Below are 184,654 nucleotides of genomic sequence, written 5' to 3' on the forward strand. Positions count from 1 at the left end.
ACTTGAGACATATAAGAATGCATTGGTTGATAAACCGCACAGTGTTGCTCATTTTGCAACTCCAGAACAAATCTTTGAGTTTGCACAAGCAACAGGTGTTAACACAGCGTTACCGACATCATTTGTGATTTCGCATCAAAATGAAAATGAGAAGAAATTAAGTGAGGCTCATTTTGATCCAGAAATTACTTTTGATTTATCGTTTGTTTTTCGCAAGGACAAAGATCAAATTCCACGAATTGCGAGTTTTCTAGCAAGTTTTGATGATTTTTTGAGCCAAAAAAATTATATTTCACGCTTGACAGAAATAAGCAATCAAGGTTAAATCAGATTAGAGAATTAAATTAAGTAAGAATGGAGATTTTTTTGATGAAAGAACTTGTTTTTGGCCACAAAAGTCCAGATACAGATGCAATCGTTGCTGCTAAAGCTTTTGCATACCTGCAAAATCAACTTGACTCAGATATAGATGCAGAAGCTGTTGCATTGGGAACACCTAATGAAGAAACAAAATTTGTGTTAGCACATTTTGCTACAGAGGCACCACGCGTGGTAACAGAGGCTAGCAAAGAAGTTGATGCTGTAATGCTTGTTGACCATAATGAGGCCCAACAAAGTATTGCCGATATTAAAGATGTAACAGTCACACATGTTGTTGACCATCATCGCATTGCTAACTTTGAAACAGCTGCTCCACTATATTATTATGCTGAATCAGTTGGCTGCACAAGCACAATTATTTTAAAGTTATTCAAGCAAAATAATGTGAAAATACCTGCCAAATTAGCTGGGTTGATGCTGTCTGCGATTATTTCAGATACCTTATTATTCAAGTCACCTACAACTACACCAGCTGATGAAGCAGCAGTTAAGGAATTGGCTAAGATTGCGGATGTTGATTATGAGACATATGGTCTAGAAATGCTAAAGGCGGGGACTAACCTAGGCAGTAAGTCTGAGAAAGAATTAATCGATGCAGATGCTAAGTCATTTGAAATGGGCGGTAAGACTGTTCGCATCGACCAAATAAATACTGTTGATCTGACCGAAGTTTTTGCACGCGAAGCTGCTTTGCGTAGTGCAATTGAGGAAGAAAGCAAAGCCGAAGGATATGATTTGTTCTTACTGATGGTTACAAATATCCTCAACAGCGATACACGTTTACTCGTTGTCGGTGAACCAAAGGATGTTGTTGAAAATGCTTTTGCCGTTAAGTTGGTAGATGACAAGGTAGATCTTCCAGGTGTTGTTTCACGTAAGAAACAAGTTGTGCCTCCACTGGAAAAAGCATTTTAATTAATTGTTAAAGTCTAATAAATTAAATGCAAGGATAATTGTGATGATTATTTTTGCTTTTTTTATATTAAAAAAATTTAATTGTGAAGGAGTTGTGTTAAATGATTGATTCTTCGTTTACCCACGAGATTATTAAACCAACCAATCCTTTGTCAGTCTGGATATACTTACATAATGAAAAAAATGTGACTTATATTGCTCCACATTGGCACCAGGGCATTGAAGTATCATACACTGTTTTTGGAATAGTGGACGATTTTGTTATAAATCAAACGCATTTTAAAACGAGTGGCGGTAAAATATTAGTTATTAATTCGCAAGAGGTACACAGTGTTTATGCAAGAAAAGGGAGTGAAAGTGAAGCAATCTCAATTATTTTTCCATACTCATTTGTTAACAGACTATATCCGTGGATTGAGAATCAGTTTATTGATATTAACAATACAGAGAGATTTAATTCAATTAAAAGTGAAGCTTATATTAAATTACAAACCAGTTTGTTTAAAATGTATCAAATAATGAAAAGTGATGATGGCTATAAAAATTTAAAATTAGAGGCAATTAGTATTGAAATTTTGCAGCCGCTTGTCCAATACTTTACTAAATCAAAGAGTGAATACAATAAAATGTATGGTACAAAAGATTTTGTTGTAAATAGAATTCAAATAATCACAAAATTTGTTAATGAAAATTACTATAAAAAAATAAGCCTAGATGATATTGTGTCTAAGGTTAATGTATCAAAGGAGTACTTAACAAAATTTTTTAAGAAATATATGAACTTGACAGTAGGACAATATATTACAAATGTTAGGGTTCAAAAAGCTTATTATGATATTCTCGGAAAGACAGGAAATTTAACGCAAATTGCAAGTAAAAATGGTTTTTCAACAACTAGAGCAATGAACAAAGCATTTGTACGGATATATGGAAAGGATGCACACATGATTTATAAAGAGGATAATAAATGACAATTATTAAGACTAGATAGAGCTATCTGAAAGCATAATTATATTTTAAAATGAAAGCGCAACCAAAAAAGGAGGAACAAAGTATGTCAAAGAAAAGCGCTTTAGATATAATCAAGCAAATCAGGTTGGATTGGAAAAAAGGAGATGATGAACGGGATGCTGGATTACCCAAAGAAATTGACGGAGTAACACGGATAGATAACATTGTTTATGGACCTGATTCAAAGTGGAATCTGCTAGATATTTATATACCACAAAATGTTACTGGTAAAATACCAGTTATCATTAATATTCATGGAGGCGGATGGTGTTATGGTACAAAAGAAACCTATCAGTTTTATGGTCTCGGGATGGCTCAAAGAGGTTTTGCCTTTGTTAATCCTAATTATCGTTTGGCTCCTGATGTTGTTTTTCCAGCAGAACTGAATGATGTGAATCGCTATATTCATTGGATTGCTGAACACGCAGATGAATATGGACTGGATAAAAGTAATGTTTTCTTGATGGGAGATAGTGCTGGTGGTCAGATGGCCGAACAATACATTGCAATTATAAAAAATGAGGACTATCGAAAAAAATTTGGGTATAGATTGACAGATTTAAAATTTAGAGCACTTGCTTTGAATAGCGCTGCTACTTTTGTATTAGATCCCGGAGTGATAAATGGTGCAACGGCAGGATATTTTACAGAGGAGGTAGTCAAAGACAAACTAGATATGTTAGATACAGAAAAATATATTACTAATTCTTTTTTACCAACCTATATTTCAACCGCGAATGAGGATTTTATCAGAGGATTATCAATCAAATTTGATAACTTTTTGACAGCACTTGGGGTGGAACATGTTTTTAAGGAATACGGTGATCAGAATAATCCCAGAGCGCATGTATTCTTAATCAATCAAAAAGATGAAGTTGCAAGGCAAGCTAATGATGATGAGATTAACTTTTTTAAGAAATTTATTATCGAATTACCGTTGAGCGGGAGGGAATAATATGAAGAATGTCAAAGATAAATTAGGTTTCAAAGTTTCACTGTTGTCTATTTCGCTGTTTTTAATGATAGCTCCACAGATTTCTTCTGCCCTACCGTTGATGTATCACGCGTTTCCAGGAGTTAGTTCGGCCGGAGTTGATACTTTGGCGACCATTCCTAATTTTGGAATAGTGATTGGTCTGTTGATTAGTCCCTTTATAGTACGATTTATAAGTGCTAAACCAACAATTATAATTGGTTTGCTAATCACACTAGTTGCAGGAACATTTCCAATGTATTCAGATGAATATGTGGCAATTTTAACTTCAAGATTATTATTAGGTTTAGGTATAGGACTTTTTAATTCTTTAGCAGTTAGTCTTATTCCTGAGTTCTACAAAAATGATGAAGAAGAATTGGCAGTAATGATTGGTTATCAAAATGTAATGGGGAGTGTTGGTGCAGCACTTGCATCATTTCTTCTCAGTTATTTAGTTACTATCAGCTGGCATGCTGCCTTTGCAATTTATTTTTTAGTATTACCATCACTGATATTGTTTATTTTATTTGTACCACTTTCAAAGAATAAGAATAACGTAGCTAGAACAAAGAAAGATGTTGCAGAGAAACAAAGTATAAATGGGAGAGTAGTTCTGATTTCATTATTAATGTTTTTAATCTTTATGTTTTATATGCCAGTCTCTTTTGCCTTGCCAGGTTTCATTGTTAGTGAAAAAATCGGAACATCTAGTACTGCGGCTTTAATTGCAGGAATATCAACATTGGTAGGAATTCCTATAGGTGCAAGTTTTGGGTTTTTCTTTAAAAAGCTGCATGATAAAGTTTTTCCACTAGGTTTTGCTCTTGTTGCATTTGGTTTTTTGTTAATAGCCATGTCTCATAATTTTGCATTATTATTCATTGCTGTAATTATACTCGGTTTTGGATTCGGTATAGGTGTTCCATATATGTACACTTGGTTAGATTGGGCAGCACCATGGAATTCAATTAATTTAGGAACAACAATTGTACTGGTTCTTGTCAACATTGGCTGTTTCATTTCACCAACGGTTATTAGTGCCATTGAAAGTGTATTTGGCATGAGTTCTGCACGTGATATCATGATTTTGAGTGCGGGTGCATTTGCACTAATATTTATCTTTGCATTAATGCATTATGTTGGGGTCCATAGGCAGCAAAAGAACTCTAATTGAATATTTTCTTATTTTTCAAGATTAAACTAGAGTAATGAAGATAAAAATATTTGAGAAAGAGGAGAGAAAAAATGCGCAACTATCTTAGTATTGATATTGGTGGAACTGCAATAAAGTATGGACTAATTGATCATTCTGGTAATCTTATTGAAAAAGGTACAGTGGATACTCCACAGAATTTAGAGGAATTCAAGCAATCTTTAATAGGAATTATTTCTATGTATAAAGAAAAGGTGTATGGGCTTGCTTTCAGCGTCCCCGGCAAAGTTGATTCGAAACAAGGTATCATATATTTTGGAGGATCATTGCCCTTTTTAAATGGATTTAATTTTGAGAAGTTTATTCACGAAGAAGTTGGTGTGATACCTGTTGGTGTGGAAAATGATGGAAAAGCAGCTGCTCTTGCAGAAATGTGGCTAGGAAATCTCAAAGATATAGATGACGCAGCAGCAATAATATTAGGAACAGGTGTTGGTGGCGGAATAATTATCAATGGGAGACTATTACCAGGAAGTCATTTTCAAGCTGGTGAACTAAGTTTTATGATGAGTAATTTTAATAGTGTAGGTTATGAAGAATTGGTTGGAACGAATTTATCTGCTGTAAAGATGATAGAAAAAATTGCAGTAGCAGAAAATTTAACAAATAAAAAAGATGGGCGAGTAGTGTTTACGCTGATAAATAAGGGAAATTCTGAAGTAGTTAAAATTTTTAGAGAATATTGTAAAAAAATTGCGTTGTTAATCATAAATGTTCAAACAGTTGTTGATTTAACAAATTTTGTAATTGGTGGTGGGATAAGCAGCCAATCAATTCTTATTAAAACTATTAATGAAGAGTATGATGAAATACTGAATAAATTGCCATTATTAAATGACACTTTAACTAGGCCGCATATACAAAAAGCCAAGTTTGAGAACAGTGCTAATCTTTATGGGGCACTATACGGATTGTTACAAAAAATTGATAATAGCTCGGAATTCTAAATAAAGAATATGGTAAGCTATAGATAAAGTAATTTGTGGTAAGTATTGTGATAACAGCAAATGAAAGCAGTACCATTGATTGCTGCTCAATGTAGAAGATTGGAAATCGTTTAGAATTATGAAGGAGGTAAAAGATGTTTGATATTAAAGAAAAGTTCCCAGATGGTTTTCTTTGGGGTGGTGCGACAGCCGCCAATCAGCTCGAAGGAGCATGGGATAAAGACGGTAAGGGACCATCAATTGCAGATGCATTGCCAGGTGGGAAAAAGCGTTTTTCAATTGCAAGCAGCCAAAAATTTGACTGGCAACTTGAAGATGAGCAATACACATATCCTAATCATAAAGGAATAGACCATTATGATCGTTTTAAGGAAGATATTAAGTTGTTTGCAGAGATGGGATTTAAATGTTATCGCTTTTCAATCGCTTGGGCACGAATATTCCCTCAAGGTGATGAGGAGACTCCTAATGAAGCAGGTCTGGAATTCTATGACCAATTGATTGATGAATGTCTAAAGTATGATATTGAGCCAGTAATCACAATCTCTCATTATGAAATGCCGTTGAGTCTTGCAAAAAATTATGGTGGATGGAAAAATCGAGGATTAATTAAGTTTTATGAACACTTTGCTCGAGTGGTCTTAGAACGCTATCATTCCAAAGTACATTACTGGATGACATTTAATGAAATCAATTCAGCATTTCATTTTCCAGTAATGAGTCAAGGGCTTGTTCCAAGTAATGGGGCGAATGATTTTACCAATGTTGTCCAATCTTGGCATAATCAATTTGTTGCCAGTGCACTAGCGGTTAAAATAGGTCATGAACTTGATGAACAGCTCCAGATTGGTTGTATGATTTTATATGCAACAAGCTATGCGTATGATTCTAATCCGGTAAATCAATATGCTAACTTGAAACAGATGCAAGACTTCAACTTCTTTTGTGCAGATGTTCAGGTGAGAGGTGAGTACTCGCAATCTACAGCACGAATGTTGAAAGAACATAATGTAAATCCAGCATTATTGGAGATTACAGATAATGACTTAGAATTATTAGCACAAAATACTGTTGACTATATTGGGTTCAGTTACTATATGTCAATGGTAACCGATGTAACTCGTGAGGATCATGAAGGAGTTTCTGGTAACTTAATTGGTGGAGTAGCCAATCCATTCTTGAAGAGCAGTGATTGGGGATGGCAGATTGATCCTAAGGGGTTGCAAATTGCACTTAACGAATTATATGATCGTTATCAAAAACCATTGTTTATTGTTGAAAATGGTTTGGGTGCTATAGATACTGTAGCAGAAAGTGGAGCAATTCACGATGATTATCGAATCGATTACTTGAAGCAACACATTGAAGCAATGCAAGGAGCAATCACTGATGGAGTTGACTTGCTGGGATATACACCATGGGGATGTATTGATTTGGTTAGTGCATCAACTGGTGAGATGAGCAAGCGTTATGGTTTCATTTACGTCGATTTGGATGATGAAGGGAATGGGACACTCGATAGGTCACGTAAAGATTCATTTTATTGGTACAAAAAAGTCATCGAAAGTAATGGTGAAGATTTGTAGAAGATGGAGCAAAAAGCATGTGATAATCATGAAGATTATTTTCGTGTTTTTTGCTATTTTTGTTGAACTGTAATTGTTTAGTAACTTATTAGGTTGATTCCTTCAATGATTTTGAGAAATAAAACAAGAATTAGAAGATAAATTTGGATATAATGCGTATTTTATAGGGTCGGTAACTAAGAAAACCTATGCTTTTAAGCGTAAGATGAATTAGTGTCTTGACCGGCTAGAATTGTATTCTGTTAATTGTTTCTCCATATGCTGAAATTTTGGAGAAAAGCTTGACATCAAAAGAGGTGAAACTGAATGTATCAAGGGCTTAAGCTACGGATATATCCTAATTTAGGACAACAAAAACAAATAGTTGAGAACTTTGGAGCGGCTAGATTTGTGTGGAATCAGATGTTGGAGATGCAAAGCAAGCGTTATAAAAATAATAAAGATTCTAAGTTCTTAAATGGTTTTGCAATGAACTTCTTATTAAGGGAATATTCATGGTTAAAACAAGCTGAGAGCACCTCACTACAAGACACTTGTGAAACTCTAGCTGTAGCTTTCCAAAGATTTTTTAAGAAGCTTGGGGGATATCCTAAATTTAAGTCGCGAAAATTTCCAAAGCAAAGTTTTAAGGCTAAATGTATAAATAACAATGTTAGATTGATTGATAATCATTATTTAAAGCTGCCTAAATTAGGTATTATGAAGTACAGAGGGAAATTCACGGATGACAAAATCAAGTCAACGACTATCCAGTTAAGTCCAATAGGCAAGTTCTATTGTGTTCTACTAATTGAGTGTGAAAATCAAACACAATTTAGTAAGACAAATCAAGCTGTCGGTTTGGATATGGGGATAGTTGATTTGATAAGCACATCAGATGCTGTTAAATATCCGACAATTAGGTTTGATCAGATTCTCGCTAAGAAGAAACACTATTGGGAAAAACGACTAGCTAGACGTAGAGAACAAGCTAAGAAAGAAATAGCTTGGGATAAACACAGTAAAGTCGTTGAACCTAGAGAGCTAGCTGACTTTAAGAACTATACCAAGGCTAAACAGATGGTAGCTAAATATAGTGAAAAGATAGCTAACCAGAGGAAAGATTATCTTCATAAGATTACAACTGGGCTAGTTAGAAAATATGACACTCTAGTGATTGAAGACTTAAAAACTAATAATATGATTAAGAATCACAAACTAGCTAGAGCAATCGCTAATCAATCTTGGAGAATGCTTAGACTAATGTTGGAATATAAGTGCAAATGGTATGGTAAAGCCCTTAGTGTGGTTAATCCATACAAGACTAGTCAAATTTGCTTTAATTGTGGATATGATGATGGTAAGAGAGTGAGACATAAGTTGGGAAAATTTGAGTACTAACTCGAAATTGCGAACATAGCGAGTACTTTGCTATGAGTGATTCGAAGTTAGACGGAGAATTTTGACTTATGGAACACGTTTACACGGAATAAATAGAGAGCTTTTGATCCCAACCACTTGGACTTGTCCTCAATGCCATACACAGCTAGATAGAGATGTAAATGCAAGCAATAATATATTAAAACTTGGTTTGGGCTAAACCTTAGTAAATAGAGTAAACCGCTGTCGAATACTGAAATGTATGAGATAAGTTATGCTTGTTCCTAGAAGCTCGGTACTTTAGTGCCGACGTAAGTCACAAGGACAGAGTAAGGTGTGGTGTTTTTTTCTCACAACAAGTATTTTTTATAAGTGTTTGTCTTGATATCCTTAATAGAGTATAATTAACTTTAGATTTTTAAAAGTTAATAGATTCGAGGAATGTTGATGAGCCAAGAAAAAAGAACTGAACTAATCAAGAGATTACTAGATGAGAGACAGGAACTAACAACCAAAGACATAATGGCTGAATTTGGAGTGTCTCAAGATACTGCTCGGCGTGACATCGTGCTGTTAGCAGAGCGAGGCGAGGTCAAGCGGACACACGGAGGAATCTTACCACTTGATTTTGGGAATAAGGTACCTAATTTTCAAAATCGCCTTTCACGATTTACTGAACAAAAGACCAAAATTGCACTTGAAGCATTGAACTATTTTCACGCGCATCGTGTTTATTTTGTTGATGCATCAACAATTTTATTGAAGACATGTCAGAGCTTGAATCTGCCGATGACAATCATCACACATTCATTGGATAATTGTATGGCACTTGCTGAAGAAGGTAAGGTAAATGTTAAAGTCCTAAGCGGAACACTGGATCACCAAAACCGTTTCTTTCATTCAAGTGCAGCCATCACTGAATTAGAGAATGTTGCACTAGATACTGCTTTTATCGCCGCTTCGGGAATTGATGAACATGGAATCTATTTGCTTAATCAGGAGGATGCTGAGATTGTGGGGAAAGCTGTTGAGCGAGCTCGCAGGGTTATTTTGGTGGCGGAGCATCAGAAGTTCATCAACAATTCTTACTTTCGGATTTGTTCTCCTGAGAAGATTTCAATGTTTATCACTGACCGTGAATTGACCGCGGCAGAGAGGTCAATCTTTCCTGAATCAACTAAAATTCAACTTGCTGGTGAAATTAACTAAAGTGCCTTTTGCATAATTGCTTAGAGGCAGGACTTGCAAAATTTATGAAAATATAATAGTATTTTAATTATATAGTTAACATATTTTTATTTTTGTTAACTGCGCAATATCTTATTTTGCAGAATGATAGCTTTTGTAACTTGTTTCGAGCAACTAGTGTTTGCAGGAGGTTGATTATAGTGGATATCAGATTAGGCGATGAATTATTTGATAAGATTTCAGACGGTACTAAGACGGTTGAAGTCTTTCTCAACGACGAACAGATGAAGCATTTTGGTGTAGGTGACACACTTGCCATCCACCGAGAAAGCAACAACGAAGATGTGATATTGACGAGTGCGTGGAGTATCAAGAAATGCCGAACAATGACAGAACTCTACCAACGATATACTCCAGAGGCTGTAGGAATGGCACCGAAAGAATTATCTGGAGTGTACGATTCTGAAACTGTGAAAAAACAAGGATTGCTGGCAGTTAAGATGAAAGTCTTGAAGCCAAATTATGAATAACTAAATATGAATTAGAATAAATATGATTATAAGAAAGAGCGTTTCGCATTCAGCGATGCGTTTTTTTGTCTTATGTCATACTTTCCTATTCCTTCCTACTTTAATTTTAATATTCCTAAGCCGATTTATCTTATAACGGAGTTGCAATTGGATTCGGATACACTTGGGGGATTAAGTCATGGATGGAGAATTTGATTTAAACTACTTTAGAGAAGAAATTATAAAAATGAACAGACAAGAATTTGCCAATCTAATGGGGATAGAAATGGTAACGCTTAAGATGTGGGAAGAAGATCCTGATAGTCTCACGATGAGAATCTATAAGGAGATCGCTGTTAAAACTAATTATACATTGGAACAGCTATTCAGTTTAAAAAATCAAATTTTTTTACCATGGGAACTAGATGATGAAATTATTGAGGAAAGGGAAGAATTATTAAAGAAGATACTTGAAAACGAACAATCTTTCGCAAGTTCACTGCTGGAGATTGAGCAGACAAAACTCGGTGAAGATGCTGAAATCAACGTAGCAGAAGTCAAAGACTATTTTGAAGAAGTAAAAAAAATTGGACCATTATGCCGCAATAAACTCAACAAACCATTAGTTGCTTTTGTAGGCTCATCTGATGCAGGGAAAAGTTCACTAATAAATGTCATATTAGGGACAGATTTAATGCCAACTGCATTTCAACCGATGACTGCTGCAATCAATTATGTATATCATGTTTTAGATAAACCGAATAATATCGAAGGTGAAAATAATACAATTGTAATTCGGGCTGACCATAAGCTAGTGGTGAACATCTCGAATTTGGCGGATATAATTGAAGCTGATGAACACGTTATTGCAATTGGTAAAACAAATTTGATTCGGGAATACGGTCTTAATAAATACAATGAAGAAGACAGTGAAGAAAATAAAGGGGAGCTTACTTATATTTTTACCTTTGTAGATGCACCAATATTAAGAGGACTTGCGTTCATTGATACTCCTGGAATCAGTGCAAACGAGAAAGACAATCAAACTGCATTTAAAGCTTATCAGTATGCAGATGTTACGCTTTATTTGTCACAGCTGGCCAGTTTTTTACGTGAAGAGGATCAGGGGTTTATTAAACAAATTATGGATTCTTCATCTAGAGAGTTTGATCAGAATGGGAGAGTTCCCTTTAATAACTTATTATTTGTGGGAAGTCACGCAGATTCTGTTGGAAATAATGACATAAGTGAAATCTTCAAGCGTGCTGTTGCAAGGTTTCTAAATGTACAGACGAGCACATATTTTACCAAGTTTGGTCCAACCTATAGTCAGCAAGCATTTCGCAGTCGCTTTTACTCATCTGATATCAAAAATCCACAGCTTTCACAGCCATTCAAACAAGCATTCATAGATATGATGGAGAATGTTTTGCGAGTCAAAGTAAAACAAAGCATGTTGTTGCAAAAGAATGTAGTAGAAGAGATGATTGCTGCAGGGAAGCGCATCGAAGAACGCCTAACAACACGAATTAATTCTCCAGCAACAACGGAAAGTCTTAAGAAGTATAAGTTTCAACAGATAGAAGAGGAATTATTAAGATTATCTAACACTAAAAAGGAAGTTTCTATCAGAGACTTCCATAATGCATATGCGAAGATTTTTACAATCAATGCTATAGAAGAATTAATTAAGAAGAAGGAATTCAAGAATAAGCAAGACGATAAAAAGCAACTTGTGGTTTTGTTGCAGAACATGGTAGATGAGAAGCTGCAAACAATATTGAGGGAAAACTCATCTGATTTTTCCAGTAAGATGGATGGATCAATAAAAAAGTTCAATGATTTTTTTTATTCTGAGAATTTTGACTTCACTAACCTGTTCATTAAATCTTCAACAGGTGTGGCGGCTAGCCTTGGAGTTTACGGAGCTTTTTCTGTATTATTTGGCAGCTTGGGAAATCTTGGAGGATATATTCTCGTTACGCAAATCGCAAGCCTTTTGAGCTCAGTTGGCTTATATGGTGGAACTGTGTCAGGTGCAGCAACAGCAATCTCAGCCATTGGAGGTCCACTTACATTAGCGCTTGCAGTGCTTGTCTTCTCTGGTCTTGTAGCTTTCAATATTTTCGGAGATGGTTGGATGAGAAAATATGCAAAACAGTTGATTAAGCAATTTGAGCGCTTGAGTGTTGAACAGAAGTATAGTTTGGAGATTGCAAAGTATTGGGATGACACTGCGAAGATCACGGCGGAAGCAATCAAAAAAGTTGAAGAGGATTATGTACAGCACCAAAGAGAGACAGCACAAACAATTCAAGCGGAGATGCCATTTTTGAGCAGCCTGCTGGAACTAATAGAATCATATAGAATTGACTTTTGACTATACACATGTCATAATGCGCCTATTATTATAATTACGCATTATATTTTGTTGAGGAGGATTCATGGACTTAAAAAAAATGGATCTAAAGAACTATGAAAAGTACATCATTGGGAACCTTAAGGTATATGCAGCCGAAAAGGTAAAGGCAGGAACATGGAAAGCTGAAGAAGCTCTGGACTTGGCACAAAAAGAAAATAAGCAGTTACTTCCTGAAGGATTAGAAACAAAGGGAAGTTATTTCTACACTCTTAGTATTGACGAACGGATTATTGGATACTTATGGTTTGCTAAAAATCAAATGAATCAGAGTGACGCCTTTATCTATGACTTTGCAATTGAACCAGAGTTTCAAAACAAAGGATTTGGGACGCAAGCATTGGAACAGATCTTTATAGAGGCTAAGAAGTTAGGCTTTGAGAAGATTAGTCTGCATGTTTTCGGTAGTAATCAGAGAGCAATTCATGTGTATCATAAACTCGGCTTTTTTAATACTGATATTAATATGAGTCACAATCTGTAAATCACAGGAAGTGAATCAAAAGCTGACTTTTGAATACCAAAGAAAAGTCAAATATCATTAAAAAAATGGATTAATGTTTTCTGTATTCAGCAGACATTAATCTATTTTTTTTGTAATTTTTCGCAACAATTAATTAACAAAATAAAATTGTTAACTAAAACTGAAAGCGGTCTTACCATTGTGTCTTATGAGCCATATTTACACCTCTATCTATATTCTCAACAAGCTAATTAATTCTTTTTCTAGATAATATGCTAAATAATGAGTCAAAACCACTTATAATTCATGAAAGCAATCTGAGAAATTCTCATAAAAAAACAGGCAGCAGCTGATATAATGAAGTTGGATAAAAGAATGTGACATAAGATGTTGAAATTTGAGTGAATAGATTAAGTTTGCAATTTTTGCATTAAAATAGATTGACGCGAATTCTCTAAATATCAGAATTTGCTTTGGAGGGAATATGATGAGTAAAACAATTTTATTAGTAGAAGATGAACTCGGATTGGTCGCTTCTTTAAAAAAAGAATTACAATTTGAGAATTATCAAGTTTTGACTGCTTCTGATGGTGTCGCAGCTTTGAGCGTTTTTGATAAGAATCAACAGACAATTGATTTAATCATTTTAGATTGGATGCTGCCTAAGTTAGATGGTTTAGGAGTACTTAGGCGAATTCGGCGGGATTATGGTATTCCAGTTATCATGTTGACTGCTCGTGATTATACCGGAGATAAAGTGGCGGGTTTAACTGGTGGAGCAGATGATTATATTACTAAACCATTCGATATTGAAGAATTGCTTGCTAGAATCACGGCTGTTTTGCGGCGACCAAGACAAATATTGGACAACTACCAAGTCTATCAACTCGATGATTTAGTTCTTGATACTGGGAAACGTCGGATTACACGTGGGGACCATAGCATTCAATTGACGCAACGAGAGTATCGGTTGTTAGTGGAGATGTTTAAGGTTGTTGGTAAGGTGTTTACGCGTAATGAACTGCTTGACTTGGTTTGGGGCAGTGACTTTGAGGGTGAACCTAACATTGTGGATGTGTATATTCGCTATTTACGAAATAAAATTGATGAATTCCCTAATTCAAAAAAACTAATTCATACTGTTAGAGGTGTTGGCTATTCACTGACAGACAACTAACGGGAAGTGATGCTAGGTGAAGGTAAAGAAGATGAAAATAAAGATTAAGAAAGAACAAAATAGCGACTCAATTATGCTGCGAAGTTTCTTATTACTGATCACAGCAATAATTGTCAGTTTTAGTATTATTACAACGGTTGCTGTCGGACATCAGCTGCTGGAAACTAGCCGCACGACTTCAAACAATATTATTAAGAGTCTGGAGCGGACAGTGATTGATGGCGATCATGACTGGAAACAGTGGCGTTTCAACAGTACTTTGAATACCAGCACGAGTTACGTGCATGTTAGGAATATCCGCCAAGATGCCAAGACGAAAAACTACTATTCACCTGATGCTAAGAATCTATTGAAAATCAAGCCCCAGAAACTTTTTTTAATTCATGGGCTCTATTATCGTCCTAAGATCGGTTTCCTGCTTTATAATACGGGGCATGCCAAGGGAATTCATTATAGTTTATGGGTAAAATTGGATTCGCAATTGAAGATTTTGGAAAGAGTTATTATCATAACTGCAATCATTTTAGTTTTAACACTCCTGACGCTGCCGTTATATATCAGGCTGATTGCCCAACGATTAACAGGTCCATTGAGTCAGTTAACTAAAAGTGCGGAAGCGATTTCTGTTAAAAAGATTCAGACGACGGACAAGCTACCCATTCCGGCAACACCAACAGAAGTCAAGCAGCTGGCTACCAGTTTTAATCGTCTGCTGACAAACTTATATGATAAAACGGGAAAAGAAAAAATTTTTGTTTCGAACGCCGCCCATGAATTACGAACGCCGATTGCAACTATCCAAAGTCACGTTCAATTAATTCAAAGACATGGGCATGACCATCCGGAAATCGTTCAGGATTCCTTGGATTATATATACCAGGAAGCCGAACAAACGACAAAACTAATCGAAGAGTTACTGACCCTTTCGCGAGCAGACAAAATGACGCTGACACTGCAAAAATATGATATCAGTCAGTCCTTACAGAAGCTTGCCAAGGAAATGAATTTACTTTTTCCACAGCAAATAATTACTGATATTCCAACTATGATAGTTATTACAGGGCATCAAAAAAGCATTGAACAGATTCTGATTATCCTGTTGAATAATGCCAGTAAATATTCACCGCGGGATTCAGTAATTGGACTGACTCTTGAAAGAAGTTCTAACGGATTAATTATTAAGGTTGCTGATCAGGGAAGAGGAATTGCCGCGCAAGATAAGGAACATATTTTTGAAAGATTTTATCGTGCAGCTGACATTCGTGGTTCAATTACTGGCACAGGGTTGGGGTTGGCAATTGCCCAACAACTAGCTCTTTTAAATCATGCCACTTTGAGAGTTACGAATAATCAAACACGAGGCACTATTTTTTCTTTAGAATTTAAAATTAGTTTCTGAAATAATTTAATTTTAGCCCTTAGCGCTGCTAGTCATTCAGCTAAGGGCTTTTTTGTTTCTAAAAAAATCTCATAATCTTCTCAGTGAGCGTTACTTTTAACGATAACTAAAAGTTGCTAAACTTGAAATTGTTCAAGTGAGAGGGGCTAAGAAGGGGGAGATAAGCGCTGTTTTTAATTAAAAAAAAGTTCAGTTGGTTAATAACTGGTGCTATCTCTTTAATGTTATACATTATTTTACTGCTGCTGGTTTATTTAAAAGCACCATATTTCAGGTCCATAGATATGAGCTTGCAACAATTTATGCTGACTGTGAGGTCAAGTGGGCAAAATCAAATTTATCCCATTGTTTCGTTTTTCAGTAACATTGTAAGCACCTCTGTATTAATAATTATCATTGCAGTTGCTATCTGGCAGTATTTTCAACGAATAATAAATGCTGTCTGGGTAATATTTGTCCATCTTAGTAGCGTAATGTTAACGCTGTTAATTAATTGGCTTTCACAGGAGCTGCATCTTAAATACCCTGGGTTGGTATTAATTAATGATCATATTCTGGCAACAGTCATTATTATCTTAATTGTTCTAACAATTATTCTCCCGATACTTGTTGATCAAGAAGTTCAGTTATTAACAATCTTGCTAGCTTTTCTGTGGCTGGGGTTGGTAATTACCGCACAGCTGTATAGTGGAGGAAGCTCTTTTACTGGAATGCTGGCAAGTTCGTTAGTAGCACTGGTTTGGTGGGAAATCATGCGGATAATTTATTTTGCCTGTGACTTTTAAATTTTTACATTGAAGAAGAGGATTAAATATGGAGAAATTAACAATTGTTGTACCAGCTTTTAATGAAGAAGAAGTACTGAATAATACATTGCAAAGGTTATTAAAGATTGAAAGCAAACTAATTCAAGCTCAAATTCTCGACTATTCTTCTGACATTTTGGTTGTCGATGATGGCTCGGCTGATCAAACTTGGAAAATTATCAAGCATTATCATGAGAAAAATAAAAGTATTAAAGGAATTAGGTTAAGCAGAAACTTCGGTCATCAAAATGCATTAATTGCAGGGTTTCAAGCGGTTGTCGCTTCAGCTGATTTGGTAGTAACCATTGATGCGGATTTGCAGGATGATCCAGAATCAATTAATGAAATGATCAATTGCTTTGCTGGTGGAGCTGAGATCGTCTATGGAGTCAGAAACGATCGAACCACAGATACTTGGTTCAAGCGTAATTCCGCAGCCCTGTTTTATAAATTATTAAATATACTTGGAGTTAAGCTGATTCCTAATCATGCCGATTTTAGATTGATGTCGCAGCGGGCGGTTAAAACCTTTTTGCAGTATAAAGAACGTAATTTATTTATCCGCGGAGTAATTCCATTATTAGGTTTTAGCACGGCTAAAGTCTACTACAAGAGGACTCCGCGATTAGCAGGAAAATCAAAATATCCATTCAAGAAAATGCTGGCTTTTGCTTGGAACGGAATTACGTCATTTTCAATCATCCCTGTGAGATTCATCTTAGCACTAGGCATTTTCACTAGTTCTCTGGGAGTCGTGATGTTCTTTTATTCAATTATAACTAAATGGCTGGGATTAACTGTTCATGGGTGGTCCTCCTTAATGGTTTCCATCTGGGTTTTAGGCGGTCTGCAGATGATTAGTCTAGGAATAATTGGTGAGTATATTGGGAAGATAATGACTGAAGTAAAGCAACGTCCACGATATACCATTCAAAGTTATCTAAAATAAGGCAGTTCCAATGTTTTTAAATAGCATATTTCTCAAGAAAAAGGGGTTTCGTTGTTAATGATAAATCTAAATAGCTTTATAGTCAGCATTGCTGGTCAAGGTACTTGGATAATATATGTCGTATTATTTTTAATAATTTTTTGTGAGACGGGATTAGTAATTATGCCATTCTTACCCGGTGATTCTTTATTATTTTTGTGCGGGTCAATGGCAGCTTTATCCAATTCATTTTTTAACATCCAATTGTTGATAATTTTATTATCAATGGCGGCCATTTTGGGTGACAGTTTGAATTTTGAAGTTGGAAAGTATTTTGCAAGATCTTTTACGCAACCAAAATGGGCAAAATGGATTAATGCCGCTTATCTGAAAAAAGCAAACAGCTTCTTTAAAAATTATGGTGCCAGTGCAGTTTTTCTAGGTCGTTTCGCTCCCATAATCAGAACCTTGATTCCGTTTACTGCTGGAATTGGCAAAATGCCATATCATAAATTTGCCTTCTTTAATATGTGCGGCGGCATTGTATGGGTTAGTTTTGTTCTTCTAAGCGGGTACTTCTTCGGGAATATTCCACTAGTAAAAAATCATTTTGAGCTACTAATGATAGTAATTATCTTAATTTCGTTACTCCCAATTGTTTTATTTAAATTCAAGAAAAGTCAGCATTCTACTACTCGCAGTAAAGACTCGAAAAGAAGTGATTTGGATGAGAAAAAATAAATTTTTAACAATAGTTGGCGGAGTAACGGCATTATTGTTTATTTCCTTGACGATTAGTATTAAAACTTCGGCGATTTGGCTGCAGACACTTGATACAGCAGTTCAAAATCTGATAGTACCTACTGTAAATCCCGTTGCTACAAAGTATATCAGCTTAATTGCCATTCTAGGCAGTCCGTTTGTTGCTATTTGCTGGACAATACTAATTGCTTTTCTACTGTGGCGAAAGGAACGCAATTTGATTAATGCAGGGTGGCTGCTGATTACTCAGTTCAGCGGCTGCGCGGGTGCTTTAATGATAAAGGAACTGGTTCATCGTTTTAGGCCGGCAGATCAAGTTATCAAAAATGGCGGTTTTAGCTTTCCAAGTGGTCATACTTTTGCAACAGCAATTGTTGTTTTAGCAGTCCTTTATTTCATTGTTCCTTGGCTGCAAGATCGAGAACTACAATTCGTTGTTTCCTTATTATCAATCGGCTGGGTGATTCTAATTGGTTTTACACGATTATATTTAAGAGCACATTTCTTTAGCGATGTTTGCGGTAGTTTGCTGCTAGCCATTACTTGGTGGGAAGTCATGAAGTTATTTTATTTTAGACTTTGGCAAAAGTTCTTTCATACAAATAGGGGAAATTGATAAAAGGCAAAGATTTTTTCGAACATAAGAAATGACATCCTTTACTCAATTAATTAAGGCAGGAAACGCATATGAAGTATTTTAAACAATTTTTTATAATTTCTTTGGGTATATCCCTGATAATCGGAATTATTTCAAATTTATTTTATCCGCAAAATCTTAGCGAAACATTAATTGTCAGTGCATTATCGCTAGGGATTGGTTTTTGTTTGCCAAAATTCGCTTGCTGGGCGAATTCACTCTCAAAAAGCAGGGTTTCAAAAATAATTTACCTGATAATGGGTTTGATTTTAGTCGTACAATTGCTGATCCTCATCTTTTTCCCAGCGACCGTCTACCATGATCCGTTTCGTGTGCTTCATGAGGCTGAATTACTAAGCCGCAATCACCCTGATTGGGATAATTCAACATATTTTTGGCGTTATTCCAATAATGTTCCCTTGGCTTATTTCTTATCCTTGTGGCTAAGGCTGACTAATGTATTCCAGATATCAACTAATGCTGCATTACACATATTGTCCTTGCTTTTTTTGGATGGATTCATTATTTCAAGCCTGAAAACTTGTCTGAATTTTGTTAAAAGTCATACGCAGGTGTTAGCATTAGCTCTTTTTTTCCTATTAGGTCCATTCGCCTATACGTATTACCTGCAAGTCTTCTATTCTGATCTGCCAATCTTACTGATACTGTTATTGACCTTTAACTTGTTGGTACGCTGGCCCAAGAGCAAAAAGACTCAATTCATTAGTGCAATTTTTTTATTTCTAATAATCGTTTGTGGTCAGCTGATTAAAGCTAATCTGATTATTCTTTCAATTGCAATCCTGATTTTAATCATTGACTTATTTATGTATAAAAAACAGCTTTTGAGAAAAATGATTGTGCCACTTGCCGTGATCTTATTTGCTTTTGCGGCAACATTTCCAGCTAGTCAGGCAGTTAGTGCTGCTGCAGGTTTCAAGTCCAACAACCGTTATCAATTTCCGGTGGCCCATTGGATCTGGATGAGTTACAATCCTGCCAGCCATGGTACATATAACGGCAGTGATGTGGGGAAAATGATTAGTTTGCCATCTAAGTCTTCCCGACAAACATATATTGCCAAGGCTTTGCCGGAACGTTTAAGTCGCCTAGGAATTAATGGGATATTACGGCAGTGGGTTGCAAAAGTTGGAATTTTGTTAAGTGTTAATGATATTCAGAGTGCTTATACCGGGGGCTTCATTCAAGTACCGCGAGTCTATGTCAACTGGCAGTCAAAAGTGCATGTTTTAAGTCAGACGATTATGCGCAGCGGCTTCATCTGGATTTATTTGATTGCTTTGAGCAAATGTTTAGAATTGCTTAAACGGCAGACAGAGCTCGATTCTATTCGTGAACTGGCTATCATTTTGGCAAGCGGTTATATTTTTTTTCACATGTTGCTGTGGGAATCAGAAAGCCGCTATGGACAAGTTCTTTTGCCTTTGCTGTTAATCATCAATACCCTGCCAATAAGAGAAGCAAAGGTTCAAGAAATTCAAAAAATGCAGGTTCGATTGTTTAGTTCTTTGCATACTAAGCTGGCCCCACTTATTGTTTGTCTGATTGTGATTTTGAGCAATCTTATTAATTGGCATGAACCTGCAGGACAGATCATCGCTGCACAAAGAAGCCAGCTTTCCTTGCAGTATCATACGAAGGAGACTTGGGTAGCGCCTGGGAAGTTTGTTGCTCAACAAATGGTCATCAAGCACGAAGTTACGCTATTTTCAGTGGCAGTTCCGCAGGACTCAAAACTATCTGGAGAATTGATAAATTATCGGACGAAGCGGCATTATCTGCTAAAACATGGGTTAAAAGCAGGCAGTTCATCATTAAGCTACCATGGTAAAATCACAGCGGGTTCTTATCAAATCTTTTTAATAAATAAAAATAGTCAGGTGCAGCCCATCGAAATTGTTCAGACTGTTAATTATCAACTCGCGCCATACCCAGTCAAGATGAATGCACGGACTATCAGATTTGCATCATTAGTCTATAAGGCAACTTATAGCAATGGAAAAAGTTGAAATGGCTTATTTTTTGAATTTGATGAACTAGAATTATGATAAAGATAGTAAAATATTTAGCGAATGGTTTAAGTTTAATAAATCTGTAGCTATATGTGATTGGCAGTTCTAAGTCTTCTTTTATTGTTAACCTTATTAAAATAATGGTTGACAGTTAACTTTTGAATATTTACAATGAGGATATCAAAGTGAGAAGAGGGTAATTTATGAAGAGTCAAAAGCTTCATCTTTTAGTATTATCAGGAATCTTGTTAGCAGCAATGATCGTTTGTTCACAGATTACAATTCCGCTGCCAATCGTACCGCTTACAATGCAGACATTTGCAGTTGGGTTGATTGCAAGCCTGTTGCCAGTTACAGATAGTTTTACTGTATTGTGTATCTATCTAATAATGGGTGCAATCGGGTTACCGGTTTTCGCCGAATTTTCTAGTGGATTAGCTGTTTTAACAGGACCAACTGCGGGCTATCTTTATTCATTTCCAATATATTGTTTGATAACGGGATTGATTCTGAAGTACTGGGGAAAGAATTATTTGTCACTGTTCAGCGCAAATCTAATTGGAATGCTTGCTAGTCTTTTAATTGGTTCTTTGTGGATGCTTCCAAATCTGCATCTTAGTCTGCATACGGCACTGATGACAGGAATGATTCCATTCATTATTCCAGGAATTATTAAGGTACTGTTAGCTGTAGTAATTGCACAGCGACTGCAAGGAATAGTCCAAAGACAATTGATAGGGTAGTTTAGCGATTCAATTATCTGAAGCAAAATACTTTTCTATTGTGCTATAATGTTCCTTAAGTTTGAGATTTATTTACAATAAGGAGCATTCAGATGGTAAATAGTAAATTTAATGAGAAAATCGAGCAAATAGGTATTTCAGATATTAGACAATTTGATACAGACACAAGTGATATTCCCGGCATCATCAAGCTGACACTTGGAGAACCTGATTTTAATACACCGGAACATATCAAGAAAGCTGCCATTAAGGCAATTGAAGATAATCAGTCGCATTATTCTCCTAATGCAGGGATTCCAGCTCTGCGTGAGGCAGTTGCATCGTACTACGACGAGAAATTCGACTTGAATTATTCGGCACAGCAAGTTGTAACAACTGTAGGAGCAACAGAAGCAATTGCAGCTAGCCTGCAAACCATTATAAATTCGGGAGATACTGTAATTATCCCGACACCAATTTTTCCCATCTACATTCCAATTACAAAAGTTAATGAAGGCAATGTAATCATGGTTGATACAAGTGATGACGGTTTTGTCTTAACTGCTGAAAAATTGGAGCAGGTGATTGATGAACATCCGCTGGCTCGTGTCAAAGCGGTTGTATTGAACTATCCAAGCAATCCAACGGGAGTGACTTACTCGCGTAAACAAGTTGAAGAGTTGGCAGAAGTTATTCGCAACCGTAATCTTTGGGTAATCAGTGATGAAATCTATGCTGAATTGACGTATACCAAAAAGCATTTTTCTATTGCGCGTGCTATTCCAGACAGGACAATCTTGATTACAGGCCTGTCGAAATCACATGCGATGACTGGTTGGCGGATAGGATATATCCTAGGACCACAAGATTTTATTGACCAAGTTGTGAAATCACATCAGAACTTTGTTACAGCTGCTACGACGATTTCGCAATTTGCAGCCCTTGAAGCAATGACTAATGGTAAAAGTGATAGCAAATTAATGGTAAAAGAATATGGAAAAAGACGCGATTTTATGATGAAGGAGTTAGCAGAAGTTGGATTCAAGATAGCGAGTCCTGATGGGGCATTCTATATCTTTGCTAAGATTCCTGCTAATTGCCCACAAGATTCATGGACCTTTGTGCGTGCCTTGGCGAATGAAGCACATGTTGCAATTATTCCTGGTGTATCATTTGGACCTGGTGGGGATGGTTATGTGCGTATCAGCTATGCAGCAAGTCTTGAAAAATTGAAAGAAGCAGCAAAGCGTATTAAGACATATGTGAAGAATAGAAAGTAAATAAAAAGGCATAATGACAAAAGCAATTTGATTTTGTTGTTATGCTTTTTTTGTGCAAAAAACAGTAATTAAAATTTAGACACTAGATATCAAATGGTTGTCAAGAAACTATTTTATGAGATTGTATTAAAATTGCATCTTTTGTGAATCTCTTTTATTCTCCGTTTTTTAAATAAAACTAAAAATAAGAAACAAATTATAAAAATTTGTAACTTATAATCAAACTAATGTAACGGTTTGTTTTAAAAAAAACAGGAGGGGTTAAAATGGATTCAAAAAAGATACATTACAAGATGTATAAAGCCGGCAAAAACTGGCTATTTGCAAGTATCGTTGTAGTTAGTTTTGGTTTGGGCAGCAGTATGGCAGTAACGAAGGCAAATGCTGACAGCACTTCTTCGACAAGTACAGCCACCAGCGACAGTACCTCCGCCGTAAGTACAAGCGAGTCGTCTGCAAGTAGCGCCACAGCAAGTACAAGCAGTGAAGCAACAAAGGCAGCTGCAACATCTGAAGACACAAGTAGTACGACAGCAAGTACAAGCAGTGAAACAACAAAGGCAGCTGCAACATCTGAAGACACAAGCAGTACGGCAGCAAGTACAAGCAGTGAAACAACAAAGGCAGCTGCAACATCTGAAGACACAAGTAGCGCTGCAGCAAGTACAAGCAGTGAAACAACAAAGACAGCAGCAACATCTGAAGACACAAGTAGCACCGCAAGCACAAGCAGCACACAAGATTCAACTGCAGCAACTACAAACGGTGAAAGTTCAAGTAGCAGTGCGGCAGCAAGTACATCGTCTGAAAGTGCAGTAAATACAGCGACAACTGACAATAGTTCAACTAGTACGGATAATGAGTCAAATAGTGTACAAGTTTCTTATACGACATTGCTTAGCCAGTTAAATGCTGATGCAACTTTGAGTAGTGCTAATAACAGCTTTGTAAATGTTACCGCAGCAAATTTTCTAGATTATTTTACCCTTAACGGGTCAGCAACATATGATGAATCTACAGGTATTGTGACACTTACTACTAATGATAATAATTTAGTGGGGAATTTTTCACTTAAAAGCAAGATAGACATGAATACAAGCTTTACCCTTACTGGAAGTGTGAACCTTGGTTCTAATCCTAATGGAGCAGATGGAATTGGTTTCGCATTCCATAATGGAAACACAAGTGATGTTGGGAATGCAGGGGGTAACCTCGGAATTGGTGGCTTGCAAAATGCAATTGGGTTCAAATTAGATACATGGAGTAATGGTTATCAAGCACCTGATGAGAATGTTTCGGGTGCACAAGTTCCATCCACTGATTCTAATGGCTTTGGCTGGAATGGTGATTCAATGAGTGCTCCTTATGGTACATTTGTTACTACAAGCGACAAACAGATTGAAACAAAAGATGGCACAGAAGTTCAAAGATGGTGGGCTGAAGATGTAGCTGGATCTGCGCAATCATTAAGTAAGACTGATATTGATGGGCAATTCCATAACTTTGTTGTAAGCTATGATGGCAGTACACGACTTTTAACTATTAAATATACACAAACAGACGGGACAATTTTAACATGGAGTACTACAGTGGATTCTTCATATCAGGCAATGGCTTTGATTATCAGTGCTTCAACTGGTGGAGCCAAGAACTTGCAGCAATTCAAGATTACCAGCTTTGATTTCCAAGAAGCCGCTACAGTTGATGTGAAGTATGTTGATCAACAGGGTAATGTGCTGACAACTGGTGAAGTGACTTATCCAAGTGGACCATATGTGAATGGAACTTACACTACAGAGCAAAAAGAAATTCAGAATTATAAGTTCGTTGGGATGGGTAATAGTATGACTGCCAGTGGGAACTTGACTGAAAATGGCAGCAATGGAACTGTCATTTACGTCTACGCTCCTGACTATCAAGCAACTTCAAAAACAGTTAATGAGACAATTAACTATGTCGACCAAAACGGAAAGACGGTAGCGGCTTCATCTACGTCGGCAGTAACCTTTGTCACGGTAACTAATCCAGTTGATGGCAGTATAACCTACTATTATAAGAGCGGAGCGGTTGCTACACCGACAATTGGCAACGATGGAGTTCCAGAAGGTGATGGCTGGACGCAGACAGACAGTGCAAGCTTTGCAGAAGTTGCCAATCCAACGGTTGCTGGCTATAAGGTAATCAGCAACGATGCCCCAGCTAGTGATTTGACAAAAGTTGCAGCACAACAAGTAACAAATGACAGCACAGACCTGAACTATACAGTTGTTTACGCTCCTGACTACCAAGCAACATCAAAGACTATTAACGAAACTATTAACTATGTTGATCAGAATGGAAAGTCAGTTGCGGATTCATACAAAGCGACACCAGTGACATTTGTCACGGTAACTAATCCAGCTGATGGCAGTGTGACCTACTATTATAAGAGTGGAGCAGTTGCCACTCCAACAATTAGCAACGATGGAGTTCCAGAAGGTGATGGCTGGACAAAGACAGATAGTGCAGACTTTACGGAAGTTGTCAATCCAACGATTGCTGGCTATAAGGTAATCAGCAACGATGCCCCAGCTAGTGATTTGACAAAAGTTGCAGCACAACAAGTAACAAATGACAGCACAGACTTGAACTATACAGTGGTCTATGCTGCAAATAAGGAAGCTGCTAAGGTCACATATATTGACGATACAACTGGTAAGACCTTAAGTGCTAAAGATCTTTCTGGATCATTCGGCACAACAGATGACTATCGGACAGCAGATACGATTAAGGATTATGAGAATCAAGGGTATGTTTTAGTCAGTGATGGTTATCCAACTAACGGGGTCGTTTATGACCAAGATGGTGTGGTTAAGAGTTATGAAGTTCATTTGACACATGGCACTACTGAGAATACTGAAAGTAGTAAAGTAAACGAAACAATTCATTATGTTTATAGCGATGGAAGTAAAGCAGCAGATGATTATAATGCAACTGCACTTGAGTTTACAAGAACAGTTACAACGGATAAAGTAACTGGTGAAAAGACTTACGGGGCTTGGACAGCTAAAGACGGTTCGAGTTTTACAGCGGTAACGTCACCAACAATCGCCGGTTACACACCAGATCAAGCTGCAATTGCTCAAATTGATGGAATTACTGGAGATTCAAAGGATATTGAAAAAACAGTTGTTTACACAAAAAATGCTGATCCAGTTGTGCCTACAACACCAGTGACTCCTGCAACACCGACAACACCAAGTAATAATGGTGGCAACAACAATACAAGTAATAATACTACGTTGACTAGTAGTGCATCAGCGACAACAACACCACTGAGCAATGTTACGACAAAGCAAACAGCATCTAAGACAACTACAGCTTCTGCGTCAAGTCTGCCACAGACTGGTGACGAACAAAGCAGCAAGGTATCTGTCATAGGGACAATTCTAATTGCTTTGGCAAGTATTGGTACATTATTCGGTTTGGGAAAACGGAATAGGAAAGAGTCAAAATAGATAACTGCCTGAAAAAATTAAAAGACAATCTAAAAAGAATGACAAAAAATCGGAATGAAAGACTTCCGGTTTTTTGTATGCAATTAATAATGTTTAAAAAAAGTATATAGGCACCGACAAAAGTTCTGGAGGGAAGATTATTCTTAGTGTGGCCCTTAGAAGATATCGCAAATCATAATGATAGTTTAGTGAATGTTCTTGATTATGATAGTTTAGTGAATGTTCTTGATTATGATAGTATAATAGTAAGCATATCGATATAAAGGAAGTATGGCTAATGTATGAAATAACAAAAGACTGTCCCATTGGAGTCTTTGATTCTGGTATTGGCGGTATCAGCGTTCTCCGTGATTTACATCGTCTTATGCCCCAGGAAGATTATCACTTTTTCGGAGACTCGGATAATGCACCATATGGCATCAAAACTACAGATGAGGTCAAAAAATTGAGTTTTGATATTGTTGATCATTTTGTTGAGCAGGAAGTTAAAGCCATCGTGATTGCATGCAATACTGCTACAAGTGCAGCGGTTGGGGATATTCGGCAAGCTCATCCGAACCTCACAGTAATCGGACTTGAGCCAGCTATTAAACCAGCAGTGTTACGAAAGCCTAATTCGCAGATTCTAGTGATGGCTACACCGCTGACATTGAGAGAACAGAAGTTCCAAGAATTATTGAAACAATATGAGAATCTCGCAGACCTAGTGCTGGTTCCGGCACCAGATCTCGTTGAATATATTGAACAAGGCGATCTGAATTCACCAGCTGTGATGAATTATCTGACAGAATTGTTAACGCCATATAAGGAAACAGCAGACTCAATCGTATTGGGCTGCACGCATTTTCCATTCGTGAAGTCTGCCATCCAAGAGGTGATGGGTGACAAGCAATTCATTATTGATGGCGGGCCAGGAGCAGCCAGAGAACTGCAAAGAATTTTGCGTGACAAGGAATTGTTACAGCCTCTGAATCATCAGGGGAAAGTTATCTTCGCTAATAGTGAGATAGGGACAGGCAAGATTGAGCTGAGTGAAAGATTGTTCAATGCGTAAAGGCATGACCTGGCTACAAATGTAGTAAATTTTTTTGCGATTTTTGATTAATATGTCTTGAAATATGAATTTGCAAAACGTATATATGGATATAGAAGCGGAAGTAAAAAGTATATTGAGCGTAATTAAAAAAGCAAGAAATACATTTTAAAATTTAGCTTTTAAGATAAAATAAAGTATGAAAATGGAAAAGTGGCGCCAATATGTTTTAGTGAATACATTCTATAGTGCATAACAAAATGAAAAGTATATAAAATCAGAAATTTTTGCTAAAAAAGGTTATTGATAGTCTTAATGCGTATATAAAATTAGGCTTCGAGTTTAGAAGTTATAATTATCAAATAGATAATGCAACTAAATTTATTAATATACTGTTAAGTAAAGCACATCCGTATCTCACGAGATACAGATGTGCTATTATATATAAAAATGATGCAGTCTGGATGTGTAATTCATTGACCAATGTAGACGATATAAAAATTATAATTAAAGATATTCAAAATAGACGAGAACGTTGGCGGCTTAGTACTCGGCACAAAAATTTACTGACACTTAGTAGGCTAGGAATAGATCAAGATGTTGCACTTGATATGATTTATAATTTATAGGGTCGGTAACTAAGAAAACTTATGCTTTTAATCGTAAGATGAATTAGTGCCTTGACCGACCAGAATTGTATTCTGTTACTTGGTTCTCAATATGCTGAAATTTTGGAGAAAAGCTTGACATCAAAGGAGGTGAACCTGAATGTATCAAGGCCTTAAACTACGGATATATCCTAATTTAGAACAACAAAAACAAATAGTTGAGAACTTTGGGGCAACTAGATTTGTTTGGAATCAGATGTTGGATATGCAAAGCAAGCGTTATAAAAATAATAAAGATTCTAAGTTCTTAAATGGTTTTGCAATGAACTTCTTATTAAGGCAATTAAAAACAGAATATCCATGGTTAAAACAAGCTGAGAGCACCTCACTACAAGACACTTGTGAAACTCTAGCTGTAGCTTTCCAAAGATTTTTTAAGAAGCTTGGGGGATATCCTAAATTTAAGTCGCGAAAATTTCCAAAGCAAAGTTTTAAATCTAAATGTATAAATAACAATGTTAGATTGATTGATAATCATTATTTGAAGCTGCCTAAATTAGGCATTATGAAGTACAGAGGGAAATTCACTGATGACAAAATCAAGTCAACGACTATCCAGTTAAGTCCAACAGGCAAGTTCTATTGCGTTTTACTAATTGAGTGTGAAAATCAAACACAATTTAGTAAGACAAATAAAACTGTCGGTTTGGATATGGGGATAGCTGATTTAATAATTACATCAGATGCTGTTAAATATCCGACAATTAGGTTTGATCAGATTCTTGCTAAGAAGAAACACTATTGGGAAAAACGACTAGCTAGAAGAAGGCTATTAGCACAAAAAGAAATAGCTTGGGATAAACACAACAAAGTCGTTGAACCTAGAGAACTAGCCAACTTTAAGAACTATACCAAGACTAAACAGATGGTCGCTAAATATAGTGAAAAGATAGCTAACCAGAGGAAAGATTATCTTCATAAGATTACAATTGGGTTAGTTAAAGACTATGACAAAATAGTGATTGAAGATTTGAAAACTAATAATATGATTAAGAATCACAAACTAGCTAGAGCAATCGCTAATCAATCTTGGAGAATGCTTAGACTAATGTTGGAATATAAGTGCAAATGGTATGGTAAAGTCCTTAGTGTGGTTAATCCATACAAGACTAGTCAACTCTGCTTTAATTGTGGATATGATGACGGTAAACACGAACTAGATGTAAGAACATGGACTTGTCCTCAATGCCATACACAGCTAGATAGAGATGTAAATGCAAGTAAAAATATATTAAAACTTGGTTTGGGCTAAACCTTAGTAAATAGAGTAAACCGCTGTCGAATACTGAAATGTATGAGATAAGTTATGCTTGTTCCTAGAAGCTCGGTACTTTAGTGCCGACGTAAGTCACTAACTTGGCAAAATTATATTTCAGGACCAATAGCGGATAACCATCAGCCACCTGTTCCTGGCAATATCTGGATTTTTGGGTTAGATATAGATAATCCATCTTGCTATTTAAAATTTCAGGATAAGCCAAGTGGGACTGTTCTGTGGATTTCATTACACGAAGCAGAACACCCATTGTACTTTCCATATAGATAACTAGCTAAAGTTAGTAGAAAAAGAGAGGGTATTGCAATGAAAAAAATAAAAAAATTCTATAACCCCGAATTGGAGACTACAGAAAATTATACCGAAGTTTGGAAACCAGAAGTCATAGAAGTTAAAGATGAGGCTGATTTATTAGTGTTAAATCACTATTGGCAAGATAAACATGGTGACTTGTGGGGAGATTTCGATGATCCAATGGAAAATGTTAGAAGAGGATTTGACGCCTATAGAAAACGTAAAGGTTACATGACTCCTGATGACATTAGAAATTTGCGTAATCAATTAAACATATCAGTAAGAGACTTTGCTAATGCTATTGGAATTGGATTCTCGTCATTAACACAGATTGAAAACAATCAACGTGTGCAGGTGAGATATCAAGACATTTTATTCAGACTTGTTAAGGAAAATTATGAATATCAGAAAAAAATACCTGACATTTTGCAAGAACTTCCTGAGCAACCATTACTTAACAAGCTTGACTCATCTTCATATATCTCTGACGATATTTCGTATACTACCTCGCCGATATACAAAGATAATCTGTTCTTTTACAATAAGTTAGGAGATGTAGCATAGTGAGTGCTTTACAATTTTTGGGATATAAGGTTATGCAAATGAAATATGAGCGAAATACAGGATTTGAATCTGTAAAAGAACCTATTTCTTTAGAACCCAAGATGACAACAAAAATCAATTTAGAAGATAATAATATTAATATCACATTATCAGTTGTTGTTGGTTCTCTAGAGCATAAAAATATTCCATTCCAAGTTAGCTGTTCTATAATAGGAACCTTTGTTTATAAAACCGATGAAGACACCACAAAGATTGGTTTGGACACTTTAATACGTAATAACGCAGTCGCTATTCTTTATCCATATGTCCGTGCCATTATCGCCACATTGACAACGACATCTAATGAATTTCCTGGTTATAATATGCCAACTATTAATGTTAGTAAGGTTCTAGCTCAACAAGATAAAAAGAGAGTGTGACATAAGTGAAGTGCCTTACAAAACTTGGACATGAAAATTAAGTTTTGGAGGTGCTTTTTTGACGCCAAATAATAAGATTAATTGTAGTTTGATTACTTTTGGTTTTACTAAACTAAATGGGGTAAATACATATTCTCCTGAAAAAATGACTGCGAACCAGTTAACCGATTTTTTTGGAAGAATAACAAACATTATTAATGATGAAACTACTCCTAAGAAGAAGCAATGGGTTTTAGAGAAAGCGGGATTTACCATGAGTTTACGTGATATGTTAATTGCAGATAATCCTACAGCAAAAGAAGTACTTAAGTATCAAAATAGTTGCTGCTTATTCAAAACTTATTTTGAAAAGTAGGTTTAAGAATAACATGGATCAATCAGAAATGTCCGAATATCTGGGAATATCTAATGACCCTTATAGATAGTATGAAGGTGGTTCTTTGGATATGAGTGAATTAGAGTATAAAGAAATTATTAATTTAATCACTTGAATGGGCAAGTCAAACAAGAAAAAGTTAAGAATGCTAACTTGTTACGGGTATTGAAGAATAGGGGTACGCAACAGTTGTTTATTGGGGAAGCCAGCCCCAATAAACAACTGACACAAGCTAAGCAATCTTTAGAACGACATAATCAAAAAACGGATAATTACCGACATGAGCACATGGTAGATTATTGACGGACACGTTAATGAACTTACTGTATGACAATCAGCAGGAGCAGACACAAGCAAAAAAAAACAAGCGGATCTAGCATATGAATTAAAGAGAAAGCAACGGCAACACCATAAAAAAGGGCGACATTATGGGACGTTACATAGATAAAGAAATCCTGACTTATCTTTTGAATTAAATTCAATATATGATATAATTAACTTATGAAAACACCAAAGTTTAAGAGCTATCAACGATTAAACGGTCATGATGAATTTGTGGAGTTTTATCAACAATTGTCGGTCAAAGATCGTAAAAAATTAATTGCATTAATCCAAGCAATTGAACAACAAGGACTATTAACAGCTGCCAAAATGGAGTGGATCAAGAAATTAGACAGTAATCTATACGAGATTAGGTCCAAAATTGCTTCAAATATTCAAAGAGGCTTGTATTTTCATGCCGAAGAAGAGCAATACATTATTACGCATGGTTTTACTAAGAAGACCCAGAAAACACCAGTACGTGAAATCAAGCACGCTAAGGAAATTCGAGCAGAATATTATCAACGAAAGGAAGATGAAAAGAATGGCTAATAAAACTTATTTAACAGATATTGATGATATTTTTACCCAAGATTTAAAAGATCCAACCTTTGCCAATGATGTCAAAGCAGAACTAAATAAATTGAATAGTGCTGTGGCAGTACGCAATGAACGTGAAGCTTATGGTTGGACACAGCATGATTTAGCAGAAAGGTCAGGTTTACCACAATCAACAATTGCGAGAGTGGAAAATGGTGCTAACACAAGCATGGATACCATTTCAAAGATTGCGAATGCGTTTGGCAAGTCACTGCAAATTAGTTTCACTTAGTCTGTATGATGATTAATATTTTAAATGGCATTTAAAGAGGCATTCATGGATAAACGAATGTCTTTTTTAATACTTAGTGTGTAATTGAAAATTAAGACAATAACTTTAGAGTATCAACAAGCTTAAAAAAGAAATTTTAACTGAGTTTGTTAAAGAAAGCTAAAAAGGATGTTGATGTAATAACTGTTGAAAAATTAGCATATGTGTTTCAAGTTTCATAAGATGAATTTGGCAGTTTATGGAACATTAGACTTATTCTAAAAATGAATATAGTGAGTTTGTGACACCAAGCCAAGACTGTGTTGATATGTATTATTTTTTGGTTAACGATGTGGAGCTCTTTCCTGCAAGGTACTCGGTAACTATTTTAGTACGAAACTCGAAATTGAATCTAGACATAGTGAACCCCCAAGGTTGAACACGCAATTACGCTATTGGAAGATTGGTTAGCAAGAAAGGGTGAATAATGATGAGATTAGCAGATTTAAAAACAAGTTTCTCTTCAATTCCGCTAGATGAAAAGTTTATTATTGATACTATGGCTGAATTATATGCCGAACGGATTAGAAATAACGTGTCACAGCAAGAACTAGCAGAACGAATTGGTATGAAGCAGCCACAAGTAGCTAAACTCGAAATGTTAGAATCTGTACCAACTCTAAAAACCTTGAACCGATATGCTAAAGGGTTAGGATTAAAATTAAAAGTGGATTTAGTTCGTGCTTAAAATTTTAAAATGAAAAGTCGTCGAAATTTTTAGAGTGATGTGAACTCCTAAAGTTGGAACATAATTTTGGGGGTGTTTACTTTTATTTTTGGCGTTTCCGGTTTTAGCTAGTCCGTAAACCACGTTGTTATCAGCGCAACCGCAAGTGGGGCAAAGAAAGAAGTAAACAATTTTTACACCTCCCAACCGTTGTAGACTGGATAGGTAACGGTTTCAATATACCTTATTAAATATTTTGCCGTATATCATTTATTTTCGGCTTAACCCAGTATAAAAAAACAACGTGGCTTGTGTAAAAAGTATTATATTATTATCCAAAAATGTGTCCACTTTATGGAGCCTTTGAACTTCTCAGCCTATGCATTGGCAAAGAAGATCAATGTACCAACGTCTAGAATACAAGATATTTTACATGACCGGCGACAAATCACTGTTGATACATCTGTTAGATTAGGCAGGTTTTTTGGAGTTTCTGACCGCTATTTTTTAAACTTACAAAATGATATAGATATTCGTAATGCCGAAGAAGAAAAAGGGAATGAGTATAGTCAGATTCGACAATATCAATTTAATAGCCATGAATCATGATTTTAGATTCGGGGTCCATAATTAAAAATCCCCCCATCTATGATGTAGATGTTGGGGACTATTTTGCTGTTTTTATTAATAAATGACATCTGTTTTTCAGAAAAATTGTTGGACTTTTGTACTAATTGAACTAATTTCTTGCTGAGATAAAGTGGCCACAACTTCTCCATCTGATTGTTTTGTTGGATCGACGGCACGGACATGTTGTAATAACGCTGTTCCGTGGACTTCTCCCTTGTCTACTCCAATAAATAAAGGTGATTCAACATACTTTTCTAAGGTGCGATATTTATCAGACGTACTGATTGGTACAACCAGTATCGTATTAAAATAGCGATTATAGTGATCGTTGCTTATAACTAAACACGGTCGCTTTTTCTTAGTTTCAGTGCCTTTAGCTGGATCCAAATTAATCCACAAAATAGCGCCTTGTTTTAATTTCATTAATCAAAATCTTCACTTTCTACGTCTTTACCCCAATCAACTTCTGTTGTACTGAGATTTCCGAACTTTTTTTCTTGTTCATCAACAAGGTGCCATAGATCAGGTTTGCTGCGTACAATCATTACCTTACCACTTGGCTCAATTTGCCACTCAATCGTATCAGCAGATTGAACTTTTAACAGCTCACGTACTGTTTTAGGAACTGTAATCTGATTTTTACTTGTGATTTTCGAACTAACTTTAGTTACGTTACTTGCGCTCACAATATCATCTCCTTACTTTTTCCTTACATAAATAATAACATAACTATTTTTATATCTCAAGAAAAGGAGAAAAAATTATGCAATAAATTGTCTTACATATTAAAGACTCAAACATCCTGCAACGAATTCAAAAATATTTGTTAGAAGATTTTCAGGTTGGTAAAGCTACTTTTTCAGCAGTCTCTAGTTATTAGATTGATCGTTTTTATTTTCTGCGTCTATCTGTAATATAGCAATCATTGGACTTTTGTGTTAACGTTTGGCTAGTATTAGATATCCCTTGTATAATTAAAAATTGTAGAAAAATTAAGGCAATTAAAAACAGAATATTCATGGTTAAAACAAGCTGAGAGCACCTCGCTGCAAGACACTTGTGAAACTCTAGCTGTAACTTTCCAAAGACTTTAAAAAAACTTGGTGGATATCCTAAATTTAAGTCTCGAAAGTTTCCAAAGCAAAATCCTTAGTGTGGTTAATCCATACGCAGCTAGATAGAGATATAAATACAAGCAAAAATATATTAAAACTTGGTTTGGGCTAAACTTTAGTAAATAGAGTAAACTGCTGTCGAATACTGAAATGTATGAGATAAGTTATGCTTGTTCCTAGAAACTTGGTGCTTTAGTGCCGATGTAAGTCACATGAAATATATTCAACTTGATAAATTAGGCTCTCTAGATTAATTTCTAGGGAGACTTTTTTTGTGCATAAAAATAGACCCTCAGAGAGTTAAGTCTGAGAGTCCATGAGTGATGTGGATTGATTAAGTCCACTTTTAAAGGGATTAACCCAATAACTATCACAATCTCTATGCTCATATTAGCATGCTCTATCAACATTGTCTAGTATCTGATATACTGATTAAGGCTACAGTACAAGGCTGATTACCTTTAATTAAACTGTATGCTAAGGGGTGAAACCCAATGACTTTAACAATCTCAGCTTCTTTAGTCGTTCAACTATTTATCATTTATTTGATATTTAGAGATGATGATAAGAAGTAGTTTACTGAGCACTGGGATATTTTTATCCTAGTGTTTTTTAAATCTGTTTTCAATTTATAGGGTCGGTAACTAAGAAAACTTATACTTTTAAGCGTAAGATGAATTAGGGCTTTGATCGCCCAGAATTGTATTCTGTTAATTGGTTCTCAATATGTTGGAACTTTGGGGCAACCAGATTTGTTTGGAATCAGATGTTGGATATGCAAAGTAAACGCTATAAGAACAATAAAGATTCTAGGTTCTTAAATGGTTTTGCAATGAACTTCTTATTAAGGAAATTAAAAACAGAATATTCATGGTTAATCCATACGCAGCTAGATAGAGATATAAATACAAGTAAAAATATATTAAAACTTGATTTGGGCTAAACCTTAGTAAATAGAGTAAACTGCTGTCGAATACTGAAATGTATGGAATAAGTTATGCTTGTTCCTAGAAGCTTGGTACTTTAATGCCGATGTAAGTCACATGAAATATATTCAACTTGATAAATTAGGCTCTCTAGATTAATTTCTAGGGAGTCTTTTTTGTACATAAAAATAGACCCTCAGAGAGTTAAGTCTGAGAGTCCATGAGTGATGTGGATTGTTCAAGTCCACTAAGATGTGATAATCTTGACCTATCACTATTTCCAACTAAATGATAACATTTTCTATATTTAATGTCTAGTGTCTGATAGCCTGATCAAGGCTACAGTAAAAGACCGTTCATCTTTAGTAACACTGTATGCTAAGAGGTGTTATTCTTGACTTTAACAATTTCCGCTTCTTTAGTCATCCAACTATTTATCATTTATTTGATATTTAAAAAGGATGATAAGAAGTAGTTTACTGAGCACTGGGATATCTTTATCCTAGTGTTTTTTAAATCTATTTTCAATTTATTAGGCCTCTTTGAGATGCTTAATGAATTGACTTCGATTGGGATACTTCTTTTTTAAATCTAATAGGCAATTTTTAATTTCTACATCCTTATCTATGTCCCAACCATCGGCTTGTGGATCTTTGTAATAATGAATGGGATTTCTGGTACCTTTAAAAGGTTTATTGATCCATCTATCATAAATTGGGTCACCAGGAGTTAAAGGTGTACCTTCAAAGTAATATCGATTATCCGATTTTGGATATTCTTTAATATCATGGATCTTGGCTACTAATTTTACTGAGCCGTTAAAAATTAATGCTACATATGACTCAAATAAAGCTCGCTTACCGAGCTTCCATATCCCCAAGTTATGTTCCCAAAGTTCTTTTGCAGTAGCAGTGAATGAATAGCCAACCCATTCGATAGGAGTTATATTTGGATAATCAAGTTTGGCTTCCTGCTGACTAGGTAAAGTAATAAATATCATTAATTTTCCTCCAAATAAGTCTAATCTTTTCTTTTCTGTTACGTATCCCTTTTTGTTTCTAATGGAAATTATAGCACATTGAGTTTGAAAAATTATTATGTAATAAGTTTTCAAAAAAATTATGGATTTAATCATGCAAAATAATAATCTACTCTTTGAGTATTTTTACAATCTTAGATCAAAAAAATGAGGGATAAAATTCTTGGATTTTAAGAATTTTATCCCTCATTTTTTGTAGACATAGATTAGGCTTTGACTGATATTTTATTTAAAATCACCGCTCAATAATTTTCTTCGCCTTATCAATCACTCCAGCGCGCCACTTATAGATGGATTGCCTAGATACACCCAGCATCTGCGCCATCTTGGTTATGCTCATACCTGCAACACGATTCGCAAGATACGCTTGTTCCTGCATTGAGCACTTCTCCCAGAGCTCTTGGAAGAATGCACTGGCAAGGATCTCACCTTCAAAGTTCAAAGCAAGTGGGTCTGGATGTACGAACTCTTGCCCGGAATCTGAATCACCTGCAACCACTAGTGACAGAGGTTCACAGTGTGCTTGCTGTCTAACTTCTTTGCGAATACAGTCGAGCAGGCGCCACTTAATTCGGCGAAATGCATATGGACCGAATAACTCTAGATCTTCATGTGAATGTGTTGCAAAGAAGGTCTCGTAAGCATCAACGTATAATAAGCAGCCCTCTTGGTATAGATCCTGATAATCACTTCTAGAAGGTGCAATTCCCAAACTTTTTAGTACCCCATGGATTAGCTTTGTATTGTTGTCTTGTAACAGATGTTTAAATGCAAAAGTGGATATCTTATCATTCATTTTTGAATCACTCCAGTTGATTTGAATTGATTCAAGGCCTTAAATCATCTTCAGAGTACACAAAAATACTGATTCTAGTAACATAGAAGAAATGGTTAAATAGGTAGATTAAAATTAATATGGTAATTTATTAGAGCAAACTTTATAATAGAAGTAGAGCGATGTAAGCGATGACAAAAATGAAAAAGGGTAGAGGGGACAGCAAATGCATCATGAAAAAATTTTATTTCATGGATTCGACCTTGATGAGATTATCTTCAATTCGGAGTTGGATACAAAAGCGGTGATTAATCCGCAAAGTACGCTTTTTGTTCTTAATTGTCTTAATTACAAAAAGCTGGGATGCAAATCAATCTTGGTTGACAAGTACAGGGGGATTGTCAGAACTAACAAGGAGACTAAGAAGTTAATTAATCAATTTGTGAACAATCAGGCAGTTAGCTTCTTGGGAACAAGGATGATGGCACAAAGCAAAGAGGGGCTACCATACGTCTATGGTAGAAAGGTGATAGTACCAATGTCTGGAGCAACGCAGCATTCGACTGATTGGCTGCTGGTAAATAATACGATTTGCGTCACATTTACAGAGAATAAAAGAAATATGACGATGATCTTCAAAGAGTTCTTAGGTGCACCACTAAAGATGGACTTAATGGTTAACAAGATAGTAGTTAAGCGACAGCTGCGAATAGCTGGAAATATTATGTTGAAGCAATGCGAAGTAGTGGATGAGGTCAATGTTGAATTTCAAGATATTAAACAATCAGATGTCTATAATATTTGTAGACAGTATTCAGATCAGGAATCTGAATGCAGCTCGCTAAAGAATGAGTTGGATTGGGGAGTCCATTATATTATTGAATCTGTGCTCAAGCATGTTCTAGGTGATGATGTATCAGAGGGATTAGTTGCAGAGATTGCGAAGGATATTAAGAGAAAAAGCAGGGAAATCATCTAATGTTAAACCAAAATTTTTTTACAAACGGAGGTAGAAAAAAAGTAAGTCAAATGATATTTGTTAGATTAATGTAAAACACAAGATAAACGGATAACATATTACTACAATATGTTATTTTTTTGTTCAATCACAAGCGTTAGTAGGTTTTATGATTTTTTCTATGATTTTTTGGGTATTCTAATTTACTTAAATATGTGTATAATTAAAATGTAATTGTTCTTCTGTTAGACAGCTTATTTTAGAAGGGGGAGTCGTAGGTGTGAATGATGATTTACAAGGAATTAGTTTCAGTAATAGCAGGATTCTTGATCGTGAGAAACTCAGAAGTCGTCATCTATACCATTTCTGTAAGAGAATCATAGATATGGTGTTAAGTGCCTGCGGGTTGGTAATATTATCTCCAGTGCTTCTAGCAGTTGCTGGAGGTATTAAACATGAGGAAAAGGGCGGCACAGTTATTTATAGGCAGCAGCGTGTGGGTAAGAACGGTGAATTATTTTCAATATACAAGTTCCGCTCAATGTGCATGGGTGCCGATAAGAAGCTTGAAGAATTGAAGCAGCTCAATGAAGTTGAGGGTGCGATGTTCAAGCTGCATAATGATCCTCGCGTTACCAAAATTGGCAAGTTACTTAGAAGAACGAGTCTTGATGAATTACCACAATTATACAATGTCCTAAAGGGTGACATGAGTCTTGTAGGTCCGCGTCCCCCGTTGCCTAATGAGGTTGCACATTATTCTGAATACGATAAGCAGCGTTTGCTGGTTGTACCAGGCTGTACTGGTCTGTGGCAAGTGAGTGCTAGAAATGAAGTCGGGTTCCATGAGATGGTGGAATTGGATCTGCAATATATACAAAAAAGCGGCTTATTGTATGATTTGGCATTAATCTTAAAAACAATAAAAATAATGATAGTTCCGAATGGGGCATATTAGAGAAGGCAGAATTTATGAAGATAGGAGTAGCGGGGACTGGATATGTTGGGTTGAGTATTGCCTCATTATTATCACAACATTATGAAGTAACAGCGGTGGATATTATCCCTGAAAAAGTAAATAGGTTAGCTTTATTTTAAACAAAATTGAGAAACTTAGTGAAATTGATTGTTGTAATAGAAAAGATAAAAAGAGTAATATAGTTGCTTATATTATAGTTGGTTTAAAAATTAAATTAATTTATTTAATTTTTTGTTATCAAATGTTAATTGAGAAATAAAAAATCTATTAGGAGCTATTATTGTATGAAAGATGTATTTATTGTTGGTTCTAAAGGTATTCCAGCAAACTATGGTGGATTTGAAACTTTTGTTGATAACTTGGTGACTCGAAAAAAAGATAAAAAAATAAAATATCATGTAGCTTGTATGACGTTTAAAAAAGCAAAAAGATATGAGTATAATGGTGCTGATTGTCAACAAATTACAGTTCCAAATATTGGGGGAGCAAGAGCTATTGTTTATGATCTAAAAGCGCTAAGTTGGGCCTTGAAAATTATTAAACAAAATAATATCAAAAATGGAATTGTTTATATTCTAGCTTGTCGAGTTGGACCGTTGTTACATTATTATGTTAAAGAATTTCATAAATATGGTTTTAAAATCTGGGTTAATCCAGATGGACATGAATGGAAAAGGGAAAAATGGTCATTTCCTGTTCGAAAATATTGGAAATTTTCCGAGAAATTAATGATTAAAAATTCAGATTTTATTATTTGTGATAGTAAGACAATTGAAAAGTATATTCAGCGAGAATATTCAAAATATAATCCAAAAACTACATTTATTGCGTACGGTGCAGACATAATTCAATCATTCTTAACTAAAAAGGACAAATCTGTTAAGGAATGGTATGAGAAAAATAAAGTTATATTAGATAGTTATTTTTTAATTGTTGGGCGGTTTGTACCTGAAAATAATTTTGAGATAATGATTCGAGAGTTTATGAATAGTAATATTGAGGAAGATTTGATTATAGTTACTAATGTTGAAAAAAATAAGTTTTATGAAAATTTGAAACGGAAAACACATTTTGAAAAAGATCCACGAATTAAATTTGTTGGAACGGTGTATGACCAGCAACTGCTAAAATTTATTAGGGAACATGCTATGGCGTATGTACATGGTCATTCTGTTGGGGGAACAAATCCTTCATTGCTGGAAGCTTTAGCTAGCACAAAACTAAACTTATTATATGATATTGGGTTTAATAGAGAAGTGGGAAGAGATGGGGCATTTTATTGGTCTGAATCAAAGGGTTCTTTAGGCAACCTTTTAAATCTTACAATATCGTTACATGAAAAGGAAATTATGGATAAAAATTCAGTAAGCAAAAAAATAATATTAGATTCTTATTCTTGGGAAAAAATAGTTGATGAGTATGAGCTATATATAGAATTATAAATAGTTATATTAAAAAAGGAGTAAGTTTTTAATGAATGATTTTTTGAAATTTTTTAAAAAAATTGATGGTTTTGACGTGATAAGAAAGACAATATATAATCATATCTTTTTCCGTACTTGTATTCTGTTACTTATTTCAGGGCCTTCAAAAAAATCATTGGAAATTACACGCTTATTTATTCAAAATAAAATAGTTTGTAAATTAAGAAGAAAATACAAAAGTTATATATTGGGTGAAAAAGAAAAAATTTCAATGAGCGGAGATATTCAACGTAGTGAATGTAGAAAAATATGGTTTTTTTGGGCACAAGGAATTGAAAATGCCCCTGTAATTGTTAAAAAATGCTATGAGTCACTATGTGAAAATTTAAAGAACAGGAATATAGTAGTTTTAGATGAATATAATTATAAAAAGTATATTAGTTTTCCAAATTATATTCAGAGGAAAATTGATACAGGGATAATAACAAAAACTCATATATCTGATTTGCTAAGAGTTGCTTTATTATCTGAATACGGTGGAACTTGGATTGATGCAACGGTTTATTGTTCTGGTGATAATTATGAAAATTATATGTTTGACTCTGATTTATTTGTTTTTAGTTCATTAAAACCAGGACTTGATGGGAAGTCAACTCAAATTTCAAGTTGGTTTATTACTTCATCGCCTAAAAATCCTATCATTTTGTTAACCAAAAAATTGCTCTATAGATACTGGTTGTCGAATAATAAGATGATTGATTATTTTCTTCTTCATGATATGTTTCAATTAGCTATTGAAACATATCATGAAGAATGGGGAAAAATAGTTCCATTTGATAATTCTACACCTCACATTTTATTGCTCCGCCTGTTTGATAAGTATGACGAAAAGACATGGGCGGCTATAAAGAAGAGGACCTCATTTCATAAATTGAGTTATAAATTCAACTTAGAATCAATGGATACCTACGATACTTATTATGAAAGAATAATTAAATTATAACCAAAGCATAGAACAAATCATTTATTTAAAAATATTTTGCCGGTATTTAGGCTTTATGCTAGTTTAGAAGGAGAAAAAAGTGGATCTTTCAATTATAGTTCCAATTTACAATACTGAAAATGAAAAGCTAATAAGATGTTTAAAGTCATTAACTAAATTTAAGAATATATCTTTCGAAGTGCTAATGATCAATGATGGATCCTTATCATACATAGAGACTATTTGTGCCAAATTCACTAAAAACAATTCAAATTTTAATTATTTGTGGAAGGAAAATGGTGGAGTAAGTAGTGCAAGAAATTATGGATTGAAATGTGCACAGGGAGAATACGTACTTTTTGTGGATGCTGATGATTTTATATGGGCAGATAAAATAGAAAAGAGTTATCTTAGAGGTGATTTCATCATTTTTGATACTTTAAAAAAAAATCATGTAAAACAACCTATTTTCAAAAATAATTATACTGGGAAAATAGAAAAAATAGAGTTGGTAAAAGCAGTAACAACTACAGATTTGCTAAATGGTATTGCGGGTAAAATTATTAAAAAAAAATCCTTTTCTGAATTGAAATTAAATGAGAATTTGGTAACAGGAGAAGACTTAGATTTTGTTATAAGAATTATCAAAAAATCAAAGTATGTATTATACATTAAAGAATACATGTATATGTATGAATATGATTCTAAGAGTGCAAAAAAAAGACTTACTGAACAACCGTATAAATTTTTAATGTCTATTATGAAAAATTATAAAGATCGTTTAAAATTAATAGATATGTATTTGTGCAATGAAAAACACAAAAGAAATTTTGTTAGAAAAACAAATAATATTTTTATGAACAAAATTGTGGGTTTTATGTATTCTCTATATCTTGAAAAAATAGACGGGAAATTATTCAAAAGAATTATATATAGTGTATGTATAACCATTAACTGGAATGAGTTGTGTGTTTTTTCAAAAGAATTTTTAATATGGAATCTGATTATAAATAAAAAATGGGATTTTCTTGTGTGTCTTTTTAAATATAGAAAAATTGTAATGGGGGATTGAACTAATGGAAACAGTTACAGTTTTAATTGTTACATATAATAGAAGTGACTGTTTAATAAAACTTCTTAAATCTTTACTTATTCAAAGTTACAAATTAGAGAGAATTGTGATTTTTGATAATAATTCAACAGATAAAACAACATGTAAGCTTCAAAAAAATGGCTATATAAAATCGTCAATTGTTGAGAAAAACAAATTATATATAAATAAGAAGGATAATGTAGAAACCATTTACCTAAAAAGTTCTAAAAATACTGGTGGCTCTGGTGGATTTTATTCTGGTATGAAAATGGCTAACAGTTTTGGCTCTGATTATATTTGGTGTATGGATGATGACGTATTGCCAGATGAGGGTTGCTTAAATGAAATGTTGTCATCCTTCGACAAAAATGTTGGAATTGTAATTCCAAATAGGAGTGATAATTATTTTAGCGATAATGCTATAGTGGACTTTAATTTGAAAAATCCTTTTTTGTTTAGACTTGGAATGCAAAAGAGGATTATTAGTAGTAGTGATATTGGCGATAATTCAATTGAAGTAGTTGATATGCCTTTTGAAGGTCCATTAATTAAGTCTGATATTATAAACAAAGTTGGTTATCCTAATAAAGACTTCTTTATTTTGTTTGATGACACTGAGTATGCATATCGGTGTCGCAAATATGGGCTGATTATTTTTAATACAAGAGCTCATTTGCATAGGCAAATACGACCAGTTGTAACTTTTCCAAAAAAGAAACGTATGAACTGGAAAGATTATTATTTCTATAGAAACCAATTCTTTTTTGAGAAAAAATATGGTGAGAATTTTGCTGTAAGGAATGTAAGAAATTTTTTTTTAGTAATAGATTTATCCGTACGAGCTATTGCTTTACGTAAGTGGTCAAATTTGAGAATCATATATTTAGCATATTTAAATGGTGTGGCAGGTAATTTAGGTGATAACTTTAAAGGGAAAAAATAAATATGAAAATAAAAATTTCAAATATATATATATTTATCATCTACATTATATTAACTTTTAATTTAGGTATTTTTTACTTTAAAGAGATCCCAAATTTATCATTATATGTTTCTTCAGTATTAACAGTTATAATCTTTGTATTATTTCTAATTTTTGAAAAAAAAGGTAAAAATATTGCTAAAAAAAGGTCAATTGAATTGATCTATCTGATAGTTCTTTATGGTTACTTAATATTTCAATTTCTCAGATCACAAGTATACAGTACAACAAATATTTTTACGGCAATGTATGTTTTATTGCCTTATCTGTACCTTTTACTTGTATTTCCTATTAAAGAAGTAATTGCTCGTAAGGGATTAATTAAGATTTTAAAAAATATTGCTTTTTACGATTTAATAGCAACTTCTTTTAGATTTTTTATTTGGTACTTGTATAATTATCATTCAAGCAGTTTTTTTTCTATTTTATTTGATCAAAATGGGAGGGAATGGACTAAATCGAATGGAAGTATTAGATTAGCAGCAACTGCTTTTAATGGAATTTCATTTGTTCTTTTTGCTTATATATTAATGAATAGTAAAAAAATGAAGAATAAGTTAATGTCAATGTTAGGCATTATTATTTTAGGCTTGTATGCATGTTTTGTATATATGTCTAGAAGTCAGCTGATTAGTTATTTTATCGTTCTATTAATAATGTATTTTGTAAAAAATATCCATTCTAGAAGTGCTGTTTTGTCATACATGCTTATGTGCATATGGCTAGTATTTCTTTTCTACACACCTTTTCTACAAAATTTTTTAAATTCATTTAGTTTAGGTAGCTCTCAAGGAAGTTCTACATATGCTCGCTTTTTAGAACTGCAGTATTTTAGTGGATTAATGAAAGAAAAATATTTTGGTGTTTTTTTTGGAATTGGAATTTTAAATGATTCTAATTCTTTAAATGCTTTAAAGTTTTACTTGTCAGATCTTGGAATTATTGGACAATATTTTCGTTATGGAATAATAGGTATAATTATTTTTTGTTATCCTTTCATTATGGCTTTTTCTAAGAGATATTTAGGAAGAAAGTCTTGTTTCAATTTGTTAACAATTGGGACTTTGTGTTACACAATTTTGGCATCATTTATGTCACAAAGTATCTTTGATAATGTACGAATAATAGCTCTACCATTCTTATTAGCCATTATTTGGTCGGAGAAGCCATATCAAGCTATTACTAAAAAATAATATTAGAGTTACTTGTATAGCTAGCATGTGATTGGTACTTTAGATAATTGGTCATAAGTCAAAAATGTAATTTAATTACGGGGAAAATAATTCTATATCAATTGATTAAAGGCAATGATAATTAGACGTTATACTGTAGTACTTAACAAGCAAAGTAATATTTGATTGGTGGGTCAAATCATAATAATATGAGGAGAAATTAAAGGTGAAATTAATAAAATTAGAAGGTCATTCTCTGAAAAAATATCAAAATGCAGTTTTGAGTGTAGCTGTAGACGTTATAGAAGTGTTAGAAAAAGAACATATTAAGTACAGCCTTACTGGTGGAAGTGCGCTTGGTGCGGTAAGGCATAAGGGATTTATTCCATGGGACGATGATATTGATATAAATATCCCAAGGGAGGATTATAACAAACTTTTACGGGTTTTTGATAAGTATTTAGGGAATGATTATTACATACAGACTCCTTTAAATTCTCCGCAAATTGGACTATTATTAACGCAAATTAGAAAAAAAAATACAATTGCTAAAAGAAAATATGACCTTTATGAGGACGAAAAGAAATGTGGTATTTCAATTGATTTATACGTAGTCGAAAATGTTTTTAATAATAAATCTCTTCGGTGGATACAAACTTATTTTAGCCTTTTCTTTGCTTTCATTGTGTCATGCAATAGATCATTTAAGAATAGGGGAATACCTAAACAAGTTTTTAATGAGGAATCTAGGAAGTTAAAATATGGTGTATTAAAATACATCATAGGTTTTTTATCACAAATATTACCATTGACAATCTACATTAAATTGTCAAACGTTTTTTTTTCGTTATGTAAAAACAATAAATCAAAATATGTATCCGTACCTTCTGGTAGAAAACATTTTAATGGAGAGCTGGATTTGAGAGAAAACCTGTGCAAATACAGAAAGTGTAGATTTGAGAATGAGTTTTTTAACATTCCATTTTATGCCGAAAAATATCTAGAAAAATTTTATGGCAATTATATGAAAATTCCCTTGGAAGAAAAAAGAGAACAGCATATTTTTTTAAAATTAGAATATTAAGTAAAATAAATTTTTAGTTGGAGTTTAAATTTGTCTCAAAAACATTAAAAATAGGGGATGCGAAATGAATATAGCAGTTATTTTTGCTGGTGGCGTTGGAAAAAGAATGAATAGTAAAGAATTACCTAAACAATTTTTGAAGATACATGGTAAGCCAATAATTATTCATACATTAGAATTATTTGAAGAGAGTTCTGAAGTGGACGCTATCATTGTTGTGTGTGTAGAAAGTTGGATAAATTATTTGAATAATTTGATTAATAAATATAATTTGCACAAAATTAAAAAAGTAGTCAAAGGTGGTAAAACGGGACAAGAATCTATATATCATGGATTAGTAGCGGCAGAAAAAATAAGTAAAGATAGCAGAGATATTGCTATAATTCATGACGGAGTTCGTCCATTAATAACTTTAAAAACAATTCATGATAATGTTAAATCTGTCATAAAAAATGGCTCAGCAATTACATCTATCAAAGCTAAAGAAACACTACTTATTGTTGATGAGGATGAGGCAATAGACACTGTTCCAGATAGATCTCATTCAAGATTAGCTCGTGCTCCACAAAGTTTTTACTTAGAAGATATTCTTGCTGTACACAAAAAAGCAATCAAAGACGGGAAACTAAATTTTATTGACTCATGTTCAATGATGAAATTTTATGGTAAGACGCTTTTTCTAGTTGATGGACCGCAAGAAAATATAAAAGTAACCACTCCGGATGATTTTTATATAATGAGGGCTATGTTAGATGCAAAAGAAGATGCGCAAATATACGGAATTGGTGATTAATTTATGGGGAATGAGATATTAAAAGATGATATAGCTAATTTTATAAAAAGCAAACAAATTGAATTTAACGAATTTTCTAATAAGGTTTTCTTTATTACTGGAGCCACTGGTTTGATAGGGTCATTAATAATTAAAACATTATTGTGTATTAATAGGACGAAAAAATTAAATATTAAAATAATTGCTGTCGTTAGGAATGAAATAAAAGCCAAAAAAATTTACAGATCTTATTTGCCTTGTGACTCTCTTTCTTTCTATAAAGTTAATTTGGGTGTAGACAAGATAAATTTTACAGGGAACATAGATTTTATTGTCCACGCTGCTTCCATAACGTCATCTAAATTAATAATTGATAATCCTGTAGGAACAATAAGAACTGCAGTTGATGGTACCCGTGATGTACTAGAATTTGCCAAAAGAAGCAACATTGATTCAATGGTTTATGTTTCATCTATGGAAATTTATGGTCAAATACTAAAGAATGGTAAAGTTTCCGAAGAAGATTTGGGTTATATTGATTTAACCAATCCAAGATCTTCTTACTCAGAAGGAAAAAGAATGTGTGAGATGCTGTGTACTGCATATCATACACAGTATGGATTGAATATAACTTCTGCTAGGTTGGCCCAAACCTTTGGTGCTGGAATTTTATCAACCGAAAATAGAGTTTTTGCTCAATTTGCCAGAAGTGCAATTAGAGGAGAAAATATAGTTTTGCATACAAAAGGTTTATCAGAGGGAAATTATGTTTATACAATGGATGCAATTTCCGCTATTTTAGTTTTATTGCTTAAAGGGAAACCTGGAGCAGCATATAATGTTTCAAATGAGAACAATCATACTACAATTAAAAATATGGCTAAAATAGTAGCTGAGGAATTTTCATATGGGAAAAGCAAAGTTGTAATTGATATTCCAGATACAAATTTTGGATATGCGCCCGATGTAAAAATATGGTTAGATAATTCAAAAATTAAGTCTTTAGGTTGGACACCTAAAGTTGGGTTAAGAGAGTCATATAATAGAATGATTATGTATATGAAGCTAGAATGATTTCTAGAGCTAAAGTATTTATTTATTAGTTAGGTATACTTAATGATATTATTTCATATAAGAATTATATGATATTGGGGAAGGAAATGTATATATGTCTGAAAATAAAAAAAGGTTATCAGGTCATAGGCATCATCATCAAAGTAAAAAAAGAAAAATTTGGAGCATTGTAATTGCTTTACTTATTTTATTTTTCGTAATCGATGGTTTAATAATTGCCAAGGTGTATAACGATACTAGGAGTGCCGTTGATACTACATATCATAAGGTTAAAAACAAAAGTGAGCGAGATGCTACAAGAACTATCAGTAATGGTAAGCCATTTTCCATCTTACTTTTGGGGACCGATACAGGAGACTATGGACGTACATATAAGGGACGGACTGATACGATGATGGTCGCGGTGGTGAATCCAAATACGAAGAAGACGGCTTTGGTAAGTATTCCACGTGATACAGAAGTTGCTATTCCCGGTCATGGCTTTGAGAACAAGATTAACTCTGCCTATACATATGGTGGAACCAGTATGGCAATGAATATCGTGCAGAGTTATCTGAATGTTCCCATTGATCATTATATTGAGATGAACATGGGAGGTTTGGTCCAGTTATCTTCTGCATTGGGATCAATCAAGGTAAAAAATGACTTGGACTTCACTAATCTAGGTTATCATTTCAAAAAGGGTACAGTGACAATTAATAAAAGTAATATTCTGGCGTATACACGAATGAGATATCAAGATTCTCGCGGTGATTATGGACGGCAATTGCGCCAGCGACTGGTGTTAGAAGGACTTGTTAAAAAAATTGCGACTGTTCAAGGTATCACTAACTATCAGAATATTTTATCAGCCCTTTCCAGCAACATGAAGACCGACATCACATTCAATGAAATGAAGACGATTGCGACCAAGTACCGTTCTGCTGATAAAGTTAAGCAGATTCAGCTTCAAGGATATGGTAAGATGATTGATGGAATCTCATTTCAGGTCGTTCCACAAAAGAACGTTGACGCTGTAACGACCGAATTAAAAAGTGCATTGGAACTGACTAAATAAACAGTATAGGAGTAGATTGATGAGTGAAGAAGCAAATAATGAGACAGTGATTGATCTTCGGCGATTGTTTGTCTTACTTAAAAAGAATTATCTAGGGATTATTTTGTGGGGTGTTCTTGGAGCCATCGTAGCTATGCTGGTTTCCTTTATATTAATGACACCCAAGTATAGTGCTTCAATTGATTTATTAGTTAACCAAAAGGCAAGTAATCAAAGTTTACAATATAATGTACAGCAAGCAGATCTGCAGGCAATCAATACTTATAAGGATGTTATCCAAAAGCCAGTTATCTTAGCTCCTGTCGTGAAGGAATTGCGCCAAAAGGATAATTATTCGGGATCAGTTGAGTCACTTGAGAAATTAGTAGCGATTTCTAATGAAACAAATTCGCAAGTGGTGACTGTCACCGTTACTGATACGAATGCATATACCGCTGCTGATCTTGCTAATACGATTGGTAAGGTCTTCAGCCAGAAGATTAAGAAGATGATGAAGGTCGATAATGTGACGGTCGTTACCAAGGCAACTGCAGATACAGATCCAGTGTCTCCTAATAAGAAGCTTAACTTATTAATTGGAATCGTTGTTGGTTTGCTAATTGGAGTGGCAATCGTTGTTATCAAGGACTTGCTTGATACAACTGTTCGTGATGAGAAGTTCTTAGTTGAAGAACTTGGACTTACGAGCTTGGGTGCAATTAGTCATATTCAGAGTAAGAAGTATCGTCGAGTCGTTAATGTCGTGATTGGTGGCAATGTAGATGGTGAAAAGCTTTCACGACGCAGAGTATAGGAAGGAGGTCAAAAATAATGTTTGGATTTAAGAATAAAAAGAAGAAAAAGAAAGAATTGTCAATGGATTCAATGCAGAACGGTGTTGAAATGATTTCTGCTGCCGATCCAAGTTCAGTGATTGCTGAACAGTTCAAGACAGTCCGCACTAATATTCAGTTCTCTAATGCTGATCATCAGTATCGCAATATCCTTTTGACCTCCTCGATGGCTTCAGAAGGTAAGTCGACGATTGCTGCGAATCTAGCAGTTACATTTGCAAGTCAGGGCTTAAAGACTCTCTTGGTTGATGCCGATATGCGTAGACCAACAATCAACGCAACTTTTAGCATTGCCAATCCTAAGGGGCTGACTAACTATCTGACAGACCGTGACTTCGATGTCAATCAGGCAATCTACGAGACTTCAATCGAGAATCTCTTCGTTATGCCAAGTGGACCGGTACCGCCTAATCCAGCTGAATTATTGAACTCGAAGCGGATGGATCTCCTAATCAAGGCACTCTCGGAGCAACTCGACTTGGTTATCTATGATGCTCCACCATTGTTATCAGTAACAGATGCGCAGGTGCTCTCAACCAAGGTCGAGGGTACAATCCTTGTGACACGCCAGAACACTACTGAGAAGGAAGCCGTGAAGCATGCTGTCGACTTATTGAAACATGTAAATGCTAATGTCATTGGTTCAATCTACAATGATGTTCATGCAGAAGGTGGGAGTGGATACTATGGCTATTATGGAGACGGATACTACGGCAAGTCTGACAAAGAGTAATAAGATTATTGACCTGCATTGTCATTTAATCCCTGGGATTGATGATGGCTCTCCTGATCTGGAACATTCACTAGAACTTGCGCATCAAGCCGTTGCTGAGGGAATAACACATATCTTGGCAACTCCGCATCATTTGGATGGTGATTATGTTAACCATCGAGATGATGTAATTAAGCACGTTACTGATTTTCAGCGTGAACTAGATCATCACGGAATACCGCTTGTTATTTTTCCTGGACAGGAAGTTCATATTAATGGAGACTTGACTGAAAAGTACGATGATTTACTGGGAATTGATGAAGATAAGAAGTACATGCTGATTGAATTTCCTCATGGCTCAGTTCCTGCATACGCTAAGCGTTTATTCTTTGAGTTGCGTAAGCTAGGAACAACTCCGGTGATCGTTCATCCAGAACGCAATCATGAGATTCAAGGAGATTTGAATCTTTTATATGATTTTATTGCTGATGGGGCGTTATCACAACTGACGGCAACCAGTTATGTCGGTGGTTTTGGTGAGAAGGTTCAGCATATCTCTGAACAGCTCGTTGAACATAACCTTGTTCAGATTTTTGCATCTGATGCCCATGCACTGAAAGGTCGCAGCTTCGCATTACGAGAGGCATTTATGAAGTTGCGAACAGAGTTGGGACAGACCGAAGTTGATGAATTCGAAGGTAATGCGGAGAATTTACTTAATGGAATGCCAGTTTTTGCCAGAGATTATTCGCGGGTTGATAAGAAGAAAAAGTTTTGGCTTTTTTAGAAAAAGTATAGTATAAGTGGAGTAAGTATTTGTTTCTTAGATGAAATGGATGCTTATTTTTTCAATATAAATTTAATTGGCTAATCAATGTGAATGCTCATATAAATTAAAAAAAGTTTGCTTTGTTGAAGATAATATATCACTAAATTTGCAAATTAAATATTTAGAAAAGATTTCTTTTGTTTAGTAGTTTTAGGTATTAAAATATGATAGTATTAGTGGCAGTAAGTTGCAAGTCATTATATTATTTATTATGAGCTGATTCTGATACTATCCAAAATCTTAATTAAATGAGGAAACATGCTTGTTCGTATTAATATAGAAAGGCTGTTTCAAGATTAATTTTTGAGATTCGGTATATTTTGAACCAGCCTTTTCCTACGTTTAGTCAAAGTTTACCTTTTCAATGTTGGTATTTTATTTTTAAATAAATTGCAAAAATGGTGCATTGGTTTCAAGAAAATGTTTTCGGAATAAAATTTATAATGGCTAGGCATAAAAGGTAGAGAAGATAAAGTTTGAGTTTTTGTTGTGTAGTAGATAAGATGGAAGCTAACTTAATGGAGTGTTAGCTTTTTAACTGCATAATACTTTTAAGGATTTTTGGGTGGTTGAATATAAAATGCTAGAGATATTTATTTTGGGCTTCATCGCTCCGCTAATTACAATCTGTTTTTTATTCTGCAAGTACTACTTCTTTAGAATATATGTTGTTTCCTTAGAGCATCAACTCTGGGCCGACATCATCTTCTATTTTTTCTTAGGTACTTTCTATTTTGTGGTGGAAAGCCTTACTTTTTTCTATTTTGAAATTATATGTTTCCAATATGTGGTTGGAATTACCGCCTTTTTTCTTGATGGTAGAATTAGAGGATACCTTGCTTTTGCATTGATGCCGCCAGTCCTAATGCTTGTAGAACTAGTGAATGGAATATATTCTCCGGCGACGATTCAGTATGTCTTCGTACTGATGGTTGCTTCCATTATTTTTTGTGAACTGATTAACTTTTTGGTTGATATTGACCTATTTTCGAAATATGCTACTTCGTTGGTTATAGCCAATATTGTGTCACCAGTCTTGATAGGTGCACAGTGGCGAAGTACTATTGGAACAAGTACGTCAGATGTCTATGTACCAATTTTAATTGGATCTGTTATTATTTTGAGCTTTGTCTATGGTTATTCTGCAGCATTGCAGCGCAAAGAAGTCCAGATACTAGAGCTTAGGTATGAAGCCACATATGATGGATTGACTAATCTCTTAAATTATAATTCTTTTGCCGATTATGTGACTGGTAAGAAGGAAGAAAAACCACAGCATCATGTCGTAGTCATGTTGGATATTGATAATTTTAAACAAATTAATGATACTTTTGGGCATTTGGAAGGCAACAATGTAATCAAGTTCTTCTCAACAAGTTTAAAAATCTTTTTCAATAGGAACTGCCCAAAGAATGTTGAAGTATATCGATTTGGCGGAGAAGAGTTCTGTATCTTATTCCAAGACCGAAATATTGAAGATTGCTTTTCATTGATGTTGCGGTTCCAAGAAGAACTTAGTGCAAAAAACTTTTTGACAGACGATAAACAAGCAGTTGCGGTGACATTCTCTGGCGGTGTTGCTGAAGCAAATGAATTTAATGAAATTGATCAGGCGGTAAAAGAGGCAGATATGGCCTTGTACTTGGCAAAAAGAGCGGGACGAGCGCAAGTTATCTGTCCTGCTTGCCAGATCTAATAATAGTTTTGTTTAAATTAACCTTGTGTTATGAGTACTATTCCAATTATAATGAAAAAGAATTAAAGGTTTAATAAAAGGGGATTAACGAGTGAAAAGATGGGGTTTGGGGATAGTAGTTATCTTATTTGGTTCGCTTTTTGCGCTCTTGCTGGCTAACCAAAAGCCAAATCAGATAACGAACGCTAATAAACAGGCTAACAATTCAACAATTCTGGCTAAAAAGGGTTTGGAAAAGCAAGGAACCTCTTTTGCTTTACAGAACAGTAATAAGTTAGCAAAACTGCAAGAAGAAAAAACACCGACGGCTGCTATAAGTAGTACTGCACTGTCGAGTCCGGCTAAATTGGCGAGTAGTGTAGATGATAACAGTGCTCGCATAACAATCGCTGGTGTTTTATCACAGAAAAGTGGGGCAGCTTTGAGCGACCAAGTTGTATATGCTAAAAGCTCGACTGAAGAGATTAGGCTTTCTACGGATGGAGAAGGCGATTTTTTTGTGCATTTATTAAGTAACCAAAACTATACTTTGACCACTTCGAATGGGATGCAGCTCGGCAGCATTACAACTGGTGCTACTAAGAGTGTTGTCAATGATGATGGCGTAATTGAACTCGGAAGAACATTCAAAAGTGAATCTTCTTCCGGTTATGTGCAGCTTAATTCAAATGTTATTTATTTTCCAGAATCTGAGATATCTTCGGCAAGTAGCACTAGCATTATTGTCAACGGAATACAGAATGTATACGTTGGTGATATTGTACTTGCAGATGAGAGCCTGAATCATTTGACAGCAGTGGCTATTGAGGTAACCAGTGTTCAATATGAGAATAACAAAACAATTTTAAATGGTACACCGCTAGCCATGACTTCAATCTTTCAAGAAATTCATTCAGGAAGTTATGGGAGTTTTGGTACAGTGAAAGTCACGCCCAACACACAAGTTGCAAGTCGCAACAATAATGATGGCAATGACAATCAGAATGAGAACAGTCTAGTAGTCAATGATGGACAAGGCAGCACATTCAATGTGGAAGTAGGGCTGACACCATCCCTGAAGATTGATTATTCAAACACAAGTGGGACAAAGCAGATTGCAGCATCGTTTAAGACGACTGCCAAAGTTCAAGGGAGTATTAGCGCAGGTCGAACAAATTCCCAAAATTATGATATCGGCACTGCAACGATCACAACTGATCTTCCTTTTTTATCCGTTACGGTACCGTTAACCCTAAATGAGTCTTTGCAATCCGTTAAGGAACACAGTGTAAATGTCACAGGTGAGTATACTTCAAGCGTAAATTTGCAAATCAACGGTGACAAACTGACGAAAACAGCTAGTCATACTGCCGCTGTTAATTTGTCTGGTGGCACAGATTCGTTGAGCCTAAGCTTGGGTGTCACAGCTGCCCCAAGTATTTCAATGGCAGGAAGCGAACTGCTCAACATAAATGCTTGCTCAGGCTTTAGTGAGAATGTAGATGCTGCTGCGAACGAGACTCAAAGTAGTCATTATAGTGATGAGATTGAGAGCCCATTTTTGGAAAGGTCATATAGTTCAGCAGATGATATTCCCATTTTTAAAACGGCTGATATGCAGATAAATACTGCTACAGCAGACAATGTAAGCGACATAACTTTGGCTCCGGGAGAAAAAAAGATACTGTATTTGCCAGATTATAGTAGTGGTAACACTGACTTAACTCTTAACGAGAATGGTCCAATCACGGTTACAAAATTAGCAAGCGGTGTATATGAAGTGGTCGCGAATGCGGCGGCTGTGCCTGAAACGAGTGCCAATCTTGCATTTTTGGATGCTTCTTCAAATGGACATCTTGTTAATAGTAAGGGGCAACTTACCGTAAACATTGTCAACGCAGACAAGACTAGTATCAGTGGTCGTATACTAGATGCTTCGAAGCAAACGGGAATCCAGAATGCACAAATAACCTTGATCAATGAAGCGACTGGTGCTACTTATAGGACAGTCTCCAACGCTAACGGCGAATATGTGCTAGAACTGCCAAGTGGTAATTATCAGAGTACGGTTACAGCAAGCGGGTACCAATCTGCGAATGCAGTACTCGGTAATATTGATACAGAAGGGTTGAAGCATGACACTGAATTGTCTTTGAATGTTTCTAATCTTCATGGAGTTATTAAGGATTCAGTGACAAGCGCGAAGATTGCTGGAGCGTCGCTATCTTTTAGGGCGGGTGCTGATAATACGATAAGTGAACCTGTAGCAAGCAGCGTTACTGATGAGAATGGCGAATACCATCTTAGTCTGCCTGCAGGTGATTACACAGTTGCGCTAATGAGCAATGGTTTTGTTACGGGCTATGAAAATATTACTGTGGGTCAAAATAGTGAAGATACTGAGGTAGATGGTCTGCTGGCTAAGGAAAGTACAGACTTTAGCAGGTAAGCTTGTAGTAATCTGGTTTTTGAATTCTGACTTAGTTGAAGTTAGTTTATACTTTTAAGACATTAAATTAAGGTTGTGATAATTTATATGCTCAGTGTATTGTTTGTTATGGTATTGATTCCTACATCGATTGTTGGCTTTATATATGAGTTGTGCGTGTTAAGTGAAAGCGAAGAGATGCAGAAAGTACATTCACTTTTCAAATATGCTGCATTGCTTTTTTTGTTCGTTGTACAGGAATATTTTATTGCATATATAACATACAATACCGTTGGCTTTATCTGTTTTCAGTATACAATCAGCATTGCTACCTTTATGATTTCTCGTAAATTTGCATTGATCACAGGTTTGTTCACGCCGATTGTGATCAACTTATTTTTGTACAATATTGGTGAATTTACGCCTTTATTTTGTGTACTGAGCTGTGTGGCTGTGTTGTTTGTCTTTCAGGCAATGAATGCTTTCTTAGATAAGTCGTTCACTGTTCAGCTTTACCGGTACAGCGGGACCTTGATTTTAATTAGTTTATTGACGATGAACCCTGCTACGGGGACTTTTACTATTCATTTTTACACTGTGGCGAAGTTTTTGAAGGTGTTTTTAGGATGTCTGCTTATTATTTGGTTTTCATATATTTTCTTTAGAGAAATCGAGCAGAAGAAAAATCGGATAAGTGAGCTGGAGTACATGAAAGCTCACGATAAATTGACAGGTCTTTATAATTATCGGGAATTCAGAAATAATTTGAATACTATAGATGAATCTTCTGATAAGAATTATCTTGCTGCAATGCTGGATCTTGATAATTTTAAGAAGTTCAATGATGAATTCGGACATGACGAGGGAAATAGGTTTCTTGAGAGTTTTGCGAAAAAGCTGGTGAATTATATGCGAAGAAATAATGATACTAATGTAACTGTTTATCGCTTCGGCGGTGAAGAATTTTGTATTCTGATTAAGAACACACCTGTTGAAATGGCTCATATAAAGTTAAACGACTTCATTATTTTCTTACAGGCAGATAAGTATAAAACCAATTCAGGAAAAGAAATGCGTGTTTCTTGTTCTGCGGGTATTTCAGATGCACGTAAATTTGACTCAATCTATGCCGCTGTGAGAGCTGCTGATGATGCACTTTACCAAGCTAAGAGAGAAGGAAAAGGACGTGTTGTTACTAATAATATAGGGGACAGCCTTAGTTTACGAAGCATGGTTTCTGATTCTGCGCAATAGTACATCTTCTGAGATTCAGGCCATAAGTGGTAAAGATTCATAATTGTAAGAGAGAAAGGTGTAAAGTAATTATGTTTTGGATTATTATATTTCTAGTAATTGCCGGTTTTCTTGCCGGTTTACTGCAGTCTGTGGCAGGATTAGCATCATTAGTATCTTATCCAGCGCTGTTAATAGTAGGCGTTCCTCCGGTAATTGCCAATGTTACTAATACAACCGCATTGATTTTTTCGGGAATTGGTTCACTAATCTCTTCATCCAAGGAATTGAAGGGACACTGGAAGAAATTATCATTCTTTATTGTTTTGTCGCTGATTGGAAGTGTGGGTGGAAGCTACTTACTGTTGCATTTGCCATCTGCATCGTTTGAGAAAGTTGTGCCATTTTTTATTTTTGGTGCGGGAGTTCTTTTGTTGCTGTCTAGTCGTAAGAAGAAAGCGATTGATGGTAGTAGTCTGGCTGGAAGTAAGAACTTACAAGGTACATGGAAGCTGATTATTAGTGCAATTTGTATAGTTCTAGTTGGGGGATACACTGGTTATTTTGGAGCAGCCGGCGGTGTGTTATTCCTTGCAATTCTCTCGGCAATTACAGATGAAGAATTTCATATTGTAAATGCAATGAAGAACGTAATAACTTTTGTCGGGAATTTAACTGCAACATGCATCTTTATCTTTAAGTCACATATTGCATGGCACTATGTGATTCCAATGGGTATAGGATTGCTTGCTGGTGGTTATGTAGGACCGATTATTGTGAGGCATGTCAATATTCATTTGTTGCGGATTCTAATTGCTTTTGCCGCCTTTGGACTTGCTGCTTATTTGTTGCTTGCTGCGTATTAGGTTAAGTGAGAGTGCCAACAGGTGAATTGGAGCATTAATTATGAGTAACACATGATTGAAAAAAGAAGGTATTCAATTATTATTGAGAAATATCGTTCACTAGGTCTGAAAGAGGTATGACCCGTATTTGATTTCAGATATCAACGGAAATGTTTCATCAATTGAATTTCAAAGTGCAAAAATTATTAATGAATTGAACAAAATAGAATGGTCTGAATTTAGTGTAGCATTCTAAATTTAATTAAAACAAAACATCACAGTAAGAAGACTTTTCATTTTCTTACTGTGATGTTTTATTTTGTAATATTCCTATATGTCAGGTTTTACCTAATTATTCGAAAATCGGTGTATTCGTTGTTTCTACATATTTTGCAGAGATTGGTGTCGTATAGAGTTGTTCACCAGTCTTATTGATAAAAATCCCAAGTTCAGCTAAATCTGTCATTGCTTTTTGAATGACTTCTTTGTTCAGATCGCTATTTGCATAACTAAGACGGAAGTGATTCTTTGTTTTACCAGATTGACTGCCAAAAACCATGTCTAATTGTTTCATTTGAATTCCTCCTAATTTTTATTTAGTACCTTTGAAGTTATTTTGCAACTTTTTCAATGGTGGTAAGCTTTGTTTCTGAGATCTCATCAGCCAGCAAAGTATTTAAGATTGCGGTGAAAGCAATAATGTTCGCTTCTGTTAAACCGTCTTTAAGATTATTAAAAGAATGCTTAATTTCTGAGCCATCTGCACTGACACCTGTTGTTGCGATACTTGATTTAACCCATGCTTTACTCATGTAAAACACCTCCAGTTTTATTTTGTAAGTGCTGCAGCTGCTTACACTTATACAAACGAAAGCAAAACTAAAAATGTTAACCTGATTTTATTTTTTTGAGAATCCGAACTTAGAGTGTGTTTTGCTATGAATAATCCACAGTTACCTAGAGAATTCTGACCCATGGAGTATGTTTATTCGGAATTAATAATGAGACTGAATTTAAAATCCGATTTATGACTCAGTTCGTTAGAAGAGCATTCTAGATTGTTGAAAAAATAGAGATTAAAGTAGTTTAAAAAAATAAAATTAGTTTTCTTGAAACTAAACAATATTGCGCTTACATTAAGAAAATACATAAAAATAGTACAGTTAACTTTTGAAAGCAAGAAAAAAAGTTCAAATCAGCAGAATCATGTTACAAAAGCGGACATGAAATATAGCGATAAAATTGACATTCTAAGAATATGATTATAAAATCATTAATACATCAAATGAAAGGTGATGTTTGTATGAGTAGTGTTTTTAGAAAGAAAAGTGTAGCAGAGCTTACAAGTGGGGTAACTCCTCTTAGACGTACACTGCGCACTGTGGATCTGACATTTCTAGGAATTGGCGCTATTATTGGTACAGGGATTTTTGTTTTAACAGGTAAGGGTGCTTTAACAGCTGGTCCTGCATTGTCTTTATCATTTTTAATTGCCGCTATCTGTTGTGGATTTGCTGGTCTGTGCTATGCAGAATTTGCATCAATTGCTCCCGTTGCTGGTTCGGCTTATACATATTCCTATGTAGCATTTGGTGAAATTGTTGCTTTTATCATTGGTTGGGATTTGATTTTGGAATATGCATTAGGTGCCGCGACGGTTTCAGTTGGGTGGTCTGGGTATTTTGTTAACCTCTTGGACAATATGGGGATTCACATACCGACCGTTCTTACTGCAGCCGCTGGGACAACACCTGGTGTCAATACATTATTCAATTTGCCAGCATTCCTAATCGTTATCTTAATTACTTGGATTATCTCGATTGGGATTAATTCAACCAAGCGTGTTAATGATACAATGGTTATTCTGAAGCTTGCTGTTATTGTATTGTTTATTGTATGTACCGTTTGGTATATCAAGCCACATAATTGGGTACCATTCTCACCTTATGGCTGGTTCTCAACACATGCTGGCGCGAAAGCCGGGATTATTCCGGCAGCATCAATTGTGTTCTTCGCCTTTATTGGTTTTGATTCTGTTGCTTCAAGTGCTGAAGAAACAATCAATCCAAGCAAGACGTTGCCACGTGGTATTTTGATTTCACTTTTGATTTCTACGGTACTCTATATTATCATGACGTTAATCATGACAGGTGTTGTTAAATACACTGTATTCAGTAAATATCTGAATGCTCCCATCTTGGCGGTACTTGCTTCAACGGGTCAGACATGGTTATCAATTATTGTAAGTATCGGTGCAATTCTAGGTATGACAACTGTTATTTTAGTTCAACTTTATGGTCAATCAAGAATTACTTATTCAATGTCGCGTGATGGATTATTTCCTAAGTTTTTCGGTGAAGTTAATGAGAAGTATAAGACACCATTCAAGGGAACTTGGTTCTTCGGCATTATTACAGCCATTGCAGGTGGATTAATCAACCTGAATATTTTATCAGAACTTGTAAATATTGGTACCTTGACAGCCTTTATTTTAGTTTCTGCAGGTGTTCTCTGGATGCGTAAGTCACAACCAGATCTTCATCGTGGGTTCCGTGCACCAGGTGTTCCTGTAACTCCAATTATTGCTATTATTTTCTGTTTAGTTTTGGTTGCCGGACTAAACTGGGAAACTTGGTTAAGGTTCCTTGTCTGGTTTGCAATTGGGATGGTTCTTTACTTCACATACGGTCGCAAACATTCATTAATGAATTAACATAATTAAGATTAGGATAAACAAAAACAACAGCACGTTAACATAAATTTTAATATTTCATGAGAGGGTTGGACCAAAGGAAACATTTTGGTCTAGCTCTTTTGTTTGACTCCATCCAAGGATTTTCCATAAGGGAGTGTGCCATAAGTTGGGAAAATTTGAGTACTAACTCGAAATTACGAACATAGCAGACACTTTGCTATGAGTAATTCGAAGTTAGACGGAGAGTTTTGACTTATGAAACACGTTTATACGGAATAAATAGAGAACTGAATCAAAATTTAACTTTTGATCCAGCCCCATTCTTAGATAATGAGTGCAAATTTCAATCTAAAAAAGAAATAAAAGAATATACAGCAAGAACTTCTTCTCTAATTAGTAATATTATAATATACTTTGTTGTTAGGAAATTAAGAAGGGGAGCGAGAATCAAATGAACAATAATAAAGAAAAGCTTTTAAGTGTTTCCATTGAGGAACGCCGGACATCATCTTGGGATATGTTTGCAACATGGGTGGGTGCAAATGCTAATAATGGTACGTGGTATATTGGGGGAGTTCTTGCAGCGTGCGGCTTTTTTGCTGCAATAAATGTTTTGGTGTTCTCATCGGCTTTATCGTATCTTTTCTTATCATTGATTGGTTTCATAGGTTACAAGACGGGTGTTTCAACAATGGGTATCAGTCGGGCCTCGTTTGGAATTCGGGGAAGCTTCTTGCCATCATTGATTAATTTTACACAATTTATTGGATGGACTGCGGTCAATACTTTTATTGCTGCTACATCGGTTAGTTATCTCTTACATGATCTAATGGGCTTGCCATTATTTGGGCACTCTGGTGGCAATATCGGGATGTTCCTAGGAATTGCAGTAATGAGCGTTCTACATATTATCAGTATTGCAAGTGGTTCACGCTCTGTTCAATTGATTGAACGGATTGGGATAGTTCTAGTATTTATTTTTGTATTTTGGGAATCAATCGTTGTATTTAAGACGGTGTCACTTGATCAGATTGCTGCATGGCATGTGCCAAGTAAGCTCAAGATGAACATTGGTGCAGCAATCGATACAGTCGCAGCTTTCAACCTTGCTTGGGTAACTGCTGGTGCTGATTTTACTCGTTTTACGAAGAAGAAGAGCGGTTCAACCACAATTCCTTTTGCAGGTGCATTAATTGGGGTTCTATGGTTTGCATTTATTGGTTTGGTTGCAACAATCAGCATTGCAGTTGCTTCAGGTGCATATGACCCGAATAACTCTGATCCCAGCACAATAGCAAGTAAATTGGGTCTGGGAATCATTGCGCTGCTTGTTATTATTTTAACCAGTATGACTGCAAATGCTGTTAATTTGATGGCCGCAGGTTCGGCTCTTTCAAATGTTTTTCCAAAGTTGAGTTTGAAGATTTCCCTCTGGATTGTTGCTTTACTGGCTACGATTGTGACTTTTATCCCAATGATTTTGGGTAGTTTCTTAGATGCCTTCACTGTTTTTCTTGATTATATCGGAATGGTGCTTGGTCCGATCATCAGCATTATCATAGTAGATTTTTATATTTTGAAGAAAAAAGAATATCAAGTAGATGAATTAACAAAGCAAAATGGAAGATACTGGTATCATGGCGGGATTAACTGGCTTGCGGTTATCACATGGATAATCGGTGCAGCCTTCTTCTTTGTTTTACAAAAAATTACTTTTTTAAACATCACAGTTGGGGCAACATTTATTGATATGCTGCTTAGTGCGGTATTATATTATATTTTGATGAAATTTATGGAGAAAAGGAGAGATTAGATGCTAATCAGCAATGTTCATATTGACAATCAGCAGGAATTGAAAAGTATCCGGATTGAAGATGGTAAATTTGCAGCGATTGCAGCCAAATTACAGCCAAAGGCAGGAGAAGAGGTGCTTGATGGCGGAGGTCATTTATTGTTGCCTCCCTTTATTGATTCGCATATCCATCTAGATGCAACTCTGACAGCGGGGCAGCCGGAATGGAATCAGACAGGTACTCTCTTTGATGGAATTAGAATCTGGTCGGAGCGCAAAAAGAGCTTAACCATTCGAGATGTTAAGGAACGTGCGCGCAAAACAATCTATCAGCAGATTAAATTTGGAATTCAATTTGTTCGCAGCCATGTGGATACGACAGACCCTAACTTGATTGCCCTACAAGCATTATTGGAGCTTAGAGAAGAGTTAAAAGATGTTGTTAACTTACAATTGGTGGCCTTCCCGCAAGAGGGTATTCTGTCATTTCCAAATGGTAAGGAACTATTGGAGCAAGCTCTCAAGGAAGGTGCAGATGTTGTCGGTGGGATTCCGCATTATGAATTCAATCATTTTTATGGTGCCGATTCACTCAAGTATCTGGTCGGCTTGGCAGAAAAATATGATACATTGGTTGACGTCCATTGTGATGAGATCGATGATCCCGCGACACGGAATCTTGAAGTTCTTGCAACCTTGGCGTATGAGTCAGGATTGAAGAATCGTGTGACAGCAAGTCATACAACAGCCATGGGTTCATACAACGATGCATATACCTATAAGTTATTCAGGTTATTGAAGATGGCAGAAATGAATTTTGTCTCTAATCCACTGGTTAACATGCACTTAGGCGGACGCTTTGATACATATCCTAAGCGGCGTGGACTAACACGTGTCAAGGAATTGTCAGAAGCGGGAATCAACGTGTCTTTTGGTGAAGATGATGTGCAGGATCCTTGGAGTCCCTTAGGCAATGGGAACATGTTGGACCCAGTCCATATGGGTGTCTATGCCGCACAGTTAATGGGGTATGAGCAGTTGCAATCTTCATATAATTATGTGACCTATAATGCAGCTAAGACTCTGAATATTAGTGAAAAGTATGGAATCAAAGTTGGTTTGCCAGCAAATTGTATTTTGTTAAATGGAGCAGACTTTTACAATGTATTGAACAAACACGCAGAGGTTCTCTACAATATCAGAGGTGGGAAAGTTTTAGCCAAGACTGTTCCGGCACAAACTGAGCTGTTTCTAAAATAATTGAATAATTTAGATTGTTATTTGCGCAGAAAGCAGCCAGTTAAAGTTGCTAAATTGTAAGTAAAGTTGCAATATAAGGGTATAGTTACTGAAAAGGAAGTGCAGATAATTATGGTTGAAATGATGAATGCCGTTGGATACACAGAGCATTTGCCGATATCTGACGAAAAAAGCTTGTTTGATTTCAAGACAATCAAACCAACGCCTAATGGTCGCGACTTGTTAGTTAAGATAGAGGCAATTGCAGTGAACCCAGTTGATATTAGTATTCGTAAGAATGAAAAGGAACAGCTGGATGAGAGTCATCCGAAAATTCTTGGTTGGGATGCGCTTGGTGAAGTTGTTGATTGCGGTGGTGAAGTTCGTTTGTTCGAAAAGGGAGAGCGTGTCTTCTATGCTGGTGCAGTTGATCGTCCAGGGTCTAATGCAGAATATCAGCTGATTGATGAACGCCTCGTTGCACTTGCACCAAGGAAGTTGACCCAGCAGCAAAGTGTTGCGATGCCGCTAACCTCATTAACGGCTTGGGAAGCATTATTTGAGAAGCTTCAGATATCAAGAACTAATAGAATTGAAAATGCAAAGAAAATGATTCTGATCATCAATGGTGCCGGTGGAGTGGGGTCGATTGCTACCCAACTTGCTGCTTGGGCAGGACTTAAGGTTATTGCAACCGCATCGAGAGAAGAGACAATTCACTGGACATTGGCACATGGTGCAGCTGATACGATTAATCACAGAGTTGACATGCCAACTCAGTTAAAAGCAAAGGGAATTGCTGGGGTTGATTATATCTTGCAGCTTAGCGATATCGATGGACATTGGGCAGAGATGGCAGAAATGATTAAGCCTAATGGACGAATTACTTCAATCACAGGCAACCAAGCACCACTTGATCTGGGGTTATTGAAACCTAAAAGTGTCACTTTTTCATGGGAATGGATGTATACCAAGTCTTTCTACCAGCTGCCGGAGATGATCTCGCAGCATGAGATTCTTGAACGGATTTCAACAATGCTGAATGATGGTGTCCTCAAATCGACCGTGACGGAAGTGTTGCATACAGTCAATGCCGCAACCTTGCGCAAGGCACATAAGATGATTGAGACTAATCGCACGATTGGCAAGATTGTTATCTGCAATTAATGGAGCTATATCACATGAAGTCATATTTTCTCTATCATAATTTTGGAGGGATTCTTAATGAAAAAGGCACTTATACTTGTGAACTTAAAAGATACACAGGTGGAACAACTGAGGACTAAGTATCCAACTGTTGAATTTACAACAGACCCAGGCGATTATCTGGACGCGGAAATTATTCTGGGATGGAAAGTATCTCAAGCGGATGAATTGCTTAAAAGCAAGAAACTCAAGTGGGTTCAAGCAAAGTCGGCTGGTGTCGATTATTTTCCACTAGAAGAGTTTGCAAAACGCAAGATTAAGCTGACAACTGCTTCTGGCCTACATTCACGTTATATTGCCGAGACTGTTGCGGCATATTTGCTGATTGAAAATCGTGGATTAAGACCTGTTATCAAGAATCCAGGAATGTGGGATGAGCCAGAGGTCTATGAGACTTCTGAACAGACTGTGCTGATTTTTGGAACAGGTAATATTGGCAAGGAGATCGCACGCTACTGCCATTTCTTTGAGATGAAAACAATTGGTGTCAATCGTCACGGCGCAGATACTCAATTGGCAGCTGATTTCGATGAGATTATCAGAATGGATGAATTTGAAGCGACTAAGGATAAGTATGATGCTGCATATGTTATCAATATTCTTCCTGGAACCAAATCTACCAATAGATTTTTTAATAAAGACAGTTTGAAGAAAATTAATCCAGGATACTCTTTCATTAATGTTGGTCGCGGAACCTCAGTGGTTACCTCTGATTTAGAACACCTATTAGCTGATGACTATATTAAGAGTGCATATCTGGATGTCTTTGAAGAAGAACCGCTCAAGCAGGATTCACCACTGTGGCATTCGCCTAAAATTATATCAACACCTCATATTTCAGGTTTAATGGCACATTTTAAGGAGGAGCTTCTTCCTTTATTTGATGATAATCTTGAGAGGTACTTAGCAGACGAGCAATTACACAATTTAGTTGATCTGGATGCAGGTTATTAGAGTAATCATTATTGATTTTACTAATTATTTATTGTAAAATTACATCATTGAATTCTTAATATTGACTGTGAGAGAATGAGTAATCTTCGGATTTTCACAAGAGAGTCGCGGTAGCTGAGAAGCGATGCAGGTCTGGAGGCGAATATGGTTCTTTAGAAGTCTGAGATGGTGAGTTGATCAGTAATAAGCCATTATCCGGTTAAAACCGTTATTGATTGATATCTTAGATATTATAAGGGACCAGTATGGTCTGAAGATTGGTGGTACCGCGCTTGAGCGCCCTTTCATTGAAGGGGTGCTTTTTTTATTGCAGTCGATTTTAAGAGCAATAAATAATTTATTAATTAAGGAGATGTATTACTAATGTCAAACAAGAATAGGTCTGTTCAAACCGTTGTAGCTACAGGGATTGGTGCTGCAATTATCTTTGTCTTAATGAAGTTCATTGCCATTCCAACAGGTATTTCAAATACACAGGTGAATGTAGCTGAAGGGTTCTTGCCATTATTAGCTGCAATCTATGGACCAGTTGCGGCTGGATTAGCGATGTTTATCGGCCATTCTTTAAATGACTTTGTTACTTATGGTTCGCCTTGGTGGACATGGGTCATCGTTGATGGTTTGGTTGGGGTAGCTTTTGGGTTATTCAAGCGTCAATTAGACATCCAAAGTGGCAAGATCTCAGCTGCTAAATTAGTTCTTTTTAATGTATACCAGATTGTAGTTAATTTTATTGGTTGGGTTTTGCTTGCTCCAACGGGTGATATTTTGATTTATCATGAACCAGCAAGTAAGGTATATCTTCAAGGAGTTGTAACTTGGTTGTTGAACAGTGCTTCTGTTGCAATTATTGGGACAATTCTTTTGATATTATATGCAAAAACAAGAACAAAACGTGGCAGCTTGAAGAAGGAAAAGTGAGATGGCAGAACCACTAATTAGTTTCAAGGATTTCTCATTCAAATATGATTCGCAGGCTGAAGATACATTGAAACATATTGATCTTGATATTTATCCTGGTGAGAAAGTCTTGATAGCCGGTGCATCAGGCTCTGGCAAGTCAACGTTGGGTCGTGTCATCAATGGACTGATTCCACATGCTTATCCGGGGACGATCAGCGGGTCATGTATTGTGAATGGCAAGGAGGTTGCGGACAGTTCATTATTTGATTTATCTTTTGATGTTGGAACTGTCCTGCAAGATTCTGACAGCCAGTTTGTTGGCTTAACTGTTGCTGAAGACATGGCGTTTTCACTTGAAAATGATCAGGTACCACAAGCTGAAATGCGAAGTGCGGTTACCAAGTGGGCAAAAACGCTGCAACTAAATGAACTGTTGAAGAACTCACCGCAAGAAATCTCTGGTGGACAGAAACAGCGAGTTGCAATGGGCGGCGTCTTGATTGATGAAAGTCGAATTTTATTATTTGATGAACCACTCGCTAGTCTTGATCCGGCAGCTGGACTTGCTTCAATGGAACTAATCAATGATTTGGCAACAAAGCAGAATTTGACGGTAGTAATTATTGAACATCGAATTGAAGAGGCCTTGCATGCCAATATTGATCGACTTGTAGTATTGCAAGATGGTGAGATTGTCGCAAATGATAAACCAGATAGAATCCTTGTATCTGAAAAAATTATTGAGCTTGGACTAAGAGAACCGCTATACTTGAGTGTTCTAAGACGTGCTGGGATTGCAATAGCAGATTGTCAACAAATTAGTCATGCTGAAACAATAACAAATCCTGCAATTGCTAAGAGTTTAAAGTCATGGACGAGAGATGTTAAGTTGAATCAGGCAGATGAGAAAAAGTCAAACTTGTTGGAGCTGCAGAACATAAAATTCGCCTATGATGATGGCAAGAATGTGATTGATAATGTGAATCTGGTTGTTCATCGAGGTGAAATGATCAGCCTTGTAGGTCAGAATGGTACAGGTAAGTCGACGCTAAGTAGCTTGATTACAGGTTTCTTGACGCCAACTAATGGCAAAATATTATTTGCCGGAGAAGATATGGCTGAACTGTCTGTCAAAGAACGGGCTGAAAAAATTGGATATATTCTGCAGGATCCTAACCAAATGATTTCTAAGACAACTGTTTTTGAAGAGGTTTCTTCTGGGCTAGTATTGCGCCAGATAGCAAGCAAAGAAATTCAGGGGCGTGTCAATAAAATTTTGAAAATCTGTGGTCTGTATGAGATGCGGCACTGGCCAATATCGGCGCTCAGCTTTGGACAGAAGAAACGAGTTACAATCGCATCAATTCTTGTACTTGATCCAGAGATGCTGATTCTTGACGAGCCAACTGCCGGTCAGGATTTCAGACACTATACTGAAATAATGAGTTTTTTGGAGAAGGTCTGTGCAGATAAGGATCTGACAATTATTCTGATTACCCATGACATGCATCTAATGCTTGAGTACACTATGCGGACAATTGTCTTGGATGCTGGTCATGTTATTATGGATGATATACCAGCCAAGGTCTTGACTAATGCTGATGTATTGCAGCGCGCGTCCCTTGCAAAAACGAGTCTGTATACACTGGCTCAGCGCTTTGGATTGCCGTCTGCAGATGATTTTGTCGCAAAATTCATTGAATCAGAAAGGCGGGCAAGATAATGGCAAAAAATCTCTTTGTCGGTTACAACGAACGGGATACATTCTTGCATCGCTTGAGTGGCAGCACCAAATTAATTGGCTTTGTCAGCTTATCGATCATTGGAATGCTGACTTTTGATACACGGTTTCTTTTAGGTATCTTTTTGTTTTCAGTAATTTTATTTTGGAAATCAAAAATAAAATTCAGCGAGATTTCTTTTATTTTGAAGGTAATCATAGCCTTTGCAATTTTCAATATTATTTTAGTGTATGTTTTCTCACCAAGTTATGGAATGTCCATTTATGGGAGCCAGCACATGATATTTGGAGACCCAAATCATTTTTTTAACTTGTCTTGGGAAGAACTGCTCTATCTCTTCAATGTGATGCTAAAGTACACTTTTGCTGTGCCACTCGCCTTGGTCTTCTTATTGACTACCGAACCAAGCGAGTTTGCAGCAAGTCTTAATAAGATTGGAATCTCTTATCGAATCAGCTATTCAGTGGAAATTACGTTAAGATATATCCCAGATGTTCAGCGGGATTACCGGACTATCAGCTTAGCACAGCAGGCACGTGGTTATGAGATTTCTAAGAAGGCGAATCTGATGACACGGGCAAAGGGTGCGATTCAGATTATTTTGCCGTTAATTTTTACTAGCTTGGATCGAATTGAGACTGTTAGTCAGGCAATGTCGTTAAGACGTTTTGGAAGGCATAACAAACGCACATGGTATATGGCACGCCGCTTCAAAATGGCGGATTATCTAGCACTTTTTTTGATTCTTTTAATTGTAATCATCGGAATCACATTATTTAAAGTCAATAATGGACGTTTTTGGAATCCATTTAAGTAATTTTGAATTGTGTTGGAGATATTGTAATTTACAGAAATTAGTAACAAAAAGAAACTTCGGGCTTTGTTTTGACAACTTTTTCAGCCGAAGTTTTTTTGATTGGGGAAATATTAATAAAGAAAGTCGGAGCTATTGATAACTACGCAGTTTTGGTGGAGAGTATGTATGGATAAATGCTGCTGCTTCATTCAGAGACTTTGCAAAACATAACTTATTTAGATGTGCAGTACTCAAGAAGTCTTTATCTACCATCTGGTTGAAGAATTGTTCAAGTAGATCATAATAGTGATCAATATTCAACAACACACATGGATTGGGATTGTCGCCAATGCGGGCCCATGAATATGCCTCGACAATTTCTTCAAGTGTTCCAGCTCCACCGGGAAGTGCTAGGCAAACATCTGCTAGTTCAATCATTCTTTTTTTGCGCAGAGCCATATCAGAAACAACTTCAAGTTTTGTGATGCTTGCAAGGGCAACATTGCGGTCGAATAAATTTTGGGGGATTATGCCAGTGACTTTTCCGCCATTATCTAGGACGGTGTTGGCCAATGTACCCATCAATCCATATTTTCCTCCGCCGTAGATTAGTTCGTAGTTATGCGAAACAATCCATTTGGCGAGTTCGACAGCAGCATCTTTAAAGTGTGGATTATTGCCAGTTGATGCACCACAATATACTGCAATTTTTTTCAAATAAATCACCTCATAAATAGTCATTGATTATCTAATTGTAGCACATCGTATTACTATCATATTAGCAGAACTGTTTCATTATTGATTTTGTTTCAAGTATTGGGAGGGGAGAATAATGATCAACTTTAAAAATATCATGAGCATAGCCTTTTTTGGATTTATTGGCGGAATTCTCCGTTATTTGCTGGGAGTCTGGTTTGCTTTCAACGGGACAATCATTGTCAACATTATTGGTTGCTTTTTGCTAGCCTTTCTAACCTATTTCCTGCTTGAGTCGGGAACACCGGCTTCTTGGGTTACACTTGGACTGGGAACTGGATTAATTGGTTCCTTTACGACTTTCTCAAGCTTTTGTTTAGATGTCGTCAAACTTGCTGAATTACATTCGAATACATATATGCTGACCTACTTGACAATAAGTATTGCTGGCGGATACTTGAGTGCATTTTGCGGTATGAAGCTTGGTAAGTTAAGTGGGCACAGTATGAAATGGAGGAATAAGATGTGATATATCTTGTAGGGATTGGAGCAGCCTTAGGATCTGTTTTGCGGTATTTGATTACTACAGTGATTAAAAAGAAATCACGAACGATTTGGCCGACGGCTACATTACTAATTAATTTATCTGGTTCATTCTTATTGGGAACATTATATGGGTTAGCAACGATTAAAGTTGCGTACTTAATAATAGGAGTTGGTATACTAGGCGGGTTTACAACATTTTCAACAATGAATACGGAAATTTTAGGATTGTTTGGAAGCAAAAAGAGTATATATGCATGGTGGTATGCAAGCATTAGTTATTTATTGGGGATTGCCTTATCTGTCTTAGGTGTCATTATCGGTGTTATAATGAAATCACATTGATGTTCCTGTTGTTAGAACTTATTAAAGATAATCATGATTAGGGTATTTAAAATTCTGTTTTATTTCCGATATATGTTTATAGCGCCTAGAATAATTACCTAATTTTTAAATTAATAAATATGCATCTTAATACATCTTTTTGATGTACAATGTTATTAGATGAAAGTTGCTTTTTTCAAGTTTTTAATAACGTATGTAATTTTTATTGAGTTAAAAGCGAAAGTTACGCTACAGACCGCTGATTTCATAATTATATCTTTTAAAGGAATGGTCAAATGACAGAAGATGGTGTTTGTATAGTAGACGAATTGCAACAATTTTATTTAGTTTGTCAACCTATTATAAGGATTAGATCAAGCCAGTTGATTGAATCGGTTGCTGACTATGAAGTTTTGATTCGTTCTAAAAGAGATAACAAGTTTCCTTTTAATGCTTTTAGGAAGTTGATTGAATGTGAAGCTTACAATGATGTTTTTATCGAGTGGTTCGAAAAAGAATTTAATTATTTGCTACAGAAGTTTCCAAATTATAAATTTGACATTAATATTGATCCACAACAGTTTAAATATCCAAGAACATGGATTTTTATAGATAGTATTTTACCTGAGTGTCGTAGAATTGCTGTCGAAATTACTGAGGCGATTCCGCTTAATAAAGAATTTGCAGCACAGGACAAATTTTTCAAAAAATCGCCACTATCTGTGTTAAAAAAAATGGGCTTTAAGACCGTAGTAGATGATATAGGTACTGGACAAAATTCACTGCAATTTGTAGCTAATAACTTGCAAGATATCGATAGACTGAAGATATCCTTGGTTGCCTTCAGGGGCCTGAGAGATGACGTCACTTATCTTTTTTTAAAAGCATGGTTTCATTTAGCAAACAAATATAACTTTGAATTTGTGGTTGAGGGAATTGATAATGAGATTACTGCGACTTCACTGATTTCTAGCGGTCTTGACATGCAGCAAGGCTTTTTCTGGCAAAAGCCGCATGTATTAAAAGAGACTGCTAAAAGGCTAAATAATATCTACTAACGCTTTTTTTGTTGTAAATAATTCATAAAAGTTTCTATTGGAATTTTACCATTAGAGACTTTTTTTCGTGTATTATTAAATTAATAGCTTTCAGAAGCGAGGAGTGAAACTAATGAAAATTGGGATTGACAAAATAGGCTTTGCCACATCTGATTTATACTTAGATATGGCGGATCTAGCGTACGCACGCCATGAAGACCCGAATAAATATCTGATTGGTATCGGACAATCCAAGATGGCAGTAATTCGTCCGACACAGGATGTTGTAACAATGGCTGCAGTCGCAGCAAAAAAAATTATCAGTCAAGCAGACAAGGAAAAAATAAGTTATGTTATTTTTGCAACTGAATCTGGAATAGATAATTCAAAGGGAGCTGCAATATATTTAGCTGATTTGTTAGGTCTTTTGCCGCGGATTCGAACGATTGAACTGAAACAAGCATGCTATGGTGCAACTGCTGCACTTCAACTTGCAAAGGGATACATTGCACTGAATCCTGAAACTGAGGTCTTGGTAATCGGTGCTGATAATGCTCGTTATGGGATTAATACTCCAGGTGAACCAACACAAGGCGGGGGTGCGATTGCAATGATTATCAGCAGTAAACCCAAGATTCTTGAATTAGAGCATGAAACGGCCGCATATGCAGAAGATATTATGGATTTTTGGCGTCCATTGGGACATTCAAAGGCTTTAGTAGATGGTAAGTATTCTGCTGGAGTATATCTTGATTTCTTGAAGAACGTTTGGGATGAACAACTGCAAAAAACAGGCTATCAACCGCAAGATTATGGTGCGTTGCTTTTTCACCTGCCGTACACCAAGATGGGACTGAAAGGTCTTAGACAGATACTTCAGAATGCCTCAATTGAAGATAGTAGTCGCTTGCTCAGAGAATTTGAATATGCAAGACAGTTCAATCGTGAAGTTGGAAATCTCTATACAGGTTCGCTTTATCTGAGTTTCTTATCACTGATTGTTAATAGTCCTAATATCAAAAGTGGTGAGCGAATCGGATTCTTCAGTTATGGTTCGGGTGCACAAGCCGAGTTTTTTTCCGGTATATTACAGACTGATTATCAAAAAGGTCTTGCTGGAGTCGACTATCAGGCAATATTGAATAAGCGGCAAGCTGTTTCTGTTGCAGAATATGAAGAACTTTTTGAAAATCACGTTTTTGATGTAGAAAATATTGAACTTGATTATCAAGAAGATAAGTCTAATTTTATTTTGGCAGGGGTTCAGGATTATAGAAGAAAATATTTAAGCCGATGAATCCCATATATTGGGGGATTTAGGATTAAAATGTTATAATTATAATGGATTTGTTTAATCTTATTAAGGTTTCAAAAAATAAGCACGAATTATAAGTAGAAATCATAAGTGTAAGGGGAGATTATTTTGGCAAATGGTAATACAGTGAGTAATGGAGAGTACTTGCAGGCAACACAAGAACTCACAAAGGCTGTTGCTAGCAAGATTCGCTATCTGCAGACATTGGCGACAGCGATAGATAACAAAAATGATCGTTTGGTGTACCAATTAATTGATGGTGATCGCTATTCAGAACAGATCATCCAAGCGCGACATGGCAGTGCGGATGTTGACAATGAGAACCTTGTAAGCGATATTGCGGCTAAACTAAGCCAGTATTTGAGTACCAACCTCTTAGCGTACTTAGCAGCAACGTATCCATTTTTTTATTTTGAACAAATCGATTTAGGCAAATTTCAATTTTATTTTGGTAATTGGTGGGATCGCCGACTCTTTGGTGAATTAAATATCATTAAAGCCCAGTTCATTTTTGATCCTGCTGAATATGAAAAGCTAAGAAGAGCATTTGAATTGGAAAGCCAGAGCAAGCGCTTGAATAGCGACAAGATTGGCATGCTGTCAAGTCAGGCGGATCAATTGCAGGCTTTGATTGATTCACAGGAACAAAGAGATGGAGAGAAAGAAAAAATCAGATTGCAATTAAAGAAGGCTGCGCAGGAAAAAGTTATGCCATGGGAGGCTTCTAAAGCAAAAGAAGCCAAACAGCAGCTTGTCAATCAACTTTCAAACTTGACTGAACAGGATGAAAAAGCACAGGATGCATATCGTTTGATCAAAGATAATGAGAAAAAAGTGCTTGAATTGTCTAAGGAAGATACGTTGATTGGTTATGAGAAACAAAGTATTATCGCTAAATTCGGAAGTTTTGATGCTTTCGAAGCCCGCTGCGAATCCTTGTATCGTGATTACATTGCCGATTTAATAGCGACAAACGGGAGGATGAATACGAATGAGTAGAGAGTATGAAAAACCAACCGAAGTTTTTAGACCCCAGAATAGTTCAGATGTTGAACCCACCGAAAGTGCAACAACTTTGAGTACCTCTGGTAGATTAATTTCTTATAATAATCAGTTAAAGGATGGACTTGCAAATGGAGCTAATTTTACAAAATTATTGGATCAGCTAATTACAACGACCCGCACTGATGAATTGTTTGAAGCAGCACAGGCCTTGAGTACATATCAATTGGACACTGCATACTTGACCTTTCCGCAGCAGTACAGCCAATCTGATTTTTATTTAATCTTTATTAATCGTCTCTTAGCGCTTCATAGCAGGGAACGTGTAATCTTACAATCTTCTGAACGATACGATGAACTTTATCATGAATTCCCAGGGATTAATTCAGCTGGTTATTTTATCTTTAAGTTAGAAAATGCTGTTCAAGGTGGAGCCTACTACACAGAAAAGGCAACTGGTGAAGCTTTATTCTATTTGAATTTTGAGAAACATGTGCTGCGTTTCAATAGTCGTGCTGTAACACAATTGTTATTGGTTGAATACCATGACTCAATTGGAAAGGAAGCTATTAAGGGCTTTGCAAATTACCTGCTGGATATTGGTAATTTCTTGAAGGAAGATTATGGATTTGACGTTGATTTTACGTTGCTTGATCCTTCAAACAGTGCGATTTACCAATTAGCAGATGCGAATCTTCCACGTTCGATTATTGACCAACTGTTTGTTGAAGCAGGAAATGGTGGTAGAATGCTCGAATTAGGGGAGAATAGCTCACCGATTTTGAGACTCGACCATGGAATTGTTATTGAATTATTTGAACAACATAATTATGAAGAGGATGTTGATCTAGGCTGGGGAATCAAGGTTTACGATCAACAACATGAAGTTGCTTGGTTTGATGTATTGTTACGTTATGAATTCTTGAGATCATGGTATCTTGATAATTTGGCTACACTAGAGATTCAATCAGACGCTCTTTATTTTAACTAGAATACACATGAGGAGCATTAAATAATGGATATTAAAAAACTAACGGATGCAGTTCGCTTTCGTCAGATTGGTCATGAATATAGAATTGAACAAAGAATTCCTGCTAATAAGTTAATGAATGCTTATTTTGAGTTGAACTATCGTATAGGAGAACTTTTCAAGCAAACACTGGTTGCTGACAAGGACACTGGAGATTCTGTAGAAACTTTGGACTTATATTGCGAAGCATTAATTCCTTTTTTTCAAGTAGCTAATGATAAAAAATGGACATATTTGTTATTAGTATCTGATGAGGAATTACACGAACTTGAAGGTAAGTGGAAGACACAATCATTTGCAAAGATTTATTTGATTTTACAAAAGATGCTCAATCAAAGTTATTTTGAACATCAATCCAACTCATTCCAACATGCCTGGCATCTATTTCTGAAGTTTGGCGTTGTTGAGCTGGGGCTTTCACTTAATCAGATTGAAGAGTGTTTTCTCAGCTTGTGTGCCAAAAATGAGTCTGATTCTTAAGACAAGTTCATGAGATACAATTTTGAGAATATGTTTTTATCCAAAACAAAATAGGGACTGGGTCAAAAGTTAAATTTTGATTCAGTCTCTATTTATTACGAATAACCCTGTTGCATATTTTGACATTTATGTGCTTTAGAAATACAGAATATTATTGCTGCTTCTTATCTACGAAATCAAATAATGCACCTTCACGCAATCCATGGTTTGAAAATAGTATTTGTGGAATATGTAGTGTCCGCAGAATTAGGGAAATTGGCATAAGACCACCTACAATAACGTCAGCACGAGCCTTTGCAAGCCCCGGGATCTTCTCTCGTTCACTCTTATCCAAGTCTACTAGTTCAGCAAAGATAGTAAAAGCAGCATCACTGCTCAGTGTAAAGCCATGAACGTCTGGCGGATTTTCGGCATCAATTTTGCGACGGGCAATCTTTGCCAAAGTACGATTACTTCCGCCCAGAACTACGAGGTTTGTCTTGTGAGCATCCACTAGCCAGTCAACATCTGTCAAGGCTTTTTCTACATCAGTCATTGCGAGAAACAATTCAGAAGCTTTAATCTTGTTGTCAAGGTTGAACGCTTGAGAGATAGTTACGGATCCGAGTGGGAGACTTATTAGGTGTGCTACTTGCTTTTGCTTTACCAGAATCAATTCGGTACTTGCACCGCCCGTGTCAATAATTAGGCAATTCTTGCCAACATCGAGAGTCCGAGTTACTCCCAAAAAGTCTAGATAGGCTTCGCGTTCACCGGTAATTACCTCGAAGTCAATGCCAACCTTTTCTTTTACAAGTTTCAAGAATTCCGCTTGATTGGTTGCAACTCGAACAGCTGCAGTTGCCAAAGCTTCAATATGAAGATGAGGGATTTTTTCGTAAACCGTTTCAAATTTTTCAAGTGCATCAAGTGTCCGTTCAATAGGTTCTTTTTGAAGGACCTTTTCTGCACCCATGTTTTCTGAAAGACGAACCATTTCTTTTAATTGGTGAGTAACCTTGGTTGTACCATCATCATTGATCTGAGTTATAGTCATTCTGACTGAATTAGATCCAAGATCAATCACCGCAAAATTAATCATTTCTTTATTCCTCCTTACCACTACCGGGCAGTTGTGGAGAAACGTCGTGATGAGTCATCGGAATAAAAGTTGAAGTATTCCTTTTTTCTGCACGCTGCTGATCCAGTAGCAATTGATTTTTTTGTTCTGCCTCTTTTATAAAGTGTTCTTGTGCATTCAGACGTGTATGACCACGACGATCTATATGTGTAAAGATATTGTCTTGCAACGTCCGTGTCTTAACATTATCATCCCACATTGTCCCAAAAATTGAAATGATTTTCTGTCTGATATTATCATCTAATGCAGGAAATAGTAATTCTACTCTCCGATTAAGATTCCTAGTCATCATATCTGCACTAGAAAGATAGACATCTTCATTTCCTTCGTTATAAAAGTAATAGATACGACTATGTTCAAGGAAACGGCCAACAATTGAATGAACTTCTATGTTGTCGCTAACACCGGGAATATTGGTCTTTAGACAGCATATTCCGCGAATAATCAATTGAATTTTGACGCCAGCCGCAGAAGCTTCATACAAATGCTCAATAATCTCCTGATCGGACAAAGAGTTCATCTTCATTTTGATGGTGGCTTTGTGTCCTGCTTTTGCAGCCAAGATTTCATCATCAATCTTTTTATTAATGAATGACCGAATACGCTTAGGGGAGATATGCAATTTATGGAAATATGGTGGCTCTGAATAACCTGACAGCATATTAAATAAATTAGAGGCATCGATTCCAATGTCGCCGTTAGCGGTGATAATTCCCATATCGGTATAGAAGTTAGCAGTCACATCATTATAATTACCAGTTCCAAGATGAATATACCTACGGATTCCATCATTGTCATGCCGAATAACTAATGCAATCTTACAGTGTGTCTTTAATCCAACGAGACCATAAATTACGTGGCAGCCCATCTTTTCAAGCTGCTTGGCCCACCGGACATTGTTTTCCTCGTCAAAGCGAGCTTTGACTTCAACAAGCACGGTGACTTGTTTACCATGTTGTGCTGCGAGTCCCAGGTAATTAATAATCGGTGACTTGCCAGAAACACGATAGAGTGTCATTTTGATAGCTAACACATTTTGATCGGTTGCGGCCTGACCGATGAAGTTTACGACTGAGCCAAAGGAGTCGTAGGGATGGTGCATAAAGAAGTCTCTTTTTCTAATGGACGCAAAGAAATCTTTGTTGTCTGCTAACGCTGGATCAACAAACGGTCTGAATTTTGAATATCTTAATTCAGGATGACCCTCGACCAGTCCAGGCAATTTTTTTAAGAAGGTCAAGTCAATCGGACCGTTAATTTCATAAACTGCTTTTTTATCAATATCTAAGGTTTCAATTAGTCTTGATTTTAATCGATTATGCATTGAGTTTTCAATTTCTAAGCGCATTACGCCACCGTGTTCGCGTTTTTTTAATTGCCGTTGGACTTCTCTGAGCAAGTCTGAAGTATCTTCTTCAGCAACATCTAGGTCCATATCGCGAATAACACGGTATGTAGAAGCATCACTGACTTTGTATCCAATGAAGAGATTACCGATGAATTCCTTGATAATATCTTCAAGTAGCATGAAAGTATTTTCTTCATGCGGAAGTCTAATAATTCTTGCGAAGACATCAGGAATTCTTACGGTTGCGAAGCGTCGATGCTTTTTGTTATCAGTCTCGTGGAGACGGACTGCAATATTCAGTGAATTATTGCTGATGAATGGGAACGGACGAGAAGAATCATCAGCTAAAGGGGTCAGAACTGGATATAATTCATCGTTAAAATAACGTTGAATGAATTTATATTGTTCTGCAGTAGCCTCTGTTGCAGTAATTATCTTGATATTACTTTTTTCCAATTGTGGCATAAGCGAACGATTATATGTTGTATAACGGCGTGTAACCATCTCTTGTTCTTTTTCATTAATTTTATCGATTTGTTCTTTAGGAGTCATTCCAGAAGCGTCTGTAGTTTCGATGTTTACAGAATACATCTTGTTCAATGAAGCAACTCTGACCATAAAGAATTCATCAACATTGCTTTGTGTGATTCCAAGAAAATTTGCGCGTTCAAGCAGGGGGTTCTCAGATTCACGAGCCTCTTCAAGGACACGTTCATTGAACTCCAACCAACTTAATTCGCGATTTTTGAAATAAGTTTGCTTATCAAATTTGCTCATTGTAATTGCCTCCGTTGTTTTAGAGTAGCTTTTAGGCCGAATACTTTTTCGAAAAGTTGAGCCTTATTGGTGAAGGACCATTGTTCTAAGGCAATATTCTGATTTGAATATGCAAAAATAATTAATTCTGTTTCGCGTAGTGATACTGAAATTTTTTGGATCTTTTCTTCACGTGAGTCGTCCAGAGCGTCTGCAATACGCAAAAGAGAAGATAACTTAGCCACCTTCATTTGAACATCTGGATTAAGGTTTTTAAAATGAACCTCGCTTGCAGAGGGGGCTTCACTGCTATGGTAACGCGCTATTTCAGCAATAATCAAATTTTCAGTATTTGATAGTCCCAGAACCTTTGTAGACTGCAAAATGTAAGCAGAATGATTGTAATGACCTTGTTGATTAATATAATTGCCAATATCGGCAAGAATACAAGATACATGCAGTAACAGACGTTCTCGTTTACCCAAATGATGCAGCTTTTTTAATTGATCAAACAAATGCAGAGCAATCATAGTAACATTTTCTCTGTGTGATTTGCTTGTAAGATAACGCGTGGCCATATTTTCAGCGGTGGTTAAAATTAGTTCATCGAAGTTTTGCTTTTTTAGTCCAGTACGTTGGACACGATCGATTGCGAGTCCATCGGAAACTGTGATGTCGGTCAAAATAATATTTTGTGCTTTAGTCAATTTGACAATTTGGTACAACAATAAAAAATATGAAGCAATACTTGTTATCTCATTTTCATCAATTTCAAAATAATCCATCAAAAATTGGTCAGAAGCATTGGTAACTTTTTGGTAGAGCATTTTAAATTCTTCAAGTGGCATAGTATAAGATGCTTGATCAGTTGGAATGAACTTTTTATTAATTATTAACGAATCTTGTAAAATCAGATTAGAAGACATGGTTTGATTTGCAAAAACATGTTTAAGATGTTCAAGCTTACTTCCAATGTAATCTTCAAGTAAAGCCATCGGGTTACTTGTGCTAGGCTTTAGCGCTGCATTAACATCATAAAGTTGTGCTGAACCTAAGTCGATATTCCAAGTAGAAGTGAATTTTTGGTCACTGAATTGAGATAAGGAAACTCGCTCAGAGCCAAGACTTAATAAGAATGTCAAGGAAGAACTAATTTTTTTAAAATTATCCAAATGTGTAATAATTGCAGCGGCCTTATAATAAGTTAGCTGGCTCGTGTTCAGCCAATGGACGCGTAATGTCGTACGAACATAGATTTGTTCACCTAAATAACGTGCACTGATTTCATCCAAGGATTGCTGGTTACCCCAAAAGCGATAATTTTTGACACCATATTCCTTTAGAATGAGTAAGAAACCGTTAAGTGCCATTGTGATACCTTGGACATTATGTTGATATTCATATGTGTGGTTGCTATAAAAATTAGATGTAACATCTTCTACAATTGAGAAATCGTTTAAATCAACGATAGAGAGTTTAAGTTGTCTCGGAGTCATATAAATGATGCCATATAGCTTCTTTGCCACAATATTCACCTCAATTTTAGTTTCTAACTTAATATTAACAATTTTTTACTTTTTTTTAAAGAAAAGATTGTGTAAATAATAGGTAAATGAAGTTCTTTACATAGCGGGGAAGCTTGGTAAATTAACTATGTTGGGGAGTGTGACAAAAGATGATAAAATTTAATTATTGACCCAGTACTTCTACAGAAAAATTCAATAGGAGTTTTTATATAACCAATTGGAGTATTTCAACTGACAAAATGAACTAATCATGGTAATATTCTATAAGGAAAGCGTGGCTTAAGTCGGTAGAATTTGTAGTTAACGGAGAAGCTTGGCTTATGGAACACGTTTATCCAAAGTCCATAAGGAGACTAGTTTAAAATTTAATTTTTGACCTAGCCACTAAATTTACATCACCGTATATATAGAAGACCGTATAATAAGATAACCGATAGGAATGGGAATTTTCATGGAAAAAAAGAAATTACACATTGCATTGCTTTTTGGAGGTAACTCATCAGAACATGCTGTTTCGAAACGTTCTGCGCACAACATTTATGATGGAATGAATAAGGATAAGTACGATGTTTCTGTATTTATGTTCACGAAAAAAGGCTACCTTTTAGGAAACAAAGATTCAATGAGAATTTTTAATGGGGAAGATGAGGATAAAGTTGTTGCTGAAGCAACCGCAACTGTTGATTTTTCTAACCCGCTTGCAAACATTCAAAATATTTCTGAAGTGAAAGATATTGATGTTTTCTACCCAGTTATTCATGGCAATATGGGGGAAGATGGGACGGTTCAAGGCTTATTTAGGTTACTGAACAAGCCCTGGATTGGTAGTGGAATCACTTCTTCAGGTGTGTCTTTTGACAAGGATTTAACAAAGCAGTTACTAACCCTTCATGGTATTCGCAATACAAAATACGTTGTGGTTACTCCAGAAAATCAAGCAGAATATACTTACGAAAAATGTAGCAAGGAACTTGGAGCAACAATGTTTGTCAAACCGGCGCGTCAAGGCTCCTCAGTTGGAATTTACAAGGTTGAAAATCAAGCAGAGTTTGATAAAGCTGTCAAAGAAGGTTTTCATTATGACTTTAAACTGCTTGTTGAAGAGGCAATTGATCATCCGCGCGAAGTTGAATGTTCAGTATTAGGCAATCGCAGTGCTAAGGCTTCAAAACTTGGTGCAATTAAGATACCAGATGACGATGTTTTCTATGATTACAATAACAAATTTGTCGATGCTTCAGGTGTTGAATTCCAGATGCCAGTCGAATTACCAGCAGGTTTGACTGCAGAGATCAAGCAGATGTCGTTAGACGCTTTCCGTGTGTTGGATAATCGTGGCTTGGCACGGATGGATTTCTTGGTTGATAGCAATAATGTACCTTATTTTGGTGAAGTTAATACCTTGCCTGGATTTACAAATATCTCATTATATCCGCAATTATGGGCTGTATCAGGCATTAACTACAGTGATTTAATTGATCAATTAATTGAACTAGCGCTTGAAGAGTTTGATGATAACGCAAGACTGCATTATGATTTCGTTGATCTTGGAAAAGAAAAGTTACCAGAAAAAAAAGACGAGATTAAATAAAAGTGATATCTGAGTTGGTATGATTTCGCGGTAGTGTGCATATTGTGCTTCACTAGGAGAACTTGTAGTCGCCTAGTTTTGAGAGAATATGTTTATTGTGAATCAATTAAGAGTTGGGGCTGGGTCAAAAGTTAAATTTTGATTCAGCTCCTTTATTTATTCCGTATAAACGTGTTTCATAAGTCAAAACTCTCCGTCTAACTTTTTTAAGGCAGTACACTTATGGCACACTCCCATCTTTTTTTGTTAGTATTAGAGAAGATAGCTAATTTTTTGCGTATATTTTTACATGGTGAAGGAGGAATTTGATGAGATGTTCGTGGGCAATGGGGAATGATTTATTGATGGCGTATCATGATAAGGAGTGGGGGGTTCCAAAAAAGGATGATGCAGTCTTATTTGAGATGCTTTCACTTGAAATAATGCAGGCCGGTTTGAAGTGGGAAGTGATCCTGAAAAAGCGAGCTGGTTTTAGAGCTGCTTTTTATGATTTTAAGATACAAAAAGTTGCAGAGATGACCGAAGAAGACGTTCAACAGTTGATGACTAACAAAGAAATTATCCGTAATCAGCGAAAAATTCGGGCCATTATTAAAAATGCACAAAATTTACTTAGATTAAAAAAAGAGACAGGATTTGATTTTGGCGAATATCTGTGGAATTTTATTGGAAATAGGCAAATTATTAACCACTGGGAATTTGGTGAAGAAGTACCTGCACAAACGGCACTCTCGCAAAAAATCGCAAAGGATATGAAGAAACAGGGTTTTGCATTCGTTGGGCCAACGATTATTTATTCGTTTATGCAGGCAATAGGAATGGTTGATGACCATCTAGTAAATTGTGAAATAAAAAAAGATAATGTGGGCAGTAAATAGCCTTATGGGACAAGAATGTAACTTTACAATTCAGAGTAAGAAACATCTCCATTCCAGTACTCTTGAACTAATTTAATTTTGAATTCACATGTATATTTGGACATAAAAAAGTGCTCTATAATAATTAGATTTTTGTCTAACTATTATAGAGCACTTTAAGGTTTAAACTTTAACTAGTTTCATAGAAAATTGGATAAACTAGCCAACTTTATTTTTCAGGTTTTTTGTTATCTAAATTCGTTCTAACAACAAGGACATCACAACTCGCAGTCCTTGTGACATACTCTGTGACCGAACCCAAAAGCAAGCGTTCGACTGCATTTAGACCGGTAGCACCAATCATAATTAAATCAGTTTTTAATTCAGTGGGTTTGTCTTTAGCGATAATAGTCTTCGGTGCACCATATTCGATAGAATAAGACACATTCTCAACGCCTTCAGCCTTGGCATCGCTAATATATTTTTCAATCTTTTTTTTGGCAGTCGCAACAACTTCGTCCACCATGCTGGCATCATAACTTGAAATATTTTGGAAGGCACGTGTGTCAACAACATGGAGTAACTCTAGGTGTGCTTCTTTGCCATTTCTCTTTGCAACAGCAACGGCTTTTTCGAAGGCCAATTCAGCCTCCTCAGAACCATCGACAGGTACTAGAATATTTTTATATTGTTGTAACATACAAATCACCCTTTCATCTTTCACCCTTATTTTACTGCAATTTACTAGAAATTTAAAGCAAAATGATAGATTATAGTGAATTAATTCTCAATATAGCTAAGCATTAAAATTGGTAAGATTGGAATAATTGCTACATCAAGAATTAGGATAACGGATACGAATACCTGATTATTGAGTAACAGACTTATAAAGGTTAAAGATGCAAGCAGCAGTAGAAGTATGCCAGTAACTTGAATAATAATTCTTAAATCTGTATGCTTTTCAGGATGAAAGAGCATAAATGGTTTATTCTTGTGTTTCAGTAAATATAAGCCAATAAAAAGCAACAGTATTCCAAGTATAGATATGAATAAATTTATGATTGTACTCATCGTCACAATTCCTCACAAACAATATTAGTGTGCGCTGTAATTTTTTGCATAGCAAAGAAGTTTATATACGCAAAATGAAAGGACTGTGCCAAAACAAACGTTTCAGTACAGCCCTCTCTTCCAAAAATGAACTTTGGAATCCGTCTAATGCCGTTAATCGTCTCTGTAGTTGAACCCGCAAACAAGCAGGTGGTTTCTGATAATTCAGCTTCTAACTTCCTACACAACACAGGCATGTTATCTACAGAATATTTCAAAAGCCAAGGTATATAAGTGTTCGGTCAACCTTACATTGTGAGACAACGCGTACATTTCAGATTATGATTATATATTACCATAGGATTATATTTTTTTCAAATGTTAACGGTTACTTTTTGCCTTTCTGCATCTTTTTTAAGCGTCCATATTGTTCTTTCAATGCAGTCTCATAGCGCCCATTATCTTTTGGCTCGTAATAGCTCTTATTTTTAATTGGGTCAGGTAGATACTGCTGTGAAATCCAATCGTGCGGATAATCATGTGGATACAGATAATCAATTCCATGACCAAGTTTTGCAGCGCCTTGATAATGTGCATCTTTTAGATGGGCAGGGACATCACCATAGCCACCATGTTCGATGTCTGCGAGTGCTTTATCGATAGCAGTTATTGCAGAATTTGATTTGGGTGACAGACAGAGATCGATTACGGCGACTGATAAAGGAATCCTAGCTTCAGGTAGACCGATTTTTTCAGCGGTAGTCACCGCTGAAACAGTTCTTGCAGCGGCAGGGGGATTCGCTAAGCCAATATCCTCATATGCAATAGTTAAGAGTCTGCGATTAACACTAATTAGGTCACCCGAAGCAAGCAGACGTGCAAGGTAATGAAGTGCCGCATCTGCATCAGAGCCACGAATAGATTTTTGGAAAGCTGAGATTACATTGTAATGTGCATCCCCGTCCTTATCTTGGACAAGCGCTTTGTGTTGCAAGCATTCCTCGATAATCGGTAAAATAATTTTTATTTTTTTGCTTTCATTTTCTGGTGGGGTAGACTTAACTGCTAATTCAAGTGCATTTAAGGCACTGCGTAAATCTCCGTTTGTAGCACGACAAAGATAATTCAGTGCTTCAGATGTTACTGTAACATCAAGCGTTCCTAAACCATTAACTGTATCAGATAATGCTCGTTCAACAGCTTGCTTGATGTCGCTTTCAGTTAGTGGTTTGACTTCAAATATTTGTGTCCGGCTTCTTATGGCAGGATTGATTGCTATATAAGGGTTCTCAGTTGTAGCACCAATTAAGATTATTCGTCCGCTTTCAAGATGAGGCAATAAGAAATCTTGTTTGGGCTTAGTTAAACGATGGATTTCATCAAGTAAGAGGATGACTGTACCACTCATCTTGGCTTCTTCAGCGACGATTTCCAGTTCTTTTTTAGAATCGGTTGCCGCATTGAGCATCCTGAAAGCATATTTGGTTGAACCTGCAATTGCACTGGCAATACTCGTTTTTCCAGTTCCGGGGGGACCATAGAGAATCATTGAGGATAACATTCTTGCATCGACCATTCGCCTGATAATTTTGCCTGCACCAACTAGATGCTGTTGTCCGACAACTTCATCGATGTTCGTAGGGCGCATACGGTAAGCTAAAGGTTTGAGCATAATCTAACTCCTTTCATAAGTAAAGTATAGCATTATATTATTGGCTGCTGAATGATTGGATTAAAAAAGCCAGACTCATAAGAGAATCTGACCAAACTGACAAAAAGCCGGTTATTAAAGTTTGTTGTAGTATTCAACGATAAGAGCTTCATCAACTTCAGCTTCAAGTTCTTCACGTTCTGGTAAACGAACTAATGAACCTTCAAGCTTGTTTTCATCAAAAGTTACAAATTGTGGACGACCAACAATTGCTTCAAGAGCATCCTTCACGATTTGCAAGTTCTTTGACTTTTCACGTAATGAAATTACATCGCCTACAGAAACTTCGTATGAAGGAATATCAACACGTTTGCCATTAACCGTAATGTGACCATGGTTTACCAACTGACGTGATTGACGACGAGTTGTAGCTAAACCTAAACGGTAAACCATATTATCCAAACGTTGTTCCAGCAAAATCATGAAATTGTCGCCATGACGACCTTGACGAATCTTGCCAGCGCGCTTGAAAAGGTTTGAGAATTGGCGTTCTGAAAGGCCATAAATCATACGAAGTTTTTGTTTTTCGCGTAATTGCAAACCATATTCAGACAACTTGCGACGGTTATTTTGACCGTGTTGTCCTGGAGCATATGGACGACGTGCCAATTCTTTACCTGTACCAGTCAATGAAATACCTAAACGACGTGATACTTTCCAACTTGGACCTGTATAACGAGACATAAAAAAGTTCCTCCAATAATTTTTTTTGGAGTAAAATAGGCTTATCTACTTAGTATTCGTGCAGTTTGTTTTGCAGTGTTCACCCTTGCAGCTGAAGAGTTACTAACTGAACCGAAGAGGGCAACGAACTGTTGACGAGCTTACCGCAGACTGCTGCATATTTTACACAGGTAGTAGTATAGCTAAAAATTGATTATTAGTCAAGCTGATCACAGTGATTAAGCAGTATTTGAACTAAAGAATCCAATGTTTGTCGATCATCTTCTGTAAAACGATTCTCACTAGGTGCATCTATGTCTAGGACTCCAATTTTTTCACCATTCTTGATTAGTGGGATAACGATTTCCGAGCGACTCGCTGCATCACAGGCAATATGTCCTGGAAATGCTAAGACGTTGGCTACTACTAAGTCCTTTCCTTCCTGAAATGCTGTGCCACAGACACCCTTGCCAATTGAAATATGCATGCAGGCAACTTTTCCTTGGAACGGTCCAAGAATTAATTCATTGCTTTTGTGTTCATAAAGGTAGAAACCGGCCCAGTTGATGTTTGAAAAACTATCAAAAATTAAAGCAGAGGTATTTGCTAAATTTGCAACAAAATTAGTCTCATTTGTCAGCAATGAATCTAGTTGTTGACCCAAAAGTGTATTTTTCATCTTAAAACTCCCATTCAAGTTGTACTAATCTAGTGTATGTCAATATATACTATGATATAATTAAATAGATTTTAGATTGAAACAGGTAATTAGACAAGTTTTTTTGTGTGGTAGGATTTTAGATCTTACTGTAAGGGAACAAAAAGTGTATTTTACATAGGAGTGAGGACTTGATGACGTTAATTTTGAGTGCAATTGTAATAGTCGCAGTGGTGGCTTACTTTTCTTTTTTTTATTTGCAGCGGAAAAATAGTTCTGAGATTGCGGTGAAGAAGGAGCAAGTGAATAATCTTGTTGAGTCTTCAATGCATGAAGAGATTCTTAGTACGGAGAAAATCAGACTATCTGGGGAGTCGCTTACTCAATTTGAGGAGACAAAACAAAATTATTTATATATGGTTAACCACAAATTACCTCAGATATCTGAACACCTAACGGAATTGGTAGATGCAAATACCCATTATCGCTTTTTTGAAGTTAGAAGGGAATTAAATCTCCTTAATACTAAGCTTGAAACTGCTGTTAAGCTTGAAAAGGAAACAAAACAAAATTTACAGACATTCAAAAAAAGTAATCAAGAACATCAAAAAAGGACCAAGGAACTAGAAAAAAAGTATCAAAATATTCGTAAGACACTGCTTGCAAAAAATTTTTCATTTGGCCCCAGTATTGATAAGCTCGAGGAGAATTTAGCTGAAATTGAAAAAACTTTTGATAGTTATAGTCAAACAACTACTTTAGGTGATTATGTGAAGTCAGCTGAGATATTGAAAATATTAAAAAAAGAGACAGCTCTGCTAGAAAATGCAATTAAAGTTATCCCCCCGCTATACCGCAGTGTGAAGAATGTCTATCCAGAACAGATAACTGAAATAAAGGAAGTATATGACAAGTTGTCTGCTGCCAAATATGGATTTACAACGGATTTTGACAAAAAGATTGGTAACATTCAAACCTTAATTGCAACAAATATTGTTAATTTGAGCGCATTGGAATTGGACAATGCAAAAGAAACAGATAAAAAAATTGATCAGGAAATCAATGAAGCATATGATGAGCTCGAATTAGAAATGAAGGCAAAAAGTGAAGTTGAAGATAGAGCGGAAACATTTGCGAAATTCATTGCTCATGCAAGAAAAAATCAGCGCGAATTATTAATAGAGCTTGATCGCTTGAATCAAAATTATACTTTTAATCATAATGAAGTAGAAAATGCAAAACAACTTGATAAAGACTTAAAGGTAATTGAGCAAGGATTTGCAGACTATCAAGCAAAAATCAATAATCAGGAATTAATTGTATATTCTGATATTAAAGAAAATCAAGTTAAACAAGTTGAAGAACTCAAAAATATTGAAGAAAAACAAGCTAAGATTGGTGATGGTGTGCAATCTCTATGGAATGATGAACAAGAAGCTCATAAAGCGGTTCGCCTTTTTGATTTTGATATCCACGGTATGAAACGAGATCTTGAAAAGTTAAACTTGCCAGGATTGTCCAAGGAATACTTAGATTATTTTTATGCTGTAAATGCTGAAATCGATGATTTATCGGATAAATTAAAGCAAGTTAAGATTGATATAGATGAAATAACCAAGCTTTTGATTGATACGCAATCGGATTTGGATGTACTTAATGAAAAAACAAACGATATCATCGACAGTGCATCCTTAACAGAACGCCTGTTACAATATGCCAATCGATACCGTTTACGTTATCCTGAAATTGCTCAAGCATCGGATAAGTCATATCATCTTTTCAATCAGAACTATGATTATGCAGGCAGCTTGGAACAAATTGCAACTGCCATCGACAAAGTTGATTCTGGGGCATACAAAAAAATCGAAGATGAATACTATGCAGGTAAGACAACTACGACCAATGAGTGAGTATGCACTTTTTAAGTTAGACAGAGAATGATGACTTGTAGAACAGAAAATCAATTGTGGGGGGTGGGCCAAAAGTTAAAGTTTGGCCTAACCTCTCTATTTTTCCCGACTTATGTCATACTCTTCCTCAATTTATCTTAGTGCTCAAGAGCTATTCGATGATGATCACACTCAGATTTAAACGTGTTCACATCATCAACTCTTTGCGCCTAAACAAATTGCACACAACCACAATCAGGTTGCTTTAGCAATTTATCTTAGTGCTCAAGAGCTATTCGATGATGATCACACTCAGATTTTAAACGTGTTCACATCATCAACTCTTTGCGCCTAAACAAATTGCACACAACCACAATCAGGTTGCTTTAGCAATTTATCTTAGTGCTCAAGAGCTATTCAATGATGATCACACTCTGTTTTCTAAATATTTAAAAATTAACTTTGTTTTCAGCAGTATATATTGTAAAATAATTTGCGAGTTTTATTTAAAAAAAAGTATAAATTTTTTGGCATAGGAAGGATAGAAATGATTTATTTTGATAATAGTGCAACAACTAAAGTTGCACCTCAAGTATTGGAGACCTACAGCAAGGTCAGCAAGCAAATCTGGGGAAATCCATCTTCACTCCATGCTTTAGGTGAAAAAGCATTTGGTTTATTGGAGCAAGCAAGATCACAGATTGCAGAATTAATGGGTGTCGAACAAGATGAAATCTTCTTTACAAGTGGTGGTACTGAAGGTGATAATTGGGTCGTAAAGGGGACAGCAATTGAAAAACGGATGCATGGTAAGCACATAATTACTTCAAGTGTTGAGCACCCTGCTGTGCTGAATTCAATGGCGCAATTAGAGAAGTTAGGCTTTGAGGTCACATACTTGCCAGTTGACGAAAACGGCCGGGTTTCTGTTGCAGACTTGGAAGGAGCAATTCGATCAGATACGATTTTAGTCTCAATCATGGCTGTTAATAATGAAATAGGAGCAATTCAGCCGATTGATGAGATTGCTGCTGTGTTGAGAGCTTATCCTAAGATTCATTTTCATATTGATGCAGTTCAGGGTATCGGTAAGGGAATCCAGCAGATGATTATGAATGAGCGCGTTGATTTTGTAACATTTTCTGGGCATAAGTTCCATGCTCCGAGAGGAATCGGGTTCATGTTTAAACGTCGCGGACGTAAACTGGCGCCATTGATGAGTGGCGGGGGACAAGAGAAAAACCTGCGTAGTGGAACGGAGAATCTTCCTGCAATTGCGGCAATGGCAAAGTCCTTACGATTATTGTTAGAAGAAGAAGAAAAAAAGGTGCAAAAGCAGTTTGAAATAAAAAAATTTATTTATGATTACGTCACTAAATTCCCTAAAGTAACGATGTTTTCACAAATGACATCAGACTTTGCACCGCATATTCTCTGCTTTACAATTGATGGTGTTCGCGGAGAGACAATCGTACATGCCTTTGAGGAACATGAAATTTATATTTCAACAACGAGTGCATGTTCTTCCAAGAAACATGTTGTCTCAGGAACACTGAATGCAATGAATATTCCTGATAAAATTGCAACGTCAGCAATCCGTATTAGCTTGGATGAACATAACAGTTTGGCAGAAGCTCGAGAATTTGTTGGCGTTTTTGAACAATTATATCATCAGTTTGAAAAGATTAATTCGTAGAAATGAAAGGAAGTAAAGTGTGCAATATACAGAAATAATGGTTCGCTATGGCGAATTATCAACCAAAGGGAAAAACAGAAAAAGTTTTATTGATCGTTTAGGCTTTAATACAAGAGAGAGTCTGCATTCTTTTCCTAAGCTGATTATTAAGGCTAACAGAGACAGAATGCATATTCAATTAAATGATGAAGATAGTACAGCAGTGATGAAACGCTTGGGACAGGTCTTTGGTATTCAGAACTTCTCACCATCCATTAAGGTTAAACGCGATATTGAACTTGTTAAGCAAAAGGCTGTTGAGATGATTCAAGAACAATTTGAAGAGGGCACGACTTTCAAGATTAATACACGTCGTTCAGATCATGATTTTGAACTAGACACTAATGAGATGAATGACTTACTTGGTGGCTATGTACTTGATAATATTCCAGGGATTAAGGTTCAGATGAAGAAGCCAGATATTACATTGCGTGTAGAGATTAGAAGTAATGGAATATTTCTTTCGAGTGAAACGATTAACGGTGCAGGCGGTCTGCCAGTTGGCACCGCCGGTAAGGGAATGTTGATGCTGTCGGGTGGAATTGACTCACCAGTGGCAGGCTATCTTGCTATGAAACGAGGAGTGGCAATTGAAATGGTGCATTTCTTCAGTCCTCCTTATACAAGTGAACAAGCCTTAAATAAGGCAAAAGAACTGACCTCTAAGCTTGCACCATTTGTAGGGAGTATCAAATTTATACAGGTTCCCTTTACAGAGATTCAAGAAACGGTTAAGCACGATGTTCCATCAGGTTATTTGATGACCGTTCAGAGACGCTTCATGTTGCGCTTAACGGATCTGATTGTTCAAAAGCGTGGTGGACTCGCAATTTTTAATGGCGAGGCACTTGGCCAGGTGGCATCTCAAACACTTGAAAGTATGGTTGCGATAAATGATGTGACAACTCTTCCAGTATTGCGCCCAGTAGTTTCAATGGATAAAAATGAAATTATTGAGATTGCACAAAAAATTGATACATTTGATTTATCAATCATGCCATTTGAAGATTGCTGCACAATTTTTGCTCCACCAGCACCTAAGACAAAGCCACGTTTGGATAAGGCAAGACTCTACGAAGCGCGTTTAGATGCTGACGGAATGATAGAAAGAGCGCTGGCTGGAATTAAGATTACTGAAATTAAGAGTGACCAGAAGTTCTTGGACGAAACCAGTGACAGTTTTGCTGAACTTCTATAATTAGGCTTGACGGTCTGATATATTCAAGCTATTATATAGTGCATAAGCGAAGAACAAGAGGGTTTTGAGATTTTAAGTTTACAAGAGAAGAGGTTGTCTGCTGAAATACCTCTAACTGATCTTGAAATTGTAGCTTGTAAGCTGTTGAGCTGAACTGGATTCTACAATTCATAAGTAAGCCTGACCGGACATGTTCGTTATCATGTAATTAAGAGGGGTTAAACGCCCAACTTAGGTGGTACCACGGTGAAAGTCGTCCTAATTTTTTTAGGAGGGCTTTTTTGTTTTATAAAAAAGGAAGGACTGAGTGTATGACAAGAGAGATTGAGATGTCAACGAAATATGAACCACAACAGGTTGAACCTGGTCGTTATGAAAAATGGCTGAAACAAGGAGTGTTTAAGCCAAGTGGGGACAAAGAAGCAAAACCATATTCAATTGTTATCCCACCACCGAATGTAACGGGTAAGCTGCATTTAGGACATGCATGGGACACGACACTGCAAGACATGATTATCCGTCAAAAGAGAATGCAGGGTTTTGATACTTTGTGGCTTCCTGGGATGGATCACGCAGGAATTGCAACCCAAGCTAAGGTCGAGGCGCGTCTTGCTGAACAAGGTATCTCTCGCTATGATTTAGGTCGTGAGAAGTTCATTGAAACTGTTTGGAAATGGAAAGACGAGTACGCTGATATTATTCATCAGCAGTGGAAAAAACTGGGATTGTCTTTAGATTATGACCGTGAACGCTTTACGCTTGATGATGGGCTTTCAAAAGCAGTACGGAAGGTATTCGTTACGCTGTATAAGAAAGGCCTGATTTATCGTGGTGAATACATTATCAATTGGGACCCTAAAGCTAGGACGGCATTATCCGATATTGAAGTTATTCATAAGGATGTAAAGGGTGCTTTCTATCATGTTAAGTATCCATTTGCTGATGAGACAACATTCAATGGGAAAAACTATATTGAAATTGCAACAACTCGTCCTGAAACCATGATGGGTGATGTTGCAGTTGCGGTTCATCCTAATGACGAGCGCTACAAGGAGATTGTTGGAAAGACACTGATCTTGCCATTACAGGGACGCAAGATTGAAATTATTGCTGACGAATATGTTGATCCAGAATTTGGAACAGGGATGGTTAAGATTACGCCAGCACATGACCCTAATGACTTTGCAGTTGGTAATCGTCATGACTTAGAAAGAATCAATACCATGAATGAAGATGCATCGATGAATGCGAATGCCGGTAAGTATGAAGGAATGGACCGCTTTGAAGCACGTAAAGCAATTGTGGCTGACCTTGATACCGCGGGCTACTTATTGCGTGTTGAACCAATTACTCATAGTGTTGGCCATTCTGAACGTACGGGTGTCCAGGTTGAAGCGCGCTTATCGACACAATGGTTTGTCAAGATGAAGCCGCTAGCCAAGGTTGCTTTGGCAAATCAAGACTCGGAACAGAGAGTAAATTTTGTACCAAGTCGTTTCGAGAATACATTTACACAATGGATGGAGAATGTTCATGATTGGGTAATTTCGCGCCAACTGTGGTGGGGACATCAGATTCCTGCATGGTACCATAAAAAAACTGGTGAAATTTATGTTGGTGAAGAAGCACCGCAAGATCTTGAAAACTGGGTTCAAGATGAAGATGTATTAGATACGTGGTTTTCAAGTGCATTATGGCCATTTTCTACAATGGGTTGGCCAGATGAGGATGCTGCTGATTTTAAGCGTTACTTCCCAACGGACACCTTGGTTACCGGTTATGATATTATTTTCTTCTGGGTCTCAAGGATGATTTTCCAAAGCCTCGAATTTACAGAGGAGCGACCATTCAAGCATGTACTCATTCATGGTTTAATTCGTGATGAGAATGGTGTCAAAATGAGTAAATCATTGGGAAATGGAATTGACCCAATGGATGTGATTGACAAGTATGGTTCGGATGCATTGCGCTGGTTCTTGTCTAATGGTTCTGCTCCCGGACAAGACGTACGCTTCAGTTACACAAAAATGGATGCTGCGTGGAATTTCATCAATAAAATCTGGAATGCCAGCCGTTTTGTTATTATGAATCTGGATGATGATACAACAGCACAATTACCCGTAAAGAGTCAATGGAAATTGTCGGATAAATGGATTATCAGCCGTTTGAATGAAACTATTGGTGAAGTCACACGCCTATTTGACAGCTTTGAATTTGGTGAAGCTGGCAGAGCACTTTATAACTTTATCTGGAATGATTTTTGTGATTGGTACATTGAGATGTCTAAAGAAGATTTGAATGGAACAGATGAACAGGCAAAGAAAGATACGCAAAATATTTTGTGTTATGTTCTTGACCAAACTTTGAGACTGCTACATCCAATCATGCCATTTGTTACTGAAAAAATCTGGTTGGAAATGCCACACGATGGTGAATCGCTTGTGACAGCAAAGTATCCTGAATATGCTGCTGCTGATGTAGATGAAGTTGCACAAAGTGAAATGGAGAATCTAATTGAACTGATCAAGGCTGTTCGTAATAGCCGTGCTGAAGTCAATGCTCCAATGTCAAGTGCAATTGAAATTCTAATTAAGACGTCAAGTGAAAAAACAAAGAAGATTTTTGAAGCTAACGTTGATTACATCGAACGTTTCTGCCATCCTAAGAAGTTGAAAATTAGTGCTGCTGTTGTTGCACCTGATTTGGCAATGACATCTGTTATTACTGGTGCCGAGGTATATTTGCCACTTGCAGACCTAATCAATATTGACGAAGAAATTTTAAGATTGCAAAAGGAAGTTAAGAAATTAGAAAGCGAAGTTACTCGTGGAGAAAAGAAATTGGGTAATAAACGCTTTGTTGCTAATGCTCCTGCAGAAGTGGTTACTCAAGAAAGAGAAAAACTTGGAGAGTACAAGACGAAGTTAGAAGCAACGAAAGAGAGAATTGCGACTTTGGAGAAGAATTAGTAAGGGAAATGTGCCATAAGCATAAATTGGGAAAATTTGAGTACCAACTAGAAATTACGAACATAGTGGGTTTGCTATGAGTGATTTGAAGCTAGCTGGAGAATCTTGACTTATGAAACATATTTATTTGTAATAGAAAGACTAGATTAAAAGTGAAGCACTTCATAATAGTTAGACAAAAATCTAATTATTATGGAGTGCTTTTTGTGTAAAATCATTGTGAACATGAAGTATTCTCCTATAGGTTTGAGTGAAGGTATAGAGATTCTTAATATTATTATAGAGTAAAAAACAATCTATTTTAATTGAAACTAATAGTAATAGCGCAGAGTATTAGTTATTACTTCACAAAAAATTCATAAAAACTCTATAAAATTAAGAAGGATAGGACAGTTGCACTTTTTTTGATATAAAGGAGAATTTCATATTATGAACTTAAAAAAGGCGCTGCATGGCAGTATTAGGAGAACCCAACTCTTTATTGACTTACCATATGAACAAAAAATTGGGAAAGAACTTAGAAAAAGTGAATTAAAGGCAGCAATTAATGGCACAGCAGAATTAATTAAATTATGGACAAAAAGAAATAATCATACGCAATTAAAATATGATCTCTCAATAGTAATAATTTTGAAGAATGAGGCACCATATATTAGAGAATGGTTGGCGTATTATATTTCAATTGGAGTAGAGCACTTTTATATCTATGATAACGATAGCCAAGATGATCTAAAGAAGATAATAGCATCATTCAAAGATATGGTGACTTATATAAGATTTAGTGGGACTGCAAGGCAAATGGATGCATATAATGATGCTCTGAATAGGTATGGCAGCTATTCAAGATACATGGGTTTTTTAGACGCAGATGAATTTATCTACTTGAAGGGCGAGCAATTGAGTTTTGTTAATTTATTAAATGATTATTTTATTGACCCTCATGTTGGAGGTTTTGTAATTAACTGGCAAATATTTGGTTCTTCTTTTTTGAAAAAGAAACCTCAAGGATTGTTAACCAATAATTTTGTATATCGTGCTCAAAAAAATTTCGAGAAGAACTTTCATATTAAATCAGTGGTTGATCCTAGAAAAGTAGCAGGATTTTTAAATGATCCGCACGGAGCTTTTTATTTACCTGGCTATTATGCAGTAAATGAAAAAAAACAAGAAGTGGATGGACCATTTTCTCAAAGGGTGAATACGGATAGAGTTCAAATTAATCATTACTTCACTAAATCCGAAGAGGAATTTATCCAGAAAAAGGCGCGTGGACGAGCTACTAAAAATTCACAGCGAACGATGCAAGATTTTGTGGATCATGATAAAAATGATGTTTTTGATGATTCAATGAGAGTTTACAATCAACAAAATAATCTTGAGTAGTTTTTGGAAAAGAGGACTTAGAAGGATGACAAAAAAAGGAAAATTTAAAATAGCTGTTGCGGGAACTGGATATGTTGGTTTAAGCATTTCGATTTTATTGGCACAGCGTAATCAAGTTTTTGCAGTTGATATTAATAAAAGAAAAATAGAGCTATTGAATAAGAAGATTTCGCCAATTGCAGATAAAGAAATTATTGAATATTTGGCATCACATGAATTGGATTTGATTCCGACAACTAATGCAGAGGTAGCCTATAAAGAAGCTGACTTTGTAGTAATAGCAACACCGACAAATTATGATAGTGAAAAGCAGTTCTTTGATACTTCTTCAGTTGAGCAAGTTATAAAATTGGTAAGACGGTACAATAAAGAAGCGATTCTTGTTGTCAAGTCAACGGTTCCTGTAGGATTTACAAAGCGGATCAAGAATGAGCTCAAACTAGAAAATATAATTTTCAATCCAGAATTTTTACGAGAAAGCAAAGCTTTGTATGATAACCTGTATCCCTCAAGAATTATTATTGGTACTGATATGACAGATAATAAAGAAAGAGCGAATGCACAGCAATTTGCAAGTCTATTAAAAGCTGGTGCACTTGAACAAGATGTTGCAACGCTTGTAATGGGATATACTGAAGCTGAGGCAGTAAAATTATTTTCAAATACGTATTTGGCATTAAGAGTCAGTTATTTTAACGAACTTGATACCTATGCAGAATCAAAGGAGCTAAATACGCAGCAGATTATCTCTGGTGTTGGTCTAGATCCAAGAATTGGTGATGGATACAACAATCCATCTTTTGGCTATGGCGGCTATTGTCTACCTAAAGACACGAAACAATTGCTTTCAAATTATCAGGACGTTCCACAGAATTTGATTGGAGCAATTGTGAAATCTAATGCAACACGGAAAGAGTTCATTGCGGAGCAGATTATAAGATTCATTAATAAAAATAAACTTGTTGAGGATACAGTTAATATAGGTATTTATAGGTTAACTATGAAGCAGAACAGTGATAATTTTCGTGAAAGTTCAATTCAAGGTGTCATCAAGGAATTACAAAAGATCCACCCAGGTATAAAAATTCTGATTTATGAACCAATGTTAAAAGAACATTCTGATTTTCAAGGATACAAAATCGAAAATAATTTACTTGAATTCAAAAAAAACAGCACTGTAATCGTCGCAAATCGTTTTAATGATGAACTAACAGATGTTCAAACTAAAGTGTATACGAGAGATTTATTTCATCTGGATTGAGACACAACATAAATCGGTAAAATTTGGGCACTTTGCTATTAGTAATTTGAAATTAGACGAAAAGATTGATTTATGGAACACATGTATACAGAAGCACTAATGGGACTGGCTCAAAATTAAACTTTTGATTCGGTCTTTTCCTATGTTTAATCAAGTTCTTAATTTGCTGTAAGCTAACTGGTATTAATTTGCATAAATAAAAATTAAACATAGTTAGCATTATATTTTTCTAGATTGGCGTAAAAGTTGTTTGTTCTGGTAAGCCCTTTAATGTACAATAAATTTGAGAGTAAGAAGGGTTGAGAATAATGGCGTTTGATAATTATGAACAGGCAGTTTCTTTTATTCACGGAAGAACACAATTTAAGAAAATTCCAACTCTGTCTAGAATGAGGTTATTTCTGGAGCGCTTAGGTAATCCTGAATCAGATTTGGAAATAATTCATGTGACAGGTACGAATGGAAAGGGTTCAACTGTAGCCTTTTTAAGAGAACTACTGGAGGAACAAGGACTTAAGGTCGGGACATTTACCTCACCTTTTATTGTCAGGTTTAATGAACGAATTCAAATCAATAAACAAATGATATCTGATGAGGAGTTGTTAATCCTTGTTAATTATATCGTACCAGTTGTTGCACAATTGGATAAGGAACTGTCTGAAGTTGGAGGTGGACCAACTGAGTTTGAGATTGTTACTGCACTAATGTTTTTATATTTTTCGCGGGAGAAGGTTGAGATTGCGGTTGTTGAAGTTGGCATTGGCGGAACCTTTGATTCAACTAATGTAATAAGCAGTCCGCTTGTCGCGGTGATAACGACCGTTGCCCATGACCATGCAAAATTACTGGGGAATACACTGGCACAGATTGCTGGTCATAAAGCGGGAATCATCAAAGAAGAGCGACCGGTTGTGCTCGGAGATATTCCCGAAGAAGCACTCACTGTAATTAGGAAGAGAGTAGCAGAAAAGAATGCAGAATTGTATATGCCAAGTGAGGGGTATTCTTTCAAAGAAGCGCATAAAAAGATTCCGTGGGGTGAAGTTATTGACTATGAGGGCTTTGATTTAGCAATTACTGATTTACAGACCTCACTGATGGGAGAATTTCAGCGTGAGAATGCGGCAGTCGCGCTCAGTGCTTTTTTGGTCGTCGCAAGGCAAAAAAAATGGCACGTAAAGAGCAAGGAAATTCGTGCGGCTGTAAAAAAAGCGACTTGGCCAGGAAGATTTGAAGCCGTGAGTGAAAGCCCTTTGATTGTATTGGATGGGGCACATAACATTGCGGCAATGGATATGATTACAAAGACAATTAAGAGAAGGTTCAAGAATCAGCATGTTTATATAATTGCTGCAATACTGGCAGATAAACAGCCGCGTGAGATGTTTGTCCAATTGAGTCAGCTTCCTAATACGACAATATATGCCACAACATTTGCAGGCCCGCGACCAGTAGCTAAAGTTGCGGAGGTTACCGAAGAAAGTGAAAAAATCGAATATTCAAAGAATTGGCAGGAAGCCTTAGTTGAAATCATTGCACAGATGTCAGAAGAAGATATGGTTTTGATTACTGGATCGTTGTATTTTGTTTCTGAAGTACGACACTATTTTTTAGATTAGGTGAGGATATTTAAAATGAATTTAAAGTTAGTAATTTTTGATATGGATGGATTAGTGGTTGACTCCGAAAAAATATATTTTGCTGCAAATCAAAGAGCCGCCAAAAAGTTGGGGATGCAATATTCACTAGACTACTATCGGCGCTTCATTGGATCGGGTGATGATTTGATGTATTCAGAGATGAGTCGCGACTATGGTAGTCAGGAGCTGATTTCTGATTTTATTAATTTAAGTAAACAGCAAGTCTTTAATGTGATTAAAGAAGAAGGATTACCACTAAAAAAGGGTTTCTTAGAGTTAGCTTCTTATCTACGTGATGTTAAAATTCCAAGTATTTTAGCATCAAGTAATGATCGAAAAGCAATTGATTATTTTTTGAAGACTGCCAAAATTGGGCAATATTTTTCAGAGATAGTTTCAGCCAATGATGTGGCTAAGGCCAAACCCGACCCAGATATTTTTGAACATGCATGGACGGCGTCGGGTGAACACAATAAGAACGAAGCGTTGATACTTGAGGACTCATATAATGGTGTTTATGCGGCAAACGAAGCACATATTCCTGTGATCATGGTTCCAGACTTAATACAACCAACAAAAGAAGTTGCTGCAAAAACACAGGCGGTTTTAGAAAATCTAAGTGAAGTAAAAAGCTATCTCGAAAAATAGGATGAATCCCTTTTGTTTACGTAATTAAAAACGAAAGGGGTTTTCTTATGTTAACAAGCAGATATGATGAAGAAGAAATAATACAAAGATTGACTAAGTATAAAGGAGCTAGTTTAAGTCAAAAGGAACTTCTTTTTATACTTATTTGTGGGTTTTTAGGAAAAGAAAAGGCGGGCAAAAAAGTTAACCAATTTTTTTTACAATACACGGATTTGCGCCAAATAAAAGATCTTTCTGATATAGAATTGACGGAATTTGTTGGTAGTAAATATGGTGTTCAAATGTGCAGGGCGCTGTGTGAATTTGCTGAGAGACTCAATAAAAGGCCGAAATTGACGCTGGGTAAAATATATACAAGTCAGGAAATAGGCGAGGAAATGTCATTGGAACTAGGACTGAGCTTACAAGAAGTATTATTTGTAATACTATTAGATACCAAGAATCAAATAGTTGCCAAAAAGATTGTTTTTCAAGGAACGCTGGACACAGCAACAGTACACCCACGAGAAATCTTTCGGTTTGCATTGCAGTACGCGGCCGCGAGAATAATGATTGTCCACAATCATCCAAGTGGAGATACTGTGCCCTCAAAAAATGATCTGCAATTGACCAAAAGAATTGCAGAGTGTGGGGATATAATTGGTATTGGATTGCTTGACCACATTATTGTAGGTTCATCGCAGTACATGAGCATGCGTGAAGAGAAGATTCTTTCTTAAGATCTTTTTTTAGTCTTTGAATTCCTTGTTCAAGTGAGATGAATATGCTAAACTTTTCATTAGCTGATTATAAGAAGGATGTGTTTATGTGCTCACAGGTACAGTTCATTTTTTTGAAAAGGACGAAGGATATGGTTTCATTACCCCTGACGATGATGAACAAGATATTTTTGTTCATTTTTCAGCAATTAAAACTGAAGGTTATAAGACATTAGTAGAAGGTCAAAGAGTCGATTTCGTTGTTGCAATTGGAAAGCGAGGACCACAGGCGGTTAATGTCCATTTACTACAATAAATAATTGTATAAATAATGATTAAGAATATTGAGAACTCAAGACATTTTGATTTTCATTTAGTATGCTGGCTAAGTAAACAATTTTTGGTGAACGACATTTTTTGGTAAACGGCATTTAAATCTTATGGTATAATTGGGCTATTACTGAAGAACTGCATTATCTATTAAAATGAGGCAATGTGAAGGGATGAAATATAGTGTTCGGAATCGGGACGAAGAATATTGGCATAGATTTAGGTACAGCAAATACAATTGTATTTGCAGAAGGTAAAGGAATTGTATTACGTGAGCCTTCAGTTGTAGCTAAAAATACAAAAACAGGCGAAGTTGTTTCAGTTGGATCTGAAGCACGAGACATGATTGGACGGACACCGGCAAGTATCGTTGCAATTCGTCCAATGAAAGACGGCGTAATTGCAGACTATGATACAACAGTTGCAATGATGAAGTACTATATCCAAAAGGCTTTGGCTCGGAAGACAGGAAAGCCATATGTAATGGTTTGTGTTCCTAGTGGAGTAACCGAAGTAGAAAAAAGAGCAGTCATTGATGCTACTCGTGTAGCAGGTGCACGCGATGCATATGTGATTGAAGAACCATTCGCGGCAGCAATCGGTGCAGGCCTTCCAGTTATGGATCCAACTGGCAGCATGGTTGTTGATATTGGTGGTGGTACAACAGATGTTGCAACGATTTCTTTGGGTGGAATTGTTTCTAGTCGTTCAATTAGAATGGCTGGAGATAAGATTGATGAAGCTATCATCTATTATGTACGACAACATCATAATTTATTGATTGGTGAGAGAACAGCTGAACAATTGAAAATGGATGTTGCATCGGCTTCAATTGAGGCCGCAAAAGAATTGGATAGTCAGACAATTCGTGGTCGTGATTTGTTAAGTGGACTTCCAAGAACAATTGATATTGAAGCAGTTGATGTTGCACAGGCAATCCAAGAGGTCGTACAAGAAATTATCTCTGCAATCAAGGAAACGCTAGAAGAAACATCGCCTGAGATTGCAGCCGATGTAATTGATCATGGGATTGTTTTAACTGGTGGTGGTGCTCAGTTGCGTCATCTTCCTGAAGTAATTGCAGATGCAACCAAAGTACCAGTATTTATTGCATCGGAGCCACTAGACTGTGTTGCTATTGGTACCGGTGAATCACTTAAGAGTATTGAAGTAATGAAAAAAAGATAATATAGACGATTGAAACGTGTCATGTTGGGAGGTTGGGAGTATATTCGTCCAGCCTCCTAATTTTTGGATATGTCTATGAGTTTAGTGAGTGGAGGAAACAATGCAAAGATTTTTTTTCAATAAAAGACTTATCATTGTACTTATTACATTGATTATTGGGTTTGTATTAGTCGCATTTTCAGTTACTGTTAGAAATGACAGGTCAACACCACCAATTATCCAACAAATTGGTAACGATACTGCAGGCTTGGTTGATAGGGTGGTAAGTTATCCAATTAGTGCGGTTGGCAATGCGGGTAGCGCAGTCGGAAGTTTGCTTAATACTTATCAAGAAAATCAGAAATTAAAAAAACAAGTTGATAATTTGGCATCTGAGAAGGTTTCCAATCAGACGATTCGCAGAGAAAATGCAGCTTTGAAAAAACAATTGAAGTTGAATAAGTCTTTGACAAATTATACTGCGGTAACGTCTTATGTCATCGCAAGGACACCTTCTTCATGGCAAAATCAAATAATTATCAGCAAAGGGTCACTAGCTGGTGTCAAGAAGAATGCATCCGTCTTGTCTGACAAAGGTTTGGTTGGACGAGTTACCGAAGTAAATAAGACGAATAGTAAGGTCGAACTAATTAGTACAACGAATGATAATGCTAATCGCTTTGCTACAACAATTATTACAGATGATGGGTCAGTCAATGGTTTAATTACTAACTATAATGCTAACACCAACCGGCTAATAATGGGGCAGATTGATTCTCAAAAGACAATGAAGAAGGGTGATAAGGTCATTACTTCTGGTATGGGTGGCAATTCTCCTCAGGGAATCTATGTTGGGACCGTTATGAAAGTTGAAAAAGACGATTATGGATTGGCCACAAAAGTCGAAATAAAGCCTGCAGCAGATTTGACAAATCTTAATATTGTTACTGTTGCAGAGAGAACAGATTAGAGGTTGGTTTGATGAGAATTTCAAAAATACGTTATTATTACCCTTTAGGTCTGTTCGTCGCTCTTTTTCTAGATGGAACTTTAAGTAATATGTTTGCGGGTGCTTTCTTTAAGGCTAGTTTGTCCATTGAAAGTCGTTTATTTATTCTTTGGGTTGTAATGAGTGTTTTTTTTGCCAAAGTTGAGCATCCTTTTTTTTGGGCAGTTACGGTTGGATTAACTTTTGATTTGTTTTTTACAGGCATAATTGGACCATTTTTTATGTTGGTTCCACTGATCCTTTATTTAACCAAAGTAATGTATAGTTTTTTTACACCATCCTTTATTGTGGTACTATTAATTTATCTGATAGATATTGCACTTTTTACACTTTTATTCTACTGGATTAACGTACTGATTGGTTTTACAAGTGTTTCGCTTGCAATCTTTATCAGCAGTACACTAGGACCCACGTTAGCATTTAACTTGGCAGCGTTTGTAATATTATATTTGCCAATTAAAGGACTAATGGAGATGTCCTCAAGATAAGGGGGGTGGATTGAAATGCAGAATGTTGTTTTAAAGGGGCACAAAGATGGTTATGTGATAGCGATTCGTGCTGATTCTAAGTTTGAAGATATACTTGCTGAAGTAACAGCTCTATTCGCAGACTTGCAGAAGGATAAAAAACGGGATGCCACACAGCCAATCTCTTTTAACATTACTACAGGAACAAGGTTGCTAAGTGCCGAAGAAAAGAAAAAGATTGAGGATATTGTAAGTAATTATCCGCTTTTTTCGATACATAAATTCACTTCAGATGTTATGCTTGTTCAAGATGCCATTGAGATGGTTGAGAGTAAAGTAGTGCACCTCAATGCGAATACGGTGAGAAATGGACAAATCGAATATATTAAAGGTGATGTTCTATTTATCGGTAATTTGCATCGTGGGGGAATTTTGAGAGCCACTGGTAATATATTCTTACTTGGTAATTGTGAAGGAATCATACATGCAGGTTATTTAAGTGATGCACAGGCAATTATTGCGGGAAATGTTTCAAAAGCCCAACAGGTTAGAATTGCGGATGTAGTTGATATCATTTCTGATGACGAGCACAAGATAACGAAAAATGGTGAGAATATAGTGTATGTTAACGATTTGCATGTACTTGATTATACTGAACGGGATCAAGTAAAAGCAATTAGACCAAAACTATTTGCACACATGGGAGGTTACTAAAGATGGGCAAAGCGATTGTTGTTACTTCTGGAAAAGGTGGGGTAGGAAAGACAACTACCTCTGCTAATTTAGGAACTGCACTTGCACTCTCGGATAAAAAGGTTTGTTTACTTGATTTAGATATTGGTTTAAGAAATCTCGATGTTATTTTAGGCTTAGATAATAGAATTATTTATGATATTGTGGATGTTGCTAAAGGAAGAGCAAAATTGCATCAGGCTTTAATCAAGGATAAGCGTTTTGACGACAAACTATTTTTACTGCCAGCGGCGCAAAACGCTGATAAGTCAGTACTTGAACCAAGTGAAGTTAAGGCAATTGTTGATGAATTAAAACCTGACTATGACTATGTTCTGATTGACTGTCCAGCAGGGATTGAACAAGGATTCCTAAATGCTATTGCAGGGGCAGATCAGGCAATTGTTGTTTCAACACCTGAAATTTCGGCTGTTCGTGATGCAGACCGCGTTATTGGGCTACTTGAAAAAGCTGGTTTGGAAGAAGCTCCACAATTAATTATCAATAGAATCAGAACTCATATGATGAATGACGGGCAAGTTATGGATATTGACGAAATAACGCATCATTTATCTATTAATCTACTTGGAATTGTCTTTGACGATGACAAAGTAATTAGTACCTCTAATAAGGGAGAGCCTATTGTTTTGGACGAGACTAACCCAGCTGCACAGGGATATCGTAATATCGCACGTAGGATGCAAGGAGAGACAGTTCCTTTGATGAATATCAAAGAAGTCGGGAAGAAAGGCTTCTTTCAAAATGTTTTTTCATGGCTTAAGAAAAAATAGGAATAATTTATAATTAAAAAAAGACGGAGAATTATCAGGACTTCGTTTTTTTTGTCTTATTAAGTTCACTGCCCATTAAAAATGACAAATGAATTAATGAAGTGTAAACTTTTGCATAGATAGCTTGTTTTTTGCAACGATATTCGGCAAAATTCAGAAAAGGGGAAGCAAATGTCTATAACATTAGCGATTATTGAAGTTATTTTTATGTTGAACCTTGTTTTTGCAATATTAACAGTGTTCAGAGAAAAGCGTGAAATCTCAGCCACATGGGCTTGGTTGCTGGTTTTACTTTTATTACCTGTAATAGGTTTTATTCTGTATTTAATTATTGGAAAAAAACTTTCACGAAACAAAATTGATGATATTCGTACGCAAAAACAAATTGGAATTGATCAGTTGGTTAGCCTGCAAAAAGAGCAGTGGGATGAAAAAGAATTACTGCCAGCAGATGAAATAACTGATACGGCCCGCGAGATGGCACATCTTTTTTTAGAAACCGATAAAGCTATTTTAACTAAGCACAATAAAGTTGAGATATTGATAGATGGTAAAGAAAAGTTTAGAAGGTTATTTGCGGATATTGCGACTGCAACTGACCATGTTCATGTAGAGTACTATACGATTTATAATGATGAAATTGGGAACCAACTCTTACACCTGCTTGAGAAAAAAGCTGCTGAGGGTGTCAAGGTAAGGGTGATTTATGATAGTTTTGGTTCACATGGTACGACTAAAAAGTTTTTTGCTAAATTAGAGGAACTCGGCGGGCGGGCGGAATCATTCTTTAGTTCAGGTCGAAGTTTCTCTAGCTTTCGTCTAAACTATCGTAATCACCGTAAATTAGTGATTATTGATGGAAAGATCGGCTATATTGGAGGTTTTAATGTAGGAGATCAATACTTAGGTAAGAGTAAGAAATTTGGATACTGGAGAGATACACATATTCGTGTACAGGGAAATGCGACTGATTCTATGCAGTCCAGATTTTTCATGGATTGGAATGCGACGGCACCTGAAAAGGATCGCATTGATTATCAAGAAAATTATTTTCCGTTGGTTAAGAGCCAAGGAAAGACGAGTATCCAAATTGTTTCGAGTGGCCCTGACAATGATATTGAAAAGATTAAACTCGGATACATTAAGATGATCAATAATGCGACTAAATATATAATGATTCAAACACCATATCTGATACCAGATGATCCGATTTTAGAAGCTCTTTCTTTAGCGGCATTTTCAGGAATTAAAGTAAAAATTATGATTCCTTCAATGCCAGATCATCCATTTGTATATCGTGCAACACAATACTATGCCCAGTCGTTAATTGCAACCGGCGTTGAGATATATAGATATGATAATGGTTTCTTGCATTCTAAAACATTAGTTGTGGATGATAGAATTGCGTCTGTTGGTTCTGCAAATATGGATTATCGAAGTTTTAAGCTGAATTTTGAAGCTAATGCTTTCTTGTATGATCAAGGAATAAGTGAACAATTAAGTAATATTTTTAGGGAAGATATGAAAAAGTCTACCAAATTAACGATGGATGATTTTAAGAAGCAATCATTGTGGCTGAAGTTCAAACAGTATTTTTCGAGACTTTTATCTCCAATTCTATAGAGAGTATTGCCGAGTGATCATATAAGATGAAATTGCTCTAGAATTTAAATTCTTGAGTAGTTCTAATTTGTTTTGAAAGAGTAGATGGAGAAATTAATGAGCAAGAAAAGAATTTTTGGGATAGTAGTTGGAATATTAATTGTTACTTTACTGGCAGGAATAGGTGGTGCAAGTGCTTATCTTTATAACTTTGCTTTTGAACCGCAAAAGGCACTTAATTCGAAAGTTCCTATAAAAAAAGCTAAGAAACAAAATACTGATAAGAAGTGGTTAAATAACGTGAAGCAAAAGAGTTGGAATGAAATCTCAGCCGGGCAAAATTTAAAACTTCATGCAGTATATGTTCCAGCAAAAAACGAGACAAATAAGACAATAATCGTTGCCCACGGTTATCAGGAGAATCATAAAGATATGGCTAGTTATATCCGAATGTTTCATGATCTTGGGTATAATGTCTTGGCGCCAGATGATCGTGGTGCAGGTCAGAGCCAGGGAAAATATATCGGTTTTGGATGGCCGGATCGCCTAGATTATGTGAAGTGGATCAAGCAGATAATTGCGAAAGACGGTAAGAATTCTGAAATAGGACTTTTTGGTGTCAGTATGGGTGGAGCAACTGTCATGATGGTTAGCGGTGAGAAGCTGCCTAAACAGGTTAAAGCAATCGTTGAAGATGCTGGATATTCAAGTATTGAGGGGGAACTGACATATGAACTGAAGTCGCGGTTTAACCTACCAAAGGAACCATTAATTACAACTGCAGCTTGGTATGCTAACTTTAAGGCTGGTTTTAATTTTAAAGCAGGAAGTTCATTAAAACAGTTACGTAAGAATAAATTGCCGATCTATTTTATCCATGGCGGAGCAGATACATTTGTTCCCACAAAGATGGTCTACCAAAATTACGCAGCTGCTCAAGAACCCAAGAAAATATGGGTAGCTGCAAAGGCTGGGCACGCGATGACTTACTATGATTACCCAAACGAATATCAGCGGAGAGTAAGCCACTTTTTTACAGAATATTTACATTGATAATTTTATAGAATAAAAAGAGTGCGTTTTTCAGTAGTTTTGGACGAATATCCAAATTCTACTCCCTAATAACGTACTCTTTTTTTATATTATAGTGTTTTTACCAGAAAATGATTTGTGTGCTTTTTAAATCTTGCTTTAATTGCAAAAGCTCATGGTCATCGATGGGAGTAATCAAGGGTGTAATCCCTCCAACCGGGCCTTTTTCAATAACAGGGTGCAGCATTGGATCAACATAGTTATCTGAGGAAGCGGTTAATACAAATTTTGTACTAATTTGGCGGATGTTTCTCAAATTTTCTTTATCTTTTGGTAAAGAAGTTAAAAATTCTTCATTAGGAAAGAAAAAACTTAGAAATTTGGCGTAATCTTCTTGCCAAATAATCAGCGTGTTATGCTCTTTAGCAGTTTCGTTATATTTAGCAAGGCGCTCAGGATTTAGCGCGGAGAATCGGACCTTTGCATGCGCATCAGCAGGGAGATGAGCAATGAATTTGCCAAATTGTTTTTGGATACCTGCTTCACTAATGACAGGAGAGGAATTGTTTGTATACATTTTTGTATCTAAGTAAAAAACTATTGGTTGCTCCTTGCGAATGATTTTTTTCCAGTTTTTGATACGTTTATTATGTGCACCTTTATTAGTAAATGAATGACAATAAAAAATAGATTTATTTGTTGAATTAATAAGAAAAACAAGTGAACCGAATAAGGAGTCATCATTTTTGTAAGCTGTTATTTCTAGTCCAGCAATTTTTTGCGTGTACTGTGCTGGAATCATTTTAGGCTGGTTTTGCAGCTTAGCAATGAAACCAAAACGGATTAACTTTTGAATTAACGTGTAAAGTTCTTGTGATAAGTAGAATCTGACATTTTTATCGGCTGTTCTCAGAGCTTGGATGTTATTTTCACTATAATGTGTGATAAAGACCCGTTCTTTAAGAACAACTTCACGAACATCAAGCTGAACATTTTCGAAAATCAATTCTGAATTATGTGTCATGTTAAAATCTCCTTTGGTAATACTAACTTTTTAGAAGCAGATATTTTGAGTCTTTTAATATAACGTGTACAATATAGTTGAGGCACAATAAAAATGAATGGAGGAATTAAAAATGTATTTGAAAATCACTCCGGAAGCACAAACAAAATTACAAAGCAAGATAGGCGACACGGATGTCAAAGTTTTATTGGACTTTGATGATGGTGTGGGAGCCTTTTCACGTGTTGGCACCTGTACTTTAGCATCCGTTTTTCGCGTACTTTTAGTTGACCCAGCTGTTGATTCGCACGATTATGATGAAAATCTTGATACTGATATGGGTTCATTTGCTATTAAGGGCTATAGTAAGATGTACATGGACGAAAATATGACCTTAGAGCTAAATGAGAAGACCCAAATGTTACGTCTTAAAGGTGCCAATTCTGGTGAGTTAACGGCAGCTGTCAACGTCGAGCGCTTTGAAGTTGGAGTCTAATTTAGGCTAATAATTCCTTAATCTGAGTAAAGTAGGAGCTAGATCAAAATTTAACTTTTGATCTGGTTTTTTTGTTGGTTTCAGATAAATGTGTTCTACAAGGCAAACTTATTCGTCTAATTTCGAATTACCCATAGTAATACTTTGTTCGTAATTCTAAGTAGTACTCGAAACTTTTTGTCAGATGGGATACTCTACTTTTTATCATAAATTAGCATCGGTTTTAAAATCAAGTGGTGAGAAGGCAGTTGCTTCGGTAATCAGTTGAGCAGTTAATTCTTCCACTTTTTTGATTGCGTAAAGAGCATTTTCATTTGAACTTTTTGTAATAAATACGATTTTATCTTTTGAAGTTAGACCACTTTGAACATGTTTATCAGTTTCACGAATCCGTTTATTTAGCTCAATCCTAACTTCCTTTTGCAGTGCCTTTAACTTTGAACCAAATTCTAAATAGTTACTGTCGACCAAAATGCCAAGTAATTTGTATTTCCAATAAGCTGAGTCTGTACTGTAAGTGGCATCTCCTTTTTTATAGGATTCTGGAGTATCACTGATGGCTGCATAGAAAGGAACAAAAATACTTTGAGCAGTGACACCCATGGCAAGCCATTGGATTCCTGCAAGTTCAGTGGGGAATCCAGGACGAATTTGGAGAATATGTGATTCTTGTGTTTTTGCTAGACTAATTGGACGAAATTTGTGTTTTAATTCCACAGGACCTTGTCCAATTGGATCAAAGTCTGTTCCTTGGAAATGTGAACTAAGAATGAATTCAATATCTTCACGGCTGATGAGATGACTTGCTTTACGAATGAAAGGAAGTTCTTGACTCATTGGATCTTGGATAATTTCAGGATTCAAGTATTTTTGACCATACCACACACGTGGGGTGCTATAGATTGCATCACTCAAATCTTGCGTTCCAAAAATTTTACGGAAATTAAAAGAGTCTGTGGCAATATTTAGTTTATTTAGCGAAACAAAAGCAACAATACCAGTTGAGAATAAGAAATTATTCTTATCTGTAAAGTCGATTTCTTGAATTGCTAGCTGATTGGCAACGACAGCATAGGAATCAGCAGGAATCCGTTGTGCCACCCAATGATGACCTGTTGCGATCTCCATATACCAAGATTCTGCTTGATCAGCAAATAAAATACCGTTTGATTCACTTGCCCCTTTTTCCTCAACAATTCTGCCGAGATACTGGACACCCTCACGTGCAGAATGTATATATGGCAGTGTTACTGTGATCATTGCTTCTTCGCCAATTCCTTCAGAAACCAGTGGATCAGCTCCGAGAACTCGTTCGTTGGCATATGCACTTTCAGTAGCACTCATTGCGACACCATACTCATTAAAGCCGTCTTCGGCAAAGATCCCATACTTATCTGTCCATTCGGGTGTGGCAGTGTAGCGTCCACTAGTTTGGGGTAATTCCATTGTGAACCCATTGTCTGGTGAAACAAAAAGCTTCTGTTTGGCGTGATCACCATGAGGATATACTTTAAAATGTTTTGGCCAAGCAGTCTTTGCATCTTCGTTTCGAGCAATCATGATTGAACCATCAATACTTGCTTTTTTTCCTACAAGAATACTTGTGCAAGCTGAAAAACTTTGTTCTTTAAATGCCAAATTAATTCTTCTTTCTTTTTCTAAATTATTTCGTTAAAATAATTCTAGCATAGCATTGTTCTTTGTTGTAAAAAAAGTTATTACCATAATGACTTTCTTAATTCGGTCTGAATTATATAAATTAAAGCAAATTGTAGCATAAGTGGATTCTGTGATGTCTACAAACTTTGTTAATGCGAAAAATTTGCAGATAAAGAGCAGCAAGTTAAAATCAAGAACAAGTTGGATAATTAGTAAAAAGAGAAAGAATCTTTTTTTAAATAGCATTTTTAGGAATTTTAATTGCTTTCTAATATTATTTCTGCTTTAATATAACTAACATTAATGTTTTAGTGAAAAGGGGAAAAAGGATGCCGATTGTACATATTGATTTAATTGAAGGACGCACACAAGATCAACTTAAACACCTCGTGGAAGATGTCACTAAAGCTGTTAGCAAGAACACTGGAGCACCAGCTGAACATGTCCACGTTATTCTTAGTGAGATGAAAAAAAACCGCTATAGTGTAGGCGGAATTCTCAAGAGTGATGAATAATTAGACGTGTGCGAGATGGCTGGGACAGTATTCCCGGCTTTTTTATTTAATTAGAATTTTTGAAAAGAGAGGATGTTTGAAGTTGACAAGTTTATCAGATGAAGTAACAACGAATGAAGCAGGACATTTAACAATTGGTGGGGTCGATACTTTAAAACTTGTATCTAAATATGGTTCACCCTTGATAGCGTATGATGTTTCAAAAATGAAAAGTCAGATAAGTCACTTCAAACAGGCTTTTACTGCTGCTGCTGTTCCTTATCGAGTGACCTATGCAAGTAAGGCTTTTTCTGCTGTTGCCATGTACCAATTAGTTGCAGGTGAGGGGTTAGGATGTGATGTGGTTTCTGGAGGAGAGTTAGTTGCTGCGTTAAAGGGCGGGATGCCAGCTGAAAGAATTGAATTCCACGGAAACAATAAATTACCGATCGAACTGGAGATGGCAGTTGATGCCCAGATTGGTTGTATTGTAGTTGATAATTTCCAAGAAATCGCATATTTGGACAAAATTTTAAAAGAGAAAGACACGACAATTTCTGTAGTAGTTCGTGTTGCACCAGGTATTGAGGCTGAGACACATAAATATATTTCAACTGGTCAAGAAAATTCAAAGTTTGGTTTTGATGTACACAGTGGTCAAGCGAAGAAAGCACTAAAAGAATTGCTTGATAATCCTAGAATGAATGTCCTCGGAGTACATTGTCACATTGGTTCCCAAATATTTGCGGTCAAGGGTTTTGTAATGGCAGTCGATAAAATGGTTTCCCTGTTGAAGCAATGGAACGAAGAATTTGGATTTTCTGCCAAGTTGCTGAATCTTGGTGGAGGTTTTGGTGCACGCTACGTTGATAGTGATCAACCATCTTCTGCTGAAAATTTTGTAGAACAAATTATTACAGAGGTTAAGAAAAAAATAACTGAAGCCAATCTCGAATTTCCAGAAATTTGGATTGAACCTGGTCGCTCACTGGCTGCTGAAGCAGGATCTACTCTATATACAGTAGGGTCACGCAAAGACGTAGAAGGAGTCTGTCACTTTGTTTCGGTTGATGGGGGAATGGGAGATAATATTAGACCCGCGCTTTATCAGGCAAAGTATGCTGCGATTCTGGCTAATAAGCCCCATGCATTGAAAGAGCAAATTGTTACCGTAGTAGGAAAATATTGTGAGTCTGGTGATATTTTGGTAAAAGATGCATTGCTGCCAATTACACATCCGGGTGATATCTTGGCAGTTCCATCAACAGGAGCATATGGATATACCATGGCAAGCAACTATAATCGTAATCCTCGACCAGCCGTTGTTTTTTGTGAAAACGGTGAGGATAAGCTGATTATCAGACGCGAGACTTACGAAGATCTATTGAATTATGACTTGGGTCTTTAATTTTCTGAATCTAACTTTTGTTTCAACCCTAATTAAAAAAGTTCTGAAATTAGTTGATTTTCATCAATTATTTTAGAGCTTTTTTATTTTATATATTGAAAATGCTGTAATTTAATATTTTACATAGAAGACAACAAAGTATGACAGGATCTGTATAATCTTGTTGTAGACTTCAAGTTGAAGGAGATGAGGGGATGGAGTATAGTGCTAAGAAAAAGTTATTCTTGGTTTCAACAATTGTTTGAGTTGGGTTACTTCTAATAGCAAGTTTTAGTGATTTGGCAATCAGTAATACAGTAATAAACTATAATAGTATTTTTGGAACAGTTTTCCAAACACTGGGAGAACTTCCGGTTTATTGTATTTTTATGTTTTCGTTTTTCTTAATAGCAGCAATTATCTTTGTGATGCACGAATTATATAATCATCTTTTGAGCAATGATTTAAAAATTTAATTTTAAGTATTAAATTTAAGAAGTGGCGGTCTACCAGCTGCAAAAGCTAAAAAATGGGATAGAGGCAAAAAATAAAATTTTGTCTCGGTCCCATTGATGATGCTATCCAATTTTGAATTGGTTATTCAGCCAAGCCTAGATATTTCTCAAGATAATTGGCTAAACCATCTTGTGTGTTATCAAGTTCGGTCACATCATTACTGATTTGCTTAAGTGCATCTGTCCCATTCTTCATAACAACACCCCAACCAGCATAATCAATCATCTCATAATCGTTGTGTTCATCACCAAATGCAACAATATTTTTGCGGTCAATGTGATAGTTGCTGGCTAGAAGGCGAACGCCCTTTTCTTTAGTGATTCCTTTAGGAGCTAGTTCCAGAATTGGGTTTGCTCCACCCCATACGCCAACTTCAATATAATCACCGTAGTTTTTCTTTAATTCAGAAACTATTTTGTCTTTGGCATTTTCCTCAATCAAAAGTGTAATCGAAGCTGGATCAGTTGCCAGGTTATCTTCGTTTAGAAGCTGTTGTGTGCTTAGAGAGGTGGGAAAAAAGCCATCAGTTACAGGATTAACACTATCTGCAAGCATCATTGTTTTTGCTTCAGCCGCGATTAATTTGATTCCCAAGTTTTCTTTATTTTTTAATAAATCAAAAGCAATCTCGCGTGAAAAAGTATCTTGATATTCTTTACCCCAATTTCTGTAAGGAATATGACCAAGTGCACCATTGAAGTTAATCATAGGCGTCTTTATTTGCAGCTCGTCATAGTAGTTTTTTGAGATACGATATGGGCGGCCAGTTACAATTGAGACAATGTGCCCAGCCTTACTCGCTTTTTGCAGAACACTAATAGTTTTTGAACTAATAAGTGAATTTGCATTCAGCGTTGTTCCGTCTAAATCTAATGCAATTAATTTTTGTTCCAAATTAACACCTCATTCATGAAAACTCGTAGAATTTAAGATACCATAAAAACACTAATTTTACTAGAGTTTGACATAACTAACGGTGTATAATTGGTACATAATTATATGGAGGCGATAGCACAATGATGATTGTTGAACCAAAAAGCATCAAAAACATCCCTGTTCTGGAGGTTGTTTTAGCTGACAGAAAAGAGGATAGTCTACCGCTAGTAATTTTCTATCATGGTTGGACTGGTTGCAAGGAGCGGGTCTTGACGCAGGGATATGAAATTGCAAAGAAGGGCTTTCGTGTTGTTTTGCCAGACGCAATGTATCATGGTGAACGTGAAGTTGATGGTCCTGCCGAAGATCATCAGTTACAATTCTGGCAAATAATTGCAAATTCGGTTAAAGAATTTCCAACTCTGATTAATTTTTATAAAAAAGAATTTGGTATCAAAGATGATAAAATAGGTGTGAGCGGCTTATCAATGGGTGGGATAACTACGTGTGCTCTCTTGAGTATCTATTCAGAAATAACCGCTGCGGTATGCTTGATGGGTTCACCTCGCCCTGTAGAATTTGCTAGAATTCTGTTAGGTAAAATTCCAGGAGTTCAAGATGTTGACCCGGTATATATTGAAAAAGAGTTAGAGCAATTATCAATTATCGATTTATCTACGAAGCCACAAAAAATTGCTGGAAGACCAGTGCATTTCTGGCATGCAACTGGGGATCGAATGGTTCCTTATAAACCAACTAAGGAATTTTACGATAAGATAAAAGACCATTCGTACGCAGAAAATGTCAGCTTTTCCACTACTCAAGGCGGCGGACATAAGGTTTCTCAGGCAACAACCATAGAAATGGCGGAAAAGTTTTCCGAATATTTTAATTAAACCTAAAATGGGGGGATCCAGCATGACTAGTAGAAGTGTTGAAGATGTAAAAGATGAAATTATTGAAAAGTTAGAAAATGTGATTGATCCTGAGTTGGGAATTGATATTGTAAACTTGGGTTTAATTTACGAAATAGACCTCGATGCAGCTGGTTCATGTGAAATAAAAATGACGCTTACAACAATGGGCTGCCCATTAACCGATGTCTTGGCTGAAATGATTGAGCGTGAACTCCAGCCAATTGCTGAAGTCAATCAAGTAAATATTGATTTTGTATGGGAGCCAGCATGGACAATTGACAAGATGACAAGATATGCCAGGATGGCTTTGGGGATTCATTAAAAAGGCTGGGAGACAAAATAATTGTTAACTAAAAGACTGTTCTTACTTTTATATACTGCTGTGCTTGCGCTTGCAAGCGTATTTCTTTTTGTAAAGATTCAGCAAAGAAGTTTAATAATTCAATTGGATAATCATAACTTGTCTGCGGCTGCATACCATGTTACTTTGAGCAAAAAAGAAACAATTTGGGATGTTACACAGGCAATTGAAAAAAATAAAAATATCAAAAATGTACAAATTCATTTCCAAGACAAGAAAAATAAGCACTTGACTTATTTTTTTGGGACTGGAACTTTTGGTGTTCCACCAATGATTAATGGTAGCTTTTTTGGGACTGGAACTTTCGATTCTGAAGTTGAAGTAGCGGTTGTTGGAAAGAATTATGAGAAGAAGCTATACGAACCAAAAGACCAAGAGTATTTAAAAATCAGCAATAAGTACGTGCCGGTATTAGGTGTGATGGGTGATAAGTATTCATCACAATTAGATAAACAGATTTTTATTGCACCAAGTATTGAAAAGAGTAAACAATTAACTGCTAATAACTACCGGATAATAATTGATGGGAAAAAGGCATTGAATAGAAATGTATTGAAATCAGTATTAGATGCTAAAGCGGTCGAACATTTGGCTCAGAAACATTTCTTGATTAATCAAGATTCATGGATATTAGACCATTTTCAAGAGTTGTTAATACTAGCTGCATTGTTTATATTATTCGTGGTTGGAACAATTATTTGGATAATCAGCAATGGGAAACGTCAGCGCAGTCTTTTAGGTCAAGGGAAAGAATCTCGGCAGCTATTGTTTGAAGAGTGGGAGTTTTATGCTCTTTTATCAGGTCTAGGAACAATTTTTGGAGTAATGGGTGGAATGCTTATTACTGATTTAACTAATTATATACCGCTACTGATTTATAATATAAGTGGAGTTATTTTAGCAAATATTATCTATATTTTGGTTTTAAGAAAAAGATTAAAAAGGTCTGAATAGGAGTTATGATTTAATGAAGTTTCCAGCGGATTTTAAAAAAAAGTATACTAATCTTTTAGGCGATGATGCACCTTCTTTTTTTGCAGGGTTACAAACTGAGGCAGTTAAAGCATTTCGTGTCAATCCGTTAAAGGAAGATTATGAAAACATTGGTTATCCGCTTGATTATCCAGTATCTTATGCACCAACCGGGTTTTATGGAAGTGTTAGCGGCAAGTCACTGGAGCATCAGACAGGATATGTTTATAGCCAAGAGCCGAGTGCTATGTATGTTGCAGAGGTCGGGAATGTTAAACCAGGTGAGATTATTTTGGATTTATGTGCAGCACCAGGTGGTAAATCAACTCAGATTGCAGCAAAATTAGCTGGTAAGGGTTTGCTTGTTTCAAATGAGATTAATCGAAAAAGGGCAGGCATCCTTGCTGAAAATATTGAGCGTGTTGGGCCGACAAATGTTGTGATTCTAAATGAGAGTCCACAAGGAATGGCACGAAAAATAACGAATTATTTTGATAAGATTTTTGTTGATGCACCATGTTCAGGTGAAGGAATGTTTAGAAAAGATCCCGCTGCAATTAAATATTGGCATAAAGATTATCCAGCAGAATGTGCCGTTAGACAAAAAGAGATTTTGACTGAAGCAATGAAGATGTTGAAGCCAGGAGGTCAGCTAATTTACTCAACCTGCACTTTTGCGCCTGAAGAAGATGAACAGATTATCGAATGGCTCGTGGAAAATTATGAGTTAGCATTAGTTCCTGTGCAGAAGTACGAAGGAATGGATTCGGGATTCTCAAGGCTTGCTGGCAATAATAAAGAGGTGGAAAAGGCAGTCAGGCTATTCCCGCATCATTTTAGAGGCGAGGGGCATTTTATAGCCAAGCTTCAAGACAAAAGAGAAACAACTAATGTTTGCAGTAATATCAAGGAAAAAAAGAAAAAGGAAAAAACAAATTCAGTATTCAGAAGTCTTAGTAAGGAAGAAGAAAAGTTGTGGAAAGATTTTGAAAGCAAAGTCTTCAGGCAGCAACTCTTTATTCTTGATGATCTTAGATGTTGGGGAGATCAGCTTTTCTACTATCCAAGTAACTGGCCCAATATTCAAGATTTGAAATTTATCAAACCCGGTTTTCAGGTTGGAATTTTTAAGAAAAAAAGATTTGAACCAGCATATGGACTTGCCTTGGCAATTAAAAGCACAAATGTACAACAAATTATTGATGTGACAATTGCTGAATGGGAGAACTATGTATCCGGAAATATAATCACATTGGTAGGCAAATTGCCTCCAAATGGCTGGTATGCTCTACGTTGCAACGGAAAAGTATTTGGTTTTGCTAAGTCTGTTAATGGGACTTTGAAGAACTTTTTTCCAAAGGGTTTACGCTTCACAATTTGATGAAGACATACAATAATATAGGGTCTGGTTCAAAAGTTAAATTTTGAACCAGACCCTATATTATTACGAATAAATGTGTTTCATAAGTCAAAATCCGTCGTCTAACTTCGAATTACTTATAATTTCGAGTTGGTACTCAAATTTTCCAGACTTATGTCACACTCTCTATATTTATATTAATTGATTTTTAAAGTTTAGCAGGCTATCAGAAAGTATTAATGAAACTTTACGAAGTTCATCGACATTATGACAGCCTAAAATAGTCATAATAGCTTTGACCTGGTGTTTTAGGCTTTCAATTTGCTTGATTAAACCAGCAATATCCTCTTTTAGTAGGGTGTGCAGAAATAATCCAGAGATTCCAACATTATCTGCACCAAGGCAAAGACATTTGACAATGTCTAGGGCATCCCGAATACCACCAGAAGCTGTAAAAGAAAAATCATTTTCAAATGGTCGGCTTGCAATTAAGCATTCAGCGATATTCATTCCAAAATTGTCTAGACAATTAAAATTCTCGCTATGCAGCCGCTGATTTTCAATTCGTGCAAAATTTGTACCACCACGACCAGAAAGGTCCACATATTTGATATTTATCTTTTTTAATTCTTCTAAGGTAGCAGGGGAAATTCCAAAACCGACTTCCTTTACGATTACAGGTATTTCAAGTTCAGCTGCAATTTCAGCAATCTGATCCTGCCAATAAAAACTACGTTCACCTTCAGGCATAATGATTTCTTGGACAGCATTGAGATGTATTTCCAATGCGTCAGCAGAAATCATCTTAATTGCCTCTTTTGCAGCGTGCAAATTATTTCCTGCACCCAAATTGCCTATTACAAATCCATTAGGCATTGATTCTCTGACAACTTGAAAACTAGTGCTTGCATCTGGAAACTTAACCGCAATACTTTGGGATCCTGTTGCCATTGCAATTCCTGTTTCATTCGCTGCTAAAGCTAATTTTTTATTTAACTTCCTTGTTGAGGGGCTTCCACCTGACATTGCATTAATAAAAAAGGGCACAGCGGACAACTTACCAGCAATGCTAGTAGAATAATCGACCTCTTCTACTGCTATTTCCGGCAAGTTGTTGGGGAGTATCCGAATCTGATCAAGCCCATTATTACTTTGAGTGCTGAACTGCTTTTCTGCAATAAAGACATGTTCGTCTTTACGATGTGCGTGTCTTTGATCCAAAATACTCCTCCTTTTAGAAACTAGTCACTGATTTGGTGAACATGAAGTTTTAGCGGATTAATGCCAATTTTTTTCCAGCTATCAGTTAATAACTGTGTTTCATATTTTTTATTTATTACAACAATTCCGCAATCACCGCCGCCAGCACCAGATGTTTTTGCCGCACCTTTAGCTTTTTCAGCAGTTTCGCATAGTAGGTGAAGAAGAGGTGTCTCAATCTCAACGTTGCTGAGTCGACCAAGTTCCTGCAGTAATTCCCGATTTTTACGAATTTCTTTCTGAATCACTTCAATACTATGATTGTGAAAGCCTTCAATCATGTTTAACAGACATTGCTTGCTTGAGTTCAAAAAGTCTTGGTAGGATAAACGTTTTTCAGCTTTCTTTAGTCCAACTGCATCTACCAAATGTGACGTTGAAGCTGGCGAGCCTGTCCAACCAATCAATAGTTCTAGGTCCGTAGGTGGTGTTAACAATTCAACACTCAGCTGCGGCCACTCAATTGAAAGGAGTTTTTTTAAATTAAAAGTATTTCTTGCGCTTTTAAGCCATTCACGGTCAAAAGAACGATATGCAATCCAGCCACCGTATACACTGGCAGCAATATCGCCTAAGGATCCGTTCCCTTGAATATCAAGGTGTGCAATGGCAGATAATTTAAAGAGAATGTTATTTGCAATTGGCAAATCATAAAAGCGGCAGAGCGCTTTGACGGTCGCTACAGTAACTGCTGCTGAACTTCCCAGACCATACTTTTTTCCATCAGGGCTGTCAAGATCACTATCAATCCGTAAATGATAGCATTTCATAGTCTTATTTAAAGATTGAGCATATGATTCTGTTAGGCGAATGGCAGATAAAATGTAATGGAATGGATTATCACGATTATCAAATATCATATTGTCGCCCTCGCGTTTCCAATACAGTGGTGTCTCTTTGTATTGCTGAGAATTGATCGTTCCATAGTCATCACTTTCTTCGACTGTGACAGTCACGAATTGATTAAGTGCGACTAATATAGCAGGGAATCCAGTTTCAACGACAGCATATTCACCTGCAATATAAAGCTTTCCAGGAGCTTTAACGGTTATCAAAAAATCATGTCCCTTCGACAAATAAGTTAAATTAGGTGTGCGGCAGGCCCAGGTCCAGCCACAAACACCTTTTCTTGACCAAAACTATCCGAAAGAAAGTCTGTAATTACTTGAACATCTTTTTTCAGACAGATGACTTTTAAATTTGGTCCAGCATCTAGAGTATAATAACAGGATATACCTTGTGAACGCAACTTTTCCACAATTTGCATGGCTTTGATTGTATCGGGTTCAAAATAACTAAAATGAGGATGAGCGCTCATATTTAGGGCATGCATCTTCATTGCATTCTCTTCAGAAATCTCTCCAAAAGTTTCGAAGTCTCTTTCTAATATGGCCTGTTTGATATTATTAAGATCCTCAGCAGTATTTTGAATCCAAGCTGAATAATAAGGTGATGTTTCAACGACACGCTTCATTCCAGCTCTGCTAGAAATTTTCTTGTAGTCTGTGCTGATTACAAGAGCCACCATTGTAACCTCGAAATCAGTGGGTATTTTGATTGGATACGCAAATGAAGTTTGGTCATCATTTCCTTCTTGCCACTCGACCAAGCCGCCATAAATGGATCTGCAAGCTGAACCAGAACCTCGTCTTGCTAAGCGTGAGAGTTCTTTTTTATTTAAGTCCAAGCCTGCTGCTTTGCTCGCGGCCAGTGCCAGAGCTGCATAAGCCGAGGCTGAGGATGCTAATCCTGCCGTAGAAGGTACATGGTTTTGTGAAACAACTTTTGCCTTAATACTGATTGCGGCCTTTTGGCGGACAATATCAAGAAATTTGCTAACTTTGATACGATTTTTCTTAGAATTATCAAGCAAAAACAAATCTTCTTTAAGTCGCTCATCAAATGTAACACTTGTTTCGGTATAGAATCGATCCAGTGTTAATGAGAGACTGCTATTCATTGGCAGAATTAGCTCTTCATTCTTTTTTCCCCAATACTTAATCAAGGCAATATTAGTGTGTGCACGAGCTGTGTAAGTTGTCGCATTCATTAATTAACTTCCTCCGTTGCGGTAATTCCTAGGGGCTGAATCCAGGTTTGTGCAGCGCCTTTGCGTTTTAAAATGACTTCGGCTTTTCGCGCTGCTTCTTTGGATGGCATCAAGCAAATGAAACATCCGCCACGACCACCCCCAGTTAATTTGCTGCCAAGTGAACCAAGTTGGTTACTGAGGTTGATTAATCTATCTAGTTTCTCGTTACTAACACCAAGCTTTCTGAGTTGCTCTTGTGCATGATTAAAAGTATCTCCAAGTCCAGCAATATCATTATTATTGAGCTGCTTTTTTGCAGCATATGTGAGTTTTTCAAGTTTGTTCAACAAAACAGTTGTTTCAAAAGGCCTCTTTTGCAGCAGACTGCGAACACCGGCAATAGCTTCGCCAGTTCTACCTTTAATGCCGCTATCACAAATTAATAGACAGCCATCAAGATGAATCGGAATCTTTTTTAATTCCTTTTTTTTAATCATCCAGACAGGTTGGTTGCTGGCTGATGTAGCGGCATCTAAGCCGCTTGGATTACCATGCATATCAATTTCAGAAACATTGGCAAGGGCCAACAAGTCTGCATGTGTAAGTTCTAATTCAAGGAAATTATATAATGCTCTGGTAACTGCAATTGCTGTTGCGGCAGAAGAACCCATACCGCGTTCAGCAGGTAAATCACTTTTTATTGTCATTACAAATGAAAGATCCTGTTTATTGTTTTTTCTTAAAATCAATAATATTAGGTGCTTCAATCCTTTCATTGCTTTAGGCATCGATGCCAAGGGCCCATCAAAATACCGGCTTTTTATTGAAGAAGGCAGATTATAGGTCTGCTCTATTGTGACAGTTGTTTTAACCTCAGACAATGGTAATGCAATTGCTGGTTTTCCGTAAACAACGGAGTGTTCACCAATTAGAATTATTTTAGCGTGGCTTACGCCTTCACTAAAATGGGCATGAAACATAGTCAAAATGCCGCTTCCTTTCTTGCGATAGATTATCTGTAACGCAGTAAGTACAAAAGTTGTATAAGCAAATAGATTATACATATTTATCATTAATATAACAAATATCTGTAATTAAAAGCACAATTAAGGAAAATTTTAATTACTATTGAAGTATTTTGCAAGATAAATTTCTCTAAAGTACGTAAAAAATCTGTTTTTGTGCTAAAATTGCGAATAGATTAAGCTAGAAAGTCGGTGGACTATAATGCGCTCGACAACCACATATGCAGTTGTTGATATTGAGACAACAGGCACGAGTATGGATGGCAGTAATCGGATGCTGCAATTCAGTTGTGTTTTTATAAATAATCAAAAGATAGTTAACACATTTAATACAATGATTAATCCAGGAATACCAATTCCTATTGAAGTTCAAAAACTAACAGGTATTAGTGATAAAAATGTCAGAAAAGCTCCTTTTTTTGAAGACATAGTAGGAACAATTTATTCTTTGTTGCAAGATACGGTATTTGTTGCTCATAACATTAATTTTGATTATCGTTTTTTGAATGAAGAATTTTTACGCTGTGGCTACCCAGAACTGAGTATTCAAGGAATCGATACTGTGCAGCTAAGTCAAATTATTTTACCAACATTACCAAGCTATCGCCTGACATATCTTGGCGAGTATTTTGCTATCAGACATGAACATCCACATCATGCTGACAGTGATGCGTTTGTTACAGCAAAGCTTTTCTTGTTGCTGTTAAGGGCGGTTAACAATCTACCAGTTCAGGTTTTGAAAATAATCAATCGTTTTCGTGAAAACCTTCTTTTCCAAACAGGAGATTGTTTTGCTGATGCTCTTAAAAAGCAGCGGTCAAGGACAGAACGTCTACCAAATTATCTTGAAGCTGTTGGTGAACTAGTATTGAGAGCGGAAGTGCTGACGATTGAGAAGACAAGGGAGCATGATTATCCACAGACGCGCGAACAAAAAGAAAAGTTGTTTGGTAAATTCTTAGAGTGGCGTCCAACACAATCAGAAATGATGGATGAAGCATATCATTTATTAATACAGCAAGAAGAAAAGCAGCTGATGATTGAGGCACCAACTGGGTTAGGTAAGACACTAGGATATTTAATACCTGCATTATATGCTGCTGTCAAGGGACATCCAAGTGTCGTGTCAACAGCCACCACGACTTTACAAATGCAGTTATTAGAGCAGACAGTTCCGCTTCTTAGACAAATAATGCCCTTTAATTTTACGGTAGCTGTTTTAAAGGGGAGCCATAATTACATAGACTTGCAGAAATTTGTTTCGTCTCTTAGCAAACCGCAGAGTAAACCATCACGGCTATTGCAACTTCGAATAGTTGTTTGGTTAACAATGACTAAGACTGGTGATTTGAGTGAACTTCATCTGACAAAAATGCAGGATCCGCTTTTCGATGACATCAGGCATAAAGGACCGTTAAGTATTGAGAGCAGCAGTAGTTATTATACACACGATTTTGTGTTGCAGCAGCAGTTAAGACAAGCGACAGCTGATTTGATAATTACAAATCATTCTTATCTGTTGAATCATGCTGAGGGGCTCGGGGGCTTTAAAAAAAAATCGTTGATTATTGATGAGGCACAGCATTTTGGAAGCATTGCATTGAAGAGCAATCGAGCAGTTATTGATTTTGATTTGATTAAAATTATTTCTGATACACTTTTAGTTAAAATTGGCTCGCAAAGATCTTTTTCGTTTAAAGAATTAGAACAGCAATATTTTCTGTCATCGTCAGAAGCAAAAAAAATTGCAGCACAAATTAGAGTAATTGATAAGAGAGTACCTATACTGCGGGAATTGCTCAAGCAAAGATTCCTGCGAAAAGAAGAAAAAGAAAATAAGGAAGCAGCTTTCAATGAAGTTGCCGTGAAGACAAGTAAATTTCAAGGTTTTGTAAAGGAACATCTTGTAGATTATCAAAAAATCGCTAAGGCTAAAGCAGAATTCCAGATACAACTCTTGCGGTTGAAAACAAAATTTATTGAATTTAAAAGTCAAGAAAGATTGGATGGAAATACGCGAACATTTATACTGGATTTTATTGACGGTGGTCTTGAGCTTTTGAAGGTATTGGAAAACTGGCATCGATTCGAGCTCGATGAACTTGATCAGATTGCTGAAGAAACTGTCATTAGTCTCCAAATTCCAACGAAGCAAATCAATGGTCATTTACGGCTTAGTTTCGGACTTTTTAAGACAAATAATTATCTTTCACCTTTTATTTACTCGAAGTTTGAACACACACTTTTTGTCGGAGCCGCGCTAGTTTTACCGGAGGGTTCAGATTACATGAAAAATCAACTTGACTTGGCTAAGGAAACGAAGGTATTAAAACTCAATGGTAGTTTTGACTATCGAAACCAAGCATTAGGACTATTAATTGCTGATGCACCTGATATCGTCGCTGATACTGAAGGTTATGTAGCCTATTTAGGCAGGGTCATAGAGGATATTCTAAGCAATAATAATAAGCAGACAATGATTTTATTCAATTCGCTTGAGATGATTTCTAAAATCTATGATTATTTACGGCAAGCTGAGGTTTCTGACGAGAGACTGATTATCGCTCAAGGAATTACAGGTAGTAATGAAAAAATAATTAAGATGTTTGAATTGGGTGACAATGCTGTTTTACTTGGATCAGGAACTTTTTGGGAAGGCATTGATCTGCCTAAGGATCGGTTGGAGCTTTTGGTTATCACACGGCTGCCATTTCAGCCACCAGATACTTTGGTCAATCGTGCGAAGTATCGCTTGGCACAAAGCCAAGGGCAAGATTCGTTTAAGACAATTGCGTTGCCAGAAGCAATGTTTCGTTTGAAACAGGGACTTGGTCGATTGATTAGAACAAAGGAAGACAAGGGGGTCGTAATTGTTTTGGATAGCCGGGTGGTCTCGAGAACATATGGTGCTAAATTACGAGAAGTTTTTCCACATGAGATGCCAGTAAGAATTATCGAGTCAACCGAAATTCAGAATTATTTGTTTGATTTTTGGGAAAATTAGAGACGTTATCTTCAAAAAGAAGTTTATTATTGTTATAATAATAAGGACGTCGGTAACAATATATTTAATTAAATGATATGCGAGGTTCTTATGAAGAGGGCAAAAGATTATCGTAGCGGCACAAAAAAACTCTTTGCAGTTGCTGTCATAGTGGTTTTACTTTTTGGTGTATTCATCATTTGGTGGCAAGCACAGTCACCGAAGGAAACCGCTGAAAAGAATGCAGTTAGTTTTGCACGCAAGCATGCTGCTTTGAAAACAGAAACAGATTTTTATTTATTCAACAGAGAAAAGACTTACTTCACTGTAGCGGGTACCAACTCTAAGAAGCAGAAGATTTATGTTATTATTGCGAAAAAGGGTGGAGCTACAAAAATATTGCAGCAAAAAAAGGGTATTACTGAAGAAGATGCTGTCTCATTGGCAAAAAAAGAAAAACCTAAGAAAATCTTAAAGACAGCTTTGGGACTTTGGTCTAATGAACCTGTTTGGGAAGTAACATATCTTAATAAGTCGGACAACCTTTGCTATATTCTGTATGCATACAAAGATGGCAACACGGTAAAGTCTATTCAAAATATTTAGTAGATTGAAGGCATAGTTTATGAGAATTTCAAAAAGAGTAATGCAAATCCAACCATCAGCAACACTTGAATTATCAGCTAAAGCAAAACAAATGAAATCTGAGGGAATTGATGTTATTAATCTTGGCGTTGGTGAACCTGATTTTAATACACCAAAGAATATCAAGGCAGCTGCAATTAGGGCAATTAAGGAAGGCAAATCTGATTTTTATACTTCTGCTACAGGAATCAATGAGCTAAAAAAAGCAATCTGTATAAGGACTGCGACTGATTTTGGAGTTAATTATGAGCCAAATCAAGTTGCTGTAACAGTGGGCGGCAAGTTTTCTTTATATGTTTTGGCTCAAACGTTGTTGGACGAAGGTGATGAAGTCTTAATACCTCTACCATATTGGGTGAGCTATGGTGAACAAGTGAAATTAGCAGGTGGGGTACCTGTATTTGTTACACCAGAAAACGGTTTAAAGGTAACTGTGGAAGAACTTGAGAATGCAAGAACAGACAGATCACGTATTGTGATTATCAACTCACCTCAGAATCCATCAGGGTTGATTTATACACGGGATGAACTTGAAGCAATTGGCAATTGGGCTGTTGCACATGATATTGTGATTATTACTGATGATATGTATGGTAAGTTGGTATATAATGGGGCGCATTTTGTATCTCTGATTGAGCTTAGTGATGAGATTAGAAAGCAGACGATTTTGGTTAGCGGTTTGTCCAAGGCTTACTCAATGACAGGTTGGAGAATTGGTTATACAATTGCTCCGGCTGAAGTAATTAAGAAAATGGGCGCATTGATTGGACATGCGACAAGTAATCTTGCTGCAGTCAGTCAATATGCTGCGCTTGAGGCATTAACGGGTCCGCAGGAAGTAGTTGAAGATATGCGGAATGCTTTTGAAGAAAGACTGAATAAAATTTATCCTGAATTAACTGCATTACCCGGAGTTACTTTGGAAAATAAGCCGCAAGGCGCATTTTACCTGTTTCCTAATGTTAAGGAAACTGTAAAATTGACAGGCTTTGCCTCTACTGCTGAATTTGTGGCAGCATTGTTATCTGAGGCCCATGTGGCAGTCGTTGTTGGAAGTGCATTTGGTATGTCTGACCATATAAGAATGAGTTATGCTACTGATTTAGAGAGTTTAGAAGAGGCTGTTAAGAGAATAAAAGCATTTATTGAAAAACGTATGTAGGAGGATTCTTTTGTTGAAGACAATTAGTATTATTGACGCAAAAAATCACATTGGTGAAGAAGTGAAGATTGGAGTTTGGCTTACAAATAAGCGATCAAGCGGAAAAATTGCTTTTTTGCAATTACGTGATGGAACAGCATTTTTCCAAGGAGTGGTAGTTAAAAATAATGTTAGCGAAGAAGTTTTTGCTCTTGCTAAAGAAGTCAAGCAAGAAGAAAGTCTCTACGTGACAGGGACTATCCATGAGGATCAGCGTTCACCATTTGGGTATGAAATAGAATTATCAGGAATTGAAAAAGTTGGGGCAAGTGAGAACTATCCAATCTCGCCTAAGGAACATGGTGTCGACTTTTTAATGGATCATCGTCATTTATGGTTGCGTTCCAAACGCCAATTTGCAGTAATGAAAATTCGCAACGAGGTAATTAGGGCAACCTATGAGTTTTTCAACAAAGAAGGTTTCATCAAGATTGATGCACCAATCTTGACGGGTTCTGCTCCAGAAGGAACAACGGAACTCTTTCACACCAAGTATTTCGATAAAGATGCCTATCTTTCTCAGTCGGGACAGCTTTATGAAGAAGCTGGTGCCATGGCTTATGGCAAAGTATTTTCATTTGGTCCGACATTTAGAGCCGAAAAATCTAAAACAAGGCGGCATTTAATTGAATTCTGGATGATCGAGCCAGAAATGGCTTTTATGCATCAAGAAGAAAGTCTAGAAATTCAGGAACGTTACATTGCATTCTTAGTTCAAAGCATAATCGATAATTGTACCTACGAGCTTGGAATTTTGGAACGTGATGTTGCTGTTTTGAAAAAGTATACTGAACTCCCATACCCAAGAATTTCTTACGATGAAGCGATTGAAATGTTGCAAAAATCGGGTGAATTCTCTGACATAGAATGGGGCGTGGATTTCGGTTCTCCAGAAGAAACATATTTGGCTGAACACTTTAGCAAGCCGGTTTTTGTTGTGAATTATCCTAAAGCAATTAAGCCTTTTTACATGAAGCCACATCCGACACGCGCAGATGTTGTGATATGTGCTGACTTACTGGCACCTGAGGGCTATGGTGAAATTATCGGCGGTTCTGAAAGAGCGACTGATCCAGCGTTCTTAGAGACACAAATTGAAAAAGCTGGATTAAATAAAGATGATTACCAATGGTACTTAGACTTACGTCGCTATGGTAGTGTGCCTCATTCTGGTTTTGGTTTGGGACTTGAGCGTGCAATTACATGGCTTACTGGTGAGGAACATATTCGTGAGGCAATTCCATTTCCACGTTTATTGAACAGAATCTATCCATAAGGAAGTAAGCTAAAAGCAGTTAGGGTAATGTATATTATCTTGACGGCTTTTTATTTAAAAATGAAGAGTGGGGAGTATGAATGGATAAAGCATTTGAAGAATATCTTAAAGCAGGACAGACAACTATTTCTAATCTTATTCTTTATAATTATCCGCTGCTTGGTTTGAATGAGACCGAAATGATATTGGTATTTCAGATAATGAGTGCAACTCAAGCAGGTAATTCTTTCCCAGGAGTAGAGCTCATCTCCAAGCGGATGGGAAAAAGTGAAGCTGAAGTTTATCAAGCAATGCATAGCTTGATCCAAAAGAACATTATGGAAATAACTAGTATTCAAGATGAAAGTGGGATTAAGCATGATATCTATCAATTTAAAAAATTGTTCGAAAAACTAATAATGTTGGAACAACAAAAACAAAAGTCTCTGGTGAACAAAGATTTTAAGTCCACTCAAGAAAAGGTTTTTCAAAGCATTGAAGTTGAGTTTGGTAGGCCGTTATCACCCATTGAGATTGAAACGGTTAATCTATGGCTGCACAAGGACAATTATTTACCTGAATTGATTCTGTTGGCATTGAGAGAAGCGGTGCTGAATCAGGCATACAGTCTGAAGTATATTGACCGAATTTTGTTAAGTTGGGAAAGACAAAATATTCGATCTGCACAGGATGTACAACGAGAACAACAAAGAAAAAGGATGAAAACCCAGGATAGCTCGGCGAGTCAGGGCAGAACGAAAAGTGATCCAGACAGACCAAGTATTCCTTTATATCATTGGTCAAATAATAACAAAAAGGAGTAAGTTAATGTTATCTAATGAAGAATGTTTGCAGGCAATTGAAATAATGGGTGAATCATTTCCTGATGCACATTCTTCGCTGGTTGCGGATACAGATTTTCATTTTTTATTAGCTGTTATCATGAGTGCGCAAACAACTGATAAAGCCGTGAATATGTTAACGCCTAAGCTTTTTGAAACATATAGGACACCGCATGAATTGGCAGAAGCTGATGTCACTGTTGTGATGGCAATGATTAGAACAATCGGACTATATCGTAATAAAGCAAAGTACTTGGTTGCATGTGCGCAAAAAATTGTTGCGGATTTCGCTGGAGTTGTGCCACAATCGCGCAAGGAATTGATGTCGTTGCCGGGTGTTGGGAGAAAAACTGCGGACGTTGTTCTGGCTGAATGTTTTGGGATACCTGCAATTGCTGTTGACACCCATGTTACCAGAGTATCTAAGCGCCTGAGAATGGTTGCACAAGATGCTGATGTGCTAAAAATTGAGCGGACTTTGATGAAAAAACTCCCGGAATCTGTTTGGATTGTTGCACATTTTAGGATGATATATTGGGGACGATACCAATGCATGGCTCGTTCACCTAAATGTGAAACTTGCCCATTACTTGAAATGTGTGCGGAAGGAAAAGAACGTGTGAGAACAAATTAAAGGTCGTAACTATTAATTACATCAAAATAGCTTAGTAAGTATTTCTAATAACGCTGTCCTCTCGTTAGGAGTTAAAGGAGCAAAGAACTTCTGAAATATAGCAGTATCGCGCTCAGATAATTTTAAAAGAAGATCATGCCCTTTGTTAGTTATTGCTATTTGATAAGCTCTGCGATCTGATGTTTGTTTACGTGTGATGAGTCCTTGTTGTTCAATACTTTTTAAAGTACGACTAGTTGCAGCTGGATTAACGTTGAGTTTGGCTGCTAATTCTTTAGATGTACTATTGTTGTAACGATTAATATTTACCAATAATTGATATTGTGAAGCATAAATTCCGTATTCTTTGAGATGATCATTTAATAAATTAGTAATTTTTCGCGAAACTTGGTTGAGTGAGTGCGCAAGATCTTTTTCATTAATTTGAACCAAAGTAGGTATCCTCCTTCCCGTTTGATGTGTTTGTCAAGCTAAATAAATAAGTTACTAATAAAAAAAATGAACGGAATAGTGATAAGACTCAAGAGAGTTGAAATCCCCATCAATGTAATTGCAGGGCTAACGTTATCGTGAATTTGAAGCGTAAACAAGACAACTATTCCGCCAACTGGACAGGCCATCATTAGAATTATTGTTGATAACGCAAGACCACTTATCCCAAGCAAAGGCATAATAATAAGCGTTAGTAACGGATAGAATATATTACGAAGAATTAGTGAGATAATGATTGGGCGGGTTAACTTGCATTTTTTAAGGCTAATATTGGCCAAACTATTTCCGATTACAAGCATCGAAACTGGGGTATTAATTGAACTAATATACTTAATAATTTGATTAAGTAGTGCAGGTAATTCAATTGAGAAATAAAAAATATTCAGACCCAAAATAATGGCAATAATATTGGGATTAGACAGAACTTTACGAAATTTTTGGCTAATACTATGTTCGGTTTTTGATGTGACAAACATTGATATGCCATGTGTCCAATTAAAAAGATTGAAGAAAATCAAAGGAACCACAGCGTAGAAGACACCGCTAGAACCAAATAAGGAGCTAACAAGTGGAATACCTATAAAACCAGCATTGGAATATACGCTACTAAATTTTGATATTCGACGCATATTGCGATCTTTAACGTGTTTGAATATGAGACTGGACAAAAAAATTTGAACTAAATACAAAATGAATGTTCCAAGTGCAATCATTAAAAAGATATGTACGCGGCTGGCAGAGTAAGGAGTTTCAAAAGATTTGATAATTAGGCATGGAGATACAATGTAAAGCAAAATATTGGTTAGATCATTGGCAGTTTGTTCATGAAGGAATTTCAACTTATTAGTTAAAACACCAACTAACATTAAACCAAACATCAGGATAATTTGATTGAATAACAAGTCGATATTCATCTGAATTTTCTCCTTAATAGCTAAAACTGGTATTTTTTGAAAAAATTAAATAATAATGGTTAACTAGTTAACTATTATGAAATTGTAACTCTTTTTTGTCAAGAAACTTATGAAACACGTTTATACGGAATAAATAAAGGAGCTGCATCAAAATTTAACTTTTGACCCAGCTCCCTTAACTTCATCCAGCTATACCGTTGTTTACTTACCAACAAACTGTGATTCTATTTATTTCGATGTTGTTTTCCCGCATTGCGCGAACGGTTATTAGTTGATACATTATTATTATTTCCCTTTTTACTCTCAGGTTTTTCAACTACTGGAGTTGCAGGAGTTACTATTTTCTTAGGTGGATTTTTCTTTAATTCAGCTTCTATTTCTGCACGGATTTTTGGTCGCATTGCATTTACCAAAATAGTTTGCAAACAAGCAAAGATTCCACCAACAAAGAAATACAGTCCCAAACCAGCAGGTGAGACAAATGTCATTCCGCCTAACATGATTGGTGTGATAAAAAGCATTGACTGCATCTGCTTTTTTTGCTCTGGAGCAACTCCAAGGAGTGAAAGATAAGCCTGTATCCCATAGATGATAACCGTTAAAACAGCAAGGATAATACTTGGATTTCCTAGATTGATTCCCATGAAAACAGTTTTTGACAATTCAGGCGAGTATTGAATTGCTGCGTATAGAGCTGCAAAAATCGGCATTTGAATAAGTAATGGCAAACAACCAATTCCACCTGTCATGGAAATACCATTTTCACGATACAGTGCCATCATTTCTTGGCTAATTGCTGTCTTTTCTTCAGTTGAGGATGCGTTTTTCTGACGTTCTTGAATATCAGCCATTTGTGGACGAACAGAAGCCATCTTCTCTTGCTGGATTGTTGCACCACGGGCTTGTCTTAGCATCAAGGGCATGAGACACATTCTTACAATAAAGGTGATTGCTATTATTGCCCAACCGTAGCTGCCTCCCATTACACTTGTTAGCCAATTGATAACGTGTTGCGTGGGTATAGCTAAATGATCGTAGATTAAGCCATATGGTTTACCGCTTTTAGTTCTTTGAACGCAGCCGCTTAAAATCAAAGAAGCGACAACGAACACTGGTAACATAGTAAGACGCTTTATTTTTTTCATTGTATTGTTCCTTTCAAATAAACTACGCTATTTACTATACTTTATATATAGTACTTTTTCAATTACACTTCACAATATAATAATTTATTAAGAAATATTGAATTTTTAACTAAAGGGTTACTTCAAATGACGTATATTCTTTTATCTCGTTATCAGCAATAGTGTAATTGGAAACACGGCCGCTGGGACTGGGTGACGCGATAATTTTCTTGGCAAAGTTGTGAACTGCTTGCGGATTACCTTGTGCTTCAATATAGACTGAACCATCACTTTGATTTTTCACGATTCCAGTTATATTTAATTGATCAGCTACCATTTTTGTACAATAACGGAAACCAACGCCTTGTACTCTGCCCTGGATTGTTATTTTAATAGATTTCATGATAAACACTCCTCGTATTATATAAATTAATTCTTACAAATTTTAGTTAGTTACTTGCATTCTGGTTACCACATGATAACTTCTAATTTACCCACTCACATGTTGTTCCGATTAGATGCTTTGTTTCATTATATATTAGTATGATTTAAGTTGATCGTTATATGCTATACTTGTTTAGAAATTATTAAATTGGAGAAGATATTAATGGAAATTATCCAGTCACCCCAGAATAAACAGGTTAAGGAATGGAAAAAGCTTTCTTCTAAAAAAGGACGTTTAAATCAAAAACAATATATTTTGGATGGTTGGCATCTTGTTAAAGAAGCACTGCAAGCTAATGAAAGTATTCAGCGTTTCTTAATTGTACCAGATTCGCGGTATGTTGATGAATTCAACGAATTTAATGTGACAAAAGCAGAGATTACATATATTTCTCCTGAAGTTGCCCATGCTTTAAGTGAAACTCCCAGTCCACAAGGTGTTTTTGCGATTATTATGATTGATGAATCGAAAAATGTGCTACCGTCAGATTTAACTGGTGCATGGTTGTTGCTTGACAGTGTTCAAAATCCTGGAAATATTGGAACTATGATTCGAACAGCAGATGCAGCAGGTTTCAGAGGTGTTGTATTTGGAGATGGAACTGGCGATTTGTATCAGCCAAAAGTTGTTCGTTCAATGCAGGGAAGCCAGTTTCATTTACAATTATTGCAGTCTGATTTGACAACTTTCATTGCTGAACTGAAAAAGAAGGAAATTCCTACGTTTGGGACTGAACTAAACAAGGATGCCAAAAGTTATGACGAGATTGGCAAGTATTCTGATTTTGGGTTAATAATGGGTAATGAAGGTAACGGTGTTCAAGCTAAACATTTGGAAATGACTAAGTATAATTTATATATCCCAATCATTGGGCAGGCAGAATCTTTAAATGTGGCAGTCGCTGCTGGAATCTTAATGTACACCTTAAAAAGCTAATTATTAAGATTAGTTTATAAACTTCCAAGTTCAATATTTAATAATTGCAAATTATACTGATTTAGGTATGATAGAGATAACTTTATTAAGAGGTGTATTGCATGAAAAAGAATGAATGGCAAGATGATTCAGAATATATGAGTTATGTAGGCGAGCTTCTTGAGACTCCTGAAGTTCAACGATTAGCTGATTTTAAGCAACATTATTTTTCAAATCGTTTAGAGCATTCGATTGCAGTCTCTTTTGATAGTTATCGAATTGCGAAGAGAATGCATTTGAATGCTCGTTCAACTGCAAGGGCTGGATTACTTCATGATTTGTTTTATTATGATTGGCGCACAACTAAGTTTGATAATGGAACGCATGCATGGATTCATCCACGAATTGCTGTACGAAATGCAAAGAAGATTACGGATTTATCCGCAATGGAACGTGATATCATAATCAAGCATATGTGGGGTGCAACTGTGGCTCCTCCCCGCTATCTTGAAGGCTATATTGTAACGATGGTTGATAAATATGAAGCTACATCTGAAGTTAGTGTGCCTTTATTTAATCGTTATGAGAGCCGCTTAAAGAAGCATTTAGGTTTTGTGAAATAATAAAGTTGGAAAAACTTCGCCTTTTTATTTGACGGTGAGGCTTTTTTCGTGTAATTATAAATATGTTAGGATAAGTTTTGGAGGTGAAGATAGTGCAAAAAGTAGTTGAAACCTATGTTCAATGCCCACGATTTGAAAAAACTTTCGGTATTTTGGGAAGAAAATGGAATGGGTTAATAATTGATGTTTTATTAACTGAAGGACCTCAACGCTTTCGGGATCTTGCTAACAAGGTCGATAAGTGCAGTGATCGTGTTTTGGTTGAACGCCTTAAGGAACTGGAAGAAGAAGGACTGCTTGAACGCGTGATATATGAGGATAGTTGCAGGCCAGTTTATAGTTTAACTGAGCGTGGCGAAAATCTTCGCTGTGTCATGGGTGAATTGCATGATTGGGCAAAAAAATGGTATACACTTGATGATTGCAAGTAAGGCTTGACGGATTACATGTGAGAGTATAGACTCTATAAAGAGTAAAGACATTGACGGAAAATAGTAGGATTTTTTTTATAGTCAGAGAGGAATATATTGGCTGAAATTATTCCATATAAGATTATCTGAATTTCATTTCCTTAGTTGCCATCGGAATTTAGTCATAATGAATGATGTGCCGCTTACATGGGCGTTAACATGAAAGTGCTGGGTAGTAATAACATTTGCGTTATATTAGCTAGAACAAGGGTGGTACCGCGAGACCTCGTCCCTTTGATGGGATGGGGTCTTTTTGTCTTGAGAGGGAAACGGTGCAAAAAGTTAAATTTTGATTTGGACTGTTTCTTGATAGTTCCCGTTATGTATGAATGAACAAGAAAGGAAAAAACAAATGGACTTAAAAGATAGATTAACAAAACTAAAAGTTAAAGCTTTAAGTGAAATTGATACTGTTGAAGATTTAAAGAAGATTAATGAGATTCGGGTTAATTTGTTAGGTAAGAAGGGTCCCATCACAGAAGTGTTGCGCGGAATGAAAGATCTTTCAAAAGAAGAAAGGCCTGTTGTGGGTAGTCTCGCAAATAAGGTGCGTGATGAATTGACAGCAGCAATTACGCAACGCCGTGAGAAATTAGAAATAAGTAAAATTGCCAGAAAGCTTGAGAAAGAAAAAATTGATGTTACTTTACCCGGTGTTCCAGTCAAGGCGGGACAGCCGCACATTATAATGCAGGTTATTGATCAGCTTGAGAAGCTTTTTCTTGGAATGGGTTATCAAGTGGTGGACGGACCTGAAATTGAGGAAGATCATTATAACTTCGAAATGATGAACTTACCAAAGGATCATCCTGCACGTGATATGCAAGACACTTTTTATATTACCGAACAAATTTTGATGCGTACACAAACTTCTCCAGTACAAGCTCGTACCATGGAAAAGCATGATTTTGCTAAAGGCCCATTGAAAATGATTTCACCCGGTAAAGTGTATAGGCGTGATACTGACGACGCGACACATTCTCACCAATTTCACCAAGTCGAGGGTCTTGTCATTGATCGACATATTACGATGGGCGACTTGAAGGGAACTTTGCAGAGTATCGCACGAACTATCTTTGGGGATGAGCGTGAAATTAGATTGCGGCCTAGTTATTTTCCGTTTACTGAGCCCTCAGTTGAGGTAGATGTTTCTTGCTTTAAGTGTGGGGGCAAGGGTTGTACTGTCTGTAAGCAAACTGGTTGGATTGAAGTTTTAGGAGCAGGGATGGTTCATCCGAATGTTTTAACAATGGCAGGAATTGATGCAGAAGTCTACGGTGGTTTTGCTTTTGGATTAGGCCCAGATCGTTTTGCAATGTTAAAATATGGGGTTGATGATATCCGCGAGTTTTATTTAAATGATGTTCGTTTCCTATCACAATTTGCGCAGAAAGGATAGAGATAAATGAAGGTTTCTACAAAATGGCTCAAGGATTATATTGACTTAGATATTAATCCAGAAGAACTAGCTGAGAAAATTGAAAGAACGGCAGTTGAAGTTGACGGTGTTTCTAGACTTGATAAGAATTTAAAGAAGATTGTGGTTGGTGCCACTGTCGAAGTGAGAAAACATCCCGAATCAGATCATCTTAATATTTGCCAAGTTGACGTTGGAGCAGCTGAATTATTGCAAATTGTTTGTGGTGCACCCAACATTGCTGCAGGCAAGAAAGTAATTGTAGCGTTGCCTAATTCACGAATTGCAGGAAATGTGAAAATCAAAAAAAGTAAGATGCGAGGCGAAGTTTCTGAAGGAATGATTTGTTCGCTTCAAGAAATTGGATTTTCAGAAAGTGTTGTGCCCAAGGCCTACGCTGCCGGAATATACCTTCTTCCAGATGATGCTAAGCCTGGCGAACCAGTATATTCATACTTGGGGATGGATGAAGACATCATCGACCTTGATGTTACACCAAATCGAGCCGATATGTTGAGCATGAGGGGTACAGCGCATGAACTTGCCGCGATTTATGATCAGAAAGTGATCTTAAAGAAGCCTGCATTACAAGAGGATCTAACCGATAAGATTTCTAATTATATTCAAGTGACAGCTGATAAAGAACTATCTCCTACATATTTGCTGCGAATTATCAAAGATGTGCAGGTTGAAGAAAGTCCAATGTGGTTGCAAAGACGTTTGTGGAATGCTGGTATTCGCCCAATGAACAACGTTGTTGATGTGACAAACTATATTTTACTCGATTATGGTCAACCATTACATTCTTTCGACTATCAGAAAATTGCTGGTAAAGGCATTGAAGTTCGTCTTGCTAAGTCAGGTGAAACATTACGGACACTTGATGAAGAAGAAAGGAAGCTTTTACCAAATGATATTGTGATTGCTGATGATAATGGGCCAATTGCTCTAGCTGGGACGATGGGCGGTTTAAATAGTGGTATTTCTGCTGAAACACAGGTTATTGCACTCGAAGCTGCTGTTTTCAATTCATCGGCTATTCGTAAAACTGCTAGAAAGCATAATTTGCATAGTGAAGCCGCTATGCGATTTGAGCGTGGAATTAATCGCGGAACGGTTGCAGAAGCACTTGATATGGCAGCTCAGTTGATTGCTGAATTGGGCAATGGGAAAATCGTTGCAGGTGTAGCTGGTACGCAAGATAGTATTCAGCCAGTGATTATTAATATTTCAACTAAAAAAATTAATGATGTGCTAGGTACTGAATTACAAATTGCAGAAATCAAGGATATTTTCGAAAGGCTTGGTTTTACAATTGAAGAAGAAAATGGTAATTTCACAGTTTCTGTTCCTGTAAGAAGATGGGATATCAGTATTCCCGCAGACTTGATTGAAGAAGTTGCAAGAATTTACGGTTATGATAATTTACCAGCAACATTGCCTAGTGGCGAATTAACACCTGGGAAATATACGTATAAACAACAAGTAATTCGGGATACAAGAAGTATTTTGGAAGAATCAGGATTGATGCAGGCAATTTCTTATGGGTTAACTTCAGATAAGAAAGCACAAAGGTTTATGATGGAAGATGCTCAATCAACTAGATTGAATTTTCCAATGAGTTCGGATCGAACAACCGTCAGAATGAATCTGATTAGTGGTTTACTGGATGATGTTGCTTATAATAATGCACGCAAGGTTTCAGATGTGATGCTATATGAACAGGGACGTGTTTTTTATCGTGATGTGGATAATGATCGGCCGCGCGAAGTTGAACATGTGGCTGCCGCAATGACGGGGCTATATTCAGCGCAATCATGGCATGATGAGAAGAAGCAGATTGATTTTTATGTTACCAAAGGAATTGTGGAGCACTTGCTAACTGTGCTGGGGGTTACAGATGTCAATTACAGAGCTTCACAAGAGCATGAAGAAATGCATCCTGGGCGAACAGCTGACATCTTTATAGGTAATCTCTTTATCGGTTTTGTGGGGGAGGTTCATCCAAATATTTCTAAGGAATATGGGATTGGAAGAACGTACGTCTTTGAACTTGATTTGCAAAAGATTATTGACTTTAATAATGAACTAATTGTATATCAACCAGTGTCAAAATATCCTGTTATCACGCGTGACGTTGCAATGGCTGTCGGCAAGGAGATTGCAAATGCTGATATTGTTAATTTTATTAAGAAACAAAGTGGCAAAATTTTAAGTAATGTGCAGCTTTTTGATGTTTATGAAGGCGGCAAAATAAGTACTGAACAAAAATCGTTGGCATATGAGTTAACATACAGTGATAGCTCAAAAACCTTGGAAGATGATGATGTCACCGCTGATTTTGAAAAAGTAATGAGTAAGTTACAAGCAAAATTTAATGTAGAAATTCGTTAATCTGATACAAAAAAGCTATAGAGAGTAGTGAATCTGTGGCTTTTTTCGTATAGGCTAATTTTTTATACATTAAGTATTATTGAATCTTGATGCAAATTCAAGAAATCTTATGTATAATGAACTGGATAGTGTATTTCGAATGGAGGGATACTTTGAATAATAAGAATGACGACAATAAAGATTTGCAAAGCAATAAGAATACGGATAATAAACTTTTTGCGAATCGAATTGTTCGAGGTGTGTTGCTCCTGATAGTTGTTTTATTAGTTGTTATAGGAATTATCGGTCATCATTACTTTGAAAGCGCGAAGCAGCCGTTGAGTCCTGGGAGCAGTAAAGTAATCGAGGTTAAAGTGCCAATTGGCAGCACAACTAAACAAATTGGTAGTATTTTAGAGAATAAAAAAGTAATTAAAAGCGGTTTTGTTTTTGACTATTATGTTAAAGCAAAAAAATATGGACAATTTAAGGCGGGTTATTATGAGTTAAAACCCTCTATGACTTTAAAGCAAATAGCTCTCAAGTTGCAAAAAGGTGGCGCAAGCGAGTCACAGAATTCGGGGAAAGTGCTTGTCCGCGAAGGTGTTACAGCTGACCAAATTGGTGATGTAATCCAGAAAAAGACACAATTCAAGAAGAAAGCTTTCCTAGCATTATTGAATAGTAAAACTTTTCTAAATGAATTAAAGGAACAGTATCCTGATTTGTTGGGATCAGCAGTGGATGCAAAAAATGTAAGATACAAGTTAGAGGGATATCTGTACCCTGCAACTTATACTGTCGCAAAGAAAAGTACATTAAAACAGTTAATTACTTCAATGGTTATGAAGACCGATGAAATGATGAAACCTTATTATTCACAGATCAGTAAAAAAGGGTGGACTGTGCAACAGGTACTAACTCTTGCTTCACTAGTAGAACGAGAGGGTGTAACCGATTCAGACCGGAAGAAGATTGCAGGCGTCTTTGAGAATAGATTAGACAAGAATATGAAAATCCAGTCAGACATATCTGTTCTGTACGCTCTTGGAAAGCATAAAAAAACAGTTACTTATAAGGATTTGAAGGTTGATTCACCTTATAATTTGTACAAAAGTACAGGTGTGGGTCCTGGACCATTTAATAATCCAAGCATTGATTCAGTAAATGCAGTGTTAAATCCAACCGATAGAGACAAAAATTATTTGTATTTCATTGCGAATATCAAGACTGGTAAAGTATACTATTCACAAACATATGCGCAGCACCAAAAACTAACTGCTAAGTTAGCAAAAGACAATAATTAAAAGAAGCAAAGGAGAAACAAGAAATGACGGCAAATTCGGGCAAGAAACGACCTGTTATTATTGGAGTTACAGGGGGCTCGGGCAGTGGTAAAACTTCTGTAAGTATGGCAATATTTAATCAATTGAAGCAGCATTCACTTTTGATGGTTCAGGAAGACTCATACTATAAAAATCAAAGTGAGATGTCTTTTGAAGAACGGATAAAGGTTAATTATGACCACCCAGATGCTTTTGATACTGATTTGCTGATTGAACATCTGCAAGATCTTTTGAATTGGAAGCAAGTTGCAGTTCCGGTGTATGATTATAGTGCACATACTAGGAGTAACAAGGTATTAATAAAAAATCCACAGGAAGTAATAATTGTTGAAGGAATTCTTGTGCTTAATGATCAACGTTTGCGCAACCTGATGGATATTAAAATTTTTGTTGATACTGACGATGATATTAGAATTATTAGACGAATAAAACGTGATACTGAAGAACGTGGGCGTTCATTGGAATCAATAATTTCACAGTACTTGCGAACAGTTAAACCAATGTATCATCAATTTATTGAACCTACCAAGCGGTACGCAGATATTATTGTGCCTGAAGGTGGGGCAAACCAAGTAGCGATTGATTTATTAACAACGAAGATTCGTGATGTTCTTCGGCATAATAGACATTCGCACAGTTAATTTATTTTGAGAGGAGTCATAAGATATGGCAGGAGAAAAAACATACCCGATGACCATTGAGGGAAAGCAAAAGTTAGCGGAAGAATTAAATACACTTAAGACAACAAAACGTTCAGAGATTATTGAACGAATCAAGATTGCACGGAGTTTTGGTGACTTATCTGAAAATTCTGAATATGAGTCAGCCAAAGATGAACAGTCCTTTGTTGAAGGACGAATAAAGACAATTGAACAAATGTTGAACCATGCTGAAATTATTGATAACGGTAATATTGATGCTGATGAAATCGCAGTTGGAAAGACGGTCACATTCCAGGAATTGCCTGATGAAGAACCTGAAACGTACTCAATTGTTGGAGCGGCAGAGGCGGACCCACTTGCTGGGAAAATATCAAATGAATCACCGATTGCAAAGGGATTAGTGGGTCATCGTTTAGGAGAGGTTGTCGAGATCGAAACTCCTGGTGGTTCAATGCAAGTTAAGATTACTGAAGTTAAATAAGAAATAATTAAAGGAAATCACAGCAGGTAATATGTTGTGATTTTTTTGTTCCTCGTAAATTATAAATTTAATTTAGACATACATTAATTTGTCAAAAATTGGGTTATAATATGCAAATGAAAGGGTCGTTAATATATGAAAAAATCAATACTTATTTATTGTTGTATCTCTGCTTCTTTGGTTGGAATAGTATTGTATAGAAAAAACAAGGAGAAAATTTTGGAAAAAGATAATCGTGAGAGCTTTTTACCAAATGAACTCGTTGAAGAAACAGTAAATCTGGAGAGCAAATTAGCAATTGTTCCTGATGGACCTGAGCTAATCAAAGTACATAATAAAAATGATGCAATTTCTATAGTAGAAGGGCAATTGGGTAACAATAATGGAGACTGGATATGGAATTGCCTATGGGATGATGATGAGAAATTCTTTGTAAAGGCAATTTCTAAAACTGCACTTGCCAAAGGAGCGATGACGGGAACAGCATATACTGCATTTGTATATCGTGATGGTTCTATCAAAGAAGATTTATTTGAGTTAAAGCTGAAATAAAAGATTCCCAGATTACAAAGCAAGTGGTAGAATTATTCCATCGGTTTATATAAAGGAGTGCTATATTAGATGATTAAAAATGCAATTGTTAACCAGCAGATTATTCATAAAACAATTAGGGCTTTTAAAAAGCAGAAACTGACAGTGGAGCAGTTAAATACACTAGCAGAGGTAGCGCGTCATACCTCTTCAAGTATGTTTATGCAGCAATTTTCCATATTGCATATTACTGACGAGAAAAAAAGGGCACAAATCAGGGAAATTTCAGGGCAAAAATATGTTGGAGCAGATGGTGATCTATTTATTTTCATAGTTGATTTACATCGAAATCAGAGCATTCGACGACAGTTAGGCAAAGATGATGGTAGATTGCATCAAACAGACATTTTTTTGCAAGGTGTGGAGGATACTGTTTTGGCAGTACAAAATACGGTTAATGCAGCTGAAAGTATGGGATTGGGAGCGGTTATTTTAGGGAGTGTTAACAATAGTCCAAAAGAATTATTGACAGTATTAAATCTACCAGAGATGACTTTTCCGATACTTGGATTACAGGTAGGGATTGCAGATCAGAAGCCACAATTGAAACCACGCTTGCCATTAGAGTCAGTCTTCTTTGAAAATGAATATCATAAGATTAATGTGGCTGATTTAAAGGAATATGATGAGACTGTACAGACATATTATGATTTACGAGACTCTAATCGCCGAATTGACTCATTTACAAAGCAAGTGAGTTCAAAGAAGTTAGGGACAAAAGAAACTAAGCGAGATGAATTATTAGAGACTTTGCATAGTCAGGGCCTCTGCTTAAAATAAATAGTCTTTGATTGCATTGCATTCCACTCGGATAATTGATATAATGTTTATCGTTGTTGGAGAGTTGGCAGAGTGGTAATGCACCGGACTCGAAATCCGGCGAACCGGTTTATACCGGCGCGCAGGTTCAAATCCTGTACTCTCCTTATTTTATTAATTTTACTTAATTATATACATCCGGAAACGTTGATATATCAGCGTTTCTATTTTTTTACTTACGTTAATATACGTTATTTTGAAAGTGTTTAGTGCACAATTTGCACAGATTACGAAATTTCAGCCTTATTTTTCACTCAATTTTATTGCGCTTTTTTAATATTTTGAGCAGGTCCACAGCTTGAATACTCTCGAAATATTCTCCATTTCGATGATGGTTACTTAGGTTAATTCCTTCGGTTCGATAATTATTAACTTTCATATAGGAAGTATACAGTTTGATTCCATCAAAAATCTTAAAAGTGCACCAACAAGTAAAATCCCCGTGTAGTTCAATATCTTCTTTCAGCAGATCTATCAGATAGTTGCAGTCATGGATCAATGGATTACCACTTTTCCCAATTAGATGCATTAAAATCATACCCTTTATTTTTATGATATCACAATCTATCCATAAAAAATTAGTTTTTATATTAGCTAAGTTATTTTCACAACTTCGAATAATTATTTTATTACTAATTGGTTAATGTTAACTTTGTAAAATACTTATGGATATTCATGATCTTATTTTATCTTTTAGTTGATATTGTTTAAAAATATCTATGGCCAATTTTAATTAAGTTTATTTGTTTAACACAACTAAATATAGCAGTTATCATTCTTCAACATATTGTGTGCAATTTTTAAATGTACACTACATTTTGTGTTTGCTATTTAAAAATACTTCTAGAGGTAGTAATATAGTTAGTAATATTAGAGGAGTGATTAATTTGCAGATAAATATTACAAAAAAAGTGCAGGTGAAGAAGGGAAAAGTCTCAAAATATCAATGGTTAAAGGTTTGGGGACCGGGGCTAATTGTGATGCTTGCGGACACAGATGCAGGCTGCCTGATTACTGCTGCTCAATCGGGAGCACAGTGGGGATATACAATGATTTTACCGCAAATACTTTTAATTCCAATTTTATATATGGCTCAAGAAATGACAGTCCGATTAGGAATTGTGACACATAAAGGACATGGGGAACTAATTCGCGAAAATTTTGGCACTGGATGGGCTTGGCTTTCAGCAGGAACACTGGCAATTTCTGCAATTGGAGCGTTATTAACTGAGTTTATAGGGATCGCAGGTGTCGGAGAACTATTTGGAATATCAAAATGGATCACGGTTCCACTTGCTACCATTTTATTAGTAGGAATCGCATTTATTGGAAGTTATCGACGGGTAGAGAAAATTGGAGTGGTGATTGGGTCAGCTGAATTAGCATTTATTATTGCAATAATTATTATTCGACCGAGTTTGTCACAAATGGTACAGGGCCTAATTACCATACCTTGGAGGCATTCATCATATGTTTATTTGGTAGCAGCTAATGTTGGTGCAGTAATTATGCCATGGATGATTTTTTATCAACAAGGAGCAGTCGTTGACAAGAGGTTAGATGTACATTCGATTACGAAGGCGCGTCATGATACTTTTGTGGGAACTTTAATAACACAGGGAATAATGTTGATTTTTGTAATCGCATTTGCAGCAACAGTTGGAAATCGCAATTTCTCTGGTTCCTTGAATTCAGTAAGTGATTTGGCTAGAGCTTTATCACCATTTATTGGGAGCATGACAGCAAAAATTTTAATCGGGGCAAGTATTTTAGGCGGTGCCATGGTGGCTGCACTAGTTGTTGCGTTAGCTGGTACTTGGGGGATTACCGAAGTACTCAACTGGAAGCATAGTTTAAATGAACCATTGAATCATAAAACAGCAGGATTTTATATAATCTATGCTTTAGCACACATAGTGGGGGCTGTGTTGGTACTTGCAAATTTTGAATTGGTAAATATGGCGGTGGCTGTTGAAGTTATGAATGCATTACTGCTTCCAATTGTGCTCGGTTTTTTGTTAGTTCTTGAAGCTAAGGTAATACCTGAAGAATATCAAATGAAGGGAATTTATAAGTGGACGGTCACGATATTATGCATTATTGTCATGGCCTTTGGAATGTACATGATTGGACCTGTTGCTAATATCTGGTGAGATGCATAATTTCAATATATTAAGCATGACAGAATTTAGACATATGTATAATAAAAGAGAGAGCCATAAGTCGGGAAAATTTAACTTTTGACCCAGCCCCCTCTTTCTTGAGTTCAAATAAACATTCTCTCATAGGTCAAAATCTTCTGGCTACTGTAGTCTGTAGTGTCTCATTTAAGTGAGAACATAAGTCATTAGCAGAAGTCAATTTAAGATGGCGACTCCTAGAGTGAGATAAGATGCAAAAATAATCCATAGCAGATATGGAATCATCAGGATTGATGCTAAGCGGCTGGTTTTGGAAAAATGAACGATACAGGTTAGAACGATAAAATCTAGTACAAGTATTATTACAAATCCTAGCCAATATGAATTCTCTCTGAAGAAAATAATACTCCAGATGAAGTTTAGCGCTAATTGGGCAACGAATAGGGAATAGTCTACTATTTTAGTTCGTCTCAATGAGTAGCGTTGATAAATTAGATAACCAGAGATGGCAATTAAGACATAAAGAAAGGGCCAAACGATTCCAAATAAATAAGCGGGTGGAGATAGAAAAGGGAGGTGCAGATTATTATAGATACCTTTAATATCTCCTGCGAATAAAGCTGATAGACCACCAATTAGCTCAATGATAAGTATAAAAACAATTAGATGTAGCCAATTAAATTTAATTTTCTTTTTGTATTCGTACATTTGGACAACTCCTTTTAATTCGAGTGTAGCATTAATTAATTAGCAAAGCATGGAATATGATTTACATAAAAATTGGCAATGTTTAATAGCAAAACGGAATAAAGAAATTAAAAAGGCAACCCAGAAGGGCTCAACTACAAGAAAACTGTCGCTATTTTGTATTAATTAATTGTCAAAGCTAGTGGAGAATGTGTGTTGAATTGCGAGTGAATTTTAGTATCAACAATAAATTATAACTTATTTTGTTTTTTAAATTTATTAAGTAAATTTTTTGCTTGGATAACTTCTAAATATTCATTAGATTTCCGCATGTTTTTTACCTTGTACTTTTCCGAGTGGTCCATTTCTTTCTTCAAATAAGAAGTATAAATTCGTACCCCATCTCTTAGGAAAAAGGTGGTCCAGCAATCAAATTCACCATAAACATCAATTTCTTTTTGCAAGTTATTTACTAAATCTGTAGAGTCATAAGCAAATTTTTTTCCGCTTTTTCCAACTACTCCCATATTAAACAACCCCTTTACATTTATAGTATCATAGTAAAATTGTAGAATATACGAGTCGGTTAACAAAATAAATTTGATCTATTAAAAATTTTAAAATAACAGAATAGGAGCAATAATCATTTTCGATAATTCTTTATGTTGTTTCTTTAGTGCTTGAGTATGATCACTTAAAAAGGAACCTTGCCATTTGCGCATCCCGCGGTCCTGATAGAAATTCTTAAAGAAATATTCAGCAAATTCATCATCAATTTTTTCCCTATCATTCATTTTTGTTTACTCCTGCTATATGAGATTAATCGGTCAGTACTAGGCCAACGTTGATTTTCAAATAAAACAAAATTAATAGTTAGCTGTGTTTCTTGTTGCAGTGCCTTAACCAATTCCTCAAGGTAGTCTAAGGTGTAGCATTTAATACAAAAAAGAGACTAAATCAAAATTTAACTTTTGACATAGTCTCTCTAAAATGCTTGAAATTAATCTTTTAAGGTTGTAACGAAGGCTAATGATTAATGATATTTCTATTTTTTCTCTTTAACTATATATAAAGGTCTATTTTTTACTTCCAAATAAATATTGCCAATATACTTGCCAACAATCCCTAGACAAAATAGTTGTAGTCCGCCTAATCCGACCATTATAGTAATTAATGAAGCCCAGCCATCAACACTGCCGCCATAAAATATTTTACGGGCAATAATAAAAAGCATGAAAAGTATTGATAATGCAAAGGTAAAGAAACCTGCAAAAGAAGCAATTAAAAGTGGGATTTCTGAGAAATTTACAATTCCTTCGATTGAGTAGCGAAAGAGTTTCCAGAAGGACCAAGAAGTATTGCCTGCAACACGATCACGATTCTCATACTCTAAATATTTTGTTTTAAAGCCAATCCAATTAAAGATACCCTTTGAAAAGCGGTTGTACTCACCCATTTCAAGGATCGAATCAACAACTTTACGAGTCATTAACCGATAATCTCTGACACCTTGAATCATTGGAACATCAGAAATTTTACTCATTAGTTTATAAAAAAGGATAGAAAAAAGTGAACGAATAGGGGGTTCTCCCTTACGATTTACACGCCGAGTGCCGACAATTTCATAATCCTCATCTAAAATTCCTGAGAGCATCAATGGAAGCTGTTCTGGTGGATCTTGCAAGTCAACATCCATAACTGCGACCAAGTCTCCTGTAGCTGTCTGAAGACCTGCATAGAGTGCAGCTTCTTTGCCAAAGTTTCTGGAAAATGAAATGAAATGAACATTTTGGGGATCGTTCTCATTTAAGGTCTGTATTTCAAGGAGTGTATTATCACTTGAACCATCATCAATAAAAATATACTCTAAGGAATAATTGCGCAGTTGTGGGATAAGAGCATTAACTGCTTGGTAGAATAATGGAATTGTCTCCTGTTCATTAAAACAGGGTACTATGATGGAAATTTTTTTAGTCATCTATTTATTGTCTCCAATCGATAATGATTGCTCCGCTAATTATAACGTTAAAGTGATGATAACTCAATATCTGTAAGGCTTTTTTAAGTTATTGAATAAAACTTTAATAAACATTATGTAGCTGCTAGTAATTTTATTTAGCTTATTATTCGATGTATATGATAAAATAACTTTACAATAAATCTATTTAATTGAAGGAGTATTTTAATGGCACAATTCAACAATGAATTTGCACTGGGAGATAAGGTTAACGATTTACCGATGCCGCCTGTAAAAGTCTACATTGGTTGTTCATGGTTTAATGAACAGCAGCGGGAACATTTAAAACAGGGCTTAGCTGCAATTGAAGCCAACCCAAGTATTTCAAGGAAATATTCGCATTTTCCACTTGATTTTCAATATAAGGGACTAGATGTTGCTGAACATCCAGAATTATTGCATGATATCGAGTGGCAAGCACGGACCTTCAACTCAGATATTGAAGGAATTGTGGGTTCGGATTTATGTTTGATGCTTTATTTGCCAAGCTTTCCCGATGATGGAGGAGCTTTTGAACTAGGTTACGCGAAGGGGATTGGCAAACAGTCGATTATCGTTGTTCCTAATGATGATGCCGATAACTTGAACTTAATGCTGGCATATGGTGTAACACGTGTTATTAAGCTATCTGAATTAAGTACATTTGATTTTAGGCATGTTCATGCTGGTACGTACACGGGCTTAGTTCATTAATAATCTATATGCAGAATAATTAATGAAAAATCTGCATAATTATTAAGTTTAGGATATTTTTTAACAGTGGAAACCATGAGATGAGAATTATTAACTTCGTTTTGATATAATCAATTCAGTGGAAAATAAGAATTCTGAATTAATATATGTCAGAGAGGAGAGTAAGAAGATGTCTGCATTTCAAAACGTATTAATTATAATTTCAATCGTTGCATTAATTGCGATGTTGTTGCTGATCTTGGGACTCTCTTGGGGAATATCATTTCAAGCTGTTGCAGTGGGTGGGGTGACCTGTTTTGCTATTGCAGTAGCTTCGACAGTGATTGCGTTGTGCATTGGTGTAGTAGGTATTTTCTCACGAGATTAGGAAAGTTATATAGAAATAATGATAAGTCAGCGGAATTTGACTTATGGAGTGTCAATTATATAAAATCAACAAAGGGACTAAATCAAAATTTATTTTTGACTTAGCTCTTTTTTTAATGTCTTGAAATGTCAAATTAAGTTATAAATAACGTAGTTGCTTATCTGTGACATTTTTCATGAAGTATGAATTAAAATAATCTGTTATTAAGTATCATAGGAATAAGCAGCTGATTACTTTGAGTTCAAAAGTTGAACAATTCATAAGCATATGAGATACTTTTTACAGAAATTTAGGAAATGGTGTGGTTCAATGAAAAAATTTGATTTACAAGATGTTGAGCGGGCATTTGAGAAGATAAAACCATATTTAAGAACAACCCCTGTAGTTGAATCACTTTTTTTAAATAATAATGAGAGAGAATATTTTTTCAAATTAGAGTCGCTACAGCCAGTTAGAAGCTTTAAAATTAGAGGAGCTTTGAATAAAATATTGAGTCTAACAAATGCAGAAAAAAGGAAGGGTGTAGTTACCATTTCATCCGGAAATCATGGAATTGCAACTGCTTATGCCAGTCAGTTATTGGGGATTGAAAAAATTGAGGTTATTGTGCCAATTGGGACGCCAAATAATAAGATTGAAAAAATTGAGCATTTCGGTGGGCAAGTCAAACAAATAGGTAAGAATTATGATGAAGCTCATATTCAAGGAATGCAATATGTTAAAAAAAGTGAGATGAATTATATTGATTCTTATTATTCTGATCCGTTGATTTATAGTGGACAGGGGACAATCTCTTTGGAGTTAATGCAACAGTTGCCATTGCTAGATACGATTGTTATCCCAATTGGAGGGGGCAGCTTGATTACCGGAATTGCAGTTGCAGCCAAAAGCATTAATCCAACAATCAGAATAGTTGGAGTTCAAACCGCTGCTTGTCCCGCAATGATTGAAGCAATTAAGAATAAGAAGTTTTATGAAGAATATCCTACTAAGGATTCAATCTGCGAATCACTTGTAGGAGGAATTGGGAGGTTGAGCTATGAGATGCTTCCCGCATATGTTGACGAGCTGATAGCGGTTGATGAGGCAGAGATTGCAGATGCAGTTGCATACATGGCCAAGGAAGAAAAAATTATTGCTGAACCAGGAAGTTGTACGACAGTTGCTGCACTTAGAAACTATGGTGAGAAGATTGGTGGGAGTGTAGTGGCTGCAATCATTTCGGGTGGAAATATTGATGAAAAATTATTTTATAATCTACTAGCCTAAAACTAGGACTAATGATTCATGTCTACAAAGGTGTAATGTTAACCTATTTATTGATAATACTAGTATAATTAATTGATACTATTAAAATGAGGTGAAGAAGCTTAATGAAAAGCAACAAATGGATTCGTTTTTTGGGTGGTAGAAGTCTAGTATTCACGCTGTTTGTTTTAGGGATGATAGCTGCTATTATCTTTCTTTACAGTAAAATAGCATTTATATTCGAACCTTTTGCTGTCGTCTTCTCGACAATAATGCCACCAGTTATCGTAGGGCTAATTTTGTATTATTTGATAAATCCACTGGTTAAGTTATTGGAAAAATATATCAAGCGTACCTGGATAATAGTTATTATCTACGTCATAATATTAACACTATTGATTTTTGGAGGAATTGAATTAATTATTACTGCTAGAAATCAAGCAATTGATTTAGTTAAGCATTTTCCTAATATTTTGCAGAGTTTTGAAAAAAATGCGGATAGTTTAGCTGCTAATTTTCCATACGCAAATGAGTTTAAACAGCTGCAAGACTCACTAAACTTATCGAGTACAAAAATCAGCAAATTCATAGAGAGTTATTTGCAGAATGGTGCAAAAAGCTTTGGAAGTGTATTCTCAGTGATTTCTACTTTATTATTGGCAGTTATAACTGGGCCAATAATAGCCTTTTTCTTGCTACAAGATAAGGAAAAGTTCTTTAAGACTAGCAAAAAGTTGGTGCCACCGCTTTTTCGTAACGACTTTACAGAGTTTGCTAAGATAGTTGACCAGCAAATTGGTGGATATCTGAAGGGACAAATTGCGGTATCTGCAATTTTAGGAATAATGTATTGGCCATGTTTTATGTTAATGGGAATCAAATACGCAGGGACTTTAGCACTGGCAGCTGGGATTTTGAGTATTATTCCATACATTGGTTCTTTTGCAGCCTTCATTCCTGGATTAATTATTGCTTTCCAATCTTCGTTCATGATGGCTTTGGTTTTTGTAATTGTATGGTTTGTCGTGCAATTCTTACATGGTCAGTTTATCGTTCCTAAGGTTATGGGTAATAACTTACAATTGCATCCAATCACGGTATTACTCGTATTATTGGTGATGGGTGAAATGTTAGGAATAATTGGTGTAATTTTTGGGATTCCAATTTATTGTTTCATCAAAGCAATAACAATTTATTTGTTTAGAAAATTCAAGAAAAGATATAATCGTTTTTATGGAGAATCTGGACAATATGAAGATACTGAATTTTCAAAGAAGAACTACCTAAACAAAAAATAATTGTTGTCTCACAGAATATGGCTATGCAGAGAAAAACTTATAAGTATGCTTGACTAAACGTAGTAAAGGGATTGGGTCAAATTTTGATCCAATCCCTTTAATTGTAATAAATCAACATAATTTATAAGTCAAAGCTTCTCTTAATTAATCTCGGATAAAATCCAATAAGTAGATGTGAAGTCTAATTGCCATAGACAATAGATTGGACTTCTTTTGCAATTTTAGCGATTCTAGGGAATCCACTGAATCCGCTCTGATTATGACCATGAGTCATGATTACTAAGATATATCTTTGACCATTGGGAAGGGTGACAATCCCAGCATCATTGTTTACATCATCCAAGAAACCAACTTTATCAGTTACAGTAGTTCCTTTCATTGCTTTTGCAGCTCCTGTAGGGATTCCTGTACGATATACTTGTTTACCCATTAAACTTAGTAGTTTAGAGCGATTTGCAGTATCACTGAATGCACCAGTCCCATGAAATAATTGCAATAATAATTCCTGTAGGCTATTTGCAGTTGTTGTGGCATTGCTAGAATTGGTGAAGACAGGCGAGTACCAATTTTGACTTTTGATAAAACTATTTATACTGGAAAGTCCATATGTTTGCAATTCGGTTTCGGCAAAATCATTTTGACTATATACAATCATATTGTAAAAACCATTTGTAGAAGTTGTGTCCCAAGAGAAATTATTGTTTTTGGCCTCATTAAATAAATATGCAGTTATGAATAACTTATATGTACTAGCCGAAGTAGCTGGGGTAGAGGCATTTGAGGAAACTGCAAGATTTCCTTCCTTATATAAGGAAGCATTGCTCTTTTTAGCAGCAGTACTATTTTCTTCTGGTGAGAGATTATAGAAACTGACACTAGCAGTTCCATCAGCAGTAACCTTGTCTAAATACTTTTGTAATTTTTTTGTGATTTGACTTTTTTTAGTAGCAAGCTTTTGGACCTGTGTGGTTTGCTTTTTATCATTCGAATTGCTACTAGCACTAGCAGGAGTATCCTTTTGAGTGCTTTTAATAGCTAAAATTATTATAATGCTTACGATTACTAAAAAAAGGAATATATTACCTATTCTCAAGTATCTTTTTCTTCTTCTCAAGCTATACACTTCACTTTCACATATGTTAATACCTATTGAAAGCATAATTTTATTAAATGAAAAAGCTGTGAAGTAAGTCATAATTATATTAGAAGCAAATATGATTTTTACGATTATTTTATTTGTTTTTATGAATTTTTGGCATATGAATGAAGTAAATAGTTATGTATAATAACACTAGTATCTTGTTTTAAAGGAGAATGAGCAGCGTGAATATATCAGGGATAACAAATCAGAATACTAATAGTGTTGCAGCTGATGCTAGTTCAACCCAAAGCAGTCAGCAAGCAAATCAGGCACTCTTCTCCAATATACTGGAGAAGAATTTAAGTACAGAACTTACGATAAAAAAAGGTGATACATTGTGGGCAATCGCTAGAAAATACGGAACTAGCATTTCAGACCTAGCCCAAGGCAATAATATTGCTAATCCCAACCTAATTTATGTTAATCAAAGAATTAGTGTCACTGGTAATAATACGGAGACAGCCGCAACACAGAGTGCACAGGCAGCATATGGGTATGGGGCCTCGTCAACAACTGGAAACGTTCAAAACACTAATGCAAGTTCTCAAGGCTCGAGTGAAGGTGTCCAAAGTACAGCTCTTTCTGGTAATGAAAAAGTAGCTCAAGACTATATCGTGCAGCATGAATCTGGTGGGAATTATAATGCCAGAAATGGGAAATATATTGGAAAATATCAGCTTGATTCGAGTTATCTGAAGGGCGATTATTCGGCTGAAAATCAAGAAAAGGTTGCAAAAGAGTACGTAATGCAGCGATACGGTTCTTGGACGAAAGCAATGGAACACTGGAAAGAAAATAATTGGTACTAAGAAATTTTTGAGAAATATTAGGAGTGTTTTTTTGAAGAATAAAGCCACTTTACTTGCAAGTATGTTCGTTAATATGGGGATTGGGTTAATAATGCCGATAACTACCTTATTTATCCATGAGAGACTAAATCAGAGCTTGGTTGTTGCTGGTTATGTCTTAATGGGCTTTTCAATTGCAATGGTGATTGGAAATTTAATTGGGGGATTTTTATTAGATAGATGGAAGGTAAAACAAACGCACTACTTAGGCGGTGCAATTGTCTGGTTTTCCTTAATTACAATCGTAGTGTGGCCACTATGGCCACTCTATGCTTTTTTGGTTGCTTTTTATGGCTTGGGTTTGGGAATCTTAAATTCAGCAGTTAACGGGTATATCGCTTATTTGCAAAAGGAAGATGCAAATATCTTTACAAATGCTTATTGGCTAGCAAATATTGGAATGGGAATATCAACTTTTCTATCGGGAACTTTATTTGCAATAGGCATCAGAGAAGTCTTTCTAAGCTCATTAATACTTTTTTCGCTGACCTTAATGATTATTGCTTTTAACTTTAACGATATTGAGCACGAAAAAATAATAAGTAAAAAAAGAAAATTGAACTTCGATGAAAATGCAACAACAATAAGTAGTCTAGTAATTATATGTTTGACCATTATTTTTATTTGGATAGGCTATGAACAGTGGAATAGTAATATTTCGGTTTTGATGTTGTCTAAGAATATTTCGGTACAAAAATACAGTTTTTTATTTACGATATCAACTTTTGAAATTGTTATTTTTCAACCACTATTGAAACCATTTTTTAAAGCAAATTTTGAAAATGAAAAATTACGTGTAATTGTTGGTGTAAGCATGTTTGCAATTTCCTATTTGCTAATTATAGGTGCGGATACTTACTGGCGCTTTGTCTTGGGAATTACAGCATTATCTGTAGGTGACGTCTTGGCCCTAACGACGATTCCGGCTTTGCTTAATCGCTATGCTAATGATAGCAATCGAGCATCAATTCAATCTATTAGTAGCACTGCAGGTTCGGCTGGACGTGCAATTGGCCCGCTAGCAGGTGGATATATGATTTCTCAGATTAATTATAGCTTTTCATTTATTGCTATTTTTGTCAGTCATATTGTACTGATTCCCTTGATACTATTACTAAAAAGAAATAAAAAATATATTGAATGACCTACGGAGAAAAATGATGAATATTGAAATTCGTGAATTCTTATTGGAGGACCTAGAATCCTTTTGGGGGGTTGCATACAGTAATCCTGATGCAGAATGGACGAAATGGAATGGACCATATTTTAAAGGTAAGCTTCCTAAGAAAAATGAATTCATAAAGAAAATCGGGCCGGCAGACTTTGTAAACAATGAATTTAAGAATGTTATCATTGTTGATGAACAGATTGTAGGAATGGTATCTGCATATTATGAGGATGGAAAGCTTGAAAGATGGCTAGATGTAGGCATTGTAATCTATTCAACAGAAAAGTGGCAAAAAGGTATTGGAAAAGTGGCACTTAAACTCTGGATCAATCATGTTTTTTCAATAGTTTCACTGCCACATATAGGTTTGACTACTTGGTCAGGCAATTTAAGAATGATTGGACTGGCTGAGAGCCTTAACTTAGAGAAAGAGGCACAGATTAGGAAGGTTCGTTTTTGGCAAGGAAAATATTGGGATTCTGTAAAATATGGTGTTTTACGAGCAAATTGGTAAAAAAACTGATGAATGAAGCAAAATATAGTGATAATTTTAATGAGTTTTGGGATATATATAATGCACAACTTAAGAAAATAGGAGTTAAAAAAAGAAGAGATACTTTAACTAAAGGAGAATTTCATTTAGTTGTTGGCGTTTTTATCTTTGATGATAACAACTGTGTATTATTGCAAAAAAGGACATTGAGCAAGCTAAATAATCCAGGAAAATGGCAAGAATCAGCAGGGGGTTCTGTTCTAAGTGGCGAGAGTATCTATATGGCTGCTAGTCGTGAGGTTTGTGAGGAATTAGGAATAAATTTAAGAATAGAAGATGACAATTTTTTCTTTAAAGAAATACGAGAAAGTTGGATAACTTTTTGGTTTGTAGTAACCATGCAACTTGATATTAATAAATTAATTATTCAAAAAACAGAAGTTGATAAAGTGGAATTTTTTGAAATTACTAAGGCGATTGAATTGTTAAAAAACAAAGGAATTGACAATACTTGGGAAAGATTGAAATTAATTTCGCAGATGGATAATTAGTAGATAAGCAGTTAATTAGTATCTTTCGGAGTAAAGTCTCCGTAACTTGCTTTCATATTGTATAATTAACTGGTACAAAATGAAATAATAGAGGAGAGATAATATTGAAAATAGTTTTAGCAAGTGACCACGCTGGTGTTGCATTAAAAAAAGAAATTAGTGAACTTTTGATTTCAATGGGACATGAGGTTAATGATTTAGGACCATTCAGCAGTGATGCGGTAGACTTGTCTGATTACGTATATCCAGCAGCTCTGGAAGTTGCAAAGAAGAATGCAGATCGTGGCATTTTTATAGACGGGGTTGGATATGGTAGTGCACTGATTGCTAACCGTGTTCTCGGAATTGATGCTGTTGTGTGTCAGGATCCGTTTTGTGCGAAATTAGCAAGACAGCATACCGATAGTAATGTTTTATGCTTAGGTGGTAAAATTATTGGCTCGGCTATTGCTTTAGATATTGTTAATGTGTGGATGACGACAGACTTCTTGGCACAGGAAAAATATATTCGCCGAGTAAACAAGGTTAAAGAAATTTCAAAAAGGCATCTGCGCTCATTAGATGAAATCTAAGTAATAAAAAAGGATAATTGAATCGACTCCTAAAAGTTAGACCAAAATTCTAATCTTTAGAGGTCGGTTTTTTTAAATCGTGTATTATGAAATATATTTATTCGTAATAAATAAAAGGGCTGGGGTACAAGTGAACTTTTTTTGTGGTGCTTCACTTTATACCGAACACCAGCAAAAAATTAGTCTTAGCATTATTTAAAAAGGAGTAAAAAAATGACAATTGATGAGCATCAGGACTGGTTAGTCGATTTCTATAAGGGTCGAGACTGGTATCGTTTTTCACCAATGAACCGTTTGGTTTTTCTTAGTGAAGAAATTGGTGAATTATCTAGAGCTGTTAGAACAATTGAACTCAATGGCAGGGATCATCCAGGTGATAAGATTTTGACGAATGACGAGCGACTGGACAATTTAAAGGAAGAACTTGCTGATTGCTTTGATCAGTTACTAATAATTAGCTCGCAGTATGGAATTAGGTATTCAGCTCTCAGTGATTATAGTAAAAATAAACTGAAAAAAAGATTTGAAACAAATAATCGTAGCGTATGAAGATTTTCGAAATATGATAGATTTAGTAGTCGCAGTTATTGAGAAGTTAAATGTGAAGATAATTTCTGAATTTTAAGCTTAGTGTAAGAGATTTGTAGATTAGTAAGCCATATTATAACAATGTAGCTGAAAAATAAATTAACTTAAGATAAAACATAAATTTTGTGTTATACTCTGAAATTAGAAAGTTATTAAATTTTAATGAAACAAACTTATTTGGACAATTATCATGGAGAGGCTTGTTTGATGAACGTTTTAATTTGTAGAAGTGCTTCAGGTAGTTAGATGCATAATTTTGAATGAAAAGGGATGTTTTTATGGTAAATGAGTATCCACAAGTAATGACAATTGCTGGTTCAGATAGCGATGGCAGTGCAGGCATGCAAGCGGATTTGCATACTTTTTTTACAAGAGAAGTATATGGAATATCTGTGATGACAGCATGTGTTGCAGGAAATTCGTACGGAATTCACGCAAGTATCGCGCTGCCTTTAGATTTTATTGATCAAGAATTTGCAGATATTAGTGCAGATTTCAAGGTTAAAGCAACGAAGACAGGGATGTTGGCTGATTCTAACTTGATTAAAAATGTTGTCGCAAATTATAAGAAATACGCTTTTGGACCACTAGTTGTTGATCCAGTCATCATGACGAAGCATGGTGATATGTTACTTGAAGAGAGTGCATTTGAAACTCTAAGAGAATTGATGATTCCTCTTGCAACTGTGATTACACCGAACTTTTATGAGTCAGAGAAATTAGCTGATATGAAAATCAAGAACGATGATGATTTAGTAACTGCTGCTCATAAGTTACAACAAATGGGTGCAAAAAATGTTGTTGCTAAAGGATATCATCAAGATGAAAGTCAAACAGAAGTCCGTGATTTTATCTTATTAGAATCTGGCAAAAGTTTTTGGCTGAGTGCTCCATATCATAATACAACACATATTAATGGGACAGGTGATTCATTATCTGCATGTATTGCTGCAGAGATAGCCAAGGGAACAGAGATTGAAAAGGCGATTCGAATTGCCAAAGATTATGTAAACACGGCAATTGGGAATGAAATTGCTGTTGGACATAAGTTTGGTCCAATTAACCATTGGGCGCCAAAAGTAAAATGAAATAAAAATAAGACTTTTCACTATTAAAAATAGATGGGAAAGTCTTATTTTTTGTTTCTATAATATTTAGTAGTGATGAAACTGGATAGTGCGTAAACAATAATTAGTGAACGTTAAATTAATTTGCTAAATAATAAAAAGCTTTTCAGTTGATATAGTCAATTTTTACGTCAGTCTCTGAATTTTTCAAGGACAATGATAGAGCACACAAAAATAGAAAGAGAAATTCAATTTGTTATTGATTATCCTTATTAGAATATAATGGCATACTTTGTGAAATATGTTACAATTTAGAAAACGCATACATTGGAGGGAAAGTTTAATGTATAAAGTAGTTTTAACTTTACCAACCAGCTCAGGTAAAGAAAAGATAGAAAAATTTATTTCAAATTTCAAAATCTTTTTTCTTGGCGATATGCAGAAGATAAGAGGTTTAGAGTTAAAAAAAGAAAGTTGGGATTTTTTCCGTTTATCAAATTAATATTTTTCCGAATGTTTCAGCATCGCGTGTATAAAGAAGGGCAAAAAGTGTTGTTAAAATCTGAAGAAATGGAATGGAATAATAATGCCAAAAATTAAAAAAAAAAATTAATTCATTTTTTTATAAAAATAGATTCTGAAATTTGTGATCAGAATTGGTACCCAGGAAACAGTGCAATCAAACAAATCTTAGGTATGATATTAACGCAAAATACCAATTTTGATAACGTTGAGAAAGTAATTAGAAATTTTCCAGAAAATTTAAAAATAAATGATATATTAGATATGCCATCGGAGATTCTTGAGGAAAAAATCAAAGAAGCAGGCTTTTACAAGCAAAAAGGCAAGTGCATAAAAGAACTCTTTCTTTTTATTAAGGAAAATAGCGGAATTAGTAATCTTGAAAATGTAAAAAAATTGAGAGAAAAGATAATTAGGATTAATGGTATAGGAAACGAAACTGCAGATGTATTTTTGTTATATATTGTGAACGAAAAAAAATTCGTTTCAGATGCCTATGCAAGAAGGCTCTTCTCTAGAGTTTTTGATATGTCAGTTCAAAAATATGAAGATTTAAATGCAATAGCTAAATACTATGAAACAAATTTGACGGTTAAGAAACTTCAAGAGTTTCATGCAAAAATAGATGTATTTTATATTAAATTCTGTACAAAAACTCCTAAATGTAATCATTGTGTTTTTAGAAAAGAGTGTAAGTATGTTAAAAAAAGTAATGAACTGTGATACTATCAGGACTGCTAAAGCAATGTTAGGAATGAAATTGATACTTTCTGGAGAGAATCTGGGTAAAATTGTTGAAACTGAGGCTTATTTAGGGACAGGTGATAGTGCTTGTCATAGTAGCAATGGTAGAAGAAGTCCTAAAAATGAATCTATGTATCTTTCGGCGGGGCATTGGTATGTTTATCAAATCTATGGGTACCAAATGCTAAATCTTGTTACAAGGCCTAAAAATATTGCAGAAGCAGTGCTTATTAGAGCACTTGAAAGTCCATCAGGGGATGTAGTCTCTAATGGGCCAGGAAAGTTGACACGCTTTTGCGGGATTTCGCAAAATCTTGACGGAAAATTGATTGAAGAATCAGACCTGAAAATAATTCATGGAAAAATTCCGAAGAAAATTTGTCAACGCGCACGAATTGGTGTGACTTGTGAAGATGAATGGAGGAATAAGCCATTATGTTTTTATGTAAAGGGAAATAAACATGTTTCAAAAGTTGCTAAAAGGGAACTGATCGAAGATAGTGATACATGGAAGTAAATTAAAAGTATTTGAACTATAGTTTGAAATTTTTTTAAGAATAGAAGCTTATAAAAAGTCGGCATCTTTTTATTAATTGTAGGACCCTACTAATCATTAACTCACATATTTTGTGTGTAGAATTAAATCAACTAGGTTTTGCAAATTATCAGCAATTGATGAATATGCGAGCATTCTAAAAGCAGCAATATTCTTAGTAATTTCCTGTAAATATATTTCATCAGCTTTACCTACTTTTAAATTAGCTAAATTTACAAGTACATTCGCTACTAAGAGATAATATATTTTTTTATTGTCGTATGCTTTTTTTTGAGCATTTTTTGCGTATATTAATGCAAGCTGGTATTCTTCTTTTCGCAATGCTAACTCAGCTAGATTACTAAAAAAGAGAATCACTTTATCAATATAATTTGTGAAATTTAATTTTTTTGCTTTTTCTTCAAATTGTCCTGCTAATATCTTTGCTACCTCAAAATCAGCCAGAAAGATCGAATTAGCTAGTGTTCGAATTTCAAATTCATGCCAATTCTTGCAGGATAATAAGTAGTTGAAGATAGGTTGATAATTCTCAGCAGTTATATGATTACTTTGGGTTAGTTCAACTAACCCCAACATATTTAATCGTTTAATTTTTAGGCGAATGCTTTTCTTTGCAACATCTGCTGTGAAAGTCTGCTCTAAATAATTTGCTAATTCTACTATTTTTTGTTCAGTTGAAAGCCTATTAGCTGTTTCTATATAGATTCTGTCTTCGAGTGAGTAATTAGTACCAAGTTCTGTTTGAAACTCCATAAGAGAGATATCAAGATTCTGTAGCAACCCCAACATTTTTTCGTATGAAGGGAAATACTTACCATTTTCAAGCTCTGAAAGATGAGAACGTGACATTACACCAATTGATACATTTTTTTGCGTCAGATTTTTGTCAGTTCTGATTTTTTTAATAAGCGGACCAATGTTATTCATGTTAATAGACCTCGTTTGTCGGAATAAGTAACAAAAAGATTTCCTTTGTTCATTGTATATTAAACTGTAGTGGAAGCAAAATTTAATAATAATAAGGAGTGAAATCGATGAGTCTATTAGTTTTAGGTGGAGCTGGATATATTAGTTCACCATATGCTGAAACTGAGTGCTTGTTCTGGAGAAAAACTTGACATCAAAGGAGGTAAAACTGAATGTATCAAGGACTTAAACTAAGGATATATCCTAATTTAGAACAACAAAAACAAATAGTTGAGAACTTTGGAGCGACTAGATTTGTTTGGAATCAGATGTTGGAGATGCAAAGCAAGCGTTATAAAAATAATAAAGATTCTAAGTTCTTAAATGGTTTTGCAATGAACTTCTTAGTAAAACAATTAAAAACGGAATATTCATGGTTAAAACAAGCTGAGAGCACCTCATTACAAGACACTTGTGAAACACTAGCTGTAGCTTTCCAAAGATTTTTTAAAAAACTTGGGGGATATCCTAAATTTAAGTCGCGAAAGTTCCCAAAGCAAAGTTTTAAGTCTAAATGTATAAATAATAATGTTAGATTGATTGATAATCATTATTTGAAGCTGCCTAAATTAGGTATTATGAAGTACAGAGGAAAGTTCACGGATGACAAAATCAAGTCAACGACTATCCAGTTAAGTCCAACAGGCAAGTTCTATTGCGTTCTACTAATTGAGTGTGAAAGCCAAACACAATTTAGTAAGACAAGTCAAGCTGTCGGTTTGGATATGGGGATAGCCGATTTAATAAGCACATCAGATGCTGTTAAATATCCGACAATTAGGTTTGATCAGATTCTTGCTAAAAAGAAACACTATTGGGAAAAACGACTAGCTAGACGTAGAGAACAAGCTAAGAAAGAAATAGCTTGGGATAAACACAACAAAGTCGTTGAACCTAGAGAGCTAGCTGACTTTAAGAACTATACCAAGGCTAAACAGATGGTCGCTAAATATAGTGAAAAGATAGCTAACCAGAGGAAAGACTATCTTCATAAGCTTACCGTCAAGTTAGTTAAAGACTATGACACTCTAGTGATTGAAGACTTAAAATCTAATAATATGATTAAAAATCACAAACTAGCTAGAGCAATCGCTAATCAATCTTGGAGAATGCTTAGATTAATGCTGGAATATAAGTGCAAATGGTATGGCAAAGCCCTTAGTGTGGTTAATCCATACAAGACTAGTCAACTCTGCTTTAATTGTGGATATGATGCTGGTAAACACGAACTAGATGTAAGAACATGGACTTGTCCTCAATGCCATACACAGTTAGATAGAGATGTAAATGCAAGTAAAAATATATTAAAACTTGGTTTGGGCTAAACCTTAGTAAATAGAGTAAACCGCTGTCGAATACTGAAATGTATGAGATAAGTTATGCTTGTTCCTAGAAGCTCGGTACTTTAGTGCCGATGTAAGTCACTACATGATGTATTTGAGAAATATGAAATTGAAGCAGTTTTTCATTTTTGCGCGTACATGCAGATTCCAGAATCTATAGTAAAACCAAATGACTATTTTGATAATAATGTCTATGGTTTAATTGCATTGATTAATGTAATGAAGGACTTCAAGATAAATAAATTAATCTTTTCTTCTTCAGCGGCTGTCTATGGCATTCCTGAAAATAGCCCAATTAGTGAGGATACTAGCAAGAATCCTATTAATCCATATGGCTTGACCAAGTTAATGATGGAACAAATAATGAAATGGGATGGCGAAGCTTATGGAATTAAGTGGCTTGCATTTCGCTATTTTAATGTTGCTGGTGCGCAGATTGATTGTAGTATTGGGGAAGACCATCGTCCCGAATCGCATCTAATTCCAATTGTACTTGAAGCAGCAGCTGGTAAACGAGAGTGTGTAGAGATGTGCGGTAATGATTATGCAACGAGAGATAGATACAATATTCGTGATTATGTGCATGTTGTTGACCTAGTAGATGCACATTATCTGGGATTAAAGTATTTACGCAATGGCGGTAAAAGTGATGTCTTTAATATTGGATCGAAACATGGATACTCTGTTAAAGAAATTGTGTATGCTGTGAAGGAACAGACGGGAATTGACTTTAAGATTATAGATGCACCAAGACGAGGTGGAGACCCTGATGAACTTGTAGCAAATAGTGAGAAAATCAGGCAGGTTTTAGGCTGGGAGCCACATTATAGCGATATTAACACAATGATTCAATCTGCATGGAATTGGACAAAGAATCATCCTAATGGATTTGAAAATTAAAATATTGTGCTGTATATTATCGCTCGTAATAAGGTGACTGATGACTACATTTGGAATTTGGTGTGGTAGTTATCAGGATATCTAGAGCTGCAGATGGGGAATTTAGTCGAAATTACGGAGAGAAAAGGGTAGTGTGCCATTTTATTTTTCTTATAAAAACTTGCTTTTTCCAATTTTGAGCGTGAGAATTGTATTGTGTTGTTAATCACGATATTGTTTGGAGGAATGAAAATGGCAGTTGAGAGAACATTGATTCTTGTAAAGCCTGATGGAGTTTCTGCAGGTCACGTAGGTGAGATTATCACAAGGATTGAACAAAAGGGTTATGAGATTGAGTCATTGAAAGTAACAATGGCAACTGATGAGAAGCTCAGGAAACATTATTCAGATAAAGTTGATAAACCTTATTTTGGAGACATAGAATCTTACATGAAGGAAGGACCCATTGTTGCAATTATTGCAAGGGGAATCAATATTATTGATGCGTTTCATAATATGGCTGGAAAGACTAATCCAACTTTAGCTGCTTCGGGGACGATTCGTGGTGATTTTGGCTGCGAATGGGAAGATGGCAATTTGAGAAATGTAGTGCACAGTTCCGATGGAGTTGAAACTGCAGAAAATGAAATTAAAATTTGGTTTCCAAATAAATAACAAAAAATTCTTTTGAACACTACTGAAAGGTATTTAAAAAAACTGTCATGAAACAATAATTTTGTGACAGTTTTTTTGTGCAAAAGGATATAAATTATTAAAAAAAATAGAATAGTCTAAAAATAGATTAACTTTCTTTCAAAAGCAAAAACTATGGAGAAAAAATGCTAATATTAGCACGTGGAAATTTGTTGAGAGGGGTCACTGTTTTTGCTGAAACAACTAAAAAATAATTATACTTGGTTCTATTTACAATCATTTTTTATTATATTATCGATTCTAAGTGTCTATATTTTTTCTCATCGTGGCATTATTTATAATGCTGATGACCTGAAATTTCATGTAGATCGGATAAATGGCTTATATCAGGCAATTAGAAATAATAATTCGATTTTTATGATGCCAAGCTTTAAGACATTCAAGAACGTTGGCGATATGGTACAGTCCTTTTATCCAATGATTACACTATTACCATTTGCAATACTTCGATTTATCTTTGCAAATCCAGTACTTGTACTATACATTGGGCTAACATTTTATACTTATCTTGGGTTCTTAATTGCTTATCAAATGATGTTAAAATTTAGTGGTAACCTGATTCAAAGTGCTAGTTTTGCAATTATTTATAACATGTCAATTTATCATTTAACAGATTTATTTATTCGTTTTGATATTGGAGAGTGGCTCGCATTAATGTTTTTTCCACTTGCAATTTATGGATTTTATAACATCTTTTTTGAAGACGGAAAAAATTACTATTGGGCAGTAGTTGGACTTAGTATGGTTACATATTCACATATTTTATCAGCTGTATTTTTATTGGTGACTGTTATATTAATGTTCATAATTGCAATAATGAAACAACAGGTGAATAAGGAAACGGTTGTTATCAGTTTGAAAGTCATTGTGTTGTTTGTCATGCAGGTTCTTTTTATTGTGTATCCATTAGTAGTACTGACACTTAAAAATCGGATACATTTTCCAACAAAGTATAACTTGATGGTCAGTCCTGGCGGAGAGTTATCAAGTTTGGGTACGTTTATAACAAATAGTGCAAATAACCACCTTAATAGGAGTCTTGGAGTTATATTCTTAGTTATTTTTGTTTGGGGAATTTTTAAATGGAAGAAAATGCCAAAGGTTTACAAATATTCATTCTCAATCATGAATATTACGGCAATCTTAACAACCTCTTTATTTCCCTGGTACCTACTACAACAAACCTCTATTGCGGTAATTCAGTTTCCTTGGAGATTATTGGGAATCAGCGGTTTCTTTATGGCAGTAGTTGGAGCATGGTTGGTAAAAGATGTTGTTGAGGAGTATGCAAAATCAAAAAGATTTAGCAAAATTTATGTCATTGGGATTTTAACGTTATTGACGCTGCCAAGTCTGAGTGCTGAGTTTTATACTTTCTACCAAAAGAGTCAAAAGGATGAATTAATCACGACAGCGTATCAGCAAGAAAGCAGTAAAAACTATTCAATCACAAGTAAAGCTTTTGCAAAATATTTTGGTGAACTCAGAAATTCTTCTAGTAATACTGATTATTACACTGAAAAAGCATTTACACATAAAGAATCTATTCAGAAAAGAGTGATTTTATTTGAGGATGGTACACAAAATAATCTAGTGCAGACTGAATTTAAAAATAATGAGTTGTCTTTCTCTTTAAATAGTGAAAAAAAACAATTGGTAGATATTCCAATTATATTTTATGACGGGGTTAAATACACGCTGACCATCAATAACAGCAAAGAAAAAATTACTAGCTCAAAAAGAGGCACGATGCAGTTTGTCTTAAAAAAAGGTCATAATAAGATTGTGCTAAAAAAGGAAAATAATGGGACTGAGAGTTTACTCGTACTGTTGACATTAGTGGCGTGGATTGTTTTGGGGTTCAGAATAGTTACAGGCTTTAAATTGGTAAAAAGGGGCAGAATGAAATGAAAAAAACGGATACTGTTTTAATAGCAGTTATTTTAATATTTTTAGGGATATTTGTCTACTGGGGCTTCAAAACAAGCAATGTAGCAAAGAAGAAGCAGATTAGAGACACTACCAGAATACACACAAGACATAAGGAAAGTAAAAGACAGCAATTACAAGCGGTTTTTAAAAATGATAAAGTTTGGGGAACCTTGGTTTATCAGAATGGAGAATCTCATAAAATTAAGAGTGTCTCAGCAGGGTATGCAAATTATGATAAGAAAATCAAGAACTCAAGTTCAACAAAGTATATGTTAGCTTCATTGCAAAAAAGTTACACAGCAACAATGATACAAATATTGATTGATAATGGAAAGCTATCAATGAATACCAAGCTTAATCAATTTTATCCAGGTGTTAGATATTCAAACAAAATAACAATTCGAAACTTATTAGATCATACATCAGGTATTCAGATGGGAGAACCCGCACCTAAAGTTAGCTTAACAAGTGATTCTAGCGCTGTTGCATGGACGCTTAGCCATTTAAAATCGACCGGCAAAATGTATTGGAGCTACACAAATGCAAATTATATTTTGTTAGCAGGGATAATTACGAAGGTCACTAACAAACCCTACATAAGTGTATTAAACCAGTATATTTTAAAACCATTAAAATTGAAAAATACTGCTGAATTAGATACTAATATAATTAATTCTTCTGCAAAAACTTATATTTTTGGAAATAATATAATATTGCATCCAGTATCTTATAGTCTAACTTCAAGTGAATTAGGATGCGGCAATCTGTATACAACACCGTTGGACTATTTTAAATTTGTGTCTGCGCTTGAGAATGGTAAGCTAATACCAATTAATGCATTAAATGAGCTCTCGCGAAATCATGAAACTGCTTATTCAGCAGGCTTTTATTATTTTCCAGAAGGTCAACGTGCAGATGGAATAGATAATGGCTACTATAATTTTTATTATGATGACAAAAGTAAACATGCTAATATGATTTTGATGTTAAATAAGGGTGTGTCTGATACCCAAGGTAGGGCGATGATTCAACAGCTAGAAAATATTTTAGTTGCCTAAACGGTTATAGATGAGCTATCTAATTAGGCGCTTACTTTATATTTTTGTCATCCTCCACAAGATATATACAAGCATTATGATACCATTCAGAATTAGAACCCAGGCGCCTTGCTGAATATGGACAAAGATTAGTGTGAACATTACTGTTCCGAATGGCATAACAGAAGTATTGATTGTCATAATTGAAGACATAACACGGCCCAATAAGGCAGTAGGAACACTTTGCTGCAAAAATACTTGTGTAGTGACGTTCAATATGATAAGTGAAAATCCAAGAATAGCCATTAGTATTGTCCCTAGTATTGTTATGGTTAAATAATTTTTTAAACATGTGAGAACAATTCCTAAGCAAATAAAAGACACAATAGTTGGTATTAAAGAGCCAAAGAGCTTTGTCTTTAGTGAAAGTTTATCTGGAATCGTTCCAATTAGTAAACTGCCTAGAAGCATTCCGAGCGAGTTTCCACTTTCAAGAAAACTAATAGGACCGTTTCCGAAGTGAAGATCATTTGATATTATATAAGGCATTCCAATCGTTAGTGAAGTAAATAAAAAGTTTATGAAGACACCAATTGTGATTATTTCCGTAATTAGTCGTTGTTTATGGATATATTCTAGTCCACTTGCAAACTTTTTTATCTGGGAAGCTAGTCTGGATTTTCCTTTATGCGTAATGTCTTCTTGTATTTTTTTTGAAGAATAATGAAAATACATGCTCGTTACAATTGCAAAAGAAATTAATGAAGCAACGATTTCAAGAAAAATCATCCATTTAAAACCTAGTAGAGTGTAAAGGGTCATTCCAAGCGGAGGAGCAATGATTGCGGATAGGGAACTAGCGGCTTGTGTGAAAGAACTAAGCTTTTGAATATGGTTTTGATTCACAACTTCATGAACTGCTGCAGAATAAGTAGTTGAATTGAAACTACTACAAATAGTATTGATAGTAACAAAAATGGCAATCGGAATAAAAAGATAATCGTTTTTGAAGAAACCAATTGTTACATATAATGTAAATAGTGCAAGAAGTCGAATAAGCAGAGATAGAATTATTATTTTCTTATGTGGCACTGTGTCCACGATATTACCGATAGGGATGACAAACAATAGATTAACTAAAGGCATAATAATCATTTCTAATCCAAAGCTAAGCGGTGAATGTGTAATATTTAATAGCATTAAACCTAGAGAAAATGAAAACATATTTCCTGTCAAAGAACTGATTAAGTTACTTGTAATATCTTTGATAATTTGAATATTTGACTCTTTATCTGTGATAAAAATAGTATTTGTTTTTTTCATCTACAACCCCCTCACAATTTAATTTTATTTTTCGATAAAATTTATTTTAACGATAAATAAAATGTAACTGTTTGATTTAATTTTGTCAATCCCTTATTATTAGTTTGAGGTGATTAGATGGTTGCAAGTATCGTGTCACAGTTGGGAAAAGTCTTAGCTGATGATAAAAATATTAAAATTATAAAAGCTGCAAATGTAAAAGATGGGATAAATATCAAGGAAGTTTCCAAGAAAATTGGAGTTCCGATAAGCCAGTTGTATTATCCTGTAAAAAAATTGATCGAATTAGATTTGATTGAAATCGTCAGGAGTGAACAAGTTAAGAATTTACAAGAATACTATTATTCAAGTTACAATTTGAACGAGCATAGGGGGAGCGGTATTTCAGGCCCTGATGGAAATGAATTTGATGGTGTCAGTATGTCAGCTGATTGGGTAGCAAGTCACAGAGATGAGTTTGTAAAGTTGTTTTTGTATAGGATGCAAATATTTTTGGATTCAGCACTTTCTGAGATGGACAAGTATCAGGAGGATCCAACTTATTTTGAAAAAATTAGAACAGGTGGACTTTTTAGTACAATAAAATTATCACATAAAGCACAAAAAAAATTATTCGCTAATATCTACAAATTAATGGAAAAGGCAGAAGAAGAAGATCAGGGGACAGAGAAGGAAGAGTTTAATTTTATGGTACAAAAATGGTAATGTGATGTACTCCAAATTAGATCGATGAGTGTTTGTTTTTTTGAAACAAAGCGATAGATGAGTAAATAGAGAGGTTGGTCGAAATTTAACTTTTGGCCTAATCTCTCTATTTATTCCGTATAAACGTGTTCCATAAGTCAAAATTCTCCGTCTAACACGAAATTACTCATAGCAAAGTACCTGCTATGAGCAATTTCGCGTTAGTTAGTATTTAAATTTTCCTGACTTATGTTACAACTCCCCTTGGTGCAGCTATATTAATAATTAAACTTACAGTGTTTCTTCAATATATTTATCTTGAAGAAGTTTCGTTATTGGACCACGCTTACCATCTTTAACAGGGTTTCCATCAATTTCAACAATGGGCATTACTTCATGGACGGAATTAGATGCAAAACACTCTTCAACTTGACTAAGCATTGTGACAGGGACAGCATCTTCGATAACTTCTAATCCAAGAGATTTTGCAATTTCTAATAGTTTGATTTTTGTGATACCAGGTAATACTAAGTTACCATCTTCATGAGTATGTAGCTTTCCATCAATAACAAACCAAAGATTAGATGCTGATGCTTCTGTAAAGTATCCATCACGAACAAGCAATGCATCGTCATAGCCTTTTTCAACTGCCTCATTCAAAGAAAGGACATTGCCAAGTAAACTCAATGACTTAATATTACAATGAAGCCAGCGCTGATCCTGTACTAAACACGCCGTATGTCCTTTTTCTTGAGCTGTTACATCACGTTCAATTGTAATAACATTGGCCGTTAAGACAGCTTCAACAGTACCAGGGAGTGGCAGATGATGGTCTCTAGGCGCTTTAACGCCACGAGAGACTTGGAGATAAACCTCACCTTCTACGATTGATTCGACAGCAATTAGTTTTTCAAGGTTAGCTTTTAACTCAGAGCGAGTGAAAGGCAATTCTAAACGAATTTCTTTTGTACAGCGATCAAGTCTATCAAAATGCTCATCAAACATATACATCTTCGATTTATAGACACGCATTGCTTCATATAGTCCATCCCCATATTGATAGGCGCGGTCTTCAATATCGATTTTTACTGTGTCACGTTCTACTATTTGGTCTTTCCAAAGTACATGCATAAGTAAATCCCTCCTGTGTTGGTTAGCAGTATTATACTCTATTATGAGAGAAAATTCATTAAAACGTTGAATGAAAATGGTTGTTAGATAACTAGCATAATGTTTATTTAAGAAAAGAAGATAAACTTATCTCTTTGGGCAGTTTGTTTTCAATAATTCATCAAAGGAAGTTCACAAAGTTGCTTTAGAATTATCTCAATGAATGAAATAACTAAGGTAGTAAGGCAATTAAAGGAGATAGTTAGGATGAACAAAAATGAAAAAATTGTTTCCGCACAAATAGTGGGAATTAAAAGAGAAGAAATTATTTGCAGGACAGAAAATAATAAATTAATAAATGTAGACGTGAGAACAAGTGATGAGATATTTATGGAGGTAATGGTAGATTTGCTAATAAGCGGGCTGTGGATACCAGTAAATAGACAATTAAAAAAATTTCTTGATTATGATTGGTTAGATAATAGGTCAATATTGGCTAATTATTAAGTTAATATATCAATGCTTTTTTATAGTATGAGTAAGTATATTCTTATAAGAACTAAGTAATAGATTTGAATATGAAGCAAATTATACATTTTTTGTTTCTAATTTAATCGATATTACTTAGTTTTCTTTTTGTATAAAATAGTAATGTAGTAGTTTTGGTTTTTAAAGAAAAGGATACAACAATTCAAACTAATTAAAATTAAGATTAAATTTACAAAAGCAAAATAGTTAGTTTGACATTTTAGCATGAAGTTAAAACGAATAGGTCTAGGATTAACAATCCTTGCTTGTGGGGTTGCACTTGCGGCATGTGGTGGTAAAAGTAGTTCATCGAGTAGTAGCAAGGCAAATACGAGTACGTATAATTATGTTTATACAACTGATCCAACTACACTTGATTACACTGTTTCTTCACGTGCAACAAATAGTGATATTTTCCAAAACTTTGTTGATGGGTTGCTTACTAGAAACAGATATGGTGAGTTGAAACCCGATTTGGCAACATCATACAAAGTAAGTAACGATGGTAAAACGTATACTTATAGCATTAGAAAGGGTGTTAAATGGGTAGACAGTGAAGGCAATACATATGGAACTGTTACCGCTCAGGATTTTATTACTGGTTTGAAACATGCTGTTGCTGCTAAATCAGAAACATTATATGTTGTTCAAGACTCGATTGTTGGTTTGGATGACTATGTAAATGGTAAAACAAAAGACTTTTCAAAAGTTGGTGTCAAAGCAATTGGTAAGTATAAGCTTCAATATAATTTGACACAGGCTGAATCTTATTGGAATTCAAAGTTAACTTATGGGGTTATGTTCCCAGTTAATGCTAAGTTTTTAAAGGAATCAGGCAAGAACTTCGGTAAGATGAAGGCTGATAGTATTCTATATAATGGTGGCTACATCTTGAAGAATTTTACTTCAAAATCAGTTATTCAGATGACAGCCAACAGTTCTTATTGGGATAAAAGGGATATTCACATTAAGAATGTTAAGTTGACTTACAATGATTTATCAAATCCTGATAGTTTATACAAAGCATTTAAGAGCGGAACAAATAGTGCAGCACGAGTATATCCTAACTCTGCTGGTTACAAAGAAGTTGAGAAAAACAATAAAAATAATATTGTTTGGTCATTACCAGGCTCAACAACTTATAATTTTACATTTAACTTGAATCGTAAGAATTATGATGCAACGTCAAAAACAACTTCAAAAGAAAAGTCTGATACTAAGAAGGCAATTCTTAATAAGAACTTCAGGTTGGCTGTTCAGTTTGCTTTCAATAAAGCGGACTACAACGCGCAAAATGTTGGAAAAGCTGGAGCTAAAAAATCTTTACGTAACCAATTAATTCCACCAACCTTTGTTTCGGTAGATGGTAAAAATTATAATGTTGCAGTAGAGAAAGAATTGACGGCTATTTCAAGTCCGTTGTCAAAAATCAGTTTAGCTGATGGACAAGATAGCACATACAGTCCAACAAAGGCTAAAGCATTAATAGCTACAGCTAAAGAAGAACTTGAAGCTGAAGGTGTCTCTCTTCCAATTAAACTTGATATTCCTGAAGATGAAAAGGATCAGACGGGGATTAACCAAGCTAAATCATTTAAGAAGTCAATTGAAAGTGTACTTGGCAAAGACAATGTTCAAGTTGATATCCAGTTAATTTCTCAAGATAAGTACTTGGCGGGAACATATGAAGCTACCACAGGTGCACAAGCTGATTATGATATTAGCAATGCTTCTGGTTGGGGCCCAGATTATGAAGATCCTTCAACATACTTGGATATTTACAATCCCGAATCTGGATCAATGTTATCAACGATTGGTTTGACAATTGGTGATACAGAATCTGCAGTTGTAGCTAAGGCAGTTGGCCTTGATAAATATGCCACATTAGTTGACACAGCTGAAGCAGAGACTAGTGATGTTAATAAGCGTAATGCATTATTTGCAAAGGCTGAGGCGGCATTGTTAGATAGTGGAATCCAAATACCTGTGTATTCCGATGGTGGTACTCCGTCTGTAACTAAAATTGTTCCATTTACTGGAGGTTACGCTCCTTCTGGATTAGGTGGCGTAAATTCATATAAGTATATGAAACTTCAATCAAAACCAGTTACAACTGCTCAATACAACAAGGCTAAAGCAGCTTGGAACAAGGAAAGAGCTAAGATTGCAAAAGCAAATGCTGATGACTAAGAGAATATTCAAAAGGTGATTGTATGATTGCTGCTTTTATTTCAATTTAATAATGATAGAAGTGGAGCGATAATATATTGCGCCACTTCTATTATTTATATGACTATTTATGAAAAAATGATAATAAAATAAATACATTTTTATAATATTAGCTGTAAAGGAGGATTCTTCGATTGAAAAAATATCTTTTTTTTCGGATACTAAGGTCATTTTTAAGTATTTTTTTAGTGACTACTATCACTTATATAATAATCTATTCACTCATTCCAAAACGTGATGTGTTTAGCCAGGATCCTTTGATTCAAAAATTAGCTTCAAGACCAGATAAACTATTAGATTACAAGAATACTGCATATCATAAAATGAACTACCTTGATTATTATGATACACAGACACTTGTTAAAAAGGTTCAAAAAGTTGTGCCCAATGTAGATGTTTCTGGAAGTCATGGCAAGAAGAATCTCAGTATACTAAGTAAGTGGGCAAAAAAGACTGGGTTTAAGATTAAATCTTATCCAAGCAGTAAGCGATACTATGCAATCCGAAATCTACCATTGTGGGAGAGATTGGGACGTTTTTATGGTAATCTTGTAAAAATAGATACACCTTGGAGTGTCAAAGATAAGAATAATCCAAATTTAAAACGGTATTTAAAAATTGAAAATGATAAGTGGGTCGGATGGGCCTTAGTTGGTTCAGGAACTAAATATCGTTATCAAATCTATTTTAATAATTTGTTTCCATTTATTCATCAAAACATTATTCATTTTGACTTAGGAACTTCATATCCAACATTTAGCGGGACGTCTGTCTTGGATGTAATATCAGGTAGGCAAGGCGCAACTGTTTCTGAGAAATATAACTTGGGAAATGGTGTTACTATTAATTCAGCTGATAATGTTTACACGAGACAATATCAATCAAAAACTCATAGAAATGCATTTGATTATGATCGGTATAAGGATTCCTATACGAATCTAGATCAGAATTATCAGGATCCATCAATGATTGGAACTTCGTTTAGAGCGGGTATTTTTGCTCTAATAATTTCATACGCAATCTCAATTCCAATGGCATTCTTTATGGCACGATTTAAAGGAAAGTTGTTTGATAAAGTTGGAACAGGAATTGTTACCTTATTAATAGCAATTCCAAGTTTGGCATTTATTTATGCTTTCCGTTATATTGGCGCACAACTTTTCGGATTACCTGACTCATTTCCAACTCAAGGTGCTGGTAGCTTTGGTTCATGGGTAATGCCAACTGTAATATTAGGATTGCTTTCAGTATCAGGTTTGGTAATTTGGTTTAGACGATATATGATTGACCAACAACAATCAGACTATGTTAAGTTTGCACGCAGCAAAGGATTAACAGACAATGAGATTTACCGTAAACATATTTTTAAGAATGCATCTATTCCTATTGTACAGAATATACCTGGGATGATTATTGGGTTAATTGAGGGGGCAACAATTACTGAAAACATATTTGCTATGCCTGGAATGGGCAGAATGTTGCCTGATGCGATTTTAGCGCATAACAATTCTATTGTTATTGGTTTAGTATTCATCTTTACGACGATTGGAGTATTATCGGTTCTTCTAGGGGATATTTTGATGGTAATTGTTGATCCTAGAATCAAGCTTTCCGCGAAGGGAGACGAGTAATATCACAGTACAAGAAGAATTAAAACAAGCAGAAGTTTATGAAGTGAATACAGTAGTATCAGTTGATAATATCACTGAAAATGATTTTGCCGTCGTCTCTCTGGATAATAAAGAAAATGAAAAAATAGATACACCAAAGTATTCGTACTGGGGATCTGTGGCAAAAAAGTTTTTATTTAGCAAGATTACGATTTTTATGCTAGCATTGATGACATTTATTTTATTGATGTCCTTCATTCAGCCTCTTTTTAGTGGATATAGTTTGTCTAGTGTTGGTTAATATCAATGATTTCAAAGCTCGCTACAATTGGCCAAGTTTAAAGTACTGGTTTGGTACTGATGCAGATGGTAATTCATTGTTTGATGCAATTTGGGCTGGTGCACGTACATCAATTTCAATTGGTGTCATTGCTTCATTAATTACGGAAGTTATAGGTGTAATTATCGGATCAATTTGGGGTGTCTCAAAGAAAATTGATCGTATTATGCTTGAAATATATAATGTTATCGCAAATGTGCCATCGCTCTTAATTATTATTGTTTTATCCTACTCTTTTGGTAATGGATTTTGGAATTTGATTTTTGCGATGACCTGTACCTCTTGGATTGGGACTGCGTATTTTATGCGTGTACAGGTAATGATTATGCGTGAACGTGAATATAATGTGGCTTCAAAAACATTGGGAACACCGATGAATCGAATTATTTTTAGGAACATTTTACCGTATTTGACATCAGTCATAGTGACGGATGTATCCATGGCACTCCCGTCATTTATTTCATATGAAGTATTTTTATCATTTTTGGGTGTAGGATTAAGTCAAAATGTTCCATCACTTGGACGATTAATCTCACAATACTCACCATATATGACAACTTATCCTTACTTATTCTGGCTACCAGTACTGGTGCTTGCGCTGATAACGATTTCGTTATATATAATCGGGCAACGTTTGGCTGATGCATCAGATCCGAGAACACATATGTAAGAATTACGTTATATTAATGGAGGTGTAAAACTATGATGAATGATGAAAACATTCTTGAAGTACGGAATTTAAATGTCAGTTTTCAAGTTCGCGGCAGTGAAATTGAAGCAATTCATGATATTTCTTTAAATTTGAAAAAACATGAAACACTTGCGATAGTAGGTGAATCTGGTTCTGGAAAATCGGTTTTAACAAAAGCTTTTACTGGAATGCTCGAACAAAATGGTCGTATTTCTCAGGGAACTATTGATTATAAAGAAACTCGACTAAGTGATTTGAAAGTAAATAAGCAATGGGATAAAATTCGGGGAAAAGAAATCGCTACTATTTTTCAAGATCCAATGACTTCGCTAGACCCGATTCATACAATTGGTTCACAAATTTCGGAAGTTGTTGTAAAGCATCAAAAGAAAAGTAAGAAAGAAGCAAAACAAATAGCAATTGATTTGATGGAAAAAACCGGTATTCCAAATGCTGAGAAGCGTTATAATGAATATCCTTTTGAATATTCAGGTGGGATGAGACAAAGGATAGTTATAGCAATTGCGTTGGCCTGCCGTCCAGAAGTGTTGATTTGTGATGAACCAACGACTGCTTTAGATGTTACAATTCAAGCTCAGATACTTGATCTAATCAAAGAACTTCAAGCAGAATATAAATTTACAATTATTTTTATTACACATGATTTAGGAGTAGTTGCATCAATTGCAGATCGAATTGCAGTGATGTATTCTGGAAAAATTATTGAAATTGGTACCTGTGAAGAGATATTCTATGACTCACGCCATCCATATACATGGAGTTTGCTATCCTCACTGCCACAATTAGCACGAAAGGGTGAAGAACTAAAATCAATTCCAGGGACACCACCTTCTTTATATAAGAAAATAATAGGAGATGCTTTTGCACCTAGAAATCAGTTTGCTATGTCTGTTGACTTTAAAGCAGAACCACCTATGTTTAAAGTTACAGAAACTCATTATGCTAAAACTTGGTTATTAGACAAGAGAGCTCCAAAAATTGAAAGGCCTGAACTAATTCAAAATCTTCATCAACATATGCTTGAAATGACAGCTGAAGATTAATAAATAGAGGAGATTGGGGAAAATGGACAATAGCAATAGAGAAACTCTTCTTTCTATTAGGGATTTAGAGATTACATTTGGAACTGGTAATTCAAAATTTGTAGCAGTTCAAGACGTTAACTTTGATATTTTCAAAGGAGAAATCTTTTCACTTGTTGGTGAATCGGGTTCAGGTAAAACTACAATTGGACGGGCTGTTTTAGGGATTAATCCAACGAGTAATGGTCAAATTATTTTTGAGGGTAAACAAATTAATAGTAAGATTTCAGGAAAAGAAAAATTTGACATCGAACGAAAAATTCAAATGATTTTCCAAGATCCCTCTGCTTCTCTGAATGAACGTGCAACAGTTGACTATATAATTTCTGAAGGATTATATAATTACAAATTATTTAAGAATGAAGAAGATAGATTAAATAAAGTTAAAAAAATGCTTGAAGCAGTAGGCTTGCTTCCAGAGCAACTATACCGATACCCACATGAATTTTCAGGTGGTCAAAGACAGCGGATTGGAATAGCACGAGCACTGATTATGAATCCTGATTTAGTAGTTGCCGATGAACCGATTTCTGCGTTAGATATGTCAATTCGAGCACAGGTATTGAACTTACTGAAGAAGTTTCAGCGGGAACAAGGGGTAACTTTCTTGTTTGTAGCACATGATCTATCTGTTGTACGCTATATTTCTGATAGAATAGCAGTCATTAGAGCAGGGAGAATATTGGAATTGGCAGAGACCGAAGAATTATTTAATAATCCAATTCATCCTTATACCAAGTCTTTATTATCAGCTATCCCGATTCCAGATCCACAAATTGCTAAGAATCGGGGAAATATTGTGTATGATCCAAGTATCCATAACTATTCAACTGAGAAGCCTAAGTTCGAAGAAATAAAACCTGGACATTTTGTATATTGTAATGAGACTGAGGCTAAAGAGTACAAGATTAATTTTAAATAAGTAGAATTTATTGTTATAAAATGAGAAGGGGTCAGATCAAAATTTAATTTTTGTATCAGACTCTTTTTACTATTTGGAAAGTAGTGAAGATAATGCACGATAAATTATTTAAAACAGATCTAGGAGATTATAAAATAAGTGTACGCGCAGGTAAAACGATAATAGTTTTTTTGAATGGTGCAAGCGGGTTTGATACATTTGATAGTTTTGCACCTATAATTACTAAGTTACCTAAAAGTATTGGGATTCTAGCAATTGATTATCTAAATTCGGGAATGAGTTCTTTAACTAAGAAGACTTATCGGCTTGAAGAAGATATTACTAATTTGGTGGAAATTATTAAAAAGCAAAATGCACAAAAAGTTATCATCGTTGCACATAGCATGGGGGGAATACTTGCTCTGCCAATTGCGGATAGAATTAATAATTTTTCAGGCTTTATTGGACTTGAACCTACAACAAGGGAAATAATTTTTAATCCTTCTAAAGAAAAAATTTATATTGCGCAAAAAAATAAATTTGAGATCATGACTGAAGAGCAACGAATAATCAAAATGCAAAATCAAACAAAAAAGAATTTTTCAAAAGAACAAGATAAGTTATTATGGCAACATTATTATCAGAATGATCAGAGACATTCAGAAGTTAAAGATGCTCAAAAACAAAAAGAGTTAATTCAGTCAGTTGTTAATTATGATAACATCAGATTTCACAGGGCAGCACCGAGTGTTATTTTTACACAAAAATATAGAAAAGCAGAGTATGAACGTTCAGAATATATAACAGATAGGACTAAGATTATTTGTCTTGGTAATAATCATTATTTCTTCTGGGATTTCCCAGAAGAAATTGCTAAGGAAATTATCAGATTAAGCTAAAGCTAATTAAAACTTACGAGTCGCTGTTCTTCCTTTATTATTTGTATTAAGTTAGTAGTATAATTGAAAGCATAAATGTATAAAGGAAGTGCAACCAGAATGGCAAAAAGAATACATGGTTCATGTACAACAATTTTAGTTGGGAAAAAAGCATCAATTGATGGCTCGACAATTATTTCGCGAAACGATGATGGGCATGAAGCGCTTGATCCACAACGTTTTGTAGTTGTAACACCAGAAATGCAACCACGAAATTATGAATCTGTTATTAGTAAGGTCAATGTTAAATTGCCCGATAATCCACTAAGTTATACTTCTGTGCCGAATGCAATTTTGACAAATGGAATATGGCCAACAGCAGGAATTAATAGTGAAAATGTTGCAATGTCAGCAACTGAAACGATTACAACTAATCCGCGTGTTTTAGGAGCAGATCCGTTTGTTTCTGGGGGAATTGGTGAGGAAGACTTAGTAACATTAGTGTTACCTTATATTCACAGCGCTCGTGAAGGTGTTAAAAGACTAGGTGAGCTGCTCGAAGAATATGGAACATATGAACCAAACGGAATTGCCTTTTCAGATAAAGATGAAATCTGGTGGCTAGAAACAATTGGTGGACATCATTGGGCAGCTAAGCGAATTCCTGATGACGCATATGTGGTTGCACCCAATCGAATGAATATTGATGAGTTTGATTTTAATTCAGAAGAGACAATGGCATCAGTTGATTTAAAAGAAATGATTAATAAGTACCATTTAAATCCAGATTTTGACAAAGTCAATCTACGACATATTTTCGGTAGTTCATCAATTAAGGACACCGTCTATAATAATCCTCGAACATGGTATGGACAAAAATTCTTTAATCCAGATAATACAAATGATCCAATGGACCAAGACCAGCCATTCATTTGTCATGCTAACCGTAAAATTTCCATTGAAGATGTTAAGTATGTTTTGAGTTCACATTTTGAAAATACAAAATATGATGTTTATGGTTCAGGGACAGACGAGGAAAAGACGTTATTTAGACCCATTGGGATCAATCGAAATCATAATGTGCATATTTTGCAAATTAGAAATGATGTTCCTGCTGAACTAGCTGGCGTACATTGGTTAGCTTTTGGAGCAAACACCTTTAATACAGTCGTACCATTTTATGCAAAGGTTAATGATACACCTGCAAGCTTTAAAGATGCAGATGGGACATTTAATCTGAATAATATGTACTGGTTAAGTTGTACAACAGCACTTTTAGGAGATACGGATTATGATTTTTACGTGGATATGCGCAATAGTTATGAATTAGAAGCTATGAGTAATTATCATAAGATTCAAAATGATATCGATAAGAATTTCAATGATAAAGGAAATAACAGCGATAAATATCTTGAAGAAGCTAATCAAAAGTTTGCAGATGAGGCTTTAAAATTACAAACTAAGTTACTGGGTGACATGGTGATAGCAGGGTCTGAAAAAATGAAGTTACGATATAATTTGAATGATTAATTGCATATAGCAAAACTTTAAGCAGTAGCATAGTGAATGTTTAAAATTATAGTTTGCATAATACAACCTTTGAAAGAGATGATTCTTTGGGTGAACCGATTTTAATCATTATTCGTGGTAATTCTGGTTGTGGTAAAACATCTTTAGCAAAGAAAATTCAAAATTATTATGGAATCAAACGAAGTCTTCTGATTCAACAAGATATTATTCGAAGAGATATTTTGCATTCAGATGATCACGTTGGGAATATTTCAATCGAATTAATGATGAAAATGATTGAATTTGGAAAACAAAATTATGAGGTCACAATTCTTGAAGGAATTCTAAGAAAAGATGTCTATTCAGAGATGCTTAAAGAAGCAGTTAATGAATTTGAAAGAAGAGCGTTAGTCTTCTATTTAGACATATCCTTTGAACAAACCATCAAAAATAATAATAAAAAGGAAGTTCCTTTTTCAACTGAGCAACTAAAAAGTTGGTGGCGGGAAAAAGACTGTCTTAATGCTTCTGATATCATAATAAATGATAATAATGAGCAGATGATTTTAAAGCTGGCAGCTGAACTAATAACATAAAACTAACATGTTGGGTCGAGTTATAAAAGTATGCTATGATACTTTCAAATTCAGGCGAAGGTTGGTAGAAAAATGAAGCGAGCCAATATAACTTTAGATGAAATCTATAACTTGGTGCTAAATACAGCTACAAGAGAGTGGGAACGAGAGCAACTACTTAAGTGCAAATCAGAGATTGAGAACGGAACAAATAATGAACAGGCATTTTCAGAACTTGAATATCGTTTGCGACCACTTGCAGCAAGGAATAATTTGACACCCGATGTAGCAGATTTCTATGCAAAGCTTTCTGGAAAAAATCAAGAGATTGAACCTTTTGACTTGGCAAAACATTTTGAAAATGATGGGCCAGATGTTGAACGTGCAATTTTTGCAGGCGGCTGTTTTTGGTGTATGGTTGAACCATTTGAAACAAGACCAGGGATTATTGCAGTGATTTCAGGATATACTGGCGGTCAGGTTGAGAACCCAACTTATGAGATGGTCAGTCGGGGAACTTCTGGACATGTCGAGGCAGTTGAGATTATCTATGAAAAAAAACTTATTAGTTATGAAACATTACTAGAGTTGTATTGGCAATTGATTGATCCGACTGATGATGGTGGACAAATTAATGATCGTGGCGCTAATTACCAACCGATAATCTTTGTTAAAAATAAAGAACAAAGAGAAATTGCGACTGATTCAAAAAGAAAACTTGAACAATCAAGAAAATATACCAAGCCAATAATAGTACCGATTCGCAAGGCTGAAAAGTTTTGGCCTGCAGAGAATTATCATCAAGATTTTTATAAGAAAAACCGAGTACGCTATCGTCGTATCGAAAATTCCCGTAAACAATATTTGACATTCTTAAAGTTTAAAGGATGGCTCAAACGAAAATTCAATAAAAAATAATTTCTGAGGGAAAGGAAGTCTTAAACATGATTACTTATTCAAATAGCAAAGGGATAACTGCGCAACAATTGGCAGCATTGTTCACGAATTCAGGGATTCATCGACCGGTTGGAGACTTACCTAGACTGGAAAAAATGCTTAAAAATGCTTCGATTATCTGGACGGCGTGGAATGACAAGCATGAGTTAGTAGGGATTGCAAGAGCCATCACAGATTTTAGCTATGCTTGCTATCTCTCTGATTTAGCAGTTGACAAAAAATATCAAAGACAAGGAATCGGGAAGCAGTTGGTTGAGGAATTAAGAAATCAAATTGGACCTGATGTTTCCTTAGTTCTATTAGCTGCTGAATCGGCAATGAATTATTATCCTAAAATCAAATTTGAGCACATTAATAATGCATTCTTAAAGCACAGAAGAGCATTTTAATAGAATTTTGAAGGATGTGATATTTTTGACAAAGCAATGGTTTGAAGATCGAATAGGATCAGCTCTTGCAGGAACTAACCCGATGGTAATGGCCGAATTAGAGGGCGGAATAGCTGTGTTTGGAGATACACAATTTCTTGAAGGATACTCAGTGTTGTTGCCTAAGAAGGAGGTTAACGCTCTTAATGATTTAGATTTAGACGAGCGAACATTCTTTTTGAGGGACATGAGCATTCTAGGTGATGCTGTAATGCACGCAACAAATGCAGCAAGAATCAATTACGATATTTTAGGAAACACTGACAATTTTTTACATGCACATGTCTTTCCAAGATACAGTACAGAAAAATCTGAAAGATTGAAAAAGCCAGTATGGTTATATAGTGCAGATCATTGGAGTGACAAAGCTTATTCTTATGATTCTAAAAAGCATGCGCAAGTTAGAGATAAGATAACAGCGTATTTAAAAAGTTTTGAAGTTGTATAACACTACAAAAAAACACCGACAAAAAATTGTCAGTGTTTTTTTGAATTAAGATAAATTATTAGTTAATTGGTTTCCATGTCCAATTTTCAACTTCAGGTAAATCAATACCCTCATCACGAATGAATTGATGATGTTTAGCAATAATACTATCCATTTTAGCAACAAATTGTCCATATTTTTCAGAATCTGGTAGGCTCAATACAGCTGATTTAGCAAGATCAAAGCGATCCATTTGGTTAAGAACACGCATATCAAATGGTGTGGTGATATCACCATTTTCACGGTAACCGTGCACGAAGAGATTATGATTATGACGATCAAAGAATAAGTCACGAATCAATCCTTCATAACCGTGGAAAGCAAAGATTATCGGACTATCTTTGGTAAAGTATGCGTCAAATTCTGAATCGCTTAAGCCACGAGGATCTAATCTTTGGCTGCGGAGTTTTAACAAGTCAACCACATTAATAAAGCGAATCTTTAATTCAGGAATAGCTTCATGCAAAATTGAAATCGCTGCAAGACTTTCCAAATTTGGTTCGGTTCCCGCTGCAGCAATTACTAAATCAGGTGTAGCATTTTCATCAGTTGAAGCCCAGTCGATAATTTTCAATCCATTATCAACCAATTCTTTTGCTTCAGCTGCGGAGTAGAATTGTTGGCGTGGGTGTTTTGAAGAAACAATCAGGTTAATCTTTTCGCGGTCATTCAATACGTGAGCCATTACAGCCAATAAACTATTAGCATCGGCTGGTAGATATTCACGAATAAATTCCGGTTTTTTATCAGCTAAATGCCCTAAAATACCTGGGTCCTGATGCGTATAACCATTATGATCTTGCTGGAAGACTGTTGAAGATGCAATCACGTTTAGTGAAGGAATCTCACTGCGCCAAGTTTGTTCTTTGGCTTTGCGCAACCATTTGAAATGTTGTGCAAGCATGGAATCAACAACCCGCAAGAATGCTTCGTAACTAACAAACAAACCATGTCGACCTGTTAGTGCATAACCTTCTAACCAGCCTTCATCTTGATGTTCTGATAATTGTGAATCAATTACACGACCATTTGGAGCTAAGAACTGGTCAAAAGGTTCATTGATATTTTCAAGCCATTGACGATTTGTAGCTTCAAAAATTGGTGAAAGGCGGTTCGACAATGTCTCATCAGGTCCAAAAATTCTAAAGTTTTGATTTTGCGCATTTAACTTAATGATATCTCGTAGATATTTACCTAATACTGTCATATCCTGTGCGACTTTTTGTCCTTGTTTCTCAGTATCAATTGCATAGTCACGGAAGTCAGGCAGGATTAAATCTTTGATTAAGCTGCCGGGATTTGTATGAGGATTTGCCCCCATACGATGTTTTCCGGTGGGAGCAATCGCAGCAATTTCTTTCTTTAATTGCCCATTTTTTTCAAACAATTCTTCTGGATGGTAACTTTTGAGCCATGCAATTAATTTATCTGCATGCTGCATATCATTTTGATCTACAGGAATTGGAATCTGATGTGCACGGAATGATTTTTCAATTGGTTCACCATCCCATTCCTTAGGGCCAGTCCATCCCTTTGGTGCGCGGAAAATAATCATTGGCCAGCTTGGAAGTGTAGCGTCATTGTTTTCACGTGCATTTTTTTGAATTGTATGGATACTTTCGATTGCTTTGTCCAAAGCTGCCGCCATTGCAGGATGCAGTTTTGTAGGATCATCTCCTTCGACAAGGATTGGTTCCCATCCCATCCCATGGAAGTATTCTTGCAATTGTTCATTAGATTGACGCGAAAGAATTGTTGGATTTGAAATCTTAAAGCCATTCAAGTCAAGAATAGGTAAGACTGCACCATCATTGATGGGATTGATAAACTTGTTAGATTGCCAAGATGTTGCAAGTGGCCCTGTCTCAGCCTCACCATCACCAACAACTGCAGCAACGATCAAGTCGGGATTATCAAAAATAGCACCAACTGAGTGAGATAGCGAATACCCTAATTCTCCGCCTTCATGAATTGAACCTGGAGTCTCTGGTGCCGCATGTGAAGCAACCCCACCAGGAAATGAAAATTGTTTGAAGAGTTTCTTCATTCCAGCAGCATCCTGTGTGATTTGTGGGTAAGTTTCTGTATAGCTGCCATCCAAATAGGCATTTGAAACCATGACTTGACCGCCATGTCCAGGACCCTCAACGTAAAACATGTTTAAATCATATTTATTGATGACACGATTTAAGTGGGCATAGATGAAGTTTTGCCCAGCAATCGTACCCCAGTGTCCAATGGGTTTTACCTTTACATCGTCAGCGGTTAACGGACGATCGAGTAAAGGATTGCCTTTTAAGTACAATTGACCAACAGAGACATAATTAGCAGCACGCCAAAAGGCATCAACCAATTTCAAATATTCAGGTGATGAGTAATCTTGAGTCATTATATAGCTACCTCCTTGAGATTGTAGTTAATCATCTTGTTCATATGTTTATAATAACTTAAATCAATTTAAAGTTCAACTTAATTATATATTGGAACGTACCAATACATAATATTAATGAGAAATTAAATTTTTTCTACGAATTATATTGACAAGACACCTATAAACAAGACATAATTACTTTTATGTTAGGGGTGTCTTTACATCTATTTATAATAGGGGAGAGTTAAGGATGTTAAAAAAAGGAAATGAGACTAATAAATTATTATTGACTACTGGAATGGCATGGTTATTTGATGCAATGGATGTTGGAATGCTTTCTTTCATCATAGCAGCATTAAAATCAGAATGGAATTTGAACGAAGCGCAAATGGGTTGGATTGGAAGTGTTAGTTCCATCGGAATGGCGATGGGCGCAATTCTTTTTGGTATATTAGCTGATCGTTTTGGAAGAAAAGATATCTTAATAATAACACTGTTATTGTTTTCGATAGCTACGGGGATTTCTGCATTTACAACCACTTATATTCTTTTTTTGATTCTTCGCTTTTTTGTTGGTGCGGGACTGGGTGGGGAACTTCCCGTTGCTTCGACCTTAGTTTCTGAAAATGTCCCAGCTAAGTCTAGAGGGAGAATTGTTGTTTTATTAGAAAGCTTTTGGGCTGGTGGTTGGATTATTGCGGCAATTATTTCATACTTTATTGTTCCTTCTTGGGGTTGGAGAACCGCACTCTTAATTTCTGCATTACCGGCGTTTTATGCGCTGTATTTGAGGTATGGGTTAAAGGAAAGTACGATTGCTTGGAATGAAAAATCGATAAAGAGGCCGTCGTTAAAAGAAAATTTACTTAATTTGTGGAATTCTCGTTATTATAAGACAACAATTATGCTCTGGATTGTATGGTTTATGGTTGTTTTTTCTTATTATGGAATATTTTTGTGGTTACCAAGTGTAGTTATATTGAAAGGATATGGGTTAATGCATAGTTTTGGATATACATTAATTATGACATTAGCTCAGCTACCAGGATATTTTGTTGCAGCTTGGTTGATTGAAAAGTGGGGGCGTAAATGGGTCTTAACAACTTTTCTGATCGGTACAGCAATTAGCGCATTAGGATTTGGGAGTGCCTCAAACTTATTTTCACTATTATCTTTTGGAATATTGTTGTCCTTTTTTAATCTTGGAGCTTGGGGAGCATTATATGCGTACTCACCAGAACAATATCCTACAAAAATACGTGCTTCTGGTACAGGAATTGCAGCAGGTGTCGGAAGATTAGGTGGAATTTTAGGACCGTTAATGGTTGGTGAAATGTTAACTAGACAATATTCATTTACGATTATTTTTACTATCTTTTGTGTAGCAATAATGGTTGCTGTTTTAGCAATTATAATATTGGGTAAGGAGACAAAGGGGACTAAATTAGAGTGAAGTTAATTGATTTTATAGTTAGTGATAAAATCAGGAATAAAAAGTCATCTATTATGTATGTCACTAATAGTAGATGTAGTAGAATTTTTAATGTATATGAATTGTAAAGTAAAAAAGAAGGCAGTACAAAGTCGGGGAAATTTGAGTGCTAATTTGATATTTGATATGAGTAATTTGAAGTTGGCGGAGAATTTTGACTTATGGAACGCATTTATACGGAATAAATAGAGGGTCTGTGCCATAAGTCCTTCAAAATAGAAGAGATTAGTGAAAATCGTTCCTTGATTTTCACTAATCTCTTCTTTGGGTTTATAAAACAGTTATGATTGGTGCCCTTCGCTACCAATTTTCTAATATTCATTGCCATCAAGGCAATTCCAGCTTCTCTTTTTACCTTTTCAAGACCTCTAACAGAA

177 protein-coding genes, 1 tRNA gene, 1 other RNA gene, 4 pseudogenes and 1 other annotated feature (1 of these 184 running past the window's edge) are annotated in these 184,654 nt (G+C 35.7%); of the genes and pseudogenes, 145 read left to right on the forward strand and 38 right to left on the reverse strand.

Annotated features, from left to right (window positions below; all coding sequences use genetic code 11):
- The 33 genes from FFX44_RS04465 to FFX44_RS04620 form a co-directional block, all read left to right on the forward strand.
- On the forward strand, positions 1-325 hold the end of the coding sequence (locus tag FFX44_RS04465) for a LysR family transcriptional regulator (RefSeq protein ID WP_289978317.1). It extends 644 nt beyond the left edge of the window; 325 of the gene's 969 nt are visible here — the last part of the coding sequence; its start codon lies beyond the left edge, outside the window; the stop codon is at positions 323-325.
- A 44-nt stretch (positions 326-369) separates the two neighbouring features.
- Positions 370-1,296 carry a manganese-dependent inorganic pyrophosphatase gene (locus tag FFX44_RS04470; RefSeq protein ID WP_289978318.1) on the forward strand — a complete coding sequence of 309 codons (927 nt, stop codon included), beginning with the start codon at positions 370-372 and terminating at the stop codon, positions 1,294-1,296.
- A 101-nt stretch (positions 1,297-1,397) separates the two neighbouring features.
- The gene (locus FFX44_RS04475; RefSeq protein ID WP_289978319.1) at positions 1,398-2,267 is read left to right on the forward strand and encodes an AraC family transcriptional regulator; all 870 of its coding nucleotides are present in this window, start codon (positions 1,398-1,400) and stop codon (positions 2,265-2,267) included.
- An 83-nt stretch (positions 2,268-2,350) separates the two neighbouring features.
- Complete coding sequence (locus FFX44_RS04480) at positions 2,351-3,262, forward strand: alpha/beta hydrolase (RefSeq protein WP_289978320.1); 912 nt, start codon at positions 2,351-2,353, stop codon at positions 3,260-3,262.
- Position 3,263: 1 nt separating this feature from the next.
- Positions 3,264-4,457: an MFS transporter gene (locus FFX44_RS04485; RefSeq protein WP_289978321.1), complete on the forward strand. Its 1,194-nt coding sequence runs from the start codon at positions 3,264-3,266 to the stop codon at positions 4,455-4,457.
- A 71-nt stretch (positions 4,458-4,528) separates the two neighbouring features.
- Positions 4,529-5,443 (forward strand): ROK family protein, encoded by a 915-nt coding sequence (locus tag FFX44_RS04490; RefSeq protein ID WP_289978324.1) that lies wholly within the window; start codon positions 4,529-4,531, stop codon positions 5,441-5,443.
- A 134-nt stretch (positions 5,444-5,577) separates the two neighbouring features.
- Positions 5,578-7,029 (forward strand): glycoside hydrolase family 1 protein, encoded by a 1,452-nt coding sequence (locus FFX44_RS04495; protein ID WP_289978325.1) that lies wholly within the window; start codon positions 5,578-5,580, stop codon positions 7,027-7,029.
- A 306-nt stretch (positions 7,030-7,335) separates the two neighbouring features.
- A complete protein-coding gene (locus tag FFX44_RS04500) occupies positions 7,336-8,409 on the forward strand; it encodes an RNA-guided endonuclease TnpB family protein (protein WP_289978327.1) in 1,074 nt (357 codons plus the stop codon).
- A 103-nt stretch (positions 8,410-8,512) separates the two neighbouring features.
- Positions 8,513-8,608 carry a zinc ribbon domain-containing protein gene (locus FFX44_RS12640; protein WP_354669249.1) on the forward strand — a complete coding sequence of 32 codons (96 nt, stop codon included), beginning with the start codon at positions 8,513-8,515 and terminating at the stop codon, positions 8,606-8,608.
- Positions 8,609-8,835: 227 nt separating this feature from the next.
- Positions 8,836-9,597, forward strand: a complete 762-nt coding sequence (locus FFX44_RS04505; protein ID WP_289978328.1) for a DeoR/GlpR family DNA-binding transcription regulator — start codon at positions 8,836-8,838, stop codon at positions 9,595-9,597.
- 179 nt (positions 9,598-9,776) lie between these two features.
- Positions 9,777-10,106, forward strand: coding sequence for an ASCH domain-containing protein (locus FFX44_RS04510; RefSeq protein WP_289978329.1), 330 nt, complete (start codon positions 9,777-9,779; stop codon positions 10,104-10,106).
- Positions 10,107-10,284: 178 nt separating this feature from the next.
- Positions 10,285-12,465 carry a dynamin family protein gene (locus FFX44_RS04515; RefSeq protein WP_289978330.1) on the forward strand — a complete coding sequence of 727 codons (2,181 nt, stop codon included), beginning with the start codon at positions 10,285-10,287 and terminating at the stop codon, positions 12,463-12,465.
- Positions 12,466-12,529: 64 nt separating this feature from the next.
- A complete protein-coding gene (locus FFX44_RS04520; RefSeq protein ID WP_289978331.1) occupies positions 12,530-12,988 on the forward strand; it encodes a GNAT family N-acetyltransferase in 459 nt (152 codons plus the stop codon).
- 466 nt (positions 12,989-13,454) lie between these two features.
- Positions 13,455-14,144 (forward strand): response regulator transcription factor, encoded by a 690-nt coding sequence (locus FFX44_RS04525; RefSeq protein WP_289978334.1) that lies wholly within the window; start codon positions 13,455-13,457, stop codon positions 14,142-14,144.
- A 31-nt stretch (positions 14,145-14,175) separates the two neighbouring features.
- Positions 14,176-15,543, forward strand: coding sequence for a HAMP domain-containing sensor histidine kinase (locus tag FFX44_RS04530; protein WP_289978337.1), 1,368 nt, complete (start codon positions 14,176-14,178; stop codon positions 15,541-15,543).
- Between the two features lie 221 nt (positions 15,544-15,764).
- Entirely contained in the window at positions 15,765-16,328 is a 564-nt protein-coding gene (locus FFX44_RS04535) for a hypothetical protein (protein WP_289978339.1), read from the forward strand.
- Positions 16,329-16,356: 28 nt separating this feature from the next.
- Entirely contained in the window at positions 16,357-17,298 is a 942-nt protein-coding gene (locus FFX44_RS04540; protein ID WP_289978340.1) for a glycosyltransferase family 2 protein, read from the forward strand.
- Between the two features lie 57 nt (positions 17,299-17,355).
- Positions 17,356-18,018, forward strand: a complete 663-nt coding sequence (locus tag FFX44_RS04545) for a VTT domain-containing protein (protein WP_289978341.1) — start codon at positions 17,356-17,358, stop codon at positions 18,016-18,018.
- The gene (locus FFX44_RS04550; RefSeq protein WP_289978342.1) at positions 18,005-18,655 is read left to right on the forward strand and encodes a phosphatase PAP2 family protein; all 651 of its coding nucleotides are present in this window, start codon (positions 18,005-18,007) and stop codon (positions 18,653-18,655) included. Before FFX44_RS04545 ends, FFX44_RS04550 begins: the two co-directional genes overlap by 14 nt.
- Positions 18,656-18,726: 71 nt before the next feature.
- Positions 18,727-20,706 carry a hypothetical protein gene (locus FFX44_RS04555; protein WP_289978343.1) on the forward strand — a complete coding sequence of 660 codons (1,980 nt, stop codon included), beginning with the start codon at positions 18,727-18,729 and terminating at the stop codon, positions 20,704-20,706.
- A gap of 206 nt (positions 20,707-20,912) precedes the next feature.
- A complete protein-coding gene (locus FFX44_RS04560) occupies positions 20,913-21,452 on the forward strand; it encodes a biotin transporter BioY (protein ID WP_289978344.1) in 540 nt (179 codons plus the stop codon).
- Positions 21,453-21,544: 92 nt separating this feature from the next.
- On the forward strand, positions 21,545-22,711 hold the full coding sequence (locus tag FFX44_RS04565) for a pyridoxal phosphate-dependent aminotransferase (protein WP_289978345.1): 1,167 nt from the start codon (positions 21,545-21,547) through the stop codon (positions 22,709-22,711).
- A 266-nt stretch (positions 22,712-22,977) separates the two neighbouring features.
- On the forward strand, positions 22,978-26,208 hold the full coding sequence (locus FFX44_RS04570) for a MucBP domain-containing protein (protein WP_289978347.1): 3,231 nt from the start codon (positions 22,978-22,980) through the stop codon (positions 26,206-26,208).
- A gap of 277 nt (positions 26,209-26,485) precedes the next feature.
- Positions 26,486-27,262: a glutamate racemase gene (murI, locus tag FFX44_RS04575; RefSeq protein WP_289978349.1), complete on the forward strand. Its 777-nt coding sequence runs from the start codon at positions 26,486-26,488 to the stop codon at positions 27,260-27,262.
- A 455-nt stretch (positions 27,263-27,717) separates the two neighbouring features.
- Positions 27,718-27,870, forward strand: a complete 153-nt coding sequence (locus tag FFX44_RS04580) for a hypothetical protein (RefSeq protein ID WP_289978351.1) — start codon at positions 27,718-27,720, stop codon at positions 27,868-27,870.
- Between the two features lie 139 nt (positions 27,871-28,009).
- On the forward strand, positions 28,010-29,161 hold the full coding sequence (locus FFX44_RS04585) for an RNA-guided endonuclease TnpB family protein (protein ID WP_289978353.1): 1,152 nt from the start codon (positions 28,010-28,012) through the stop codon (positions 29,159-29,161).
- A gap of 330 nt (positions 29,162-29,491) precedes the next feature.
- Positions 29,492-30,043, forward strand: a complete 552-nt coding sequence (locus tag FFX44_RS04590; protein WP_289978354.1) for a helix-turn-helix domain-containing protein — start codon at positions 29,492-29,494, stop codon at positions 30,041-30,043.
- Positions 30,043-30,462 carry a protein-export chaperone SecB gene (locus FFX44_RS04595; RefSeq protein ID WP_289978356.1) on the forward strand — a complete coding sequence of 140 codons (420 nt, stop codon included), beginning with the start codon at positions 30,043-30,045 and terminating at the stop codon, positions 30,460-30,462. The genes FFX44_RS04590 and FFX44_RS04595 overlap by 1 nt, the downstream gene beginning before the upstream one ends.
- A gap of 58 nt (positions 30,463-30,520) precedes the next feature.
- Entirely contained in the window at positions 30,521-30,817 is a 297-nt protein-coding gene (locus FFX44_RS04600) for a hypothetical protein (protein ID WP_289978358.1), read from the forward strand.
- 522 nt (positions 30,818-31,339) lie between these two features.
- Positions 31,340-31,711: a type II toxin-antitoxin system RelE/ParE family toxin gene (locus FFX44_RS04605; RefSeq protein ID WP_289978359.1), complete on the forward strand. Its 372-nt coding sequence runs from the start codon at positions 31,340-31,342 to the stop codon at positions 31,709-31,711.
- Positions 31,704-31,991 (forward strand): helix-turn-helix transcriptional regulator, encoded by a 288-nt coding sequence (locus tag FFX44_RS04610; protein WP_289978361.1) that lies wholly within the window; start codon positions 31,704-31,706, stop codon positions 31,989-31,991. Before FFX44_RS04605 ends, FFX44_RS04610 begins: the two co-directional genes overlap by 8 nt.
- Before the next feature lie 469 nt (positions 31,992-32,460).
- A complete protein-coding gene (locus tag FFX44_RS04615) occupies positions 32,461-32,718 on the forward strand; it encodes a helix-turn-helix transcriptional regulator (RefSeq protein WP_289978363.1) in 258 nt (85 codons plus the stop codon).
- Positions 32,719-33,051: 333 nt separating this feature from the next.
- Entirely contained in the window at positions 33,052-33,306 is a 255-nt protein-coding gene (locus tag FFX44_RS04620) for a HigA family addiction module antitoxin (RefSeq protein ID WP_289978365.1), read from the forward strand.
- Between the two features lie 96 nt (positions 33,307-33,402).
- On the opposite strand, the gene FFX44_RS04625 is transcribed toward FFX44_RS04620, so the two are convergent.
- Both FFX44_RS04625 and FFX44_RS04630 read right to left on the reverse strand, forming a co-directional pair.
- Positions 33,403-33,750 (reverse strand): type II toxin-antitoxin system PemK/MazF family toxin, encoded by a 348-nt coding sequence (locus FFX44_RS04625; RefSeq protein WP_289978367.1) that lies wholly within the window; start codon positions 33,748-33,750, stop codon positions 33,403-33,405.
- The gene (locus FFX44_RS04630) at positions 33,750-34,013 is read right to left on the reverse strand and encodes a type II toxin-antitoxin system PrlF family antitoxin (protein WP_289978368.1); all 264 of its coding nucleotides are present in this window, start codon (positions 34,011-34,013) and stop codon (positions 33,750-33,752) included. Before FFX44_RS04630 ends, FFX44_RS04625 begins: the two co-directional genes overlap by 1 nt.
- A 1,165-nt stretch (positions 34,014-35,178) precedes the next feature.
- On the opposite strand from FFX44_RS04630, the pseudogene FFX44_RS04635 reads away from it, so the two are divergent.
- Positions 35,179-35,319: pseudogene (locus FFX44_RS04635) on the forward strand (helix-turn-helix domain-containing protein); the annotation flags it as partial.
- 581 nt (positions 35,320-35,900) lie between these two features.
- Here FFX44_RS04635 and FFX44_RS04640 read toward each other — a convergent pair.
- Both FFX44_RS04640 and FFX44_RS04645 read right to left on the reverse strand, forming a co-directional pair.
- The gene (locus FFX44_RS04640; protein ID WP_289978369.1) at positions 35,901-36,368 is read right to left on the reverse strand and encodes a hypothetical protein; all 468 of its coding nucleotides are present in this window, start codon (positions 36,366-36,368) and stop codon (positions 35,901-35,903) included.
- A 274-nt stretch (positions 36,369-36,642) separates the two neighbouring features.
- The gene (locus FFX44_RS04645; protein WP_289978370.1) at positions 36,643-37,203 is read right to left on the reverse strand and encodes a sigma-70 family RNA polymerase sigma factor; all 561 of its coding nucleotides are present in this window, start codon (positions 37,201-37,203) and stop codon (positions 36,643-36,645) included.
- 205 nt (positions 37,204-37,408) lie between these two features.
- Here FFX44_RS04645 and FFX44_RS04650 point away from each other — a divergent pair, with 205 nt between their 5' ends.
- From FFX44_RS04650 to FFX44_RS04740, 19 genes and pseudogenes are all read left to right on the forward strand, one after another.
- On the forward strand, positions 37,409-38,161 hold the full coding sequence (locus FFX44_RS04650) for a hypothetical protein (RefSeq protein WP_289978371.1): 753 nt from the start codon (positions 37,409-37,411) through the stop codon (positions 38,159-38,161).
- 259 nt (positions 38,162-38,420) lie between these two features.
- Positions 38,421-39,098 carry a sugar transferase gene (locus FFX44_RS04655; protein ID WP_289978372.1) on the forward strand — a complete coding sequence of 226 codons (678 nt, stop codon included), beginning with the start codon at positions 38,421-38,423 and terminating at the stop codon, positions 39,096-39,098.
- Positions 39,099-39,112: 14 nt separating this feature from the next.
- Positions 39,113-39,217: pseudogene (locus FFX44_RS04660) on the forward strand (UDP-glucose 6-dehydrogenase); the annotation flags it as partial.
- A 186-nt stretch (positions 39,218-39,403) separates the two neighbouring features.
- The gene (cps2T, locus tag FFX44_RS04665; protein WP_289978373.1) at positions 39,404-40,561 is read left to right on the forward strand and encodes a beta 1-4 rhamnosyltransferase Cps2T; all 1,158 of its coding nucleotides are present in this window, start codon (positions 39,404-39,406) and stop codon (positions 40,559-40,561) included.
- Positions 40,562-40,592: 31 nt separating this feature from the next.
- Positions 40,593-41,546 carry a capsular polysaccharide synthesis protein gene (locus FFX44_RS04670; RefSeq protein ID WP_289978374.1) on the forward strand — a complete coding sequence of 318 codons (954 nt, stop codon included), beginning with the start codon at positions 40,593-40,595 and terminating at the stop codon, positions 41,544-41,546.
- A gap of 79 nt (positions 41,547-41,625) precedes the next feature.
- Entirely contained in the window at positions 41,626-42,597 is a 972-nt protein-coding gene (locus tag FFX44_RS04675) for a glycosyltransferase family 2 protein (protein ID WP_289978375.1), read from the forward strand.
- A 4-nt stretch (positions 42,598-42,601) separates the two neighbouring features.
- Positions 42,602-43,561 (forward strand): glycosyltransferase, encoded by a 960-nt coding sequence (locus FFX44_RS04680; protein WP_289978376.1) that lies wholly within the window; start codon positions 42,602-42,604, stop codon positions 43,559-43,561.
- 2 nt (positions 43,562-43,563) lie between these two features.
- Positions 43,564-44,793, forward strand: a complete 1,230-nt coding sequence (locus FFX44_RS04685) for a hypothetical protein (RefSeq protein WP_289978378.1) — start codon at positions 43,564-43,566, stop codon at positions 44,791-44,793.
- A gap of 205 nt (positions 44,794-44,998) precedes the next feature.
- Positions 44,999-45,856 (forward strand): LicD family protein, encoded by an 858-nt coding sequence (locus FFX44_RS04690; protein ID WP_289978380.1) that lies wholly within the window; start codon positions 44,999-45,001, stop codon positions 45,854-45,856.
- Between the two features lie 64 nt (positions 45,857-45,920).
- Positions 45,921-46,649 (forward strand): IspD/TarI family cytidylyltransferase, encoded by a 729-nt coding sequence (locus FFX44_RS04695; RefSeq protein WP_289978382.1) that lies wholly within the window; start codon positions 45,921-45,923, stop codon positions 46,647-46,649.
- Positions 46,650-46,652: 3 nt separating this feature from the next.
- Positions 46,653-47,702: an NAD(P)-dependent oxidoreductase gene (locus tag FFX44_RS04700; RefSeq protein WP_289978383.1), complete on the forward strand. Its 1,050-nt coding sequence runs from the start codon at positions 46,653-46,655 to the stop codon at positions 47,700-47,702.
- A 94-nt stretch (positions 47,703-47,796) separates the two neighbouring features.
- Positions 47,797-48,759 carry an LCP family protein gene (locus tag FFX44_RS04705; protein WP_289978385.1) on the forward strand — a complete coding sequence of 321 codons (963 nt, stop codon included), beginning with the start codon at positions 47,797-47,799 and terminating at the stop codon, positions 48,757-48,759.
- 19 nt (positions 48,760-48,778) lie between these two features.
- Complete coding sequence (locus FFX44_RS04710; RefSeq protein ID WP_289978387.1) at positions 48,779-49,552, forward strand: Wzz/FepE/Etk N-terminal domain-containing protein; 774 nt, start codon at positions 48,779-48,781, stop codon at positions 49,550-49,552.
- Positions 49,553-49,569: 17 nt separating this feature from the next.
- Entirely contained in the window at positions 49,570-50,325 is a 756-nt protein-coding gene (locus FFX44_RS04715; RefSeq protein WP_289978390.1) for a CpsD/CapB family tyrosine-protein kinase, read from the forward strand.
- Entirely contained in the window at positions 50,279-51,091 is an 813-nt protein-coding gene (locus FFX44_RS04720; RefSeq protein ID WP_289978392.1) for a CpsB/CapC family capsule biosynthesis tyrosine phosphatase, read from the forward strand. The genes FFX44_RS04715 and FFX44_RS04720 overlap by 47 nt, the downstream gene beginning before the upstream one ends.
- Positions 51,092-51,713: 622 nt before the next feature.
- Positions 51,714-52,829 (forward strand): GGDEF domain-containing protein, encoded by a 1,116-nt coding sequence (locus FFX44_RS04725; RefSeq protein WP_289978394.1) that lies wholly within the window; start codon positions 51,714-51,716, stop codon positions 52,827-52,829.
- A gap of 91 nt (positions 52,830-52,920) precedes the next feature.
- Positions 52,921-55,257: a carboxypeptidase regulatory-like domain-containing protein gene (locus FFX44_RS04730; RefSeq protein ID WP_289978395.1), complete on the forward strand. Its 2,337-nt coding sequence runs from the start codon at positions 52,921-52,923 to the stop codon at positions 55,255-55,257.
- Positions 55,258-55,434: 177 nt separating this feature from the next.
- The gene (locus FFX44_RS04735) at positions 55,435-56,490 is read left to right on the forward strand and encodes a diguanylate cyclase (RefSeq protein ID WP_289978396.1); all 1,056 of its coding nucleotides are present in this window, start codon (positions 55,435-55,437) and stop codon (positions 56,488-56,490) included.
- 71 nt (positions 56,491-56,561) lie between these two features.
- Entirely contained in the window at positions 56,562-57,335 is a 774-nt protein-coding gene (locus FFX44_RS04740; RefSeq protein WP_289978397.1) for a sulfite exporter TauE/SafE family protein, read from the forward strand.
- Between the two features lie 331 nt (positions 57,336-57,666).
- On the opposite strand, the gene FFX44_RS04745 is transcribed toward FFX44_RS04740, so the two are convergent.
- Both FFX44_RS04745 and FFX44_RS04750 read right to left on the reverse strand, forming a co-directional pair.
- Complete coding sequence (locus FFX44_RS04745; protein WP_289978398.1) at positions 57,667-57,888, reverse strand: DUF2922 domain-containing protein; 222 nt, start codon at positions 57,886-57,888, stop codon at positions 57,667-57,669.
- Between the two features lie 37 nt (positions 57,889-57,925).
- Positions 57,926-58,126 (reverse strand): hypothetical protein, encoded by a 201-nt coding sequence (locus tag FFX44_RS04750; RefSeq protein WP_289978399.1) that lies wholly within the window; start codon positions 58,124-58,126, stop codon positions 57,926-57,928.
- A gap of 491 nt (positions 58,127-58,617) precedes the next feature.
- Here FFX44_RS04750 and FFX44_RS04755 point away from each other — a divergent pair, with 491 nt between their 5' ends.
- From FFX44_RS04755 to FFX44_RS04790, 8 genes are all read left to right on the forward strand, one after another.
- Entirely contained in the window at positions 58,618-60,027 is a 1,410-nt protein-coding gene (locus tag FFX44_RS04755; protein WP_289978402.1) for an amino acid permease, read from the forward strand.
- A 433-nt stretch (positions 60,028-60,460) separates the two neighbouring features.
- Entirely contained in the window at positions 60,461-61,822 is a 1,362-nt protein-coding gene (locus FFX44_RS04760) for a cytosine permease (RefSeq protein WP_289978405.1), read from the forward strand.
- Entirely contained in the window at positions 61,823-63,061 is a 1,239-nt protein-coding gene (gene codA, locus FFX44_RS04765) for a cytosine deaminase (RefSeq protein WP_289978406.1), read from the forward strand. It abuts the gene before it with no gap.
- Positions 63,062-63,172: 111 nt separating this feature from the next.
- Positions 63,173-64,207, forward strand: coding sequence for a zinc-binding alcohol dehydrogenase family protein (locus FFX44_RS04770; protein ID WP_289978407.1), 1,035 nt, complete (start codon positions 63,173-63,175; stop codon positions 64,205-64,207).
- Between the two features lie 57 nt (positions 64,208-64,264).
- Entirely contained in the window at positions 64,265-65,200 is a 936-nt protein-coding gene (locus FFX44_RS04775; RefSeq protein ID WP_289978408.1) for an NAD(P)-dependent oxidoreductase, read from the forward strand.
- A gap of 363 nt (positions 65,201-65,563) precedes the next feature.
- Positions 65,564-66,121, forward strand: coding sequence for an ECF-type riboflavin transporter substrate-binding protein (locus tag FFX44_RS04780; RefSeq protein WP_289978409.1), 558 nt, complete (start codon positions 65,564-65,566; stop codon positions 66,119-66,121).
- 1 nt (position 66,122) lies between these two features.
- Positions 66,123-67,826 (forward strand): ABC transporter ATP-binding protein, encoded by a 1,704-nt coding sequence (locus FFX44_RS04785; RefSeq protein WP_289978411.1) that lies wholly within the window; start codon positions 66,123-66,125, stop codon positions 67,824-67,826.
- A complete protein-coding gene (locus FFX44_RS04790) occupies positions 67,826-68,662 on the forward strand; it encodes an energy-coupling factor transporter transmembrane component T (protein ID WP_289978414.1) in 837 nt (278 codons plus the stop codon). The genes FFX44_RS04785 and FFX44_RS04790 overlap by 1 nt, the downstream gene beginning before the upstream one ends.
- Positions 68,663-68,791: 129 nt before the next feature.
- Here the strand turns inward: FFX44_RS04790 and FFX44_RS04795 are convergent, their stop codons facing one another.
- Positions 68,792-69,358 carry a TIGR00730 family Rossman fold protein gene (locus tag FFX44_RS04795; protein WP_289978415.1) on the reverse strand — a complete coding sequence of 189 codons (567 nt, stop codon included), beginning with the start codon at positions 69,356-69,358 and terminating at the stop codon, positions 68,792-68,794.
- Positions 69,359-69,473: 115 nt separating this feature from the next.
- On the opposite strand from FFX44_RS04795, the gene FFX44_RS04800 reads away from it, so the two are divergent.
- From FFX44_RS04800 to FFX44_RS04830, 7 genes are all read left to right on the forward strand, one after another.
- Positions 69,474-69,866, forward strand: coding sequence for a CrcB family protein (locus tag FFX44_RS04800; RefSeq protein ID WP_289978416.1), 393 nt, complete (start codon positions 69,474-69,476; stop codon positions 69,864-69,866).
- Complete coding sequence (locus FFX44_RS04805; RefSeq protein ID WP_289978418.1) at positions 69,863-70,225, forward strand: CrcB family protein; 363 nt, start codon at positions 69,863-69,865, stop codon at positions 70,223-70,225. Before FFX44_RS04800 ends, FFX44_RS04805 begins: the two co-directional genes overlap by 4 nt.
- Before the next feature lie 275 nt (positions 70,226-70,500).
- Complete coding sequence (locus FFX44_RS04810) at positions 70,501-71,262, forward strand: EAL domain-containing protein (RefSeq protein WP_289978421.1); 762 nt, start codon at positions 70,501-70,503, stop codon at positions 71,260-71,262.
- A gap of 112 nt (positions 71,263-71,374) precedes the next feature.
- Entirely contained in the window at positions 71,375-72,538 is a 1,164-nt protein-coding gene (locus FFX44_RS04815) for a hydroxymethylglutaryl-CoA synthase (RefSeq protein ID WP_289978424.1), read from the forward strand.
- Between the two features lie 126 nt (positions 72,539-72,664).
- Positions 72,665-73,555: an exonuclease SbcC gene (locus FFX44_RS04820; protein WP_289978425.1), complete on the forward strand. Its 891-nt coding sequence runs from the start codon at positions 72,665-72,667 to the stop codon at positions 73,553-73,555.
- Positions 73,548-74,549, forward strand: coding sequence for a hypothetical protein (locus FFX44_RS04825; protein WP_289978426.1), 1,002 nt, complete (start codon positions 73,548-73,550; stop codon positions 74,547-74,549). The genes FFX44_RS04820 and FFX44_RS04825 overlap by 8 nt, the downstream gene beginning before the upstream one ends.
- Before the next feature lie 24 nt (positions 74,550-74,573).
- Complete coding sequence (locus FFX44_RS04830; protein WP_289978427.1) at positions 74,574-75,068, forward strand: hypothetical protein; 495 nt, start codon at positions 74,574-74,576, stop codon at positions 75,066-75,068.
- A gap of 151 nt (positions 75,069-75,219) precedes the next feature.
- On the opposite strand, the gene FFX44_RS04835 is transcribed toward FFX44_RS04830, so the two are convergent.
- From FFX44_RS04835 to FFX44_RS04845, 3 genes are read right to left on the reverse strand one after another with little or no spacing between them, the layout of a single operon-like run.
- Complete coding sequence (locus FFX44_RS04835; RefSeq protein WP_289978428.1) at positions 75,220-76,149, reverse strand: Ppx/GppA family phosphatase; 930 nt, start codon at positions 76,147-76,149, stop codon at positions 75,220-75,222.
- A 4-nt stretch (positions 76,150-76,153) separates the two neighbouring features.
- Positions 76,154-78,313, reverse strand: coding sequence for an RNA degradosome polyphosphate kinase (locus FFX44_RS04840; RefSeq protein WP_289978430.1), 2,160 nt, complete (start codon positions 78,311-78,313; stop codon positions 76,154-76,156).
- On the reverse strand, positions 78,310-79,818 hold the full coding sequence (locus tag FFX44_RS04845) for an exopolyphosphatase (protein ID WP_289978431.1): 1,509 nt from the start codon (positions 79,816-79,818) through the stop codon (positions 78,310-78,312). The genes FFX44_RS04840 and FFX44_RS04845 overlap by 4 nt, the downstream gene beginning before the upstream one ends.
- Positions 79,819-80,269: 451 nt before the next feature.
- On the opposite strand from FFX44_RS04845, the gene FFX44_RS04850 reads away from it, so the two are divergent.
- Both FFX44_RS04850 and FFX44_RS04855 read left to right on the forward strand, forming a co-directional pair.
- Positions 80,270-81,409, forward strand: coding sequence for a D-alanine--D-alanine ligase family protein (locus FFX44_RS04850; RefSeq protein WP_289978433.1), 1,140 nt, complete (start codon positions 80,270-80,272; stop codon positions 81,407-81,409).
- 308 nt (positions 81,410-81,717) lie between these two features.
- A complete protein-coding gene (locus FFX44_RS04855) occupies positions 81,718-82,287 on the forward strand; it encodes a DNA-3-methyladenine glycosylase I (protein ID WP_289978435.1) in 570 nt (189 codons plus the stop codon).
- Between the two features lie 208 nt (positions 82,288-82,495).
- Here the strand turns inward: FFX44_RS04855 and FFX44_RS04860 are convergent, their stop codons facing one another.
- The 6 genes from FFX44_RS04860 to FFX44_RS04885 all read right to left on the reverse strand — a co-directional run bounded on the left by FFX44_RS04860 (position 82,496) and on the right by FFX44_RS04885 (position 86,369).
- Positions 82,496-82,966 (reverse strand): universal stress protein, encoded by a 471-nt coding sequence (locus FFX44_RS04860; RefSeq protein ID WP_289978437.1) that lies wholly within the window; start codon positions 82,964-82,966, stop codon positions 82,496-82,498.
- An 80-nt stretch (positions 82,967-83,046) separates the two neighbouring features.
- Positions 83,047-83,337 (reverse strand): hypothetical protein, encoded by a 291-nt coding sequence (locus tag FFX44_RS04865; RefSeq protein WP_289978440.1) that lies wholly within the window; start codon positions 83,335-83,337, stop codon positions 83,047-83,049.
- 133 nt (positions 83,338-83,470) lie between these two features.
- Positions 83,471-83,660, reverse strand: a non-coding RNA gene (ssrS, locus tag FFX44_RS04870) — 6S RNA.
- A 44-nt stretch (positions 83,661-83,704) separates the two neighbouring features.
- Complete coding sequence (locus FFX44_RS04875) at positions 83,705-84,988, reverse strand: replication-associated recombination protein A (protein ID WP_289978441.1); 1,284 nt, start codon at positions 84,986-84,988, stop codon at positions 83,705-83,707.
- A 114-nt stretch (positions 84,989-85,102) separates the two neighbouring features.
- Positions 85,103-85,711, reverse strand: coding sequence for a 30S ribosomal protein S4 (rpsD, locus tag FFX44_RS04880; RefSeq protein ID WP_289978442.1), 609 nt, complete (start codon positions 85,709-85,711; stop codon positions 85,103-85,105).
- 196 nt (positions 85,712-85,907) lie between these two features.
- On the reverse strand, positions 85,908-86,369 hold the full coding sequence (locus tag FFX44_RS04885) for a GAF domain-containing protein (RefSeq protein ID WP_289978444.1): 462 nt from the start codon (positions 86,367-86,369) through the stop codon (positions 85,908-85,910).
- A 173-nt stretch (positions 86,370-86,542) separates the two neighbouring features.
- Here FFX44_RS04885 and ezrA point away from each other — a divergent pair, with 173 nt between their 5' ends.
- The 17 genes from ezrA (at position 86,543) to FFX44_RS04970 (ending at position 106,920) form a co-directional block, all read left to right on the forward strand.
- Positions 86,543-88,258: a septation ring formation regulator EzrA gene (gene ezrA, locus FFX44_RS04890; protein WP_289978446.1), complete on the forward strand. Its 1,716-nt coding sequence runs from the start codon at positions 86,543-86,545 to the stop codon at positions 88,256-88,258.
- 526 nt (positions 88,259-88,784) lie between these two features.
- The gene (locus FFX44_RS04895; protein ID WP_289978447.1) at positions 88,785-89,933 is read left to right on the forward strand and encodes a cysteine desulfurase family protein; all 1,149 of its coding nucleotides are present in this window, start codon (positions 88,785-88,787) and stop codon (positions 89,931-89,933) included.
- 19 nt (positions 89,934-89,952) lie between these two features.
- Positions 89,953-91,170, forward strand: a complete 1,218-nt coding sequence (thiI, locus tag FFX44_RS04900; protein ID WP_289978448.1) for a tRNA uracil 4-sulfurtransferase ThiI — start codon at positions 89,953-89,955, stop codon at positions 91,168-91,170.
- A gap of 311 nt (positions 91,171-91,481) precedes the next feature.
- On the forward strand, positions 91,482-94,139 hold the full coding sequence (locus FFX44_RS04905) for a valine--tRNA ligase (RefSeq protein ID WP_289978451.1): 2,658 nt from the start codon (positions 91,482-91,484) through the stop codon (positions 94,137-94,139).
- Between the two features lie 429 nt (positions 94,140-94,568).
- Positions 94,569-95,522 carry a glycosyltransferase family 2 protein gene (locus FFX44_RS04910; RefSeq protein WP_289978454.1) on the forward strand — a complete coding sequence of 318 codons (954 nt, stop codon included), beginning with the start codon at positions 94,569-94,571 and terminating at the stop codon, positions 95,520-95,522.
- Positions 95,523-95,547: 25 nt separating this feature from the next.
- Positions 95,548-96,783 carry a nucleotide sugar dehydrogenase gene (locus tag FFX44_RS04915; protein WP_289978455.1) on the forward strand — a complete coding sequence of 412 codons (1,236 nt, stop codon included), beginning with the start codon at positions 95,548-95,550 and terminating at the stop codon, positions 96,781-96,783.
- Between the two features lie 308 nt (positions 96,784-97,091).
- Positions 97,092-98,402, forward strand: coding sequence for a folylpolyglutamate synthase/dihydrofolate synthase family protein (locus FFX44_RS04920; protein WP_289978457.1), 1,311 nt, complete (start codon positions 97,092-97,094; stop codon positions 98,400-98,402).
- Between the two features lie 15 nt (positions 98,403-98,417).
- Entirely contained in the window at positions 98,418-99,071 is a 654-nt protein-coding gene (locus FFX44_RS04925) for an HAD family phosphatase (RefSeq protein WP_289978458.1), read from the forward strand.
- 47 nt (positions 99,072-99,118) lie between these two features.
- Positions 99,119-99,790 (forward strand): DNA repair protein RadC, encoded by a 672-nt coding sequence (gene radC, locus FFX44_RS04930; protein WP_289978459.1) that lies wholly within the window; start codon positions 99,119-99,121, stop codon positions 99,788-99,790.
- An 88-nt stretch (positions 99,791-99,878) separates the two neighbouring features.
- Positions 99,879-100,085 (forward strand): cold-shock protein, encoded by a 207-nt coding sequence (locus FFX44_RS04935; protein WP_289978460.1) that lies wholly within the window; start codon positions 99,879-99,881, stop codon positions 100,083-100,085.
- A gap of 197 nt (positions 100,086-100,282) precedes the next feature.
- Positions 100,283-101,287 carry a rod shape-determining protein gene (locus FFX44_RS04940; protein ID WP_289978461.1) on the forward strand — a complete coding sequence of 335 codons (1,005 nt, stop codon included), beginning with the start codon at positions 100,283-100,285 and terminating at the stop codon, positions 101,285-101,287.
- A 100-nt stretch (positions 101,288-101,387) separates the two neighbouring features.
- Positions 101,388-102,236 carry a rod shape-determining protein MreC gene (gene mreC, locus FFX44_RS04945; RefSeq protein WP_289978463.1) on the forward strand — a complete coding sequence of 283 codons (849 nt, stop codon included), beginning with the start codon at positions 101,388-101,390 and terminating at the stop codon, positions 102,234-102,236.
- 11 nt (positions 102,237-102,247) lie between these two features.
- Positions 102,248-102,763 carry a rod shape-determining protein MreD gene (gene mreD, locus FFX44_RS04950; protein WP_289978464.1) on the forward strand — a complete coding sequence of 172 codons (516 nt, stop codon included), beginning with the start codon at positions 102,248-102,250 and terminating at the stop codon, positions 102,761-102,763.
- A 15-nt stretch (positions 102,764-102,778) separates the two neighbouring features.
- Entirely contained in the window at positions 102,779-103,456 is a 678-nt protein-coding gene (locus FFX44_RS04955) for a septum site-determining protein MinC (protein ID WP_289978466.1), read from the forward strand.
- A gap of 2 nt (positions 103,457-103,458) precedes the next feature.
- Positions 103,459-104,265 (forward strand): septum site-determining protein MinD, encoded by an 807-nt coding sequence (gene minD / locus FFX44_RS04960; protein ID WP_289978468.1) that lies wholly within the window; start codon positions 103,459-103,461, stop codon positions 104,263-104,265.
- Positions 104,266-104,436: 171 nt separating this feature from the next.
- The gene (gene cls, locus FFX44_RS04965) at positions 104,437-105,888 is read left to right on the forward strand and encodes a cardiolipin synthase (protein WP_289978469.1); all 1,452 of its coding nucleotides are present in this window, start codon (positions 104,437-104,439) and stop codon (positions 105,886-105,888) included.
- Positions 105,889-105,984: 96 nt separating this feature from the next.
- Positions 105,985-106,920: an alpha/beta hydrolase gene (locus FFX44_RS04970; protein WP_289978472.1), complete on the forward strand. Its 936-nt coding sequence runs from the start codon at positions 105,985-105,987 to the stop codon at positions 106,918-106,920.
- Between the two features lie 100 nt (positions 106,921-107,020).
- Here the strand turns inward: FFX44_RS04970 and FFX44_RS04975 are convergent, their stop codons facing one another.
- On the reverse strand, positions 107,021-107,923 hold the full coding sequence (locus FFX44_RS04975; protein WP_289978475.1) for a hypothetical protein: 903 nt from the start codon (positions 107,921-107,923) through the stop codon (positions 107,021-107,023).
- Positions 107,924-108,035: 112 nt separating this feature from the next.
- Between FFX44_RS04975 and FFX44_RS04980 the strand changes: the two genes are divergently transcribed.
- Entirely contained in the window at positions 108,036-108,398 is a 363-nt protein-coding gene (locus FFX44_RS04980; protein WP_289978476.1) for an iron-sulfur cluster biosynthesis family protein, read from the forward strand.
- 204 nt (positions 108,399-108,602) lie between these two features.
- Here FFX44_RS04980 and FFX44_RS04985 read toward each other — a convergent pair whose 3' ends face one another.
- Positions 108,603-110,036, reverse strand: coding sequence for a C69 family dipeptidase (locus tag FFX44_RS04985; RefSeq protein ID WP_289978478.1), 1,434 nt, complete (start codon positions 110,034-110,036; stop codon positions 108,603-108,605).
- Between the two features lie 332 nt (positions 110,037-110,368).
- On the opposite strand from FFX44_RS04985, the gene FFX44_RS04990 reads away from it, so the two are divergent.
- Together FFX44_RS04990 and lysA are read left to right on the forward strand one after the other, a co-directional pair.
- Positions 110,369-110,572: a 2-hydroxymuconate tautomerase gene (locus FFX44_RS04990; protein WP_289978481.1), complete on the forward strand. Its 204-nt coding sequence runs from the start codon at positions 110,369-110,371 to the stop codon at positions 110,570-110,572.
- Positions 110,573-110,654: 82 nt separating this feature from the next.
- Positions 110,655-111,959: a diaminopimelate decarboxylase gene (gene lysA / locus FFX44_RS04995; protein ID WP_289978484.1), complete on the forward strand. Its 1,305-nt coding sequence runs from the start codon at positions 110,655-110,657 to the stop codon at positions 111,957-111,959.
- Positions 111,960-112,535: 576 nt separating this feature from the next.
- On the opposite strand, the gene FFX44_RS05000 is transcribed toward lysA, so the two are convergent.
- Positions 112,536-113,348, reverse strand: coding sequence for a Cof-type HAD-IIB family hydrolase (locus FFX44_RS05000; RefSeq protein ID WP_289978485.1), 813 nt, complete (start codon positions 113,346-113,348; stop codon positions 112,536-112,538).
- Between the two features lie 122 nt (positions 113,349-113,470).
- Between FFX44_RS05000 and FFX44_RS05005 the strand changes: the two genes are divergently transcribed.
- Genes FFX44_RS05005 through FFX44_RS05020 form a run of 4 tightly spaced genes read left to right on the forward strand, consistent with a single transcriptional unit; the run spans position 113,471 to position 116,961 of the window.
- Positions 113,471-114,226: an alpha/beta fold hydrolase gene (locus FFX44_RS05005; protein WP_289978488.1), complete on the forward strand. Its 756-nt coding sequence runs from the start codon at positions 113,471-113,473 to the stop codon at positions 114,224-114,226.
- A gap of 22 nt (positions 114,227-114,248) precedes the next feature.
- Positions 114,249-114,569, forward strand: coding sequence for a metal-sulfur cluster assembly factor (locus tag FFX44_RS05010; RefSeq protein WP_289978490.1), 321 nt, complete (start codon positions 114,249-114,251; stop codon positions 114,567-114,569).
- Positions 114,570-114,590: 21 nt separating this feature from the next.
- Positions 114,591-115,562, forward strand: a complete 972-nt coding sequence (locus FFX44_RS05015) for a hypothetical protein (RefSeq protein ID WP_289978493.1) — start codon at positions 114,591-114,593, stop codon at positions 115,560-115,562.
- A gap of 13 nt (positions 115,563-115,575) precedes the next feature.
- Positions 115,576-116,961 (forward strand): RsmB/NOP family class I SAM-dependent RNA methyltransferase, encoded by a 1,386-nt coding sequence (locus tag FFX44_RS05020; RefSeq protein WP_289978498.1) that lies wholly within the window; start codon positions 115,576-115,578, stop codon positions 116,959-116,961.
- Positions 116,962-117,132: 171 nt separating this feature from the next.
- Here FFX44_RS05020 and fni read toward each other — a convergent pair whose 3' ends face one another.
- Genes fni through mvk form a run of 4 tightly spaced genes read right to left on the reverse strand, consistent with a single transcriptional unit; the run spans position 117,133 to position 121,212 of the window.
- Positions 117,133-118,161 carry a type 2 isopentenyl-diphosphate Delta-isomerase gene (fni, locus tag FFX44_RS05025; protein WP_289978500.1) on the reverse strand — a complete coding sequence of 343 codons (1,029 nt, stop codon included), beginning with the start codon at positions 118,159-118,161 and terminating at the stop codon, positions 117,133-117,135.
- A 20-nt stretch (positions 118,162-118,181) separates the two neighbouring features.
- Positions 118,182-119,255, reverse strand: coding sequence for a phosphomevalonate kinase (locus FFX44_RS05030; protein WP_289978502.1), 1,074 nt, complete (start codon positions 119,253-119,255; stop codon positions 118,182-118,184).
- A gap of 26 nt (positions 119,256-119,281) precedes the next feature.
- Positions 119,282-120,250: a diphosphomevalonate decarboxylase gene (gene mvaD, locus FFX44_RS05035; RefSeq protein ID WP_289978504.1), complete on the reverse strand. Its 969-nt coding sequence runs from the start codon at positions 120,248-120,250 to the stop codon at positions 119,282-119,284.
- Positions 120,250-121,212, reverse strand: coding sequence for a mevalonate kinase (gene mvk, locus FFX44_RS05040; protein WP_289978653.1), 963 nt, complete (start codon positions 121,210-121,212; stop codon positions 120,250-120,252). The genes mvaD and mvk overlap by 1 nt, the downstream gene beginning before the upstream one ends.
- Positions 121,213-121,459: 247 nt before the next feature.
- Here mvk and FFX44_RS05045 point away from each other — a divergent pair, with 247 nt between their 5' ends.
- The 6 genes from FFX44_RS05045 (at position 121,460) to nth (ending at position 128,817) form a co-directional block, all read left to right on the forward strand.
- Complete coding sequence (locus tag FFX44_RS05045; RefSeq protein WP_289978505.1) at positions 121,460-124,261, forward strand: helicase C-terminal domain-containing protein; 2,802 nt, start codon at positions 121,460-121,462, stop codon at positions 124,259-124,261.
- Between the two features lie 90 nt (positions 124,262-124,351).
- Positions 124,352-124,846: a DUF5590 domain-containing protein gene (locus FFX44_RS05050; RefSeq protein ID WP_289978506.1), complete on the forward strand. Its 495-nt coding sequence runs from the start codon at positions 124,352-124,354 to the stop codon at positions 124,844-124,846.
- A gap of 19 nt (positions 124,847-124,865) precedes the next feature.
- Positions 124,866-126,047 carry a pyridoxal phosphate-dependent aminotransferase gene (locus FFX44_RS05055; RefSeq protein WP_289978508.1) on the forward strand — a complete coding sequence of 394 codons (1,182 nt, stop codon included), beginning with the start codon at positions 124,866-124,868 and terminating at the stop codon, positions 126,045-126,047.
- A 13-nt stretch (positions 126,048-126,060) separates the two neighbouring features.
- The gene (gene asnS, locus FFX44_RS05060; protein ID WP_289978509.1) at positions 126,061-127,362 is read left to right on the forward strand and encodes an asparagine--tRNA ligase; all 1,302 of its coding nucleotides are present in this window, start codon (positions 126,061-126,063) and stop codon (positions 127,360-127,362) included.
- Between the two features lie 80 nt (positions 127,363-127,442).
- Positions 127,443-128,165, forward strand: a complete 723-nt coding sequence (locus FFX44_RS05065; RefSeq protein ID WP_289978510.1) for a DnaD domain-containing protein — start codon at positions 127,443-127,445, stop codon at positions 128,163-128,165.
- Positions 128,166-128,169: 4 nt separating this feature from the next.
- A complete protein-coding gene (gene nth / locus FFX44_RS05070) occupies positions 128,170-128,817 on the forward strand; it encodes an endonuclease III (RefSeq protein WP_289978511.1) in 648 nt (215 codons plus the stop codon).
- Positions 128,818-128,838: 21 nt separating this feature from the next.
- Here nth and FFX44_RS05075 read toward each other — a convergent pair whose 3' ends face one another.
- The 4 genes from FFX44_RS05075 to FFX44_RS05090 form a co-directional block, all read right to left on the reverse strand.
- Positions 128,839-129,249 carry a MarR family transcriptional regulator gene (locus FFX44_RS05075; protein WP_289978514.1) on the reverse strand — a complete coding sequence of 137 codons (411 nt, stop codon included), beginning with the start codon at positions 129,247-129,249 and terminating at the stop codon, positions 128,839-128,841.
- 38 nt (positions 129,250-129,287) lie between these two features.
- The gene (locus FFX44_RS05080; RefSeq protein WP_289978519.1) at positions 129,288-130,223 is read right to left on the reverse strand and encodes an AEC family transporter; all 936 of its coding nucleotides are present in this window, start codon (positions 130,221-130,223) and stop codon (positions 129,288-129,290) included.
- Between the two features lie 224 nt (positions 130,224-130,447).
- Entirely contained in the window at positions 130,448-131,368 is a 921-nt protein-coding gene (gene yidC / locus FFX44_RS05085) for a membrane protein insertase YidC (RefSeq protein WP_289978522.1), read from the reverse strand.
- A gap of 109 nt (positions 131,369-131,477) precedes the next feature.
- Complete coding sequence (locus tag FFX44_RS05090) at positions 131,478-131,750, reverse strand: acylphosphatase (RefSeq protein ID WP_289978524.1); 273 nt, start codon at positions 131,748-131,750, stop codon at positions 131,478-131,480.
- 204 nt (positions 131,751-131,954) lie between these two features.
- On the opposite strand from FFX44_RS05090, the gene FFX44_RS05095 reads away from it, so the two are divergent.
- From FFX44_RS05095 to FFX44_RS05145, 11 genes are all read left to right on the forward strand, one after another.
- Positions 131,955-132,728, forward strand: a complete 774-nt coding sequence (locus FFX44_RS05095) for an RNA methyltransferase (protein WP_289978525.1) — start codon at positions 131,955-131,957, stop codon at positions 132,726-132,728.
- Positions 132,729-132,829: 101 nt separating this feature from the next.
- A complete protein-coding gene (locus tag FFX44_RS05100; RefSeq protein WP_289978527.1) occupies positions 132,830-133,330 on the forward strand; it encodes an HD domain-containing protein in 501 nt (166 codons plus the stop codon).
- A gap of 92 nt (positions 133,331-133,422) precedes the next feature.
- Positions 133,423-133,761, forward strand: a complete 339-nt coding sequence (locus tag FFX44_RS05105) for a helix-turn-helix domain-containing protein (protein WP_289978528.1) — start codon at positions 133,423-133,425, stop codon at positions 133,759-133,761.
- Positions 133,762-133,802: 41 nt separating this feature from the next.
- Positions 133,803-134,037 (forward strand) — a binding site (T-box leader).
- A 115-nt stretch (positions 134,038-134,152) separates the two neighbouring features.
- Positions 134,153-135,199: a phenylalanine--tRNA ligase subunit alpha gene (gene pheS, locus FFX44_RS05110; RefSeq protein WP_289978531.1), complete on the forward strand. Its 1,047-nt coding sequence runs from the start codon at positions 134,153-134,155 to the stop codon at positions 135,197-135,199.
- A 6-nt stretch (positions 135,200-135,205) separates the two neighbouring features.
- Positions 135,206-137,611 (forward strand): phenylalanine--tRNA ligase subunit beta, encoded by a 2,406-nt coding sequence (gene pheT / locus FFX44_RS05115; RefSeq protein WP_289978533.1) that lies wholly within the window; start codon positions 135,206-135,208, stop codon positions 137,609-137,611.
- A gap of 152 nt (positions 137,612-137,763) precedes the next feature.
- Positions 137,764-138,897, forward strand: coding sequence for an endolytic transglycosylase MltG (gene mltG / locus FFX44_RS05120; protein ID WP_289978536.1), 1,134 nt, complete (start codon positions 137,764-137,766; stop codon positions 138,895-138,897).
- Positions 138,898-138,920: 23 nt separating this feature from the next.
- A complete protein-coding gene (gene udk / locus FFX44_RS05125; protein WP_289978539.1) occupies positions 138,921-139,577 on the forward strand; it encodes a uridine kinase in 657 nt (218 codons plus the stop codon).
- Between the two features lie 25 nt (positions 139,578-139,602).
- Positions 139,603-140,079 (forward strand): transcription elongation factor GreA, encoded by a 477-nt coding sequence (greA, locus tag FFX44_RS05130; protein WP_289978541.1) that lies wholly within the window; start codon positions 139,603-139,605, stop codon positions 140,077-140,079.
- A gap of 219 nt (positions 140,080-140,298) precedes the next feature.
- Positions 140,299-140,631, forward strand: a complete 333-nt coding sequence (locus FFX44_RS05135; RefSeq protein WP_289978544.1) for a hypothetical protein — start codon at positions 140,299-140,301, stop codon at positions 140,629-140,631.
- Between the two features lie 69 nt (positions 140,632-140,700).
- Positions 140,701-141,450 carry an NADPH-dependent oxidoreductase gene (locus tag FFX44_RS05140; RefSeq protein ID WP_289978547.1) on the forward strand — a complete coding sequence of 250 codons (750 nt, stop codon included), beginning with the start codon at positions 140,701-140,703 and terminating at the stop codon, positions 141,448-141,450.
- A 58-nt stretch (positions 141,451-141,508) separates the two neighbouring features.
- A tRNA-Ser gene (locus tag FFX44_RS05145) sits at positions 141,509-141,596 on the forward strand.
- A 143-nt stretch (positions 141,597-141,739) separates the two neighbouring features.
- On the opposite strand, the gene FFX44_RS05150 is transcribed toward FFX44_RS05145, so the two are convergent.
- A complete protein-coding gene (locus tag FFX44_RS05150) occupies positions 141,740-142,018 on the reverse strand; it encodes a hypothetical protein (protein WP_289978548.1) in 279 nt (92 codons plus the stop codon).
- Positions 142,019-142,376: 358 nt separating this feature from the next.
- On the opposite strand from FFX44_RS05150, the gene FFX44_RS05155 reads away from it, so the two are divergent.
- Positions 142,377-143,642 carry a divalent metal cation transporter gene (locus FFX44_RS05155; RefSeq protein WP_289978549.1) on the forward strand — a complete coding sequence of 422 codons (1,266 nt, stop codon included), beginning with the start codon at positions 142,377-142,379 and terminating at the stop codon, positions 143,640-143,642.
- Between the two features lie 204 nt (positions 143,643-143,846).
- Here the strand turns inward: FFX44_RS05155 and FFX44_RS05160 are convergent, their stop codons facing one another.
- The 4 genes from FFX44_RS05160 to FFX44_RS05175 form a co-directional block, all read right to left on the reverse strand.
- Positions 143,847-144,338, reverse strand: a complete 492-nt coding sequence (locus tag FFX44_RS05160) for a TspO/MBR family protein (protein ID WP_289978551.1) — start codon at positions 144,336-144,338, stop codon at positions 143,847-143,849.
- Positions 144,339-144,568: 230 nt separating this feature from the next.
- Positions 144,569-144,844: a hypothetical protein gene (locus FFX44_RS05165; protein ID WP_289978553.1), complete on the reverse strand. Its 276-nt coding sequence runs from the start codon at positions 144,842-144,844 to the stop codon at positions 144,569-144,571.
- 90 nt (positions 144,845-144,934) lie between these two features.
- The gene (locus tag FFX44_RS05170) at positions 144,935-145,111 is read right to left on the reverse strand and encodes a hypothetical protein (RefSeq protein ID WP_289978555.1); all 177 of its coding nucleotides are present in this window, start codon (positions 145,109-145,111) and stop codon (positions 144,935-144,937) included.
- Between the two features lie 251 nt (positions 145,112-145,362).
- Positions 145,363-146,295, reverse strand: coding sequence for a glycosyltransferase family 2 protein (locus FFX44_RS05175; RefSeq protein WP_289978557.1), 933 nt, complete (start codon positions 146,293-146,295; stop codon positions 145,363-145,365).
- Between the two features lie 207 nt (positions 146,296-146,502).
- Between FFX44_RS05175 and FFX44_RS05180 the strand changes: the two genes are divergently transcribed.
- The 4 genes from FFX44_RS05180 to FFX44_RS05195 all read left to right on the forward strand — a co-directional run bounded on the left by FFX44_RS05180 (position 146,503) and on the right by FFX44_RS05195 (position 149,940).
- Positions 146,503-147,027 (forward strand): nucleoside 2-deoxyribosyltransferase, encoded by a 525-nt coding sequence (locus FFX44_RS05180; RefSeq protein ID WP_289978559.1) that lies wholly within the window; start codon positions 146,503-146,505, stop codon positions 147,025-147,027.
- A gap of 169 nt (positions 147,028-147,196) precedes the next feature.
- Positions 147,197-147,394: a hypothetical protein gene (locus tag FFX44_RS05185; protein ID WP_289978561.1), complete on the forward strand. Its 198-nt coding sequence runs from the start codon at positions 147,197-147,199 to the stop codon at positions 147,392-147,394.
- Between the two features lie 309 nt (positions 147,395-147,703).
- Positions 147,704-148,663: a threonine/serine dehydratase gene (locus tag FFX44_RS05190; protein ID WP_289978563.1), complete on the forward strand. Its 960-nt coding sequence runs from the start codon at positions 147,704-147,706 to the stop codon at positions 148,661-148,663.
- A 104-nt stretch (positions 148,664-148,767) separates the two neighbouring features.
- On the forward strand, positions 148,768-149,940 hold the full coding sequence (locus FFX44_RS05195) for an AI-2E family transporter (RefSeq protein WP_289978564.1): 1,173 nt from the start codon (positions 148,768-148,770) through the stop codon (positions 149,938-149,940).
- A 181-nt stretch (positions 149,941-150,121) separates the two neighbouring features.
- Here the strand turns inward: FFX44_RS05195 and FFX44_RS05200 are convergent, their stop codons facing one another.
- Complete coding sequence (locus tag FFX44_RS05200; RefSeq protein WP_289978565.1) at positions 150,122-151,033, reverse strand: serine hydrolase; 912 nt, start codon at positions 151,031-151,033, stop codon at positions 150,122-150,124.
- A 230-nt stretch (positions 151,034-151,263) separates the two neighbouring features.
- Between FFX44_RS05200 and FFX44_RS05205 the strand changes: the two genes are divergently transcribed.
- The 10 genes from FFX44_RS05205 to FFX44_RS05250 all read left to right on the forward strand — a co-directional run bounded on the left by FFX44_RS05205 (position 151,264) and on the right by FFX44_RS05250 (position 158,151).
- Complete coding sequence (locus tag FFX44_RS05205) at positions 151,264-151,890, forward strand: LysM peptidoglycan-binding domain-containing protein (protein WP_289978568.1); 627 nt, start codon at positions 151,264-151,266, stop codon at positions 151,888-151,890.
- Positions 151,891-151,921: 31 nt separating this feature from the next.
- Positions 151,922-153,073, forward strand: coding sequence for an MFS transporter (locus tag FFX44_RS05210; RefSeq protein WP_289978570.1), 1,152 nt, complete (start codon positions 151,922-151,924; stop codon positions 153,071-153,073).
- Positions 153,074-153,089: 16 nt separating this feature from the next.
- Positions 153,090-153,611: a GNAT family protein gene (locus FFX44_RS05215; protein WP_289978572.1), complete on the forward strand. Its 522-nt coding sequence runs from the start codon at positions 153,090-153,092 to the stop codon at positions 153,609-153,611.
- An 8-nt stretch (positions 153,612-153,619) separates the two neighbouring features.
- Positions 153,620-154,141 carry an NUDIX domain-containing protein gene (locus FFX44_RS05220; protein ID WP_289978574.1) on the forward strand — a complete coding sequence of 174 codons (522 nt, stop codon included), beginning with the start codon at positions 153,620-153,622 and terminating at the stop codon, positions 154,139-154,141.
- Between the two features lie 104 nt (positions 154,142-154,245).
- Positions 154,246-154,713, forward strand: a complete 468-nt coding sequence (locus FFX44_RS05225) for an RpiB/LacA/LacB family sugar-phosphate isomerase (protein WP_289978578.1) — start codon at positions 154,246-154,248, stop codon at positions 154,711-154,713.
- A 213-nt stretch (positions 154,714-154,926) separates the two neighbouring features.
- Positions 154,927-155,262 (forward strand): MazG-like family protein, encoded by a 336-nt coding sequence (locus FFX44_RS05230; protein ID WP_289978580.1) that lies wholly within the window; start codon positions 154,927-154,929, stop codon positions 155,260-155,262.
- 317 nt (positions 155,263-155,579) lie between these two features.
- A complete protein-coding gene (gene thiD / locus FFX44_RS05235) occupies positions 155,580-156,389 on the forward strand; it encodes a bifunctional hydroxymethylpyrimidine kinase/phosphomethylpyrimidine kinase (protein WP_289978582.1) in 810 nt (269 codons plus the stop codon).
- A gap of 322 nt (positions 156,390-156,711) precedes the next feature.
- Complete coding sequence (locus tag FFX44_RS05240; RefSeq protein ID WP_289978584.1) at positions 156,712-156,870, forward strand: hypothetical protein; 159 nt, start codon at positions 156,712-156,714, stop codon at positions 156,868-156,870.
- A 194-nt stretch (positions 156,871-157,064) separates the two neighbouring features.
- Entirely contained in the window at positions 157,065-157,613 is a 549-nt protein-coding gene (locus FFX44_RS05245) for a hypothetical protein (RefSeq protein ID WP_289978588.1), read from the forward strand.
- A complete protein-coding gene (locus tag FFX44_RS05250) occupies positions 157,588-158,151 on the forward strand; it encodes a DNA-3-methyladenine glycosylase (RefSeq protein WP_289978592.1) in 564 nt (187 codons plus the stop codon). Before FFX44_RS05245 ends, FFX44_RS05250 begins: the two co-directional genes overlap by 26 nt.
- A 96-nt stretch (positions 158,152-158,247) precedes the next feature.
- Here FFX44_RS05250 and FFX44_RS05255 read toward each other — a convergent pair whose 3' ends face one another.
- Positions 158,248-159,117 carry a helix-turn-helix transcriptional regulator gene (locus FFX44_RS05255; RefSeq protein ID WP_289978593.1) on the reverse strand — a complete coding sequence of 290 codons (870 nt, stop codon included), beginning with the start codon at positions 159,115-159,117 and terminating at the stop codon, positions 158,248-158,250.
- A gap of 212 nt (positions 159,118-159,329) precedes the next feature.
- Between FFX44_RS05255 and FFX44_RS05260 the strand changes: the two genes are divergently transcribed.
- From FFX44_RS05260 to FFX44_RS05280, 5 genes and pseudogenes are all read left to right on the forward strand, one after another.
- On the forward strand, positions 159,330-160,481 hold the full coding sequence (locus FFX44_RS05260) for an RNA-guided endonuclease TnpB family protein (protein ID WP_289978595.1): 1,152 nt from the start codon (positions 159,330-159,332) through the stop codon (positions 160,479-160,481).
- Between the two features lie 105 nt (positions 160,482-160,586).
- Positions 160,587-161,399 (forward strand): annotated as a pseudogene (gene galE / locus FFX44_RS05265) (UDP-glucose 4-epimerase GalE); the annotation flags it as partial.
- Between the two features lie 231 nt (positions 161,400-161,630).
- Positions 161,631-162,053, forward strand: a complete 423-nt coding sequence (ndk, locus tag FFX44_RS05270; RefSeq protein WP_289978597.1) for a nucleoside-diphosphate kinase — start codon at positions 161,631-161,633, stop codon at positions 162,051-162,053.
- A gap of 210 nt (positions 162,054-162,263) precedes the next feature.
- On the forward strand, positions 162,264-164,003 hold the full coding sequence (locus FFX44_RS05275; protein ID WP_289978598.1) for a hypothetical protein: 1,740 nt from the start codon (positions 162,264-162,266) through the stop codon (positions 164,001-164,003).
- Complete coding sequence (locus tag FFX44_RS05280; protein WP_289978602.1) at positions 164,000-165,082, forward strand: serine hydrolase domain-containing protein; 1,083 nt, start codon at positions 164,000-164,002, stop codon at positions 165,080-165,082. Before FFX44_RS05275 ends, FFX44_RS05280 begins: the two co-directional genes overlap by 4 nt.
- Before the next feature lie 36 nt (positions 165,083-165,118).
- Here the strand turns inward: FFX44_RS05280 and FFX44_RS05285 are convergent, their stop codons facing one another.
- Entirely contained in the window at positions 165,119-166,384 is a 1,266-nt protein-coding gene (locus FFX44_RS05285) for an MFS transporter (RefSeq protein WP_289978604.1), read from the reverse strand.
- A gap of 117 nt (positions 166,385-166,501) precedes the next feature.
- Here FFX44_RS05285 and FFX44_RS05290 point away from each other — a divergent pair, with 117 nt between their 5' ends.
- Positions 166,502-167,089, forward strand: coding sequence for a helix-turn-helix domain-containing protein (locus tag FFX44_RS05290; protein WP_289978605.1), 588 nt, complete (start codon positions 166,502-166,504; stop codon positions 167,087-167,089).
- 270 nt (positions 167,090-167,359) lie between these two features.
- Here FFX44_RS05290 and dat read toward each other — a convergent pair whose 3' ends face one another.
- The gene (dat, locus tag FFX44_RS05295; protein ID WP_289978606.1) at positions 167,360-168,199 is read right to left on the reverse strand and encodes a D-amino-acid transaminase; all 840 of its coding nucleotides are present in this window, start codon (positions 168,197-168,199) and stop codon (positions 167,360-167,362) included.
- Positions 168,200-168,445: 246 nt separating this feature from the next.
- Between dat and FFX44_RS05300 the strand changes: the two genes are divergently transcribed.
- The 12 genes and pseudogenes from FFX44_RS05300 (at position 168,446) to FFX44_RS05355 (ending at position 180,375) form a co-directional block, all read left to right on the forward strand.
- Positions 168,446-168,685, forward strand: coding sequence for a hypothetical protein (locus tag FFX44_RS05300; protein WP_289978608.1), 240 nt, complete (start codon positions 168,446-168,448; stop codon positions 168,683-168,685).
- Positions 168,686-168,931: 246 nt separating this feature from the next.
- Positions 168,932-170,896, forward strand: a complete 1,965-nt coding sequence (locus FFX44_RS05305; protein ID WP_289978610.1) for a peptide ABC transporter substrate-binding protein — start codon at positions 168,932-168,934, stop codon at positions 170,894-170,896.
- A 173-nt stretch (positions 170,897-171,069) separates the two neighbouring features.
- Positions 171,070-172,566 (forward strand): ABC transporter permease, encoded by a 1,497-nt coding sequence (locus FFX44_RS05310; RefSeq protein ID WP_289978612.1) that lies wholly within the window; start codon positions 171,070-171,072, stop codon positions 172,564-172,566.
- 43 nt (positions 172,567-172,609) lie between these two features.
- Positions 172,610-173,555: pseudogene (gene oppC, locus FFX44_RS05315) on the forward strand (oligopeptide ABC transporter permease OppC).
- A gap of 35 nt (positions 173,556-173,590) precedes the next feature.
- Positions 173,591-174,640, forward strand: coding sequence for an ABC transporter ATP-binding protein (locus FFX44_RS05320; protein WP_057869954.1), 1,050 nt, complete (start codon positions 173,591-173,593; stop codon positions 174,638-174,640).
- A 22-nt stretch (positions 174,641-174,662) separates the two neighbouring features.
- A complete protein-coding gene (locus FFX44_RS05325) occupies positions 174,663-175,601 on the forward strand; it encodes an ATP-binding cassette domain-containing protein (RefSeq protein ID WP_289978614.1) in 939 nt (312 codons plus the stop codon).
- A 92-nt stretch (positions 175,602-175,693) separates the two neighbouring features.
- Complete coding sequence (locus tag FFX44_RS05330) at positions 175,694-176,479, forward strand: alpha/beta hydrolase (RefSeq protein WP_289978616.1); 786 nt, start codon at positions 175,694-175,696, stop codon at positions 176,477-176,479.
- Between the two features lie 99 nt (positions 176,480-176,578).
- On the forward strand, positions 176,579-177,988 hold the full coding sequence (locus tag FFX44_RS05335) for a C69 family dipeptidase (RefSeq protein WP_289978618.1): 1,410 nt from the start codon (positions 176,579-176,581) through the stop codon (positions 177,986-177,988).
- Between the two features lie 86 nt (positions 177,989-178,074).
- Positions 178,075-178,563: a hypothetical protein gene (locus FFX44_RS05340; protein WP_289978620.1), complete on the forward strand. Its 489-nt coding sequence runs from the start codon at positions 178,075-178,077 to the stop codon at positions 178,561-178,563.
- A gap of 72 nt (positions 178,564-178,635) precedes the next feature.
- Positions 178,636-179,460 (forward strand): peptide-methionine (S)-S-oxide reductase MsrA, encoded by an 825-nt coding sequence (gene msrA / locus FFX44_RS05345; protein WP_289978622.1) that lies wholly within the window; start codon positions 178,636-178,638, stop codon positions 179,458-179,460.
- A gap of 26 nt (positions 179,461-179,486) precedes the next feature.
- Complete coding sequence (locus tag FFX44_RS05350; protein WP_289978623.1) at positions 179,487-179,888, forward strand: GNAT family N-acetyltransferase; 402 nt, start codon at positions 179,487-179,489, stop codon at positions 179,886-179,888.
- An 82-nt stretch (positions 179,889-179,970) separates the two neighbouring features.
- Positions 179,971-180,375: a hypothetical protein gene (locus FFX44_RS05355; protein WP_289978657.1), complete on the forward strand. Its 405-nt coding sequence runs from the start codon at positions 179,971-179,973 to the stop codon at positions 180,373-180,375.
- Positions 180,376-180,433: 58 nt separating this feature from the next.
- On the opposite strand, the gene FFX44_RS05360 is transcribed toward FFX44_RS05355, so the two are convergent.
- Entirely contained in the window at positions 180,434-182,803 is a 2,370-nt protein-coding gene (locus FFX44_RS05360) for a phosphoketolase family protein (RefSeq protein WP_289978625.1), read from the reverse strand.
- A 232-nt stretch (positions 182,804-183,035) separates the two neighbouring features.
- Between FFX44_RS05360 and FFX44_RS05365 the strand changes: the two genes are divergently transcribed.
- Positions 183,036-184,238: an MFS transporter gene (locus FFX44_RS05365; RefSeq protein ID WP_289978628.1), complete on the forward strand. Its 1,203-nt coding sequence runs from the start codon at positions 183,036-183,038 to the stop codon at positions 184,236-184,238.
- Between the two features lie 211 nt (positions 184,239-184,449).
- On the opposite strand, the gene FFX44_RS05370 is transcribed toward FFX44_RS05365, so the two are convergent.
- Positions 184,450-184,654: hypothetical protein (locus FFX44_RS05370; protein ID WP_289978633.1), on the reverse strand; the 205-nt coding region annotated here is incomplete at its 5' end.

This window comes from Lactobacillus sp. UCMA15818, assembly GCF_030400225.1.
GTDB lineage: Bacteria > Bacillota > Bacilli > Lactobacillales > Lactobacillaceae > Liquorilactobacillus.

Coding starts and splice junctions, on each gene's coding strand:
- FFX44_RS05215 (WP_289978572.1), top strand. CDS start 153,090: ATGAATATTGAAATTCGTGAATTCTTATTGGAGGACCTAGAATCCTTT.
- mreD (WP_289978464.1), top strand. CDS start 102,248: ATGAGAATTTCAAAAATACGTTATTATTACCCTTTAGGTCTGTTCGTC.
- msrA (WP_289978622.1), top strand. CDS start 178,636: ATGAAGCGAGCCAATATAACTTTAGATGAAATCTATAACTTGGTGCTA.
- mreC (WP_289978463.1), top strand. CDS start 101,388: ATGCAAAGATTTTTTTTCAATAAAAGACTTATCATTGTACTTATTACA.
- FFX44_RS04725 (WP_289978394.1), top strand. CDS start 51,714: ATGCTAGAGATATTTATTTTGGGCTTCATCGCTCCGCTAATTACAATC.
- FFX44_RS05220 (WP_289978574.1), top strand. CDS start 153,620: ATGAATGAAGCAAAATATAGTGATAATTTTAATGAGTTTTGGGATATA.
- FFX44_RS04480 (WP_289978320.1), top strand. CDS start 2,351: ATGTCAAAGAAAAGCGCTTTAGATATAATCAAGCAAATCAGGTTGGAT.
- FFX44_RS04920 (WP_289978457.1), top strand. CDS start 97,092: ATGGCGTTTGATAATTATGAACAGGCAGTTTCTTTTATTCACGGAAGA.
- FFX44_RS04740 (WP_289978397.1), top strand. CDS start 56,562: ATGTTTTGGATTATTATATTTCTAGTAATTGCCGGTTTTCTTGCCGGT.
- FFX44_RS05150 (WP_289978548.1), bottom strand. CDS start 142,018: ATGCATCTAATTGGGAAAAGTGGTAATCCATTGATCCATGACTGCAAC.
- FFX44_RS05185 (WP_289978561.1), top strand. CDS start 147,197: ATGTCTGCATTTCAAAACGTATTAATTATAATTTCAATCGTTGCATTA.
- FFX44_RS04770 (WP_289978407.1), top strand. CDS start 63,173: ATGGTTGAAATGATGAATGCCGTTGGATACACAGAGCATTTGCCGATA.
- FFX44_RS05330 (WP_289978616.1), top strand. CDS start 175,694: ATGCACGATAAATTATTTAAAACAGATCTAGGAGATTATAAAATAAGT.
- FFX44_RS05350 (WP_289978623.1), top strand. CDS start 179,487: ATGATTACTTATTCAAATAGCAAAGGGATAACTGCGCAACAATTGGCA.
- FFX44_RS04735 (WP_289978396.1), top strand. CDS start 55,435: ATGCAGAAAGTACATTCACTTTTCAAATATGCTGCATTGCTTTTTTTG.
- FFX44_RS05255 (WP_289978593.1), bottom strand. CDS start 159,117: ATGAATAACATTGGTCCGCTTATTAAAAAAATCAGAACTGACAAAAAT.
- FFX44_RS04495 (WP_289978325.1), top strand. CDS start 5,578: ATGTTTGATATTAAAGAAAAGTTCCCAGATGGTTTTCTTTGGGGTGGT.
- FFX44_RS04910 (WP_289978454.1), top strand. CDS start 94,569: ATGAACTTAAAAAAGGCGCTGCATGGCAGTATTAGGAGAACCCAACTC.
- ndk (WP_289978597.1), top strand. CDS start 161,631: ATGGCAGTTGAGAGAACATTGATTCTTGTAAAGCCTGATGGAGTTTCT.
- murI (WP_289978349.1), top strand. CDS start 26,486: ATGTATGAAATAACAAAAGACTGTCCCATTGGAGTCTTTGATTCTGGT.
- FFX44_RS04980 (WP_289978476.1), top strand. CDS start 108,036: ATGTATTTGAAAATCACTCCGGAAGCACAAACAAAATTACAAAGCAAG.
- FFX44_RS05320 (WP_057869954.1), top strand. CDS start 173,591: ATGAATGATGAAAACATTCTTGAAGTACGGAATTTAAATGTCAGTTTT.
- FFX44_RS04610 (WP_289978361.1), top strand. CDS start 31,704: ATGGCTAATAAAACTTATTTAACAGATATTGATGATATTTTTACCCAA.
- FFX44_RS05195 (WP_289978564.1), top strand. CDS start 148,768: ATGAAAAGCAACAAATGGATTCGTTTTTTGGGTGGTAGAAGTCTAGTA.
- FFX44_RS04585 (WP_289978353.1), top strand. CDS start 28,010: ATGTATCAAGGCCTTAAACTACGGATATATCCTAATTTAGAACAACAA.
- FFX44_RS04755 (WP_289978402.1), top strand. CDS start 58,618: ATGAGTAGTGTTTTTAGAAAGAAAAGTGTAGCAGAGCTTACAAGTGGG.
- pheT (WP_289978533.1), top strand. CDS start 135,206: ATGAAGGTTTCTACAAAATGGCTCAAGGATTATATTGACTTAGATATT.
- FFX44_RS04550 (WP_289978342.1), top strand. CDS start 18,005: ATGAGAAAAAATAAATTTTTAACAATAGTTGGCGGAGTAACGGCATTA.
- mvk (WP_289978653.1), bottom strand. CDS start 121,212: ATGTTTCATGCCCATTTTAGTGAAGGCGTAAGCCACGCTAAAATAATT.
- FFX44_RS04470 (WP_289978318.1), top strand. CDS start 370: ATGAAAGAACTTGTTTTTGGCCACAAAAGTCCAGATACAGATGCAATC.
- FFX44_RS05055 (WP_289978508.1), top strand. CDS start 124,866: ATGAGAATTTCAAAAAGAGTAATGCAAATCCAACCATCAGCAACACTT.
- FFX44_RS04975 (WP_289978475.1), bottom strand. CDS start 107,923: ATGACACATAATTCAGAATTGATTTTCGAAAATGTTCAGCTTGATGTT.
- FFX44_RS05245 (WP_289978588.1), top strand. CDS start 157,065: ATGATATTAACGCAAAATACCAATTTTGATAACGTTGAGAAAGTAATT.
- rpsD (WP_289978442.1), bottom strand. CDS start 85,711: ATGTCTCGTTATACAGGTCCAAGTTGGAAAGTATCACGTCGTTTAGGT.
- thiD (WP_289978582.1), top strand. CDS start 155,580: ATGGTAAATGAGTATCCACAAGTAATGACAATTGCTGGTTCAGATAGC.
- FFX44_RS05090 (WP_289978524.1), bottom strand. CDS start 131,750: ATGAAATCTATTAAAATAACAATCCAGGGCAGAGTACAAGGCGTTGGT.
- FFX44_RS05305 (WP_289978610.1), top strand. CDS start 168,932: ATGAAGTTAAAACGAATAGGTCTAGGATTAACAATCCTTGCTTGTGGG.
- FFX44_RS05285 (WP_289978604.1), bottom strand. CDS start 166,384: ATGAAAAAAACAAATACTATTTTTATCACAGATAAAGAGTCAAATATT.
- FFX44_RS04555 (WP_289978343.1), top strand. CDS start 18,727: ATGAAGTATTTTAAACAATTTTTTATAATTTCTTTGGGTATATCCCTG.
- FFX44_RS05260 (WP_289978595.1), top strand. CDS start 159,330: ATGTATCAAGGACTTAAACTAAGGATATATCCTAATTTAGAACAACAA.
- FFX44_RS05360 (WP_289978625.1), bottom strand. CDS start 182,803: ATGACTCAAGATTACTCATCACCTGAATATTTGAAATTGGTTGATGCC.
- FFX44_RS05230 (WP_289978580.1), top strand. CDS start 154,927: ATGACAATTGATGAGCATCAGGACTGGTTAGTCGATTTCTATAAGGGT.
- mvaD (WP_289978504.1), bottom strand. CDS start 120,250: ATGAATGCGACAACTTACACAGCTCGTGCACACACTAATATTGCCTTG.
- FFX44_RS04780 (WP_289978409.1), top strand. CDS start 65,564: ATGTCAAACAAGAATAGGTCTGTTCAAACCGTTGTAGCTACAGGGATT.
- FFX44_RS04535 (WP_289978339.1), top strand. CDS start 15,765: ATGTTATACATTATTTTACTGCTGCTGGTTTATTTAAAAGCACCATAT.
- FFX44_RS04545 (WP_289978341.1), top strand. CDS start 17,356: ATGATAAATCTAAATAGCTTTATAGTCAGCATTGCTGGTCAAGGTACT.
- FFX44_RS04875 (WP_289978441.1), bottom strand. CDS start 84,988: ATGCTCAAACCTTTAGCTTACCGTATGCGCCCTACGAACATCGATGAA.
- FFX44_RS04865 (WP_289978440.1), bottom strand. CDS start 83,337: ATGAGTACAATCATAAATTTATTCATATCTATACTTGGAATACTGTTG.
- FFX44_RS04710 (WP_289978387.1), top strand. CDS start 48,779: ATGAGTGAAGAAGCAAATAATGAGACAGTGATTGATCTTCGGCGATTG.
- FFX44_RS04860 (WP_289978437.1), bottom strand. CDS start 82,966: ATGTTACAACAATATAAAAATATTCTAGTACCTGTCGATGGTTCTGAG.
- FFX44_RS05250 (WP_289978592.1), top strand. CDS start 157,588: ATGTTAAAAAAAGTAATGAACTGTGATACTATCAGGACTGCTAAAGCA.
- FFX44_RS04720 (WP_289978392.1), top strand. CDS start 50,279: ATGGCTATTATGGAGACGGATACTACGGCAAGTCTGACAAAGAGTAAT.
- FFX44_RS04905 (WP_289978451.1), top strand. CDS start 91,482: ATGACAAGAGAGATTGAGATGTCAACGAAATATGAACCACAACAGGTT.
- FFX44_RS05020 (WP_289978498.1), top strand. CDS start 115,576: ATGAAGTTTCCAGCGGATTTTAAAAAAAAGTATACTAATCTTTTAGGC.
- FFX44_RS04895 (WP_289978447.1), top strand. CDS start 88,785: ATGATTTATTTTGATAATAGTGCAACAACTAAAGTTGCACCTCAAGTA.
- cps2T (WP_289978373.1), top strand. CDS start 39,404: ATGAAAGATGTATTTATTGTTGGTTCTAAAGGTATTCCAGCAAACTAT.
- FFX44_RS04645 (WP_289978370.1), bottom strand. CDS start 37,203: ATGAATGATAAGATATCCACTTTTGCATTTAAACATCTGTTACAAGAC.
- FFX44_RS04680 (WP_289978376.1), top strand. CDS start 42,602: ATGGAAACAGTTACAGTTTTAATTGTTACATATAATAGAAGTGACTGT.
- FFX44_RS04790 (WP_289978414.1), top strand. CDS start 67,826: ATGGCAAAAAATCTCTTTGTCGGTTACAACGAACGGGATACATTCTTG.
- greA (WP_289978541.1), top strand. CDS start 139,603: ATGGCAGGAGAAAAAACATACCCGATGACCATTGAGGGAAAGCAAAAG.
- FFX44_RS04695 (WP_289978382.1), top strand. CDS start 45,921: ATGAATATAGCAGTTATTTTTGCTGGTGGCGTTGGAAAAAGAATGAAT.
- FFX44_RS04810 (WP_289978421.1), top strand. CDS start 70,501: ATGACAGAAGATGGTGTTTGTATAGTAGACGAATTGCAACAATTTTAT.
- FFX44_RS04490 (WP_289978324.1), top strand. CDS start 4,529: ATGCGCAACTATCTTAGTATTGATATTGGTGGAACTGCAATAAAGTAT.
- FFX44_RS04830 (WP_289978427.1), top strand. CDS start 74,574: ATGGATATTAAAAAACTAACGGATGCAGTTCGCTTTCGTCAGATTGGT.
- FFX44_RS05325 (WP_289978614.1), top strand. CDS start 174,663: ATGGACAATAGCAATAGAGAAACTCTTCTTTCTATTAGGGATTTAGAG.
- FFX44_RS05280 (WP_289978602.1), top strand. CDS start 164,000: ATGAAAAAAACGGATACTGTTTTAATAGCAGTTATTTTAATATTTTTA.
- FFX44_RS05290 (WP_289978605.1), top strand. CDS start 166,502: ATGGTTGCAAGTATCGTGTCACAGTTGGGAAAAGTCTTAGCTGATGAT.
- FFX44_RS04540 (WP_289978340.1), top strand. CDS start 16,357: ATGGAGAAATTAACAATTGTTGTACCAGCTTTTAATGAAGAAGAAGTA.
- pheS (WP_289978531.1), top strand. CDS start 134,153: ATGGACTTAAAAGATAGATTAACAAAACTAAAAGTTAAAGCTTTAAGT.
- FFX44_RS05045 (WP_289978505.1), top strand. CDS start 121,460: ATGCGCTCGACAACCACATATGCAGTTGTTGATATTGAGACAACAGGC.
- FFX44_RS04605 (WP_289978359.1), top strand. CDS start 31,340: ATGAAAACACCAAAGTTTAAGAGCTATCAACGATTAAACGGTCATGAT.
- FFX44_RS04970 (WP_289978472.1), top strand. CDS start 105,985: ATGAGCAAGAAAAGAATTTTTGGGATAGTAGTTGGAATATTAATTGTT.
- FFX44_RS05100 (WP_289978527.1), top strand. CDS start 132,830: ATGAAAAAGAATGAATGGCAAGATGATTCAGAATATATGAGTTATGTA.
- FFX44_RS04785 (WP_289978411.1), top strand. CDS start 66,123: ATGGCAGAACCACTAATTAGTTTCAAGGATTTCTCATTCAAATATGAT.
- FFX44_RS05160 (WP_289978551.1), bottom strand. CDS start 144,338: ATGTACGAATACAAAAAGAAAATTAAATTTAATTGGCTACATCTAATT.
- FFX44_RS04505 (WP_289978328.1), top strand. CDS start 8,836: ATGAGCCAAGAAAAAAGAACTGAACTAATCAAGAGATTACTAGATGAG.
- FFX44_RS05335 (WP_289978618.1), top strand. CDS start 176,579: ATGGCAAAAAGAATACATGGTTCATGTACAACAATTTTAGTTGGGAAA.
- FFX44_RS04835 (WP_289978428.1), bottom strand. CDS start 76,149: ATGATTAATTTTGCGGTGATTGATCTTGGATCTAATTCAGTCAGAATG.
- yidC (WP_289978522.1), bottom strand. CDS start 131,368: ATGAAAAAAATAAAGCGTCTTACTATGTTACCAGTGTTCGTTGTCGCT.
- FFX44_RS04915 (WP_289978455.1), top strand. CDS start 95,548: ATGACAAAAAAAGGAAAATTTAAAATAGCTGTTGCGGGAACTGGATAT.
- FFX44_RS05180 (WP_289978559.1), top strand. CDS start 146,503: ATGGCACAATTCAACAATGAATTTGCACTGGGAGATAAGGTTAACGAT.
- FFX44_RS04500 (WP_289978327.1), top strand. CDS start 7,336: ATGTATCAAGGGCTTAAGCTACGGATATATCCTAATTTAGGACAACAA.
- FFX44_RS04745 (WP_289978398.1), bottom strand. CDS start 57,888: ATGAAACAATTAGACATGGTTTTTGGCAGTCAATCTGGTAAAACAAAG.
- FFX44_RS04705 (WP_289978385.1), top strand. CDS start 47,797: ATGTCTGAAAATAAAAAAAGGTTATCAGGTCATAGGCATCATCATCAA.
- FFX44_RS05170 (WP_289978555.1), bottom strand. CDS start 145,111: ATGAATGATAGGGAAAAAATTGATGATGAATTTGCTGAATATTTCTTT.
- FFX44_RS04955 (WP_289978466.1), top strand. CDS start 102,779: ATGCAGAATGTTGTTTTAAAGGGGCACAAAGATGGTTATGTGATAGCG.
- FFX44_RS05010 (WP_289978490.1), top strand. CDS start 114,249: ATGACTAGTAGAAGTGTTGAAGATGTAAAAGATGAAATTATTGAAAAG.
- FFX44_RS04475 (WP_289978319.1), top strand. CDS start 1,398: ATGATTGATTCTTCGTTTACCCACGAGATTATTAAACCAACCAATCCT.
- FFX44_RS04625 (WP_289978367.1), bottom strand. CDS start 33,750: ATGAAATTAAAACAAGGCGCTATTTTGTGGATTAATTTGGATCCAGCT.
- nth (WP_289978511.1), top strand. CDS start 128,170: ATGTTATCTAATGAAGAATGTTTGCAGGCAATTGAAATAATGGGTGAA.
- codA (WP_289978406.1), top strand. CDS start 61,823: ATGCTAATCAGCAATGTTCATATTGACAATCAGCAGGAATTGAAAAGT.
- FFX44_RS05355 (WP_289978657.1), top strand. CDS start 179,971: ATGGTAATGGCCGAATTAGAGGGCGGAATAGCTGTGTTTGGAGATACA.
- FFX44_RS04925 (WP_289978458.1), top strand. CDS start 98,418: ATGAATTTAAAGTTAGTAATTTTTGATATGGATGGATTAGTGGTTGAC.
- FFX44_RS05095 (WP_289978525.1), top strand. CDS start 131,955: ATGGAAATTATCCAGTCACCCCAGAATAAACAGGTTAAGGAATGGAAA.
- FFX44_RS04590 (WP_289978354.1), top strand. CDS start 29,492: ATGAAAAAAATAAAAAAATTCTATAACCCCGAATTGGAGACTACAGAA.
- FFX44_RS04750 (WP_289978399.1), bottom strand. CDS start 58,126: ATGAGTAAAGCATGGGTTAAATCAAGTATCGCAACAACAGGTGTCAGT.
- radC (WP_289978459.1), top strand. CDS start 99,119: ATGTTAACAAGCAGATATGATGAAGAAGAAATAATACAAAGATTGACT.
- FFX44_RS04715 (WP_289978390.1), top strand. CDS start 49,570: ATGTTTGGATTTAAGAATAAAAAGAAGAAAAAGAAAGAATTGTCAATG.
- dat (WP_289978606.1), bottom strand. CDS start 168,199: ATGCATGTACTTTGGAAAGACCAAATAGTAGAACGTGACACAGTAAAA.
- udk (WP_289978539.1), top strand. CDS start 138,921: ATGACGGCAAATTCGGGCAAGAAACGACCTGTTATTATTGGAGTTACA.
- FFX44_RS04570 (WP_289978347.1), top strand. CDS start 22,978: ATGGATTCAAAAAAGATACATTACAAGATGTATAAAGCCGGCAAAAAC.
- FFX44_RS04560 (WP_289978344.1), top strand. CDS start 20,913: ATGAAGAGTCAAAAGCTTCATCTTTTAGTATTATCAGGAATCTTGTTA.
- FFX44_RS04815 (WP_289978424.1), top strand. CDS start 71,375: ATGAAAATTGGGATTGACAAAATAGGCTTTGCCACATCTGATTTATAC.
- FFX44_RS05240 (WP_289978584.1), top strand. CDS start 156,712: ATGTATAAAGTAGTTTTAACTTTACCAACCAGCTCAGGTAAAGAAAAG.
- FFX44_RS05300 (WP_289978608.1), top strand. CDS start 168,446: ATGAACAAAAATGAAAAAATTGTTTCCGCACAAATAGTGGGAATTAAA.
- FFX44_RS04520 (WP_289978331.1), top strand. CDS start 12,530: ATGGACTTAAAAAAAATGGATCTAAAGAACTATGAAAAGTACATCATT.
- FFX44_RS05005 (WP_289978488.1), top strand. CDS start 113,471: ATGATGATTGTTGAACCAAAAAGCATCAAAAACATCCCTGTTCTGGAG.
- FFX44_RS05165 (WP_289978553.1), bottom strand. CDS start 144,844: ATGGGAGTAGTTGGAAAAAGCGGAAAAAAATTTGCTTATGACTCTACA.
- FFX44_RS04525 (WP_289978334.1), top strand. CDS start 13,455: ATGAGTAAAACAATTTTATTAGTAGAAGATGAACTCGGATTGGTCGCT.
- FFX44_RS05080 (WP_289978519.1), bottom strand. CDS start 130,223: ATGAATATCGACTTGTTATTCAATCAAATTATCCTGATGTTTGGTTTA.
- FFX44_RS04515 (WP_289978330.1), top strand. CDS start 10,285: ATGGATGGAGAATTTGATTTAAACTACTTTAGAGAAGAAATTATAAAA.
- FFX44_RS04650 (WP_289978371.1), top strand. CDS start 37,409: ATGCATCATGAAAAAATTTTATTTCATGGATTCGACCTTGATGAGATT.
- FFX44_RS04825 (WP_289978426.1), top strand. CDS start 73,548: ATGAGTAGAGAGTATGAAAAACCAACCGAAGTTTTTAGACCCCAGAAT.
- FFX44_RS05050 (WP_289978506.1), top strand. CDS start 124,352: ATGAAGAGGGCAAAAGATTATCGTAGCGGCACAAAAAAACTCTTTGCA.
- minD (WP_289978468.1), top strand. CDS start 103,459: ATGGGCAAAGCGATTGTTGTTACTTCTGGAAAAGGTGGGGTAGGAAAG.
- FFX44_RS05190 (WP_289978563.1), top strand. CDS start 147,704: ATGAAAAAATTTGATTTACAAGATGTTGAGCGGGCATTTGAGAAGATA.
- FFX44_RS04800 (WP_289978416.1), top strand. CDS start 69,474: ATGATCAACTTTAAAAATATCATGAGCATAGCCTTTTTTGGATTTATT.
- cls (WP_289978469.1), top strand. CDS start 104,437: ATGTCTATAACATTAGCGATTATTGAAGTTATTTTTATGTTGAACCTT.
- FFX44_RS04775 (WP_289978408.1), top strand. CDS start 64,265: ATGAAAAAGGCACTTATACTTGTGAACTTAAAAGATACACAGGTGGAA.
- FFX44_RS04530 (WP_289978337.1), top strand. CDS start 14,176: ATGAAAATAAAGATTAAGAAAGAACAAAATAGCGACTCAATTATGCTG.
- FFX44_RS04485 (WP_289978321.1), top strand. CDS start 3,264: ATGAAGAATGTCAAAGATAAATTAGGTTTCAAAGTTTCACTGTTGTCT.
- FFX44_RS04840 (WP_289978430.1), bottom strand. CDS start 78,313: ATGAGCAAATTTGATAAGCAAACTTATTTCAAAAATCGCGAATTAAGT.
- FFX44_RS04640 (WP_289978369.1), bottom strand. CDS start 36,368: ATGATATTTATTACTTTACCTAGTCAGCAGGAAGCCAAACTTGATTAT.
- FFX44_RS04700 (WP_289978383.1), top strand. CDS start 46,653: ATGGGGAATGAGATATTAAAAGATGATATAGCTAATTTTATAAAAAGC.
- FFX44_RS04760 (WP_289978405.1), top strand. CDS start 60,461: ATGAACAATAATAAAGAAAAGCTTTTAAGTGTTTCCATTGAGGAACGC.
- FFX44_RS04855 (WP_289978435.1), top strand. CDS start 81,718: ATGAGATGTTCGTGGGCAATGGGGAATGATTTATTGATGGCGTATCAT.
- FFX44_RS04615 (WP_289978363.1), top strand. CDS start 32,461: ATGAGATTAGCAGATTTAAAAACAAGTTTCTCTTCAATTCCGCTAGAT.
- ezrA (WP_289978446.1), top strand. CDS start 86,543: ATGACGTTAATTTTGAGTGCAATTGTAATAGTCGCAGTGGTGGCTTAC.
- FFX44_RS05365 (WP_289978628.1), top strand. CDS start 183,036: ATGTTAAAAAAAGGAAATGAGACTAATAAATTATTATTGACTACTGGA.
- FFX44_RS05065 (WP_289978510.1), top strand. CDS start 127,443: ATGGATAAAGCATTTGAAGAATATCTTAAAGCAGGACAGACAACTATT.
- FFX44_RS04850 (WP_289978433.1), top strand. CDS start 80,270: ATGGAAAAAAAGAAATTACACATTGCATTGCTTTTTGGAGGTAACTCA.
- FFX44_RS05140 (WP_289978547.1), top strand. CDS start 140,701: ATGATTAAAAATGCAATTGTTAACCAGCAGATTATTCATAAAACAATT.
- FFX44_RS05175 (WP_289978557.1), bottom strand. CDS start 146,295: ATGACTAAAAAAATTTCCATCATAGTACCCTGTTTTAATGAACAGGAG.
- FFX44_RS04565 (WP_289978345.1), top strand. CDS start 21,545: ATGGTAAATAGTAAATTTAATGAGAAAATCGAGCAAATAGGTATTTCA.
- FFX44_RS04685 (WP_289978378.1), top strand. CDS start 43,564: ATGAAAATAAAAATTTCAAATATATATATATTTATCATCTACATTATA.
- FFX44_RS04885 (WP_289978444.1), bottom strand. CDS start 86,369: ATGAAAAATACACTTTTGGGTCAACAACTAGATTCATTGCTGACAAAT.
- FFX44_RS04620 (WP_289978365.1), top strand. CDS start 33,052: ATGGAGCCTTTGAACTTCTCAGCCTATGCATTGGCAAAGAAGATCAAT.
- FFX44_RS04670 (WP_289978374.1), top strand. CDS start 40,593: ATGAATGATTTTTTGAAATTTTTTAAAAAAATTGATGGTTTTGACGTG.